General features: G+C 29.7%; 258 protein-coding genes, 1 other RNA gene, 8 pseudogenes and 1 other annotated feature (1 of these 268 cut by a window edge). Of the genes and pseudogenes, 32 read left to right on the top strand and 235 right to left on the bottom strand.

Annotated features, from left to right (window positions below; genetic code table 11):
- The 25 genes from ABDZ93_RS01335 to ABDZ93_RS01215 all read right to left on the bottom strand — a co-directional run.
- Positions 1-29: the start of a class I SAM-dependent methyltransferase gene (locus tag ABDZ93_RS01335; protein ID WP_343822919.1), read on the bottom strand. Its footprint begins 667 nt before the window's first position; only the first 29 of its 696 coding nucleotides appear in the window; the start codon lies at positions 27-29; its stop codon lies off the left edge, out of view.
- 78 nt (positions 30-107) lie between these two features.
- Complete coding sequence (locus ABDZ93_RS01330) at positions 108-1,205, bottom strand: HD domain-containing protein (RefSeq protein WP_343822917.1); 1,098 nt, start codon at positions 1,203-1,205, stop codon at positions 108-110.
- 189 nt (positions 1,206-1,394) lie between these two features.
- A complete protein-coding gene (locus tag ABDZ93_RS01325) occupies positions 1,395-1,865 on the bottom strand; it encodes a GNAT family N-acetyltransferase (protein WP_343822915.1) in 471 nt (156 codons plus the stop codon).
- A 336-nt stretch (positions 1,866-2,201) separates the two neighbouring features.
- Entirely contained in the window at positions 2,202-2,687 is a 486-nt protein-coding gene (locus ABDZ93_RS01320; RefSeq protein WP_343822913.1) for a GNAT family N-acetyltransferase, read from the bottom strand.
- Positions 2,688-2,928: 241 nt separating this feature from the next.
- Positions 2,929-3,369, bottom strand: coding sequence for a CPBP family glutamic-type intramembrane protease (locus ABDZ93_RS01315; RefSeq protein ID WP_343822911.1), 441 nt, complete (start codon positions 3,367-3,369; stop codon positions 2,929-2,931).
- 63 nt (positions 3,370-3,432) lie between these two features.
- A complete protein-coding gene (locus ABDZ93_RS01310) occupies positions 3,433-4,473 on the bottom strand; it encodes a serine hydrolase domain-containing protein (RefSeq protein WP_343822909.1) in 1,041 nt (346 codons plus the stop codon).
- Positions 4,474-4,831: 358 nt separating this feature from the next.
- On the bottom strand, positions 4,832-5,251 hold the full coding sequence (locus ABDZ93_RS01305; protein ID WP_343822907.1) for a GNAT family N-acetyltransferase: 420 nt from the start codon (positions 5,249-5,251) through the stop codon (positions 4,832-4,834).
- Positions 5,252-5,451: 200 nt separating this feature from the next.
- Complete coding sequence (locus ABDZ93_RS01300; protein ID WP_343822905.1) at positions 5,452-6,366, bottom strand: GNAT family N-acetyltransferase; 915 nt, start codon at positions 6,364-6,366, stop codon at positions 5,452-5,454.
- A gap of 287 nt (positions 6,367-6,653) precedes the next feature.
- Positions 6,654-7,418: a hypothetical protein gene (locus ABDZ93_RS01295; RefSeq protein ID WP_343822903.1), complete on the bottom strand. Its 765-nt coding sequence runs from the start codon at positions 7,416-7,418 to the stop codon at positions 6,654-6,656.
- 438 nt (positions 7,419-7,856) lie between these two features.
- On the bottom strand, positions 7,857-8,921 hold the full coding sequence (locus tag ABDZ93_RS01290; protein ID WP_343822901.1) for a methyltransferase domain-containing protein: 1,065 nt from the start codon (positions 8,919-8,921) through the stop codon (positions 7,857-7,859).
- 391 nt (positions 8,922-9,312) lie between these two features.
- The gene (locus ABDZ93_RS01285; RefSeq protein ID WP_343824495.1) at positions 9,313-11,721 is read right to left on the bottom strand and encodes a heavy metal translocating P-type ATPase; all 2,409 of its coding nucleotides are present in this window, start codon (positions 11,719-11,721) and stop codon (positions 9,313-9,315) included.
- Between the two features lie 107 nt (positions 11,722-11,828).
- On the bottom strand, positions 11,829-12,197 hold the full coding sequence (locus ABDZ93_RS01280; protein ID WP_343822899.1) for an ArsR/SmtB family transcription factor: 369 nt from the start codon (positions 12,195-12,197) through the stop codon (positions 11,829-11,831).
- A gap of 238 nt (positions 12,198-12,435) precedes the next feature.
- Positions 12,436-12,831 carry a GyrI-like domain-containing protein gene (locus ABDZ93_RS01275; RefSeq protein WP_343822897.1) on the bottom strand — a complete coding sequence of 132 codons (396 nt, stop codon included), beginning with the start codon at positions 12,829-12,831 and terminating at the stop codon, positions 12,436-12,438.
- A complete protein-coding gene (locus tag ABDZ93_RS01270) occupies positions 12,756-13,280 on the bottom strand; it encodes a helix-turn-helix transcriptional regulator (protein ID WP_343822895.1) in 525 nt (174 codons plus the stop codon). The genes ABDZ93_RS01275 and ABDZ93_RS01270 overlap by 76 nt, the downstream gene beginning before the upstream one ends.
- A gap of 372 nt (positions 13,281-13,652) precedes the next feature.
- The gene (locus tag ABDZ93_RS01265) at positions 13,653-14,354 is read right to left on the bottom strand and encodes a hypothetical protein (protein WP_343822893.1); all 702 of its coding nucleotides are present in this window, start codon (positions 14,352-14,354) and stop codon (positions 13,653-13,655) included.
- 209 nt (positions 14,355-14,563) lie between these two features.
- The gene (locus ABDZ93_RS01260) at positions 14,564-15,772 is read right to left on the bottom strand and encodes an SDR family NAD(P)-dependent oxidoreductase (protein WP_343822892.1); all 1,209 of its coding nucleotides are present in this window, start codon (positions 15,770-15,772) and stop codon (positions 14,564-14,566) included.
- Between the two features lie 400 nt (positions 15,773-16,172).
- Positions 16,173-16,562, bottom strand: coding sequence for a spore coat protein (locus ABDZ93_RS01255; RefSeq protein ID WP_343824494.1), 390 nt, complete (start codon positions 16,560-16,562; stop codon positions 16,173-16,175).
- 163 nt (positions 16,563-16,725) lie between these two features.
- A complete protein-coding gene (locus ABDZ93_RS01250) occupies positions 16,726-17,109 on the bottom strand; it encodes a VOC family protein (RefSeq protein ID WP_343822891.1) in 384 nt (127 codons plus the stop codon).
- A gap of 92 nt (positions 17,110-17,201) precedes the next feature.
- A complete protein-coding gene (locus ABDZ93_RS01245) occupies positions 17,202-17,660 on the bottom strand; it encodes a GNAT family N-acetyltransferase (protein ID WP_343822889.1) in 459 nt (152 codons plus the stop codon).
- A gap of 332 nt (positions 17,661-17,992) precedes the next feature.
- Complete coding sequence (locus tag ABDZ93_RS01240) at positions 17,993-18,685, bottom strand: L,D-transpeptidase family protein (RefSeq protein WP_343822887.1); 693 nt, start codon at positions 18,683-18,685, stop codon at positions 17,993-17,995.
- 405 nt (positions 18,686-19,090) lie between these two features.
- Positions 19,091-19,597, bottom strand: coding sequence for an HIT family protein (locus tag ABDZ93_RS01235; RefSeq protein ID WP_343822885.1), 507 nt, complete (start codon positions 19,595-19,597; stop codon positions 19,091-19,093).
- An 81-nt stretch (positions 19,598-19,678) separates the two neighbouring features.
- On the bottom strand, positions 19,679-20,272 hold the full coding sequence (locus tag ABDZ93_RS01230) for a hypothetical protein (RefSeq protein ID WP_343822883.1): 594 nt from the start codon (positions 20,270-20,272) through the stop codon (positions 19,679-19,681).
- 128 nt (positions 20,273-20,400) lie between these two features.
- A complete protein-coding gene (locus ABDZ93_RS01225) occupies positions 20,401-20,964 on the bottom strand; it encodes an AAA family ATPase (RefSeq protein ID WP_343822881.1) in 564 nt (187 codons plus the stop codon).
- A gap of 127 nt (positions 20,965-21,091) precedes the next feature.
- The gene (locus tag ABDZ93_RS01220; protein ID WP_035131475.1) at positions 21,092-21,343 is read right to left on the bottom strand and encodes a dihydroxyacetone kinase; all 252 of its coding nucleotides are present in this window, start codon (positions 21,341-21,343) and stop codon (positions 21,092-21,094) included.
- Between the two features lie 160 nt (positions 21,344-21,503).
- Positions 21,504-22,139 carry an L-2-amino-thiazoline-4-carboxylic acid hydrolase gene (locus ABDZ93_RS01215; protein WP_343822876.1) on the bottom strand — a complete coding sequence of 212 codons (636 nt, stop codon included), beginning with the start codon at positions 22,137-22,139 and terminating at the stop codon, positions 21,504-21,506.
- Positions 22,140-22,764: 625 nt separating this feature from the next.
- On the opposite strand from ABDZ93_RS01215, the gene ABDZ93_RS01210 reads away from it, so the two are divergent.
- Complete coding sequence (locus tag ABDZ93_RS01210; protein ID WP_343824493.1) at positions 22,765-23,226, top strand: GNAT family N-acetyltransferase; 462 nt, start codon at positions 22,765-22,767, stop codon at positions 23,224-23,226.
- Here ABDZ93_RS01210 and ABDZ93_RS01205 read toward each other — a convergent pair.
- From ABDZ93_RS01205 to ABDZ93_RS01160, 10 genes are all read right to left on the bottom strand, one after another.
- Entirely contained in the window at positions 23,209-23,688 is a 480-nt protein-coding gene (locus tag ABDZ93_RS01205; protein ID WP_343822873.1) for a tetratricopeptide repeat protein, read from the bottom strand. The genes ABDZ93_RS01210 and ABDZ93_RS01205 overlap by 18 nt on opposite strands.
- A gap of 157 nt (positions 23,689-23,845) precedes the next feature.
- Positions 23,846-24,394, bottom strand: coding sequence for a GNAT family N-acetyltransferase (locus ABDZ93_RS01200; RefSeq protein ID WP_343822871.1), 549 nt, complete (start codon positions 24,392-24,394; stop codon positions 23,846-23,848).
- A gap of 198 nt (positions 24,395-24,592) precedes the next feature.
- Positions 24,593-25,096 carry a kinase gene (locus ABDZ93_RS01195; RefSeq protein WP_343822870.1) on the bottom strand — a complete coding sequence of 168 codons (504 nt, stop codon included), beginning with the start codon at positions 25,094-25,096 and terminating at the stop codon, positions 24,593-24,595.
- Between the two features lie 420 nt (positions 25,097-25,516).
- Positions 25,517-26,215, bottom strand: coding sequence for a LiaF transmembrane domain-containing protein (locus tag ABDZ93_RS01190; RefSeq protein WP_343822868.1), 699 nt, complete (start codon positions 26,213-26,215; stop codon positions 25,517-25,519).
- A gap of 1 nt (position 26,216) precedes the next feature.
- On the bottom strand, positions 26,217-26,672 hold the full coding sequence (locus ABDZ93_RS01185; RefSeq protein WP_343824492.1) for a LytTR family DNA-binding domain-containing protein: 456 nt from the start codon (positions 26,670-26,672) through the stop codon (positions 26,217-26,219).
- A 249-nt stretch (positions 26,673-26,921) separates the two neighbouring features.
- Positions 26,922-27,122 (bottom strand): hypothetical protein, encoded by a 201-nt coding sequence (locus ABDZ93_RS01180; RefSeq protein WP_343822867.1) that lies wholly within the window; start codon positions 27,120-27,122, stop codon positions 26,922-26,924.
- 294 nt (positions 27,123-27,416) lie between these two features.
- Positions 27,417-28,211 carry an ABC transporter ATP-binding protein gene (locus ABDZ93_RS01175; RefSeq protein WP_343822865.1) on the bottom strand — a complete coding sequence of 265 codons (795 nt, stop codon included), beginning with the start codon at positions 28,209-28,211 and terminating at the stop codon, positions 27,417-27,419.
- Positions 28,204-29,079, bottom strand: coding sequence for an ABC transporter permease (locus tag ABDZ93_RS01170; RefSeq protein ID WP_343822863.1), 876 nt, complete (start codon positions 29,077-29,079; stop codon positions 28,204-28,206). Before ABDZ93_RS01170 ends, ABDZ93_RS01175 begins: the two co-directional genes overlap by 8 nt.
- 1 nt (position 29,080) lies before the next feature.
- The gene (locus ABDZ93_RS01165; protein ID WP_343822861.1) at positions 29,081-30,073 is read right to left on the bottom strand and encodes an ABC transporter substrate-binding protein; all 993 of its coding nucleotides are present in this window, start codon (positions 30,071-30,073) and stop codon (positions 29,081-29,083) included.
- Positions 30,074-30,521: 448 nt separating this feature from the next.
- A complete protein-coding gene (locus ABDZ93_RS01160) occupies positions 30,522-30,941 on the bottom strand; it encodes a HutP family protein (RefSeq protein WP_343822859.1) in 420 nt (139 codons plus the stop codon).
- Between the two features lie 982 nt (positions 30,942-31,923).
- On the opposite strand from ABDZ93_RS01160, the gene ABDZ93_RS01155 reads away from it, so the two are divergent.
- Both ABDZ93_RS01155 and ABDZ93_RS01150 read left to right on the top strand, forming a co-directional pair.
- Positions 31,924-33,594 carry a beta-propeller fold lactonase family protein gene (locus tag ABDZ93_RS01155; protein ID WP_343822857.1) on the top strand — a complete coding sequence of 557 codons (1,671 nt, stop codon included), beginning with the start codon at positions 31,924-31,926 and terminating at the stop codon, positions 33,592-33,594.
- A 39-nt stretch (positions 33,595-33,633) separates the two neighbouring features.
- Positions 33,634-35,019 (top strand): beta-propeller fold lactonase family protein, encoded by a 1,386-nt coding sequence (locus tag ABDZ93_RS01150; protein WP_343822855.1) that lies wholly within the window; start codon positions 33,634-33,636, stop codon positions 35,017-35,019.
- 311 nt (positions 35,020-35,330) lie between these two features.
- Here ABDZ93_RS01150 and ABDZ93_RS01145 read toward each other — a convergent pair whose 3' ends face one another.
- Positions 35,331-35,930 carry a nitroreductase family protein gene (locus ABDZ93_RS01145; RefSeq protein ID WP_343822853.1) on the bottom strand — a complete coding sequence of 200 codons (600 nt, stop codon included), beginning with the start codon at positions 35,928-35,930 and terminating at the stop codon, positions 35,331-35,333.
- Between the two features lie 90 nt (positions 35,931-36,020).
- Positions 36,021-36,614: pseudogene (locus tag ABDZ93_RS01140) on the bottom strand (pirin family protein); the annotation flags it as partial.
- A 151-nt stretch (positions 36,615-36,765) separates the two neighbouring features.
- Here ABDZ93_RS01140 and ABDZ93_RS01135 point away from each other — a divergent pair.
- Positions 36,766-38,376 (top strand): family 20 glycosylhydrolase, encoded by a 1,611-nt coding sequence (locus ABDZ93_RS01135; RefSeq protein WP_343822851.1) that lies wholly within the window; start codon positions 36,766-36,768, stop codon positions 38,374-38,376.
- Positions 38,377-38,687: 311 nt separating this feature from the next.
- Here ABDZ93_RS01135 and ABDZ93_RS01130 read toward each other — a convergent pair whose 3' ends face one another.
- The 41 genes from ABDZ93_RS01130 to ABDZ93_RS00930 form a co-directional block, all read right to left on the bottom strand.
- Positions 38,688-39,290 carry a DJ-1/PfpI family protein gene (locus ABDZ93_RS01130; protein ID WP_343822849.1) on the bottom strand — a complete coding sequence of 201 codons (603 nt, stop codon included), beginning with the start codon at positions 39,288-39,290 and terminating at the stop codon, positions 38,688-38,690.
- Positions 39,291-39,599: 309 nt separating this feature from the next.
- A complete protein-coding gene (locus ABDZ93_RS01125) occupies positions 39,600-40,478 on the bottom strand; it encodes a sensor histidine kinase (protein ID WP_343822847.1) in 879 nt (292 codons plus the stop codon).
- Between the two features lie 23 nt (positions 40,479-40,501).
- Entirely contained in the window at positions 40,502-41,188 is a 687-nt protein-coding gene (locus tag ABDZ93_RS01120) for an ABC transporter permease subunit (RefSeq protein WP_343822845.1), read from the bottom strand.
- Positions 41,181-42,113 (bottom strand): ABC transporter ATP-binding protein, encoded by a 933-nt coding sequence (locus ABDZ93_RS01115; RefSeq protein ID WP_425544745.1) that lies wholly within the window; start codon positions 42,111-42,113, stop codon positions 41,181-41,183. The genes ABDZ93_RS01120 and ABDZ93_RS01115 overlap by 8 nt, the downstream gene beginning before the upstream one ends.
- A 73-nt stretch (positions 42,114-42,186) precedes the next feature.
- A complete protein-coding gene (locus ABDZ93_RS01110) occupies positions 42,187-42,849 on the bottom strand; it encodes a response regulator transcription factor (RefSeq protein ID WP_343822843.1) in 663 nt (220 codons plus the stop codon).
- Between the two features lie 325 nt (positions 42,850-43,174).
- The gene (locus ABDZ93_RS01105) at positions 43,175-43,342 is read right to left on the bottom strand and encodes a nucleoside/nucleotide kinase family protein (RefSeq protein WP_343822841.1); all 168 of its coding nucleotides are present in this window, start codon (positions 43,340-43,342) and stop codon (positions 43,175-43,177) included.
- A gap of 44 nt (positions 43,343-43,386) precedes the next feature.
- On the bottom strand, positions 43,387-44,076 hold the full coding sequence (locus tag ABDZ93_RS01100; protein ID WP_343822839.1) for an HAD family hydrolase: 690 nt from the start codon (positions 44,074-44,076) through the stop codon (positions 43,387-43,389).
- Positions 44,077-44,484: 408 nt separating this feature from the next.
- A complete protein-coding gene (locus tag ABDZ93_RS01095) occupies positions 44,485-45,147 on the bottom strand; it encodes an HAD family hydrolase (RefSeq protein WP_343822837.1) in 663 nt (220 codons plus the stop codon).
- Between the two features lie 135 nt (positions 45,148-45,282).
- On the bottom strand, positions 45,283-45,744 hold the full coding sequence (locus ABDZ93_RS01090) for a hypothetical protein (RefSeq protein WP_343822835.1): 462 nt from the start codon (positions 45,742-45,744) through the stop codon (positions 45,283-45,285).
- Between the two features lie 53 nt (positions 45,745-45,797).
- Entirely contained in the window at positions 45,798-46,532 is a 735-nt protein-coding gene (locus tag ABDZ93_RS01085; RefSeq protein ID WP_343822833.1) for an aminoglycoside phosphotransferase family protein, read from the bottom strand.
- A 573-nt stretch (positions 46,533-47,105) separates the two neighbouring features.
- Complete coding sequence (locus ABDZ93_RS01080; protein ID WP_343822831.1) at positions 47,106-47,558, bottom strand: GNAT family N-acetyltransferase; 453 nt, start codon at positions 47,556-47,558, stop codon at positions 47,106-47,108.
- Between the two features lie 76 nt (positions 47,559-47,634).
- Positions 47,635-48,585, bottom strand: a complete 951-nt coding sequence (locus ABDZ93_RS01075; RefSeq protein WP_343822829.1) for a P-loop NTPase family protein — start codon at positions 48,583-48,585, stop codon at positions 47,635-47,637.
- Positions 48,586-48,642: 57 nt separating this feature from the next.
- Positions 48,643-49,068, bottom strand: coding sequence for a GNAT family N-acetyltransferase (locus ABDZ93_RS01070; protein ID WP_343822827.1), 426 nt, complete (start codon positions 49,066-49,068; stop codon positions 48,643-48,645).
- A gap of 362 nt (positions 49,069-49,430) precedes the next feature.
- Entirely contained in the window at positions 49,431-49,871 is a 441-nt protein-coding gene (locus ABDZ93_RS01065; protein ID WP_343824489.1) for an NUDIX hydrolase, read from the bottom strand.
- A 294-nt stretch (positions 49,872-50,165) separates the two neighbouring features.
- On the bottom strand, positions 50,166-50,624 hold the full coding sequence (locus ABDZ93_RS01060) for an NUDIX hydrolase (RefSeq protein ID WP_343822826.1): 459 nt from the start codon (positions 50,622-50,624) through the stop codon (positions 50,166-50,168).
- Positions 50,625-50,725: 101 nt separating this feature from the next.
- Positions 50,726-51,211 carry a hypothetical protein gene (locus ABDZ93_RS01055; RefSeq protein WP_343822824.1) on the bottom strand — a complete coding sequence of 162 codons (486 nt, stop codon included), beginning with the start codon at positions 51,209-51,211 and terminating at the stop codon, positions 50,726-50,728.
- Between the two features lie 267 nt (positions 51,212-51,478).
- On the bottom strand, positions 51,479-51,982 hold the full coding sequence (locus tag ABDZ93_RS01050; protein WP_343822822.1) for a hypothetical protein: 504 nt from the start codon (positions 51,980-51,982) through the stop codon (positions 51,479-51,481).
- Positions 51,983-52,305: 323 nt separating this feature from the next.
- Complete coding sequence (locus ABDZ93_RS01045) at positions 52,306-52,722, bottom strand: OsmC family protein (RefSeq protein ID WP_343822821.1); 417 nt, start codon at positions 52,720-52,722, stop codon at positions 52,306-52,308.
- Between the two features lie 85 nt (positions 52,723-52,807).
- Complete coding sequence (locus ABDZ93_RS01040; RefSeq protein WP_343822819.1) at positions 52,808-53,662, bottom strand: class I SAM-dependent methyltransferase; 855 nt, start codon at positions 53,660-53,662, stop codon at positions 52,808-52,810.
- A 238-nt stretch (positions 53,663-53,900) separates the two neighbouring features.
- Positions 53,901-54,191 carry a cytochrome b5 domain-containing protein gene (locus tag ABDZ93_RS01035; protein ID WP_343822817.1) on the bottom strand — a complete coding sequence of 97 codons (291 nt, stop codon included), beginning with the start codon at positions 54,189-54,191 and terminating at the stop codon, positions 53,901-53,903.
- Between the two features lie 142 nt (positions 54,192-54,333).
- The gene (locus ABDZ93_RS01030; protein ID WP_343822815.1) at positions 54,334-54,963 is read right to left on the bottom strand and encodes a hypothetical protein; all 630 of its coding nucleotides are present in this window, start codon (positions 54,961-54,963) and stop codon (positions 54,334-54,336) included.
- 71 nt (positions 54,964-55,034) lie between these two features.
- Positions 55,035-55,559, bottom strand: coding sequence for a hypothetical protein (locus ABDZ93_RS01025; RefSeq protein WP_343822813.1), 525 nt, complete (start codon positions 55,557-55,559; stop codon positions 55,035-55,037).
- Positions 55,560-55,869: 310 nt separating this feature from the next.
- Positions 55,870-56,697 (bottom strand): alpha/beta fold hydrolase, encoded by an 828-nt coding sequence (locus tag ABDZ93_RS01020; RefSeq protein WP_343822811.1) that lies wholly within the window; start codon positions 56,695-56,697, stop codon positions 55,870-55,872.
- Positions 56,698-56,805: 108 nt separating this feature from the next.
- Positions 56,806-57,267: a hypothetical protein gene (locus tag ABDZ93_RS01015; RefSeq protein WP_343822809.1), complete on the bottom strand. Its 462-nt coding sequence runs from the start codon at positions 57,265-57,267 to the stop codon at positions 56,806-56,808.
- A gap of 232 nt (positions 57,268-57,499) precedes the next feature.
- Entirely contained in the window at positions 57,500-58,171 is a 672-nt protein-coding gene (locus ABDZ93_RS01010; RefSeq protein ID WP_343822806.1) for a manganese catalase family protein, read from the bottom strand.
- A gap of 172 nt (positions 58,172-58,343) precedes the next feature.
- On the bottom strand, positions 58,344-58,709 hold the full coding sequence (locus ABDZ93_RS01005; RefSeq protein ID WP_343822805.1) for a hypothetical protein: 366 nt from the start codon (positions 58,707-58,709) through the stop codon (positions 58,344-58,346).
- 271 nt (positions 58,710-58,980) lie between these two features.
- Entirely contained in the window at positions 58,981-59,931 is a 951-nt protein-coding gene (locus ABDZ93_RS01000; RefSeq protein ID WP_343822803.1) for a phosphotransferase, read from the bottom strand.
- A gap of 54 nt (positions 59,932-59,985) precedes the next feature.
- On the bottom strand, positions 59,986-60,774 hold the full coding sequence (locus ABDZ93_RS00995) for a class I SAM-dependent methyltransferase (RefSeq protein WP_343822801.1): 789 nt from the start codon (positions 60,772-60,774) through the stop codon (positions 59,986-59,988).
- 125 nt (positions 60,775-60,899) lie between these two features.
- Positions 60,900-61,418, bottom strand: coding sequence for a GNAT family N-acetyltransferase (locus tag ABDZ93_RS00990; RefSeq protein ID WP_343822799.1), 519 nt, complete (start codon positions 61,416-61,418; stop codon positions 60,900-60,902).
- Positions 61,419-61,603: 185 nt separating this feature from the next.
- Positions 61,604-62,416, bottom strand: a complete 813-nt coding sequence (locus ABDZ93_RS00985) for a creatininase family protein (RefSeq protein ID WP_343822797.1) — start codon at positions 62,414-62,416, stop codon at positions 61,604-61,606.
- Positions 62,417-62,549: 133 nt separating this feature from the next.
- Positions 62,550-63,113 (bottom strand): nucleoside/nucleotide kinase family protein, encoded by a 564-nt coding sequence (locus tag ABDZ93_RS00980; RefSeq protein WP_343822795.1) that lies wholly within the window; start codon positions 63,111-63,113, stop codon positions 62,550-62,552.
- 472 nt (positions 63,114-63,585) lie between these two features.
- The gene (locus ABDZ93_RS00975; protein WP_343822793.1) at positions 63,586-63,780 is read right to left on the bottom strand and encodes a hypothetical protein; all 195 of its coding nucleotides are present in this window, start codon (positions 63,778-63,780) and stop codon (positions 63,586-63,588) included.
- Complete coding sequence (locus tag ABDZ93_RS00970) at positions 63,758-64,243, bottom strand: GNAT family N-acetyltransferase (RefSeq protein ID WP_343822791.1); 486 nt, start codon at positions 64,241-64,243, stop codon at positions 63,758-63,760. Before ABDZ93_RS00970 ends, ABDZ93_RS00975 begins: the two co-directional genes overlap by 23 nt.
- Positions 64,244-64,429: 186 nt before the next feature.
- Positions 64,430-64,888, bottom strand: coding sequence for a GNAT family N-acetyltransferase (locus ABDZ93_RS00965; protein WP_343822789.1), 459 nt, complete (start codon positions 64,886-64,888; stop codon positions 64,430-64,432).
- A gap of 234 nt (positions 64,889-65,122) precedes the next feature.
- Positions 65,123-66,067 carry an alpha/beta fold hydrolase gene (locus ABDZ93_RS00960; protein ID WP_343822787.1) on the bottom strand — a complete coding sequence of 315 codons (945 nt, stop codon included), beginning with the start codon at positions 66,065-66,067 and terminating at the stop codon, positions 65,123-65,125.
- Positions 66,068-66,549: 482 nt separating this feature from the next.
- On the bottom strand, positions 66,550-67,080 hold the full coding sequence (locus ABDZ93_RS00955; RefSeq protein WP_343822785.1) for a dihydrofolate reductase family protein: 531 nt from the start codon (positions 67,078-67,080) through the stop codon (positions 66,550-66,552).
- Between the two features lie 295 nt (positions 67,081-67,375).
- A complete protein-coding gene (locus ABDZ93_RS00950; RefSeq protein ID WP_343822783.1) occupies positions 67,376-67,876 on the bottom strand; it encodes a GNAT family N-acetyltransferase in 501 nt (166 codons plus the stop codon).
- Positions 67,877-67,888: 12 nt separating this feature from the next.
- Positions 67,889-68,275, bottom strand: coding sequence for a hypothetical protein (locus ABDZ93_RS00945; protein WP_343822781.1), 387 nt, complete (start codon positions 68,273-68,275; stop codon positions 67,889-67,891).
- 71 nt (positions 68,276-68,346) lie between these two features.
- The gene (locus ABDZ93_RS00940) at positions 68,347-69,105 is read right to left on the bottom strand and encodes an APH(3') family aminoglycoside O-phosphotransferase (protein WP_343822779.1); all 759 of its coding nucleotides are present in this window, start codon (positions 69,103-69,105) and stop codon (positions 68,347-68,349) included.
- 157 nt (positions 69,106-69,262) lie between these two features.
- Positions 69,263-69,811 carry a P-loop NTPase family protein gene (locus ABDZ93_RS00935; RefSeq protein WP_343822778.1) on the bottom strand — a complete coding sequence of 183 codons (549 nt, stop codon included), beginning with the start codon at positions 69,809-69,811 and terminating at the stop codon, positions 69,263-69,265.
- 386 nt (positions 69,812-70,197) lie between these two features.
- On the bottom strand, positions 70,198-70,569 hold the full coding sequence (locus ABDZ93_RS00930; protein ID WP_343822776.1) for a hypothetical protein: 372 nt from the start codon (positions 70,567-70,569) through the stop codon (positions 70,198-70,200).
- A gap of 448 nt (positions 70,570-71,017) precedes the next feature.
- Between ABDZ93_RS00930 and ABDZ93_RS00925 the strand changes: the two genes are divergently transcribed.
- Positions 71,018-71,812, top strand: a complete 795-nt coding sequence (locus ABDZ93_RS00925; protein WP_343822774.1) for a CPBP family intramembrane glutamic endopeptidase — start codon at positions 71,018-71,020, stop codon at positions 71,810-71,812.
- 222 nt (positions 71,813-72,034) lie between these two features.
- Here the strand turns inward: ABDZ93_RS00925 and ABDZ93_RS00920 are convergent, their stop codons facing one another.
- The 11 genes from ABDZ93_RS00920 to ABDZ93_RS00870 form a co-directional block, all read right to left on the bottom strand.
- On the bottom strand, positions 72,035-72,343 hold the full coding sequence (locus tag ABDZ93_RS00920) for a hypothetical protein (protein ID WP_343822772.1): 309 nt from the start codon (positions 72,341-72,343) through the stop codon (positions 72,035-72,037).
- Complete coding sequence (locus ABDZ93_RS00915; protein WP_343822770.1) at positions 72,321-72,983, bottom strand: Type 1 glutamine amidotransferase-like domain-containing protein; 663 nt, start codon at positions 72,981-72,983, stop codon at positions 72,321-72,323. The genes ABDZ93_RS00920 and ABDZ93_RS00915 overlap by 23 nt, the downstream gene beginning before the upstream one ends.
- A gap of 286 nt (positions 72,984-73,269) precedes the next feature.
- Positions 73,270-74,055: a serine hydrolase domain-containing protein gene (locus tag ABDZ93_RS00910; protein ID WP_343822768.1), complete on the bottom strand. Its 786-nt coding sequence runs from the start codon at positions 74,053-74,055 to the stop codon at positions 73,270-73,272.
- Positions 74,056-74,360: 305 nt separating this feature from the next.
- On the bottom strand, positions 74,361-74,996 hold the full coding sequence (locus ABDZ93_RS00905) for a class I SAM-dependent methyltransferase (RefSeq protein WP_343822766.1): 636 nt from the start codon (positions 74,994-74,996) through the stop codon (positions 74,361-74,363).
- Between the two features lie 271 nt (positions 74,997-75,267).
- Positions 75,268-75,708, bottom strand: a complete 441-nt coding sequence (locus tag ABDZ93_RS00900) for an HIT family protein (RefSeq protein ID WP_343822764.1) — start codon at positions 75,706-75,708, stop codon at positions 75,268-75,270.
- A gap of 249 nt (positions 75,709-75,957) precedes the next feature.
- Complete coding sequence (locus tag ABDZ93_RS00895) at positions 75,958-76,488, bottom strand: VanZ family protein (protein WP_343822762.1); 531 nt, start codon at positions 76,486-76,488, stop codon at positions 75,958-75,960.
- Between the two features lie 290 nt (positions 76,489-76,778).
- Positions 76,779-77,321 (bottom strand): shikimate kinase, encoded by a 543-nt coding sequence (locus ABDZ93_RS00890; protein ID WP_343824488.1) that lies wholly within the window; start codon positions 77,319-77,321, stop codon positions 76,779-76,781.
- Between the two features lie 76 nt (positions 77,322-77,397).
- The gene (locus ABDZ93_RS00885) at positions 77,398-77,781 is read right to left on the bottom strand and encodes an SdpI family protein (protein ID WP_343822760.1); all 384 of its coding nucleotides are present in this window, start codon (positions 77,779-77,781) and stop codon (positions 77,398-77,400) included.
- A 223-nt stretch (positions 77,782-78,004) separates the two neighbouring features.
- Positions 78,005-78,688: an arylamine N-acetyltransferase family protein gene (locus ABDZ93_RS00880; RefSeq protein WP_343824486.1), complete on the bottom strand. Its 684-nt coding sequence runs from the start codon at positions 78,686-78,688 to the stop codon at positions 78,005-78,007.
- Positions 78,689-79,226: 538 nt separating this feature from the next.
- Positions 79,227-79,838 (bottom strand): helix-turn-helix domain-containing protein, encoded by a 612-nt coding sequence (locus ABDZ93_RS00875; protein WP_343822758.1) that lies wholly within the window; start codon positions 79,836-79,838, stop codon positions 79,227-79,229.
- 177 nt (positions 79,839-80,015) lie between these two features.
- Complete coding sequence (locus ABDZ93_RS00870; protein WP_343822756.1) at positions 80,016-80,426, bottom strand: VOC family protein; 411 nt, start codon at positions 80,424-80,426, stop codon at positions 80,016-80,018.
- 363 nt (positions 80,427-80,789) lie between these two features.
- Here ABDZ93_RS00870 and ABDZ93_RS00865 point away from each other — a divergent pair, with 363 nt between their 5' ends.
- Positions 80,790-81,572, top strand: coding sequence for a class I SAM-dependent methyltransferase (locus ABDZ93_RS00865; RefSeq protein WP_343822754.1), 783 nt, complete (start codon positions 80,790-80,792; stop codon positions 81,570-81,572).
- 187 nt (positions 81,573-81,759) lie between these two features.
- Here the strand turns inward: ABDZ93_RS00865 and ABDZ93_RS00860 are convergent, their stop codons facing one another.
- The 10 genes and pseudogenes from ABDZ93_RS00860 to ABDZ93_RS00815 all read right to left on the bottom strand — a co-directional run bounded on the left by ABDZ93_RS00860 (position 81,760) and on the right by ABDZ93_RS00815 (position 87,324).
- Positions 81,760-82,209: a GNAT family N-acetyltransferase gene (locus ABDZ93_RS00860; RefSeq protein ID WP_343822752.1), complete on the bottom strand. Its 450-nt coding sequence runs from the start codon at positions 82,207-82,209 to the stop codon at positions 81,760-81,762.
- Positions 82,210-82,229: 20 nt separating this feature from the next.
- Positions 82,230-82,445: a hypothetical protein gene (locus ABDZ93_RS00855; RefSeq protein ID WP_343822750.1), complete on the bottom strand. Its 216-nt coding sequence runs from the start codon at positions 82,443-82,445 to the stop codon at positions 82,230-82,232.
- A 260-nt stretch (positions 82,446-82,705) separates the two neighbouring features.
- A complete protein-coding gene (locus ABDZ93_RS00850) occupies positions 82,706-83,440 on the bottom strand; it encodes a hypothetical protein (RefSeq protein ID WP_343822748.1) in 735 nt (244 codons plus the stop codon).
- Between the two features lie 347 nt (positions 83,441-83,787).
- Positions 83,788-84,346: pseudogene (locus ABDZ93_RS00845) on the bottom strand (hypothetical protein).
- A gap of 308 nt (positions 84,347-84,654) precedes the next feature.
- Positions 84,655-85,062, bottom strand: a complete 408-nt coding sequence (locus ABDZ93_RS00840; protein ID WP_343822746.1) for a DUF3795 domain-containing protein — start codon at positions 85,060-85,062, stop codon at positions 84,655-84,657.
- On the bottom strand, positions 85,059-85,487 hold the full coding sequence (locus tag ABDZ93_RS00835) for a DUF3788 domain-containing protein (RefSeq protein ID WP_343822744.1): 429 nt from the start codon (positions 85,485-85,487) through the stop codon (positions 85,059-85,061). The genes ABDZ93_RS00840 and ABDZ93_RS00835 overlap by 4 nt, the downstream gene beginning before the upstream one ends.
- A 243-nt stretch (positions 85,488-85,730) precedes the next feature.
- Complete coding sequence (locus ABDZ93_RS00830; RefSeq protein ID WP_343822743.1) at positions 85,731-85,961, bottom strand: hypothetical protein; 231 nt, start codon at positions 85,959-85,961, stop codon at positions 85,731-85,733.
- Positions 85,962-85,979: 18 nt separating this feature from the next.
- Positions 85,980-86,123: a hypothetical protein gene (locus ABDZ93_RS00825; RefSeq protein WP_343822742.1), complete on the bottom strand. Its 144-nt coding sequence runs from the start codon at positions 86,121-86,123 to the stop codon at positions 85,980-85,982.
- A 279-nt stretch (positions 86,124-86,402) separates the two neighbouring features.
- Entirely contained in the window at positions 86,403-86,891 is a 489-nt protein-coding gene (locus ABDZ93_RS00820; RefSeq protein WP_343822740.1) for a GNAT family N-acetyltransferase, read from the bottom strand.
- On the bottom strand, positions 86,884-87,324 hold the full coding sequence (locus tag ABDZ93_RS00815) for a pyridoxamine 5'-phosphate oxidase family protein (RefSeq protein WP_343822739.1): 441 nt from the start codon (positions 87,322-87,324) through the stop codon (positions 86,884-86,886). The genes ABDZ93_RS00820 and ABDZ93_RS00815 overlap by 8 nt, the downstream gene beginning before the upstream one ends.
- A gap of 153 nt (positions 87,325-87,477) precedes the next feature.
- Between ABDZ93_RS00815 and ssrS the strand changes: the two genes are divergently transcribed.
- Positions 87,478-87,672, top strand: a non-coding RNA gene (gene ssrS, locus ABDZ93_RS00810) — 6S RNA.
- 177 nt (positions 87,673-87,849) lie between these two features.
- On the opposite strand, the gene aroF is transcribed toward ssrS, so the two are convergent.
- The 12 genes from aroF to ABDZ93_RS00750 all read right to left on the bottom strand — a co-directional run bounded on the left by aroF (position 87,850) and on the right by ABDZ93_RS00750 (position 96,998).
- Positions 87,850-88,653, bottom strand: a complete 804-nt coding sequence (gene aroF, locus ABDZ93_RS00805) for a 3-deoxy-7-phosphoheptulonate synthase (protein WP_343822737.1) — start codon at positions 88,651-88,653, stop codon at positions 87,850-87,852.
- A 41-nt stretch (positions 88,654-88,694) separates the two neighbouring features.
- Positions 88,695-90,341, bottom strand: a complete 1,647-nt coding sequence (locus ABDZ93_RS00800) for a hypothetical protein (RefSeq protein ID WP_343822735.1) — start codon at positions 90,339-90,341, stop codon at positions 88,695-88,697.
- Positions 90,325-90,906, bottom strand: a complete 582-nt coding sequence (gene cmk / locus ABDZ93_RS00795) for a (d)CMP kinase (protein WP_343822734.1) — start codon at positions 90,904-90,906, stop codon at positions 90,325-90,327. The genes ABDZ93_RS00800 and cmk overlap by 17 nt, the downstream gene beginning before the upstream one ends.
- Positions 90,894-91,217: a GNAT family N-acetyltransferase gene (locus tag ABDZ93_RS00790; RefSeq protein WP_343822732.1), complete on the bottom strand. Its 324-nt coding sequence runs from the start codon at positions 91,215-91,217 to the stop codon at positions 90,894-90,896. Before ABDZ93_RS00790 ends, cmk begins: the two co-directional genes overlap by 13 nt.
- 219 nt (positions 91,218-91,436) lie before the next feature.
- On the bottom strand, positions 91,437-91,763 hold the full coding sequence (locus ABDZ93_RS00785) for a hypothetical protein (RefSeq protein WP_343822729.1): 327 nt from the start codon (positions 91,761-91,763) through the stop codon (positions 91,437-91,439).
- A gap of 230 nt (positions 91,764-91,993) precedes the next feature.
- On the bottom strand, positions 91,994-92,629 hold the full coding sequence (locus ABDZ93_RS00780) for a class I SAM-dependent methyltransferase (RefSeq protein WP_343822728.1): 636 nt from the start codon (positions 92,627-92,629) through the stop codon (positions 91,994-91,996).
- A gap of 304 nt (positions 92,630-92,933) precedes the next feature.
- On the bottom strand, positions 92,934-93,326 hold the full coding sequence (locus ABDZ93_RS00775) for a GNAT family N-acetyltransferase (protein WP_343822727.1): 393 nt from the start codon (positions 93,324-93,326) through the stop codon (positions 92,934-92,936).
- Between the two features lie 38 nt (positions 93,327-93,364).
- On the bottom strand, positions 93,365-93,670 hold the full coding sequence (locus ABDZ93_RS00770; protein WP_343822724.1) for an HAD family hydrolase: 306 nt from the start codon (positions 93,668-93,670) through the stop codon (positions 93,365-93,367).
- An 86-nt stretch (positions 93,671-93,756) separates the two neighbouring features.
- Complete coding sequence (locus tag ABDZ93_RS00765) at positions 93,757-94,713, bottom strand: hypothetical protein (protein ID WP_343822722.1); 957 nt, start codon at positions 94,711-94,713, stop codon at positions 93,757-93,759.
- 202 nt (positions 94,714-94,915) lie between these two features.
- Positions 94,916-95,167, bottom strand: coding sequence for a hypothetical protein (locus ABDZ93_RS00760; RefSeq protein WP_343822720.1), 252 nt, complete (start codon positions 95,165-95,167; stop codon positions 94,916-94,918).
- A 143-nt stretch (positions 95,168-95,310) separates the two neighbouring features.
- Positions 95,311-96,108, bottom strand: coding sequence for an ABC transporter permease subunit (locus ABDZ93_RS00755; RefSeq protein WP_343822719.1), 798 nt, complete (start codon positions 96,106-96,108; stop codon positions 95,311-95,313).
- A 2-nt stretch (positions 96,109-96,110) separates the two neighbouring features.
- Positions 96,111-96,998 (bottom strand): ABC transporter ATP-binding protein, encoded by an 888-nt coding sequence (locus ABDZ93_RS00750; protein WP_343822718.1) that lies wholly within the window; start codon positions 96,996-96,998, stop codon positions 96,111-96,113.
- Positions 96,999-97,239: 241 nt separating this feature from the next.
- Here ABDZ93_RS00750 and ABDZ93_RS00745 point away from each other — a divergent pair, with 241 nt between their 5' ends.
- On the top strand, positions 97,240-97,569 hold the full coding sequence (locus ABDZ93_RS00745) for a hypothetical protein (protein ID WP_343822716.1): 330 nt from the start codon (positions 97,240-97,242) through the stop codon (positions 97,567-97,569).
- A gap of 324 nt (positions 97,570-97,893) precedes the next feature.
- On the opposite strand, the gene ABDZ93_RS00740 is transcribed toward ABDZ93_RS00745, so the two are convergent.
- Both ABDZ93_RS00740 and ABDZ93_RS00735 read right to left on the bottom strand, forming a co-directional pair.
- Complete coding sequence (locus ABDZ93_RS00740; protein WP_343822713.1) at positions 97,894-98,199, bottom strand: spore coat protein; 306 nt, start codon at positions 98,197-98,199, stop codon at positions 97,894-97,896.
- 4 nt (positions 98,200-98,203) lie between these two features.
- The gene (locus ABDZ93_RS00735) at positions 98,204-98,419 is read right to left on the bottom strand and encodes a hypothetical protein (RefSeq protein WP_343822711.1); all 216 of its coding nucleotides are present in this window, start codon (positions 98,417-98,419) and stop codon (positions 98,204-98,206) included.
- A gap of 333 nt (positions 98,420-98,752) precedes the next feature.
- Between ABDZ93_RS00735 and ABDZ93_RS00730 the strand changes: the two genes are divergently transcribed.
- Positions 98,753-98,887 (top strand): hypothetical protein, encoded by a 135-nt coding sequence (locus ABDZ93_RS00730; RefSeq protein ID WP_343822710.1) that lies wholly within the window; start codon positions 98,753-98,755, stop codon positions 98,885-98,887.
- Here the strand turns inward: ABDZ93_RS00730 and ABDZ93_RS00725 are convergent.
- Both ABDZ93_RS00725 and ABDZ93_RS00720 read right to left on the bottom strand, forming a co-directional pair.
- Entirely contained in the window at positions 98,865-99,284 is a 420-nt protein-coding gene (locus ABDZ93_RS00725; protein ID WP_343822709.1) for a GNAT family N-acetyltransferase, read from the bottom strand. The genes ABDZ93_RS00730 and ABDZ93_RS00725 overlap by 23 nt on opposite strands.
- A 712-nt stretch (positions 99,285-99,996) precedes the next feature.
- Positions 99,997-101,058, bottom strand: a complete 1,062-nt coding sequence (locus ABDZ93_RS00720; RefSeq protein WP_343822707.1) for a cell wall-binding repeat-containing protein — start codon at positions 101,056-101,058, stop codon at positions 99,997-99,999.
- 544 nt (positions 101,059-101,602) lie between these two features.
- Here ABDZ93_RS00720 and ABDZ93_RS00715 point away from each other — a divergent pair.
- Positions 101,603-101,863 carry a hypothetical protein gene (locus ABDZ93_RS00715; protein WP_343822706.1) on the top strand — a complete coding sequence of 87 codons (261 nt, stop codon included), beginning with the start codon at positions 101,603-101,605 and terminating at the stop codon, positions 101,861-101,863.
- 503 nt (positions 101,864-102,366) lie between these two features.
- Here ABDZ93_RS00715 and ABDZ93_RS00710 read toward each other — a convergent pair.
- The 6 genes from ABDZ93_RS00710 to ABDZ93_RS00685 all read right to left on the bottom strand — a co-directional run bounded on the left by ABDZ93_RS00710 (position 102,367) and on the right by ABDZ93_RS00685 (position 109,003).
- A complete protein-coding gene (locus ABDZ93_RS00710; protein ID WP_343822704.1) occupies positions 102,367-105,114 on the bottom strand; it encodes a virulence-associated E family protein in 2,748 nt (915 codons plus the stop codon).
- Between the two features lie 18 nt (positions 105,115-105,132).
- The gene (locus tag ABDZ93_RS00705; RefSeq protein ID WP_343822702.1) at positions 105,133-107,094 is read right to left on the bottom strand and encodes a DNA polymerase; all 1,962 of its coding nucleotides are present in this window, start codon (positions 107,092-107,094) and stop codon (positions 105,133-105,135) included.
- Positions 107,081-107,629, bottom strand: a complete 549-nt coding sequence (locus ABDZ93_RS00700) for a DUF2815 family protein (protein ID WP_343822701.1) — start codon at positions 107,627-107,629, stop codon at positions 107,081-107,083. The genes ABDZ93_RS00705 and ABDZ93_RS00700 overlap by 14 nt, the downstream gene beginning before the upstream one ends.
- A gap of 36 nt (positions 107,630-107,665) precedes the next feature.
- The gene (locus ABDZ93_RS00695; protein WP_343822700.1) at positions 107,666-108,115 is read right to left on the bottom strand and encodes a hypothetical protein; all 450 of its coding nucleotides are present in this window, start codon (positions 108,113-108,115) and stop codon (positions 107,666-107,668) included.
- Positions 108,116-108,195: 80 nt separating this feature from the next.
- Positions 108,196-108,597 carry a sigma-70 family RNA polymerase sigma factor gene (locus ABDZ93_RS00690; RefSeq protein ID WP_343822698.1) on the bottom strand — a complete coding sequence of 134 codons (402 nt, stop codon included), beginning with the start codon at positions 108,595-108,597 and terminating at the stop codon, positions 108,196-108,198.
- A gap of 244 nt (positions 108,598-108,841) precedes the next feature.
- Entirely contained in the window at positions 108,842-109,003 is a 162-nt protein-coding gene (locus tag ABDZ93_RS00685; RefSeq protein ID WP_343824546.1) for a hypothetical protein, read from the bottom strand.
- A gap of 284 nt (positions 109,004-109,287) precedes the next feature.
- Between ABDZ93_RS00685 and ABDZ93_RS00680 the strand changes: the two genes are divergently transcribed.
- On the top strand, positions 109,288-109,470 hold the full coding sequence (locus ABDZ93_RS00680) for a hypothetical protein (protein WP_343822696.1): 183 nt from the start codon (positions 109,288-109,290) through the stop codon (positions 109,468-109,470).
- A gap of 665 nt (positions 109,471-110,135) precedes the next feature.
- Here the strand turns inward: ABDZ93_RS00680 and ABDZ93_RS00675 are convergent.
- From ABDZ93_RS00675 to ABDZ93_RS00640, 8 genes are all read right to left on the bottom strand, one after another.
- On the bottom strand, positions 110,136-111,374 hold the full coding sequence (locus ABDZ93_RS00675; protein ID WP_343822694.1) for an MFS transporter: 1,239 nt from the start codon (positions 111,372-111,374) through the stop codon (positions 110,136-110,138).
- A 1-nt stretch (position 111,375) separates the two neighbouring features.
- Positions 111,376-112,125, bottom strand: a complete 750-nt coding sequence (locus ABDZ93_RS00670) for a hypothetical protein (protein ID WP_343822692.1) — start codon at positions 112,123-112,125, stop codon at positions 111,376-111,378.
- Entirely contained in the window at positions 112,125-112,847 is a 723-nt protein-coding gene (locus ABDZ93_RS00665; RefSeq protein ID WP_343822690.1) for an ABC transporter ATP-binding protein, read from the bottom strand. Before ABDZ93_RS00665 ends, ABDZ93_RS00670 begins: the two co-directional genes overlap by 1 nt.
- A gap of 79 nt (positions 112,848-112,926) precedes the next feature.
- Positions 112,927-113,574 (bottom strand): TetR/AcrR family transcriptional regulator, encoded by a 648-nt coding sequence (locus ABDZ93_RS00660; protein WP_343822688.1) that lies wholly within the window; start codon positions 113,572-113,574, stop codon positions 112,927-112,929.
- A gap of 40 nt (positions 113,575-113,614) precedes the next feature.
- Positions 113,615-113,761 carry a hypothetical protein gene (locus ABDZ93_RS00655; RefSeq protein ID WP_343822687.1) on the bottom strand — a complete coding sequence of 49 codons (147 nt, stop codon included), beginning with the start codon at positions 113,759-113,761 and terminating at the stop codon, positions 113,615-113,617.
- An 835-nt stretch (positions 113,762-114,596) separates the two neighbouring features.
- Positions 114,597-115,034, bottom strand: a complete 438-nt coding sequence (locus ABDZ93_RS00650) for an RstR family transcriptional repressor (RefSeq protein ID WP_425544744.1) — start codon at positions 115,032-115,034, stop codon at positions 114,597-114,599.
- 483 nt (positions 115,035-115,517) lie between these two features.
- Positions 115,518-115,772, bottom strand: coding sequence for an ABC transporter transmembrane domain-containing protein (locus ABDZ93_RS00645; RefSeq protein WP_343822683.1), 255 nt, complete (start codon positions 115,770-115,772; stop codon positions 115,518-115,520).
- Positions 115,760-115,876 carry a cysteine peptidase family C39 domain-containing protein gene (locus ABDZ93_RS00640; RefSeq protein ID WP_343822682.1) on the bottom strand — a complete coding sequence of 39 codons (117 nt, stop codon included), beginning with the start codon at positions 115,874-115,876 and terminating at the stop codon, positions 115,760-115,762. Before ABDZ93_RS00640 ends, ABDZ93_RS00645 begins: the two co-directional genes overlap by 13 nt.
- Positions 115,877-116,353: 477 nt before the next feature.
- On the opposite strand from ABDZ93_RS00640, the gene ABDZ93_RS00635 reads away from it, so the two are divergent.
- A complete protein-coding gene (locus tag ABDZ93_RS00635; protein WP_343822680.1) occupies positions 116,354-116,722 on the top strand; it encodes a hypothetical protein in 369 nt (122 codons plus the stop codon).
- Positions 116,723-117,100: 378 nt separating this feature from the next.
- On the opposite strand, the gene ABDZ93_RS00630 is transcribed toward ABDZ93_RS00635, so the two are convergent.
- Entirely contained in the window at positions 117,101-117,535 is a 435-nt protein-coding gene (locus ABDZ93_RS00630; RefSeq protein WP_343822678.1) for a DUF3788 family protein, read from the bottom strand.
- 286 nt (positions 117,536-117,821) lie between these two features.
- Positions 117,822-118,253, bottom strand: coding sequence for a hypothetical protein (locus ABDZ93_RS00625; RefSeq protein WP_343822676.1), 432 nt, complete (start codon positions 118,251-118,253; stop codon positions 117,822-117,824).
- Between the two features lie 396 nt (positions 118,254-118,649).
- Between ABDZ93_RS00625 and ABDZ93_RS00620 the strand changes: the two genes are divergently transcribed.
- Positions 118,650-119,087 (top strand): GNAT family N-acetyltransferase, encoded by a 438-nt coding sequence (locus ABDZ93_RS00620; RefSeq protein ID WP_343822674.1) that lies wholly within the window; start codon positions 118,650-118,652, stop codon positions 119,085-119,087.
- Between the two features lie 548 nt (positions 119,088-119,635).
- Here ABDZ93_RS00620 and ABDZ93_RS00615 read toward each other — a convergent pair.
- From ABDZ93_RS00615 to ABDZ93_RS00600, 4 genes are all read right to left on the bottom strand, one after another.
- Positions 119,636-119,788 (bottom strand): hypothetical protein, encoded by a 153-nt coding sequence (locus ABDZ93_RS00615; protein ID WP_343822672.1) that lies wholly within the window; start codon positions 119,786-119,788, stop codon positions 119,636-119,638.
- Positions 119,789-120,278: 490 nt separating this feature from the next.
- On the bottom strand, positions 120,279-121,145 hold the full coding sequence (locus tag ABDZ93_RS00610) for a DUF2971 domain-containing protein (RefSeq protein ID WP_343822670.1): 867 nt from the start codon (positions 121,143-121,145) through the stop codon (positions 120,279-120,281).
- A gap of 141 nt (positions 121,146-121,286) precedes the next feature.
- On the bottom strand, positions 121,287-121,460 hold the full coding sequence (locus tag ABDZ93_RS00605) for a hypothetical protein (RefSeq protein WP_343822668.1): 174 nt from the start codon (positions 121,458-121,460) through the stop codon (positions 121,287-121,289).
- Between the two features lie 32 nt (positions 121,461-121,492).
- The gene (locus ABDZ93_RS00600; protein WP_343822666.1) at positions 121,493-121,657 is read right to left on the bottom strand and encodes a hypothetical protein; all 165 of its coding nucleotides are present in this window, start codon (positions 121,655-121,657) and stop codon (positions 121,493-121,495) included.
- Positions 121,658-121,868: 211 nt separating this feature from the next.
- Here ABDZ93_RS00600 and ABDZ93_RS00595 point away from each other — a divergent pair, with 211 nt between their 5' ends.
- On the top strand, positions 121,869-122,594 hold the full coding sequence (locus ABDZ93_RS00595) for an NgoBV family restriction endonuclease (RefSeq protein WP_343822664.1): 726 nt from the start codon (positions 121,869-121,871) through the stop codon (positions 122,592-122,594).
- Between the two features lie 20 nt (positions 122,595-122,614).
- On the opposite strand, the gene dcm is transcribed toward ABDZ93_RS00595, so the two are convergent.
- Positions 122,615-124,066 (bottom strand): DNA (cytosine-5-)-methyltransferase, encoded by a 1,452-nt coding sequence (gene dcm / locus ABDZ93_RS00590; protein WP_343822662.1) that lies wholly within the window; start codon positions 124,064-124,066, stop codon positions 122,615-122,617.
- A gap of 408 nt (positions 124,067-124,474) precedes the next feature.
- Here dcm and ABDZ93_RS00585 point away from each other — a divergent pair, with 408 nt between their 5' ends.
- The gene (locus ABDZ93_RS00585; RefSeq protein WP_343822659.1) at positions 124,475-124,840 is read left to right on the top strand and encodes a DUF1413 domain-containing protein; all 366 of its coding nucleotides are present in this window, start codon (positions 124,475-124,477) and stop codon (positions 124,838-124,840) included.
- Between the two features lie 105 nt (positions 124,841-124,945).
- Positions 124,946-126,167 (top strand): annotated as a pseudogene (locus tag ABDZ93_RS00580) (IS256 family transposase).
- A gap of 344 nt (positions 126,168-126,511) precedes the next feature.
- Here ABDZ93_RS00580 and ABDZ93_RS00575 read toward each other — a convergent pair.
- The 21 genes and pseudogenes from ABDZ93_RS00575 to ABDZ93_RS00475 form a co-directional block, all read right to left on the bottom strand.
- Entirely contained in the window at positions 126,512-128,338 is a 1,827-nt protein-coding gene (locus ABDZ93_RS00575) for an AAA family ATPase (protein ID WP_343822658.1), read from the bottom strand.
- Positions 128,339-128,742: 404 nt separating this feature from the next.
- Positions 128,743-129,012 carry a topoisomerase DNA-binding C4 zinc finger domain-containing protein gene (locus tag ABDZ93_RS00570; RefSeq protein ID WP_343822656.1) on the bottom strand — a complete coding sequence of 90 codons (270 nt, stop codon included), beginning with the start codon at positions 129,010-129,012 and terminating at the stop codon, positions 128,743-128,745.
- Positions 128,999-129,499, bottom strand: a complete 501-nt coding sequence (locus ABDZ93_RS00565; RefSeq protein ID WP_343822654.1) for a nuclease-related domain-containing protein — start codon at positions 129,497-129,499, stop codon at positions 128,999-129,001. The genes ABDZ93_RS00570 and ABDZ93_RS00565 overlap by 14 nt, the downstream gene beginning before the upstream one ends.
- Positions 129,500-129,714: 215 nt before the next feature.
- Positions 129,715-130,209, bottom strand: a complete 495-nt coding sequence (locus ABDZ93_RS00560) for a GNAT family N-acetyltransferase (RefSeq protein WP_343822652.1) — start codon at positions 130,207-130,209, stop codon at positions 129,715-129,717.
- Between the two features lie 84 nt (positions 130,210-130,293).
- A complete protein-coding gene (locus ABDZ93_RS00555) occupies positions 130,294-130,992 on the bottom strand; it encodes a GNAT family N-acetyltransferase (protein WP_343822651.1) in 699 nt (232 codons plus the stop codon).
- A gap of 159 nt (positions 130,993-131,151) precedes the next feature.
- Positions 131,152-131,731 (bottom strand): annotated as a pseudogene (locus ABDZ93_RS00550) (class I SAM-dependent methyltransferase).
- A 100-nt stretch (positions 131,732-131,831) separates the two neighbouring features.
- Positions 131,832-132,275, bottom strand: coding sequence for a GNAT family N-acetyltransferase (locus ABDZ93_RS00545; protein ID WP_343822650.1), 444 nt, complete (start codon positions 132,273-132,275; stop codon positions 131,832-131,834).
- A 49-nt stretch (positions 132,276-132,324) separates the two neighbouring features.
- A complete protein-coding gene (locus ABDZ93_RS00540) occupies positions 132,325-133,572 on the bottom strand; it encodes a DUF6179 domain-containing protein (RefSeq protein WP_343822649.1) in 1,248 nt (415 codons plus the stop codon).
- Between the two features lie 8 nt (positions 133,573-133,580).
- A complete protein-coding gene (locus tag ABDZ93_RS00535) occupies positions 133,581-134,051 on the bottom strand; it encodes a DUF6323 family protein (protein ID WP_343824485.1) in 471 nt (156 codons plus the stop codon).
- Between the two features lie 196 nt (positions 134,052-134,247).
- Positions 134,248-134,760: a DUF3189 family protein gene (locus ABDZ93_RS00530; RefSeq protein ID WP_343822647.1), complete on the bottom strand. Its 513-nt coding sequence runs from the start codon at positions 134,758-134,760 to the stop codon at positions 134,248-134,250.
- A gap of 167 nt (positions 134,761-134,927) precedes the next feature.
- Positions 134,928-135,683, bottom strand: coding sequence for a PHP domain-containing protein (locus ABDZ93_RS00525; RefSeq protein ID WP_343822645.1), 756 nt, complete (start codon positions 135,681-135,683; stop codon positions 134,928-134,930).
- 357 nt (positions 135,684-136,040) lie between these two features.
- Positions 136,041-136,508 carry a tRNA (N6-threonylcarbamoyladenosine(37)-N6)-methyltransferase TrmO gene (gene tsaA / locus ABDZ93_RS00520; protein WP_343822643.1) on the bottom strand — a complete coding sequence of 156 codons (468 nt, stop codon included), beginning with the start codon at positions 136,506-136,508 and terminating at the stop codon, positions 136,041-136,043.
- Between the two features lie 213 nt (positions 136,509-136,721).
- On the bottom strand, positions 136,722-137,198 hold the full coding sequence (locus ABDZ93_RS00515; protein ID WP_343822641.1) for a pyridoxamine 5'-phosphate oxidase family protein: 477 nt from the start codon (positions 137,196-137,198) through the stop codon (positions 136,722-136,724).
- Between the two features lie 332 nt (positions 137,199-137,530).
- Positions 137,531-138,148: a DUF6273 domain-containing protein gene (locus ABDZ93_RS00510; protein ID WP_343822639.1), complete on the bottom strand. Its 618-nt coding sequence runs from the start codon at positions 138,146-138,148 to the stop codon at positions 137,531-137,533.
- A 120-nt stretch (positions 138,149-138,268) separates the two neighbouring features.
- On the bottom strand, positions 138,269-138,712 hold the full coding sequence (locus tag ABDZ93_RS00505; protein ID WP_343822638.1) for a GNAT family N-acetyltransferase: 444 nt from the start codon (positions 138,710-138,712) through the stop codon (positions 138,269-138,271).
- 78 nt (positions 138,713-138,790) lie between these two features.
- Positions 138,791-139,540: a GNAT family N-acetyltransferase gene (locus tag ABDZ93_RS00500; protein WP_343822636.1), complete on the bottom strand. Its 750-nt coding sequence runs from the start codon at positions 139,538-139,540 to the stop codon at positions 138,791-138,793.
- Between the two features lie 229 nt (positions 139,541-139,769).
- Positions 139,770-140,690 carry a GNAT family N-acetyltransferase gene (locus ABDZ93_RS00495; RefSeq protein WP_343824484.1) on the bottom strand — a complete coding sequence of 307 codons (921 nt, stop codon included), beginning with the start codon at positions 140,688-140,690 and terminating at the stop codon, positions 139,770-139,772.
- 992 nt (positions 140,691-141,682) lie between these two features.
- The gene (locus tag ABDZ93_RS00490; protein ID WP_343822634.1) at positions 141,683-142,930 is read right to left on the bottom strand and encodes an McrC family protein; all 1,248 of its coding nucleotides are present in this window, start codon (positions 142,928-142,930) and stop codon (positions 141,683-141,685) included.
- Entirely contained in the window at positions 142,920-145,151 is a 2,232-nt protein-coding gene (locus ABDZ93_RS00485; protein WP_343822632.1) for an McrB family protein, read from the bottom strand. The genes ABDZ93_RS00490 and ABDZ93_RS00485 overlap by 11 nt, the downstream gene beginning before the upstream one ends.
- A gap of 309 nt (positions 145,152-145,460) precedes the next feature.
- Complete coding sequence (locus tag ABDZ93_RS00480; RefSeq protein WP_343822630.1) at positions 145,461-146,330, bottom strand: methionyl aminopeptidase; 870 nt, start codon at positions 146,328-146,330, stop codon at positions 145,461-145,463.
- Between the two features lie 31 nt (positions 146,331-146,361).
- Positions 146,362-147,042 carry a DUF5680 domain-containing protein gene (locus tag ABDZ93_RS00475; protein ID WP_343822628.1) on the bottom strand — a complete coding sequence of 227 codons (681 nt, stop codon included), beginning with the start codon at positions 147,040-147,042 and terminating at the stop codon, positions 146,362-146,364.
- 79 nt (positions 147,043-147,121) lie between these two features.
- Here ABDZ93_RS00475 and ABDZ93_RS00470 point away from each other — a divergent pair.
- Positions 147,122-147,466: pseudogene (locus tag ABDZ93_RS00470) on the top strand (GNAT family N-acetyltransferase); the annotation flags it as partial.
- A 273-nt stretch (positions 147,467-147,739) separates the two neighbouring features.
- Here the strand turns inward: ABDZ93_RS00470 and ABDZ93_RS00465 are convergent.
- From ABDZ93_RS00465 to ABDZ93_RS00450, 4 genes are all read right to left on the bottom strand, one after another.
- On the bottom strand, positions 147,740-149,368 hold the full coding sequence (locus ABDZ93_RS00465; RefSeq protein WP_343822626.1) for a HEAT repeat domain-containing protein: 1,629 nt from the start codon (positions 149,366-149,368) through the stop codon (positions 147,740-147,742).
- Between the two features lie 327 nt (positions 149,369-149,695).
- Positions 149,696-151,687, bottom strand: a complete 1,992-nt coding sequence (locus tag ABDZ93_RS00460) for a methionine--tRNA ligase (protein WP_343822624.1) — start codon at positions 151,685-151,687, stop codon at positions 149,696-149,698.
- Positions 151,688-151,760: 73 nt separating this feature from the next.
- Positions 151,761-152,005, bottom strand: a binding site (T-box leader).
- Between the two features lie 218 nt (positions 152,006-152,223).
- The gene (locus ABDZ93_RS00455) at positions 152,224-152,355 is read right to left on the bottom strand and encodes a hypothetical protein (RefSeq protein ID WP_343822622.1); all 132 of its coding nucleotides are present in this window, start codon (positions 152,353-152,355) and stop codon (positions 152,224-152,226) included.
- 184 nt (positions 152,356-152,539) lie between these two features.
- Positions 152,540-153,229, bottom strand: coding sequence for a Crp/Fnr family transcriptional regulator (locus ABDZ93_RS00450; RefSeq protein ID WP_343822620.1), 690 nt, complete (start codon positions 153,227-153,229; stop codon positions 152,540-152,542).
- Between the two features lie 250 nt (positions 153,230-153,479).
- Here ABDZ93_RS00450 and ABDZ93_RS00445 point away from each other — a divergent pair, with 250 nt between their 5' ends.
- Both ABDZ93_RS00445 and ABDZ93_RS00440 read left to right on the top strand, forming a co-directional pair.
- Positions 153,480-153,665 (top strand): hypothetical protein, encoded by a 186-nt coding sequence (locus ABDZ93_RS00445; protein WP_343822619.1) that lies wholly within the window; start codon positions 153,480-153,482, stop codon positions 153,663-153,665.
- A gap of 29 nt (positions 153,666-153,694) precedes the next feature.
- Positions 153,695-154,387, top strand: coding sequence for a YjjG family noncanonical pyrimidine nucleotidase (locus ABDZ93_RS00440; protein ID WP_343822618.1), 693 nt, complete (start codon positions 153,695-153,697; stop codon positions 154,385-154,387).
- A 232-nt stretch (positions 154,388-154,619) separates the two neighbouring features.
- Here ABDZ93_RS00440 and ABDZ93_RS00435 read toward each other — a convergent pair whose 3' ends face one another.
- The 13 genes from ABDZ93_RS00435 to ABDZ93_RS00375 all read right to left on the bottom strand — a co-directional run bounded on the left by ABDZ93_RS00435 (position 154,620) and on the right by ABDZ93_RS00375 (position 164,960).
- The gene (locus ABDZ93_RS00435) at positions 154,620-155,477 is read right to left on the bottom strand and encodes an AraC family transcriptional regulator (RefSeq protein WP_343822617.1); all 858 of its coding nucleotides are present in this window, start codon (positions 155,475-155,477) and stop codon (positions 154,620-154,622) included.
- 324 nt (positions 155,478-155,801) lie between these two features.
- Positions 155,802-156,827: a sensor histidine kinase gene (locus tag ABDZ93_RS00430; protein ID WP_343822616.1), complete on the bottom strand. Its 1,026-nt coding sequence runs from the start codon at positions 156,825-156,827 to the stop codon at positions 155,802-155,804.
- Positions 156,820-157,509: a response regulator transcription factor gene (locus tag ABDZ93_RS00425; protein WP_343822615.1), complete on the bottom strand. Its 690-nt coding sequence runs from the start codon at positions 157,507-157,509 to the stop codon at positions 156,820-156,822. Before ABDZ93_RS00425 ends, ABDZ93_RS00430 begins: the two co-directional genes overlap by 8 nt.
- Positions 157,510-157,517: 8 nt before the next feature.
- Positions 157,518-159,551, bottom strand: coding sequence for an FtsX-like permease family protein (locus ABDZ93_RS00420; RefSeq protein WP_343822614.1), 2,034 nt, complete (start codon positions 159,549-159,551; stop codon positions 157,518-157,520).
- A complete protein-coding gene (locus ABDZ93_RS00415; protein WP_343822613.1) occupies positions 159,541-160,317 on the bottom strand; it encodes an ABC transporter ATP-binding protein in 777 nt (258 codons plus the stop codon). Before ABDZ93_RS00415 ends, ABDZ93_RS00420 begins: the two co-directional genes overlap by 11 nt.
- Before the next feature lie 559 nt (positions 160,318-160,876).
- The gene (locus ABDZ93_RS00410; RefSeq protein ID WP_343822612.1) at positions 160,877-161,722 is read right to left on the bottom strand and encodes an aldo/keto reductase; all 846 of its coding nucleotides are present in this window, start codon (positions 161,720-161,722) and stop codon (positions 160,877-160,879) included.
- A gap of 160 nt (positions 161,723-161,882) precedes the next feature.
- Complete coding sequence (locus ABDZ93_RS00405; protein ID WP_343822611.1) at positions 161,883-162,218, bottom strand: hypothetical protein; 336 nt, start codon at positions 162,216-162,218, stop codon at positions 161,883-161,885.
- 143 nt (positions 162,219-162,361) lie between these two features.
- Positions 162,362-162,577, bottom strand: a complete 216-nt coding sequence (locus ABDZ93_RS00400) for a CD3324 family protein (RefSeq protein WP_343822610.1) — start codon at positions 162,575-162,577, stop codon at positions 162,362-162,364.
- A 14-nt stretch (positions 162,578-162,591) separates the two neighbouring features.
- A complete protein-coding gene (locus ABDZ93_RS00395; protein ID WP_343822609.1) occupies positions 162,592-162,915 on the bottom strand; it encodes a hypothetical protein in 324 nt (107 codons plus the stop codon).
- A gap of 4 nt (positions 162,916-162,919) precedes the next feature.
- Entirely contained in the window at positions 162,920-163,120 is a 201-nt protein-coding gene (locus tag ABDZ93_RS00390) for a helix-turn-helix transcriptional regulator (protein ID WP_343822608.1), read from the bottom strand.
- A gap of 102 nt (positions 163,121-163,222) precedes the next feature.
- Entirely contained in the window at positions 163,223-163,807 is a 585-nt protein-coding gene (locus ABDZ93_RS00385) for a sugar O-acetyltransferase (protein WP_343822606.1), read from the bottom strand.
- Positions 163,808-163,860: 53 nt separating this feature from the next.
- On the bottom strand, positions 163,861-164,229 hold the full coding sequence (locus ABDZ93_RS00380; protein WP_425544743.1) for a nuclear transport factor 2 family protein: 369 nt from the start codon (positions 164,227-164,229) through the stop codon (positions 163,861-163,863).
- An 8-nt stretch (positions 164,230-164,237) separates the two neighbouring features.
- Positions 164,238-164,960, bottom strand: a complete 723-nt coding sequence (locus ABDZ93_RS00375; RefSeq protein ID WP_343822602.1) for an HAD family hydrolase — start codon at positions 164,958-164,960, stop codon at positions 164,238-164,240.
- 804 nt (positions 164,961-165,764) lie between these two features.
- Here ABDZ93_RS00375 and rsgA point away from each other — a divergent pair.
- Both rsgA and ABDZ93_RS00365 read left to right on the top strand, forming a co-directional pair.
- Positions 165,765-166,856: a ribosome small subunit-dependent GTPase A gene (gene rsgA / locus ABDZ93_RS00370; RefSeq protein WP_343822600.1), complete on the top strand. Its 1,092-nt coding sequence runs from the start codon at positions 165,765-165,767 to the stop codon at positions 166,854-166,856.
- A complete protein-coding gene (locus tag ABDZ93_RS00365) occupies positions 166,850-167,833 on the top strand; it encodes a phosphotransferase enzyme family protein (RefSeq protein ID WP_343822598.1) in 984 nt (327 codons plus the stop codon). The genes rsgA and ABDZ93_RS00365 overlap by 7 nt, the downstream gene beginning before the upstream one ends.
- Positions 167,834-168,020: 187 nt before the next feature.
- Here the strand turns inward: ABDZ93_RS00365 and ABDZ93_RS00360 are convergent, their stop codons facing one another.
- On the bottom strand, positions 168,021-168,947 hold the full coding sequence (locus ABDZ93_RS00360) for a GNAT family N-acetyltransferase (RefSeq protein ID WP_343822596.1): 927 nt from the start codon (positions 168,945-168,947) through the stop codon (positions 168,021-168,023).
- A 263-nt stretch (positions 168,948-169,210) separates the two neighbouring features.
- Here ABDZ93_RS00360 and ABDZ93_RS00355 point away from each other — a divergent pair, with 263 nt between their 5' ends.
- Positions 169,211-170,467 (top strand): serine hydrolase domain-containing protein, encoded by a 1,257-nt coding sequence (locus tag ABDZ93_RS00355; protein ID WP_343822594.1) that lies wholly within the window; start codon positions 169,211-169,213, stop codon positions 170,465-170,467.
- Positions 170,468-170,529: 62 nt separating this feature from the next.
- Here ABDZ93_RS00355 and helD read toward each other — a convergent pair whose 3' ends face one another.
- The 5 genes and pseudogenes from helD to ABDZ93_RS00330 all read right to left on the bottom strand — a co-directional run.
- On the bottom strand, positions 170,530-172,767 hold the full coding sequence (helD, locus tag ABDZ93_RS00350) for an RNA polymerase recycling motor HelD (RefSeq protein ID WP_343822592.1): 2,238 nt from the start codon (positions 172,765-172,767) through the stop codon (positions 170,530-170,532).
- Between the two features lie 403 nt (positions 172,768-173,170).
- Positions 173,171-173,773, bottom strand: a complete 603-nt coding sequence (locus ABDZ93_RS00345; RefSeq protein WP_343822590.1) for an HAD family hydrolase — start codon at positions 173,771-173,773, stop codon at positions 173,171-173,173.
- A gap of 53 nt (positions 173,774-173,826) precedes the next feature.
- Positions 173,827-173,964 carry a PD-(D/E)XK nuclease family transposase gene (locus ABDZ93_RS00340; protein WP_343822588.1) on the bottom strand — a complete coding sequence of 46 codons (138 nt, stop codon included), beginning with the start codon at positions 173,962-173,964 and terminating at the stop codon, positions 173,827-173,829.
- Positions 173,965-174,207: 243 nt separating this feature from the next.
- Entirely contained in the window at positions 174,208-174,597 is a 390-nt protein-coding gene (locus ABDZ93_RS00335; RefSeq protein WP_343822586.1) for a HAMP domain-containing protein, read from the bottom strand.
- Positions 174,587-174,757, bottom strand: a pseudogene (locus ABDZ93_RS00330) (winged helix-turn-helix domain-containing protein); the annotation flags it as partial. The gene ABDZ93_RS00335 and the pseudogene ABDZ93_RS00330, both read right to left, overlap by 11 nt.
- 1,191 nt (positions 174,758-175,948) lie before the next feature.
- On the opposite strand from ABDZ93_RS00330, the gene ABDZ93_RS00325 reads away from it, so the two are divergent.
- Both ABDZ93_RS00325 and ABDZ93_RS00320 read left to right on the top strand, forming a co-directional pair.
- A complete protein-coding gene (locus ABDZ93_RS00325) occupies positions 175,949-176,335 on the top strand; it encodes a hypothetical protein (RefSeq protein WP_343822584.1) in 387 nt (128 codons plus the stop codon).
- Between the two features lie 353 nt (positions 176,336-176,688).
- Complete coding sequence (locus tag ABDZ93_RS00320) at positions 176,689-178,776, top strand: peptidoglycan-binding protein (RefSeq protein ID WP_343822582.1); 2,088 nt, start codon at positions 176,689-176,691, stop codon at positions 178,774-178,776.
- 108 nt (positions 178,777-178,884) lie between these two features.
- On the opposite strand, the gene ABDZ93_RS00315 is transcribed toward ABDZ93_RS00320, so the two are convergent.
- From ABDZ93_RS00315 to ABDZ93_RS00300, 4 genes are all read right to left on the bottom strand, one after another.
- Positions 178,885-179,061 carry a hypothetical protein gene (locus ABDZ93_RS00315; RefSeq protein ID WP_343822580.1) on the bottom strand — a complete coding sequence of 59 codons (177 nt, stop codon included), beginning with the start codon at positions 179,059-179,061 and terminating at the stop codon, positions 178,885-178,887.
- A 60-nt stretch (positions 179,062-179,121) separates the two neighbouring features.
- The gene (locus ABDZ93_RS00310) at positions 179,122-179,916 is read right to left on the bottom strand and encodes a DUF1835 domain-containing protein (RefSeq protein ID WP_343822578.1); all 795 of its coding nucleotides are present in this window, start codon (positions 179,914-179,916) and stop codon (positions 179,122-179,124) included.
- 399 nt (positions 179,917-180,315) lie between these two features.
- Positions 180,316-181,170, bottom strand: a complete 855-nt coding sequence (locus ABDZ93_RS00305; RefSeq protein WP_343822576.1) for a DUF6544 family protein — start codon at positions 181,168-181,170, stop codon at positions 180,316-180,318.
- Complete coding sequence (locus ABDZ93_RS00300; protein ID WP_343822574.1) at positions 181,154-181,621, bottom strand: MarR family winged helix-turn-helix transcriptional regulator; 468 nt, start codon at positions 181,619-181,621, stop codon at positions 181,154-181,156. Before ABDZ93_RS00300 ends, ABDZ93_RS00305 begins: the two co-directional genes overlap by 17 nt.
- A gap of 369 nt (positions 181,622-181,990) precedes the next feature.
- On the opposite strand from ABDZ93_RS00300, the gene ABDZ93_RS00295 reads away from it, so the two are divergent.
- Complete coding sequence (locus ABDZ93_RS00295; protein WP_343822572.1) at positions 181,991-182,263, top strand: DUF3795 domain-containing protein; 273 nt, start codon at positions 181,991-181,993, stop codon at positions 182,261-182,263.
- Positions 182,264-182,319: 56 nt separating this feature from the next.
- Here ABDZ93_RS00295 and ABDZ93_RS00290 read toward each other — a convergent pair whose 3' ends face one another.
- The 3 genes from ABDZ93_RS00290 to ABDZ93_RS00280 form a co-directional block, all read right to left on the bottom strand.
- Positions 182,320-183,210, bottom strand: coding sequence for a serine hydrolase domain-containing protein (locus ABDZ93_RS00290; RefSeq protein ID WP_343822570.1), 891 nt, complete (start codon positions 183,208-183,210; stop codon positions 182,320-182,322).
- Between the two features lie 24 nt (positions 183,211-183,234).
- The gene (locus ABDZ93_RS00285) at positions 183,235-183,672 is read right to left on the bottom strand and encodes a hypothetical protein (protein WP_343822568.1); all 438 of its coding nucleotides are present in this window, start codon (positions 183,670-183,672) and stop codon (positions 183,235-183,237) included.
- A 501-nt stretch (positions 183,673-184,173) separates the two neighbouring features.
- On the bottom strand, positions 184,174-185,127 hold the full coding sequence (locus ABDZ93_RS00280) for an ABC transporter substrate-binding protein (protein WP_343822566.1): 954 nt from the start codon (positions 185,125-185,127) through the stop codon (positions 184,174-184,176).
- 153 nt (positions 185,128-185,280) lie between these two features.
- Here ABDZ93_RS00280 and ABDZ93_RS00275 point away from each other — a divergent pair, with 153 nt between their 5' ends.
- From ABDZ93_RS00275 to ABDZ93_RS00265, 3 genes are read left to right on the top strand one after another with little or no spacing between them, the layout of a single operon-like run.
- Positions 185,281-186,288 carry a FecCD family ABC transporter permease gene (locus ABDZ93_RS00275; protein WP_343822564.1) on the top strand — a complete coding sequence of 336 codons (1,008 nt, stop codon included), beginning with the start codon at positions 185,281-185,283 and terminating at the stop codon, positions 186,286-186,288.
- Entirely contained in the window at positions 186,285-187,307 is a 1,023-nt protein-coding gene (locus tag ABDZ93_RS00270; RefSeq protein WP_343822562.1) for a FecCD family ABC transporter permease, read from the top strand. Before ABDZ93_RS00275 ends, ABDZ93_RS00270 begins: the two co-directional genes overlap by 4 nt.
- A 5-nt stretch (positions 187,308-187,312) precedes the next feature.
- Positions 187,313-188,083, top strand: a complete 771-nt coding sequence (locus tag ABDZ93_RS00265) for an ABC transporter ATP-binding protein (RefSeq protein WP_343822560.1) — start codon at positions 187,313-187,315, stop codon at positions 188,081-188,083.
- Positions 188,084-188,838: 755 nt separating this feature from the next.
- On the opposite strand, the gene ABDZ93_RS00260 is transcribed toward ABDZ93_RS00265, so the two are convergent.
- From ABDZ93_RS00260 to ABDZ93_RS00235, 6 genes are all read right to left on the bottom strand, one after another.
- Positions 188,839-189,129, bottom strand: coding sequence for a GyrI-like domain-containing protein (locus ABDZ93_RS00260; protein WP_343822559.1), 291 nt, complete (start codon positions 189,127-189,129; stop codon positions 188,839-188,841).
- 254 nt (positions 189,130-189,383) lie between these two features.
- Complete coding sequence (locus ABDZ93_RS00255; RefSeq protein WP_343822558.1) at positions 189,384-190,532, bottom strand: hypothetical protein; 1,149 nt, start codon at positions 190,530-190,532, stop codon at positions 189,384-189,386.
- Positions 190,533-190,583: 51 nt separating this feature from the next.
- Positions 190,584-191,171: a TetR/AcrR family transcriptional regulator gene (locus tag ABDZ93_RS00250; protein ID WP_343822556.1), complete on the bottom strand. Its 588-nt coding sequence runs from the start codon at positions 191,169-191,171 to the stop codon at positions 190,584-190,586.
- Between the two features lie 380 nt (positions 191,172-191,551).
- Entirely contained in the window at positions 191,552-192,067 is a 516-nt protein-coding gene (locus ABDZ93_RS00245; RefSeq protein WP_343822554.1) for a hypothetical protein, read from the bottom strand.
- 343 nt (positions 192,068-192,410) lie between these two features.
- Entirely contained in the window at positions 192,411-193,286 is an 876-nt protein-coding gene (locus ABDZ93_RS00240) for a CPBP family intramembrane glutamic endopeptidase (RefSeq protein ID WP_343822552.1), read from the bottom strand.
- Between the two features lie 326 nt (positions 193,287-193,612).
- Positions 193,613-194,491 (bottom strand): helix-turn-helix domain-containing protein, encoded by an 879-nt coding sequence (locus tag ABDZ93_RS00235; RefSeq protein WP_343822550.1) that lies wholly within the window; start codon positions 194,489-194,491, stop codon positions 193,613-193,615.
- Positions 194,492-195,059: 568 nt separating this feature from the next.
- Here ABDZ93_RS00235 and ABDZ93_RS00230 point away from each other — a divergent pair.
- The gene (locus ABDZ93_RS00230) at positions 195,060-195,401 is read left to right on the top strand and encodes a TetR-like C-terminal domain-containing protein (protein ID WP_343822548.1); all 342 of its coding nucleotides are present in this window, start codon (positions 195,060-195,062) and stop codon (positions 195,399-195,401) included.
- A 191-nt stretch (positions 195,402-195,592) separates the two neighbouring features.
- Here ABDZ93_RS00230 and ABDZ93_RS00225 read toward each other — a convergent pair whose 3' ends face one another.
- The 10 genes from ABDZ93_RS00225 to ABDZ93_RS00180 form a co-directional block, all read right to left on the bottom strand.
- A complete protein-coding gene (locus ABDZ93_RS00225; protein ID WP_343822546.1) occupies positions 195,593-196,300 on the bottom strand; it encodes a DNA alkylation repair protein in 708 nt (235 codons plus the stop codon).
- A 331-nt stretch (positions 196,301-196,631) separates the two neighbouring features.
- The gene (locus ABDZ93_RS00220; RefSeq protein WP_343822544.1) at positions 196,632-197,201 is read right to left on the bottom strand and encodes a GNAT family N-acetyltransferase; all 570 of its coding nucleotides are present in this window, start codon (positions 197,199-197,201) and stop codon (positions 196,632-196,634) included.
- Positions 197,202-197,411: 210 nt separating this feature from the next.
- The gene (locus ABDZ93_RS00215; protein WP_343822542.1) at positions 197,412-197,897 is read right to left on the bottom strand and encodes a hypothetical protein; all 486 of its coding nucleotides are present in this window, start codon (positions 197,895-197,897) and stop codon (positions 197,412-197,414) included.
- A gap of 59 nt (positions 197,898-197,956) precedes the next feature.
- Positions 197,957-198,100 carry a hypothetical protein gene (locus ABDZ93_RS00210; protein ID WP_343822540.1) on the bottom strand — a complete coding sequence of 48 codons (144 nt, stop codon included), beginning with the start codon at positions 198,098-198,100 and terminating at the stop codon, positions 197,957-197,959.
- Positions 198,084-198,830: a hypothetical protein gene (locus tag ABDZ93_RS00205; RefSeq protein ID WP_343822539.1), complete on the bottom strand. Its 747-nt coding sequence runs from the start codon at positions 198,828-198,830 to the stop codon at positions 198,084-198,086. Before ABDZ93_RS00205 ends, ABDZ93_RS00210 begins: the two co-directional genes overlap by 17 nt.
- A 162-nt stretch (positions 198,831-198,992) precedes the next feature.
- Positions 198,993-199,820: a GNAT family N-acetyltransferase gene (locus tag ABDZ93_RS00200; RefSeq protein WP_343822537.1), complete on the bottom strand. Its 828-nt coding sequence runs from the start codon at positions 199,818-199,820 to the stop codon at positions 198,993-198,995.
- Between the two features lie 78 nt (positions 199,821-199,898).
- The gene (locus tag ABDZ93_RS00195) at positions 199,899-200,726 is read right to left on the bottom strand and encodes a class I SAM-dependent methyltransferase (protein ID WP_343822536.1); all 828 of its coding nucleotides are present in this window, start codon (positions 200,724-200,726) and stop codon (positions 199,899-199,901) included.
- Positions 200,699-200,836, bottom strand: coding sequence for a hypothetical protein (locus ABDZ93_RS00190; RefSeq protein WP_343822534.1), 138 nt, complete (start codon positions 200,834-200,836; stop codon positions 200,699-200,701). Before ABDZ93_RS00190 ends, ABDZ93_RS00195 begins: the two co-directional genes overlap by 28 nt.
- 61 nt (positions 200,837-200,897) lie before the next feature.
- Entirely contained in the window at positions 200,898-202,163 is a 1,266-nt protein-coding gene (locus ABDZ93_RS00185; RefSeq protein WP_343822532.1) for an alkaline phosphatase family protein, read from the bottom strand.
- A 193-nt stretch (positions 202,164-202,356) separates the two neighbouring features.
- A complete protein-coding gene (locus ABDZ93_RS00180; protein WP_343822529.1) occupies positions 202,357-203,310 on the bottom strand; it encodes a GNAT family N-acetyltransferase in 954 nt (317 codons plus the stop codon).
- Between the two features lie 504 nt (positions 203,311-203,814).
- On the opposite strand from ABDZ93_RS00180, the gene ABDZ93_RS00175 reads away from it, so the two are divergent.
- Positions 203,815-204,756 (top strand): GNAT family N-acetyltransferase, encoded by a 942-nt coding sequence (locus ABDZ93_RS00175; RefSeq protein WP_343822528.1) that lies wholly within the window; start codon positions 203,815-203,817, stop codon positions 204,754-204,756.
- A gap of 240 nt (positions 204,757-204,996) precedes the next feature.
- Here the strand turns inward: ABDZ93_RS00175 and ABDZ93_RS00170 are convergent, their stop codons facing one another.
- The 19 genes and pseudogenes from ABDZ93_RS00170 to ABDZ93_RS00080 all read right to left on the bottom strand — a co-directional run bounded on the left by ABDZ93_RS00170 (position 204,997) and on the right by ABDZ93_RS00080 (position 220,429).
- A complete protein-coding gene (locus ABDZ93_RS00170) occupies positions 204,997-206,253 on the bottom strand; it encodes a sensor histidine kinase (protein WP_343822526.1) in 1,257 nt (418 codons plus the stop codon).
- Entirely contained in the window at positions 206,246-206,926 is a 681-nt protein-coding gene (locus ABDZ93_RS00165) for a response regulator transcription factor (RefSeq protein ID WP_343822525.1), read from the bottom strand. Before ABDZ93_RS00165 ends, ABDZ93_RS00170 begins: the two co-directional genes overlap by 8 nt.
- On the bottom strand, positions 206,926-207,474 hold the full coding sequence (locus tag ABDZ93_RS00160) for a UBA domain-containing protein (RefSeq protein ID WP_343822523.1): 549 nt from the start codon (positions 207,472-207,474) through the stop codon (positions 206,926-206,928). Before ABDZ93_RS00160 ends, ABDZ93_RS00165 begins: the two co-directional genes overlap by 1 nt.
- A gap of 278 nt (positions 207,475-207,752) precedes the next feature.
- Positions 207,753-208,289, bottom strand: a complete 537-nt coding sequence (locus ABDZ93_RS00155) for a UBA domain-containing protein (RefSeq protein ID WP_343822521.1) — start codon at positions 208,287-208,289, stop codon at positions 207,753-207,755.
- A 486-nt stretch (positions 208,290-208,775) separates the two neighbouring features.
- On the bottom strand, positions 208,776-210,821 hold the full coding sequence (locus tag ABDZ93_RS00150) for an ABC transporter permease (RefSeq protein ID WP_343822520.1): 2,046 nt from the start codon (positions 210,819-210,821) through the stop codon (positions 208,776-208,778).
- Positions 210,811-211,578 carry an ABC transporter ATP-binding protein gene (locus ABDZ93_RS00145; RefSeq protein WP_425544742.1) on the bottom strand — a complete coding sequence of 256 codons (768 nt, stop codon included), beginning with the start codon at positions 211,576-211,578 and terminating at the stop codon, positions 210,811-210,813. Before ABDZ93_RS00145 ends, ABDZ93_RS00150 begins: the two co-directional genes overlap by 11 nt.
- A gap of 102 nt (positions 211,579-211,680) precedes the next feature.
- A complete protein-coding gene (locus ABDZ93_RS00140; protein WP_343822518.1) occupies positions 211,681-212,700 on the bottom strand; it encodes a sensor histidine kinase in 1,020 nt (339 codons plus the stop codon).
- Positions 212,697-213,365 carry a response regulator transcription factor gene (locus ABDZ93_RS00135; protein ID WP_343822517.1) on the bottom strand — a complete coding sequence of 223 codons (669 nt, stop codon included), beginning with the start codon at positions 213,363-213,365 and terminating at the stop codon, positions 212,697-212,699. The genes ABDZ93_RS00140 and ABDZ93_RS00135 overlap by 4 nt, the downstream gene beginning before the upstream one ends.
- Positions 213,366-213,464: 99 nt before the next feature.
- Complete coding sequence (locus ABDZ93_RS00130) at positions 213,465-213,923, bottom strand: GNAT family N-acetyltransferase (RefSeq protein WP_343822515.1); 459 nt, start codon at positions 213,921-213,923, stop codon at positions 213,465-213,467.
- Complete coding sequence (locus tag ABDZ93_RS00125) at positions 213,907-214,056, bottom strand: hypothetical protein (protein ID WP_343822513.1); 150 nt, start codon at positions 214,054-214,056, stop codon at positions 213,907-213,909. Before ABDZ93_RS00125 ends, ABDZ93_RS00130 begins: the two co-directional genes overlap by 17 nt.
- Positions 214,057-214,322: 266 nt before the next feature.
- Positions 214,323-215,012: an HAD-IA family hydrolase gene (locus ABDZ93_RS00120; protein WP_343822511.1), complete on the bottom strand. Its 690-nt coding sequence runs from the start codon at positions 215,010-215,012 to the stop codon at positions 214,323-214,325.
- A gap of 273 nt (positions 215,013-215,285) precedes the next feature.
- A pseudogene (locus ABDZ93_RS00115) lies at positions 215,286-215,570 on the bottom strand (ATP-binding cassette domain-containing protein).
- 179 nt (positions 215,571-215,749) lie between these two features.
- Positions 215,750-215,938, bottom strand: a complete 189-nt coding sequence (locus ABDZ93_RS00110; RefSeq protein ID WP_343822509.1) for a cysteine-rich KTR domain-containing protein — start codon at positions 215,936-215,938, stop codon at positions 215,750-215,752.
- An 18-nt stretch (positions 215,939-215,956) separates the two neighbouring features.
- Positions 215,957-216,301 (bottom strand): DUF1048 domain-containing protein, encoded by a 345-nt coding sequence (locus tag ABDZ93_RS00105; protein WP_343822508.1) that lies wholly within the window; start codon positions 216,299-216,301, stop codon positions 215,957-215,959.
- Positions 216,302-216,310: 9 nt separating this feature from the next.
- Positions 216,311-216,658: a DUF1048 domain-containing protein gene (locus tag ABDZ93_RS00100; RefSeq protein WP_343822506.1), complete on the bottom strand. Its 348-nt coding sequence runs from the start codon at positions 216,656-216,658 to the stop codon at positions 216,311-216,313.
- Entirely contained in the window at positions 216,658-216,981 is a 324-nt protein-coding gene (locus tag ABDZ93_RS00095) for a PadR family transcriptional regulator (RefSeq protein ID WP_343822505.1), read from the bottom strand. The genes ABDZ93_RS00100 and ABDZ93_RS00095 overlap by 1 nt, the downstream gene beginning before the upstream one ends.
- A gap of 1,039 nt (positions 216,982-218,020) precedes the next feature.
- Positions 218,021-218,554 (bottom strand): GNAT family N-acetyltransferase, encoded by a 534-nt coding sequence (locus tag ABDZ93_RS00090; protein ID WP_343822503.1) that lies wholly within the window; start codon positions 218,552-218,554, stop codon positions 218,021-218,023.
- A gap of 51 nt (positions 218,555-218,605) precedes the next feature.
- Positions 218,606-219,373, bottom strand: a complete 768-nt coding sequence (locus ABDZ93_RS00085; RefSeq protein ID WP_343822501.1) for a GNAT family N-acetyltransferase — start codon at positions 219,371-219,373, stop codon at positions 218,606-218,608.
- Between the two features lie 180 nt (positions 219,374-219,553).
- Complete coding sequence (locus tag ABDZ93_RS00080; protein ID WP_343822499.1) at positions 219,554-220,429, bottom strand: AraC family transcriptional regulator; 876 nt, start codon at positions 220,427-220,429, stop codon at positions 219,554-219,556.
- A gap of 403 nt (positions 220,430-220,832) precedes the next feature.
- On the opposite strand from ABDZ93_RS00080, the gene ABDZ93_RS00075 reads away from it, so the two are divergent.
- Complete coding sequence (locus ABDZ93_RS00075; RefSeq protein ID WP_343822496.1) at positions 220,833-221,000, top strand: hypothetical protein; 168 nt, start codon at positions 220,833-220,835, stop codon at positions 220,998-221,000.
- A gap of 169 nt (positions 221,001-221,169) precedes the next feature.
- On the opposite strand, the gene ABDZ93_RS00070 is transcribed toward ABDZ93_RS00075, so the two are convergent.
- The 5 genes from ABDZ93_RS00070 to ABDZ93_RS00050 all read right to left on the bottom strand — a co-directional run bounded on the left by ABDZ93_RS00070 (position 221,170) and on the right by ABDZ93_RS00050 (position 224,422).
- Positions 221,170-221,787, bottom strand: a complete 618-nt coding sequence (locus ABDZ93_RS00070; protein WP_343822494.1) for an HD domain-containing protein — start codon at positions 221,785-221,787, stop codon at positions 221,170-221,172.
- 408 nt (positions 221,788-222,195) lie between these two features.
- Positions 222,196-222,762 carry a GNAT family N-acetyltransferase gene (locus ABDZ93_RS00065; protein ID WP_343822492.1) on the bottom strand — a complete coding sequence of 189 codons (567 nt, stop codon included), beginning with the start codon at positions 222,760-222,762 and terminating at the stop codon, positions 222,196-222,198.
- Positions 222,763-223,154: 392 nt separating this feature from the next.
- The gene (locus tag ABDZ93_RS00060) at positions 223,155-223,412 is read right to left on the bottom strand and encodes a CD3324 family protein (RefSeq protein WP_343822490.1); all 258 of its coding nucleotides are present in this window, start codon (positions 223,410-223,412) and stop codon (positions 223,155-223,157) included.
- 89 nt (positions 223,413-223,501) lie between these two features.
- Positions 223,502-223,684 (bottom strand): hypothetical protein, encoded by a 183-nt coding sequence (locus ABDZ93_RS00055; protein ID WP_343822488.1) that lies wholly within the window; start codon positions 223,682-223,684, stop codon positions 223,502-223,504.
- Positions 223,685-223,885: 201 nt separating this feature from the next.
- Positions 223,886-224,422, bottom strand: coding sequence for a flavin reductase family protein (locus ABDZ93_RS00050; protein ID WP_343822486.1), 537 nt, complete (start codon positions 224,420-224,422; stop codon positions 223,886-223,888).
- 104 nt (positions 224,423-224,526) lie between these two features.
- Here ABDZ93_RS00050 and ABDZ93_RS00045 point away from each other — a divergent pair, with 104 nt between their 5' ends.
- Complete coding sequence (locus ABDZ93_RS00045) at positions 224,527-224,844, top strand: winged helix-turn-helix transcriptional regulator (RefSeq protein ID WP_343822484.1); 318 nt, start codon at positions 224,527-224,529, stop codon at positions 224,842-224,844.
- A gap of 359 nt (positions 224,845-225,203) precedes the next feature.
- On the opposite strand, the gene ABDZ93_RS00040 is transcribed toward ABDZ93_RS00045, so the two are convergent.
- The 8 genes and pseudogenes from ABDZ93_RS00040 to ABDZ93_RS00005 form a co-directional block, all read right to left on the bottom strand.
- Entirely contained in the window at positions 225,204-226,160 is a 957-nt protein-coding gene (locus ABDZ93_RS00040; RefSeq protein ID WP_343822482.1) for an aminoglycoside phosphotransferase family protein, read from the bottom strand.
- Between the two features lie 114 nt (positions 226,161-226,274).
- Entirely contained in the window at positions 226,275-226,976 is a 702-nt protein-coding gene (locus ABDZ93_RS00035; protein WP_343822480.1) for a heterodisulfide reductase-related iron-sulfur binding cluster, read from the bottom strand.
- Entirely contained in the window at positions 226,977-227,438 is a 462-nt protein-coding gene (locus ABDZ93_RS00030; protein WP_343822478.1) for a methylated-DNA--[protein]-cysteine S-methyltransferase, read from the bottom strand. It lies immediately after the preceding gene.
- A complete protein-coding gene (locus ABDZ93_RS00025; RefSeq protein WP_343822476.1) occupies positions 227,435-227,983 on the bottom strand; it encodes a bifunctional transcriptional activator/DNA repair enzyme AdaA in 549 nt (182 codons plus the stop codon). The genes ABDZ93_RS00030 and ABDZ93_RS00025 overlap by 4 nt, the downstream gene beginning before the upstream one ends.
- Positions 227,980-228,636: a DNA-3-methyladenine glycosylase family protein gene (locus ABDZ93_RS00020; RefSeq protein ID WP_343822474.1), complete on the bottom strand. Its 657-nt coding sequence runs from the start codon at positions 228,634-228,636 to the stop codon at positions 227,980-227,982. The genes ABDZ93_RS00025 and ABDZ93_RS00020 overlap by 4 nt, the downstream gene beginning before the upstream one ends.
- A 198-nt stretch (positions 228,637-228,834) precedes the next feature.
- Positions 228,835-229,263, bottom strand: a complete 429-nt coding sequence (locus tag ABDZ93_RS00015; RefSeq protein WP_343822472.1) for a GNAT family N-acetyltransferase — start codon at positions 229,261-229,263, stop codon at positions 228,835-228,837.
- Between the two features lie 431 nt (positions 229,264-229,694).
- Positions 229,695-230,222 carry a GNAT family N-acetyltransferase gene (locus ABDZ93_RS00010; RefSeq protein WP_343822470.1) on the bottom strand — a complete coding sequence of 176 codons (528 nt, stop codon included), beginning with the start codon at positions 230,220-230,222 and terminating at the stop codon, positions 229,695-229,697.
- A gap of 323 nt (positions 230,223-230,545) precedes the next feature.
- Positions 230,546-230,686, bottom strand: a pseudogene (locus tag ABDZ93_RS00005) (MerR family transcriptional regulator); the annotation flags it as partial.

Below are 230,686 nucleotides of genomic sequence, written 5' to 3'. Positions count from 1 at the left end.
TCCCAAGGAGCAATATATTTCGCATCCATTCTTAATCCTCTCTTTCTGCTCTCTCAAGTTGAAATTCAGCAACTCCATAATACTCCATATCATTAGAAAGTTCCGAACTAGAGATTAGACTTATACTCTACATTGCGAATTTCACAGGTTTTATAATCATATTTCCAACCATCATAAACATAATCATTTGGAATTCGCACATAGCATCCGATTGTAATATCACGATTACGTGTTACTATTCCTGACAAACTGTTGTTATCAATATTACCCTCTGCAACAGAAATATGTTCACCTTCACAAGCAAGCACAACCCCTATATGGTCATGCCATGGTGAATCTTTTGATTTATTTTCAGCGGGAATAATATTGTTATAAATTACAATATCGCCCCGTTCAGGAACAAAGCTATCCTGCTCATAAAAGCAAAAATTGTTATGTTTGCTCCATTCATACCATGCTCCAACTCCAGCAAGTCTGAAAGTTGCCGGCGGTGGCTTTAGTGGTAATTGAATTCCTGCTTTTAAGCAACAATGATAGACAAATGCTGCACACCAACCATTTTTTAATTCTTTAAACGCTGATGCTTCTGGATAATATTTTATAATTTCTAAGAAATCTTTGTCTGTTTTTTCTCCACTTATTCTTTTAACGGCAAGCTTTTCTGCTATATTTGCTAACAACATTCTTTTATCTTGAAATTGTGTATGTTCACTTGGATTATATCCATATTCTATTGGTACAGCTTTTATATTAAATTCATTCAACATATTGTTAAGCCTTGGAATAGCAAGATAAAAGATTTTTGATGATGGATTATATAAAAATGGCTGTAAAATATCAGCATCCTTTAAGACTTCATCATATTCATCATGAACATGCGCCATATCGCTGTGATGATAAATTGCCGATAAAATAAGCATTTTCTCATCATCAGAAAATACATCCATTTTTCGAAGTGCAACACGTGCCATTTCAGCTGAATTATACGCATGACCAAAGTAAATTCCAGTCTTGTAAGCATATATGTCATGTAATAGACTACTGATATAGGCTAGTTCTGTGTTGAGCCTACGTTTGTCTGCGATAAACGAACAAGCTTCTGCAACACCATATGTATGGATATATGCAGTTTTTCCATCATCATCAGATGAAATATTTTTTAAGATATCCTCAACATATGCTCTTACAATTTCAATTCTGTTCAATCTTTTCACCTCACTATATTTAAACCTTTACTACTACTCATTTGTAATTTCAACATTATGAACTTATTTTTGTTCATGATTTACAACTGATCACAACAGAGTGATTTATAATTTAAAACCAAACCTGAAATATTATCTTTCCAATAATCATATTCTAGATTAATTCACAAAAATCAGTTTCATTAAAATTTATATTAATTTTTTCATCTTAATAAACTCAAACTCTCCACCATTTGTTTTTTGCATATACTTCTCTACAAACTGGAAGCCTATGTTCTCATATACTTTTATTGCTCGCTTATTGAATGAAGCAACTGCCAACATAATATAATCTTGCTTATACTCAAATTTTTTTATACCAAAGTCAATACCTGCAACTACAAATTCAGTTCCGATCCCTCTCCCAGTTAATTCAGGCTTTAGACCAAAACCTATCCACATAATACCACCTTCAAAGCAGTATGAGTAATAAGCAACTAATTCACATTCATCATTAAGAACCGCGAAATAATGCCCTTCCCAATTATCCTCATTAAGAAATTCCTTTAAATCATCTTCGTCAGCTATTATGTCATAGAATGAATATATGCCATTATACTTCCAATTATATGCAATCTCATTTGCATATTCTTTATTCATAGGAATAAAAACATAGTTCAAAATACCCCCACCTCCTTTGTAAGTTGTATTGTTTTAAATAAATTAGAGCACAAAAAACTACCTCTGCATCAAATAGATATCTATTCACTACGTCATCTGAAAATTAGCTAAATATCAAATTATTTAGTAGAATCAAACCACTACTATCATTTAATATTCACTCCTCTTATTTAATGGGAATAATAGATGAATAATACAATTCCGATCAATTATATAAGTTTGGAATGCTACAAATTATAACAGTTCTTTCTTAAGTCTAATAATTGAAAATGCAGTTTCACTATATTTTTTATCTCCCCCAACACCAATTATTCTATATCTATCACAGTTGAAATTTTAAATGTTTTTCAACATAGATATATTCTCATTTTCTTCATCTCTTATTTTGTATTCTAAACTTTTATATAACGAAAAAGCAGGTTCATTATATCTAAAAACGTTGAGCAATACTTGATTAAGTCCCTTTTCTTTTGCTTCTTTTTCAAGCAAAAATAAGGTCTGTTTTCCATAACCTTGTTTACGGAACTTTTCAAGTATTAAGAAATCACAAATAAAGGCTATATTTTCCATATACTTTTGATACCAGATAAATCCTACATCCTCATTGTCGCTATTTACAACCACATAAATATAATTATCCTTTGTGTACTTTCCTTGTGGAAGCAATTCATTAAAACTTTTTTTTGCATCCTCAAGTGCATTTTCTTCGCTGGATAGACCGGCTTTTATTAAGTCTTTTGAATAACTTAGAATATCCCACTCAGCGAATTTATCAAATTCATCATCACTCATTTCTCTAAACCTTATATTAAAATCTTCCATCTTGAGCCTCCTTAATTATAGTTTCATAACTTCACTATATCCTTATTTTTTAACGATATTTTACTCCATAAGTTATAAGCATAAATAATCATAATAATTTCTTGAAATCCAATGGCAAATATCTCATTTACTCCAGTTGCTAATGTAATATAATTTACAAAATTAAATACAAAATGCCATATAATTATTGGAATTAAACTTTTTGTAATAGTAACAATTTCATCAGCAATTATCCCAAATACTAAAGCAGAAATAATAATAGATTTTTTTTAGGATATTTTTCTTCTAATAATTTTAAAATGATTCCTCTAAAATAGATTTCTTCTGAGATTCCTACTGCTATTGTAAAAAATAAAAGTGTAATAATATATTTTATACTATTTAAATGAATTCCAACTAACAAGAAAGGAGCCTCAGCAATTACTAACGGCAAAAAAAATAAAACTTTCTTTGCACTTCCATTTTCTATTTTTATTAATCCAATTTTTTTAAAACTAATTTTAAATTTCCACATATATACTATTAGAATTATTAATGAGATTAACATAAAACATCCTTGAATAAACATTGTTTGAATATTATTCATCATTAACACTTGTGTTATTACTCCAGATACTACTGGAAAAATCAAGATTACAAATGCCCATATTATAGACTTTAAAATAGGTTTATCTTTTATCATTTAATATTTACCTCTTCTAATTATATAAATAATCCTTGCTACACATTATAATACTATTATGATTTAAATCCCTATCGTTATATCTTCAATTACTTTAAATGCCATATAACTACCTGCATCACGATTACATAAAACAGTACACACACTTTTGTTATGTGGATAATAAGCACTTCTGAAAGAGACTCCAGGATCGCCACCCATAACATGAATTTTCATAACCATGTTATTACATGTATCTAACCATACACCATATCCATAGGCACCACCATTTTCTCCAGTTTTTATTTGTGGAGTACACATAGCTTGTACATTCTGAACTGATAGCAGTTTTCCATTTATCAAAGCATCCCAGAATAAATACATATCACTTGCAGTAGTATATGCCCCTCCATCTCCACCGCCAATGATAGGCACAGAATAAATATTAGACTTTAAGCCTCCCTTTCCATTATCTGTATAACCAATTGCAGTATCACATGGAAGATTGTCCATCGAAAAATAACCGCTATTACTCATTCCACATATGTCAAAAATGTATTTCTGGATAAAAAGTGGAAAATCCACTCCTGAAACTTTTTCTATAATCATAGAAAGTATTACGAATCCACCATTATTATATTTGAAACGAGAACCAGGTTTAAACTCCATTTTTTTATTTTTAAGCAATCTCAAAAAATCACTTGGTGATTTCATAGTATACATTGGAATATTTTCCCACACTTTGGCATAATAAACATCAGCTTCATTATCTTCTTCATCAAAATAGTCGCTAAATCCTGATGTATGGGTAAGTAGATGGTGAATTGTCACCGAATTATCCATATGTGGAAAAAAATTTGGCAAACAATCTGTAACCGAATCATCTAATGACAATTTTCCCATTTCAATTAATTTTAATATGGCAATAGCGGTAAAAATCTTACATCCAGATGCTGTTGGAAATCTCGTATTTATATGATTTTTAATGTGTTCACTTATATTAGCTTCCCCCATAGCTTCTTGTATAACTTTTTTTCCATTAATCGAGAGGAATATGACTCCAGAAAAGTCAGGGTTCTTATTTAATATTTGTGATTTAATAATATGAGCATCCAATATCTTCACACTCCATTTCAAATTTCAAAATTATATTTTCAATATTTAACAATTCAACCTTACCTATCCATATATAAATTTTACCATTAAATTTATACCATGACAAACAATTTATGTTAATATAAATATTTCCTGATAATGTATCATCTCGTTAACAAATACGGATTTTCAATCTTATTAGTACTGAATGTAGTTTAATTACGCATTAGAAAACCGTAGAATTCATTACTGAATAATACGGTTTATTAAAAATTTATTTAGTTCTACAATTGCTACGTTTTATATGAAAAATTTTAAGTAAATAGTTGTATCTTTAAAAAAATCTTATAACTTACAATATAAATTTACCTTTGAATCTCTGTTTACTCTATGACTCAAAATTGTATTTAACAAACGCAACCCCTTGAAATTCACATGCCTTTGACATACCATTTTTTTTATAAAAGGCTTCAGTTTTTTCTGTCTTATCCGTCATCAGTACAATTTGCCTAATATCTTTATATTTATCTAATACTGATTGTAACAGATAAGTTCCTATTCCTTGTCTCTGATACTTTTCTTTTATTAAGATATCCTGTATATAGATAATAGAAGTATCATCTCCAATAACTCTAATCAAGCCAATTAGTTCCTCTCCATCAAAAGCTCCAATATTGAATAATGAATTTTTTACTGCTCTAATTAGTTTATCAGGTTTATCTGTATATCCTAACCACCCAACATTTTTATATAACTCTATTAATTGTTTTAATTCACATGTGCAATTTTCTTTGTATTTTATACTCATTCTTATTCTCCATTTCATATATTTAAATTTGTTACATTATGTGGAGAATTAAGTTCTACCACCTACTAATAATTCCATAATTTAAACATTATCGTATTTCTCCTTTCGACTTACATCTTAGTAACTGTTCTGTAATAGTTTAAGTAACTCCTGAAAATATTTTGATTTATAGTTGTTGTATTTGAAATAAATATTTATTTCTATTCTGTAGCTGGTAAAATCATTTCAGTGGTTTCTAATCCACTTAAAAATCCTAATTTAGAATAAAACAGTTCTGCATCATTACCTAATGTTACAAACAATCTAAGTACAGGATACTCTTCTTTTAAAATAGTTAATGCATGCTTTAACATATTATTTCCGATTCCTTTTCCTTTGAATGATGGTTTAACTGCAAAATCATATACATTGGGCCATTCTTCCCAAATGGATATCAAACTTGCTCCGATTAACTGATTTGTTTTCTTATCATAAACTAGTGTTGAGGCCTTATTTACTAAACTATCTTCAGAATTATTATCAAAATAATCTTGAATTGCTCCATTTATTTCTTCAACACTTAATTTACTTTGAAAATCTTCCACATTTTTAAAAGCATCCTTATAGAATTCAGCTATTCCCATTTGATTTTCTTTTCTTACTGGATCAATTCTATAATCATCATTCCAAATCACCTGGAACTTCTCCGTAGGTCTAATCATACATCTTCTAGATTCTCCTGTTCTAAACCCAAGCCTTTGATAATATTTAACGTATTCTTGCTTAACGTTACCTGCATATATTTCTTCGCTTTTATCAGACCAACTTATTAAAATATTTTTAAGCTTACCTAATACCTTCTGAAACTCGTTGTCATATGGTGGTATTAAAAATAAGCAACTCATATAGTTAGGTTCTGGTGACACTCCTCCTATTCTACAATCATCTTTTTTGATCCAATAACAATTCTCATCATCTTTTAGCACTTCACAACTCAAATTGAAACTCTGTCTAAACCACACATTCGCAGCAAATATTTCATATACTGCAAAATAAGGAGAGAACTCCTCCCAATTGGCATTTTCAATGCTATAACCGTCAAGTAAATCATAACTTTTAGTTAATTGTTCTTTCATTATATGACACCTCGAATCTTTTTCTTCTAATTTATGCACTATATAAATAGTATCATGTAATTTATCCTATATCAAACAATTTATGTAAATGGGGCATTTTCTAATACCATTGTAAAACCAAATCATTACTTCCTAATTCTTAGTATTTCTTAATAGAAAAAATAAAAAGCCATAAATCTAATTATGACTTTTTGATATTATACTTTGAGAGATATTACACTTAATTTAACATAGCCCTGTCAATAAACTCATCTTCGTACATTTTGCTTTATATGTACTCTATTCATCTACGGTCTACGGTGACCATAGTGCTCCTCCCAATATATATCCGTAAAATCAACTGTTGGAAGTTGTATTATTATTTCAGTTCCATTTGTACTTTGAGTACCACCTTGATTATCTACTTCCTCTTGAACATCTGCTTTAGTTTCTGATTGAACCTTTGCTTCTGCTTCCGCCTGAGCCTTTACTCTCATTTCTTCCTCAGCCTTCGCTTTCGCTTCCTCCTGAGCTTTTGCTTTCGCTGCTTCTGCCTTTGCTTTCGCTTCAGCTTCAGCTTTTTCTTCTTCTTGCTTTTTAATTTCTAATTTCTTATTTATTTCAGCTGTCAATGCTATTACTTCTTCATTAGCATTAACAAATTCTTTTTCATGTCTTAATTTTTTTATACTTCCAATTTTATTAACAATTGAATCTTTGTCATCTAACTTACTTATATCAATAGCTTCAAGCTCTGAAATACTTTTATTTATTAACTCAATGTTAATATTAGTTAAATCATCTTTGAATTGGCTTAATTCTTCTTTTAGTCCTTCTACTTTTTTAAATTCTTTATTGGCAATAATCTGCTCACACTTATTTATTAAATCTTGGTATTTTGTTTCATTCTTATCTATAATATACGTACTAATATCATCCTTATATTCTTCTATATAATTATTAAATTCTGCTATTACTTTATTTTTTTTATGACTTGTATAAGTAACAACTCCAGTTATAGCAACTATTACTACTATTATAATCATTATTATTATTTTTTTATTATTTTTCATTTTATCCCCCTCTATGTATGAAATAAAATATATTTGGAAACCCCTAAGTCTCCATTTATTTCAATGTTTTTGAATTATGGCATAGTAATTTAATAAAATTTGGTTATATAGTTGCTGCGCCTTATAATAAAATTATTCATTAGAATCTAAATTATTATCAGTTACTTTTTCAGATTCATTAATTGTATTTAAATACGTTCACTTTAGACATATTATAACATATTTTCTAATATCGTGCTATTTGATTTTCAAAGAACAATGTGGGGTTATCCTACACCCTTCGTTAGTTTATTATTTATTTGAAATGCGACGTAAAAACACCGCAAAATTCAATTCTGAATAATGCGGTGTTTAGAATAATTATTCGGTTTTTTATTGTTGTGATGCTAAATAAGAATTATTGTGTATTAAATTTTCCTTAAATTATGCTTATTTTCTTCACTTTAGGATCGCATTAACATAATAAAACTTTTCTCTTCGATGGTTATCCGGGTTGGAGTCACTGTAGAAATACTCTGTATGTTTTATGAGTTCTATCTTAAAATTTGCTAAGAGTTCTTTGATATCATTTAAGTTAGCATAATAATGAGGTATACCTTTTTCAAATCCATCTCGGCTTATAATAGTATTTTTGTCTAATTTGTTAGATCTACCCTCAATAAATTCTGTACTTTCTTTTGAGCAAAATGACAAATATACCTCACCATTTGGCTTAAGCACCCTTTCAATTTCTGCAATTGTTTTTTTCATGCCAATTGAATCGGTATGAGAAATAACATGGTAAGCAAAGATACAGTCAAAGGATTGATTGGAGTAATTGAGGGATAGCATATCACCAACCTCTGCATTTATAAGTTGATTTTCTTTTGCAGCCCATGTTTTTAAATATTGAACAGCATAATCAGAAATATCCATTGCTGTTACATTGAATCCTTGTTTTGAAAAATAAATGGCATGGCGACCAAGTCCTGTTCCTAAATCTAAAAGATCAACATAACCTGATTCCCTCCATTTATTTGCTAAGTAAATGCAATTATCTACAGGCTTACGATGTGGTGATGGGTCAATATTCCTCCAATTATGTCCTTTAAGGTTAACAATTTGCTCACTGTTGTTATCCATTTCAATATCTCCTTTTACTGTTAGTAGAAAAGTGATACGTGGAAATAGATTAAGCTTACCACCTTTCTTACGTGCTGCTGATGGTGATATCCCGTGAATCTCTTTGAAAGCGCGCGTAAATGACTCTGGAGATTCATAACCATATTTCAAGGCAACATCGATGACCTTTATAGAATTTGTTTGCAGTTCAATAGCAGCCAATGTCATACGTCTTCTGCGAATATAATCATATATCGATATATTCATAAATACAGAAAATGTACGCTGAAAACTAACTGTAGATTGACACATTATATTTGCAACTTTATCTAAATCAATGTTGCTGTCTAAGTGATCTTCAATATAGTCAAATGCTTCGTTGATTCGTTCATACCAGTTCAAACGTATCCCTCCTCTCTGAAAACAGTATAGTAGATGAATAAATAAAATTCCTTGCACTTTTGGTTTCACTCCTGCAAGGTTATTGCTCAAAATATAAATAATTGGCAGGTTGCGTTAAATTACCATTCCAACCTTATTACTAGTAATTATATTATGTATAACCAATTAATTCTAGACAAACCATATATGAAAGAAGATTTTCAAGCAATTTTTTCACCGCATTATTCAATTTTCAAAGAATAAATTTCATTATCTAATTCGCAATATCTACAAATTCAATAATTTATTTGAATTACAAAACAAAAATACCGCATATTCATGTTGAATAATACGGTATTATGAATGCGTTATTTAATTATATATTTGGTTCGCTATTTAAGAATATTGATTGCTAAGAGTTAAGATTTTTTTCTGTTTTCATTGCTCTCATAGAGTTTAATACCGCAATTAGTGTTACACCTACATCACCAAATACAGCCTCCCACATAGTTCCTAATCCAAGAGCTACAAGTACTAATATTATTGCTTTAATCCCTAAAGCAAAAACAATATTTTGCATAACTATTGCTCTTGTTTTCTTAGCTATTTTTATTGCAGATGCAATCTTTGAAGGCTCATCAGTCATTATTACAACGTCAGCAGCTTCTATTGCCGCATCTGAACCGACACCACCCATAGCTATACCTATATCTGCTCTTGCTAAAACTGGAGCATCATTTATTCCATCGCCAACAAATATTAACTTGCCTTTAGAGGATTTTTCTTTATCTAATAATTCTACTTTTTCAACTTTTTGATCTGGTAATAACTCTGAATAAACTTCGTCTAACCCTAATTGCTTGGCAACTTTAGTTCCAACAACTTTATTATCTCCTGTAAGCATAACAGTTTTTTTAACGCCAATTTCTTTTAAGGCTTTAATTGCCTTAGCTGAATCTTCTTTCACTTCATCTGAGATAACTATATATCCTGCATACTCTTTATTAACAGCAACATGCACTACAGTTCCTATAGTTTCAACTTGTGCATAGGATATATTTTCTTTATTCATTAACTTGTAATTACCTGCTAAAACTTCTTTTCCTAAAACAGTAGCTTTTACACCATGTCCTGAAATCTCTTCATAATTTTCAATTGATTCATTAGCTACTTCCTTACTATATGCTTTAACAATAGAAGTTGCTATTGGATGATTTGAAAAACTCTCAGCAAAGGCTGCATAAGTGATAAGTTCGTCCCTTGTTACATTGCCTTGAGGTTGTATTTCTGTCACCTTAAATACACCCTTAGTTAATGTTCCAGTTTTATCAAACACTACAACTTCTACATTATTTAATGCCTCAAGATAGTTTCCACCCTTAACAAGTATTCCATTTTTTGAAGCTCCACCTATACCACCAAAGAAACCAAGTGGAATAGATACAACTAAAGCACATGGACAGGATACAACTAAAAAGGCTAATGCTCTATATATCCACTCTGAGAAGGTAGCTCCGCTTATAAATAGTGGTGGCAATATAGCTAATGCTAATGCAGAGAAAACCACAGCAGGTGTATAATATCTTGCAAATTTTGTTATAAAGTTCTCTGTCGGAGCTTTTTTACTACTTGCATTTTGAACTAAATCAAGTATCTTAGCAATAGTAGAATCTCCAAATTCTTTTTCTACTTCTATAGTTAATAGTCCATTTTTATTAATAACTCCACCTAGTACATCATCTCCTACTTCTACCTCTCTAGGAACTGATTCACCAGTAAGTGCAGAAGTATCTACCATAGAATTTCCTTCAATTACTTTACCATCTAGAGGAACCTTTTCCCCAGGTCTTACAACTATAATATCACCTATACTAACCTCTTCTGGTGATACCTTTTTAATATCACTACCAATTTTTAAGTTCGCAAAATCCGGTCTTATATCCATTAATTCTGCTATGGATTTTCTTGAGCGATTTACAGCCATACCTTGGAATATTTCCCCTAATTGATAGAATAGCATAACCGCTACACCTTCTGGAAACTCACCAATAGCAAAAGCTCCAATAGTAGCTATACTCATAAGGAAGTTTTCATCAAAAATTTGGCCTCCTCTAATATTTTTCAATGCTCTTAATACAACTTCTCCACCAACAAGGAGATAACTCACTAAAAACAATGATAACTCAACATAAAAATTAAAATTAAAAGCTGTAGCAATAGCAAAAATTGCTGCACCAACTCCAAGTCTTACAAATTCCTTTTTGCTATTTCCATGATCATGATTATGATCATGGGATCTTTGCTTTCTATTTTGATTTCCTTCTTCTACGTATACTTTTACATCAGGTTCAATCTTTTTAACAATTTGTTTAACCGATTCAACAATGTTATCTTTATCGCTATTATTTTCCACTTCTAGAATAAGTTTTTGAGCTACAAAGTCAACTACAGCACTACTAACATTAGTAATATTTTGAGATTCTTTTTCAATTTTTGATGCACAATTTGCACAGCATAAACCCTCAAGCATTATCACTAATTTATTTGACTTTCCTACAGTCTTTTCCTTAACTTTTACATGTGATTCAATTTTGTTTATGGACTCTATAGATGAAGCAATTAACTCATTAACTTTACTTATTTCTTCTAATTCCATAGTTAAAGTTTTAGTGACAAAATTTACTGATGCATTGGCAATTCCATCAATATTATTTAGTTTTGTCTCTATTTTTGATGCACAATGTGCACAGTCTAACCCTTCCAAAATGAATTGCTTTCTTATCTTTCCAACGTTTTTATTTGTCGCTGTTCTCAATTCCATAATCGTATTTGATTTATTATTTGATTGAGATTTTATTTGTAATGATTTATTTTCTTTAACCTTAGGTTTTGAAACTTTATTACTCATTCCCCTGCCCCCTAAATTCCTTATTTTTCATATAAATGTTCTAATCCTTGATCAAATATCCCCTTAACATGATCATCATCTAGGGAATAGTATACAACTTTTCCTTCTTTTCTATTCTTTACCAATCTAGTCTGTTTAAGAACTCTCAACTGATGGGATATTGCTGATTGGTTCATTCCAAGTAGTGCTGCAATATCACAAACACACATTTCTGCTTGGAATAATGCACAAATAATTTTTATTCTTGTACTATCTCCAAAAACCTTGAATAAATCTGCTAATTCATATAAATCTTCTTCATCTGGAATAGTTTCCTTTACTCTCTTAATCACATCTTCGTGGATAGTATTACAATTACAGGTATTAGTTATTTCATTTTCGTTATTCATTTATATATCACCTCATTAGAATATATGCATACTTGTTCATATGTTTATATATTCAGTATATGCATCTTTTTCATATTTGTCAAAGATTTTTATTATAATTTCTAAAATTTTTTTCAAAATAAAAGAAGCTGTATATTTACTTATATACAACTTCATTCTTTTAATAGTAATTTTAATTTTTTAATTTTATGCTCTACGACTTTAAAAAAAGCAATGCAGAACAACTGTTAGACTTGTATTATTCCTTTTCAACAGGAAACCAAAGTTCATATTTGGAGTTATCTTTGAGAAAATCTTCATCTGGATATACTTCAATGTCTGGGTAATTTTCATTAGCTCGCCTATATCCAGATGATGGCAACCATTCACTCCAAAATCCCCCAATAAGATCTGGTATTGTGCCTTCTTGCTCAAAAATTACCCATGTTGTGGCGGGAACTTCAAGTTTTTCTAAGTCTAGCAAATCTTGTTTTGTAGTTGAAGCGGCAATGAAATAATCAAATTCATGCCCACTGAAATTAGCACACACTCCTAACAAACCTTTTGGTTCGGCATTTGCTAAAGATAGGATTTTATCATATGTCTCCTGTGGTGTTTCACGCCAAAAATTTGGAATATGGTGATCACCCTCCATGTCATTGCGAAATTTTTTTTGATTCCTATAACTGAAAAAGCAGGTTTTGTTTCAATTCTACACTTCATCTCGACATCTCCTTTTATTTTTATTTGAAAGGCAATGCGGGGATATGTGGTTATAGAAATCCCTCTACTTCTTGCATATTGTGGAGACACCTTATGTTGAATTTGGAATGCTCTGTTAAATGCCGTTGGTGACGAATAACCATATTTCATAGAAATATCTATAATTTTTTCATTACTATTTTGAAGCTCTAAAGCAGCAAGCGAAAGACGTTGACGTCGAATATATTCATTTAAAGGTATTCCTGTAACAATTTTAAACATGTTTGTCAAACTATTAAGCGAACAAAATGCCAATTTTGCTGAATAATTGAAATCAATTTCTTTGTCTAAATTATCTTCAATATAGTCAAGTGCAAGGTTCATTCGTATCGTCCAATCCACAACACATCATCCTTTCATTTATAAGTATATCGAGAATTAAGTATAAAATCCTCTCTTTCATTACATAAAAATGAGAGCTTCCAATACACATTATATAAATAATCTTTTTTCATCCTAGTATACTATTACAATTTAAATCCCTATTGTTATATACATATAATAGCATATCTTCCAATACTGAACTATTCAATTTTTAAAGGTCAACTATATAAGAATATAGTGTTGTACTTTCCTTTGGTTATTTCGCTATTTTCTTGAATTGTGAAATAAAAAACTAACGTAAAATTCAATTCTGAATAATATGGTAGTTTAGTCGTTAAATAAGAATTTGTTCTCTTAAAATTGATTTAATCTCCACTGCAAAATTGAAATTTAGAAAGCGTTCCAAATGAAGCAGAATACAAATACACATCCCCATGCATTATTAGTTTCTCTTTTTACTATAAGCATACCGTAAATAGCTATGAATGTAGTGATTATTTCAATAATACCCCAAAAAGATATACTAAAGGGATGAAATAAAATACATATCACAGCACAAGCAATAGCACCTATGTTAAACCACTTACTTTTAGGTGGATACACACTGTTTAATTTATCGCTAATAACAACATAATTAAATCCTTCAAAAAATCCCCACACTATAAAAATCAATGCCATTCCTAAAATATTGATTGGAATACCACTTTCTAATACATCATTTGTAATAATAATGCTGAGTGGGTGATAACCTGTATATTGTCCTGATATAAAAATATACATTAAGTATGGAATAAAACATATAATTGAAACTAATGTAGATTTCATTGTATTTCTTTTTACTAATCCAAAATCAGAAAATCGTTCCTTTCTAAAAATACATACTACTGTAATTCCTAATCCAGCTATACCAAATTGAACACCTGCATTAAGTAACAAACGTAGGACAATAGAATTATTAGAATCCTTTATGTAATTAACCATTTGATTTCCAAACAGCATATATAATATAAATGATCCCAATGTTATTAATGTAATAATCCATATATCAGCATCTAGCTTTCTTTGCTCTAAAGTTAAGCTTTTTTTACCCATCTTATCTTATACCCCTCCTCTAATTTATAAACCTTTATGTCTATATAATATAATTATTAACCTTGAAGATATGGTAAAAATATTTCATTACACCAACGTCCCATTGATTTCTCAATCCACGGCTGATTATAAATTTTTTCATGTTGACAACTTATCTATTGCTTCTTCAATCATAACCTTTCCATCCTAAAGAATTGATAAATTTCTATTCATCTTTCTTTATTAAGTAAATTATCACAAATAGTTTTTAAATCTTCAATATAATTCAAAAGTGTTATAGAATATTCCTTGAGTTTTTCAGGATTTTTTTCATATCCTTGTAGCAATGTATATTGTCTCTTATAATATTCCATCAATTTTTGAAAATTAGATGAATAGGTGCTTATATCTTGAATCTTCCCATTAATAACTACGTATTGAATGTGTTGCATAATTTCAAGAAACTGGTCAGCGGAATATCCTACTGTTTTCTTAAAATCACGCAATACCCATTGGCGTTCAAAAACATTTCTTTTCATCCAACCAGAATATTGTTCTTTATAAACTTTTACCACATTCATAACAGTTGGAATAATGTTTTGATAATCATTACTTTTAGTGGTTTCTTTACTATCTAATTTTAGCAGTAAGCTAGAATCAGACAAAACCTGTATAGCACCAATTTCTTGACCGTCATATCTATCAGCCATTAAAACTGATATAGCAAATCCAGTGCCAGCCTCTTCAATTCCAAGTATGTGATTTTCATTCATTTCATAAAATTCTTCTGTTGTTATTCCCATATGAGATGACACTATCTCTATTCCCTTCATTGCTGTTTCTGTTTTAACGAGTCCTGGACCGATAGTATATACTTTTATATTTGTACTTTCCAGTTCTCCATATAGAGTATTTGACAATTCTACCTGTGCTGTTTTAAATACTTCATATGCTCCCATAAAAGGTGCAGCACCAGATGATGAAACAAAAACAATTGTTCCAGAATTTTTTTGTTTCATGAGTGGTAAAGCTAATTGTGTTAATAGTAATGGAGCTTTGAAATTAACGGCATAACTCTTATCCCATACATCAATAGAAACTTTTTCTACTGTTCCCATAGCAGTCATGGTCGCATTGTTAAATAAAACATCTATGCGACCATATTTATCTTTCACATGAGAAACCAGAGCATATATCTGATTTTCATCGGATAAATCAATTTCATAAAATTCTACAGAGTTTTTACTAAATATACCATCTAAAGTTCTTTGAGCGCATAACATTTTTCGTTTATCTATTTCAGCGACAATAACCTTTGCCCCCATATAAACCAGTGCTTTTGCAGTTTCAAAACCTATCCCACCTCCTGCACCAGTTAAAAGTATAACTTTATCTTTCAATCTATTTCTAAAAGATATATTTTTTTCTATAAGCATCATAATCTCCTTTTTTATAATTGCCTATTGCTAAATAATTACTATTTCTCAATATCCTACAATAGTACCTTACCATTATATAAATTGTATCATGTAATTTATTACATAACAAACAATTTATTCAAGGGATCTTTTCTAATAGGGTGTTGAAAAATAAAATGGTTTCCTCAAAAATTAATTAAGCAAGTATAAGTTGCTAAGTATAAGGTTACTGCATATTCTTATATTATAACAGTCAGTACAATGTTATATCATAAGCTTAAGAAATTTAAAATAGAGCCAGTACACTGAGAATTATACCAAGTGCACTGGCCCATTATATCATATTATAGAATATTTTACTTTTTATAGGACTTACCCTACCCAATATTATTGTTTATTGATACAATTCAATCTATTAGTTTTATCCAACAATTGGGCATAAAGGAACTCTAACTAAAACAAGATCATCTGTTGTGTCGGTTTCAACATCAAATACTAAAAATACTTCGTTTTCAAATACAAATGAACAAATAAGATTTACTTCTGTTCCAGGTTCTGGAGTTGGAATTTCGTCTGGACCTACTATGCTACAAAGACCAATCTGTAGTATTAGTGCTGCTGCTTGAGCAGGTGTTAGTCTTATTATAAGCACTTCTTCAATATCTTCTCCTGGAACTTCTACTTCTATTTCAACGAGTAATACAAAAACAGCTGGAGCTAATTGAGCAACACATGTTGCTCCAATTGTGACAGGACTGTTTTGAGTCACTATTTTTTTTTTGATTTCATTTAAAGATTCGGTTGAAAGCATTATATCATCACCTATTATTATATTAGAGACGGGGAGCTTGTCCTTACCTCTAATAATAGTATATATTGTATTGAGAAAAGGGTTACTACTTTTTCTATAAAAGTGAGCTCTTTTATAGAAATTACTATGTTTAAAAGAACATAACAATCTGACTTACAAAAATCTAATCTCCTTTTATACCAAACCCTATCCACCTACCATCAACATCCTCAACAACAAACTCTTGATTATGGTAATCTGTATTAAATAATGGGCGAACAACATTTGCACCCATATTTGTTAACTTTTCTTGTAACTTTTCTTGATTATCTGTTATAAAATATGCATCATACCCATAACCATACAATTTTCTATTTGGAATTACTTCCTGTCCATTAGATTTTGTTAAAATAATTTCTGTTGAATCGCGATATAAACAAATATGTGGTTCTTTAGAATCAAGATACTTTACTGCTTTAAATCCCATTACTTTCTCATAATAATCAGATGTCCTTTCTATGTTCAGTGTTGGAAACACACAGTGTGACATATACAACATTTTTCTCATAATCCTCATCCCTTCAGGTATAATATTTTCTTCTACATAATATCTTAACTACATGAAAATTATACCACGATTTATATATGTTGAGATTATGCTTATGATTTCTGCATACAGCATACCGTAACATGAAACAATTCGTTACCTGGCATTACTCCAGAGCATATATCAATGGCTTCAAAGCCCATTGACTTATATAAATGCATTGCGGGCTCATTTTCCACCAAAACTTCCACACAAAGAGGTCTTTTCGTAGTGTTTTGAACTACATACTTAACAAGGCATTTACCGATACCCTGATGCTTATATATTGGGTTAACGTATAACCACGCAAGCTCATCATCCGAATATGCGACAAATCCAACTACTTTACCGTTCACCAAAGCAACGCAAAGGGTATAATCAAACAGTCCTTCGTTAAAAGCAGCCTCAGCAAGTGGAATAAATGCATCACTTAGTTCAGCAAGCCTTAGTTCAACCATGCGGGCATTGTCATGAATTTCTATCAAACGCGGCCAATCCTGCTCTTGGTATTCCCGAACAACAATTCCTTCCATAGATCCACCTCCTCTCTAAGTAGCATGTAATAAATTCATGTTTATCTATTAGTTTAATAAAAAACTAACTCACAATTTAATAATATTACGAATTAATTATAACATATTTGGTAAATATTGTACTTTTAATTTTAAAAGATTACTTATATAAAGCTATATTTGAAATGTATGTTGAAATTGATATAAAAATAAGAGGACTAATAGCTAGCCCTCTTATTACACAATGCACTAATATTTCTCTTACTTTTATATTTTGCATTTTTCTCCCTGATAATAGCCAAAGTAAGTATTCCTCTTTTGTAAGTGAATAAAAAAGTTCACCATTATATATTTTAGTCTATTAGTTCTATTCCAAGTTTTTCATAAAATTCTTTATCTACATAATGGCTAATTTCAAGATTATTGTCTTCTCTAAATTTTATTACATATCGTTTCATATACTCTCCATATATACCATCTAAATCTTTTGGATAATAACCTTTATCTTTCATTTTTCTTTGTATCTCTAAAATATCTGAACCTCTATCTCCAGGCTTTAAAGTTATTAGTCCATCCTCGAATGGTCCGTTTGGACCTGCATATATTGCTACTATCATTCCAGGCTCTACATACTCATATAATTCTTCAATATTTTTATTAAACATTCTAATACAACCATGGGAAGCTTCTGAACCAATTGTTCCTGGTCTATTTGTTCCATGAATTCCAAATTTGCCCCAAGGTACATTCAACTCAATCCATCTAGTTCCAAATCCTCCACTCCATTTGGCCGTCCTAACTACTTTCCATGTACCTGTTGGAGAAGGTGTTTTTGGTTTACCACTAGCTATACTGTATTCTTTTAAAGTTATATTTTTCTCTTTATCTATTAAATAAAGTTTTTCTTCACCAATATCCACTAATATTGCAAGATTTTTATCACAATCGTTCTTTGAAGTTGCTTTTACTGTATATACATTTATGATAAATATAAAAATAATTATGTTTACAAAAAAAACACTTCTTAGAAACCCTTTCTTTTTCAATTATAGCACCTCATTCCATGTAATGTCCTTTATAGTATGCCACCTAATCATTTTTATATTAAAATAATTTTTTATGCATTATTTACTTTTCAATGTTTCATGATTTATTTCATGTTTATCATTGAAAGTTGTAATTTATTTTCGCATCAAAAGATGATATTCATGCTTGGGACTTAAGTACATCCTTACTACAAATTGCATAATACATTTAAATTACAAAACAAAAATACCATATATTCACGTTGAATAATACGGTATTATGAAAAGCTATTTAATTCTATATTTGTTACGCTATTTTCTAGAATTACGAAATAAAAAATTATTTTGTTTTGTAGTTGTTACGACTTATAAGAAATTTCCGTCGATACGTAGTTTAATTACTGTGTTGGATTTTTTTGGATACTGTTACCTTGAACTACTTTCAACTCCTCGTAATCCTTCTCGTAATTTATCAATTGCATCTATTACTCTATTCATATTTTCTTTGTTATTTAAATTATTTCGTGCATGTAATAATACTGGTCTTAACGATTCAACTGAATGTCCAAACTCATACATCCATTTATATCTTGGAACTATCCACAAATGAAAATGATGTGTCGTATCTTCATTATAAAAATAATATACTTTTTCTATTCCAAGTAATCTTCTCTGTGCATCTCTGATTCTGCATATTAAGTCAATATATTCTAAGCGTTCTTCAGCAGTTAGCTCATCCATGCAATAAAAATGTCTCTTTGAAGCCAAGATGACTAGTCCAGGTATCGGATAAGCCACATCTTGATGCACATGAAAATGTTCAGTTTCTATTATAACCCCACCAGTTGGTTCTATTAATCCGCTTGTAATTGCACAACTTAAGCACTCTACTTCTAGTTTTCTCCCGTCAGCTAATGTAATTTTTCTAGTCAATAAACTCACCTCTTAAATTAAACTGTTTTATGATTCTCAATGATTCACTACTTAAAGTTAAGTCAACAAATTCTGCTTTTTTTACTGCTGTTTTTTAGAATAATAATACGTAAATGCAATTCTTCCAACACCCATACAAATTATAGCAATTAAATTAAAGATAATGGTTATAGAAAAAATCTGTTGAGGAATTTGTTTAATAAATATAAAATATACTGCACTAACAAGTATTCCTAAACCAAAATTAATTGGACGCAATTTTGGTTTAATATCTGCAATACCTTTCATATCACTTACTAAATAAATGTTTCCAAGTACAAGATAAGTGACTACTTCCGCCAAATGTAGAGTAACAAATTGATATAGGAATAATTCGATATAATTATTTCTTATAGAATTAATTTGAATTATTATTATAACTACAAAAGCCATAAATAAATTTACAACAATTCCTCCATATGAAACTATTAGGTTCTGTTTATCTGTTAAATATTCCACTCTATCTTCATCAACTGGAGCTGGCGTAGAAAAGAATAAATATGGCTTTACACTTACCTTAATCCAATTTTCTTTACAGCCATATATCCAGTAGAAATAAGAATGTCCTAGTTCATGTAACCAAATTACTAAATATAATGTAAAATAACTAATAGCAATTTCTAACAATAGTTTCAAATTAACCTCCTCCTATCCTCTTACTTAAACCATCAGCATTTCTACTGCTTTATAAATTTCATATATACATTCTGAACTAGAAAAGTAAAAAACAGAGATGATTTAATACCATTTCATCATATACACTTTCAACAGTCTAATATACTATAAATTTCATCATAAATATTTTGTAATTCTAAATTTTCAAATTTGGTCGTATCAACATCTATATTTATACAATCATCTATTTGCAACTTAAAGTTCTTGTTTGTAACTCTATTTTTAAATTCATCAAATCCACTTATATTAATAATATGCCCTCGATGTCTTTCTCCAGAATTATCACGTTTCAAATATCTATCGTACAATATTTCTTCAGGAGCATGACAATATACTTGTATTATTTTATAAGCATACTTATTTTTAAAGTTATTAAAAACTTTTGTTGCATATTTATCTTCAAAATTCCCCTCAATAATAAAAGACTTGTTAGTTTGACATAATTTTTCAGTAAAAAGATATGAAAGTTCAAAACTGGTTACTCCTAATTGAACTGCCCATTCTTCATCTCGGATACCCAAACAGTCGAAAAGCAATTCTTTTATTTCATCTTTATTTATTAAAGATAAATTGAATTTACTTGCCAACTTCTTACTTAATATTGTTTTACCTGTAGCAGATGTCCCAGTAACTACTATCATTGTATTTACCATATTACGGACTCCCAAATTATTTCTTTAATAATATTCATGTATATACTCCTAGCTTAATATAAATAATTTTCAAAGCTCTACCTATTAAAAATGAATATAAAAAATATCTAGAATTTATATTTATTGCTTAACCTTGAAGACCATTAGCCTGTCGTTCCATATTTTCTACAACAATATCGTGAATATCACCTAATGAAGCACAATACTCAAGTACTTTCCATGGAGTATTTGTGTGAAAATGAATTTTAATCAGCTCCTCATCACCAACCGCAAGTAAGCAATCGCCTTCAATGTTTTTTGTAATATACTCGTTTATTTTATCTTCTGAGAGATTTTCTCCTTCAATTAATAATTGCGTATCAAATCTATATTCAAGCATAATTATTCTCCTTTTCCATTTTATAAATTACAATTTATCTTCCAGTTAATTATAACATATTTTGTAAACATCACACTATTCAATTTTCAGAGATCATAATTCATTATCTAATTCGCAATTTATTAACATTATGAGAATGTTATGAAGTATTATATTCTCATCACTTTACTTTCTTAAAAACAAAATCGCAGCAACTTCCTCCGTCTCCCAATGTCTGTGTTCTTTCCCATTTTACATGCCTATGAAGTCCCCTAAAACAATAAGTATCATTCTTACAATAAAGTTTTGAAATCTCCGAACAATTATTTTCTGCTGGGATATCTACAAAAATACATTTATTTACCGTATATGCAAATCCATTATCATCATCTTGTAGAAAATCAGTCTCCCAGCATTTTCTGTTTTTACCTTTCATATCATTCCACAAAGATTTCCTGACTAGTTTATAGCCATTGGGAAGCAAATCTAACATGTTATAAATCATTCCAGCAAGTTTTGCAATTGATTCAAATACACTTTCCAATATATAATAAGCCTCATCCTTTGTAAAAGCATACTTTTGTAAAATCTGATATGTAGCAATTCCAGGAAATATGGAGTTGCATAATGCATGCTTTTTATAAGCATTTTCCCCATAGTCAGCATCCTTTTCTAATTTCATAATGTATTTTATAATATCCTGTTCAAGTTCTTCTATTCTTACCTTCTTCCATTGCTTTTTCTTAAGAATTTTCTTAATTTGTTTCAAAGTATATTTTATATATAATCTTTTTTTAATTTCTTTTTCGGAACTCATTTGTCAAATCCTCCAATTAAATTAATACAAAATTACTTGAGCTTAAATTACTATCATTAGTAGATTAGATCATATTCTTTAAACACTGTACTTTCCTACTTTCAAAGATCCTGTTTATTAGTTCGTCTTACCTACATATTTCCCACTAACCTACAAATCAATCTTTCTCCAATACAAGCAGTACTATTCGTTTTACGGGTGGTCCTGATTATCATTTTCATGAAACTGTGATAAGTTATGATTTTTGTCCTGATAAAATGAGTTTGCTTTTCTACTATCAATTTTATTAAGTAAATAAATACCCACTATCATTATTCCTAAGAAAACCAGAATTATCAAAAGAGCCTGCATGTTTATATTATCATCTCCTTTTAAAAACAAATTGAAAATAAGACTTTAAGGTAAATGCTAAATTTTTATAATTAGTCCCTTGTAACTCCAGTGCTATATCCTTATAATATCATTATTTCAATAAAATGTATTGTATTATATAAAAATCAGTTTTCTTTCTTTGAAATCAGTTACCTTAGTATAAGAATATGGTATCTATTTAATTAATCTTAAGATAAGAGATATAAGGTAGATAATATTTACTTAAATATCTTGTTTTAGTAGTATTTAATATATTGGATATTTAATTGGAAACGACAAAAATGAGGATTTTAATAAAAATCTATATAAATTAATTTTTGAAGATATTGAATATAAACAAAAATATTTTGCATTAGTCGTTCATTCGCAAGTTTTTGAGGGGAAAATAGAGAAGTTGTTAGGTAAAGCTGTAGATAAAGATATAAGAACTTGTTTTATTTTAAATAACCCAAACTATGAAAATGAAAATACAGCAAAAGAGGTGATGAAAAAATTTCAGTTAAAATCTCTAGATTCTGAACTAATGAAAAAAATAGATAATGAAATGAATTTTTGTAAAGGATATTGGAGAACAGTAGATGATCTTAGTAAACATGGATTAGGATATTGTTTACTTCTAGATGAAAAATTAGCTAGTGTATGTTATAGTTGCACGGTAGGAAATAACCAGATGGAGTTAGATTTAGAAACTTTAAAATTACCATACCTTATCTAACTTATCAGAATAGAATTCTATGGCCTTTTTATACTTTATTATATCTTCATCTGAGGATGTTTGAACCAAATTATTTAAAAGAATTTCTATTGCTTTAGTATATTCTTTTAAATTATATAATATCATTGCATAGAAAGTTTTAAAAGCATTGTTATCTGGAAATTTTGCTAAGCCTTCCTCAAATATTTTTCTTGATTTTTCATACTCTCCTAATGTTCTGTAGGTACTACCTAATCCTAAAAAAGCACCTTTCAAATCATCATCTGGTAATCCAAGTACAATGGCTTTCTCATAATATGGTACAGCCTCTCTTTCCAACCCCATAACATCAAAACTCCAGGCACATTGATAATTAATTATTGAATTGTTAGGATTGTTATTGGAAAGATTTACTAGAGCTCTATTTGATTCTTTTAAATTTCCTTCTTTCCTCAATCTAATTGCCATATCTAATTCTTCCATATCTAATCCCCCTATTATGTTACATAATTATTTATAACTATGTAATAAATTGTAGTAAGCTTATATGTTAATTGTAGCATTAATTAAAATACAATGTATATAACTAAACAAAAATCAGTTCTCTTTCGTTAAAATCTAATGTTTTAGGTCTTAATGTCTATTTATCTAATAATCTTCCCATTACAACAGTATTATAATAGTTCCCATCTTTATGTATACGATCATTTATTAATAAACCTTCTTCTACAAATCCATATCTTTTATATAATTGAATTGCTTTTATATTTGTTTGCACCACAGTTAAGGAAATCTTTTTAATTCCAACGGCATCTGCACACATTAAAATATTTTCAATTAGAACTTTACCAATTGAATAACCCCAGTATTTCTTTAATATGCATATTCCAAACTCTGCTTTATGCCTAAATCTACTTAGTTTATTTCCTTCTAAACGAGCAAATCCAGCGATTTGACCTTCAACTTCTGCAACTAAAAATATGTTTTTTTTTGCTATCGAATCTTCATAAATAAGTTTTTCAAAATCCTCTGGAGTTAGTAAACTTTCACCAGATTCCCTATCAAGATTTTCTGTTTCTCCATCAATTTTAACTCTTAGTTTAGATAATTCAATTACATCATATTTTGTTGGATAACGAAGTATCCATGTTAGACTATTGCCTTTTATTATTTTGCTTTCAATGATCATACATTCCCTCCGTAGTATTATTAAAAATTATTAAATTGGAATTTATCTGTTTTAAATCATATTTTTGTAATTATTCCATCAGGTAATGCATTTATTATTCTATTGTCAATTGCCAAATGTGTTATAATACCTGCCATATTATGCTTCTAATCAAAAACTTCTAAACTGGTAGATAATGTTATTGAATACGTTTCTTTTCTACTTTATAACATCCTCATAAATAATATCCACTATTTCATTTAGGCTTAATTCTTTATGTATGCATACCTCAGGAATGATACCTAATAAATCTTTTTCATTCCACCATTTTCTCATTTCTTTTTCTCCAAATTCATGTGCATTAGGCTTTTGTTTATGGCGATTTAAGGTTTCTTCAAAAGGTATGTCGAAGTAATATGCAAAAATTTGATTATCAAACTCATCATATAAATTCTCAAATAGTCTTCTATACCACTTTGAATTTAAAATGCCTTCTAGAATTACGATATTGCAATGTTTTCTTCCATATAATATAAGTTCATTTAATAACTGGATTGCTTCTGTATCAGGGCCATCTTTCACATATAGTATTTCTCTTCTAACAACATCTTGTGAAATTAGCATTGTACCATGCCCAAATTTTTTTTGTAATGCTTTGCCTGTTGTAGTTTTGCCACTTCCTGAATTACCTCTTAGTACTATTAACTTTATTTCTTTATCCATATATTATTTGTCCTTCCAAATTAATAAAATTTCTACTTTATCTAATTTTTAAAAGGTAGATTAACAATACCTCATCTAGATTGACACCATTGATCCTATTACTTATAATACGGTTTTACTTATAAACAAAGTTCTTTGCTTCAGAGGAGGTTTTTACTCTCATTGAAGCTTACTAACAGACTTTTTAGTATCAGTATTTTTGATACTAAAAAGTCGTTGTCCTTTAGGGGAAATCGTTATCCAGGGTCGTAGCCGCTCTTTACTCCCACTTTGAAGAAAATCAGAGAGCCCAAATCTCTGATTTGGTGCGAATCGCTTTCATAGAGTGTGATGGGAGTATTAGAGCGGGTAGTCACAAGAACTAATGGTTAAGGCTAACTTTCTTTTATTGAGTTCTATGACTAGATAAGCTTATTTACATTATATATAAATTATTTCTACTCCTGAAAAGTTTATATTTCCACATATAGTTAGAATATTATCTGCTGTTCCTTCATTTCTATTTTTTTCACTTATTGCACCAAAAGATATATTAGCTCTATCTTCAACAGTCCAATTTCTAGGTACATATAACTCTACACCAGAAAAAGAAGATTCTATTCTAACAACTCCTTTTCCTTCATGAAGAACAGCATTATCAAAATACACTTTCATTGCTCCAAAGCTACACTTTAAATCTGCTTGTTCAAATTTATCTGTATTTATATACTTAATACTTCCAGCAAATGAGGTCTGTAACTTTATATGACTTTCATCTTCTGTATCAATGGTGTTAAACTCATAAGAATCCCAATCACTTTTACTGTGAGCCCAATTAGGATGTTTATTAAAAATCATAGAAAGACCAATACTTCCAAGTAATGCTGCTATTAATACTGTCCATGGAGTAATAGCCGTTATACCAAGCTGTTTATCATAAATAATACAAAGAAATGCTATTGGGAATAAAATACCTGGGAAATTAACTTTTAATAAACTCTTTATAGTGATATAAACTAAGAAAGCTGTTAATAATATTGTAAAAATATTTATATCCGAAAAATATCCAAGTTTATTGATAATTAAAGCAATTCCACATAATATAAGAAAGCCTCCTCCAAAAATTTTTTCTTTCTCCATTCTATCTCCTCTTTTCTAATAACTTATTTTTTAAAGGTTTATAATAATGTCTTGAAACATATACCTTTTTATGTGTATGTTGAAATTCAACTATACTAGATGATGTTAAATTGCGTGTTATTGAGTAAATATAATTTATATTCAATATTGTTGATTTTGAAATCCTCATGAAATCTTTTGGCAAGATCTCCTCTAATTCATAAAGCTTGTATTTTACCTGATATACATTATTAACAGTATGTGCACTAACTGTAGTTTGTTCCGTCTCGAAAAATAGTATCTCTGACAAAGAAATATAGTACTCAGTATTATTTTTGTAAAAAGTTAACTGTTTTCTTTGCAAAAACACATCATTAAGCAGCTTTTGAATATCTAAAATATCATCATTTAATTGACTACATTTAATAATAACTTCGTCTTCCTTTATTCTCTCATCAACTTCAATTCGTATTTTCATATCTTCACTCTCCACAATATTAATTATATGCTTAGGATTTTCTTTGTAAACAGAATTAAAGTATGTAGTTAATTTCTTTAAGTAAGAGGTGATTTTTCTATAGTTTGTTACAGTTCCTATAAATAAAAATCTCATTTATTTAGGAAACTTGATTTACATTCACTCGCTGAGTAAGTTATGATAACTAAATCAAAGATTTAGAGAATTACTTATGGTACGGCTCTCCTTATAAGTAGCAAGTCAGATTTTTTACCAGTAAAAAAGATTGTATTTACTCAAATTTACTAAAGATACAGCACTTAACTTTAAGCTGGACCCTTTATCTACAGGTGTTTTTATATCCTGTGTATATTTTTGTTTTGTGGTGTCCTCCTTGTTTTGATTATCTGTTTTTTTTTCGCCGATATCCTCTTTATTTTGAGTAGTTATTTTTTCTTCGGTGGTACTCACTTTGTTTTCTGTAGTTGATTTTCATTCAGATAATGGAGTTCCTTTTCCATATGTTGTTAACAATATGCTCCCCATTAAAAACAATGCTAAAAATTTTCTTTTCATTATACCTATCCATCCTTTTTTCTACATTATAATTAGCATGGAGGTAATTGCCCAAATTAAAGTTAAAGTATTTTGGGTTTATTTTAAAATAATAAAAAACATAAAGAATAAGAAGAAGATTGTATTAATCCTCTGCTTATTCTTTTATTAAAACATATTATATTAAAAAGCTTTTATAATCTCAATATGTTAAGCAAACATAATTCTATCTGAAAGCTCTTCTTTAAAAGTAATTTTATTAAATTCTTCTATAAGATCATTTTTAGTTAAATTGTTCTTTCTCGTTTCCCCCATATCAAGAATTATTTCTCCGCTATGCATCATAAGTAGTCTATTTCCAAACTCTATAGCATGATTTAAATTATGCGTTATCATAATTGTTGTAATATTTTTTTCTTTAACTATGCTATTTGTAAGGTTTATAATAGTTTCTGATGTTTTGGGATCTAAAGCCGCCGTATGCTCATCTAAAAGTAAAATTTTTGGAGTATTTAAAGTAGCCATTAGTAGAGAAAGAGCTTGCCTTTGTCCTCCAGATAACATTCCTACCTTTGTATTTATTTTGTCTTCAAGACCTAAATTTAATATAGAAAGATGATTTTTAAATTCCTCTATCTTTTTTTTATTAACTCCTAAAGAAAGTCCAAAACTACTTCCCTTATTATCTGCCAAAGATAAGTTTTCTAAAATAGTCATAGATGGTGATGTTCCCTTAGTTGGATCTTGGAATACTCTACTTATAAATCTTGATTTTTTATGTTCTTTTAAATTTGTAATATCTTTTTCTTCTAAAATTATATTACCTGAATCTAACTCTAATGCACCAGATATTATATTTAAAAGAGTGGATTTTCCTGCTCCATTACTTCCAACAATAGTTATAAAATCTCCTTTATTTATTTCTAAGCTAAAGTTGTTAAAAATATTAGTTTCATTTATTGTACCTTTATTAAATCCTTTACTGATGGAATTTATTTTAAGCATTTAGATTTCCCCTCCCTTTTGAAGAAAATTTAAGTTTATTTAAAATATTATTATCATTCATAACTATAGCAATAACCACCATTAATGATGTTATTAATTTTAAATCTGTTGGTGGGAAACCTAAATTTAAAGCAACACCAATACTTAGTTTATATAAAAATGCACCTATTATAACTACTGTAGTTCCTTTTAATAACCTACTGTTTTTGAAAACAGATTGACCAAGTATAATAGAGGCTAATCCAAATACTATAAACCCATTTCCCATAGATATATCTGAAAATCTTTGATATTGTGCCATTATAGCTCCACTTAAAGCTACAAGTCCATTAGATATCATAAGTCCAACTATTTTCATTATTCCTTTATTTACTCCAAGAGAAGTAACTAACGTGTCATTATCACCTGTAGCTCTTAAAATAAATCCAAACTTAGTTTTAAATAAAATATCCATTAATAGTTTAACTACTAAAACCATTAATAATAAAGTTACAACTACTGGTATATTATTAGAGAATATATTAGCTTTATTAAATATAGGAAGATTTGCCTTCCCCATTACTCTTAGGTTTATAGAGTATAGTCCTATCATAACTAAAATTCCAGATAAAAGATTAGTTATTTTTAAATTCACATGAAGTATTCCAGTGACTAATCCACCAATAGCTCCTCCTATAAATGCTAATCCTAATGATAAAAATGGATTAATATCCTTTAATATAAATGCTGTAGTAATTGCAGCACCTAAACTAAATGTTCCGTCTACAGATAAATCAGGAAAATCTAATATAGTATAAGTTATATATACCCCTAATGCTCCTATAGCAAATATAAGACCCTGCTCTAAAGTACCTATAAAGAAGTTCATATTACTTACCTCCTTCTATAAGTTTAGCTTTATCCAGTATATCTTTATCAATATTTATAGAAAGCTTTTTAAGTGTATCCTTATTTATAACAAGTTCTGTTTCTTCTAAAGCTTTTATAGATAACTCTTTTATATCTTTTCCTTGTAAAACTTCAACTGCCATAAGGCCAGCTTCAAAACCAAGTTTTTTGTAATTAATACCTTCTGTAATTAAAGCTCCACCTTTAACGTGAGCTTCTTCCGCTCCAATTACTGGTACTTTTTTATCTACTGACTTAGAAGCTATTAGTGCCATTGAAGAAGCTATCATATTATCTGCTGGCGTGTATAAAACATCTATTTTATCCAAGATTGAATCTAATCCTTGACTTATATCATTTACACTATTTACACCTTTTGATATTACTTTTATATTATTTTTCTTAGCTAATTCATTTAAATTATTTACTTGAATTTCAGAGTTTACCTCACTAGTATTGTATAAAACTCCTATAGTTTTTACATCTTTAACTATTTCTTGCATAAGTTTTAATTGTTTTTCTATCGGTACCGCGTCACTAGTTCCTGCAACATTTGTTCCTGATTTATCCTTTGATTTTACAAGACCTGCTTTTACAGCATCTGTTATAGCTGTAGTTATAATTGGGATATCCTTCGTTGTGTTAAACGCTGCCTGTGCTGCAGGAGTTCCAATAGCGAATATTAAATCTTTGTTACTTGAGACAAAATTGTTAGATATCATCTGAGATGTTGCAATATCTCCCTCTGCATTTTGTACTTCTAGATTAAGATTTTCCCCTTCTTTAAATCCCTTAGAATTTAAAGCTTCTACAAATCCTTCCCTAGCTAAGTCTAAAGCTGGGTGAGATGCTATTTGAGATATTCCTATATTCACAATATTTTCTTGTGATGAAGAATTCCCTTTTGAACATGCCGAAAATAAAGACATGCTTACTAGAATTGAACTTAATAAAATTAATTTTTTTGCTACCATACTACCAACCTCCAAATAATTTGTTCTTAATTTGTGTAAAATTAGTAGAACAAAGCTTCAAATAGTATTTTTCTGTAGACAAAATTATATATAACTGTTTATAATAAAAAAACCCCTCCACAAGGTTATATGGAGAGGACTGTTTTAATTCCAAAATAATTAACTGTTAAAGTTATATCTCCTACTTATGCTACTGTGCTACTATTTAATATTTAGCATTTAAATATATATAATTAATATATTTGAATACATGTTTTTAATACCTTACTTTTGTAAAGCTTGGTGAATTAATATTTCCTATTCTACTTTTACTTACTATACTTCTAATTCACCATAACATTTCTACTACTAAACTACTGTTCTACTATTCTACAATTTATATTATCTATACTACTTTTCTATTAAAATGAATTATATATGGCTTTTCCGCTTATGTCAACTATATAATTTATAAATCTGCTATTGATCTATGTCCAAGCCCAATCACTACTTCATTTAAATGAAGCAATCCTATACTAAGGAAAATGCATACACTTACATGCTCACCATGTCTTGCAACTCCAATTTTTCCGCCTACACTAAGACCATTTGCCTTATCTGCAACTTGCATTATTGCTTCTCTAGTAGCTCCTGCAATAGCACCATCATGAACATGGCAATCTTTAATTATCCCAGTTCTTTTAGAGGCAACTAAAGCTCTTTCTATGATTTTTTGAACAGATGAATTTAAGTTTCCACCAATATCTACTGCTACAGCTAAAACATTCTCTTTTTTAAATTCTTCTATAAGTTTTTCTTCTTCTTGTCTTGAAGATATAGCCATATTAATAGAAGCTTTTGCTATATCTATGCTATTCTTTTCTTTCATAAGTAAACCTCCCAAACAAGCTATTTATATAATGGTTTTTATATTTCAATAATTCTATAAATCGAAATAAACTTTTATATTTTACAACCTATTATATCACTAAGCATATATTTTTAAATAAAAAACGTAATTATATTAAAAAAGCATTACATCCAACAAAGGCTAGTGCTAATTTTTCTGATTTTATTCCAATAACCCTAAAATATAAGTGATTCGCCAACACGGTTGCTCAAATAAATGTTCTAAGGATGCTTAGTGCTAGCACACAGAGAATTTTTTATTTATGCTATTATTATATCAGACTTTGATTTAAAATAAACAATCAATTTTCTAGGTTTAACCACGCTAACTTACTTGTGAAACTCCACTCACATCCGTTTCCTGAGTAAATTCTGCTAACTAAATCAAAGATTTAGAGCATCACTTATGGTACGGTTCACCGTATCAATATTAAGTGAGGTTTTTCATTGTATTTGCTGTCAGCTTTCTCGAGAACATGTCAACCGTTTTTTACCAGTTTCGAGGTTTGAGGAAACATATCAACGATTTCCAGGTTCAAGATAACATATCAATAAAAGCCCTATCAAAACATCATAATAGAAAGTTTACACCCCTTGGAGCCCACTCATTAATTCTTTTACATATGGAAATTACTCCAGTTATGAAAAAGGAAGTTGGAGTAAATTAGGACTTAATTTCGACGGTATATCACTTGTAGACGAAACAAAAGTTATCAAAGATGCCCTTCAAGGCTTAGTTTAAAATTGCATTAACATAGAAGTAAACTACATTCTTCTTACAATAACTTAGCAGCGAGGTCGTTGGTTAATTATTTTATTCATTAACCTCTCATTTGCTTAAGGTTCATGAGTACCCTCTAAGATAATAAAATGCAAGTCAAAAAGTTTACTTATCAATTATTCACTCAATATTATGTACCCTCATATCTTGTACTAAGATATATTTTAAGGAGATGAATAACGTGTCTACTTTAGCTTATGTTTCAAACGCTAATAAAGTATCGATTATAGATACAAGCACTAACACAGTTGTAAATAATGTTATCATTGAACCCGCTGATAATTTTGCTAAACTTATTGCAATAACGCCGGACGGCAGATTTGCTTATGTTACAAATCAATACTATTTCGCAACTGTCATAGATACATGTACTAATTCAATTATAGCTACCATACCTGTTGGTAATGTTCCTACAGGTATAGCAGTAACGCCTAATGGGAGATATGTATATGTTGCAAATTCCGGTCTTGCAACAGCTACTTCAGGTTCTGTATCAGTAATAGACACAAATACCAACACAGTAGTAAAAACTATACCTGTGGGCAGAGATCCTATCGGTATTGCAATAACACCTGACGGAAGTTTTGCCTATGTAACAATTGGAAAGGCAGATAGTGTATCGGTGATAGATACTGCTACAAATGAAGTAGTGAAAAATATTACTGTGGGAGACTTGCCTGTAGCTATAGCAATAACTCCGAGCGGTAGCTATGCTTATGTTGCAAATCAGGGACAAAGCGCTTTAACTAATACAGTATCTGTAATTGATACAAGTACTAATACTGTAGTGGATACCATTACTGTCGGTATTGGACCTTCTTCTATATCAATAACACCAGATGGAAATTTTGCTTATGTTGCAAACGTTTTTGATAATAATGTTTCTGTAATAGATACTGACACAAATGAAGTGGTTCAAACTATACCTGTAGGTTCCGGCCCTGTGGGCACATCAATAACACCAGACGGAAATTTCGTTTACGTAACAAATTTTATTTCTAACAGTGTTTCTGTTATAGACACAACAATTAATGCAGTAGTAGATACTATCCCTAATCTCTCTAGACCTGTTGGTATAGCAACAGCAAATATTACTCCTTGCCCAACACCTTCAGATAAAATGTGTATTGAAACTACAAGAATTTTTGACTCATGTGCGTTTGAAGAACAACAGCACAAGACTTTTAACCTTCCAAATTCAAATGAATATCAGTGTATTCACTGTAAAGTTATAGAAACTAAATATAGCATATTAGATATAACTAAAACAGCTGAAGAGCAGGATTTAGTAAATGTAAACTTAAGAATAGAAGTAATGCTTGGTTTTATAAGCAATTGTTCTAATGACCCTGTATTAAAAAGAACAGTATACTTTGATAAGAATACAACCCTTACTGCTCCTGAAGGCTCTGATATATCCTGTGATATTAATAGTGCTACCTGTGAATGTGTTAAGTTAAATTGCGGTCATAAATTGACTTGTACTGTAGAAATAGCTGCAGTTGTTAAATCAAAAAAACTTGTTCAAATACAAATACCGTTTTTAGGCAACTGCCAATCAAAACAATGTTGTTCTTGTGAAGGAATATCAATTGCACCCGGTAAAAGTTTAACTCTATCAAGTGAACCATCTCAAATAAATAGGATTAAGTTTGCAGCAAAGACTAGTCATGGTATGACTTCTCAATTAGCAGCATTTCTCAATACAATACCATTTACCTCCAAAACTGTGACAGAGCAACTAAAGCCATTTGAAATAAATCTACCAGGTGGTCCATTCCCTGCTGAAAATATATCTCTTAGAAATTTAGGGAAATCAACCATCTATATTTACAAATTAACTACTGAATAATTTTCACAATAAGGCATGTAAAGAAAGGAGTGATTAATTATGCCAGTTCTTGCTTATGTTCCAAGTGTAGATGTGGAAGTAATAGATACAAGCACAAACACCGTTATTGGCACATTCGTTGCCGGTGCCAACCCATCAGGAGTTGCAATTACGCCAAATGGTAATTTTGTTTTTGTAACAAATAACTTTTCTAACGACGTTACTGTGGCCGATACAAGCAATAATAGACACATAGCCTACATTCGTGTTGGCGAATTACCAGAAGGTATAGCAATTACGCCAAATGGGAGATTTGCTTATGTTGCTAATATTTTTTCTGATAATGTATCTGTAATAAATGTTATTACACTTACAGTAGTAGCTACCATTCCAGTTGGCCATTTTCCAGAAGGTGTGGCAATATCACCAAACGGCAACTTTGCCTATGTCACAAATGCAATGTCTAACAATGTATCTGTGATAGACACCAGTACAAATACAGTGATTACTACAATACCTGTCGGGGCTTTTCCAATCGGCATAGCAGCATCCCCAGAAAACTTAATTTATGTTTGTAATGAAGATGATAAAACTATAAGTGTAATAGATTTTTTTACTAATAAAGTGATAGATACTATACATCTTAATGGTGTCCCTTCAAACCTGGCAGTAAGACCAAATAGACAGTATGTCTATGTTACAATAGGGGATTTGAATACTGTGGATATAATATTTACAGGTAATAATAGCGTAGTAGCTACGGTAGAGGTTGGATCCCTCCCTTCAGGTATAGCATTCACGCCAGATGGCAACTTTGCTTATGTTACTAACCTTGGTTCTAGCGACATATCTGTTATTGATGCAGCTTCAAATACGGTAGTAGATATAATACCTGTTTATGCACCAATGAATATAGCAATCGCGAATGTTCCTAAGTCCCCAACTCCTTCTCCTTCAGGTAAAATGTGCATTGAAACCACAAGGATTTTTGACTCTTGTGCGTTTGAAGAACAAAAGCAAAAGACTTTTAACCTTCCAAATTCAATTGAGGATCAGTGTATTCACTGTAAAGTTACAGAAACTAAATACAGTATATTGGATATAACTAAAATAGATGAACAGCAGGATTTAGTAAATGTAAAACTAAGAATAGAAGCAATACTTGGCTTTATAAGCAATTGTTCTAATGACCCTATATTTAAAAAAGTGGTATATTTTGACAAGGATATAACCCTTACTGCTCCAGAAAGCTCAGATGTAAGTTGTGACATTAATACTACTGCCTGTGAATGCATCCGGTCAAATTGTGGCCACAAGTTGACTTGTATTGTAAAAATAGTTGCAGTTGTTAAATCTAAAAAACTTGTACAAATTCAAGTGCCTTTTTTAGGGAACTGTGAGCCAAGTTCATGTTCTTCTCCATGTAACAATTCAACAACTGAGTGATATATTTTCAATCAATTATTTGAAACTATTAGACCGTAGGCTTTAATCTATATAAACCTATGGTCTTTATTATTTATTTTATAGCAGTTATCCACACTTCACTAACAATAAACAAAGAAGAATTTTCAATTTTAAAACATCGTCGATTCTAAGGTGATCTTATTATCTCGCATAATTCGTTACCAAAAATCATAGGGGGTCGTTTCCAACAAAAAAAGCAATTTTCAAAGTGTATGGAAACATAAAAACACACATTTGAAAACTGTAGCCCGATACTACTTACACTTGTGCAAAATATAATACATCGCAGCCTACTTGAATAACTTAATACGCTCTTCTAGTGGTTGGAACTGTTTTTCTTCTGGCTGTGCTGTTGGTTTTCCAAATGGCATTTGTGCAATCAGCTTCCAGTTGGCTGGTATACTCCATTCTTTCTTTACATCAGATTCAATAAGCTCATTATAGTGCTGTAATGATACTCCAAATCCTTCAATTTCCAATGCAGTCCAAATTACAAATTGATGCATTCCACTTGATTGCTGAGACCATATTGGAAAGTTATCTTTATAAGAGGCAAATTGTTGTTGAAGAGATTCGATTACACTATTGTCTTCAAAGAACAAAACTGTTCCGTAACCATTACAGAATGAATTTATTTTCTCTTCGGTAGAACTAAATTTATCAGCAGGTACCACCTTTCTTAATGACTCTTTTGTTATATCCCATAATTTATCGTGATGATTTCCTAATAATAGAACTACCCTTGCGCTTTGTGAGTTAAATGCTGATGGGGTATGCTTAACAGCATGGTCTATAATTTCTTTAATCCTAACGTCTGGAATCACAGACTCCTTGCTAATTCCATAAAATGTACGTCTGTCTGCTACAGCTTTTAAAAAATCTTTTGACATTTAAACATTCCTCCAAATCATATAAAATATTTCTTTGTTATTATTTGTAATAAAATTTAATATATCCGTGTTCAACATCATTTAAAACTATTAGTCTTGTTTATTCATTTCTAAAATTAAAATATGAGAAGTTTCTTTTGCTTTAATTAAAATATCTTCTTCAACTATTTCCATTCCATCTCTATTGGCTAATTCAATATTATTTATTATTGAATTTCCTTCTATTTGAACTAAATATGCCTGTCTTCCTTCCTTTACTTGAAAGTCGATCTCTTTATCTTTTTCAAGTTCTAAAGAATAAATATTCATATCTTGATTTATTTTTATCGGTACATTCCCATCTTTGCTTGAAACCATGTGAAGCCATTCATTATGTCTATTATTCCAGTTAAATCTATATTCCCCATAGTTAGGATATATCCTTTTTTATTAGGAAAAATCCATATTTGTAGTAATCTTAATATATCTTCCCCAAAGCTATGCTCACTATGATATACTCCTGTACCTGCACTCATGTATTGAACATGACCACGTGTAATAGTATTTTGGGTTTCCCATACTGTCTCCATGTGTAAGCTCACCATTAATTACATAGGATATTATCTCCATATCTCTATGAGGGTGAGTATCGAATCCAGTACCAGCCTCAATTAAATCATCATTTATCACTCTTAAAACTCCATAGACAAATATCTTGCATATCATTTTATGAGTAATTTATAGTATATACTATGTGTTTTAGGTTATAAAATAATAATGAGGTTTTTAGAGTGATTACCATATAATGTATGATAGAATAAACATATATTTTAAGTTATGTAAGGACGGTAAGTTAATGAAGGATACATATAATACGCATTGGAAGTTTATATCTATAATGATGATATTGCTAATACTAGTAATAGTTTCTTTCACAATGATTTTTAAAGGAAACAATGAAGCGCAACCAACTTTTGTAGTATCAACTAGTAATAATATTATTCCAAAGCCTCTAAGTTATGAAAAGGGTGAGGGTAAATTTATACTAAAAAAAGATGCTTCAATTTATGTAAAAGGAAATACTGAAGAAGAAACAGAAGAAATTAGTAAAATTGCAGAATTTATAAAAGGAAAATTAAAGATATCAACTGGCTTTGAATTAAATATTATTAAATCAGATGATCCTTCAGCTGGTAGTATTTATTTAACTACTATAGGCTCAGAAGAAGAACAAGGCAATGAAGGATATGAAATAATAACTACTCCTGAAAATGTTAAAGTTATAGCACATAAGCCAGAAGGACTTTCAAGAGGAGTTCAAACATTAAGACAACTATTGCCAGCAGATATTGAGAAAGATACTTTAGTTACTGATGTAGAGTGGAGTATTTCAGTTTCAACAATAAATGATAAACCTGAATATGGTTATAGAGGATTAATGATTGATGTGGCTAGACACTTTTTTACTGTAGATGAAATTAAACGTCAAATAGATCATGCAGCTCAATATAAAATAAATAAAGTTCATCTACATCTTACTGATGATCAGGGGTGGCGTATAGAAATAAAAAAATGGCCATACTTAACTGCTATAGGTGGAAGTACACAAGTAGGTGGTGGACCTGGAGGATATTATACACAAGAAGAGTTTAAAGATATAGTTAAATATGCAGCTGAACGATATGTAGAAATAATTCCAGAGGTTGATATGCCAGGGCATACTAACGCAGCACTGGCCTCTTATGGATTTTTAAATCCAGATGGTAAAAAGAGACCTTTATATACAGGCACAAGCGTAGGATTTAGTTCCTTCATGACCCATGATGAAAAAACATATGAATTTATTGATGATGTAATTAGGGAAATTTCTGAGATATCACCTTCAAAATATTTTCATATAGGAGGAGATGAAGCAGATAGTACTCCCAAGGAGGATTATGATTATTTTGTAGGTAGAGTATCTAAAATAGTTCAGAAGTATGGAAAAACTCCAATAGGCTGGGATCCAATTGATACATCTCCCAAAATAGATTCAAGTGTAGTATTGCAAAACTGGAAAGATTCCAATGAAGCAGCTAGAAAAAAAGAGATGCAAATGATTATTTCAATTGCATCCAAAGCTTATTTAGACATGAAATATAACGAGAGTACACCATATGGATTAACATGGGCAGGTTACATTCCTGTAGAAACTGCATATAGATGGGATCCTACTGATTATGCTCCAAAGGAGTTAGTTTTAGGGATAGAAGCACCATTATGGACAGAAACAATTGATAATACAAAAGCTATGGATTTTATGATATATCCAAGATTATTAGGTCATGCTGAAATAGGCTGGACACCTAAAGAGGCTAGAGATTGGATTGATTATAAGAGTAGGCTAGAGAAGCAAGGAGAAAGAATAAAAAACCAAGGAATAAATTACTACAATGATAGTAGTATATGGGGATCTAAAAAGAAATAATTAAAGTAGAGAATAAATAATATGTGTTAGGTACTGTATCATTAAATGTTATTTAATATGTATAATACTTGAAACAAAGTTATTTACATATATACTTACTCTGAAACTAAATATATTTCAAAATAAGTATATATCAAGAGAAAAATTAATTATAAACAGAATTCTTTGTGTATCTTTTTGTTTAAACTCCATCATAATTAAAGGCTGAAAGACAGATTTTATCTAGCTTTCAGCCTTTAAAAATTCTATAATTCCCTAAATATGTTATCAAATTAGAATTTATTTGTTTTAAATCGTGCTTATTTTTCTTATTAATCAATAAATTCTTCTGTAATATGAAATACAAGCTCTTCTTCACTGTATTCACGAGTCACTGGAGCAAAAATATCTTCAGCGCAGTCTATACCAACTTTTTTAGCAACTGCAACTGCGAATTCACGAAATGCAAATCCAATTGCAGTAATTAAGTTTCCATCTTCATATAAAGGTTTTCTAATAATATTTTCTCTTGGAACAACTGGATATTCATCCATAACTTCTTCAAATAATCCACAGCAGAACTTATGATTTTTTAATATCCCTGCTTTTCCAAGCAAAATTGGAGAGCTTGATATGCTAGCAATAATTATTTCTTTATCATCACAAAATTGTTTCAAAAACTCAATATTCTTATCATCATTTAATGCCTCTCTAAAGTCCCATATTCCAGGAAGAATGATGCAATCATAATCATCACGAGTAAATTCTGAAAATACTTTGTGTGGTAATATTGTAAATCCATCTTCACTATTAATTGGACTCAAGGATGATGCAAATACTATAATCTCTTTATTATACCACTTAAATAATTCTGTAAGACAACTAATCTCTTGCATACAGAATTGGGGGAATATCATGATAGCCGCCTTTTTCATATATATACCTCCTTCATCTAATAGAAATACCCTTAACTCAAATTTCTATTTATTTTATATTTAAAATGTAGATTAATAATATGTCATCTACTATAAAATATAACATTTTATATATATACTGTATATCAAAACCATTGATTCTATTGCTTGTAATACGGTATTTTCATTTATAAAAATAGTCTTAAGTAAGTTATATCAAGGTCTAAGACTATTAATCTTACTTGCTTGTGATATGGTTTACCTTATCAGTTTCAAATGAGGTTTTTATTGTATGATAATAAACTGGAATTTAGCACCTTGAAGTCATGCTCATTTTGAAAAACTTTTAAATAGAATTGAAATACTTAAAATATCATCTTTCAAACTTACGTCATTAACACATCCACCAATCTTTTCAAGAAGTATTTTCACAATAAATAACCCTAATCCAGTTCCGCTACAGTTACGAGATCTATCAGTAGTATAAAACCTATCAAACAAATACTTCAAATCAGCTTCCTTTAAGTCTGAAACACTATTTCTAATTGTAAAGATAATATCTTTTTCAAATTGATCAATCTCAATTACTACATAGCCTGTTGAATATTTTATTGCATTGGATATTAGATTCTGAACTATTCTTCCACAGGTAATTTCTTCTCCTTGAATTTCTATTTTCTTGTCTGGAAGTCTGTTATGGAAATCAATTTCATTCTCTTTTATCAAAGTATAATTAGAGATAACTGTATCAGTAACTATTTCAACGATATCTATTGCTTTTGTATCTATTTCATAGCTCATATTATCCCAAATAGAAAGCTCATAATAATTGTTTATCAGCTTATTTAACTCTTCAGATTTCTTTTTGAGAATATTAATATACTCTATTTTATCTTCTTCATTACAACCCTCTAAAAGAGTAAGATATCCTCGAATCGCAGCAAGGGGTGTTCTTAAGTCGTGGGATATATCAGAAATAGATTGTTTTAACCTATCCTCTCTATTTCGAATGGTTATTTCTAATTGCTTTTTATCTTGCAATATATTATTTATAGCCTCAGCTAAGTTTTCTGTATCCTTATCCCTTAATGTAATATTAATTCTTTCTTTATTTCGAAGACTAGCCTCAATTTTCCTCAGCTGCTTTTTTAGTAAGATAAAACGGATTGCCATATATATAATAATTCCAATTAACAATTCTTCTACCATATCTAATCCGTCCTTTCCTAAAATTAATGTATATCTTTTTTATTAAAATAAAAGCTGCAAAGTAAATATAACAGAATTGTTCCTACCATAAAACTAACTGTAAAAATAAATGGCACCACTCCTAAAGAACTATCTTTACTTGCAACAGTATATGATACCGTCTCCCACGGTAATTGAGATAATACGAGTATAAGTCCCATGACTCCTGCAGATAAAGTAATAGCTAAGCTTGATGTTTCTACAACCATACATATGAAAAATGGAATAGATACAAGGCATAAATCAAAAAATATTCCAGTTGCTATATAAACAATTATAAAATACCCTTCTCTACTATTAAAGACTTCTCCCCATCCATAAAAGATAGTATTTAAGCCTCCCATAACCATATAGTTTATCAATAAAATAATAATGCAAGCTATTATATAAGAAATGTATTTACTCATTAAAACCATTCTTCTTATATTACCAGATGTTAAAGCATGATTTATTGTTTTGAATGATAAATCTTTTCCTACGTTAGTAATTGCAAACAAAGTACATGCCATAAGTGAAAGCATTTCACGTCCTTGACTTGCAAAAGAAGATCTTCCACATTGCTTTCCAAAATACACTCCTATTACCCCTAGAATTATTAATACTATTGCACAAATTAATAATTCTTTACTATGCTTAAGCTTGTATATCTCTGCTTTTAAAAGATTATACATAGAAGTCACCTCCTATTACTTTTGTGAAGTATGACTCTAAGCTGTCACCTTTTATGGTGATTTCCTCAACTAAAATGTTATTTAGCATCAATACCTTATTTATTTGAGCACACTGATTGAAGTGGCCATATACCTTAATAATATTTTCATTAAAAACAGTATAATTATTAATTCCAAGTTCTTTCTCTAAGACAATGGATGCCCCTTTTGTTTCAGAAACATTTAAAAAGATATGTTTCTTACATCTATCATTTAGTTCATTTGAAGATATCTCTTCTATAATTTTTCCCTTATGCATAATTCCATAATATGTAGCCAACTTATGAAGCTCACTTAGAATATGACTTGAAATCACTATTGTAATACCTTTTTCAATATTTAATTTCTTTAAAAGCTGTCTTAATTCTAAAATTCCAGTTGGATCAAGACCATTTAAAGGCTCATCTAAAACTAAAAGCTCAGGCTCATTCAATAAAGCCATAGCAAGTGCTAATCTTTGCTTCATTCCTAACGAAAATTCCCTAACTTTCTTTTTCCTTGCATTATTTAAATTTACAAGCTGCAACACTCTCTCAATATCACTGATCCCTGGTATTCCTTTTTGCATACGTACTACTTCAAGATTTTGTTTTGCAGTCATGTCCATATATAGTGCAGGATTTTCAATGGTATATCCAATGTTGTTTTGTACTTCGCATAAGTGCTTCTCATCGGTTGCTCCAAATAGCTGAACCTCTCCCTCAGTGGGCTTTATCAACTGGGCAATTATTTTTATTAAGGTAGTCTTACCAGCTCCATTTTCTCCAATAAGACCATAAATCTCACCTTTTTTAATATTAATATTTACATTTTCAAGTGCTATATTGCCTTTATACCTTTTTGATAAATTTATTACTTGGCAAACAGTATCTGACATCTTTATCATCTCCCTTGCCTTCTATAGTAATGTTTACTTTATAAAAATATCTAAAGTAAATTCTAAAGAAACTCTAAAATAATTATCTTAGTTTATAACCCATGCCCCAAACCGTTTCAATTAAATCACTATTAGTCTTTTTTCTAATATTACTTACATGAGTATTAATAGTATCATTATCATAAGCATAAACTTCTCCCCAAACAGCTTCATAAAGATTCTTCTTAGAAAAGACTTTGCTTGGATATTTAACAAATAAATATAAAATTTCAAACTCCTTTGATGTGAGCTTGATAATGCTGTCATCAACCCATACTTCCTTTAAATCATAATTAAGTGTTATGTTTTTATAGCTATAAAGCAATTGCTCATTAACAAGTTTACCATATCTTTTTAAGTTTCTTTCAATTCGTGCTAAAAGCTCAGATAAATCAAATGGCTTCACTACATAATCATCTGCCCCTATTTTTAGCACATCTATCTTCATCTGTACACTTTCTTTTGCAGATACAACAATTATAGGCACATCAGAAAAAACTCTAATTTCTCTTAATACTTCATCACCACTTTTATAAGGTAACATAATATCAAGGATAATAAGCTCAGGCATTATTTCTTTTGCAAGTTTAAGACCTGTAAGTCCATTTTGGGCTATATAAGTATCATAATTATTTTTGTAGAGATAATCTGATATCATATTAGCTATTTCGGTATCATCTTCTATAATTAAAATTTTAGTTTTCATCTTTTACAACTCCTAAACCCTATAAGGATATATATAATCTGCTCTTATAACTTTTAATCACTTTTCTCTAGATTCTAGGTTATTTAAAATATAAATTTATTATAGCAATTTTACCAATAAAACTCTACTTATCAATATATACTCTTTATTACACATGATATTTTTCTCAAAAAATAAGGTAGGCTTTATTTTAATTTCCAAAATGTAAAATAGGGCATAAACACTTAATATCAGTATGCTAATATTTTTTTTAATTACTCGTCATAACATCTATTTCATGTAAATGCTCTTCTTTCAATTCTTTCAATTGTATTCCGACTGACTTTCACCTATTATCGTTAGGATGCTTTATGATTTTAGGGTTCCAATAATCATTGTTATCAATAATGATATCACTTAGAATCTTAGGGTTATATTTTTCAATATATAATTTTTGGATAGGTATATACTTATTGTTATACTTTTCAATAACATCTTTACCAAGTAAACTCAAATCTCTCTTTGCCGCTCTTTTTAATACTTCATCAAAGGAAATATCTATAAATATTCGAAAATCAAAATATTGATTAAGCGGCTCTCTATAGAGCAGTACACCTTCAAACTAATAATCCTATAAATATCTGATGGATTATCTGCAATAAAATCTGAATTTTTATAATCATCTCCACCATAGCCATATGATACTCCTACAGATAAGCACCTAACTGCATCAGCTGCATCAAAGTCTATAGAGGTATCTCCAACTATAATGGCACTGCAGTTTGCATTTTCATCTAGTATTTTCTTTATAATTTGAAATTTTTCTAATCCCTCAACTCTTGATTTTTTAATTTGAAAATATTCCTCTATATCAAAATGAGATAATATTTTATTCATATATTCTCTGCTGCCATTAGTGCAAATTCCTAATGTATAGCCTTCATTTTTAAGATCACTTAACATATTTTTAACGCCTTCATATAGCTGTGCTGATTTATCAATTAGCTTGTCCTCATAAGTTCTAAACTCAGCTCTAATACGTCGAACTTCGTCTTCACTTAAATTTTCCCCAAATAACTCTCTACATATCGTAGCTGAGGGTTTTCCTATAAGTTTAAGAAGCCTTTCTCTGTCAATTGGTTCCATTTTTCTAGATATGCAGGTATGATGTATGGCATCTATAAATACTGTATCTGTTTTAAATAAAGTACCATCTAAATCAAAAATAATAATTTTGTAAGTATACATATTCTTCACCTCAATATAAATTTATAATTTGTTTATCAATCATGTAGATATATATTCCTAAAATATTTCAAGGATATAACACGTACAATTTAAAAATACAAAAATATCCTACAAAAGTGCAACAACAAAGTGAAATCAATTATTATCATTTTTTACATTATTAGTATAAATTAACATCATGCGTATTTCAATATATATTTATTTATGTAACCTGCTTAAGCAGTTATAAACTAAAGGATGCAGTTTTGTACTTACCCTTGGTTATTTTGCTATCTTTTGAATTACAAAACAAAAATACCGAATATTCACGTTGAATAATACGGTATTATGAATAAATTATTTAATTATACTTTAACATAATAGCACCTTACATTAAATTAATATAATATGTTAAATGAACTGTTTTACTCATATTTTCATAAGTTCAGATATATTATTAATAATGTATTTAGGTGTATATTGCTTTAAATTCCATGCTTCTCCATGACTTAACCAAACAGATGTTAAACCAGAATCAATTGCTCCTTTTATATCAATTATAGGATTGTCTCCAACAAATAGAGTAGTTTCATTCTTTGAATTGATTTTAGACAACGCAAGATGAAATATTTTAGGATCAGGCTTTCTAATATCAATTTCTTCAGAAATAATGATGGTTTTCATATACTTTCTAAAATCTAATTTATCAATTTTTGTATTTTGAAAATCAGAATTCCCATTTGTTATAATCCCCATTTTTATATTCCTATCTATAAAATAATCTAAAACATTATATAAATTAGGCATGGGTTCAGCACATTTTGGGAACTCCACATTCCAAAAATCAATTAATTCCTTTAAGTCAGGTTTATATCTCCATAAAACTCTGTCTTGTAATTCTTTAAACATTTCTTCTCTTGGTTTATATCCTTGTTTATCAATTTCAAAAAAAACATCTTTAATGATTGCTATACTATCATAGTCCAGTACTTCAGAGTATTTTAGTTTAAAAAGGTCTACAAACTTAGATAATGACCTGTTTCTATCATGTATTGTATCATCCAAGTCAAAAAGTATTGTATCAAAAATCATATGTTTTACTCCCTTGATTATAATCAATATTAACAATATCTAGTCCACAATTTCCAAGCGATTCACATTTTATTCAAATTACACATTAACCGATAAACTAATTAGACATCCACAGCTTAATGTGATCCATTCCCCTTACTGTAACTCTTCTATAATCTTTTTAATATCAAATTCTTTATCTTGGATTTTATAATACTTTCCTATAGATTCAGGTTTTTCTTGAAAACCAATCACATTATCTTCATAAAATCTAATAGAAAATACTTCTTTAGTATGAGTATTATATTCATCTTCTTTATATGTTCCAATAAAATTAAGACTATATTCAGACTGATCCTTAGGTATCTTAGCTTTTTTTAAAGACAAATCGTCAATTATACTGATTAATTTATCTACCTTACCATCTTCAGTATTATCTATCCAAGTTGAAGAATCTATGGAGTCAAAATCTTCAATGTTTACTTGTCTATAGGTATAGTCATAATTGTTTTTTGAAATTAAGTTCTTTGAAGGAAAAAGATATGGTATGTCAATCCATACAATTATAGCAATGACAATGGATATAACTATTCCCAGAATGATTTTTTTCTTATTCACTAATAATCCTCCTTATTTTATGGTAGTAATAATCTATAATTGTCTACTTTTAACTATTCTTCAGGGCATTCACCCACTCTAGCCTCAATAATAACTGCTAGATAATCCTGTATCATTTCTCTTGTAACATTCATTTGCATAAGATACAAATCTGCCAATGTTTTCTTAAATCGTAAGAGCATTTCTCTATCGCCTACTTCTATCGACACAGGTGTATATTCCACCAGAAATACAGTTCTTGCAACATCATATAAAAAATCTCCATGACACACATTCATGAAATCTATAACCATTGTATGTCCATCCGATATTAAAATATTACCTGGATGGAAATCACCATGACAAAGTGTATTTCCATCCATTAGTTTATCTAGCATTTGCAATACTTCTTCTTGTTTCTTCGAATTAGCTTTTGGTGAATTTACTATATTACATTTTAAGAACTCCTTGTAATTAGGTACATTAATAGTCCTATTCTTAAGGATTGCCTTATGTAGCTTTGCCATATATACTGCACATTCCTGCACCTTACCTGTTCTCATAACCCAATCCAACAAGGATTCACCCTCTACTCTGTCATATATAATACCAATTCGCTCTTCTAAAAAAATAGTTTCATATGCCTTTGGTTTTGAAAAATCCATATTTCTTATTGCCTTCGCATTATGAAACTCTCTTTCTACCGCTTCTTTTGGATAACCTTGATAGAAAAGCTTAAGCACCTTGCTTTCTTCCCATTCATATACAGTTGCCGTATTACCTACGCCAATTATTTTTCCATATTTCATTTATTTTTCTCCTAATCTTTCAAAACATTAACTTATCCATTAATCTTCATTTTCATTATTAAAATCATATATAGATATATTTATGTGCAATTTATAAGATTAAGTAAATTTATTTTTAACAGTCTGTTAGACTTTATGAGTGATAAATAATAGTCAAAAATGGCTTATTTCAAGGTATAAACCATTTTTGACTATTATTTAATTCATCATATAAGAATATTGAATACTAATTCATATTACCCTTAATCCCTTAGCACAAAAGCATAAAAATATATTAGCCAGAAGGTCTTTGTGCTTTATGTTTATTGAAATAAGACCAACTAATTATCGTGGCACTATCTCTACCGTTTTGTTCGTGTACTTCTTTATGAACTTTTGATATATTTTGAGGTACATCAATATTCTCTGTAAAAACCTTATATAAGCATTTCGTATCTTCAAATGGTCTGTTAGACTAAATTGTGTATATATGCTCACTAATACAGGTAGTCCAATTCGAACTACCTGTGTTAATATCCAAATTGAGAAAAGTGCCCAATGAACTCAACTTCACATTATTCTCATTTATATCCATTACATATCTTTTTCAAATACAACAACTTTAACATTTCCATCCATGAATTCTCCTGTGACTTTGAATCCACATTTCTTGTAAAAATAGTGATTTCGTTCTTTATCTGCAGGAGTTTCCAATGACCAATGTTTTGCATTTGGGAAATAGGAATCTAAAAAGGCTATTGCTTTTTGTCCTAATCCTCTATTTTCATATTCTGGTATTACACAAAGTCCACCGAGGTGGTACTCTCCATTTTGTCTATCTGAAACTATAATATCTCCAACAATAATGTCATCTACTAAAATCTTAAACGTTATGGCATTTTCTATCGATGATTTCATGCTTTCATAACTTCTATTATATCCTGGGCATTCTCCATATTTTTTAAAATCCGAATAAAACGCCTTGTTTTGTATTTCTATTAAATCATTTGTGTCTTCGACAGTTACTCTTGCTATTTTTATGCCCATTTTCAATCTCCTTTCTGTAATATAACCAATCTTTAGTTAATATATATTTACTATTAAGCATCATTCACTATTTTCCTTACTCTATTTTAGAACAGAAATAGGTATTCCTATCAATAAAAGTGTAGTCAAATCCTTTTACCTTTCCTTCTTTCAACCTAAAATTAAGTTCCATCGGAATCCCTTTAATCAAAAACTTAGTTTCAGACCTTGCGCTAAGTTTATAATCTTTCCAATATGTACCCTTTAAAACTAATAAGTTATCTTCAAAAAATATCTCTAAATTTTCACCTTTAGCCGGGAATTCCTTGGGGACTTGGTATTTACCAACATATATTTTCAAATTCATATTTTCATTATGATAATGATTTTGAATCGTATAGTCTCCTAACCATGATAAAACTACATTTTCAGTTGTAATCCAATTATCTTCCGTCACATCAATCTGTAAGATTGGAAAATTAATTAAAGGCATTAGTTCAAAATAAAGCTTCTGGGCATCAGAAAAATATTCAACCATACCTTTAAAACCAACTCGCTTTCTAGAATATTGATAAGGTCCTTTCTCAATCATACCAATAGTCATGTTAGTCCATTGATTACCTCTTCTCTCACAAGCTCTTCTAATAATAGTTTCAGTATCTCCTTTTAATAAGATAATCTGAGGACTTAACTTTGACAAAATCATATTTAGCTTTTTAAAATAGTTATTAATTTTTTCCTTAGAGAATTCTAGATTCATTAAGTAAAGTGTATAGCTAAAGAAAGAACTTTCAATTATAAATGTATGTTCTGACTCTTCTATTGTATTTATTAAATCTTCCCAACAGCTAACAAGAGCATCGATAATATCTTCATCACAATTATCATATTTCTCCCAAAACCTATTAAACTGAATTGCATTATGTTCATATTCATCTATCCAGCGAACAGATTCTCCGTTTAATTGGAGTTGCTCACATATATATTGGGATATAGTTGATTTCCCCGTACCCGGCTGACCTTCAAAAAATATTACTTTACTATCCATAAAGACCTCCAAAAATATAGAACTCATAGTAATTCTAAAATACCGTATTATGAAAAGTTATTTTATAACTATCTCCATTTCCATACCAGACCCTTCGTATTCATGAGGACGGGTACGAAATCCCAATTTCTCATAGAAGGCTTCCTTACCTTTCGCACACATAAGACATACTGAAACCTCTGTTCCCGACAAACTGTTTTCTTTGATATATTGAAGCAGTCTACTAACAATTTCTCTCCCAATACCACATCCTTGATATTTAGTTAGGACAAAAACATCGTTTATATACCAATATATTGCTGCATCACCAAGTATCCTACCCATTGCAACAATTTCATTATCTTTCATTGCAACAATAGAATAAATTGTATTTAACAATGATTTTTCCCATTGTGCCTTTGGGTCTTCATCCCAATTCATTTTCCTTTGAAACAAAATCACATCTTCCGCTGTAAGTATATTCTCTTTATAAGTAATATTCATGTATATCCCCCTAGCTTAATATAAATAATCTTCACGTTGCCTCTCAACATAAAATTCCTATTTATATGTATGAATAAATAAAAAACTAATGCACTTTATAATACTATTACGATTTAAATCCCTATTGTTATATACATATAATAGCATATATTCCAAAACTACACTATTCAATTTTCAAAGATAATTATATAAGAATGTAGTATCGTACTACCCCTTGGTTATTTCGCTATTTTCTTGAATTGCGCATTAAAAAATACCGTATATTCATATTTGAATAGTACGGTATTTCACTACTATAATATATTAAGTTTGCTCTTTTAATCTCCCCTACAAATTGGAAGTTGTCGGGCTTTGTAGTATGCTCATTTTGTTGATTGCCACTTTCGCTCTGCAATAGAAAAACAATCCCGTAGTATTGGATAAGTTAATTGATCCGGCAAACAATCGAACAATCCTATTTTTCCCATCTCACTGTAATTTGGCAAATCACCTATATTCTGTACAATTGCAAAATACACTTGCCCATTTCCTTTGAAATGCCAACCATTCTGTATACCGTTTATATAATAATCACATAATGGTTCAATAATAAATTCAACAGCTCCGGTTTCTTCATAGAGTTCTCTTTTTGCAGCCTCTAACGGTGTTTCACCAAGTTCAATATGACCACTGGGATGTTCCCATGTATCTCTTTCTTTATGCATACAAAATATCCATTTTCCATTATATATTGCCATTATATCAGCTGAAAAGTAATCCCCAAGTGTATTAAAAGGATAAATTTTAATTTCTATTATACTCACCTCCAAACCTAATACAACTAATCTTCTCAACAAATTCCTATTTATCGAGCTGTTTATCAATCAACTGGCTCGTATAATAATAGAATTATGAGTTAATTGTAACATATTTTGTAAATACCGTGCTATTCAATTTTCAAAGAACGAATTTTCTTAACTAATTCGCAATATCTACAAATTGCATAATATCTTTGAATTATGATATAAAAATACCGTAAAATTCACCTCTGAATAATACGGTATTTTCATAAATTATTCGATTTTATTTTTAGGGAGCTATTTATATCTTTTACAGCTTTACATTTCAATTACTTCACTATATTGAATGTCATTTCTATAATTATCAAGAACTATTTTTCTGATATCAATAATTTCATTTGGAAGATCATCTATTTTAAACCATCTCAATTCTGAGCATTTATCTGGTTCTATGATTTTAGGTATACCATGATACTTATTAACGACAAAATAAATATCATAATAAGTTCTTCCTCCAGTATTGCTAACACGATGAGATAGATGAACAAAAGATAAATCTTTAATTTTCACATCAATCCCTAACTCTTCTGCACATTCTCTTACAACAGCCATTTTAGCCGTTTCACCTTCATCCACATGTCCACTTGCTGCTATATCCCACTTATCGTCTTGATAACCAGTATTTTTTCTACGATGCAATAAAATTTGTATAGTATCATCCTTCTCCTGTAAAATAATTGGAAATATTGCCGATAATGACTTAAAATGTTTTCCCATTTTTCACCTCTACAAATTATTAATAGTTTCTTAAATATAAACCCATAGATATATGGTAACATATTTTGTAAATACCGTATTATCTCTCCTTATAATTTTCATTACAAGTTGGAGGGTGATTTTAATTTAATCGGTATAAACGCTTCCATTTGTGCCCATCCTTGTGCTTTTATAATCTCTGGTGGTGTAATAATATGTCCCATAGCATAATGATTTTGACGGATATCTAGTTCGAAAATATCAGAATTCTTAATATATTCCAAGGCTTGATTATATAACTTACCACGTGTTTCTTCATCTCCATCTTTGAAGAAATAAGTTACATAGTACCCGCCTTCAAAATCAACAACTTCGTTACTGTCATCATCCATATCATCACTCAATGCCCACCACCATACTAGGCCTTGTTTTTCTTCATCAAAACATAAAAAATCTCTGGGCATAAAACTATCTCGTTCAGATAGATTAATTGCAGAAAAATACCTATTGAACTTCCCTAAAATACCATTAGGGGAAAAGTTATATTCTTTATCTATCCCAGATGACGCTGCTTTGAACGGTGGCAATGATATTATTCTAAAATCCATAAAAATACCTCCTGTTATTTTTTATCCACTGATTTAAACACGCTTACTTTGACCATATTATAACATATTTCCCAACACCGTACTATTCAATTTTCAAAGATAATTATATAAGAATGTAGTGTCGTACTACCCCTTGGTTATTTCGCTATTTTCTTGAATTACGAAATAAAAAATACCGCATATTCAGTTTTGAATAATATGGCATTTAAATTGATATTTTATATAATTAAGTCTACTACTTATCTTTCCCCAAAAGTGTAGTTGCCTTTACTTTCCAATAAATGTTACAGATCCATTATCTCCACTATAAGGTGGTGCTCCTTTAACTGTTACATAACAAATTATTAGTTTATACTCTCCCCCTTTAGGAATATCTTGGCTAAAAGTTAATACAAATGTTTTTGCTGAACCATCTTTGGAATTAATTTTAACTAAGTTATTAGTAAGTGAATTATTTTTATTCACCTTATCATTTTTACCAAGAGTAGCTATATATTGGGGTTTAACATTCTTTGTATCTTGAACCCAGTAATTAGTTGCTTTTGTTCCCAAATCCATATCAACATCCATGTCATAGCTTATTTGAATTTGATTAGGGGAGATTTGTTCAACCTTCACTAGTTTAGGAATCGGAAACTCTTTACTATTGATATCCACTAAAGAATTAGTAGACCCCTCAATAAAATATTCAGCACTTGCTTCACTACACCAAAGCCACTGTGACATCATTAAAGTACATACAACTAAAAAACAACTTAAATATTTTTTCATAATTACCTCCTAATTATATCTAATTATTGTTGCAAAATTATCTTTCCCCAAATTCATTAGATATATTAATCCAGAATAATTTATTCAAAACCATACTACTCAATTTTCAAAGATTAATTATATAAGAATGTAGTGTTGTACTACCCCATGGTTATTTCGCTATTTGATTGTAATACAACATAAAAACACCCCAAAATTCAAATCATGAATAATGAGGTGTTTAAGTAAATTGTTTGTTTTTTAGTTGTGAAATGAAAATTACTGTTGATAAACAATTTATAAAAAGTGTATTACTCTTTATAAAATTGTACACTTTATATTTTTTATTGGCATATTATCTTATACTCACAGCTTATGTCAACATTATTCTTTACCATATTCCAAACAGGACATAACGACTCTTCCATTAGTTTTATGGTCATTTCAATCTCATCGGTCTGTACGTCTTTTGATGCAATTTCAAATATTAAATGTATACTTTTAAAATATGTCGGATAGGTTTCTCGTCTTTCACCTGAAGCAATTACTTTTAATTCAGATACATTTTTGTTCATCCTCCTAAGCAATAAAGCTAAGGTCATCCCACTGCAGGTTGCCAGGCTCATAAGAAATAGCTCAAGTGGAGTATACCCCTGACCATCCACAGAATCAATAATTATCTCATTATTATAACGTGATACCCCTGAAAATTTTACCTTGTCATTTATCAGATCTGCTGTTACTGTCAAATTATTGTTCAAAATAAAACCTCCTAAAATTTCGTTTATATTATTTGAGAGTATTTCATAATTTACTATTATTCTACATTATATATTAGTAATTATATTATTTATTTAAATATAATTTTTCCCCAAAGGAATATAGAACAAACTTTGTATGATGTATGCCTTCTGCTTGTTTCATTTCTCTAAGTTTTTCAAAAACTTCTGATTTAAAGTCTTCTAGCACATCTTTTGGTATCTTTTCTAGTGTTCTTATAGCACCATGAGTCCAAAGTTTGTCCCACCATTCTTGTTCATCTTTGTATATAAAAACTTTTTCTTCACTTATAACTTGTATGTTTTTAAATCCAGCTTGGTCTAAAATTTTATACAAACCTTCTTCTGTATCAAATTCAGGAATATCCTCTGCTTGATATTCATCTAGTTCATCTTCAGATACAGGTAAATATTTATCAAATAATTCATTTAACCACATAAATTTTTCATCTTTTTTTCTAAGAAATGTAGTGAATGAGAGTCGACCACCATTTTTTAGCACTCTCATGAATTCATGAAAGGCAACTTTATAATTTGGTAAGAAAAATACTCCAAATCCACAGAGTATATGCTGAAAAGTTTCATTTACAAATTCTAATTTTTCAGCATCCATTACCATTACTTGTACATTTTTTACACCTCGGCGTTGCATTTCTAAATCAATTTCATTAACCATTCCTTCTGCTATATCAATACCTGTGACCTCTCCACTCTTTCCAACTTTCTCTGCTGCTGAAAAAAGTGAAGCTCCTTTTCCTGATGCAACATCTAAAACTCTTTCGCCTTCCTTTATATCTGCAAATTCAACCAATCTCTCTCCAAAGTATGTAAAGTATCTTGGACCACTACCATCAAAAACTGCTGATACCTTATTAAATGTATTAGTTATGTCTTTTTTTATTTCTATACTTTTGTTTTCCATCAATTTCTCTCCCAACAAATAAGTTAATCAATTATTTTTTAATACTAAATATATTTAACTCATACTATATAGTCTAAATCTCCATCATAAAAATACAAATCACTAAATATTAGTTCTTAAAACTTACAATTATTATCTATAATTTAAATATTATGAACTTATTATAGCATAATTACAATAAAATGTATGTTTGTATATAAAAATAGCCTTGATTTTTAATCAAAGCCATTAAATAATTTTATTTCTTAAGTACTCCAACTTTAGGTAATTTATCAAGTTTAGTCATTCCATGACAAGACTTAAATTGACTTGTTAGATCTTGTCCTGCAGTATTACCAAAGTGTTTTCCACCAGCCCACTCTGCTACTTTACTCAAATCGTATACTATACCTTCAATTGCCACATAGGCAGGCTTTCCGTTACTTCCATCATACTGTGCTAATTCTTCTAATGTAAATTCTTTCTGTTGTCTATAGTAATTATGTCCTATAAGTTCATCAATGGTTTTTAAATCAAAATAAAGTGCCATATATACCTCTAAAATATTTATATATATAATATATGATTATAATAGAGAAGTTGTTCAATTAATTACTTTTTCTATAATTTTATCATTTTTACATTTCACTATATTAATTTTTTCATCTTTATATCTACACGTTATTCCTTAACTATTTTACTTCAGTTCCACCCCATTCAACAACGGTAAATCCTTTTCTTTCAAAAGATTTAATTTCTTGCTCTTCTATTTCTATAGGTTTATCTAATGATTTAAAGAGCATCATTACCCTTAATATTGAATCTGGCTTTGGAGTTATATTAAGCTCTGCTAGATTTTCATACTCTTCACCTGCAAAAGTAATCAGGTTGTATTTATTCTCTTGCATAATTGGTAGCCAATACACTATAAATTCATTATATTCCCTTGGAGCTAACCCCATATATTCAAGCTTTTCTTGCAGAAATTCTTCAGTATCTTCTCCTTTTACCACAAACCCTTTTGACATATCCCATTGATTTTCGGAAATCCCTTCCCAATATAAATAAGAATACTCCCTCTTATCTTCAATATTAGTTAAGGTACCATCAGGTTCTGCTATTACATTCCAACCATCTTTGTATTCTGGATAAGTACAAGTAAGCTCTCCTTTGTAATCTAGTTTAACTCTAACTGATTGTTCTGAAGTTGGATACAAATAAATTACAGGTTTCTTAGTCATCTCTTCTTTTGTACAACCTGTGAAAACTATTAAAATAAGCGATAACAATATAATAAGAAATTTTATTTTATATGTTTTCATATTAACCTCCCATAGAAAGTATCTTTGTTATATAGTTATTGTCCTTTATAAAAAGACTGTATATTAATCTATTATAATAACCTAAATACATAGAACATGGTGAAGATAATTAAAACAATAGCAAGTACAATACCTGCAATAATATTCCACATTAAATCTTCACTGGCTGTTTTAGATTTCTTTGCTATAAAAACACAAATATAATTTGTTATAAATACTATTCCTAAAGCTGCTAATGCAAATGGTAAAAACTCACTAAAAGTAAATAATAATTTTGTATCCATTTCATTCATTACCCTTATTTGTATGAATGCATTAAATCCTGTTAAAGCAGACATTATATAATAACTTATTATAGTAGTAATTCTCTTTTTTCTGATGAAGTCACTACCTTTTTCTTTGTATGCATTGTATAACCTTGGGTTCATTAGTACTAAATACTTATCATAGTATTCTATTTTAAAGGTAAATAATATAGACAATACAAAAAACATTATTGCTAATATTAGTATAGTTATACCTGGCCCTATAGCGCTGTACAATAAAGACATTGTTAATAATAGTAATACAAAAATGCTAACTTGCTTTAGACTCATTTAAATCCCTCCCCCACAATTTTATAAATCATTTGTTATCCGTAATGATGTCAATATTTCTCTTGCCATGATAGAACCTTTTTGTGCATGCTCTTTTGTATCCATTTCAGCATACGAATATATATCATGAAGCATACCTGTCATTGTTGCAAGTTAGGCATTTACTCCACGCTTTAATGCAATTAATACACAAGATTGAACAACTCCATATAAGTGCAAATAATCACATTTTCTTTATTATTTCCTTATATTCATTAGGAACAGACTTAAATTTTTTAATAGCTGTTTTATAAGTATTTCAGCTTTTCCTTCATATATATAAGCAGTCTTTTTTCATCCCATTAACTATCTCTTTTATTGCATCAATTACTACCTGTGGCTTATCCTTCTGTATATAATGACCACAATCTGTAACGATGATGTGTTTACTATAATCTGATAATGTTACTAGGTCATTTTGATAGTTTAACCAGGTTTTTTCCGAAATGGCAGCAGATTCTTCACCTTTATGGTCAGCAGTTAGAACAATTATTGGAATGTTCCTTAATGCATCCTTTTTTCTTATTTCTTTTACTTGCTTAGCACTAATTAATAATTCATCAAAAGTTTGCTCTTCACCAATCAATTGTTTTTTTACGATTTCTATTTCTTCTGTAGAAGAACGTTTCACCCTATCTTCAAATTGATTTTCATGTGAACAATCAATAAATATAATACCAGATAATTCTTTAGGGTATGTACCTGCGAATAATCTCGCATTATAGCCTCCAATTGAATGTGCAACTATAATATAGGGTGCTTTTACCTTTGCTTTATTTAAAACGGTATGCAACTCGTGAACTTGATCTAAGCTGGATCTTGACAAATCACCTGTATCACTATTCCCGAGCCATGCTCTATCATAAGAAAATGTTCTTGTAATTTTTGAAATTTCTGGCTGTACAAACTTCCAAACTCCATTGTCATCACCTAGACCTGATTCAAATATCACAGTTGACGTTCCTTTTACCTCACATTTATGTTTATTTGTATTATCAGCAACGTTCCACGGGAATTGAATCTGTTTCCAAGGAACATCCTCACTTGCTAAATCTATATCCATATTTCCACTACTTAATCCTTTTACTCTATCCTCCATATTAGTACCCCTTTCACAAATTCCTATTTTTATATTAGTTCAACAAAAAACACTTCCTATAAAGAGGTGCTCCCAATATGGTTTTTACTAATTTTTTATATTGAGTAATTATTTTAACTCTTCCATAATCTTCTTAATATCAAATTTCTTATCTTGAATTTTATAATATTTTTCCTTATATTGTTCTTGTTCTCGAAAACCAATTACATTATCATCATAAAATGTAATAGAAAATACATCTTTAGTATAAGTAGTATATTCATCTTCTTTATAGCTTGCCATAAAATTAAGACTATATTTAGACCAACCCTTAGGGCTCCTAGCTTTTTTATAAGACAGTTCATCAATTATACTGATTAACTTATCTACTTCACCATCTTTAGTATTATCTATCCAAATTGAATTATCTAGTAAATCTAAATCTATTGCATTTACCTGTTTATAGGTATAGTTATAATTCTTTTTTGAAATTAAGTTATTTGAAGGAAAAACATATGGTATGTCAATCCATACAATTATAGCAAAGATAATGAAAATTACTATTCCCCAAATGATTTTTTTCTTATTCACTAATAATCCTCCTAATTTTATAAGGTAGTTTAAAGTCTTTATACTTATATTTTATAAATTAAATGCTATATACTTATTATAGCATAATTACAATAAAATGTATGTGTATACTAAAAAAGCACCTCCATAAAGAGGTGCTCTAATCAGTGCCTGGGTAACTTTTATTACTTGAGTTACAAAATAAAAAATACCACAAAATTCATTCCTCAATAATACGGTATTTAAAATACTTTTATTTTCTAGGGTTTTCAAATGAAGGTGGTGTTGGATTTGGAGCTTCATGAGAAGGTCCTGGAGTTGATAAATCAAAATATAACTTAGAATCTTCAGTAACTCCAAAATCCTTATTAGAACCACTCTTTTGAACTTTATTTAAAGCCTCTCTAAACAGTGCGTTATGAGCTTCTTCTCTATTAAGTAAAAAATCTATTGTTGCTCTTACTTCTTTATCTTCTATCTGTCTATAAAGATATTCATAAACAACCTTTGCTCTTTGTTCAGATGCTATGTTAGATAATAAATCTGCAACTAAGTCTCCAGTAACAGTTACATAATCCGATGTCCATGGTGCACCTGATGAATTTATAAGTACAGGTGATAGACCACATTGTACATGTGTTTGAATTTCTCCACTACCCACTTCATTATTATTAACCTCATGACCATTTAATAGATTTATTGTTTGTGCAACCATTTCCATATGGCTAAGTTCCTCAGCTCCAATATCTAAGAATAAGTCCTTTATTTCAGGATCCTTTATTCTAAAGCTCTGAGAAATATACTGCATAGCTGCCTTTAACTCACCATTTCCTCCTCCTAGTTGTTCTTGCATTAGTACTGCATACTGAGGATTAGGTCTCTCTACTTTAACTTCATGTAATAATTGTTTTTTATGTTCAAACATGCTACTTCCTCCTAATAATATATTTTTATTAAATTTATTATTAGCAAAGTTTCAGTTTAATATTCTATACCATTACCATAATACGGTATTACAAATAAAATATTTAATTATATCTTTGTCACATCATTTAAGAAGAATATAAATTTTTCTTTAATTTTACACCTTAGATAATTTATTCATTGGAATGATGGTCAATGGCTTGAACAGCTAGTTCCAATGATTTAATTCTTCTTTCTAAAAGTGTTCTTTGAGGGCTTCCTACCTTAGATTTCGCATAAATTTTTTCAATTGATGGGAATAAACCAGTAAGAACATTGCGAGCTTCAACTAATTCTTTCTGATTGTAATTGTGGGGTATTTGATTCCAAACCTTTTCTAGCATGGCCAAACTAATATGAAGAGCTTTGAGTCGTTTCTTTATTAAGGTAGTATTTGCTCCTTTCTCTGTCATCTGAGCCAAGGCCTTTTCGGATTTACTGATAGCTGACTGGAAGGATTTTATTGATTCCAATTTACATTCATCTGATACGTTTTCCATGTTAGTGCTCTCCTCTCTTCGTCTCTTAATTATTTTGCTTATTACTTAATAAAATCGTTAAGAACCTAATTTAACTCACGATATAATCCCTAACCATAGTTAGAGATTATTAGCTGAAGAATTATTATCCACCAGCAATTTCAATCACGAATATCATTTTACGTTAGCTAGAAGGATTAAGCAAGTTTTTATCCACTATCAAAAAGATGATAGCCTAAATTCCAAAAGAATACTAGTGTACACCTGGGATTAACATTCTTAGTTATACTTATCAAAGATTTAACTGTTCTTTGCCATTTAAAATAATATCAGCTAAAGCCTCTGCACTTTTATAATAATAAGTGAAAATGTCATCTCTTTCAATAGATTCATCATTTAATTCTCTTTCAATAAACTCAATACACTCATTTAGGCGTGAAAGTGTCACATCCCAAACAAGCTGTTTGTAATCGGGTTTATATAACAATTTATCATATAAGCTTTTTAGGAAAATCTCTCGATATTCATCTGTCATATAAAATGGAAAAGGAAAAAACTTTTCTGAGCCATGGGATATTAAACGTGCTATATCCAAAGAATAAGGCATAATACCTGCAAAGGCCCAATCTATTAAAACAATACCTTCATTACTTTCTATTGCATTACACTGCAAGAAATCTCCATTACATAAGGTACGTGGACATACTAACTGTCTGTCTAAAAAAACACCATATGCAGAAGATAGTTTTGGCTCATTTACAAGACATTTTGACCTTTTATTAATTCTTGTCCAATATCTTTCAAATCGGTTGTCTAACTTATTATCTTTAAAGTCATTTTTCTGCCAGTACATATTAAAAATACGAGAAAGACTGTCAGCACATCCATAAGCCATGTCTTCATTAAATATTCGTAAATCCGTTCCAGCAATATATTCAATTAATATCCATCTCACGTTGTTAATATAAGCCCATCCCTCAAGTTTTGGCACAGGTAGATTTTTATCCTCAAGAAATTTTTCATAAACTTCTACCTCATATTCATCTGACTTTTTTAAAATATAGGTCTGATCATCTGCTATTATTTTATAAACATTATATGCTCTGTCAACGCCTTCTCCATTATCGTGAAAACGTTCAATATGAATTTGCTGTGAAAGTGTTATATTAATTGATTCCAGAACATTTTTCAACATATTTATATGGTTGATGTCTCTTATCTTTTCTGTATATACCCCTTTCATTGGATATCCTCCTTTTGTATGGTGAGTAAATTTTTACAATTGTTCTTAAATATATTACATTTTTCTAAAAATATCTAAACTATGATGTGTTATCCCAATTAAATCAGCACGTTCACATACAGAAAAATGATATTCCAAATATGTTTGAAAAACTTTTTCATTCATATCATTAATGGTCTTACGCATATGATTTGTGAACAAATCAGTTGCAACAAAATGAAGGCGTTCAACATCATATTCTTCCATTAATTTATCTATTTCCTCTTTCCTATGCATCACAAACAGCAAAGATGGATTTGACAAACATTTAAATGTATCCTTATCAACTATACCATCTTTAATGCCATCAAGAATATTACCTTTCTGAAAACCCCAGTTTATAATTGTCGCTTCATTCATACAATATGAAATAAAAACAATTCCTCCTTTTTTGGTAACTCTTATGGCTTCATTAATAGCTTGTTTCTTAGCATTATTGTTAAATAAATGATATAACGGACCGAGTACTAATGTAATATCAAAAGTTTCGTCATTATAGCATGATAAATATATCGCATTACCTTGTCTAACATCTATGTTGCAATTTTCTGTAATTTTACTCTTAAAAATTTCTATATTATGCTCAATAAGCTCAATTGCATCAACTTGAAATCCTTTTTCTGCAATTGCAAGAGAATATCTTCCCGTTCCTGAACCTACCTCCAAGACTCTCATTCCTTTTCTTAAAAACTTGTTGATATAATTCATTGTAGTAAGAAATTCTATTTGACCATACTTAGATTTAAGCCGCCCATCTTCATCATAATTATTATAATACTCTGCTATATATTCTTGTTCATCCATATTCCAACCCCCATATAATAAATCGTAATATAATACCTATTGTAATATATTACGATTTATTACCTAATAATTTATGATTTTTCGTTACAAGTTTCTTTAACCTATATAACAAATATCACCAGCAATTATTCTAAATCAAGCCTGTACGTATACTCATCATATATAATATCAGTACCACATTTTTTAAAAGTACCTTCTTTTTCTATATAAAAGTTAAGTTTTTTTAAAACTGCATTTGAACCTATATTTTCTTTTGCCACAGAAGCAGTTATTTTTTTACCACCATTAATATGACAGAAATCAATTAGTGCTTTTATCATTTCTGTAGTGTATCCTTGACGCCAATAGTTTTTATGAATAGCATAGCCTAAATCCCAATGCTTTTGGTCTTCACTTGGAACAGTACTACATGTTCCAATATATTTTCCAGTTTCTTTTGAAACTGCAACGAAATAATAACATCCATCATAAATTTCTACATTCTCTTTCCATTTCTGATAAGTATCATTTGCTTTTTCACGAGGTGGGTCTGATAAATATTTCCCCATTTCATCATCCAACCATATATCTAAACAAAAGTCAGTATCTTCTTTCTTAGTGCTTTTAATTATTAATCGATTTGTTTCTAAATTTTTCATATCCATTCTAATCCCCCCATCAATATCCATACTTTAGCGAATAAAGTACTACAATTATTTATTTACAACAATACTTATTATAGCATAATTACTATAAAATGTATATAAATACAAAAAACACCTCTATAAAGAGATGCTCTAAAATAAACAGCTTTGATTTTTAATCAAAGCCATTAAATTCAATATCATACTTATATTATTCGTCTTAATATTGCTTCTGATATTCTATAAGCATAATCTTCAACATTCTTTTGAACTTCAACATATTCAAAATCACCAGGAGAGCCTAAATAACCTTCATCTGAAAGTTCTTTTATGTGACCGCCAAACAACCATGCTACACCGCTACTGTCATCTAAGGTAATCGGAGGTAAAGACTTCGCTTTTTCAACATCGACTAGAGTTGGATAAAACTCATATATCATGGCTGTTTCAATATCTCCACCATGCACATCAGGGACTTCTGCCTTGCTTACATTAATTGTTTGCTGTTTAATTGGACATAAATAGGGTTCGTCTAACTTAAGTCCAAAATGTGGAAACCTCAATTCATCAAAAGTGTAACAAGCATTGATATGAAATTGCTCATTGGCTTCCCTAAATGCTTCTATAATCGCAATGTTATGCTCAATGTCTCCATGTGCATTAACCCCAAAAACATTATTGAAGCCAAACTCTGACAGTGATAATAAAATGTCTGAAACTAATGCTTTTGCAGTTTCCTTTCGTATATGGAAAGAGCCTATAAAGCCACCTGTTGATTGGCAAACACCCCAATAAAAAGGTGGAGCAATAGCAACTACATGTCCCTTTTTTTCAAGTTTTTCTTTTATAGCGAGGCAGTATATATGAGCAGTATATATATCTGTCCCTAAGCATAATTGCGGACCATGCTCCTCAATCACCCCCATTGGCAATAAAACAATTGCATTTTTATCAACAAAATCTTGTATATCAGTCCACTTCATATTTGCCATTGTATCTTTAAAAATTCCATTCATCATAAAAATTATACCCTTTCATAGTTTATAGAAAATATTAAGTTCACACTTTTTTACTATTTTCTCTTAACTAATACAGTATTATGAGCAAGTAATTTAATTATATATTTTCTGCATCATTTAAGAAAATTACGAACTATTCATTCATTTTACTCTCATAATTTATTTTTACTATATCCATAACTTGTTTGACAATCTCACCTAAATGCATACTGCCATCTATAACATAATCTGAATTTGGCAGAATAGTCTTTAGCATTTCTTCATATGCAATTCTTGCATATTTCAAATAAAAACTCATATCTTCCCTGATTTCATCTCCAGTAGCATTAAGCATATCACGCAACACACGTCTTGCCATTGCAATATCTAAAGGAGTGTCAATGAAAATCGCACAATCTATAAATGGTTTAATCAAATCATTTTTATATGCAAATGGATAATCCAATAAAATATATTGAACATCATTATCTCCTATGAATTGCAATATATCTTTTTTTAGTGGTTCTAAGTTCCATACATTGTAATCTGCTCCATCCATCACCCATTGATGAAAATCATCAACTTCTCCTTCAAAATCATAATCATCAAAATGAAGTGATTTAGCACTTTTCATTTTTTTCTTGAGTTCGTTTATTATCGTTGTTTTTCCACCTGCTGTAACACCTGCTACTGCTATTATTAATGCTTTCTTTATCATAATCACCTTCTCATATACAATAATGTTGGGTTCACATAAAATTACGATTGCGACTTATTTCATACTTTTTAATTTATCTAATTGTTCTCTTAATTTTTTATTCTCATCTTTAAGTTCTTCCATTTCTACTAATTGAATAATTAGTTTTTTTGCCATTTCTTACAATTATTCATTTGTAAATTCAACCTACTAAATTATTGATAACAATTTCATGTCACTTTCAAAAATAGATAACCCCTGAAATCTGCTTGTTCACAACAACTAGTTTAATAGTTAAATATATTCATAGTTAAATTGGTTCGTATTTTTATATTTAAATAGTTCTCTAGATGTATTTTTACCTATATAAATAATTGAGTATATACCTATATGTATTTTAAACTAGGCAATGGAATAATTTTTCCATTTTAATATCTCACATGACTTATAGACAATAATCTAATATTTCGCATTATTATATACCTGTATAGTTTTAAATAATTCTATTATTCTTTACATCTTCCCATATTAACTCTTTTACTCTATCCCAATTATTTTCATCAACAGTATATTGTGAACACTTTATAATTCTACTGGATAATATTTCTTCTTCAATTTTTGCTCTTTCTGAGAAATATTTGATTAAGCCATTAAATCCTTCTAATTTATGAGTAATTCCATAATTCATAATAGCATGAAGGCACACCATCTTCTTCAAACTCCTCAATCATCCTAAATCCCACACTTTCTAACGCACCTTTGGACCTTACGTTGTTTTTATATGTGAACGCACATAACTTGCTGACATTGTATTTTTCAAATATAATGTGGCAAAATTGTGTTAACGCATTCTTACCAATTCCTATGCCCCAATATGTCTTATCAAATATAACTATACTTACAAATGCATGTTTCTCATCCACTTCATCGATTCCATAACACCAAATATCTCCTATGTATTTATCATCAAAATTAATAACTTTTCCAAAACTCCTTGCACCAGGCTTTAATGATTCCTCATATATCTTGACTGCTTCGTCTAATGTATTCCTGTTAAATGGAAACATAGCTTCTACCTCTTCATCTTGGGATTTTTCCCAAAAAATCTTTACATTTTCAAGCGTGCGTGGTTTTAATAGTAAATTTTCCAATTTTATGTTCCCCCTTAACAATCTAAATGATTTTATAGTATTAATATTATTCTACTGTACATATGAAAGAACAAGTTCTGTAGCCTTCATTTCCGTATCACATCGATCAATACCTTTTAGGCAAGAAACTATCAATAGCATCCTTATTGCTGCTCTAACTATTTTTACATCTTACATACGAATTAATTACAGTTTTTTATCCATTATTATGAATTCCGTATATCCATCAGAAGTCTCCAATACATTTCTTTCGGTTTCTTTAAAACCTAACTTTTTATATATCTTTATTGCTCTTTCATTGAAGGAAGCTACCATTAATTTAACATTGTTTCCTTTGTAGTTTAGCCTTTGAATACCAAACTCAATGCATGCTCTTGTAAATTCTTTGCCTAAGCCTTGTCCCGTTAATTCGGGTTTGAGTCCTAACCCTATGGCCATTTGCCCATCCTCTAACCAGTGGCAATAAAAGCCTATCATATCTTCTACATTAAAACAGGCAAAATATTTTACCTCGCTATCTGGTGCTAAAAATTCCTTTAAACCTTCTTCTGATGGCATATCATAAAATGAATAAAGTCCATCATAGTGCCACTTGTTGACTTCACGTATATGTTCTATTTTAAATTCCTTAAATTCTAGATCCATTTTTATCCCCCATTTTGGTAAAGCATATTTATTATTAAATATTATAGAATCATTAATTTCACCTCATAATTATAAAAAGACTATGAGATATTATTCTCCCCTCAGTACTTGTCTTTATAAGATATTCATACTTGTAATTTTTATAATATGTATTTATATTTGATTATATTAGCTAATATATTTAAAATACGACTTAACTACCTCTTATTTATAATTTATAATCTTAGCATTTACTCATAATCTGCAAATATCAGCCAAAGCATTAGTAAACAGTTTTGGTTGGTCAAGCATCATAAAGTGACCAGCTTCTTTTATAATAAACATTTTTTTGTTTGGTGCATTAATTGAATCAAAATAACGACTTGCTATCGTATGCGGGGCTTGAAAATCTCTGTCTCCAAGAATATAAAAAACAGGTATTTCATAATTACGACTTTCTTCATATAAACTATGTGAAAATAAAAAATCCCAAAGTTTTTTATTACTACTCATCCCTTTAAATAAACTTGCAATATCTGACAATCTGAAAATTGGGCTTTTAAGTAATGTTTTTATTATAGGAATAAAATTCATTCCAACCTTATACTTTCCTTGCAATATTCTAATTCTTTGCAATTTCTTTATCATAGGTTTTTCGTAATTTTTTTCAGGATAAACCCCTATTTTTTCAAGGCTGTCTAAATCCTTTTTATTGCCCGCTTTTATTATTAATTCCTTTACTTTTTCGTAACCAATCTTTTCATTCTCCACTATATCTATTACTTGTCCTGCACCAATGTAGTATAATACCTCTTGAGGATATTTCAGCACAAATAATGTTCCCAGTACACTTCCCCAAGAATGACCTAAAATAACGATCTTCTCCTTTTTATATTTCTTTTTCAAATAATTAACTATTTCAAATAAATCATCTATTAATTCTTCACAAGAAGGATAGTTACTATTTCTTTTCGATTTGGTTAATGTTTTTCCTGCACCTCTCTGGTCCCAATGAACAATGTTAAAAAAACTTGATAATTCTTTTTGAAAAGCATATGCGAATGTTGACTCTGGCATTCCTGGACCACCATGTAAAAACAAAAGGACAGGAAGTTCAGCACTGATGGTGTGGTGTAACAAGTATTGTTCTATTCCATTGATTTTGATATATTCTGAAGAATAATCGTTTTGTTTTTTCATAACTTAAACCTCCTTTAATAAAAATAATCTCTATTTCTGAACATACTAGTATTCAACATTATTACTTATAGTTGTACAAATTTAATATAATAATATATTGTGAAAACATAGGCATTACAATCTTAAAATTCAAGTAAAAGTATTATGCCACTTCAGATGTTTTAATTCTTTTACAGTGTAGATTTATTGTCACAATATAATACAATTATTCGTTTGTAAATTCAACCTACTAACTTATTGATAAACAATTTCATGTCACTTTCAAAAATAGATAACCCCTGAAACCCGCATGAATACAACAACTAGTTTAATAGTTAAATATATCCATAGTTAAATAGGTTCATATTTTTATATTTAAATAGTTCTCTATATCCATTTTTACCTATTTATATTTAAAACTAGGCAAGTATATTTTTTTCATTTTAATATCTCACATGACTTATAAGCAATATAAGAAAATTGTGAACTAAATATCAATTGTTTTATTTCATCTCGTAATGGAGTTCAACAAATTGATTGAATCTCCTTATCCCCTTTAACTTTAGTTCTGACTCAAAATCATTTTTTTTAAATAAAGGTATTCCATGACCTATTAGTGTAGGTGATATAGTAATAATAAATTCGTCAACTAACCTTTCTTTAATAAAAGAATTTAGAAGAACACCACCGCCAACAAGCCATATGTTTCCTCCATCAAGTCTTTTGATTTTATTTGTAAATTCCACTACATCTTGATTAATAAATTCTACATTTTCATTTTTACCTTTTTCTGATTTAGAAAATACATAACACTTTTTATTCTTATAAGGAAATTTACCTTTTTCTTTTTCAATAATCCAGTCATAAGTTCTTCTACCAATTAGAATAGTATCAACTGTATTGTAGAATTCAGAATATCCATTATCTCCTTCGCCTTCAGTTTTAAACAACCATTCCAAGGAATCATCTTCTGTCGCTATGTAACCATCTAAACTTGTTGCAATATATAGAACTAATTTTCTATTGTTGTACATCTATAAACCTCCATATTTATAAAATTCAATCTAATTTTAAAACACAATTAGTGAACAATATTCTACAATTATTCATATACAATCATAATTATAATACTTATTATAGAACAATTACAATAAAATGTTTTAAAATACAAAAAGCACCTCTATAAAGAGATGCTCTAGTCAGTGTATGAATAACGTTTATTATAATTTGAGTTATTAAATAAAAAATACCGTCGTGATATATTAACCTTACTTATAATTATTATGATATTCTCGCTCCAGAATACTAAAATAGAATTGATCGATCCACTTATTGTAAATTATTTAATGGAAATGCGTATTTAAAAACACTAATCATATAATCTTTTTCTTGAAAATCTCCACAATATTCAAAGCCTGCTTTAAAATAATAGTTTTTTAATTTTATATTTCCAGCCCAACAATCTAAATATAGTGTTTTTCTTAAATTTCTTGAAATCTTAAAAGCATAATTAACAATTTTAAGTCCTATATTTTTTCCTTGATACCCTGGTAATATTGCTATTCTATAAAGATATAAATTATTGGGTTTGTTGATGTGAAGTACAGCATTAACATTCATGTCTTTTATAGAAAATGTTCCAACTATTAGCTTGTCTACTGTTATCACATAGATGTTTTTATTTTTTACGTCTATATTTATTTCTTCAATATCCCAAGGATATGTCCATTGATTAATACTTTTTTGATGTAAGTTTAATGTTACTTTATTTAATAACTCAACTATTATCCTTATATCATCTTCCTCTGCTAATCTAATTTCATATAACATTCTAATACCTCTCTATATTTCATATATAGGTGCAGACCTCTTTGCTTTTATTGCATAATCATCAAGGTAATCTGGTAATCTTTCCTCTATACTACATCCATCTAATGAATACCAAGTTATTTTTTCAATGACATCACACAAACTTATACCATGAAATACTTTAGAATTTAAAATATCCTCTAATTTAGCATAATCATACGCTTGTAAGCAATCTGATGTTAATCCATACCAGTATACTTCTTTACCTGGATTATCTCTATCTGGCATTTTCCCAAGCCAGCAATCTTCATATTCTGTGTCATCATCAATACAAAAGTTCATTTCAATACATGAATTATACCTTACTACATCACTTTTTAATACTGTTATTAAGTCCTGTAATTTGATTTTCGCCAACATTCTCCCCCCCTAATACTTGTATTCATAAGATAACCCTACTTTGTAATTTCTACTCATCAATTTATACGTAATTAGAATAGCTCATCCAATAAAATATAGTATTTTATTTTTGCATAATCAGGTTTTATTTCTAATTCTTCAAACAACATATCTGTATATCTTGAATCAAAATCCATTAATTCACGAACACATAATGCAATATCTTGATATAGATCGCCAACTCCCGCTCGTCCCATATCTATAAAGGATGTAATATCTTTACCATCTGTAAAATAATTGTTAAAGCAATAGTCTCCATGTGTAAACACTAATTGCTCTACCGGCTTATTCTTTACGAGATAATTAAATACATCCTTAGATGTTTCAAGACCTTCCGTATATTTATTTCTATCCACTCTTCCTATCAAATTATGTTCAATCTTGTATTTTGCTTTTTCTAATTTTTCCTCTATTCTACTGTTAAAATTACATTCTTTGATATCAACACTCTGCAATTTCTTTATACCAATGGCTGCTAAATGAACTAATCTTTCTGGAGTTTTTCTATATGCTTCATCTTCTAGCATCTGACCTTTTGCATTCTCTATTAGCATATAAGAAATGTCATCTTCCAGCACACGATAAATCACTTTTGGTACTGATAATTTTCCATCCAACCACTGGTACATCTCATATTCTCTGATCACTTCACCATTAACCTTTTCTATCTTTAAATAATAAGATTTATCCATATCAAAGCACTTAATTACTTTTGCTTTCGACATACCTTCTTTATCTATTTCAAAGTTCATACCTGCAAGTATTTTATCCAACTTATTTGGTAAATACATTTATTTTCTCACCAATCCTTTTTCTATATAAATATCTAGCTTTCCATATTCATTTAAATCTATTCTTGTGATTCTATGTTGTGTAAATACTCGTAATATAAGAACATTCTAGTTGCATCATATAAGAATGATGAACTAACTTTGCTTAGGATTATGCTTATAGTTCAGTAGTGATATATTTAGTTTTTTCATCTCTCCATAGTTTTAACAACTTTTTCATTTTTTTTCTGCTATCAATAACGAAAAACGGTTTATTAGGATATTTTTTATGTAAATTCATTATTATATGTTTACGCGTTTTAGAGAAACTCCATAAGCCTTTACAAAGACGTAAAAACTCCTTATCAAGTTTTTCTTCAAGATAGGGGGGTATATCCGAACGCTTTTTACCATTTCTTATTAATACACTAATCAAACATACAAAACGGTTTATATCAAGAAATATTATTAAGTCTGCCGCTTTAAATCGCAATTCCATTGTGTCAGTATGATTTCCTTCAATTATCCATTTTACCTTTGATGTAAGTTCCATTTGTTTCTTTATCCATTCTTCTTTCGGCGGTTGTTCCCAATTAGGACGCCAAAACTCAACATCAAGATGAACAAGTGGAAAACCCGTGATAACAGATAATTCTTTAGATAAAAAACTTTTTCCACTACCATTATTACCAACAATAATAATGCGATTGTATCCCAATATACTCAACACTATCACTTCCTAAAATATAAATAATCTTCGATTCACAAAATCTTACAATTTTTCATTTACAAACATAGTTATATATACTAAATATATTTTATAAGAAATAAATATTATAATTTCTATCTTCGTTTTATCCATTAGAATAATAGCATACTAATAGATACTAAACCTATAAAAATTGCAGCTATAAATAACATAACTGCTTCTATTTTTCTTATAAATATCCCATGAATTTAAAATAGTTACTAAGGAAGCCAATAGAAACATAATGGGCGTATTCTCCCAAATCCCTGTTATGTGTAGTAATGCCACAATAATAACTAAAACCCCAAACACTATTTTTGAATACTTCAATTTCTCAACACCTACTTATTTAATATTAAATTATATTACAAATTATTAGTATATTTTTTATTATTTAACCCTTTCTTTAAAATATAAAGGGTTAATAATATTAAAATAGAAAAAGTGATTATCCACCATAGTTTTATCATAAATGAATGAGTATATTGCCATATATGTCCTATTTCATCAGCATGCAAAACCTTATAATTCTTTGATTCATACCATGATAACGCATTTTCTGTATTAACCTTATAAGAGTTATTTAATAGTTGAATATCATTAGTTTTAATAATAGCAACTGTTGGGTCATTAACAAACGTTATTTTAGCTGTAAATAACTTTATATATGACAGTCCCATAAATAATCCAATACCTATTATTAATGGGGCATATCTGAAGAATTTATTCAATTTCATATTTCTTAATCTCCTTAGAGCAATTTATTATAATTACACATCACCTATAAAGTAATTATACATGAATATAAGCAAGTATAACCTAATTTTTCAAAATATCATTATTAATAAATTTATTAAATATTTCAAGCAAATCATCTTAATTTTAAAGTGAAATTTACCTTCGTCATATGTAGATAAAGCTAAATAAGTATTTAAATTTGTTCTTTGAAAATTGAATAGTACGATATAAAATAAATATATAAATAATGGTCTATTTAGAATATAATAGTATTATGTGAGTTAGTTGGCTATTAAACTACTCGATAAATAAGAATTTGTAATGGATATTAGTTATATTTTCTGAGAGCTTAATTTTGAATTGGCAGAAAGCAAACATTAGGTGAAACGTAAAATCGTCCATCCATTAAAATTTAATGAATACTTCAAAATGTGAGGTGAAGAAATCATGACAGATAAAAAAATTATAGTACAATTTACGATGCTGACATTTTGCATAGCCTATGTTGTGTCAGGTGCTTTGATTACTCTTGGGCAGTTCGGATATTCGGTTTACAATTGGGTTCACTCGTTACAGCAATTCGGGATGAACATTCCTTTTGCAATCTATATTTTGTCACCCGCTATTGCTTCATATATCGTTCTGAAGAAGAATAACAAAATAGCAGATTTTAAGGAATGGTTGAAAACTGTTTTCTATTTTAAAAATAAAATTTCCCTCTATTTGTTCGTTGTTGCAGGGCTTGCACTGTATTTTTTGATACATATTGCAGTTTCAGGCCGTACGGAAATGGTGCTTCCATTTTATACGTTCTTCCTTTCTCTACCTGGGGGGCTTATTATCGGTGGCTTGGAAGAAGCTGGCTGGATGTACATATTGCAGCCTGAGCTTGACAAAGAATTTGGCTTTGTTTTATCTTCTATTTTCACAGGAATCATTTGGTTTTTTTGGCATATACCTCTCTTTTTTATTCCGGGGACTAATCATGGAGAGGGACTCATTAACTTTTGGATGTTTGCAGTTCAACTCATGGCATTTCGTTTTTTTAACGGAGCAATCTACAAAATATCAGGAAAAGGCTGTGTGTTTATGTGCGTATTATTCCATACCATGTTCAATGCAGCATCCCCCATCTTTGGCACCATAACTATGACTTGGGTAGGAACTGTTGTCGCAAATGCTATGATTATTATTGTTTCAATTGTAACTGTTGTGATGTACAACAAAAAAAGGAGGCAATAGTACAAGTATAATCTGTGTTCGCTAAATCCACTTTATCGAGTAAGTTAAATAACTAATTTTAAAATATTACCAAGATAGAATTAAATATTAATTATTAAAAATACCGTACTATTCAAAACTGAATATACGGCATTTTTTAGTTCGCAATTTAAGAAAAATGTAATTTATTATTTCATGAAAAATCAACAAATATTGAGTTAACCATTTAATATAGTTTTTCTATTATTCTATAGCTTCTATTAATCTTACAGGATTTACTATTTTCTTTAATTCGTATTCATTGTTGTTATTTAATACTTTAATTATATCTCCAGTTTCAAGTGCTGTTGACCAAAAAATATCCGGGGTGATATCTGGTTTAAACTGGCACGCTAGAGCATATAACCCTGCTATATAAGGAATTGACCAACTCAACCCGCCTTCTCTATAGAATACATAATCATCAAAGTAATCTGGTAATCTTTCCTCTATACTATAGTTCCTTCTTATTGAAAATTTAATATTAAAGTTATATTTGATAAACTTTTGCATTTCCTAATAATGATAGATTATCACCGTCAACAATTATTGCACTTTGCTGTTGTGTAGTATATACCATCTTTCCATTTTCTCTTATATATTTTTCAATACTTTTATTTTGTGAATCAGTATTTTTATAGTGTACTTCAACTGCAAAATCGTCTATACATCTTAGTCCTTTTTCATAAATAAACTCTGGATAATCTTTATCTGGAGAAATATAATACTGTGAGCATTGCATCATAGCACCAGCACTCCATCCCATTATTATTCCACTATGATGTTCTACGGTATTAATCAATCCTAACTCCGATAGCCTGCTCATTATTTTATCTGGGAATCCACCTGTAAAAAAGACTATATTGGCTGAATTAATTTTTGCTTTAGCACTCTCTGAATTGTCTGTAAAGTAATTAATCAATGTTATATTATTATCCTCTATTCCATAAGTGTAAAATGGAGCAGCTATATTTTTGTAATGCTCACCACTTATTTTATTATAGGATTTTTCCCACTCCACCTCATTTTTTATCCAATTCTCATGAAAAGCAAAAGGAATCACACAAATTTTGTACTCAGGTCTAATTATATTCTTTAATGTTTTATATGCCCATGATTCGTTAAAATCTAATCCATCTAATAAAATATTCATAATACTCCCCCTCAATTAAATTTTTTAAAATTCATAATGCTTCACAATTTAAGAAAATTACGAACTATTCATTTCAAAGTTGTTTTCATAATCATTATAAGTAATCCTAAATGCTAATTGTATAGTGTTTTCACCCGTAAAAATGTTTTTCTTCATTTCTAATAAAACCTAACCAAGGCTAGTCCTTTTATCTTACAACTTTGGAATAATATCACTCCACATTGCACGCAGAATATCCTTATGGTTGATTTCATTATGAGATGTAACAGTGATAACAGCGTTATGATCAGTTAAAACCACACACAATTGACCATACATGCCATCTGCTCGATAAGTGTTCGGTGGTGTGCTGATATCCATAGCCACCTCTTGTTTCATCATCATTTTTGGATGTGGTATCCACCCAATCAGAATGCAGGAGGCTTACATAATAAACAGGAATGATTTGCTTATCCTTATATACGCCATTTTGTAGTAAGGTTATCCCAATGCGAGAAAACTCCTCAGTAGTCAGATATAAACCGCCTGAGCAGGATGTATGTCCATGTTGGCAGGTATTCCATTGAGGATTTACAATTTCCAACATATCGAACATGCGAGGCTTTAAATACTCCAGCATTATTTTACCGCTCACTTTTTCTACAAGCCTACCAAGCATGTAAGTACATAAATCCTCATAATAGAAATTAGAACCAGCTTCTTTTTTCATCTCAGTGATAAAGAAAAGCTCTGCTATGTCTTTAGAATTATATTGGCTAAAATCCTCGAACATATGTCCAGAGCTCATCTGCAACAAATGTCGAATAATTATTTTTTTAGAACCTGAATAGGCGATATCCTTGTATTCTGGAAAAAAATCCAGCACATAATCTGACAACCGTAACCGACCTTCGCTTTCCGCTATACCAATTCCGACAGATGCGAAAGTTTTTGATGCTGAATAGAGATTTTCTCTGTCATTACTTTGTAATCGATGTTCAACCAACGTTTTTCCATTTTGATAAACATGAATGCCGTATACCCCCAAATTTTTTTCAATTACAGAAAGTCGGAAATCCGATAACAACCCCATTTAAATACCCCAATATTGGTTATTGTATTAATTTTCTTCACCTCAAATTCGATGCTTAAGCTGCTATTAATTGAATAATTAGTTTTCTTCACCATTTCCTAAAATTTTTCATTTATAATCATAAATATATAAACTTATTATAGCATAAATACAATAAAATGTATCTATATGAAAAAAGCACCTCCATAAAGAGATGCTCTAAAATAAATAGAATTACGAGTAAGTTATTTAATTATATATTTGTTGCATCATATAAGAAGAGTGTGAATTATCCTAACTAATAATTATACTCATTAGCTTTATGGTTATCCTCGTTTTCTCCCTAAATAAAAATAACCGTTTGATTTATTTCCATTCATAGTTGTATATACCACCTGGTTTAAAATCAATTTATCAAATAGCTGCACGCATTGCTCAACCCATTTTATATCATGATGCCTAACTACAGCACCTTCAGGTAATTCAAATACACCATATTTTTGGTATTTATCTTGAAATAACTTATAACGTTCTATATTGCGTTCATCTGTATTTAGTAAAAAATCATTGATATACAGAATCCCATTAGGTTTCAAAACACGCTCTATTTCTTTTAACAAGGCTTCCTGTTCTTTATCGTTAACAATACACGTTAGCACTGCAAATAAAATAACCGCATCACAGCTTTCACTATCTAATTCAATCTTATCTTCTTGCATTACCCTCAAATCTAAATGAGGATATTTCACCTTTCCTCGTTCGATCATTTTCTCTGAGAAGTCAATTCCTATTAAATTGCCGTACCCTTCTAGATTTAACTGTTCTAATGTTCTTCCATAACCACAACCCACGTCTAGAATAATACCTTTCTTATTAACAAATTTAGCAAACTCTTCAAAGTGAAAAGGTGTTGAAAAATCTTTTTTTTCCGCGACAGTATTCCAATATTTCTTCTGCGTCATGACAAACCTCCTAGTTTCTTTTTATTGAATTATAATCTATGATGAAATATAATAATATGAAAAATCTCATACTGTTTAAGGCTGATTGTAAAATAAAATCCTATAAACTACTATAGTCTGTATTAGTAACTCTATTAAGAAGAGTGTTCAGCAAATTCCATTCTAACAAATTCTCCATAACCAATTGGCGTTTCTTTCCTATAATTATCTACTACATTAAATCCTGCACTTTTATAACATTTAATCGCCCTTTCATTGAAAGACCGAACTTCTAAAGCAATCTTTCAATTTCATTCTTAATTTTATTTATATAATCTTTTCTTACTTCATCACTTGGTCTTGTGGATTCATCAAACAATACACTATTCGGCAGTTGATAAACCGAGCTTATGATAGGAGTATCTCCCTTCACCCTCGGGTATAAATGCCAATGAATATGAGGGCATCCATTTCCAAGTAGCTCATAATTCATTTTATCTGGCTTAAACACATTAGAAACAGCTTCTGCAACTATCGACATTTCTTCAAGGTGTTTAATTTTAAAATCATGTTCTAAATTATGTAATTCTGGGCCATGTTCTTTGCAGTTAAAAACAGTATATCCCTTGAACCTCTGATACCATCCTAAGATAACATATCCAGTTTCAAGTTCCATAATAAAATATGGATCATTTGTAATATTCTTTTGTTGTTCACACATCTTGCATTGCATATTATAACCCCCTGAATAAAATATAAATTTTATACTTCTAATTATTTTGCAACTATTTATTTACAATCATAATTATAATACTTATTATAGCATGATTACAATAAAATGTATTTATATGAAAAAAGCACCTCTATAAAGAGATGCTCTAAAACAAATGGCTTCAATTTTTAATCAAAGCCATTAAATAATTTTATTCCTAAATAATCCTGACAATCCTCTAAAACATACATAGGATCAGTATGTAAAGTATTAATGTCTAAATATCCATATGTTGTTTATCATTAGTAATAATAACAATAAAATCACTAAGATAGTTCCTATTGTTGCAATTATATTTATGAATTTTTGTGCCTTAACACTATTTTTGAATGCTTTTTCAATTCCTTTATATATCATTAATCCAATTATTCCGCCTAAAGTATTATTAATTATATCCGTAATATCAGAAGCCCCAACATTCAAAATAAATTGGAATACTTCACATATTAAACTAATTAAGAAAAACAAGAAAAGTTTTTTTCCAATACTCCATCTTTTAAATAAGATTCCTGCATATATACCAAGCGGTACAAAAATCACTACATTCATAATGATTTCACTAAAAGCAATTTTACCATTTAAGATTAAAGGTTCACTAAAAGGAATTAAGTTTATACTTCTCATATTTCTCAAAGAAGGTAATCGTACATTAAATTTAAATACTATAATCCAAAATAATGCAATCAAATAAATTATAAATAATACATTAGTTAACTTGTTTGTTTTATTATTATCTTTCATATTGTTCCTCCAATGTTTTGCAAATTCATGTTTATCCATAAGATTATATAAATAGCTGCTAGTTCGCATTTTTTATAATTATTCATTTACAATTACTTATTATAGCACATTACAACAAACTATATTAAAATACAAAAGCACCTCTGTAAAGAGATGCTTTAAATATGGTTTATTATATTTTATAACTAAAAGTGAAAATACCTAACAACAATTTCATTATCTTTCATTGCAACAATAGAATAAATTGTATTTAACGTGAATTAAATGCTATTCTTACTTTGTTTATAAAATCATAAATTAAAGTGTTCTTTTATCATTTTTGCAACAAGTTCTGCTGAAAGATTGGAATTGTCAATTTTGATATAATTGTCAAATGGTATCTCATCATCATTACTAACGCAACGATAATTCTTATCATTATCGATTAGCCTATGATTAGAAATTTCAATATCTCGCTTTGAAGCCTTATGCTTTAAGCGATTTTCAGTAATATTTCTTTGCAATCTTACTTCTTGAGTTGCAACAAGTTCCACATAATAAATATCAGCACCATTTTTTCTAAAGATATTAGTTACATGTTCAACAGAATCCCAATCGGACTTTTGGTCAAAGGCCCACATATATGTAAATATTAATCCATAGTTGCTTGATGCTGCAAATTCTTCAAAAATAATCTCTCTCATTTTACTTATTGATTTCCCATGAAAATAGCCGAATACTTCAATAACTGGTTCAATAGTCATATGATTATGAAACAAGCGTAAATCTGTAATTTTCATAAGTTCTTGTCCAACTGTCATTTTCCCTACTGCTCCATTCCCGATTAAAAACACCAATTTCAAAAAAATATCCTCCTATGCTAATGTAAATAATTTTTTGTTCACATTTAAGAATATTCAGGAATGAGAATTAAGCTTCTTTTCTGTTGCCATGTTCGTCAAAATTACTCTTTAAGGCTCTCTCCGTAGGAAATATCGAACCAACTAAGAAAATAAGTTGTATACCACAAATTATGCCACCAAAAGTTCCTACAACACTTTCATCTTTTCCAATTACAAACAACATAGCTATCACAGAAGGTATAAGCATAAAGAATCCTATTGTTAGCCATAGTTTTCCACAATAATGGTGTGCAAACTCCCAAGTTTCTTTGTTTTTCATAGACATAGAGGTTCGGTATCCAAAAACCTCGTTAATTTCTTTTGGTGCGTTTTTGATAAAGTATTTACCAAACCCAACCATTGTAAATGGAATTAATAAATCCATAACCATCATAAAAATCCAAAATACCATTTCAGTATCACCCCTTTAAATGCAACTATTTATGAATAGTACGGTAGTTTAATTAATTAAGAATGTATTATAAAATTCATCTTTAACATATTTTTCATCTGTTTTTATCCACATTATAGCATATTTTCAAATACCGTACTGTTCAATTTTCTAATTACATATTTGTTACGTCATTTAAGAAAAATGTAACACAATTACAACTGCCATTAGTTCTATAATTTTACTAATCATTTATTTTTATCCTAAAATACTTTTCAAGTGTATCATCAATTTCTTCTTCATTTTTTAACTCAACTTTCTTTATTACTTTTGCATTTTCATAAAATTTTAAAGTGTCGCCTACAAGTGTAATATTAGATGTATCAGTAAAAATTGATATCTTTTTATAACCAGTAAAAAGCGATTGTGGATGTTTTTCACAGAAAAAAGAAGGCATGACATAATCAATGTCCAGTTGAGGTTCTTCTGTAAAACCATAAATTCTTTTCCAACTTTTACCTTGCTCCTTCTGCCAAAGAATATTCCCATAAAAGTCATCATGTTCAAATCTATATTCACTTACACCATCATTTTGTATTAACCCATCTATCAATCTAAGTGCCATTCTAGGAGATTCATTTCTCACGCCCACATCACATATATAGATACCATCATTCGTTGTGACTTTAAGTATACGATGGCTTCGCATCTTAATAGTAGTCTCATCATTAGCAAAACGTCCTGACAAGTTTGTAACATTAAATCCAAGGCTTTTTAACAAATTGCTATATAATCCGTTTAACTCAAAGCAATACCCACCCCTATGGTTTAATATCATTTTTTTGAATAAATCTTCTGCATTAAGAGACAGCGGAACTTGATTTAAAATATCCAAGTTTTCATATGGAATATTCTTCAAATGAGCAATTTGTAATTGTTAAAGTGTTTTTCCGTTTAATTCAATCTTCTTATTGTACCCGATTTTACGTAAGTAAATATTGATTTGCTCTTCAGAGTATATCATAGTTGATGTTCTCCTTATTATATTATAGATAATTTTTAAATACATCCCAATAACGTATATTTTAATTGTAAATCATTGCTCTACGTAAGGTGCAAGTCTAGTTGTAAAATTTATTATTTCGTCATATGTAATTTTAGCTCGAAATTTCCTTGAATCCTGAATTTCTTTGCCTATGAATGATATTTATAATGGGAAATTATTTTTACATAAAGTGTTATAAACTTCATGCAGCAATAATTTTACTGCTTTTACTACCTTTAACGCCTCTCTTGTGGGCTTTGCGAGGCATAGTGAAAGTTGTACTTTTTTTGTGGTTGCCTTTAAAAGATTCTCTAAAAAAGCCTCGTCAATTTCCCACAACAGAGTGATGTATAATTCAAAAAAACTTGAAATATTATCTAATCTATTAGATAAATTGGAATTTGTTAGCTTAGCATTATGCTCATTTTCTTTGTTGCTTTTTCAGAATAATATAACTAAAAATCAAAGTAATGATATATACAACAATAAATACCGCAATGGCATAAATATCTGTAGGATAAGGAGAAATTACCTGTCTGCATAATAACGAAATCGCAATAGAAATTGGCATAAATAGACCAAGGGCTAAATTAGCGAAGTTTATTACAAGTGGTATTTTTGATTGAGAATATATCTTTCCAATGAAGTAACCTACAATACCGACAATTTGTATAATCATTCCACCCCAAATAGCTTCAGCAGATTGCTCTTCATACCAACCGCCAAATGCGCAAAATAAACCGATTGCCAAAAATGCTACAGAAGATATTAATAAAATTTGTGCGGTAACATCATTTTTGTTCCTTTGAAGTGTAATTTTGCTTATGCTGATCTCTTGTTCATCTTTCAAAAGATAATCTGTTGTTACATCAAAAATATTGCTTATTTGTACAATTTTTTCCACATCAGGATTTGATTCACCGAGCTCCCATTTTGAAATAGCTTGCCTTGATACATTAATTTGTGTAGCAAGTTGTTCTTGAGACATACATTTTGATTTTCTTAATAATTGTAGTTTTTCCCCAAATGTCATAAAGACCACCTCCTGTTTTCTTGCTTTTAGTTTAGCATTTTGCTCAGTTGCATTCTACCAAAGAGACCTTGAACTTTCGCAACTGCCAGTTGCAGGTCTTATTCAAAGCTATTTTCAGATAAGTATATTTGTCACGTCATTTAAGAAGATAATGAACTAACTAAACTCAAATTATGATTATTCTGTATTGTTGGTATCGTCATTACCTGAACATATTTCAATAAGGTTTCCTTCTGGGTCTGCAACATAGCAGATTCGCATACCATAAGATTCAGTAGTAGGCCTATAAATTGGTTTTGCTCCTGCCTTTATAACACGTTCAAATTCTATGTCTACATCAGAATACTTAGGAACGTCAAAACAAATCTCCATATTACCGTTTATGCCTTTACTCCAATGAAATACCTCAGGTATAGAATTTTCAAAACCTTCTCTTGTGCTTAAAATAAAATGATGAATTTGTCCTTCCATTTCGACGACTGCAAATCCACTACCATCCCAATTTATATTTAACCCCATTACATCTTTATAAAATTTGACCATGGTTTCCATGTTATTTACATATAATCCAATTGCTCCAAACCTCATTGTTATACCCCCATTAAATTAAATATTCTTCAATCTACAATATCTAAAAATTACACACTAATCAATAAACTAATTATAACATTATTTGAATATAATGTTATAATTAGCTTGAATAAATTTCATTAACCATTCCTTCTGCTATATCAATACATGTAACCTCTCCACTCTTTCAAACTTTCTCGGTTGCTGAAAAATAAAACGGATAATCATTCTGTAAATTACAACCATTAGTGTATAGTGGTTATTTGCAAGTAATGGTATAATTCAGTTATACATAATACAATGTTACATATGAAAGTTGTAAAACAACTCAATAAATAATAATTTGACCAGGAAATTATTTATATAATGGGAGGGTAAAAAATGTCAATGATTAAAGGTTTAGAAACCACATTTAACTCTGTTTACACTGAATACGACAAGTGGCGTCCTACTTATGTTAAAGATCTATATGATGATATTTTTGATGTAAAAGAAATAAATCCGTCAAGCAATGTGCTTGAGGTTGGAATAGGAACTGGACAAGCTACGTTGCCAATACTTAAAACAGGTTGTAGTTTAACTGCAATTGAATTAGGTGACCAATTAGCGGAATTTTCAAAACATAAGTTTAAAGATTATGATAAATTTAATGTTAAAAATCTTGCATTTCAAGATTTTGAGTGTCCTTCTAATTCATTTGACCTCATCTTTTCAGCATCAGCCTTTCACTGGATTCCTGAAGATATAGGATATACCAAAGTATTTGACATACTAAAAAGCGGTGGTATTTTTGCACGATTTGCTAATCACCCATACAAAGATAAGAAACGCAATAACATACATATTGCATTTGAAAATATATATGCAAAGTATATGCCTGATTCATTAGGTGGAGATGAATATAGTGAGGAAAATGCTAAAAATATAGCAAATATAGCTTACAAATATGGATTTATAGATGTAAGTTATAGACTCTATCATAGAACAAGAACTTTTACAGCTGACGAATATACATCATTATTGGGTACTTATTCAGACCACATTGCTATTGAAGAAACCACAAGAATGAAATTTTTTGATGAAATAAAAGAAGCAATTAATGACAACGGTGGTATTATTACTATATGCGATACAATAGATTTACAACTTGCAAGAAAACCATAACTTCCTGTTATGAGAATAACAGGAAGTTCGCTAAATTCCAATTTGTAGAATTAATTTACCCACTTTTGCTCTTAGCGGGGGTTTTGTCGAAAATGTTGGCTCTCCCCCTCAAAGAACATAATTTAATCTCTACTTCACATATGCTAAAATTATTCATTTAAATCTATTTGCTAAATTGGAATATATATTATATAATTCTTTTACAATACTCTATTTCATCATCATTTCTACTTATTTCACAATAACCAAATTTTTTATATAAATGTTGATTGCCAACACTAAATACTGGAGTAGATAGAAACCATTCTTTTATATCTGGATATGTTTTTTCAATCAATTCCATTACTCTATAACCATAACCTTCTCCTTGAAATGATGGTTCTATTACAAAATCCTCGAATCTCATCTTATTATCATCTAAAGGGATAAGGAACAATGCCCCTATAATTTGATTATCTAATTCAATTTTGTAAGCAATAAAGTTTTTGATAATATAAATTTGAGACTCGACCTTATCATAACCTGGAGGTCCTCCATTTCTACCTAAATATGTGTTAATTTCTTTATTATAAGCAATAGTCTTTATTTCTGTTATGGCTTGTGCATCCTCCAATTCAGCACGTTCTATCATTATCATAAATACCTCTCCTTTTAGTTTTATTTAAATTTCTTTTTTAACCTTGGTATATCTTTTAAGTCAATCCATTCTTCACTATATCCACAATCACAACATACATATCGTGGTACTTTTACATATGAAAAAATCGTAGCTCCTATTGGAATATTATTTCCAGTGCCATATCCTTTTACGCTTCCCTCTATTCTAATTATATTTGCTCCGTTACACTTTGGACACCCTTTTCCTGTTTTCATAAATTTACTCCCCTACAAATAAATTACTATTCATATTCTAGTTTAGCAACTAACAGCTTAATGTAATTATATACCATAGGTTCCATAATTAATATAATAATTATTAGTACCATACTATCCAATTTTCAAAGAACAATTTATATAAGGATGCATGGTTGTCCTACACACTTGGTCTGAATTTTATTGAATTACGAAATAAAAAATACCGCATATTCATTTGAATAATACGGCATCTATTTTTAATTTTATTTTGTAATAAATTAATATTGTTTAGTTATTTCTTCGTCTATAAGTCCAAAATGTTTAGCCAATGCACTCAGCGTCTCTTCCTTAGTATCAACTCCAATATTATCTCTAACTAGTGTAAAAAAGCCACTATTTTTATATTCTTCATAATGTTCTTGGCTATTTACCCTTGCAATTCCTTCTAAATAATTAGCCATAGTCTTTTCTGGATTTTTAGACTGCATAATTTGTGCTTTTATAAATTTTTTATCAGCATCATCTCTATCAAAAAACTGTCCTACAGCCATTGATTGTGGTGATAGCATAATTGCAACTTGATTGTAATCAGCGATATTTTTTAATAATTCTATTGGGATATTTGTATCAACGATAACTTTTCTGTCCTTAGACACTCTAATTAATTCTGCTATTTCAAATTCTGCAATCTCCAAATTACTTTCCACAATCCATTTTTCATATGATTCAGGACTTCTATTAACAAACTCCTGCCAATCTTTCATGGTTTCAAAATAACAAACATTAGGAAATAAGTCTGGCTTTGCAATTTTACTTGTCATATTAAAATGGTAATTTTCTTCACGTGAAATTAAATTGTACTTTTCCGCAAGCCGCTTAACCATTGTTGATTTTCCAGCATAAGCTGTACCAGTAATAAACATTACATTTTTCAAACAATATTTAATAATACTATCATCTATTTTCATATTTTTAGCTCCTTTTTCACAACAAATAAACCTATGTGTTTTCATAAGTTTTTACAAATAACTATTTTTATTAATTACTAACGTAATTTATTGTTGTTGAATAAAAGAAAACTCATATGATTTCACTCCTCAAAATTTAATAATCTACTCTAATACTATTATAAATTTATTATAACATATCCTGTAAATACCGTACTATTCAATTTTCAAAGAACAATTTATATAAGGATGCAGGGTTGTCCTACACATTTGGTCTGAATTTATTTGAATTGAGCACTAAAAAATACCGTATATTCATTCTTGAATAATACGGTATTTTCATTAATTTAATATTTAAATCTATCTTGGTAATACTTTTTAATTAGTTATTTAACTTACTCGATAAAGTGGATTTAGCGAACACAGATTATACTTGTACTATTACCTCCTTTTTTGTTGTACATCACAACAGTTACAATTGAAACAATAATAATCATAGCATTTGCGACAACAGTTCCTACCCAAGTCATAGTCATGGTGCCAAAGATGGGGGATGCTGCATTGAACATGGTATGGAATAATAAGCCCCCCAGGTAGAGAAAGGAAGAATGTATAAAATGGAAGCACCATTTCCGTACGACCTGAAACTGCAATATGTATCAAAAAATACAGAGCAAGCCCTGCAACAACGAACAAATAGAGGGAAATTTTATTTTTAAAATAAAAAACAGTTTTCAACCATTCCTTAAAATCTACTATTTTGTTATTCTTCTTCAAAACGATATATGAAGCAATAGCGGGTGACAAAATATAGATTGCAAAAGGAATGTTCATCCCGAATTGCTGTAACGAGTGAACCCAATTGTAAACCGAATATCCGAACTGCCCAAGAGTAATCAAAGCACCTGACACAACATAGGCTATGCAAAATGTCAGCATGGTAAATTGTACTATAATTTTTTTATCTGTCATGATTTCTTCACCTCACATTTTGAAGTATTCGTTAAATTTTAATGGATGGACGATTTTACGTTTCACCTAATGTTTGCTTTCTGCCAATTCAAAATTAAGCTCTCAGAAAATATAACTAATCTCCATTACAAATTCTTGTTTATTCAGTAGTTTAATAGCCAATTAACTCACATAATACTATTATATTAAAACTCACCTCTTTTCTTTTTATACCTTTTTCTGTGTATAACATATTAGTAACTTTGTTGATAATTCGCCATAAATAAAAAGTCCGAAATAAAGTTCTACCTAAATTGACGATTTCCATATTAAAATTTATTTTTCTTATACTCGTCAATTCTTGATTTATTATCATAAGCAAGTAAATACTCATTATATTTAGAAGCATCATAGTTTTCTCCTAATTTTTCTTTTGCTTCATTTGCTGAAAGTCCTTGCCTTTGATTAAAAGTGGAACAGGGATATTTGTTACATTCTCCACAATGATTTAAATTTTCTTCTATAACACATTTTCTTACAGGACAATTGGTATCAATAAGTTTTCGATTTTCTTTTTCACATCTACATCCATCACAATGTATATCTTCTGCTAAAATATCAAGGTCATAATAATCCTTCCATGCTTTTGAAAGTTCTTTTCGCTGGTCATTTTCTTTTATATTTGGCTCAAATGCTTTGCATAAGTCGCAACAATATCCACATCTTGTTATATTCATGATAATTGCGCTCTCTTTCTATTTGGTTTTTTCTTTATACATAATAATCTTTCTATATCTGCGATTACTGTGTTACTTATTATATCTAAATATAACCATTTCCCATCATGATACTGGCGAGTATTATCATAGAAATTATTAATATATTCAGAGAAGTCTTTCCTTGCAGTTTCAAATTTTTCTCGTTCATTCTTTCCCAATATAATTAAAACTCTCATACCTTTTTCTCTTGGATACAACGCACAAAATGTTTTTCCACTCTTACGATATTTTAATTCAAAGACACCTGTTTTCCCGCCATTATCCCATAGCATATCCATATCGTAATTATCCTTAATGAAGTTATTGATAGCACACCAAGTTTTAAATACATCCTCTTCCATTAATTGATTCAATTCCTCTTCTGTTGGTACTTTTTCAAGCATAAGTATATCCCCCTTTTTATAAATTCAAATAATTGAAACTTATATAATCATCATTGTCTCCTATAGATAATTATGTATATTTATTACCTTGATAGGTTCACAATATCTTACAATTTTTCATTTGCAAACATGGTTACATATACTTATTATAGCATAATTACAATAAAATGTATGCATGTAAAAAGCACCCCTATAAAGAGATGCTTTAAATATTGTCTTTTACTAATTCTTTATATTAAATAACTATTTTAACAATTCCATAATCTTTTTAATATCAAAATCCTTATCTTGGATTTTGTAATATTTTTCCTTATATTGATCTTGTTCTCGAAAACCAATTACGTTATCATCATAAAATGTAATAGAAAATACACCTTCAGTATAAGTAGTATATTCATCTTCATCATAGCTTGCTATAAATTCAAGACTATATTTATACCAATCCTTAGGCCTCCTAGCTTTTTTACAAGACAACTCATCAATTATACTGACTCACTTATCCACTTCGCCATCTTTAGTATTATCTATCCAAGTTAAATTATCTAGTAAATCTGAATCTATTTCATTTTCTAGTATATAGGTATAGTCATATGCACGTACTTGTTTATAGGTGTAGTCATAGTTGGTTTTTGACATTAAGTTTTTTGTAGGAAGAATATATGGTATGTCAATCCATACAATTGTAGCAAAGAAAATGAAATAGATGTAGGGTACCCATATATTCTTAGGTATTTCATTATTTTTTTGAATTGCGCACTAAAAAATACCGCATATTCATTTTGAATAATACGGTACTGTAAATAAATTATTTAATTGTATATTAGTTTCGCCATTTAAGAAAGGTACGACATAACTGAATAAAAAATATGTTATATCAACCCTACAAATTGGAATTTGATAAACTTCTCATTATACTCATACCTCTTTTTGATAATAAACAGATTCCTTATCTCTGTGCATTTCCAAATATCCAAGCTTTTTATAAAATGAATTTGTTCTTATATTCCAAACCGGAGTTTCTAAGCGCCATGTTGTAATCTTGGGAAACATATTTTCAATATATTTCATTGATTCTAATCCTAAACCTTTTTTATACTCTTTTGGATCTATAAATATTCTTCCCACATACATAATCTCCTTATTTCTTTTATCCTGAAATAAAACGGCTCCGCCAATGAGATAATCCTCCTGCTTTATAGTGTATAAATTATGACTTAACATCATTTTTTTATGCCATTTTTCAGAATCATAATTGGGTGGCCCTCCTACCTCATCGGCACCTACCATTACGTCTGTATCGAAAGCTCTCTTTGAAATATTAGTTACTATTTTGATTTCTTCTGGACTCGCTAACTTAATATCCAATTCACTCACCATCTTTCTTAAAAATCTAATATTATCCAATTCTATAACTCTTTTTATTTAGTACATCTATATATTCACGCCCATTATTATTCCAACACTCAACTTCAGTAATATCTACTTCAATGAGTACCGTATTTTTATATTTAGCCCAATACATAAATTCCTTATCAAGATGCTCACATCTCTCTAAAATTTCTTTATTTTCATCACTTGATGGATGTCCTAATACGACTGCTCTTCCTTGTATTTGTACATTATTAAAACACATTGCCACTAAAGGATTTTTAATAATTTGTTTATATTTCGCATAGGCTTTCGAAGTCATAAAATATATTTTCAATTCATTTGATGTGCAGTAAACAGTTCTAGCAGTAACTTTTCCATTTTCGCAGGTTGCTAATACAACATTTTTCTGTTCTTTCAATCGATCAATTATTTTAGCCCTCATCTCTGTATATTCAAGACTCCTCATTACTTTTCACCTCAAAAAATATAAATAATCTTCTCTACAAATTGCTATTTATAAATCATTAATTCATCATATAATACCACTATGACTTAACTCATAAAAAAAGTGTATCATACTAACCGTTTTATTGCACTAATTTCCAATATGCTATAGTTAATATTTCCGAAATATGCGTTAAGCTCTTATTTTGAACCTACATTTAAATTTAGGGAGTTCAATATTTAAATGAGGAAATGTACCCTTCTTATGAGTCCTTTTTTACGGCATTGAAGGCAATTGAGACATCTGTGAGGGCACCCACCTATCGAGGGATAGGCTTCAAAATTAGAGTACCGGTATTTTGGATTTAATTTAGAAATTATAAGCCAATGCTTAATAACGTTAAGCACTGGCTTTTGTTTATGTTTATAATATAATTAAATCAGCAACTTCTAAATTTTTCATTTCATCTTCTAATTTATGCATTTCACTTTCTATTTGGTGAATTTCCTCAAAAGCTAAGTTTAAAACATCAATAACCGTTTATATTTAATATAACGATTCATATTTTTTTGCTAAGCAGACTATTTTCGCCATACTCTCTATAGAAACAGTTTGCCTAGCATCAGATATTGATTTTTCAGGATTTATATGACTTTCAATCATTAAACCATCAGCTCCAGAGCATAATGATGCTATTGACATTTGAGGTACTAATTCACTTAATCCTGTACCATGACTTGGATCAACAATAATAGGTATTCTATATTTTTGTTTTATAGCTGCAACAATAGATAAATCCAATGTATTTCTTGTAAATGATTCAAATGTTCTTATTCCTCTTTCACATAATACAACATTAAGATTTCCTTGAGACATTATATATTCAGCGGCATAAATCCATTCCCTTAAAGTGGCACTCATCCCTCTTTTCAATAAAATTGGAACATCTTTGAGTTTTCCTACTTCCTTGAGCAAACTATAATTGTACATATTTCTTGAACCAATTTGTATCATGTGGCAATGTTTCAAAACGATATCTATATCTTTGATATCCATTACCTCCGTAACTACTGGTAAATTATTTTCCTTGCCAACTTCATATAATATCTTGAGACCTTCATATTGGAGTCCTTGAAAAGCATAGGGTGAAGTTCTAGGTTTAAAAGCACCACCTCTTAAAATATCGACTCCAATTGCCTTGAGACTCGTACCAATTTGCATCATCAAATCCATATTTTCCACAGAACACGGTCCTGAAATCAAAACTTTTTTCTTTCCACCGATAATAACGTCTCCTACTTTTACAGTAACGTTTTCACCACTAGTTTTATCTGCAAGCAACTTTTCCATGTCAATCCCCCTTGTTATCTCAATCATAAGACCAATTCTAATTATGATAATGGAAAGTATGTTTGAATAATTGTCAATGCTTCTCTAGGCTCTTTTTTTGCTGTTAATTCAAATACACTTTTATCATTATTAATATCAATATTATTTTGTAATACTACCTTTGGATTGGTTAATAAATGTTGTATACATTGTTCTTTGTAACCATTTTTAACCAATAATTCACCAAAAGCTGTTTCAACAATTTTAATTTTGAAAAGGGACTCCATTTCTGAAATTCCTTCCAAAGGCCCATTACTTAAATGCACAATATTTTTTAATCCATTTAATAATAGTTTATCCATTGGGTCAATATTAAGAGGAATTTCACCAATTGTAGCATCTTTCCTTATACTACCCAAAATGCAATTACCTCTAGGATTATCATCATCACCTGAAAGACATTTTCTTAACAATTCCCATGAAGAACTTTTCGAGTTTGAATTTCTAATAATACAAGCTATGGTAATTACTTCTTGTGGTTCCTTAAATAATTCGATTAAGCTAGGTACGTATCCATTTAATATAATAGTAGGTTTTCCATTTCGAATTCGAGAATCTCTAATAGGGAAAACTGTACGCGCTCTCCCAACCTTATTTAAACCAAAACATAGATTATTTCTAAACCATACTATACTTTTATTATCATTATCAATAATATTTTTGGGAACCTTGTACCATTTATTTGCTTTTTTCAGTGTCAATCCATCCTCATCAATTTCTATACTATCAATAGAAAACTTTTTTTTCAATTCTTCAAAAGAAATATCTGGTCGTGAAGTGCTCCATATTTCATTAATTTCATTTTCAGTTAGCCCATACTCGGTAATCAACTTCCTTGCTGGAACTACCATATTTTTAGAAAATTTCTCATCAAAAAAAAATTCAAATTCTGGAGTATCATATATTTTCTCGATATTATCCATAATGTAACTAGGTATGCTATCTGATTCATAGCCACTATATGCTTCTTTATAGAAGTTAGTTAATATATCAGGATATTTTTCAAAGTATTCTCCACTTAAAAATTTCATAGCCACTATTTCATAACCAAAATAATTTATTCTCTTTAATAATTCAACTATTGTATCAAAATTTTCAGCAATAGGTGGTTTAAAAAGCATAACCGCTTCTTTCAACTGCATAATATTATCATTGGAATGTTTTTTAAAACTAATTAGTTCCTTGTAATATTTACGTTTTTCTTTTACTTCCTTTAAAGCAACCGAAATTCCTTTTGTATTTATAAGATCATCATGAATCATAAAAACGTTATGAAAAGAATTTTTATGATTAACTTGTGAATAATAAAGTTTTATTAAAAACTGCCATATGCTAGGCATATTATAGTATTCCCATGATAACTTTATTTGAGGTATGTCAAGGAAAATAGATTCCCATACTTTAGCCTCCTCTTCTGAAATTGCCTTATTAGCTAATATCCCCATTACATTTAAAATATCTATATCTATTAATTTTATATCTTCAAATTTAATATTATAGACATCAATAACATTGTTTTCCATAAATACTTTGTGAGTTTTATGCACATTACGTATTTCTTCATAGATATTATAAGTCTTTAAATTTGTTAACTTGCAATTTAATTCATTACAATAGTTAATGTAATTAACTTCATAATTTTGTTTCATCGTTATTACTCCTTGATTCTATCTTGTTTATAATCTCCTTAAGTATTATTTCACATACTTCTTCAGGAATAATAGTTGAAGAATCAATATAAATTGCATTTTCCACACATTTCAATGGAGCATATTCTCTATTAGTGTCTAAGAAATCTCTCTCTTTTATTTGATTAGTAACGTAATCTAAAGTAATGTCCTTTTTTTCAATTCTCCATTCATTGAACCTACGTGTTGCCCTTTCTTCAATTGACGCATCCAAATAAACCTTTAAAAATGCATTTTGAAACATGGCACTTCCTGTTGCCCTTCCCTCTATTAGAATGTTTTTTCCATTAACTAACTTGTGTAATAGTTTAGTTAACTCCTTATGTATTGTAGGAGATGAGGCAATTTTAGAGGATGCCTTTGAAATTTCTGGTGTTCTAATATATTCAGATACATCCTCTCCATATAAATATATTTTAAATTGATTATCTAAATAAGAAAAATCAATTTTAGAATTGTGAATAAGATGAATAAGTTCATCTTCACTATCTATATTAACTTTCATTTTTGAAGCTAATAAGGCCACTGTTCTAAACACAGGTCCACAAGTTTTTTACCTATGCCTTTTCCTCGATATTCTTCTTTCACAGCTAGGTCTTGGATTGTTGCTGTCATTACTTTATCTGATACGACCCTTACCATAGCTACCATATCTTCCTTATCCCATACAGTGAAAACCCATGATGAATTTTTAAAACAGATTTCATACTTTTCATCTAGCCATAACGGTTGACTTGCAGACACCCAACCAACCTCATTGTACATTTTTTTAATTATATCTCCCTTAATTCCATCTGCACCTTCTCTAATAATCAATCCCTTATAATATTGATACATTAAATACCCTCCTAAATTAATTTGAACGCAATTTCCTAAATTTTTTCATTTTTAATCATAAATATAATACTTATTATAGCATGATTACAATAAATTGTATGTAAATAAGCACCTCTATATAGAGATGCTCTAAAATAAATAGCTTTGATTTTAAATCAAAGCCATTTAATGATAAGTATAATTATTTTATAATAACTATATAAAAAATATAGGATCGTATTATTTTATGCCTGCATCAATATGTACTTCACCATCACCAACTATTACGATTTTATATTCAGATTTAAGAGAAACTAAATAATGTCTTGATGATTTAGGTTCTAGATATAAGACTTGTGTGTTAATGTTATTTTCATTAAAAACAATAACAGAAACACTATATGCTGATATATTTTCAACATGGTAAGAACCATCTTTTGAATGATTAAAATCCGATATTTTATAAAAACCCTCTTTATACATATTTCGTGAAGATGCATAAGTTGTAATAGGTGTACCCAATATAGTAGTTACTAAAATTAATAAGATTACAATATATTTTTTCATATAATAGTCACCTCTCGGTGATATTTTATGTAGTATTAATAATAATATGCAATTATTTATTTATATCATTTTTGCACTATAAAATAGGAGCTATATAAAATGTGCCCTATAAGGTGGATAAATTAAGAAGAAGGCAAAGTTTAGGTGTTAACTAAAAAACTTATGAACAAATTCAAAATAAGAAGAGTGTGAATTATCCTAACTAATAATTATTATCATTAGCTTTATGATTATCCTCGTTTTCTCCCTAAATAGTAATAGCCATTTGATTTATTTCCATTCATAGTTGTATATACCACCTGATTTAAAATCAATTTATCAAATAGCTGCACGCATTGCTCAACCCATTTTATATCGTGATGCCTAACTACAGCACCTTCAGGTAATTCAAACACACCATATTTTTGGTATTTATCTTGATATAACTTATAACGTTCTATATTGCGTTCATCTGTATTTAGTAAGAAATCATTGATATACAGAATCCCATTAGGTTTCAAAACACGCTCTATTTCTTTTAGCAAGGCTACCTGTTCTTTATCATTAACAATACACGTTAGCACTGCAAATAAAATAACCGCATCACAGCTTTCACTATCTAATTCAATCTTATCTCCTTGCATTACCCTCAAATCTAAATGAGGATATTTCACCATCCCTCGCTCGATCATTTTCTCTGAGAAGTCAATTCCTATTAAATTGCCATACCCTTCTAGATTTAACTGTTCTAATGTTCTTCCATAACCACAACCTACATCTAGAATAATACCTTCCTTATTAACAAATTTAGCAAACTCTTCAAAGTGAAAAGGTGTTGTAAAATCTTTTTTTTCTGCGACAGTATTCCAATATTTCTTCTGCGTCATGACAAACCTCCTAGTTTCTTTTTATTGAATTATAATCTATTATAAAGTATTGTATAAATAACCTTTACTTAGTCTTATGTTACATAAGATTGTGTTTATAATGTCCTTAATGCTTTGTTCCATTCAATATAAAAATCAACAATTGAATTATATCTTTTAACCCTATCAATATTTATGGATTTAATTACGATATCAAAGTGAAACAGGCTTTTTATCTTCCCATATATAATTGCTTATTATTTATTAATTTAATTTCATTACCTAATTTAAGAAACTTTCAATTTAAAGAAATTTATAATTGCAACTACTTTTCCATTAAGTATGCTGAACATGAAACACTAAAATCACATTGTTCATATAATTTTTTTGCACCAATGTTATCAATATCTACATATAGCCTAATGCCTGTAGCACTCTTTTCTTGCCTTAATGCCTCTGCCTTTTTCATTAATTCATAGGCAAACCCATTTCTGCGATATGAAGGATGAATCCATAATTCATCAACATAAACATGTCTAAAACCATTGTATTTACTAACTTTCGGCATATAAATTAATGAAATCCAACCAATATATCGTCTTTCCACTTCAACCACATATATAAACAAATTAGGATTTGACAATTCATTTATAATACTTTGCTGAATTGCTTCTTTCAATGGTAATCTTTCACTACCATTCATTCTCCAATATATCATTATCAGTGATTACTACACTTTGTCTAACATGCCTATTTTTATCTAATTATTTCTAATAATTCATTTAGGGATTTAATCTCAATAAAATTATTGTTATTAATATGGTTATCATGTTTGCGGTTTATAAAAACAGGTGTAAAGCCAAATTTTTCAGCCCCAAGAATATCAGCTTCAAAGTTATCGCCAATGAAGTAAACCTGTTCCATTTCGATGGTAGTATCATACTTTTTAATATCATCAAATACAATTTTAAATAAATCTTTATGGGGCTTCCTTATCTTATAATCCGCACTAAAATGTATATTAGCAAAATATTTTATGTAGATAAGATAAACCTGAATCAAAATCAAATTTAATATCATGAAGCAATGTATCAAATAAATCAAAGACAATAGCTCTAATTTTAACCATAAAACCCCTCCTCAAATTACTATTTATCTAGCCTTGATAATATTTTTTGTATCCTAACCGTACAGTCAATCTTTCTATTAACATGTTCTCTCCATGAATGAGATAAAGGAAATTGAATATTATCTTTAACCAATTGTCCCATATCCCAAAATCCGTCTTCTGATATATTGTCATTTACCCACTTAACAAAATATTGAAGCTTCGGTTTAGCACCTGTATAATTACTTAATAATTCATGTACATTTATATACCTGCTTGCAGTTTTTGAGTAAAAATTACCCGGAGGTATTTTTGAGCATCTATCATAAATATAATATATTCCTTTTCTAGATTCGATTATATAATCTAAAAACTTCGATTCAATACGACTAGACAACATTCCATTAAGTATAGACACAACATAAAAGTTATCAAATCCCCACAGATACTTTTCTTTAGATGATTTGTGAATATCATAATATGCTTCTTTATAAGCATTATGGTTATATTCATCTTCTAAAAATGCGTGGGTAATAATTCTTGACCAATCTTTAGCTATTCCTCTAGCTAAATCATTAGTTGAATCAAATATTAATATCCATGTTGCTACAAACAATCTTGTCAACATAGCCCAGTCATGTTTTTTCTCCTCACGGTCTCTTAAAGTCAATTCTCCATTTAAATATTTCTCCATATAAATAATCGCTCTCTGAATCACTTCATCATTCTTATCCAGCCCTAATATTAATAATCTTCTTAATGCTTGTTCTGTGGTAATTGATGATTGAGAAGATTGACTCATACTATGAAACTGTCCCCATGACCCATCGTTCCACTGAAGTTGTATAATATCCTTAACCCATTTTGTTTGGATGACCATGCTTTTAGCAATCATTAATTCTTCATTTTTACTATCTAGCTTTAACACATCACGCATTAAAAGATATCTAGGTATCGGGTCTAAATCGAAATTTAGAAGTTCCTCCACTTTTAGCATGCTTCAATCCTCCTTTTAGCTCCGTTGCTTAAATGCATTTGTATATATGCTTTTTTTACATAATGATTGCTTTATGGTAACATATTCTATAAAATACCATAAATTCCTCTGAAACAAAAGAAGCCTTGAAGGATTTCTCCCCATAGGCTCATACTATTTCATCTTAAATTATAGTTAAATAATAATATAGTAAGTTTTTAAATTATTCCTTCAAAATTAATATTCTAATTATTCCAAGGGCTATTGGGGTTATAGAACCAATTAAAATTAATCTAATTGCTACCTTAAGTTCATCTAAAGTTTCTTTACTAACTGTTTCCTTATTTTCTATCTCTGTATCCTTTTGCTTTTTAAGTTTCTTGGAAACCTTTATATGCCTTATATATCCCAAAATTGCTATACAATAAAACATTATTGATAATGGATATAAAGATAATATTAGTATATCCCTCAAATATATACCCCCTTATATGGTAATGCGTAACAATTTACAATTACTCCCTTATATACTTATTATAACATAACTTAAATAAAATGTATAAAAGCACCTCTATATAGAGATGCTCTAAAATAAACAGCTTTCTTAATTCAAAAAAACTATAATGGTAGTCTTCTCTTTTTAAAAATCAGCACACTAGCAACGAAAAGAAAAATAATTATACCAATATAGATAAGATTAATACCCAATATATCACTACCTTGAACCAATTTTACTGGATCATAAAAACCATAAATAGATATACTTTTCAATATCTCCATATCTTCTGATGCGCCACCTAGCATATTCATAAGAATAAATGCTATTGGAATGCCTGCCCCAAAAGCAAGTGACAATTTTGTTTCATTAAACAAGCATGAGAAGAAAAAGCTAATCATCATTACAACCATATTAACAAGCATTGTTGTGAAGTTTAGACTTAAAAATTGCCTAATGTCCAAGCTGCCTGAAAACATAACTTCACTAAATATAACACCTACTCCAAATAAGGCTATAAACAGCACTATTATAGAAACTAGCGCATAGATACCTTGTGTAATTATGATTTTGGATCTTGAATTAGGTGTGGATAGAAGATATACAAATGAACTATTATCTACCATCCTTGCCACTAGTCTATTTCCGAGAATTATGCAGTAAACCATAGGAAATCCAAACATTAATAGTCCATAAAGCCAACTTGCAAGATAACCTGTAAGGTCTGTAACAACATTTGTGAAACCCATAGCTTTCATTATATCTTCTGGAAGCAATTTAAGCATGGATGTCAGCGCTTCCATATCGTTAGGGTCATACATGGAAATCATTATAGTCATGTACATAGTCAGCACCCCAAAGAAAATAAGGAGTAGTGTCCAGTTCTTTTTTAATGTAGTTTTAAATAATGTAAAACTCATAACTATTTATCCTCCTTACTATAAAACTGCATGAAAATATCTTCTAGGGATTGAGATTTAACATCAAAACTCAGTACAGTAGATTGTGCTAAGGTCTTAATGAAAGAATCAACATTTTCTCCAGTTACGAAAACTTCAAGTGCATTATCAGCTGTAACGCTGACCTCAAAACCTCTATTCTTAAGAAGACTTAAAGTAGTAGAAACATCGTCAGGTTTTATTATAAAGCCTTTACGTTGAGCGTTTTTAAGAGTTTGTACATCGGATTGTTTAACAATTCTGCCATCCTTGATAATTAGCACATTATCACAGGTTTTTTCCACTTCTTCAAACATGTGACTGGACATCAAGATAGTTTTACCATTAGCCTTTTCATTTAATATAAGTTCAACAAATCGATTTTGCATAAGAGGGTCAAGTCCACTAGTAGGTTCGTCTAAAATAAGCACATCAGGATTATGCATAAAAGCAGTAATAATACCTATTTTTTGCTTCATACCCTTTGAATACTTTTTGATTTTGCCTTTTGGTTCAATCTCAAACATTTCCATTAGTTGCTTTTGTCTTGATGTATCCTTTGTTCCTCTCATTTCGTTCATAAATTTAAGGAATTCATCCCCATTCATATCGTTAAGAAATGCAATTTCACCAGGTATGTATCCAAGAATTTTTTGAATTTCTGGAGCACTTTTTATACAATCAAGTCCACCTATTGTACAGGCCCCACTATTTGGCTGCATAAAGCCCATTAAAGCACGAATTGTAGTTGTTTTCCCAGCACCATTTGGACCTAAATAACCCATAACTTCTCCTTTTTTTACAGAGAAGTCCAAATCAAAAACTCCTTTTCCACTTGGATATTTTAATGTAAGTTGCTTTACATCAATCATAAAAATCCTCCTTATTTTATGATAGTAATAATCTATAATTGTCCACTTATAATCATAATATCTTAAACTTATTATAGCATAATTACAATAAAATGTATCAAAATGTAAAAATAACCTCTACAAAGAGGTACTCTAAGCAAGCTTTGTTAAATTTTTACACTAACTAATTCATTTCTCTAATCCACAAATTTGCATATTATTCTTTCAATTACACAAACTAAAGGTGAAAGGTGGTTGTGCTATGAAAAAATTTACTGCCATATTGTTAATTTCAATTACATTGGTATTAAGCACTTTTGCTTCAACACGTGTATTTGCTGAAAATGTATTTACAGAGGGTGTTTATAAAGCAACTGATTTCAACTTATCCCCAAATGAAACTTATGTGGTTCAAAATATTTCACCAGATAGTAGTGTTTTTCTTACTCTTTATGATGAAAATCAACTTATAATACAATCTATACGTCTTGAACCTAAGTCAGCTAAGTATAATTTAATTCCTCTTAAGCCTGACTATAGAATTGTTATAGTTGGTAATGGTCAAATATTTATTGATAAAGGGACACAATAGGGTGTCCTTTTATTGTTATAATCTTTATACCTTTGACTCCATCTTATCAATGTCTTTACTTAACATATCTACTCCACTTATAATTTAAGATCCTACAAGAAACTTCTGTACTTCTATCAAAAAAATCTTTGCAGCTTTATATTTTATAACTTTCAAAGTAATGCCCCCTATGCACAATATCCTACAATTATTGATTTACATTTTTAACACTACAACCTTATCATTACATATTTTATATACAAAAAATAAGAGGTACTGTCCCACCTAGAAGTTACTTTCTATTGTGTAACAGCCTCTTACAATTAATTATAATAGATTTTTAAGTTATTGTTCAGTTTGATCAGTTACAGTTTTTGATTCATTATAAGTGTCAGTCAATTGTTGCATAGGTGAATTATAAGGGTTAGCCCAACCTTTGTTTACAGCTAATTCTGTAAGAGCAGTATGCCCTCCAACTATTTGATTTAAGCCGGAAGAATATATGGATCTTAACTCTGGAGTACTACTTGTTAATGTAGCATTAAGATAAGCGTCAGCTGCAGCTTTTCCAGAAGAAAGCATATTTGTAGATATAACCTCATCATTGATATTAATGTTATTCTTAATTAGGTTTCCAACTAAATTTGCCATTCCATTATACCTCCCTTGGAACTGTTACTTGATTTTCATTAATAAATTGTTGTAATCCTTTTATCCTACCCTCTGATGCTAGTGTACTAGATTCACCTTGTCTTTTTAAATTTTCATCTGTTATTAGTGCATTCACTGCTCTTTGTACAATTAATCCATCTTGCTCCATCTTCAATAGTGATGTTAAAGATAGTACTTCTGCTTCTGAAAGTTTTCTCATGTTCTTACCTCCTCTAAATATAACTTATAAGCACTTATATTATGTGATTTTAAGAAGATTAATAAACATGTTATATTTATCCAACTCAATTTCAGATAAGTATCATTTGTTTTTTACGAGGTGGGTCTGATAAATATAATACTTATTATAGCTCAACTACAATAAGATATATTAAAATACAAAAAAGCACCTCTATAAAGAGATGCTCTAAAATAAACAGAGTTCTTTGCTTCAGAGGGAGTATTCACTCCCTCCGAAGCTTACTAACAGACTTCTTAGTATCAGTATTTTCGATACTTAGAAGTCGTTGTCCTTTAGGGGAAATCGTTATCCATGGACGTAACAGCTCTTTACTCCAACTTTGAAGAAGATTGGAGTATTAGAGCTGATAATCATCGGATAAACAGCTTTGATTTTAAATCAAAGCCATTAAAATCTTGTAACTCTATGCATCAAAATTGTATTTAACAAATGCAACCCCTTCAAATTCACATGATGTCAACATACCATTTTCTCTATAAAAGGCTTTAGTTTTTTCTGTATTATCAGTCATTAGTACAATTTGCCTAATATGCTTATATTTATCTAATACTGATTGTAAAAGGTAATTTCCTATGCCTTGTCTTTGATACTTTTCTTTTACTAAGATATCCTGTATATATATAATGGAAGCATCATCACCAACAACTCTAATTAATCCAATTAACTCTTCCCCATCAAAAGCTCCAATATTAAATAATGAATTTTTTACTGCCCTGAATAGTTTATCTGGTTTATCCGAATATACTGTCCACCCAACATTTTTATATAATTCTATCAATTGTTTTAATTCAAATGTTCCATTTTCTTTATATTTTATATTCATTTTTTATTCTCCATTTCATATATATTTGAACTTGCTACTTTATGTGGAGAATTAAATTCTACCACCTACTAATAATTTCTTAATTTACTCATTATCATATTTCTCCTTTTACTAATATTTTAAGTAACTGTTTTTCAATAATTTTAGTGTCTCCTTAAAGAAAGATACGACATACTAAAGCTAAAGTTATGTTATTTTAACTCTACAAATTGGAATTTGCCATCATGTAATAAGGTCATAGCTGAAGTACCATTTTTATATCTGATTCCAAATACTTGTTATTCTCAAGAGATACTTCCTTGAACCCATATTTATTGTACAGTCCGATAGCAGGTGTAAGCTTATGATTGGTGTATAACTAAGTGATAAATTACTATTTGACTAAAGATTATATGAACAATCTTTACTTGGAGATTTATTACAATTATCCATCTACAATCATAAATATATATACTTATTATAGCACAGTTACAATAAAATGTATAAAAATATAAAAAGCACCTCTATATAGAGATGCTCTAATCAATCTTCATTAAATTTTTATCCTAATTAATTCATTTCCCTAAGCACAAATATGCTAATGTTCTCTTAAATCGTAAATCATTTCTCTATTGTCTACTTCTATCGACACAGGTCTATATCAAATCCTTGATATTACTACGTTTTCAATTTTACTTTTCACTTGGTTACAGCTATGCTGGTAATGGTCCTATTAGGCCATATCAGAAACATCCATGTTACCCATCATTTCATGTTCAATAGATAAAGTATCTTCAATTTTGATTTGAACATTATATGTTATTTGACTGGTATTTCCTAAGATAAATCCATGCATAAAAGGAGGACGAGGCATATCCTTTGGCGGTAATGGTTTAATAGATTGTAAATAATTAATTACCGATTGAGGGACTGAGTCCTTTTCTATTAATAAAAGTGGAGAATGTTTACCCATATGTGCCAGTATCACACCTGAAATTATTGCCATGGGATTACTTAAGGTTCCAAAGGTAAATGCATGACCTTCTCTGTAGTTTCTTCCCCACCCAAACTTAGTTATAGGATTCTCATATTTTGCAAAGTTTATAGCTATATCGTAGGGAGTATTACCATCAATTCTATCGATATGATTTATATTATTTAACTGAGACAAAGCTGACTCTACAGCTTTCGATACGGTTTTAGTTGAACCTATAATATAGGCATTTATATTATGCATTTTTCTTATGGCTTCGAGTGTACAACTTGGAATACTATCCTTTTGAACAAAAAGAATTGGATCACCGTGGTGAGCTGACCAAAAGGCTGAAACAATCCCTTCAGAGAAATACTCACCAGACATTATAAGTATATTTTCAAATTTTTTTCTCTCACCAGGTATTTTACAAGCTGTTTCATAATGGTTTCGGCCGGTTACTTGATACGTTCTAAGTCCTAACCTATTCAGTTCTAAAGCCACATTTCTGGAAATATTACCAACCAAAATTACCTGTATACCTTTATAGCCCATTGGAGATAATCTTTGAATTTCAGCTAATGTTTCATTATTTAACATATTTCTATCTGTAAATAAGATTGGAGCATCAATAGGGAAGTGTACTAACGGAGAAGCTGCTATTCCATCAAAAACTTCACTCCTATTTACTAAGATTACTGCATTTGGCTTCATGCTTGAAAAGCCTATTTTTGATATTTCTACTGCAGTATTTATAGGATCAGTTCCACATATTCTTGTAGTGTTTAAAGTGATTGGGCAAGTTTTTAAATTATAGTCCATATATTTTCCTCCAGAGAAATTTATCTATTAACATAATATAATTCTTATAAAATTTAGTTCCAAATTTAAAATTACATATCACTTTTATAATGAGACATGGGTTCATTTTTATATTAATAAATGAATGCATAATTTTATGATAAAAGTAAAAAATAGACCATGCTTTAGACAAACTATTTATTAATACTTAAAAAAAGCAAAAAGAGCATTTCAATTATTATTATTTTAGGCTCAATTTATTTTTTTCTAGAAGTGAAATGATTTCTACTGGTGTAAGCCAAAACCCTTCTTTTATAGAAGTTATAAAATTTATATTACATGCATTATTTTAATCAATAATATAAATATATAAACATATCAGAGTTAGAGTTAATATTATCTATATATAAGTAAATTAGATATCCATAAACCATTGTAGAATATGAAGGGGCTTTCACAAAATATATTACTAGTCTTATATAAAATATTGAAGATGCACTTTAATATTTATTTAGATTAGCTTATTTTGCGAAAGCCCCTTTTGATTTACACAAATCCAACTAAGATGCTAACAGTTAATATAAAGAATATAAATCCTGTCATTATGATGCTTATTACTACTGAAAAGAGTCCTCTAAACAATAGTATCAAGTTATTAGATGTGGAAAGTCCAAGTATCCCTATTATTAGTGTAACTATAGAAAGTATCATAACTATAAATATTGGATGTACATGTAATAGATCCATTGTAAAGTTAATTACCTTATTTGATGATATTGATAAAAAGAATAACATTATACATATTAATGATAAAATGAATGAATAAAAATTTAACTTTGATTTCATACCGAGTCTCCTTATAAATCTCTAGCAGTGTAAAGTGTTAATATATAACACTTTACTTTATCGTCTTATAATTTACAATTTTACCATATTCTCTAGCCTCATCTATTAACTTAAATTTAAAATTCTATATATATTTAGTAAAATTTCATAAATCAGCATTTAGCCAGTATTTCTGCTAATGTAAATTAGACCTTCCAAGTTATTTTTTATGGCTATAGTTACATATCATGAGTTTTAGCATAATTCTTCATAACCCAAAAATCCATCCTCCTTAAGGTAACCATCCGTGTCCATGTGTCCATGTTTTCCCTATATATACGTATATAGGTATATATATCTATCATTATTTATATTATTAATATACTCTAATAGAATATCATGGACATAATGGACACACGTGAGGTTAACCCTTATTATTACTAGGTTTGAGCCGTGTCCTTGCCTGTGTCCTTGTCCGTGTCCTTGGAGCCAAGGACACAGTTTTTAGGAATTTTCATCATTATTTTTTCTTACAAAAGCTCTTTGACTTCCATAATTTTTACCAAACCTCAGCTTTCCCGTGCCCATGTTATGTGGTTCCCAATCCTCAAGGACACGGAGAACATCATTAATTTCTCTAGAATTCATAGGTTTCATATGCTTAGGATCTCCTTGTAATAGCTCAACCCATATCTCCATGGCACATACTTTATCTCTTTTTTTAGTGGGTAATTCCTCTTCTATAAAGTTATTTCCATGAATATAGCTTCTTCTAGCTGCCACGTCTAGGTCATCCCAATTTTCAGGAAGTGGCATTTCTAGATATTCATGAATCAATCCCTCAATGGAACTTCTCTCTGTGTGCTGCTCTTGGATCTTAACTGCTTGTCTTTCTAGTTCTATCTCTAAGAATAACCCTTCTCCCTTCTTCCAAAGCTCCACAGCCTCTGCCCAAATCTGGTGAATTTCATCCTTTATATCATCTCTCCATAAATCTTTTTTAATTCGATTTTTATCTACCATTACAGGCCAGAACCTTCTATTTCCCGTTTTATCCTTTAAAAAGTCCATCTCATTGGTGGTGCCAAAGAATATACACTGCCTTGGAAACTTTGTAACCCTCTTTCCATAGGCAACTCTATAAATATCTTCCCTTTTAGATATGAAGTGTTTTACTGCTTCTGTCTCTGCTTTTTTCGCAGCAGTAAGCTCGGCCATCTCTATAATCCATGCATCTTGAAGTTGTTCATAGGCTTCCTTACCTTGAACTGTATTAAAGGAATCTGAGTACCAGTTCTGTCCAAGAAGGCTTAAAATATGGCTCTTACCTACACCTTGCTTTCCAACTAAAACCAGCATATAATCAAATTTTACTCCTGGATTAAAAATTCTAGCTACCCCAGCTACCAAGGCTTTTCTTGTAACCATTCTAGTGTAACTATCATCATTAGCTCCTAGGTAATCTATAAATAAATTATCCACTCTTTTAACTCCATCCCACACTAAAGAATTAAAGTAATCTCTAATAGGATGAAACTTATTTTTTTCTTCTACAATTAAAAGTCCATCATTAATCTTCATTGGACTAGTTATCCTATAAACCTTTTCTATATAATGCCTTAGAGCTGAATCGTCACTGTCTTTCCACTGATCCCCTTCTTTTTTATTACAAAGCCTATGCCAAGGTAGATTTCCTTTAATGACAGTTCTATGGGAAAATTCATTTAAAGCTATTTTTCCCTTTAAGTTTTCATCATTCTCAAGAATTAATCCTATATTTTCTATGGTGGACTTGTACTGTCCTAGCTTATCCACCTCTAAGTGCTGCATCCAATGGTTAGGCTCTTCACTTAAAGCTATTTCACTTATATTTTTATTTACTACTTTCTTATGATTTTCTGGAAAGTCTACTATATCCTTATTTGTCATCTGATTATCTAAAAATACTTTAACTTCGCTATTTTCCTTTAGGTCATTTCTTCGTACCTTCTTATCCATGGCTATAGCTTCCTTATTATTATAAGAGTTTATTTCTTCTTTATTATAAGGAGTTTCTTCTGCCTTATTATCATAGAAATATTTCACTTCCTCATTATTATAAGTATCTTCTTTCTTATCATAAGAGCCTCCATCTCTATGATCATAGAGTTCTTCCTCAACCTTAAAATCCATCTTAGCTTGCAAAAGCCGTTCTTTTCCAATGGTTAGCTTCACTTCATTATCATTTCTTGCAAATTCTATCATTGCCTTATAGGAAGGCAAATTAATACTTGGCGTACCTTCTGGAACTCCTTCATCTAGATGACCAAAGCTATGAATCCTCATTAAATCAAAGGCATTGCAAAGAAGCCCTGATATAGGGTCCGTGCTGTGATAGGAATAGGCAAAATCCCCTTGTTGATAAATCACAAGTCCCCCTGAGGTAGAGCCCTTTATATAGGTATATCTATCCTTATCTATGGTTGGAATGTATATATGATTTAAAAACTTTTCTATAACCTGGATAGTGGTATAACTGCGACAAAAGGCTCCTATGATTCCAGCCTTTTCCCTTGGAGAGCCTTGCCTATTGGCTAAAGCTCTCCTGTCCTTTTTAACCCTGGAGGATTCTGGCCAAGAACTTCTATCCTTCCAGTTTTCATAGGTATTTAAAACTTCATCTGCATCAAGCCAAGGTGCATCCTTATAGTGAAAGACAAAGACTCCATCACTGCTAGTTGAAGGCCAATACATAAGTCTAGAAGGTTCATAGGTACTATCATCAAAGTAATCCATGCCTATATCCCTTGCAACCTTTCTTCCTATAGCTTCATACTCCTCTGGTGTGACCTTTCTATTTAAGGGAATAACTAAACGAAATCTAGGCTTTTCAGTGCAGTGCTTATGGGTAGAGTATATAACTGCAGCAAAATCAAATAGCATATCCAAGGTATCCCAAAGATAGGAAGTAGCATAATCACAATCTAAAGTTAGTAGTTGTCTATCCATTACAGAAGTCTTTGTCCTTCTACCATCCTTTAAACTGCCACCTACAAAGCCACCCACATCTTTTATATTATCCTGAAGGTCCTTAGGGGCATTTCTATACTCCTCTAAGGTTTCAGAGGTATAAATAGTACTACTAAGTTTTTCTATAAGCTGACTCCAAGTTACATCTACATTGTTCCACTGCTTATCCCTTCTACTTTTGCCTACTGCTAGAGTAAGACTTCCTTCATATTTTAATGACCCTTGAATATTATTTTCCTTCATATTTATATACTCCTTTAATTAATATTTTCTATAATAACTACTTTCATTAACCTCAGCTGCTAAAGGTAAATCCATAGCCCAAAGTATAGGCATGCTCATGATTTCATCCACCTCTTTAACAGAGCCAAAGCCCTCAGGAACTTCTAAAACTACTTCATCATGGACGTGGATAACACATTTATATCCAGCCCTTTCAAGGTTTAACATAGCCTCTCCAAGACAATCCCTAGCTATAGCTTGTACAATGTTTTCTGTTAGCTTTCCTCCATAGGTTTTAAGAACTCCCCACTGCTTTTTATTTTGGTCTACCCCTTCATAGGTAAGTACATTTTTATTAAGTCTAAAATCCCTCTTTACTCTAGCATTTATATAGGCTAGACTTCTTCCTGAAGGCAGGGTTACAAACAAAATTCCATTCTCCATAGAAAAGATGATTCCATTACGCATCTTTACAACCTTTCCATGGATTACAGACTTTAAAGCAGCTCTCTCAATATTCTTCCACAGCTTCACTATATTTCTATTAGCAGCCCTCCAGGTGATAACTAAGTTAGTAACCTCCTTATCATCAAGACCCATCTTTAAAGCACCCATGGCAAGTAATGCTCCCTTACCACCTTGATATCCTAGAGCAAGTTCTGCAATCTTTCCCTTTTCCCTAAGAACACTACCCTTGGTAACCTCCGTCTCTGGCACATGAAACATTTTAGCGGCAGAAGTTTCGTAAATCCTTCCATGGGAATTAAAAACATTTAATCTCCATTTTTCATTTGCTAACCAAGCTATAACCCTAGCTTCAATGGCATTATAATCTGCAATGATAAATCTAGAGCCCTCCTTAGGAATAAAAGATGATCTTATAAGTTCACTTAAAACCTTAGGCACACTTGGATAACACATGTCCAGTTCATAATAATCTCTACTTTTTAAAAGATCCCTGGCTATATCTAAATCATCTAAGGTGGTCTTAGGTAAGTTTTGTACTTGAACAAGCCTTCCAGCCCATCTTCCAGTTCTACTAGCTCCATAAAACTGAAATAGTCCTCTAATTCTCTTATCCTTCCCCATGGCACTAGCCATAGCTTCATACTTTTTAATAGAGGTTTTAGAAAGAATTAACTTTAATCTAAGGACCGACTTAATTTCCTCGCTGATATCACGATTTAATAGCCTTTCTATAGCCTCCTTACTAAGACTCTCTGTATATACATCCCTATCCAAAAGCCATTGTTTTAACATTTCGTTACTATTAGGATTTACGATTCCTGTGACTCTGGTGATTTCATCCTTTATATAATCATGGCTTTCCTTAGCACATTCTCTAGCACAGGCTATAAGCTCCTCATCTACCAAAATTCCATAATCATTAATCCTTTGGTCAAGATGCCATAGCTTTTCCTCCTTAGGTGTGAGTCTAAACTTACTTAGTTTTCTTCTAAGGGCTCTCTCCACCTCCACATCTCTTCTGCAATATACAGTAAAAAGCTGCCACTTAATAAAATCATCCTCTGGTATATGTCTTAATGGTTGTCCATCCTCTCCATAGTTATATGGCATAGAAAAAAACTTTATAAGTTCCTTACCTTCCTTAAGCTTTCCTTCCTTCATCTCCAAAGCATTTAAAGCTCCATCTAAACTTCCAGGAAGTCCCAATAAAAGAGCATTTACAGCAGTACACCTCCAATGCTCAATTACAAGGTTCAAGTTAAAATACTTAGATATGCATATTCTCTCAAAGTTAGCATTAAAGGAAGTCTTAACAACTTCATTACTGGTCAAAGCCTCCATAACTTCCTTAGGCATTACCTCCCCGCACTTTAAATCTATAACCCTAACTTCATCATCATCAAAGGCATAGGCAAAAAGTAAGATTTCAAAATCCTCTGCCTCACAGTAGGCATAAACTCCACACTTACTAAGGTCTCTACTAGAATAAGTCTCTATATCAATAGCTAAAAGCCTTTCACTACCATGTTTCATTATCTTCATCCTCCATAATTTCAAAATCATCCTGAGCCCTAGATCTACCACTTAAAAACTCTCCATCCTCTAGCTTTTGCACATTTTGAAGACCACAGCCAACTCCCTTATTTCCTCCTTGATTAAAGGCATAAAAGTTTATAGAAACTCTGCCATAGCAACCAGAATAAACAATGCCAGGCTCTAATATATCCCTAAGACCCCTATCTACAACTCCAGGCCTTTGCTTAGAGGTAGCATTGATAAAATAATGATTAGTAAACTCTTCATGCTCCCCTCTCTCCTCATCACCATCCCTAAGAGGCAGCTTCAAATCCACAGGAATCTTACCACCCCAAAGAGCTGATCCTGAAAGTTTAGCCCCTTCAACACCTTTTATAATAGATTCCAAAGTTTTCTTATCTGACTTCGGAATAAGAATACAAACACTATACTTAGGCTCCTGACCAAGATCCATAATCCTTGGCTCAAAGAGATTTGTATAACAAAGCCTTACCTTTCCTGTAATAACCTTAGTATTAACTTTAACTGACATAATTAACTCCTCCTCATAATATTAATTAATTTATGTTTATAAACTATTTGCTTCCTTAAGTAAGTCCCTATAGTTCTCCCTTGGAACATCTGAAAGCCTGTCACCACCATACTTTATAAGTAGCTCACGAACCTTTTTATGGTCACCCTGTTGAGACATAGCAGCTAACTTTTCTCTAATTTTACCTAAAGTAACCTCTTCCTTACAAAGGATATAGGCATCCTCTTTCTGCAACTTTTCTTCCTTAGCTATTTGCTCCTTAAAATTCTCAGATATTTTTTCTTCCTTAACATCATTTTCCACACTTTCCTTCTTAACATCCTCTAGCTTCCAGATCAGTCCATCTTCCTTATCCTTAGGTAATTCACCATCACCATCTAAAACCTTAGACTCCTTCTCATCCAAGGCTTCAAAAAACCTAGCTGACAGCCTTAAAAGCTTGATAAGTTCTTTACAATTAAAGTTCACATTAATATTGATATCCATAATAAAACCTCCTTCAAAAAAATACCCTCTATATATAAAGCCTTCGTAGCAATGAATTCGTAGCTTTTTTTGAAAATTTCTTAAAAATTTTTTAAAATCATTCTTATTTCCTTATATATGAGCTTAAGAATCCTTCTTATATTCCCCTCACTAACTCCTCTCTCTTTGGCAACGGAAACAATAGTTTTTCTTTGAAAAAACACTAGGTAAATTAACTTTCTCTCATCGAAAGATAATTTACCTAGTACTTTATTAAGGCTCTCATTAATTAATATTTCTTCAATAACCTCAGTAACTTCCATATCATTAGATTTAAATTGAAAGCCATGCTCCTCCATTTCCTCAAGAGAATTGTGTCTACGTCTCTCCTTGCGATTATTATTATGAACCTGCCTTTCCATATCCATTACAACGTTAATAAGCTCATCAGGAATATCTACCTTCTGAACTTCACCTGTAATAAATTCATACTTAATTTTCATATTCATCTCTCCTAGCTTCAAATTTTTCATTAAAACTTTTATGAAGCTATTCAAAGCCTAGGTGGAGATGCTTATATAAAAAAAGCCTTCCACAATGAAAGGCTTTAAAAACTAACCCTAGAAGGATTAAATTCTGTTAAAATAAAAAAATAGCCGAATGACTGCTAATTTAGCAACCATCCGGCTATTCGGTAGTTAATTCTCCATTGCTCGGTATGTTTTATTATACTTCCTAACCTATATCTTAACTCATTATATATGAAAATTCTATTTTTCTTAATTTAATATTGTTCTTTACCCCTAGAAGTTTTCTACACTTATTACACTTTATCTCTATCATTCCAACGTAGCTCTTTTCCACATCAAATAATCTATTATTGCAAATTGGGCATCTCACCTGAATCAATTACATCTAATCCCCCTCTCTATACTAATTCTCCCCTTTAAAATACTTAATCATAATATAGATAAGCTCTCATTTACCTATCTACATTTCCCCTTAATATAACCTAACATATCCTTTTTTTATGTCTTTTCTACCAAATACTTTTATCCTTAACTCGAATTCCACAAAAGTATAGTTACATTATATGACATTTTAAGGTAGTGGTCAAGAAATAATTTGAAATTTTTTGAATATTTATTGTTTTTATCCATAATGCTATTTATTAAATTTCAACGTTGAGTAAAATGAAGTGTGTTAATAATTTGTTATGTACCCAAGGGGATGATTCCAAAACAAATTTATTTTTTTCTTCTAGCAAAGGTAATTTCGTTGTAAGTTTGGCTCATCCTATAGTTAGTTATGTAAATGGTGTTGAAACTGTTGATACCAATGCTGTAATAGGTATATCCTATCTAAGAGAATATTAGTATTTATATTATCTTAGTTTATTAGTAGGAAGAAATACGCTTTAGCAAAATTATGATTATAATCAGTTTACACTTCTTAAATAAATAAGTATTTAGGAGGTTGTAATTGGATATTTATCGGTTAATATGTCAAGGTTCGAGTATACCAGTATATTCAGCAAATGATATAGATAAGGATACTATGTAGATTGTAAGATAAGACTAAATTCTATGAATACCCCGGTCTATTGAATAGATTTTTAAATTTAAAGTATAAAAGTTTTTCTATAAAAATATTTGAAATGACCCTTCTTCTATCAATAATACATAATTATCAATAGTTTTAATTGTTCCATCATTACTAAAAATTAATTTTCTAAAAATTAAACCTTTCGTCCACACCAACAGATACTCTAGATAATAAGACCTGGTGAAAGTGTCAGAAAAAAGTGGACTAACTTTAAAAGTTGGTCCACTTTTTCTCACTTAAATAGCAAAAGATTTAATTCTAAAACCTCATTGAAATCCTTATATATTTCTTCTAAAGTGTCTCAAACTATTCCACTCTTTATAATCTCTTCTTTCTTAAGATGATATTTACTTAAAAAATTTCTTTATCTAAAATAAGGTTTTCTTTGGTAGTGGATTTAGGTCAGTTTCGGAGGGTTTGCTCATAATAAGAATTATTATGATGCATCCATATTTTTGAATATATCCTTTGATGTAAGGGAGACGGCTGCAGACAGAATTGCAACCACTAGTAGAATAATCCCTGTATGATTTGAAAATTGATCAAAAGCTACCCCATATATGGCTTGCCCAATCGGTTGTGCACACATGGAGAGAGAAATCATCACTGCGATTACTTTTCCGACAAGCTCTGGCGGTGTTTCAGTTTGAACTGCTGCAATCATCTGTACACTGAACATTGTGGCAAGTGCCATGATGACAAAGCTTGTGGCTGTAATTACCACATAACTGACCATGTTTGCCATGCCGAGTAGCAGTGGAACTGCCATGACCCCCACGGATAGGCTGCAAAGAAACATCAAAATGTGTGAACTTGTAAGCTTTAGTTTTTTGCTGAATACAGCGGTGAAGATTCCCCCGCAAAGTCCGCCAAGTGCAAGGACCCCCTGCGAAAACCCAAGCAACTCATCACTCATTTTAAGTGTGCTAATAATTAGAATAGGCATGCCAACAATCAACATTGATGATAACACCAGATTGAAAATGGTAGCCAGACCAATGATTTTAATAAGGACTGGTTTTTCTTTTTTCATATAATTTGTACTGTCAAGAAAGTCACTTTTTATAATTGCAGATATTTTCATTGCATTATTTCTTTTTTCAAAGGGTATGTGTATAAAAATCTCCATTATAGCAGAGGCAGCAAAGCAAGCAATACTAATGAGAAGGATGGGTACAATGCCAAAGGCACCAAATAACATACCACCAATAATGGGTCCCAAAAGCCCTGCCAGTGCACCGACTTGGTTGACTACCGCACTTGCTGATAAAATTTTATCTCCTGAAACCAACAATGGAATACTTGCTTGCACCGTTGGCTGATAGGTGCCACTAATGCCATAAAGCAACATTAAAACAGCAATAAATAGCGGAACCATGGGCAGTTTTCCAAGAGCCATAAAGAACAGAAAAATAATGCTTGCCGTTAAAAAATCAAGTGCCACCATGATGTTTCGCTTGTTCACTCTGTCGGCCAAAATACCTCCCAAAAATGAGAGAAGGATCATGGGAAGAAAGGAGGACGCTGTCACAATTCCAAAAAGAGATGCTGAGCCTGTTTCTCTCAAAAGATAGAGAGGAAGCGCAAATCGCAAGATTGCATTACCAAACATTGAAATGATTTGTCCGATTACTACAAGTGTAAAGTTCCTATTAAATAGTTTTGTTTGTTCCATATTACAATGCCTCCATCTTATTTACCTTTGACAACAGCTCCATAAATACTGCAAGACCTAACACTAGTAAAACAACCATTCCTATTAGCCTGATTTGCAAAGAATTTTCAGGTATAAACGACATCATATTGCCAAATGGAATAATTAACAGAAAGGATGTTACTACAGTAGCTACCAATGACTTCCTCCAAAACCCTACACGCATTGCTATAAGCCCTATTGAAGCAGCCAGCAGTGCTGAAACTCCTGTTGTAACAAGTAGGTTTGGCCACATTTCACCTGTAAACATATTGGGTAAAATGTGAAAAGCATTTGAGAAAAAAGCAAACATACTGATTGCAACAATATTACATATAGATACCGCAATGGCAGTAAAGAAAAACACAAAACTGCATTTCGCAAAGAGAATTTTGCTTCGCTTTATTGGGTAAGAGAACAATAGAATTGCTCTTTTCCCAGTATATTCTTCAACTGTAAATTTAGCGTGCATGATAGCAGATAAGACACCGAATGCAAGAACAAACAGTATGGAAATCAAAGATATAAAATTATTCCATTGGCTAAACATACTCAAATCTGTAGGCAGGGAAGCGCCGCCTCTAATTTGGATCATCTGCTGTGATTGTTCAATTTGTGGTATATAGGCTATTAAAAAGCAAAATCCAAACTCAAAAATCAAGATAAGTAACGATGCCATAATGTAAGATCTAATTTTGTTTCTTTCAAGTTCTAAATTTATAAGTTTTATCATTATAATTTTCCTCCTCTCATTTTTTCAATCAAGAAATCTTCAAGATTGTTTTTATGCTCTGCAATTAAGTCATTCACATTAGCTTCAAGGGTTAACGTGCCATTTGCAATGACCGCAACTCTTTCAACGGTTTGTATAACTTCGCTTAAAATATGACTTGAAAGTAAAATTGTCACCCCCTGGTTTTTAAGGGAAACAAATAAATCTCTCATTTCCTTAATTGCAACAGGATCAAGTCCATTAATCGGCTCGTCAAGCAGCAATACCTTAGGACTATGTATCATACTTCTAGCAATGCCTAAACGCTGACGCATGCCAAGAGAAAACTTTGACACTGGCTTATCACCCACATCACCAAGGCCGACACATTCAAGGGATTTTGATATATTTGCATCCATCCCCATATATCTAAGATGAATGGACAAATTGTGAGCAGCATTCAGATGCTCATAAAAATATGGCACCTCAATAAGACTACCGATGTTACCGAGTACCTGATCTCTTTGGGCCCAAGCATTTTTAGCTAGAACATATGCACCACCCTCAGTTGGCTCAAGCAATCCGGCCATAAGCTTTAAGAGGGTTGTTTTCCCCGCTCCATTTACGCCTAATATGCCATAAATCTCCCCCTGTTCCACTTTCATTTCTAGACGATTTAATACGGTCTTGCCATAAAATTCCTTGCATAGTCTGTTTGTATATACTGCAAATTGCTGTTCCATAAACTTCTCCTCATTCATATACCGACGTTCGGTATGTATTTTATTAAAAATATTCTGCCCCCTGAGGAGCAGTTAGTTTTTAACCATTGTAGCGACTACTGTACTCAACATATTGTAAGATAGTCTCTGTATCTAAAATATCAATTCCTATTCCATTCAAAAGCACACTGAAAAATTCCATTTTCCTACGCATTTCTTCAGGTGTAGATTTTGCAAACACAGGGTTTACCCAAATATTCATTAGCGTAATGATAACCTCAGCAAGTTCCTTTGGATAAGCGGTTTCAATTGAACCATCACTTATTCCCTCCTTGATGATAGGCTCAATATAGCATGGTACAATCAATTCATAGATTTCTATAACTTGTTTCATCACAAATTTAGGATCACTCATAATTTTGTTTGACATTGCTATAATCGCATTACTACCCGGATTAGCGTAGCCGGCTTTAATCATCATTTTTAGCTTTTCATAACCAGTCATGGTCTTGTCATCACGGAGTTTATTGAAATAAGCTGTGTTTTCATTGCCAATTTTCTCACATACTGATTGAAAAATTTCCTCCTTGGATTTAAAATGATGATAGATTGCCCCCTTGGAAAGCCCCCCCAAATGATTGATAATATCTTGAATTGAAGTGCGTTCATAACCTTTTTCAATAAAGAGCTTTAAGGCTTCCTCTAAGATTAGGTTAACTGTTTCTTCTGGATATTTATTTCGCGCCATACAGCATCCACCTCCATACCTACCGTTGGTATCTATATTATCATTGATGATTTTTCTTGTCAAGCACTAATTTTTTTGATTTACTAAAGCTTTTTTTAACTTTAGTATTCTCAAACTGGTTTAAAAATTCATCTATTTCATCTTTATCCGTTATTTCTACAGTTTTTCCATAAGTTCCAGAGCTCATCAGTATCTTATCTACTTTTTTAAAATCAATATCTAGTATACTCTTGAAATCCTTTAGTATAAGGAATGGTTGTAAAACCAGTACTATAATAAGCTATGAAAATGGTAATGAAATTGTTGAAACTAATTATGTAATAGGTATCTCCTATCTAAGAGAATATTAGTATTTATATCATCTTAGTTTGTTAGAAGTAATAAATAAGTTTTAGCAAAATATGATTATAATCAGCTACTCAACCCGATGGATTTTAAAGATTTTTGAGACTACCTTTAGGACCAGTATATATTATAGATGCTAATAATAGTACTATTATTATTAGAAAAGCTAGTATAGCTAGTACTTTACTAATTATTAAAGATAGCACAAAACCTATTACACCAATAACGCAGGTTATAAAGCATGTTTTTTTGATTCTTGATAATGCTATTTTAGGGTTATATTTTTCCTTTTCTTCTTTATTGAGAAAGTAATACCACTTTATTCAGTTAATACTCTTTTCTGGATTAGCTATTTCAAAAACAATTAAAATTATAAATAATCCTAGACTTATTTGTAATAAGCCTATTTGATATATGCTCATTCTCTACCTCCAATTATTAATATGAAATTAATGATACATAACCATATACCATATACCTTTATTCTAGAATTACATGATTTGTTTCTATTTTCACGTTATTTTTCTCTCCTATCATATATAAATATTCATTGTCTTAAATTTGAACATAACTCTAGCAAAACAAATTGTTTTCGCAATTTATTTACGTACGCTGGGTCAATTCCATAAATGAATAACATCTAGTGTTCATTTTATTATTGCTAATGGATTATAAAATTATCTCTTTTCTTTATTCTTTCTTCTAATAACTTCTAACACATATCCTATTCCCATACCTATAAAAGCTCCCGCAGTTCCCCACATAAAATTCCCTGTAATTACACCAACACCTGTCCCGATTATAAAACCTCCAAGCATTAAATTTACTGAATCTTCATCCTCATCCTCTTCATCATAACTATCACTATTATCACTAGATACATGCTCTTCTTGATTTATGCTTTTTCCTTTATCTGTTTTTTCATTAACCATCAACTCATCTAAACTAACATTAAATATATCCCTTAATAATATAAGGTTATCTATATCTGGATATGCTTTACCTGATTCCCACTTTGAAATTGTTTGACGTGATATATTTAACTTTTCTGCAAGTTGTTCTTGCGATATATTTTTTTCTTTTCTCAATTTCTTTAGATTTTCTTTAAAATTCAAAGTAACCACCTCATGTATAATTATCTCTATCTATTTGCTATTATACAAGCATATATTAGTTACTTTTGCTGTAAACCAGTGGTTGCATCAATTAAAAATTAAGATTAAATTCCTTAGTCTTGATATAGAAGTTAAAAGCAAAGAAAAAAAGTGCCCCATCCTGCAAAGAATAACACTTTTTCTTAATTAGTCTTTTTCCGCTGCAAACATTTCTGCATAAATACCTTGTTTTTTAATCAAACTCTCATGATTACCGCACTCCATTATAGTTCCACTTGAAATAACAATGATTTTATCGAATCGCTTAACTAAATTTGCTTTATGTGATACTAATATACATGGAATTGATTTTTTTAAGAGATTATCAATTATTTTAGTTTCTGATAAAGAGTCAAGCTGTTTTGTAGAATTTACAGCAAATATTTCATTTATCTTTTAAACTGTATCTTAACAACAGTCATCTGTATAAATGTAATCATAACCCTATTCAAAGGTGAGAGAAAAAATTGAGATAAACTTATAAACCCTATTAATTGAAAATACTCCTTGTCCATAAATTAATGTTGTACCAATCAATATTAAAATAATAGGAGTAAAGTAATATATTGAACCTATAAAACTACCTAAGACAGAAATTTTTATATCCTTCTTTAAAGTAAGATCACGTTCTAGTTTGAATTTTTCTGACCATCTTTTTAGAAAAATATTTTCTAGGTTTAGAGATTTTATTGTTTCCATTCCCTTAATGTAGATTTAATGCCCCAATAGTTTAATATCATTGTTATACAAGCAATACCACATTCACTATGTTCAGATTGTTCTACTAAATTTAACTTTCCCATATTTGTGTCCATTCTTTTCCATTAACTTAAAGAGCTAAATAAATAAAAAAGTAGCCTTATTTATTTAAAGAAGAAACTGCTGTACTACCAGTAAGCCAAAATCTACCACTGAAACAAGTTGATTTTAGAAAATATAAAAATAACGTAATTGATGGCTTTACTACTATATGTAATTACTTTATAAATAATAGAGAAGAATTTTTAAATTCAGATATATTTAAAAGCTTTAAAGAGTTAGGTGAATAAGAGAATTGGATACATTGTTGATAAAAAAACATTTTAATGGTATTCAAGAATTTGAGTTAAGTAGTATAGAGATATATCTTTTTTTGATATAAAAAAGTTGAATATATATAACTCATTACGCGTAAATTTACATTTTTATATTTTGTTATTGACTTTTTAACAATTTTATCATTTTAGAATATAATAAAGTATAACCAATAATTAAAAATTTTATTTTTAGGAGGAATATAAGTGGGTTATGATTTTTTAATCGCTAAAACACATTTAGAAAGTTTGGAGCATGGTGAAACTATATTTGTTAAAGTAAATTCAAATGCATCATATGTATGTTGTGTGACAGTTTACTATTATATAAATGGTGAGCAAGTTAATCAATCAACTAATGGGATATTAAGTCATGGAAAAGCAGTGCTTGTAATTCCTAAAATTGCGCGTAATATTGATATAGTAGTAGAAGATGAAAGATGGATTGGAATATGGAGTACTATATATAGTGACCATATCTTATCAATTGATAAAGATATTACAGTTACAGTTGATGGTTGGCTATATAAAGAAGAGGTTAAAGTAGAAGTAGATCAGAGTATCGATGCAAATTAGTTTGAAGAGTTAGAAAGTTAAAATTTTTATAATAGGGGCAATGGGATTATCAGTGTAAACTAGATCACATTACCCCTTATGGATTCTCAATTTTTTTAGATTTTCTTTAAAATTCAAAGTAACCACCTCATGTATAATTATCTCTATCTATTTGCTATTATACAAGCATATATTAGTTACTTTTGCTGTAAACCAATGGTTGCATTAATTTAAAATTAAGATTAGATTCCTTAGTCTTCATATAGAAGTTAAAAGTAAAGAAAAAAAGTGCCCCATCCTGCAAAGAATAACACTTTTTATCAATTAATAAGCTATTATAATAAATTTGCCAGTGGAGGACTTCAAATAATAGGTAAAGAGCAGAGATTAAATTTAGTATTACTTTACAACAGGCTTCTTTTTAAAAGCTAATAATCTTATTATCTCTTCTATATCTTCCTTTGTTTTAGGTCTGTAATTAATCCATCCACCATCACTACAAGGATATTTATTCTTCCATAATTCTTTAGTTAAAGATAATCCTCCATTAATTACTTCATTGAGTTTTTCTTTATCTTTTGAACTTATTTGCATCATTACATCTATATCGCCACTTTCAAAAAAGATATAACATAAGTGCTTGGTTTTATGTGAATACTTATATCCCCAACCGTAATTATTTCCAAATGGGAACTTTAATTCCTTTTGCATATCATATTGTTTATCAAACGTTTCTTCAAATTGCTCCAATAATTTTTTCGTATCATTTCCAATGAATTCAAAAATCTCTTTTTCCGTAGGTATATTATTTTTATCTAACATCCTATTATTCATATTAACTTCTCCAATCATATATTATATAAAAATTAAATAACATAATTTTTTACTATTCTGTATTATCATATATATATTATACGGAAGCTGTCAATAACATTGTCGCATAAATGCTTATAACTATTAATTATAGTGTTTATTAGTTATACAAGTTCCCGTTATATTAAATTTTTTCATCAAAATCTATCACCATACTATACTGATATTCTATCATGTAAAAGTGTTATTTAATCATAGAGTAAAATTTCAATGATTTATTTTATGGTTTCTAGAGTATCTTACTTATTTAATCTTTCAAATTATATTTTATTTCTATTTCATTAATTTTATCTATATCTATATTTGTGTTAGAAATATATCTTGTTTCTTTATCATTTTTGTAAATAGTAATCCTATCATAACCATAATTAAATGAAACAACTATTTTATCATTAACAAACAATCTAGCTTCCAAACAATATCCTGTTTTTCTTGATTGGCTAAAGCTTTTTTTAACTTTAGTATTCTCAAACTGGTTTAAAAATTCTTCTATTTTATCTTTATCCGTTATTTCTACAGTTTTTCCATAATTTCCAGAGCTCATCAGTATCTTATCTACTTTTGTAAAATCAATATCTAGTATACTTTTAAAATCCTTTGGTATAAGAAATGGTTGTACAATAAGTCCAATAATAATTATCACCAATATAACCAGTAACCCAATACTCTTTTTCTTCATCTCTAGATCCTCCTTAATAAATATAAATATTGTGGTTAATTCAATTTATGAACTAACGGAAAAATAGCCTGTAAAAAAGAGTGCAAAAACGGTTAATACAATTCCTCCTAATATAGAAGTTACCTTATAATAATACCATATATTCAAAATAAAGTTAATTCATTATGTTTGTCTCTTTGAGTTAAATAAAGGTTCATAAGTTTCTAGTCTTCAGAGGATTGTTTCCCTCTTACTGGACAAGGGATATATTTCAATATTTTATAGTAAATTGAATTATATTTACTATAATGATACACTAATAAATAGGTCGTATATGTAAACCATAACAAATCAAAATAACATCTAGAGATTTATTTGATTTTATTATCTCAAATCTAAAAATAGGGAGGAAACTCTATGGGAATTATGTTAAAACAAGTAACAAAAGAAAATTGGTACGAATGTAATAATTTAGAGGTTTATAAAGAACAAGAAGGAATTGTTGCGCCAAATTATAATTCAATCATTTTAAGTTTATTATATGAAAATTGGAATGCAAAATGCATTTATAAGGATTATATGCTAATTGGACTTCTTTTATATGGAATTGAAGAAGATACAAGTAAACCAATGTTACTTAGGTTTATGATTGATAAAAAGTTTCAAGGTAAAGGATTAGGGAAAAAAGCAATGCTAAAATTGCTTGATTTAATAAAAATTGAATATGGCAATATAAAATTCTATACAACAGTCTCTCCCCAAAATATATCTGCAAAGAAGTTATATGAAAGTGTTGGCTTTGAAGAAACTGAAGAAGTAATGTGGGATGAAAATGTAATGGTAGTACAATTATAAATAAAACCATGAGCAAGTGACTCCAACAAGACACGTCATCACTAAAATGTTACCCATTACCCAAATTAGGAACAAAATGAATAAATTTTGTTCCTATTAAATTATTAAAATACATATGAAAAATATTCAAAAAACCTGCAAACCTGCACAGCGCCAACAACTAGTTATATAGTTAACTAGGTTCATATTTAACTAGTTTTATAGGTTTATATGTAACTAGTTTCCTATGTAAAATTTTATATATATCCCTATTTAACTATATAAAATTTTCTATATTTAACTAGGGATATATTTAAATATGTATATATTTCAGGGTTGGGATGGGATGATTTTTGGGGGATGGGAAATTTTTTTTTGATGATGGTAGGTTGTTTTAGAAATTTAATATTATCTATACCTAAAACATAAAATCTATCATATTTTATGTGAGAATCAAAATAATCCAACAACTCTACTATTATAGATTAGACTTATTTCACCCAAGCATCTAATGAGATTTCTCCACTTTTTCATTTGTTTTGTATTTTTCGTAACAATTCTTTTAATAATTATCTAAGACAACGATCTAAAGCCATTTCAATTACATTTGATGATACATCATTTTTTAAAATTTCAATTACTCTTACATTTTCTTCGTCATCATGAATATATAATTCTATTCTATTATAACAATTTGTGATTTTGTTATATAAAAATTCCAATAAATCATTAGTAACAATAAATCATTAGTAATATAAATTGATATAGAATATTGTTTGGAATTTATATCTAAGATAATATACAATACACATTCATAAACTTATACTATAATTCCCAAAGTAATAATAGGGTCAAATAGCCATGTCTTATATATCCTTCATATTTGACCCTATTATAATACAAACATACCATATGGATAATATGTTCATTTATAACAATATCTTTTTAATTAACAACATAATTAAAGAGATATCAAACCGAGTAATTCCAAAAATTTAATAACTTGCATTTACTTATTTGTATTCTTCCCGTAAATAATATAACGTTGACTTTTTCATTTATTGCGTGAAAAAATATCATTAGGAAATATGAGCCCTAAGGAGTACAGACAGAACCTTGGATTTGCAGCTTAGCTGATCCAAGAAAACGTCCGCATCTCCCTCTCTAATTGACTTATGTAATAACTAATCCAACAGAATAGAAAAAGATAGATTATTCTATCTTTTTATAACTCAATTCATAGTCTTTACAATTATCATCAAAATACATTTGATATACATTTACACCTAATTCTTTTCCTATATTAATTAGCTTATTCTTATATTTTTCACAAGTCATACCTAAATATATTCCTGTTGTTTCTATACCTAAAACTTTATTAGGCATTAAAACTCCTTTATTACTAACATTAGTAAACTGTTTTGCTATTTCAGTTGGGAAAAGTAACCTATACTCATTCTCATATTTCCAGTCATTATTTTTTATAATGCAATTATGAAATAACAATGCATTATAAAATTCTAAATCCTCTTTTTCTTTTTCTGTGATTTTTCCTATCATATCTTTATATCCTAAGCTTACACAATTCATATATGCAACATTAGCTGGTGCTCTTGTCGGCTCGTAAGATATTGGATAAAAGAGCTTTGGCTTTGTAACATTATATTCAATACAAAATCCAGTATGATTATTAGCGTAATGTGCCCACATAGGCATATTATTTGTAAGATTAGTTGTAAAACAACCTATTAAAACTCCAGTGTAATAAGAATCTCTTAATGCATTTATTAATTCTATAGGATAATTATATTTACTAATTTTATCTGATGTTATAAATAATGTTTTTAATTCAAATGGATCATTAAGACTTTTACAAGTTGATAGCCAAAATTCATTATTTCTTAAAGAATTAAGTTTCAAATTGTTTAAACTATCTATGTTACATTGATTATCGCAATTAGGAACATCACTTAAATAAATATATTTATATAGTTTTTGAGGAATATATCTTATTCTATATGAATTGTAGTCTTCTTTTTTCTCTATCATAGAAATATATGTGTCAATTTTAAATGACATTTTACCACCCCTATACAATTATAGCATTATAATGTCTCTAAGTTATTAATTTATATTCAAATTACACTGTATAGAATTAATTTTAAAGCACCTAAGTTTCTAACAATAAAAAAGAGTAGCCAAAACTACTCTAAATACTATTTAAAATGGTGTTCCGATTGCTAAATTACTTCCTAAAACTTCTGGTACATTACCTATATTAATATCAAACATAGATTCAACAGTAACTGCCTCATAACATTCCTTTATTACCATATTCTCAATATTTTTAGTGAAACTATTATCTATTTTCCCATCATCTGTGTACTTCTTCACTTCTACTGAATATCTTTTGTTAAAATCTTGTTTTATGTACAGATATATATTTTTTCTATGCAATACCCATAACTTATTATATTTTCATTCATAAAAATTGAATTTCTAATTGCTGTTATTCTCTTATCTTGAAATATATTCTTTTGGATATATGCTCCTACCATTCTATATTGATCTAAACTATTTGCTAATGCCATTTTCAATCATCCTCCATGTCTCCTTCTGTCTTATATTTATATTTTATATTTTTGATTTAAAAGGTATACTCGAGGATAAAAACTTTTTAGAATAAAATTCAAAATTTATTTCATCAGATCTAATATGACTGACTTAGCTACGTCATTTCGTGACAAAATGGTACTATTATGGTAATATTTCATTATTAGATTTATAAGGGTGGTGAGGATTTTGAATTCTGTTGAAATTAAAGAAATTAAAGAATTAAAGTATGTTACAGCTACAGAAATCAAAGAATTATTGGAGAATCAATCTATTTATTCTTCAATAGGTACAATAACAATGAATTTAAATAATACTTCTGTAGTTATTAAACAAAATGATATTATAGGAAATGCTTTGCAAGAATGGTTAGGACAAGTTTTGAAAGATAATGATATTTACTTTAAGCCTGCAAAAGGACAGACGTTCCCTGATTTTTATTTAGGTGAAGATAGCACTAAAAATTTATGTGAGATGAAAACATTTTATAAAGCCCCTAATTTTGATGTTGCTAACTTTTATGCCTATATAGATTCATTAACAGATAAAGCTTACAGATTAGATAGTGATTACCTAATTTTCAAGTACCATAGCGATGAAAATGGCTGTATAAAAATTCAAAATATATGGTGCAAAAAAGTATGGGAAATAACAGGTAGGGCCAATGATTTTGACTTAAAGTGTCAACGAAAAAAAGGACAAATAGTAAATATACGACCTGTAACTTTTTATTCTGAAAAAAGTAAATTAAAACCATTTGCAAATAAAGAAGAATTACTAGCTGCTTTATATAAAACACATTTAAGCACCACTAACCAAACTAGAGTATCTAAGGATTGGTTAAACAAAGTAATTGAAAATTATAAGAGTTATAGTGGCATAGACTTAAAAGATAGAGTATATGCTTTAATCTAAATATAAGGATAGGTAAATAATTACCTATCCTTATATATTGCTGCAAGTCTTTCTGATATAGCTGTTATAACAGGTACACAAACAGTATTACCAAGCAAATCAAAAGCCTCTTTTTCTTTTATATGTGATAAATCATAGTCTTCTGGATACCCACAAAGGCGCTGTCCTTCTCTAATTGTTAAAGTTCTTAATCCTCCATTATCTATAACGCCTAACTTTGATACGTCCATGGCAACTAACGTAGGGGCTAAATCATTTGGATCTAATATTTTTGAAAACTCAAATGATAATTTTCCTGCTACTATATTATATCCTTTTTCCTTAGTTGTATCTGGCACTCTTACTCCATCAATTTGTTCTCTAGGATGCTCAATTTTTAAATACCCTTTTTTAACTAAATCATTAAGTATTGATTCTAAATTAGGTACATCATAAAAAGTTTTAATCTGTTCTAAAGTTAATGGCATACCATCCATCCACTTTATGCCAATTTCTTCAGCCCATTGCTTTTTACGCCTTTCTTTAAGAAGCATATTAAGTAATTCTCTTTGTTGAGTAGTTGTTTTACCCTTTAATTCTATTTCCCATGAATGTATATTGTTTTCTCCACCACGTTTATCCTTTATAGACTTTCCAATTACATCATTAAGTTCAAAATTTTTAAATAGACATTTAGTGAACTTGCTTTTTACAGTAGGTAAATTATGTTCCATTATATCTCCAAGTGTTGAAGTTGTAACTGGGAAATCTAATAAATTAACCTTCGCTTTTTTTGTTCCAACTATATAAATACGTTTTCTGCTTTGAGCTAATCCAAAATATTGAGAATCAAGCAATTCATGACTAACTAGATATCCTAAGTTTTCTAAATTGTTTATGATAACCTTCAAAGTATTTCCATTGTCATGATTAACAAGACCTTCTACATTTTCTAATAAAAATCCATACGGTTGCTTCTCCTTTAAAATCCTTTCTATTTCGAAAAATAAAGTTCCTCGTGTATCAGCGAATCCCAAACCTTTCCCTGCTGAACTGAATGGTTGACAAGGAAATCCAGCTAATAAAAAATCAAAATCTGGTATTTGCTCATTTGATATTTGAGTTATATCTCCGTATATTTTTTCATTACCATAATACTCTTGATATGCCTTTATTGCATATTTTTTTATTTCTGAGGAAAATACACATTGTGTTTTATATCCTAATTTATGAAATCCATATTCAAATCCTAATCTAATTCCGCCAAGACCCGCAAACAGATCAATAAAACGGATTGTATCTCTAGTTTCTTTCTTTGCAGCAGCAATTCCTTTTACTAATATGCTATTACAACGTTCTGAAAAAGATGATCCAATTCCAAAGTGTTCTATATCAGCTTGTTGTTCTTTAGTAAGATAAACCTTAAACCCAGTTTTCTTATCTGTTGTTGAAATAGTTTTGCGTCCTGCGTTTTTACGTTTTCCACCCTGCATATATATTCCTCCTAAGTTATTACGATAAACAAATTATATCATATATCTTTGATTTTTCAACCCTATAATTCAAATTTTATAGGAACCAAGCTGTGTATGAACATTATATCAATAAATACAAAAACAGCCTAAACTAAGCAATAATGTTCAAGCTGTTTATATTAACTATCCTGTATTAATCACTAATTATAACCATACGACATTAAGGTATAAACAATGTCCCTTAATTATACCTTTATGACAACCCATTAATCAAAAAAAATTAATCAAGGTTGTATACAACTTAAATTTTTAATTTTTACTTTACATATTCAAATTTTTATTATATAATTCTTTTAATGGTGTAAACACCATTGTAAACTACATTGTTTACTATCGTTTAATATTAAATTTATGGAGGTATTGCAAATGCCAGTTATTTCAATAAGAGTTACTGAAGAACAAAAATCAGAGTTAGAACGTAAAGTTGCTGAGAATAATATGAGTAGTATAAATAGTTACATACTCTCTTGTATTTTACCAAATAACGCTTCTACAAATAAAAACCTTCTTACTCATAAAATGATTCTCGATAAGTTAGAAAACTATAAATCAGGTGAATTATTTAATATTCCTGAACTTTTTCCAAAAGCTGAATGGGATTCATTTTCTAACACTGTTAGTGTTGGTAGAACTTTTCGCCTAGCTGAAAAAGAAAAAAATAGTTTAGTTTCTAAAAAAGTTATATTTGTAGAAAAAAAATCTGGTTATCCAGCAGTTTACAAGGTTAGATAATATTGTATAATCAAATTCTACGAGTCTGTGAAAAAAACTCTGTAAATTACAAGTAATAGCAGCTTCCTATGATAAAATAAAAATATCATGGGAGGCTATTTTATTATGGGTAAAAGAAAAGAAAGATTAAGTGTAGGTAAAAAGAATATTATTACAGATTTAATTAGAGAGTATGATATTCAATCTGCGGAAGATATTCAAGAGGCGTTGAAAGATATTCTTGGAGGCACTATTGAAAGTATGCTTGCAGCTGAATTGGACAACCATTTAGGTTATGCCCCATATGAGCGTACAGATGGCTCAAATGCTAGAAATGGAAAGAAGCAAAAACTTATTCGTAGCAAGTACGGTGAAATGGAAATTGATGTTCCACAAGACCGTTACTGTTCTTTTGAGCCGAAGGTTGTTAAAAAGAGACAAAAGGATATTTCTAATATTGAAGATAAAATAATTGCAATGTATGCCAAAGGTCTTACGACCCGTCAAATTTTAGATCAAGTTGAAGATATATATGGTTTTTAAGTTAGTGAAGGAATGGTTTCTGATATTACCGATAGATTGCTACCGGAGATTGAAGATTGGCAACAACGCCCACTTTCACAAGTTTATCCAATAGTTTATATTGATGCTGTACACTTCTCTGTAAGGGCTAATCATGTTGTTAAAAAGTTCGCTGCTTATGTTATTCTTGGGATAAATGAAGAGGGAAGAAAAGAAATTATTAGTATTCAAATAGGTCAAAATGAAAGTAGCAAGTATTGGCTTAGTGTACTAAATGAGTTGAAAAATAGAGGTGTAAGAGATATCTTAATTATTTGCGCTGATAGGCTTTCTGGAATTAAAGAGTCTATTAATGTAGCTTTTCCTAACACTGAATATCAACGATGTATAGTGCATCAGGTTCGTAATACTTTGAAGTATGTTGATGATAAAGATAAAAAGGAATTTGCTGCAGATCTAAAAACTATATATCATGCTCCAGCTGAAGAGCCAGAGCATGCTCGCATGCTTGAAGTTACTGAAAAATGGCACGAACACTATCCTAATGCAATAAAAAGCTGGTCTGCTAATTGGGATGTTATAAGTCCTATATTTAAGTTTTCTGCTGATGTACGTAAGGTTATCTACACAACTAATGCTATTGAAAGTCTTAACAGTACTTATCGTAGATTGAATCGTCAGAGAAGTGTATTTCCAAGTGATATCTCGTTGCTGAAAGCATTGTACTTAGCAACTTTTGAAGCCACAAAAATGGAGTTTACCACTTAGAAACTGGGGCAAAGTTTATGGAGAACTGTCCATAATGTATGAAGGAAGACTTCCTTAAAGCCTGCGGCTAAGATATAAAAAAATATACCCAGGTTAAGGGTGTTCTTTACATGTAATTTATTTACTATTATATTAAAATTAAGGCATGTTAGCTATATTATGACCTCCATGCCTTTAAAATAATTATCATAGGAAGCTATTTACAGAAATAATTTCACACCCTCAAAAAATATTACTGGAAAGCAAAATTTCCAGTAATATTTAAAATAAAATTATTAATTACACAAAATTATCTAGTGTCTTAAAGTTTGCCACTACTTGTGATACGGTTCTCCGTATCAATATTAAATGAGGTTTTAATATAATTATTAATATATATTACCTTCTATAATCCTTACTAAACTATCTATCCTCTAACATTATAATTTCATTTATTTTTTCAAATAATGGTTTAAACCCTCCAAAATCAATCCCTTTAAACTCAATAACTTCATTTATAATATTATTTGCAAAATCATTTTTAGACATAGCTATATTTGTTTTTTCATCATTCAAATTAACCACTTTACTATCTGAATCAATTATTTTATAAGAATCTGTCCCACATTTATTTTTTTGCACACAGCATATACCCTTCTCTCGTATGTGTACTCCAGTTATTTGTGAAAATTCATTTCCTATATATAATCTCCTTCCATCCTTTTTTCTTTTAATATCTTGATCAATGTATAAATGTTCAATACAAATTTCAGAAACATTTTCTCTATATTGGGGAATAGGAATTAAAATTGAATATACTTTATTTTTATAATATTTATAATCATTATTAAGCTCATTTACAGTCTTAGGAATATCTCTATCAAATATACAAATTATTTTATTTTCATTATCTAGCATTGAAATACTTTCAACTAACTGATGTAATTTTGAATCACATAACGTATTCTCATATTCTAAAAATCTGATATCAAGTTCTTTTATTTCTCCTATTTCTAACAATTTTTCATATGCTTTTTTTATATGTTTCCAATCTGTTTTACCTTCAGTAATTATTAAATGTTTATCTCTTACCGTCTTTAGAGATTCAATAAATGTATCTACTTCAAATGCTTCTTTTATCATTTCTTCTATATTACAAGAATAAAACTTTGGATTGTCTACCTGAACTACATTTCCTTGTTCATTTTTCTTCATAACAATAACCTTATCATTTCTTCTACTATCGTTATGTAAAATAAATGGAGAATGTGTGCTTACAAATAGTTGGGACTTTTGTTTACCATCTATATTTTCAAATATTCTTCTAAAAAACTCTAGTATTTTCATTTGCCACCTTGGGTGCAAACTCAATTCTGGTTCATCAATTAAAACAATTGCTCCCTCAGCCTTATTTGAATCTTTTAACAAAAATCCTCCTCTAAATACTATTTGTTTTTCTCCGGAACTTAATTTGTTAATAGATGTTTCAATTCCATTTTCTTCAAAAATAATTTCTTTACTACCATTTATATTTTTAATTCCTTTAAATTGTTTCCCATCAAACACATAACTAAATGCTTTCTTAAATCTTTTTATTCTAATCTCTTTAATTTCTTCTGGAGGAACTTTTCCTGGATTTTCATTTACCCAATCAGATAGGTCTGCATCATCTAATGCTTTTATATCAACTAATAATTGAGATATTTCTGTACCTAGTTCTGAACTCTGTTTTAGGCTTTTAATATCAATGTCTAATTCTTTTGACGTTACTGTTCCTATTGGACCTGAACGAAAGTTAATTTCTGCAGTTGAATATACAACTTTCATTATCTCCTTTATATCACTATGATTGATAATATTACCATTTTTTTCTATTATTTCGTTATTATTACGCTTATGCTTAACCTTAAATCCATTACCATATTTCAAGTTATAATCCATAATAAAGGTAACTTCTTTCCCATCTAAATCATTAAAATAATACTGAAGATTATTACCTTTTTTCAACTTTTCAATTTCATAATCTGAGAATTCAACAGTAATTTTATTTATTTCATCTCTTATATTTTCACTATTTACACACTCTCCTGAAATAAAGTTATATATTATTTCTAATAATGTAGTTTTTCCACATCCATTTTCACCAGCTAAAATTATTATGTCTCTAACCTTCATGTTTTCATCTGTAAATGAAATATTTATATCACCTAAAACAATATTATTTTTTATTTCCACTCTTTTTATCCTCATAAGTTCCCTCCAACCCAAATTCACACTACTAAATTATAACAAAAATATATACTTTTTTAAATATATCTTTTCATGAAAATATCCTCATTTACTTATGATACGGTTCACTCTTAATTGTCCTAAATTTCACCCTATATACTTTTAATATCTCCTATTACCTATCCAAAACCCCATACCCTTGATTAAAAACTTTCTGATACATCTATCCAAAGCTTAGTTGCTTTATTTATCTCCCTTTTCTGGTGCTGTGATTTTAAATGGAATTGCTGGTATATTATGATTTAACTAGTTCTATGTACAATAAATATACTTTAATTAAATAAATTTATTTAACTTCTCTAAATACTCTATATCAAGTATATCATTAATAAAATTGCTAGCTATCCTATATCGTATTGATCTGACTATTTCAAAATAAATCTACATTTAGGATAATTGCTGCACCCTTTAAACTCGCTATATTTGCCTTTTCTCAGAACTAACTTGCCTCCACACCTAGGACATATATCATTACTTATTTTATTCTTATTATCAATTAGTCGATTCTGAATTTGTGCTACATGGACTTTCCTATTTTCTTTACCATCAATACTCAAAGAAATCAGCTTAGAGTATATTTGTTTTTTTACAGAATCTCTTAATGCCTGTTTATTGTATTTTTTAATTGTCTTCAATAAATTTATTGTATATAACATCTGTTTTACATTTAACTTTTAAATCCGCTTTAGTAGTGAAAACTACAATAGGAATGTAATTCACTTCTGGAAAGTCACCTAGTATCTTTTTTAGAGCTTGTATATGTCCGTAATTCTGTCTTATTGGATTATACATATTTTTTTTAGGTTTATAATTTTTTTGTATCCAATATTCATCAAATTCATTCCCTATAATCCTTCCCTTATAGTTTTTAGTTTCAATAACAAAAACACCATAATTAGATACAACAACATGATCGATCTGGGTTGTCTTACCTCCCACCTGTAGCATTATATCATTTATAACCATATACTTAGTCTCATCAAGTCTTGATAAAAAAAAGGATACTGATTTTTCTCCAAAGAATCCCTTTATTCTTGGCATAAAAAGATCTAATATTACTACTACAATTACCAAAACCCATAAATAGCAAAATCTAATCAAAAGTTCAACAATTACTTCCACTTATTTCACTCACCTTTAGTACTATTCTTAAATTGAATATTATTTTACCTCATCCTTATTATTTAAACTTAATTAAGAATATCCTTATTGTACCACCTCACTTTCCACTGCTCAATAAATTCATACCATATAAAGCATATATTTCCTTTATTTAATGTATAATTACATAAAAAACAGCAGAATTCTGAAATTCTACTGTTTCTATTTGTACCTATTTATTTATTACAAAATCTATGAATAGGACCATCCCAGACTTCATTACCATCTTGAAGTTCTATGAAGTTACCTAAAGTATATTGGTTTATTACATTATTCCAAAAAATATGAGAAACCTTATGTAAACGCAACTGTTTTACTTCCCAATTTCCTTGAAACTTATTAAAAACTTCAAAAGCCACAATTTTACCTATTCCTCTTTTCCTATATTTTTTTAGAACGAAAAATTCTGCAATTGCATAATCAGTTGGCGATGAGGTAACAACACTATGTTTATTAACAAGAACAAATCCTGCTAATTTATCATCTACTCTAATTATAAAGGGGTATCTATCTTTTTCTGTCCAGTAATTATCCAAATAACTGTAATCGTATAATCCATGTTCATTTAAATCACGATTTTCATATTCTGATAAATCATAATTATATAATTCAATCATATTTTTTAATATTATTTTATCAGCCTTACTGGCTTCTATTAATTCAACCTTCATCTTTCACTACCTCTAAAACATCATTTTAATCAATTAATCAACCTTAAATCGGAATTTGACAAGATAATATTTTGCTATTAAAAATCAATATTTTTCTGCAAAATATTCTACCCATGCTGGATAAAATCCTGTGGCTAAGGCAGTCCTCATTGAAGCAATATTCCCACTCCACGTTGTATAATATGGTATTTTATCTAGCTTCAATATCTCCTTTGTTAATTGTTGAATAACCAATTTTGCTAATCCTTGTCCCCTATATTCCTTAATGGTATCTATGCCTATTTGCCATAGTGGATCATGATAATTGTCTGCACCAGCTACAGCTACCATCGTTCCTTCAATAAAAGCTGCAATTGCAATTTCATCCTTTTCATAGTTTAATGCATTTTCAAATCCAGGATATTTTATATAAAACTCACTCATATTTTCTTTTTCTATTTTCTTAAGAACTACATTATCTGGGCAAATAATATCTTCACTTTTACTATAAAGAAATCTCAAATGTTCACCTGCAAGACATAAATCATTTTCTCTTAGTTTACATTCAATTCTATGAAGATTTTTACCATCAATAATATCCTCTGCTAAAGTATCTTTAAAATTTTCTTTTGCCCAGTTAATTAAATCTCTTCTTCCAATAAAAAGCATTGATTTTCCAAATGAAATCATACGAAAAATTTCTACATCGCTTTCCATGAATACATTTTTCTCATTATCAAATACATTATATTCCAGATTATTATTTGTAATATAATAATTAATTACTTTCTGATTATTATCCATAATTAAAAATCTCCTCTACAAAATACTATTTGCCTGATATTAAAAAATTTCTTATCTCTTTAATTGTAACATATTTTGTAAATACAACATTATTTTTAGTACAGTATTTTCAGCTTTAAAAATAGCCTTAGGCAAGTTATATAAATGTAATGATTATACTTATTTTTTACATTTTATCAATAAAAACTTCATTGGAGGTTTATCTTTATTATCACTATCTATTTCATCAATCTCAGAAAATTCTACAAGTCCATATTTTTACTCCGTTCATTGTTTCATAATAGCTTTCATTAAGTTTTTTACCTTTCCCAAACATAGGAGCTTTTTTTGAAACAGCTGTAAAAATCATATATCCACCTTGTTTTAATTGATTATAACAATCACTAATAAATTTTTCCCTCTCACTTTCATTTAATAAATGAATAAGTGCATAGCTAAATATCCCTTCATAAAGTTTATTTTCAAAAGGCATATCTCCAACTGAACCATGATAAATATTAATATCAATCCCATATTGCCTTGCTAAGTCAATAGCTGTTTTTGAGATTTCGATTCCTGTAACATTTATATTATTATCAATAAATACCTTTGCATTCCTTCCATAACCAATACCAGGTATTAATATATCTTTTATATTATTTTTAATAAAGCAATCCTTGGCAATAATGGCTGATTCCGATGGTTTAAAGCCCCACATTGTTTGTTTTTCTGTAAAACTTTTTTCCCAAAACTCCGTCATACTTTGGCTCTCCTTAAAATGTATTTTTTGAATTTATAACAATAACAACCCCTAAACCAAATGGATAAGTAATGTTTATGTTTTTTATCTTATCATTTAATTATTTTCCCATTATCACTAAATCTCCAAAATCTTCAAAACCATTCTTTTTATAAAATTGAAAAGAAGGAAAATCTTTTTCTGTATTTAATATTATCCCATTTAATCCTTCTTTTCTAATATCCATTTCAATTTCTTTAATAAACTTACTCCCAATACCTTTTCCTTGTAAATTATAATCTATACAAAATTCATCTATATAGTATTCTAATCCTTTTATCCAAGGTTTTTTCATACCAATACTTAACCCTTGTATCTTTCCATTAATACTAATTACATACCCTAAAAAATAATTATTAGCAAAATGATTCTTTAAAAATTTTCTTACCTGTTCTCTTGATTCATATACATCATTCCAAGGCTCTCTTGAAAAAGTTGAAATAAATAAATCAACACTTTCTTCTATCATATTTTCTTCCATTCTGGTTACTACTATGTTTTCCATTTCTCTATTCCCCCGTATTTAAAATCCTCATTAATTGAAGTTTTTATTACTATTTACTTAGATTTCTTATATAATGAATAAATTTAATTTCCCATTCTGAATCCGAACTATATGCTTCATATTTATTATCTAAATAATGTTTAATAATATAAATTTCTTCCTTTGAAAATGTTTTAAATAATTCTAAAGCTTCATCTTCCCAAAAACACACGCTTAACACTTCTACTAAGTCACTTAAGCTATTAACCTCTTCTTTTACCATTGCAATCTTATCTGAAATAAACCTACAATCATTTATTTCATTGATTAAATTGCGTAATCTTTCATTATCCATAGTATCATTATCTATAAACTCACTTTCTTTTAAATCCTCTTCATACTTAAAGGATAAAAATATATTATCAATATTTCCTGTGGATAATCCTACTTTAATTCTAGGATAAATATTCACAGCTGTTTTTTGAATATATTCTATCTTTTCATTATCAACTATCCCTAAAATATCACAGACTCTCTTTGCTGAGCTCTTTAATTTTACTAAAATTTCAGTTTCGGACAAGTTTCTAAAAATCCTTAATAATGTTTCTCTTTGCAGCGATGAAATCGCTAATGTTAATATATCTCCTCCTAAAATATCAAGTCCTATGGCATTTGTTAGTATAGGTTCAAAAATATTAATTAATAGCTCTTTATAATTAGAGCAATAGCTATTTAGAATATAACTAATATTATCCTTATCAAAACATATGCAAAACTCATTTTCAATAAGTAGCACTTTTAAGTATTCATTTATATATTCAATTCCCTGCAGCTTTTCTGATATGGGATTAGAAAGTTGATAATCTATGCTACAGTCTATCTTATGAGCGAAAAATCTATAATCATATTTATTAAAAAATTTATCTATTTCATTTAATGTATCCTTATATGATATGTTTTCTATATTAGGTGAACTTTTTCTAACTGCTTCTAATAATTTCTGTCCTTTCTCCATCAAAGAGGCTATTTTACTCCAAGAAGCTTTTAACAAGTCATTTATATCTTCTTCCATCAGTACTTCATTTACGTTCATTAATCCTCGTAATTCTAATCCTAATGAAAAACAAATTGAATTAAGTAACTCTTCCGCTATTTCTATTGGAACTGATGTGCTATCACCCATTGTATATCGCTCAGTGTGCTTGCCAAGAAAATTCCATATTTTAACCTCAATAAGCAATCTATCTTCTTCACTTATATTTTTATCTATTTGAATACTATCTGAAAACGCCATTAAACTCTTGTTGCTTTCTTCCATAATACCTCCTAAAATTCATGTCCGTACATATCTGTATCATCCACTTCATATCCATATCTTGTATTTCTACAAAGCTCTTCTAAAGTAGTTCCTCTTAAATACTCCAAAGAACCTTGACATTTTCCATCAAAATGTCTTTTCATAAACTCAATAAGTTCATCATCAGCTATCTGATCCATGGCTTCATTTTTAAAAAAATAGAAAGACTCTTGAATCTCTATTAATGTATCTTTATAATTCTGTTGCATTATATAAGGGGAATCACAAAAAACTTCCACTATCTTTTTTAAAATTCCTTCAGAAAACTCAATTCTTCCTGTATCTTTTAATGACTTAAAACGATTCTCCACCAGTTCATTAATTTCTACATCACATAAAGCTAACCCATATTTTATTGTTATTTCATTACACGCTTTTAACTCAATTGCAGCTTGTTTTTTCTGAAAATCTTGAAATGCTAAAGTCATATTTTTATCCACCATAATCACCTCTAGATACACAGTACTCCTAAGTCTAACCCAATACAAGACTTGAAATTTTAGTAATTTTGTGGTAATATAAAATTAGAAAATACTTCCCAGTTTGAAAATCAATCTGGGAAGTATTTTTTATATTATAATAGATTTTTCTTATATTAATGAGGAAACAAAATATAACCTCTATAACAGTTAAAAATCATTTTTTCTTAAATTCCTTATTATCTAAAATAATAACCTCTGACTTATCTTCCTTTGATGCCTTCTTTGTGTGATTTACAAGTTTTATAACGTTCTTATATGATTGTTTTGCTCCCTTTACAAGCAAGGGTACTCCTAGAAAATCAATTTTTAGCCACCTAGAAAGTAATCCACCAAAGGTCATTGGTAATGGAACCGTTGGCGACGTATTAGAAAATATTATTTTCTCATTTAATAGCTTTTCTTTATGAAGCATAGAAGTTAAATTATATAATCCTGGAATTAAAACCTTTGAACGTCCTCTACCCACAACATAGACTTTATTTCCATCTTCATCACTTCCATAATAAAAAAGTTCTCCTCGATTTCCATATACTAACTTATTAAAGTTAGGTAATTTCAATATTTCATCCTTAGTTGGTTCTCGAGTTTCATCCAGCATTTTTAAGTGATAAGCCATTGCTAGAATAGACGAGTGGGTTCCTCCATAACAATTATATATGTATATCATTTAAATCACCTAATTTCTTCTTTTTTTACTTTATTTTAATATTTGTAGTATATGCAATAAACATTTATATTAAACATTCTTTGAACATATTTTATCCAAGTTCCCCAATGTTCTACAATTCTTTATACATAAAATAAATATGTTACAATCTGTTACCACTACCAAACCTAATCTCTTAATAATTTCATTAATTTATGTGCATCTCCATCAGCATTAACAATATCATCATCTGTAAGACCTGCCTCAACTGCAATATTATATGCTTTACCAAAATTCCCTACATCCTCCGATTTGTGTGCATCACTTCCCAATGAAAATTTAACGCCCATGTTCTTTAACTTTTTTATTGTTTCAATATCCATATTTCTATGAGATCTGTTAATTTCTAAAGCAGTATTTCTTTCAACAGCGACCTTTCCAATTTCAATAATATCTGGATTAACATGCTCTAATGGATGATTTAATATTGTAATTTCGTATTTTTTAATAGCATTAATTGCAGCTTCTGTATAATTCCTCAATAAAAGTGGATTTTGTACCGCTCCAGGATGATAACCCACACAAATTATGTCTAGGTAATCAATTATTTCATCTTTAATATCTATATCCCCCTTTTTAGTAACAATATTACATTCTATACCTAGAAGAATCTTAAAGTCATTCTCCTTCAATAATGAACTCTTATTAAAATCATCAATTACTTTACGTACTTCTTTATATTGATTTAGTTTCATCCCGAAGGTACTATGCCTATAACCATGGTCTGTTATTGCTATTTCTTTTAATCCTTTTTTTATTCCAGCTTTAACATTTGATTCAATACTTCCTTTTGCATGTTCTCCAAAAATAATATTAAATAAGGGAATATGCCCCTTTGCAATATTAGTATGGGTATGATAGTCTGCAATAATCTTAAAACTCATTTTATTCCCTCCATAGTTTTATTTTACCCATATTACTGGATAATTCTTACCATATATCACAATTCTGCACAAACAATATATATCATTACTTCTACATAGTATTTGTTTTTTACCATTAAAAAAACCTCCATTATTTATGGTACGGTTCTCCGTATCACAAGCAAATGAGGTTTTTCCATTTTATTACCTTATACATACTACATAATTATAGTATAATTCTAAAGTATTATTTAGTAAATTCTTAATGGGTGGCTATGGCCAGGAAGTTAATGCAAAAGAAAAGAAGCACCCATTCCTTAAAAATTAGTGCTTCATTCTTAATTAATATCGTGTAAAAATAAATTTATATATTATATTTTAAAATAGAAACTCATTTTCCCAATCAAAATCTCCAGATTCTTCACAACATAATGGCCAATGGCTGCACCATTCTGGAACACTAGGCTTTTCTACTCTGTCCACGCTTGGAGTATAAGGTTTCAAATCTAAAATACTACTATCATTCATTGCATCAATATAAGTAATATAAACTATCCCTTTTTCATAATCTATATGTGTTACTTTAGTAATAGACAACGCTATCGGATTAGGTCTTTCAGGTGATCTAGTTGAAAAAACCCCCAACTTTTCAGGTGCCTTTTTATAAGGTTTATTCACTTCTAAAATGCTTCTGCTACTACTATTATCACATTTATCAAACCACCACAATACATCAATGTGACTAAAAGATTCTAATCCCTGCAATCCTTTTATATACTCCTTGTTAATTTGAAGAAACATATTTTCTCCTTCAACTTTAATCTTACCAATTTCTTTTAATTCCATAATTAATACCTCCTATTTATCTTATAAATAGATAATAAGCCCTCACATAATGTGAGAGTCAATATAATTATTTTAATAGAATTTGTATTTCAGTAAGATATTTTTCAGGATTATCTACATCCTCAACACCTATATGACATATCTGCCTAGAGGGTTTATCTGCCATATGCTCATTATGACTTTCAAGTTATAAACTGCTTGTCCTTTACGAATTTATTTCGCCGTTTTATTGATAAAATCAATTTCATACTGACGTTCACCGTATTTTTCTTCGTTGTCAGTAATAGTACCCTCTGTTAGAGTGATACGCAGAACGATTGAGTTAGGATTGTCTTCGTCGCCAACTTCATCGAACCAATCAAAAATTTTTTTAAATTTCGCTCTGATTTCCGCATTCTTCTCGTCCTTGACCCAGCCGAGATTTTCAGCCGTGCCTTGTAAAGCGTACCAATCTAACCCAGCGACGGAAACTTCGTTGTTCTTCTCAATTTGCAGCATTTTATTTTTTTGGGCATCTGTAGAAACATAAAATACGCCTTCTTCATAATAAGCGCAGACCATACGGACAGCAGGGCGTGGATTACCGTCAGTGTTTGGGAATAGTGATATTGTGGCAAGGGCAATAACTTCTTCTTTACCATTTCCGCAACGTTCCTCCATAAGTTTCATCGCGTTTTCGTATTTGCTCATTTCAAATTTCTCCTTTTTTAAATTTATTTTTTCATCACTTTAATATAATGAAAATCAAGGAATTGTAATTGATGTTGTTCATCCATATAATTAAAATCTTAAAATCCATAGCAAATAAACCTAATTAAAGATAAGGTTAAAAACATATTGCTATAATTTTTTTATTAGATTTCTAATTTATAAGAATAAAAACAACATAATCATTACTTTACCCCTCTCTTGTTTCCAATAATTACATTATATTATCTTATTTGCCATAGAGCAATAGAATTTATTTTTAATATTATTAATATTCAGTCTATAACCAAACCACTTGAAACGTGGCCCAAGATTTACAATTCCAGATTTAGCCACAAAGCGGGACGGACGCCGCCTGTGCATTTGCCATCGCTGATGTTGCCTTTCAATATATTGTTGCCTTGGATACCTATATTACCGTCAGTCCCAAAGATGTACACGGCTTTTACATTAACACGACCGGGCGACCGAAGCCACCACCACCAACTCCCTTCTTTACCCAGAAGTTTTGCTATTCGCTTACTGTTGTTTTCATCTTTTCTTTCAAACCAATATCTTTGATTTTTTCCTCGATTTTGCAGTTTTGAACGGCTATCACCGAAATATTTGCACACTTCCTCAATGCTTAATAAAAATATACTGTCTTGCGTATCTGCTCCGCCCTTTGAACCATACCACTGATTATCAAGATTTTTATTTATTACCGGAATTATCCTTGATTTATCAGTTGCGTTGAATTTGTCATAAAATTCACCATTAAGATATTTTCTTAACGCGCAGTCAGCCCATGTTATATCTTTATAAGCGTCATGGTAAGGGAGTTGTTCTATAATATCTTCGGTTATAATTAAAGCCGTATTGTTTTGTATATCAAGCACACGCCAATTATAACCTCCGAATGATAATGATGAGTCAATTTTAATATCTTCCATTTAAGCACCACTTTCTTTGTAATAGGTAATCAGCCTTACCCTTCGAACTTATTCTTAACCCTTCTCCTTAATCGGAAACAATAAATCAAGCTGTAAGTCTTCCGTCAAAAGTTCGTTTTACTAAAGGCGCGGGTTATATACCATAGGGATATATCGTATCTCATTTGTGGTTTCTTCGGGAGCAATGTCGACAAAACCTAATCGGTGATACACCTCAACTGCATAAGGCGACGAATTCACTGTGATTTCTTTTCCAGTGCTGTTTTCTAATACAATCTGAAACAGCTTTTTTCCTATTCCCTGTCTATGGTGCTTGCCATCCACAAAGAATAGAGCGATATGGTTCCCATTATTTCTCGTTGCAATTACTCCTAAAAGGGTTTCACTGTCATAAGCGCCATACATATTCAAGCTATCTAAAAAATCGTTATTATAGATTGCCGTGCGCTTGAAAGTCTCCACACCTTCGGCGGAATAATCTGGCGCTTCAAACTGCATAAATACAGTCGAAACTAATTGAATGGCGGTATCTCTTTGATTTCTATCTATCTTTTTAATTTCCAATACAACACCTCCCTGCAGATGCAGATTATATACTGCTATTTATTTGTAGACACATTACTTCTTATAATAATTGTATTCTCATATCTTGAGTATTCTCTCTAAACTTCCGATATCTAATAAATTCACCGTCTCAAATTTTCCTTTATAAAACACACCATAGTTATTAAAAACACAAGGCAATTCTTTTGCTTTTTGTAGTATATCCACTTGAATTAAAGATACAGGAACATCATTCATTTCACAATACTGTTTTATCTTTTCAATGCTTTGATAGATATAAGGGCATTGCATATCATAATAAATTGTTAAATCTTTACATTCAATTTCTTGTTTTTTAGCACTTTGTGTGAACTTTGGTGTTGTTCCATCAAAAGAAAGTGCAAGCAGTTCATATCCATTATCGGTAGTATCAACAACCTCAAAACCAAACTTCTTCACAAATGATTGATCAGAAAGCCAATGTTTTTGTTTCTTTGCTCCGAGCATGCAAATGCCTGATTTACCCTTTTCTCTTGCATCTGCCAAACAATACTCCATTAGTGATTTTCCATATCCTTTTCCTTTATAACTACCGGAAACCCATAAGCAATATATATAGTAATAGTTATCACCAGTTATAGGAACCCAAGCTGTTTCAAGAGGAGCATATTCAATAAAAACTGTTGCCTTTTCATTTAACTTTCTAAAAACATGACCTTCATTTAATCTATCAGAAAGCCATTGTCGTTTTTCGTCAATACCTTGATGGGGTTTTTTACTGCGTATAATACAGCATAAATGTTCATTAGCAAGATTTTCTGTTGTTAAATTAATAAAATCAGTACACATATTTTAATTTTCCTCTCTTACAAATTCTAATTTATCTTTCACTTAAAACTTATTCACCTTTTTATTATAGCATATTTTGTAAATACATTATTATTTATGATACGGTATTTTCACCTATAAAAATAGCCTTAACCAAGTAATATCAATGGTTAAGGCTAAAAACTTCATTTATTTGTGATATGGTTCTGCGCAACAGCGACAAATGATAAAAATTAGTTAACTGAATTTGCTATAACTGATTAATACTCGAGTTATTAAAATTTGCCCATGCTAAATTACTGTCAATGCATCTAGCCATCCTGTAAGCTATTGGTTTAAATCCACACTTCGGCCAAAATGTTGAGGATGCAAGATTGGTTATTCTCCAATCTGTTATTATACTGTTATATCCCTTTTCTTTCATAATTCTATAGCCTTCATTCATCAACTTTTTACCAACACCACTTCCCATTTGGGAATAGTAAGTGCCCGCAATACTTAACTCTACCCCGCCATCAGGTGCCATCAAATCTGGAGTACTCGACCAATATGCTTGAAATCCTAATCCCTTCATTTCTTTTTCTGCAATAAAGATCATTGCGTCGTTCTCCTCTACCGTACGCTTATACCCGTTCTTTATGTCTGTTACAACTTCGGGTAAGGCGGGTTCAAAGGTTGGTGCTGAATTTTGATAGGATTGGATTATACTAGACATATTACCCATTATTTCACTATCCATTTTATTAGCAACTCTAATTTCTACATCAGATACATTATCAAAAGGCTTGTATTCCTCCATGCTCATTACCCCATGTACTTGTTGGATAAAAAAGCTTAATTTAAGGAATGCCTCATAATATACCTGATTTCCAAGAGGTATTATAGTATAGTGCATAAAGCAACCTTGTTCAAGCCATAGAATAGCAACCTTCGCATAGAGATGCCTTATAAGCTCAGAGGATTGATCCAATCTGATTGCAATCCCCTCATAGGGAACCCATACATGCCTGCCTTTTCTATTATCAATCTTTATCTCTCCCATTATATAGCCTACTAGTTCACCATTAGCAAATGCTCCTATCCCAACGACTTTACTATTAGCAAACAATTTTTCAAGTGAATCTGTGATATATTTTGTATTAAGGCAACTGTTCTTCAGCAAGGGAAACACTTTACTCTCAAGGCTTTGCCTATTTATTAGCAAATCAACCATTGCAGGTATATCATCAATAGTAATTAATCTGAATTCATATTTGCTCATTTCTATCCCCCAAATAATTTATGTAACTATTCAGCTAGCAAAAAATTCTTATGCAGTACGCAGTGTCTTGAATCACTTGCACTCCTGAGAAGGGGGCTTTTTTAAATTAAATAATAAGGAAAAAAGTCCCCTTTTCAATGTCGCTCCTACGTTGATTCCCTACACTGCGTACTGCTGAATGAAAAATTAACTCTAAGGCTGAATAGTTACTAATTTATATTATATTACGTATTTTAGCATTACAAATTACTATTAACTATGTAAAAAACAGTTCATAATTGTTTTTTACATACCTTTAATGTACTTATCCATTTGTAAATATCGCTCTTATTCTTCTTTACACATCCCTATTTATAATGTATATTATAACTTTTTTCATAAATATTACATACGAAAATCATTTTACCTACTTGTGATACGGTATTTTCACCTATAAAAATAGCCTTAGACAAGTTATATCAATGCCTAAAGCTATAAACCTCATTTACTTATGGTACGGTTCACTCTTAATTATCCTAAATTTCACCATATATACTTTTAATATTTCCTATTACCTATCCAATATCCAATACCCTTGATTAAAAGCTTTCTGATACATCTGTCCAAACCTTAGTTGCTTTATTTAGCTCCCTTTTCTGGTGCTGTGATTTTAAATGAAATTGCTGGTACCAACTTATTATTATAGTCTTTTTTGATTTTTCGAACTTCTTAAGCTCTATAAAAATAATTTAAGAAAATAAAGGGTCAAATCATCGTCATTTTCACATTTTGCATATTGTTCTAATTGATTTCCATTATACTAAACCCCTGTAACATCTGGAATATATCCTCGTTTTACATACGTTATTTGAGTAGATCCATAACCATAATGTAGTCCCCGCTTTATGCTCATTAAATAATTTTTAATTGCAAAGTTTCACTAATCCCTCTTTCACTCCACTATAACTCTCCAAATTAATTTCTCCTATCATAATTTCTTTATCTCCAAGGTTACTATTCAATTTCCAAGTTGAATGTGAAGTATCATTACTAATCTTAGGATAAAGCAGGATGCATTTTTCACAGGTTGTATATGTGGTGATGTAGGCATACATTTGATATATGTCTCCTTGATTATATATTTCTCTGTTATCCATGGATACCGCTTTCCATTTTGTATCAATTATTATTTTAGGTTCGTTTTTTTTATATATTACTATATCAGGCTTTAATGCTATTTCATTTCTCTGGGTTTTTGTATTCCACAATAAGTACTTTGATTTCTCTTGGGTTCTTACTGATGTATTTTCATCTTCTAAAGCTTCTTTTAATAGAATTCCTATATACTCTTCATACAAGTAATTCATTTCAAATAACATTGAGAAGCCCTTTTCTTTTCCTGAGGATTTATCCATAGTTATATTTGATAGTATTAGTTTTGCTAAGGTAAATGCCTCTGTAAATCTTTGATTTTTCCTATTTAATCTATAGGTATTTAAAGTATTTGGTGGAATGTATATATCATCCACATCTAATAGCATATTTCTAATGATATTTAAATCTTTGTTTACCCCATTATCTTTTACTAATGTAGATATAAAGTTTGCTGCTCTTTTTAATATTGCGTTAAATAGGTTATTTTCTGTGAATTCATCATATTTACAATAAACCTTTGCTTTGTTAATTCCATTTATTTTAGCATTTTGCGTAACCATGATCTTTCCTTTAATTTTATTAAGGGAATCTTCTTTGGATATATACTGAAAATACATTCCTTTTTGAAGCTCTTTTAGGAGTTTTTGTGTAAATATTTTAGCTAATATATCTATTAAGGATTGTTTTATTATATTAGTGTTTAGCATTTCTTTTATATCCACTGAAAGTTTATTGCACTTTGATAGCATAAACATTAATATATCTCTGTCTTTAATAGCATCCTTTGTTATAGATATCTTTGGAAGAATTTCAATTACTAGGTTTCCTACTGAAATAATCCCTACATAGTTTATAAATTTAACCTTGTTATATCCATAGGATATTCCATTTTGATGTACATTGTTTTTCAAGTACATGGAAAGAGCATTGTATTCCATGGCTGTAATTTCATTTTCTGAATTTCCTACACATAGCCAATCATATCCTTCTCTTAGTATGATATATTTATTCTTCATATATCTTCTTTATCTCCCCTATGCCAATATCTGTTTTAACCCTAAAGAATTCTCTTGTTCCAATATCACTAATATTTTTAAAGCCTTTGAATATATCACTTGCTCTTTTCTCTTCTTTATATATAATATAGTCATCCTTTTCTGAAGAACCTATTCCCCCTAAAACCATTGCTACTTTTTCATTGTCTCCATAGAAATACTCTTGTAATAAAGGTATTACTTTGTTAGATACCACATTTATTATATCTACTGAAGTTTTAACATTGGTGAAGTAACCATGACCAATTAAATGATCTCTATCACATAAAAACTCAATTCTTTCATTAATGGTACTCAATAGCTTATCTATCTCTATTCCTTCAATTTCATCTAATATATCGTAGTTAGGCATCATTTCTTCAAATATAAATCTTCTTCTTAGTGCTATATCAATTTGAGCAATAGACTTATCTGAGGTATTCATGGTTCCTATGATATATAAATTGTTTGGAAGACAGAACTTTTCCTTTGAATATGGCAATGTAGCTGTTATTTGATTGGTTGTACCTATTCTTTTATCTTCTTCTAATAAGGTTATAAGTTCACCAAATATTTTAGATATATTACCTCTATTTATTTCATCAATAATTAATACAAACTTCTTTCCTTCTTTAAATGCTTTTTCTTTATTAATATACTGATTTACTTTAGCCTTCTTCTCTTTATAACTTTCTTCTTCTGCTTTAAGCTGATTTTTTAATCCTTCAAAGGCTGCATTATATGCAATCCTCTTTAAAATACCATCTTCAGTAACAAAATTACCCTTACCATCTGACTTTAATCCTTCTACAAACTCTTCATATCCATAGCTTTGATGGAAGGTACAAAAGGCTATTTGGCCCTTATTCACTAAGGTTTTATATCTATTTAATACTTCTTCTCTATTGTTAGTTTCATCTATTTCTGAATAACCTTCTGGATCAATTATCTCCAAGGCTTTATTTATAACATTATAAGTTTTACCTGTTCCTGGAGGTCCATATAAAATTATATTCTTAGCTTCTTCATTTAAATCATCATTTTCTGGCTCTGGAATAACAGGTTCTTCTCCCTCTAAAATCATATTTATTTTTTTATCGTCCTTAATTGGAGCTATAGCTTTCAAATAATTAATTCCTTCAATTTCTCGTGACTCTTTAGATATCCATTCTACCGGTAATGTATGATGTAGATTTTCATCATACTCATATCCCAAGACCGCATCTTCAAGAACTCTAGCTATGGCAGATACTCTTAATATACTAGTTTTTCTGTTTGGTCCTGTAGTATATGAACTTTTTAAAATCACTATATCATCCTTTTTTATATCACTAAAATAACTTAAGGATTTTATTGTATTATTATCACAATCATTATTTTTAAGATGCTCTTTTAAAGCACCTTTATTGTTAATAACATCACTGATATCTTCATCAAAATATCCAATGGCAATCTTATTTTCTTTCAATAATATAGGAAGTATACTTTCACCACCATAGTTATACCCTAAAGCCCAATAAACTGGCTTTCTAGCTCTTTGACTGATAGTTCCATAAATAAAATCAGACAGCCTTGACATATTCCAATTTTTAAACTCTTCCATAGAAAAAAGTTTTTTAGTAGCTTCATAGTTTATTTCTATAATATTTTCTGGAGTAATATCAACATTTAATCTTAGTATTTCTGCAAGGGGAACTAATACTGAAGATGAGAAAACATCTATAAACTTATCAGGTACATATAAAGATAAAATTTTAAGTAAAACCATATTCCATATAGGAACATTTAAATCTCTAATTTCACTAACTCTATCTTCCTTAGCAAATTCAATAGCCTTTACTATTTTTGAAATCAGCTCTTTATATTCATAATTTAATTCTTCACCTTCAATGTATCGTTTTCTTGACCCATAACCAGTACAATACTTTCCTGTAGCATCCATATAAATATAAAACTTAGAAGAATTACCGCCACCAATTGCACCACCAGTATTCCTTCTTCTTTCTAGCCAATAAACAAAAGTATCGTCATAGGTATCAATATAATTATCCTTTTGCACAACATATTCTTGTATAGATAAGTTACTCAACTCATCAAAAGGAAACCTTTCAACGAATTCTTTTTTACCTTTTCCCAGCTTTAAAAAGAACTCTTCTTTCTCTATATGATCTTTTGATTTATCTAACATTTCTTTTAAATCCATAATTCTCTCCTTTATGTATTAATACTCTTGTTTATAAATGTATAAGACTTAATAATACCCTTATTGTACCACCCTAATCTTTATCCCTCAATAAATATATACCATATTCAACAAATATTTCCTTTGATTAATGTATAATTACATAAAAAAACAGCAGAATACTAAAATTCTACTGCTTCCTTATATGGATTAATTTCATTCATTATATAGTGCATATCTTATAGTAACTTCTATTTTATCACTCCTGCAAATCAATATACCAAGTACATTACAATATATAATATTTCACATTGTTCTTTAACACACACTTTATCTCGAAATTATTTCTATACCATCTTCAGTTACAAGAATTGTGTGCTCCCATTGTGCTGAAAGAGAATCATCATCAGTAAAAACAGTCCACCCGTCATCTTCATCTATAAATATTTCATTGCTTCCAGCATTTATCATTGGTTCAATGGTAAATACCATACCAGGTACTAAAACCATACCTATTCCTCTTTTTCCCAAATGAGAAACAAATGGTTCTTCATGAATATCTAAGCCTACTCCATGTCCACCGAATTCTCTAACTACTGAATAACCATTACTTTCTGCATATTCCTGAATTACAGCTCCAATATCTCCTAAGAATCCCCAAGGTTTAACTGCTTCTAAGCCTTTATTCAAACATTCTTTAGTTACTTCAACCAATTTCTTAGCTTCTTCATCTACTTCACCAATCATAAACATCCTTGATGCATCTGAATAATATCCATTAAGTATAGTTGTTGCATCAACATTTACAATATCACCATTCTTAAGAATTACATCTTTACTAGGTATTCCATGACATACCTCATTATTTATTGATACACAAATACTTTTAGGAAATCCATCATAATTAAGAGTGGCTGGAATTCCACCTTTAGATACTGTATAGTCATGTGCCAATTTATTTATTTCCTCTGTTGTCATGCCTTCCTTAATGTTTTCACTAATTAAATCTAGAAGACCATTATTAATCTCAGCACTCTTTTTTATTCCTTCAATTTGCTCTTTTGTTTTTATAAGATTTCTAGTTGGTACTATATATCCTCTTCTTTTTAAATTGCTTAACTTTTCATCAAATTCTAAATGACAGTTTTTATATTTCAATCCACTTTTGCACCAACATAAATCATTTCTGTTTAATTTCATAATCTTTTCCTCGCTCATATATTCATTTTAATTATTTAACTGATCCTCCATGGAAATAACATTCATAAACCTTAATGTGGTCAAAATATATTTCCTCATGTCCTTGAAACCACTTAAATTCTCCATTTATGATACAATGATATTTATACTGTCCATTTTGATAAATGATAGGACCTCTATATGGATTCTCCTTAGTTACTAAACTCAAAACTTCCTTCAAAAAACTCCCTGAAAATCTTTCATCTAAAACTCTTCCAGTATAATTCATTGACCAAAATGGAATATCATCTTGCCATAGTGCTTCCTCTCCTGCGAACATCTCTCCACCTATATATGTATCTATATATTTTAAGTTTCCTTCTGTATATTCTAAGTCATGAGAATTTGGTCTTGAAGATTCACACTCTGGCCCCTTTCCAGCATATGTAGATTTTTTAGCCCTACATAAGAAATCAATTATATCTTCATTTATTTTATTATCTTTATGCGCTTCTATACATAAACAGCAATTTTCTTCATAATCATTCACTAATTTATCAATGCTTACTTTAAAATAATCACTTAATGCAATTAGTCTAGCTATATCAGGATAAGATTGCCCTACTTCCCATTTTGCAACCGCTTGTCTTGATATCCCTAAAACCTCAGCTAACTTTTCTTGTGATAGCCCCTTTGCTTTTCTAAGTGTTTGCAATTGTTCTTGAAAACTCATTGTTTAATCACCTCTTGTATAAGTATACTGACAATATTATCATGCTTCTACCAATTAAGTATAACAAATTTGACAACCTAAAGTTGCTTTTACGCAAAAACCATCTTTTATGTCAATTAATAGAGTTATAAAAGGGTCAAATGGAGATATGTTAGCAGGACTAAATAGTATATTATATTGCTGGAATTGCCTGTACATAGATGCTTTATGGGTTAGAGATGAGTTTAGAAAAGAGGGGTATGGTTCGGCACTTTTAATTGAAGTAGAAAAAATTGCAAAAGAAAAAGGGTAAAAATTAATTCACTTAGATACATTTGATTTTCAAGCAAAAGATTTTTACATTAAACATGGATATGAGGTTTTTGGTGTATTAGATGATTGTCCTATGGAGCATAAACGTTATTATATGAAAAAGAACATATAGTTTAACATATTCATAAAATCCCAATTGAGTGAAGTCAAAAATTTTAAGTTTCACTAAATATTATAAAATAAAAATAAGCAGAAAGTTGTGTTAAACCTTCTGCTTTTCTATTGTTAAAATAGATGCTATTTGATGTAATATTTGATGTAATATTTACTATATATGCACCTTAAAACCGAACCCGTTGACTGAAATTCTACTGTTTTTATATTTACTAGTTCCATTTGAAAATAGAATAAAAGGTAATTATTTTTTAGTTTTAAACTTAATATTTTATTTGCAAAAATCCCTAATACAAAACTCAATAAAATTCCTATCACTATCTTTAATTGACTTACCATAATCCATTATTAACTTTCTTATTGCCTCAATTTGTTTTTTAGTAGGAGTTGTAAAGGAATAATTATATCTTAATTTCCAATTTTCTATGGCATTTTGACCAAGTGCTGAAATACTATCATTTTTATCTGCACAAAATTCTATAATATACCTTATAGACTCCCATTTACTTAATGAACATAAAAGAATACAGGTGTTAATTTTTACATGATCATATATAGCTTGTTTGAAAATTTCATATATGGTATCTGCATCACTAACATCAATCTTTTTATACAAAACACTTCTAGCTGCCTTGGATATGCCAACTCTTTCATCTTTTATAATGAAAATAAGTTCTTCTTCATACTCTTGAAAATCTAATCGTGCTAATGAATTTATAGATGCTTTAACTATTTTAATAGTATCATTACTCATAAATGTACTAATAATTTTTGAATCGCTAGTGTTTCCAGTCTCTCCAAGGCCACAGATGCTAGAATATAATTGTTCATTTTTCTGTATTGCATCGCGATATATTGCAGCAAAATCATACTTTTTATGCTTTGAAAGTAAATAGCGTGATAGACTACGTACTGATTGATTTCTATCAAATAAACTTTTTTCTAATACATTTATAGCCCCTTCAGGTTGAAATGTATATAGTGTCTCGAGGGCTAGAATTCTAATTTGAGCAAATTTGTCATGAAGCAATAACTGTGAAACTTCAGTAAACTCAGCAGGTGTTATTTCTTGCTGAATATTTCTAAGTACAAATAACCTGTTGTACGAATTGGTGTCTTTAATTAAATAATTAATTATACTTTTATTATCTAAAATTCTTGTTTTAAGAATTATTTTATAACAAGCTAACCTTACCTTTGAATCAGGTGATTGCAGTCCACTTATTAGCTTTTGCGAGGATTCTGAGCTAGATAAAAGTGAAACAACTGCATTTATAACATCAACATGTTCCTCCCTTGAGCATTCTCCTAACCTTAATACTAGAGGTAAATTATTTATAAAACTCATAGTATGTTCCGGGGTTAAATATCTTAGTAATTGCTCTTTTGAACTGTTTCTTACAGGCCTTACCCAATCATTAATCCTAATTAAGAGGTATGGTATTTCATGGCCTGTTTCCATATTCGAAAGAGCCTTTATTGCCTTCTCTCTAAAATATCCATTTGGATGAAAACTACTTAAGCCTAATATAGTAACTTTCTCCTCTTCTGACATTAAAGGATGTAGTAACTCTTTAGGGTCTTTAGTTCTCCAATCGTAACTCCATTCATAAGATACCCTTTCCCTAAAGATTTTATCGACTTTAATTAATTGGGAAGAATTCAATGTACTCATAACGTAATTAAGACTTTCTGCAGATTGTAATTTCACTTTTTCGTTATTTCCAAGTAATAAATGAAATACATCTGGTATAGCTGATAGTTCTAAATTATCACTTAGTAGTTCATTGATCCTGTTGGTATGTGTACTATTGCTTGTCTTGAAAGTTGTCAAATTATTTGATTCTAAGGATTTAGTATTATTGAACTCTCTTATTCTTTGTATAATCTTTTTAATCATGTTATTTTCACCTTATTACATAAAATATATTTAATATTTATCCAATTTCTATTTTACCACCTCACTCTCTACCGCTCAATAAATCTATACCAGTTTCAACAAATATTTTCTTAGTTTAATCTGTGACTACATAGCTAATATTATTCTTTTACAATCGTTATAATATTCTAACATCCCTCTTAGTCTTTCATGACTTTTTTCTAATATGTTTTGAAACTGTAATCCAGAATAACATCAATATTCCTCAAATATAAAAATCCTAATCGCTACACTTCTAGTAATAAAGAAATACCCTCTATATCACTATCGAGGGTATTTTTATATACTCTAAAAAGAAATTTGTGATTGGTGCTTTTCAAAGAAATCTATACGAGGCTCTAAATATTTCAATTTATGGGTAAGTGTATCTCCTATAAATGCATAGATTGGTTCAAATATATGATCCCAATTCCAAAGTTGTTCATTAGCGTTCATATATTCTCTTACCATTTCACAGCTACTTGGTGCAATAGGATGAATTAAAGTAATAGCAGTTCTTATTGCATGGAATGAGTCTATTAGAATTTGTTTACGAAGCTCATTATCATCATTAGAATCTGCAACCTTCATATTGTTTACCCAATGCTTATTCATATTACGAATGTAACTATCTAAAACATAAGTTACACTATGAAACTCGTGATTATACATATGCCTTTCATAGGTGAGAATAGCTTCATTCGATTCTTCTATGATGCTATTGCTAATTTCTCCTACTGGTATTTTACCATCAAAATACTTCTGTGCAGTATAAAAACAAGAACGAACAAGTCTATTAAATACGTTAGTCAATAAATTACCATCTTTTAAAACTGTATCAGGACCTTGTTTATCTTCTTCATCCATAAATGCTTGTGGCGCGAAGCTAACACTTTTCTTGGAAAGTCCTAAGCTTAGGAAATGCATACGTAATTGCTCTGCAGTATAATGTTCTAATAACTCCCCTGCCATAGGTGGTTTTATAGTACCGCTGCTGCTTGCCTTTCTATCCATAAATAGTAGATGATTGTTTGCAACCAAGTGAGGAAGATTAATCTTCTCCCACTGAATTTTATCCTTACTGTTAATACCCCTTAAAGCCATAAACAATGCCATTTCAGCAATTCCATAAAAATAGATATTGTCTTCCCCAATAAATTGATATACCTTTGCATCATCAGAATGCCACCACTCCGTCCATTCATCAGGGTTTTTACCTATAGATTCAAGGTAAGTTTTAGTGAAAGAAATAGGTGCCCAAAGAGATTCAGGCCAAACCCAAAAAGTTAAGTTTTTAAGTTCTTCCTTATCAGGTATTTCGATACCCCATTCAACATTTCCTGATAATCTAAAAGGTACTAAGGTTTTACCAGTTCTAAAACGAATTCCAAGATCATCAAATATTTCTCTTGCAGCATCTCTATCTTGCAGATTTTCAAATACAAAAGTAACAGAAGGTTTCTTTGGTTCATCAATAATTGTGTGCTTTGGTAATTTTTCTTCTAGATTTATAATACCTTCTAATTGCTTACGTTTTACATAAATAACTGGTGGTTTTAAGAATTCTTCAATGGTATTTAATAAATTTTTACGCCAATTAGAATTAGCTCTTAAATAATTTACTTTTTCAATCAGAGTATTGTTATACTCTTCTAGTTTAAAATACCAATTTGTCACATCCCTTAATTCAGGTGTTTTTCCCGATAAAGCGCTCTTTGGATCAATCAATTCATTTGGCATATATTGATGGCCCAAAGCACATTCATCTGCATAGGCTTTATCTGAATTACATCCTTCAATAGGACATTTACCAACTACTTGTCGACCGTTTAATAACACTTTAAAATCTGGATCATAAAATTGCGGTGAGGATAGCTTTACTAAATAGTCATTTTCATATAGCTTATTAAATATTTCTTCTGATACTTCTTTGTGTATTTCACCAGCTCTATCTAATGCAGAGGTTGCATATAAATTTAGACTGGTTTCATATTTATTTAATACTTCTTTTTGCTTTTCATGGTTTTCACGAACATAATCTTGTATAGAGCCTTCATATTGACCTTCTTCTACAAGTTTTAAATAGCTTGCTGAAATAGGTGAGCCATAGCAATCTGTTCCTGATACAAATATAACATTTTCATTTCCAATTCTATCTCTTAAAAATCGTGCAAAAGTATCAGCATGGACAAACACTCCGCCTATATGGCCAAAATGTAGTTCTTTGTTACCATAGGGCATACCCGCAGTTATAACAGCTTTTTTAGGAAATATAGGTCTTTCTATTTTTATCTCTTTCATAGCACACACTCCTTAAAATATAATTCCTGCTATCACATAAAAAAACGTAAAAAAAACACCTCCTACAATAATCTGTAGGGGCGAATATACCGCGTTGCCACCCTATTTCGTTAATATGTCACCATACTAACCTTGTCAAGTACAAAATTATACTTTAGTTCTGTAACGTGAACAAACGTCATAGCATCACTTATTAACAAAATAAGATCCGTATGCAGCTCCAAGACTTGTTTCGTTAAAATTTCCACTGTTCCATCTCACCAACCAGAACTCTCTGTAAGCTTCCAAAATAACTACTGCTCTTTTCATTGCCTTTTTTTAAATATAGTAAATGAATAAAATTTTGTCAAGGGGGAAAATCTTTAAATTTTCTAATTTATACAAATTTACTATTAATTTATGGTATAGTTCTCCCCAATAGTTATAGCGTAGACTCTTAAAGTTGTATCTTGGAAAATAGATTTAAATATGGCTTACACTCATTATGTAAGCCATTTATATTACTCAGTTACAGTTATAAATCGTTTAAATCCACCCTATCTACGATATAAAATCTTTCTAAAGGTATATCTTGCTTCTTCATACCATCCTGCTAACTCATCATAATTGTAACTTTTTAACTTTCTCTCATGAGTGAATTGCTCGAAAAATTCTCTTGTTTCTTCCATTAAATTATGGACTTCTTTGAATATAGTCTCAATTTCTTTCGCCCTAAGAATTTCTTCATAGTTTTTCAGCTAATTGAGTAAACTCTGCTAGCTAAATCAAAGATTTAGAGCATCACTTATGATACTGTTCTCCGTTACACCCCCAACGGAGGTTGTTTTACATAAAATTATTTCAACTTATATTCTAAAGTGGTTTTACATAAATATTCTTAGATAATTCTCTAAGTTTATTCATATCTAATATATATATTTTTTTATCATCACATTTTATAATTGATTTTGATTCCATTTCTTTAAAAGTTCTATTTAGATGTCTGTATGTTGTCCCTAAAAATTGAGCAATTTCTAAATATGATGAATTTAAGATTATATAATTTTCATCTGTAATTTGTTCAACTAAATAACTAGCTAATCTATTGATAAGTGGATATACAAAATTATATGAGCTATTATTAATCGTCCCATAAAGTTTTTCACTCAAAGAATTTACTAAATGATGTAAAAGCTTTACGTTATCAAAATACTTTTCTCTAAGTATAGCTGCAGGTATTGCTATCAAATAAGTATCTTCTACTGCATCAATATTGCAAAGGATAGGAATATCTTTTAAAAGTTCTAAATCTCCTATAGTATTAAAATCTTTATAGAATTTTAAAAGCATTGATTTTCCATTTTCAAAAGGATAATAAATTTTAATTTTACCATCTACAAGTAAGTAATAATATTCAAGATTTTCCTCTGATTCTAGTATATACTCTTCTTTTTCATAGAAATGAAGTTGTGCATATTTTAATATTTCACCATCAAATATACTTTCTATATTGTGCTTTTTAATATAGTAGGTCAAAAGCTTACTATCAAAAATTCTTTTCATAACTCCTCCTAACATGACCAATGTCATGTTCTGACTTTTATAAATATATTATTTTATTTATAGAAGTTTGTAAAGAGGGGTGTATAAATTTGAATACATACAAGAACTTAGCTGTTTTAAATGGAGTTCTATCAGAAAAGATAGGTTTATATCTTAGTACATTAATTTACCACGTCTTAGGACTTCTATTAATTTTGCTAGTATCAATAGTAAGAAAAATAAACTTCCTAAATTGAATAAAATACCAACAGTGTATACAGTTATACTAGGTTTTATAGGTCAAATGCTTACAAGTGCAATTATAGACTATTTATACTTCAATATTTTTTCTATAGTAAAGGTAGTAGGATGTGTACTATTTTTAATAGGCATTATACTTAATGCAAAATCTGATGAAAACTATAAGCAAAAGCAACTTAAATTACTTAATAATTAAATTATTTATATAAAATTGGAGGACATATTATGAAATATGAAGTTATATTATTTGATGCAGATGAAACATTATATGATTTTAAAAAATCTGAAAGAGAAGCATTTAAAAACACAATGCTTAAGTTTAACATAAACTATGATGAAAGTTATCATTTAAAAATTTATCAAGAAATAAATACAGTTCTATGGAAAGAGTTTGAACAAGGACTTATTACACAAGAAAATTTAAAAGTAGAAAGATTTAAAAGATTATCAGATAGATTAGAGGTAAATTTTGATGAAACTAACTTTGCAAAATTATATATGGAGTATTTAGCTGATGCATCATTTTTATATGATAATAGTATCGAGCTTATAGAAACTCTAAACAAGTCTTACAGACTTGCTATAGTAACTAATGGTCTTACCTTAGTTCAAGATAAAAGAATCAGAAAATCTATTATAGCAAATTTTTTTGAGACTATAGTAATATCTGAAGAAATATTAATATCAAAACCAAATCCTGAGATTTTTGAACATGCCTTAAAAAATATAAATTTCTTTAATAAAAGCAAAGTTTTGATAGTAGGGGATAGTTTAAGTTCTGATATACAAGGCGGGATAAACTTTGGTATAGATACCTGTTGGTATAACCCTAACAAAAGTATAAATGAAACTTCAATAAAACCTACCTATGAGATTTCTAATTTTGATGAGCTTAAGTCTTTGCTACTTAATTCATAAAAATATTTATAAATAATAGCAGTTTGTTGAACAACCCCCTGTTTAAAAACGATGGTACTGAAAACTTAAACTTTTTCAGTACCATCATATTTTCATATCTTACTTTTTACGCTAAGCCAATATCATTTGGTTAACTAAATGACATTGAAATATTGCCTTCATCCTTCTTCGTCCTATCTAAAAAGAGCTTCCATATCCTAATATCCTAATATCCTAATATCTTAATTAAGCCCTATTTTTTCTTTACTGGAATCCAAACTTCACTATAGTAATTTTTATCTGAAATCCCCTTTTCATACTCACTTGGATCACTATACATTTCTATATTATAACCTGCAGCAATCTCATAATCTCTACAGTTTGGTAACCACTCTGAAAATATTTTCTTATTAGTTTCTTGAATTGATGCTGAGCCTGGCCCATAACAAGGGAAAACAGCCCAAGTAAACTTAGGAATTGTTTTAACTATATATCCTTCCATACCTTCTTTCTCTTTGGAATAATCCTCTGCAATAAGGTACTCAAATTCATTACCACCCATTTCCTCATCAATGTTAATACCATACATTCCGCATATATCATTTAACTTTCCTTGTGAAATATGCTCATTCCAGAATGAAGGTACCTCCATAAATGCTGAATCATATTTAAATTTCTTAGACGCTCCTATAACCTTAAATGCATCCTTCTCAAGTATTTTATAATCCATAATATATCCACCTTCCAACGAAAATTTGATTTTAAGGGCAACAAAGGACTTTATCATTGCACCCTCTTTACGAACCGCAGATGGTGTAACCCCATGAAATCTTGTAAAAGCTTTAGTAAAGCTGTCTGGAGAATCATATCCATACTTTATTGCAATATCTATTATTTTTCCATTAGTAGATAAAACTTCACTGCCGGCAAGTGCAAGTCTTCTTCTCTTAATGTACTCACTTAAGGAATAGCCACATAACATTCCAAATCCTTTTTGAAAATAAAAAGGAGAAATATTTACCCTATCTGCAATTTCTTTCATGGATAAATCCTTGGTAATATTCTCTTCAATATAAGAAATAGCTTCTCTAATACTTTCAATCCATTCCATAATTTTTACCCCCCTTACAATTCGTTAATCTAATCTTACCATCATCAAAGATTGACATCCCGATTTTTTAAGCTTTCTTTTGTCCTATAATTATTATACCAATTTCTATAGCATCATCATTGTTATTCTATTGCTTTCCATATATTCACCTACACAAATTGAAATTCATCATCCTTTTTAGTTAACTGAACTTCAATATCTACGTGTTATATCTTAGTCTATCTTTCATTAAGCCATCTTCCAAAAATAAATAAGTCAGAATGCCCGTCTATTTTGAGTTATACTTTCCATCTTTGACTTATTATTTATTTTCAGATGCCTTATTCAATCAATTACCTTAGGAAATACTAATGAAATTTCAAGCCCATCAGTATAATTATCATTTGCCTCTAAGCCAGCTTTCAAGCTTTCAGCTACTTGTTTTGCTAAGTATAATCCCATTCCTGTTGAATTTTTTCTTTGTTGTCCAATCTCACCTGTGAAGCCTTTTTCAAATATAAATGGTAAATCGTACGCTTTAACTCCTATTCCATTATCTCTTATAGTAAGGTTTATATTTTTCTCATTTTCATCTGAAGTAATAACTATCTGTGGATCACTTACTTCAATATTTTTATATTTTACTGAATTACTAATTATTTGTCTTATAATGAATTGAATTCCTCTTTTATCCGATAGTACTTTATAATCATCAATGTCTAATATTACATCTATGCCTTTTTCCTGTAGTATTACTTTATATTCTTCAATTACTTCTATACAACTCTCTTTTAATGATAACTCTTTGAAAAAGTAATCATTGCAAGTGGATTTTAGTCTTGCATAATATAGCATTCTTTCTATATCCTCTTGCATTTTTGTTCTTACATATTGTAATCTTTTATATACTACTGGTGATATTTCCTCTTTTCTATTATCTAGTACAAAGGTCATTAACCCTAAAGGCGTTTTTATCTCATGTGCCCAAGCTTCTATGTACTCTTCATACTCATCAATTCCTTGCTTATGAATACTTATAGTATTTTGATTTTGTCTTAGAATTTTACCTATATCTTTTATTACTTGCGCTTCTTCATAATGAAACAAGCTGATAATTTCATTTTCCATATCTTTAGTAGGCTCATCTAAAAACTTACTAATTGCTTGTTGTCTTTTTAAATCATTTTTATAGATACTAAATGCTGTAGCACAATATAAAATTAAAGAACCAATAACCATTGTAGGAAAAATATAAATAAAAGCTTTATCATTACTTAACCACAGCAATCCTCCAAATATAAAGTTCAATGTAAGTATAACAACAATCCAAAGTCTATTTTTTTCAAACACTCTTCTTAATCTTTTAATCATTACCCTTATCTCCTATAGGCTCTAAGGAATAACCTTTGCCCCTAATTGTACTTATCTTATAATCAGTATCTAAATTATGTAATGATTTCTTTAGCCTAGTCATATTAACATGAAGAGTATTTTCATCTATATATTCTGTTGTACCCCAAAGATTCTTAAATAACATCTCCCTAGTGACAAGCTTTTGGTAATTTTCAAGTAATAACTCCATAATCTTTCCTTGATTATCAGGTAAAATTATAACTTTACCTTTAACATTAATAGTATAGGTTTGTAAATCTAAGCTAATATCCTTTATTTCTGCAAAGTGCTTTCTATCTTCTAAACGACGTAACAAATTTGTTATTCTTGCTAATAAGCGTTCTTTCTGGCAAGGTTTATTTATATATTCATCTGCACCAATATCAAGAGCATGTAACTCGTCCTTCATTTGATCACGACCTGTTAAAACAAGTATTGGAACATTACTTTTATGTCTAAGTCCCTTACATATTTCAAACCCAGATATTCCAGGTAAATTTAAATCTAATAATACAAGGTCTGGTGAAGCAGCTATAATCTCATCTATTACATTTGAAAATTTAGTTATACAAAAGGTATCATAACCTTCCTTTTCTAAAATATACTGAAGCTCTTCTCTCATAAAAAGCTCATCTTCTACAATTACAATCCTCTCCACCATTATCACCTCTAATTATCTTCTCTTTTTATATCCATTATCTTTAAAATATTTTTATCACTGCTTTTCTTTACACATTGCATATAAATTAATTCTATCACACATATTAAGACAATAATAGGAATTGAAATAACCATTAGTTTACCAACTTGCTCCTTCATTGTTGTTGTCATAACACCTGTAAATAATGATCTTACTGCAAATATACTACTTATTGCTGCAATTGCTATTGGTAGTGAAAAATACCAAGCAATTTGATTTCTTGCAGATTTACATAGCATTTCATAACTTGCACCTAAGTATGTTAATGATTGATACCTCTTCCTTGTTTTTTGTTGGTGCATTAAAAATTGTACTCCCATAACTGTATTTGCTATTATTAGAAAAATAACGGCTAAATAAATAGTTGTATAACTTGCTGCAACAGTATAAAATAACTCTCTTCCTATATTTTGAAGATAACTTTCATAACGTATATTAGTAGTGTTAAGTTTTTTATTAACCTCACTAATAGCTTGCATTAAACCACTTTCCTTAACAAATTTCTCATTTAGAGTTGCATTCCAATAAGTACTAACATTATTTTTACTAGTATATTTATTAAAAACTGTTTCCGGCACTATTAACCCATAGCTAATAGTAATTAATCTATCTGTTACAATGCTATCAGTATAACATTTGTCTATTAACTTATATTCTTCACCATCAAAATATAAAGTAGTTCTTTCCTTTAAAGCATTTTCCATTGCAGCAACTCCAACTTCAAACTCAGGATCATTATAAAGAGCTACTTCATTATCCTTTAATATAATTTCCTCCTTCCCTTGTAACTCTAAAAGCTTGTTATATGAAGTTACAGAAATTAAATATGGTCTATCCATATATTGAAGATTGTTTAATAAAATATCTTTACCGCCTTCATCCTTTTGATTTTTTACTGAGCTTATTAAATCCTTTGCTGAGAAACTACCATCATAAAACATTCCTATATTCATATCATATATTCCACCAATATAATCATTTAACTCTAGCTTATTTATTACTGACTTTACTTCATCTTCTTCTGCTTCAAAGGTGTAGTCTATAACATGAGCTTCCTTTGAATTAAATAAGTATCCTACTGGAATACCGTATGCAAAACAGCTAATTGCCATCAAAACTAAAAGTGATGAAATAGCTAAAGTATTGGGCTTTAAAAATACTGATTCCTGCAATTGTCTAAAGGTGAACATTTTTAAACTACTTATGTTAGTTTTCTTTTTAAGAATTATTTCAAATAATACACCTATACCTTGAAATAATAGGAAGGTTCCACTTAGTCCTAATATCACCGTCATTGGCATGAACTTTATATTTTCCCATGCTAACCCATTAATTGCTATAGCAAATGCAACTGTAAGTAATATTACTCCTAAAACCAATTTAATACTAACAATTACTTTATTTATTTTTCTGTTCTTCTCTCCTTGAGCTTCTGAAAGTAATTCTGTAACCTCTTTTCTTGAAAATTTACCACTTAAAATAATAAGTGCTACAAATCTAATAATAAAATATCCTATAATAGTTCCTATAACTGCTGAAAATGAAAATGAAAAATTATGTCCTATTATACCTAACCCTACAATTTTAGCTGTTACTAAACTAATAATTTCAGATATACAGATTGCAACTGGAATACCAATTAGTAATGACAATACACTATTCCATAACTCTTCTGCAAAAAGCATTAATAATAGCTTACTACGCTTCATACCAAGCATTAAATACATTCCAAGTTCTTTATTTCTTCTATCTAACTGATATTTACCTGCAAAATATACAAGAAAAAATAAAATAAATAAGGACAATCCATATAAAACTGGAATCAATAAAAATAATTTATCTAGAGCCTGGCTTTCCATAGTCTTTAAAAATATAATAACATCTTGTTTTTCAAGAGATAAAATAATATAAAATGCAACAATAGATATGATTAATGATACAAAAAACAATCCATTTTCTTTTCTATTTCGCTTACTATTTCTATTAACTAAATCATAAAACATTTGCACTTCCACCTCCTAGTTGTGCCATAACTAGAAGTATTCTTTCATAAAAATCTTGTCTAGATTCCTCTGGCTTTTTACGCCTTAGCTCATGAAAAAGCTTTCCATCTTGTATAAATAAAATTCTTGAACAAAAGCTAGCTACATTTGCATCATGAGTAACCATTAAAATAGTTGTTTTTTGATCCTCATTTAAATCAGACAGTTTTTGCATTAATGCTTTTGCATTTTTAGAATCTAATGCTCCTGTAGGTTCATCTGCAAGAATAATTTGTGGATTTAAAATTAAAGCTCTTGCAGCTGCAACACGTTGCTTTTGTCCCCCTGAAATTTCATTAGGAAATTTATCTAATACATCTGTAATCTCCATATACTCTGCTAATTTTTCTACTTCTACCTTACTATTATTCTGTAATTTATTATGAATAGCCATTGGAAGTAACATATTTTCCCTTGCAGTTAAATTTTCTAGTAGCTCAAAGTTTTGAAATAGATAACCTATCTTATTTCCTCTATAATCTGCTAATTTATTTCCTTTAAAGTCCTCGATTCTCTCTCCGTTTAATAAAATATTACCTTCTGTAGGGTGAGTTGTGGTTGCAATACAGTTAAGCAATGTTGTTTTTCCTGAACCACTACTTCCCATAATTCCAATGAATTCACCATTCATTACTTGAAAACTGATTCCATCTAAAGCCTTAGTTTCAAAATCTTTTTTACCATAGTATTTTTTTAAGTCTTTAACTTCTAATATTCTCTCTATCATTATAATCACCTTTCATCTCATAGCTAACAAATAAAACTCCGGAATTTAATTTATTACTAATTCTTATCTTAGGCATCTTCAAAAAATAAATAAGTCAGAATGCTCTTCTATTTTGTGTTATCCGATGACTACCAGCTCTAATACTTAAATTAGGAGTAAAGAGCTGCTACGACCCTGGATAACGATTTCTAACCTTCAGAGGGAGAAAACCCCTCTGAAGCAAAGAACTCTGTTTATACTGCGTCAACAGAACCCTTAGATAGTGCTACTATCTGCGGAACCTGTTTCCTTGTCTAACTCAAAATATACTTCCCATCTTTGACTTATTATTATATTTTCAGATGCCTTATAATTATTATAAATGGAGTTGCCAAAATAAAACACTTACAGTTGGTGAAAGGTTTTGAAAGTAAAAGATGAAGCAATAATTGCTCCATCTTTCTTTAATGATTTTAGTTATGTTTAATTTTCTCTTTAAGGAATTTAATATAGTATTGTATAATGTTTATGAGGTAATCTTCATGAACATTTTTAGTAGATTGAAAGTAAATATTTCATATTACTCTTCTGATTCAGCAAAAAGTTCTACAATATTAGGATCACTATGAGAGAAAAATGCACTTTTTCCTTTGTCTAATTTGGCAATCTTACGCATATCATCCTCATTTAATTTAAAATCAAATATATTAAAATTCTGAATCATTCTTTCTTTATGCACAGATTTAGGAATAACAATAACACCTCTTTGAATTAAATATCTTAATGCGACTTGAGCTGTAGATTTATTATATCTATTTCCAACTTTTTTAAGAGTTTTATTTGTAAAGATATTATTTGTCCCTTCTGCAAAGGGTGCCCAAGATTCAATTTGTACCCCATATTTATCCATGATTTCCTTAGCCTTTACTTGCTGATTAAATAGATGTGTTTCAACTTGATTAATTGCTGGAACTACCTCATTAAACTTAATAAGATCTATTAATCTATCTGGATAGAAATTACTTACTCCTATAGCTCTTATCTTACCGCTCTTGTACATTTCCTCCATAGCTTTATATGTGCCATAATAATCATTGAAAGGTTGATGTATTAATACTAAATCCAAATATTCAAGTTGAAGCTTTTTAAGCGACTTCTCTATAGAAGTTTTCGCCTTTTCATATCCAGCATTGGATATCCATACTTTAGTTGTAATAAATAATTCTTCTCTTGGAACATTGCACTTCTTAATTGCTCTTCCCACAGCTTCTTCATTACCATATGTCTGAGCAGTATCAATGGAACGATATCCTATTTCAATTGCATCTAATACACACCTCTCACATTCCTTCAAATTTTCAATTTGATAAACCCCATATCCTAAAATAGGCATTTTCACTCCATTATTTAATGTTATATATTCCATATATTCCTCCCTATTTCCATAAACTATTCTTCATATATTTATTAGTACTATTTGTTATTACTATTTATACTTTATTTTAGTTTACTTTCATATTTAAGAACATGCTCTTCATATTCATCAATCTGCTCCGCATTGTGAATCTAATATTTGTAGTATTCCTTCAATCGTTTCTTGTACCTCCTGTGGCATATTTCATGAAATTTCCTTTTCTTTTGAATATGCTATTTCTATCATTTTTACTATGTTCATTAACTCCACTTTTTATAATTTGAATATAATCATCTATTTCTACTTGCTGTGCAGTATTTAAATTTATACTATAATATACATTTTCATGCTCAATACTATATCCATATTCTCCGAGTAAATTAGCAATATACTTCTTACTCTCATGAAGATTTCCATGATAAGCATTGCAACTTAAACCTAATACATGATTAAAAGCAAAACAATTCTCAAAACTATTGTTACTAAAAAACTCTTCTGCTTTATCCATTATTAACTCCCATCCTTTTATTATTTATATCTTAATTTAAAACAGAAATTCCAACAATAATATTTTATTTCAAATATATTAACATATAAACCTTAAGAATTATTCATATATAAAAATGAGCCAAAACTTATTTAAGTCTTAGCTCATAACTCTTTTTTAGATTTTTCCTTTAAAATTATCCTATCAATGCTTTTCTTTGATAAGAAGTATTTATCAGCTAATTCATTTTTGTTAGCTCCATTCATATATTCAAAATAAATATTGTGGTCTCTTATATTTATTTCCTCCCTAGTATTGTTTCTAGTTCCCCATTCACTTCTACTATTATCCTTCATAGGTATATAAATATATACACTCAATTTGCTTTCAACAATTATAGTTGATCATCAAAATATCTTAATGCAAATAATTCTATCCCATTTCTTAAGCCGATGAATAATACTCCATAAATTAAAACGCGATTCAAAGTAAGGGTTATTTGAATATCAGAAAATGTCAATATCGCTTCTCCAACAGCTAAAAATACTATTAAGATATAGTTTGAATAATTCGCTGTATTATTAGCTTTGTTCTGGATTAACTGCCAACGTTCGTCTTTTTTATAATCGATTTCCTTTTTAACCTTCCACAAATACAGAAAAAGAGTAATTCCAGTACCAATAATCATGAAAAATGAAATAATAATTTGTTCATTCATTGTTTTAATTCTCCTTGTATTCAAAAACTTTATTTATAGAAATGTTAAAAACTTTTGAAATTTTGAACGCTAATTCTAAAGATGGTGTATATTTATACTTCTCAATTGATATAACCGCTTGACGTGAAATACCTACCTTTTCAGCTAAATCAGCTTGTGTCCAATCATGCTCGGCTCTCAAAACTTTAATTCGATTCTGTATCAAGATATTACCTCCTTAACAAAATGTAATCTATTATTTACATTTTAAATGTAATCTTCTAATTATATTTTGTCAATTATAAAATACTTTTTTACTGGAATTTAATTATGCATTCTTTTTAATAACTCTGCATGGATTTCCAAAAGCAATTGTATCTGCTGGAATATCCTTTGTTACAATACTTCCTGCTCCAATGACAACATTATCTCCAATTATAACCCCAGGTAAAATAACAACGCCGCCGCCAATCCAGACATTATTCCCTATTTTCACTGGTGCAGTCTGCGTTTTACAAAATGCAAAAGAACCATCATCTATACACTCTCCAAAACGTTCTTTTGCATTTGTTGGATGAAAAGCCGTATATATCTGAATATTAGGTGCAATAAGTGCATTATCGCCTATTTCAATTCTGTTATCATCTAAAAATGTACAATTCATATTTACTTCACAATTGTTTCCAAAATAAATATTATTACCATAGTCTACATAAAACGGTGCGGTAATCCATAAATTATCTCCATATCCGCCAAGGAGTTTTTTTAATATATTATGTTTCTTTAATCTATCTTCTGAATCAGTTAGGTTATAATCACGTATCAAATTTTTAGCCTTATGCCACTGTTCTATTAATTCTTTATCCCCACAATCATAAAGCAGACCTGCTAACATTTTTTCTCTTTCTGTCATCTTTACCCCCCTACAAATGTAACTATCTATATTATTCATCCTTAAATTAGAATTTACTTAATAGATTTCCCAATTTGTTTGTCTAATCTCCATTTTGGAGCATAACCATCATCTCCAAAATATTCGTCAAGTTCTTTAATTTTATTATTCTCTATTATAAAAAATGAAGTTGCATGACAAGACATATCTTCAGTCCAAACTCGTGTAACCGTAATAATGGTATTATCCAGTTGAACAATACGCTCAATTTCACCATTCCATGTTCCTGGATACTCACAATTTGCAATAATATATTCATCAACACTAAAACATTCATTTGTACAGTGCCATCTAATAGTTGCATCTTCACAAAAATATTTTTTTAATTCATCTTTATCTTGAGATGCAACACACTTCCAAAATTCATTTATAAACTTTTCCATACGCATTATTATCCCCCCATCAAAATTACTATTTTTAATAATTCATTTAGCGATTTAATCTCAATAAAATTTTTGTTATTAATATCCGTATCTTGTTTACGGTTTATAAAAACTGGTGTAAAGCCAAAATTTTCAGCCCCAAGAACATCAACTTCAAAATTATCTCCAATGAAGTAAACCTGTTCCATTTCGATGCTAGCATCGTACTCTTTAATATCATCAAATACAATTTTAAATAAATCTTTATGTGGCTTCCTTATTTTATAATCCGCACTAAAATGTATATTAACAAAATATTTTTCTAAATCATATTGGTTAATGAATTTTTTCATTACATTCTTTTTAAATATGGAATTACTTAATAAATAAACCGGAATTCCTAACAACTTAAGTTGCTCTAAGGTAGAAATAGTATCATTAAATAATTCAGTAGTATTTATTTCAAGTGCACAATTAAATATAATTTCTTCTAATGGATGATTCACTTTAAAACCATATTTATTTTTGAAATCTAAAAGTTCATCGTCAAATGCCAATTCTGAATTATCCTCGCTTCTTTTATCATAAAGTTCTTTCCAATATGTAGCTGCATACTCTAGAAATTCAACTTTATCAGTATCTTTTGATAAAATATTTTCATGTAGATAATGTAAACCTGAATCAAAATCAAATTTAATATCATGAAGCAATGTCTCAAATAAATCAAAAACAATAACTCTAACTTTTGTCATAAAACCCCTCCATAAATTTCCTATTTGCCTTGCATTAAAAAATCACTCCCCTTTCCTATTGTAACATATTTTGTAAATATGCTATTACTTGTGATACAGTTTTTTTATTCATCATTATCCTCTAATTCCATTACGGGCTTTATTTTATTTATTAGTTTTTTTCTTAACTTCCTCGTCTAATTGAATATCATCAATCTCAATCATATGAACATTCTTATACTTAGGAATTTCTTGTTCATGTTGAATTCTAGTGAATTTATCCTTTTCTTTAGCTTAAGTAAATGATCTATCTCTACATTACCTTTATCTTTTAGAATATCTACTAAAGGCTTTGCTTCTGTTATATTGGGATAATATTCATAGTGTTGCATTTTTAGTAACTATATGTTATATTATGGTTAAAGCTTAATAGTAAATTTTAGGCGAAAGGAGTGAGTTTTTTTTATGCAAAAGTTATATGAGGTGATTTTAAAATAATTGCATATAGGTTCAAAAGGATTTTTTACGAGTACTTAGTATACTCTTTATTTGTTGTGCCTTTTGAACAACTTTGATTTAACCTTTCAGCCTTAATAGTTAGTATTAGAATTCACGGTACAGGTTAGCGTGTATTTTTTATGTCCAAATATTAGGTATACCACAGTAGGTTAATCTTGCTGTGGTATTTTTATATACTTTTTTATAAATAACTTTAACAAATAAATTTAAGATAATGCTAATTCATTCAGAACTTCATATAACCTTATTTTAAGCTTTAAAATTTATGTAAGCTAAAATTTAGCTTACTACAGAAAAGGAGATTTTATGAGTTTAGAAAAGTTAGGATGGGACACATATTTTCAAAAGGATTTTGAACCCTATTTAATTAAAGGGTTCTTGCCCGCAAGAGTCATAACGCAGCATAAGGGTAACTATATAGTGCGTTCAGAAGAAGGAGATTTCAATAGTAAACTAAGTGGTAAGTTTATGTATAACGCAGATGTTAAGAAGGATTACCCAGCAGTTGGAGATTGGGTTGCAATTAAAACCGTTAATGATACTGAAGCTATTATATATGCAATATTACCAAGAAAAAGCTACTTTGCTCGTAAGCTTGCTATATCAGGCGGAAGAAAAATGAAAAATGGTATACTGATTGGAGGAAATATAGAAGAACAAATTATAGGTTCAAATATAGATATTGCATTTATTGTGAGTGGCCTTGATGATAATTTTAATATAGGTCGAATTGAAAGATATATTACCTTGGTTCTTAGTAGTGGAGCTACACCTGTTATACTGTTAAATAAATGTGATCTTTGCGATAACATACCTGATTATATAGAAAAAATAAATACTATTGCAAAAATGATAGCTGTACATCCCATAAGTGTTTTAAATAATATCAATATGAATATCTTTGATAAATATTTATGTTGTGGTAAGACCGTAGTATTCCTTGGTTCTTCTGGTGTAGGCAAATCAACAATTACTAATTACCTTTTTGGTGATGAAATACAAAAAACAAATACTATAAGCAGTTCTAATGGCAAAGGCACACACACTACCACAAGTAGCCAGCTTTTACAACATAGTTCAGGCTGCACAATTATTGATACTCCAGGTATTAGGGAGCTGCAGTTATGGGCGGATGAAGATATACTTTCAGAAAGCTTTCAAGATATCTACACTTTGGTAGACCAATGTAAATATAGAGACTGTAAACATGATAAAGAAGTTGGCTGCGCAGTTAAGGAAGCTATTGAGGATGGAAGATTAAGTATTGAAAGATTTAATAGCTACAAAAGCCAATCGAAAGAACTTAAAACTCTAAAGGATAATAAAAAATCCTATTATAATAACAGAATAAATAAATCTAATAAAAGAAATACGAAAAGAGGTTATGGTGAATGTTAAAATTAAAATATTTGTTTGATAATGAAGATTTAGCTCATATGATACTCAAGAATTGGGAGTATGATTATGATGACCCTAATCTTTTAAAGTATTATAGAATTTCATCAAATGCTGTTTATTGCTGTAAGAATCAAGGTAATACTTTTTTTCTTAGATTTACACCTGCTGAAGAAAAAAATCAGGAAAAAATACTTGCTGAACTTGAATTCTTGAGTTATTTGAGAAGTAATGGCTATGCTGCAGTAGAAACTATACTATCTAAAGCTGGCAATGAACTTGAAGTAGTAGACACACCTTGGGGAACATTCTATGCTGTTGCATTTAAAAAAGTATCTGGTAAACAAATAGCAGCAATGCCTTTGACAACGGATTTAATCTTTGGTTTAGGTAAAGCTTTAGGAAAGTTGCATAAACTAAGCAGTGAATTTATCCCAGTAAATAATAAACGTAATGACTGGAAAGAGACGATGGACTGGATGGAAGATGTATTATCAACTTTTCCAGATGAAACTGCTGCTAAAAGTGAGCTATCTATACTTAGAGCTTATTTTTCAAAACTACCAACTACAAAAGAAAACTTTGGACTTATCCATTATGACTTTGAGCTTGACAATGTATTTTATAATGAAATCACAAAAACCTACAATCCTATAGATTTTGATGATTCGATGTATCATTGGTATGCATTGGATATCGAGCAATCATTAGATAGCATAAAAGAAGATATGCCAGAAGAACAAGTAGAACCTTCGATAAATGAGTTTATTAAGGGGTACCGCTTAGAGTATGATATTTCTGATGAAATGCTTAAATTATTGCCTATCTTCAGAAGATATGTTGATTTATATGGATATGTCCGTATACTTCGCTCTGTAGAAGAGAAATGGAACAACGAACCTGATTGGATGATTAATTTGAGAATTAAATTAGAGGATTTATTAAATAAGAGAAAAAATACCTTTACAATGCCAATTTAATTAATTTTTGAAGGAGTGTATATGGGATTTTTATGCATTTAACCTATTACACTAATCATATAATTCTAAAACATTATATGATACCGGTATATATGTTGAAAATATAAATATAGGCTTACATTTATTAATGTAAGCCATTTTGCATATTTAAATTTAAATATCATCACCTTAAGAATATTACCAACTATTAAAATCTTTTGCTCCAATCCCAAGTCTCATAGGTTGTTTCAACTTCAAAACCTAAATCCCAATAAAATTGCTGGTCTCCACCAAGCATTCCTCTACACTTAGGAGATATCTCCATAATACGGTTGGCTGTCTCATAAATTAATGCTCTTGCTATTCCCTTTCGCCTGCACCACCAAACAACTCCAAGCGGCTCTAATTCACAATAAGGCATTTTTTCATTATACCAAATGATAGCGATTCCCACTGGCTTTCCTTCCCTATCCAGCACACATAAATCAAGTTCTGGTTTATATCCTGGCATTTTTCTCAAATCATGAAATCCTATTTCACCAGTTTCTGCCGTTGGAAGTGTATAGTTAAATGAAAACATATGGGTATTAGAAAGAAAAAAGTCTGGTGTTTCATTTCCATCAGTTATGGTATATCCCTCTGGGAGTACAACATCAAATTTATCACCTGTAAATGGAAGTATCAGTGACCGCTCTACATTCTGTGATAATCCATAGCCTCTTTCTTTTGCCATGTTCTTTACATAATTATATTCTGACGGAATTACAATATGTAAATATCGAGTCCTTTCTTTATAATCTTTTGTAAAACAAGACATATGTGTTTCTGCATGATGAAACATACTCTCAAGTAATTTGCCATCTCTTTGTCGTTCTAATGAATCAAAAATAAAAAATGCATCTCCGTGCCATACACCTCCGCAAATAACTGCTGAAATAACCTTGCCATCTTCTTCCCAGACCCCAACGGTATGTCTCCAATTATCTTTTATATTTGCCCATGCACTATGAACTCCACGACAGAACTCATGCCTACTAAATCCCCATGGTGGATTTCCCCATTCATAGCTTGCTAAAATAAGTTCTTCTAATTTTAAAAAATCATCATCTGTATAATATCTAAAAGAAATACTCATAATATTTCCCCTTTCCCCAATTTAATTTGGAATAAATTATGTGTACTATTCAATTTTAATGTTTCTGCATACTAAAATAAAAGATAATAATCATTTATATACTATTCTTTATATATGCTAGTATGTACCAACGTATTAAAATAGATATTGATTAGAAATATAAGTATTTAATGATCTATTAGCAATCTTATATATTATCTAAATGATATGCGACAAAGATCAGTAGTACTTAAACAATAAGTTTACATTAGGGGGACTTCAAAGTGAAAAAAGATATACATGATAAAATAAGTGAATATTTAGAATTATACACAGAATTATGGAGCTTTAGTGGATCTATCGTTGCTATAAATGATGGGGAAATACTTTTTAAGAAAGCTTACGGGTATGCTAACATTGAACATAAGGTTAAAAATACCACGGAGACGAAATATAAAATATGGTCAATTACAAAGCAATTTACTGCTGCTGCTATTTTAATTTTAGAGGAAAGAGGATTATTGAGAATAGAAGATAGTCTGAAAAAATATTTTCCCGACTGTAAAGAGCTAAACCCTAATATTACTATCCATCACTTGTTAACTCATACCTCAGGGATTTTTAACTACTCAGACCTTCCAGACTCTCATAAAACTTTTCATAGGATGTGTCATAAAAAATCTGACTTAATTAAAATGTTTCTGAGTAAGCCATTAAATTTTGAACCAGGTACTCAATGGGAATATAGCAACACAGGATACTACCTTTTAGGAATGCTTATTGAAAAATTATCAGGAAAGAGTTACAGTGAATTTTTAACTGAAAATATATTTATACCTCTAGGCATGTTTAATACAGGTGTAGATGATGATAAAAAAATTATTGAAAATATGGCATCAGGCTATTATCTAAATAGCAATGATCTTATTCACTGTAATTATATTAACATGGATTTAATGCTTTCTTCTGGGGGGATATACTCAACAGTTGAGGATTTATTCATATGGGATAAGGCTCTAAATAGCGATAAGTTATTAAGTAGAAAGTCAATTGAAAAGATGAATACACCATATAAAAACAATTACGGATATGGTGTTTGTATAGAGACGAATAATAACAGAATGGCTGTTCAACATAATGGTGGTTGTGAGGGCTTTCTAACTGAAATACATAGATATGTGGATGACAATTTTGCTGTTGTGGTTTTAAGCAACTATGGATTTACAGCTGTCAATAAACTATGCAACGAGATTACTTTAATTGCTTTTGGAGAAAAGTACGAGATGCCTAAAAAGCCTGAAGTATTTCCTATAGGTGATAATGTACTTAAAAATTATCTAGGGGTATATGAAGAAGATGGCTTCAAGTTAGAGCTTAAAAAAGAAAATAACGATATATTTTTAGTTATAGACGATGAATACATTTTGCCTACATATCCAATTAGTAATGATACTTTACATCATACATGGATAGATGAAGAATATACTTTCACAAAAGATGACGAAGGACAATTATATCTTTGGGGGATTAAGAAGAAATAGACAACAATGTGGCATTAGATTATAAAAATAAGATAGACTTTCTCAGTCTACCTTATTTCTTTTCACTTTAATAATGATGATACATTCCCTAAATAAAATATATCCAAAACATGGAGGGCTCTTGTACAAGCTGTATAAAGTAGTAACCTATCCTCTTCATCCTTATACCTTAAATCACTGGCATTATATATCATAACCACATCAAATTCCAACCCCTTAGCAAGATATGCAGGAATAACTAAAATATCATTAACATAATCATCATCATCACTTACAATCATTTTAACATTAATCCTATCCCTCAAATAATTGTAAACCCCCTGTGCCTCATCAACATTTTTTGTTATTATTCCTATGGAGTTATGCCCATCATTCTTATAAACTTTTACCTCTTCAACTATTCTTTTATTTATATCCTCTTCATCTAAAAGACCAGTTAATTTTGGCCATTCCCCACTTCGTTCCACGTATTCATCATGAATTTCCTCATTTAATATTTTTCGTGAAAATTTAGTTATTTCCATTGTTGATCTATAACTTTTAGTTAAATTTATTATAGAAGTATCCTCAAGTTTAAGTATATTTACAACATTGTTATAACTTTCAACATTCATATAGGGATTAATAGATTGAGATATATCACCAAGGATTGTTTTATTTGCTTTATTAAATAACTGATTAAAAATTTCATACTGTAATGGTGAATAATCTTGAGCCTCATCAATAATTACATACTTTACTTCTTCTGTTTTTGGAATATAACCTACAGCCCCTTTTATGAATAGTAAAGCTATTTGATCTTCATAATTTATCTTTTTAGCCCTTAAATTTTCTAGGGTATATCTTTTAATTTCTTTAATACTCTCATTATCATATTTAATATTTGCCATTTTTAAGAAGTCCTCTAAATCTTCATAAAAGGTTTTATAGCAACCCATCAAATCAAATTTAGTTTTTTCTTTCACCTCATTAACTATGTCTTTAATTTCTCTGCCTACTAAGGATTTACTTGCTTTAACTATTTCACTCTTCTCTAAATATTCATCGGATTCTTCCATTCCTTTCACTGCTTTATCCACTAATCTTTTCTCATAAGGTTCTATAAGATATAAAATTCTTTGCTTTAATTTTTCTAACTTTCTCTTAAGAGGAAGCCTCTCATAGTCCTTATAAAATAATTCCTGTATTTCCACTGCTGAAATTATAGTTTCACCTCTTAAAATAATATCTCTAAAATCCCTATCCATTTTTTCTAAGTGTTCTATATATACTTTTAATAAATTAACAAACTCCACGGAAGACTTAAATTTTAAACTTTTAATCCTACTATCATAAGACTGTTCACTGTTATCACCAAAAATATTCTCCATCATTTTACAATAATCTTCCTTACCCTCTACATCCTCTAGAACTTTATGCATATATTCTTTAAATGTAGTCTGAAGCATATTATCTTCCCCAAGTTGAGGTAAAACGTTAGAAATATAATCATTAAAAATATTGTTTGGAGAAAATATCACTATGTTTTTAGATGTTATAACATCACGATGCTTATATAATAAATAGGCAATCCTATGAAGAGCAACAGAAGTTTTCCCACTTCCTGCTGGCCCATGAACAATTAAATTTTTATATTTTTCATTACGAATTGCCTTGTTTTGCTCTCTTTGAATTGTCGTTACAATAGCCTTCATTTTATTATCACTACTTTTACTTAATATATCTTGCAACACTTCATCATCTATTTTTATATTACTGTCAAACATATAATCAATTTTACCATCACTAATTTTATATTGCCTTTTCATTGATATTTTGCCATTTATAATCCCGTCAGGGCATTTATAATAAGCACTTCCCATTTCATAATCATAAAACATACTAGAAATTGGAGCCCTCCAATCATATATAAGAAAATCAAAATTTTCATTAATTAAGTTAGAAATTCCAATATAGCACTTTTCAGCTTTTTCTTCTCCCTCTTCCGTAAAATCCATTCTTGCAAAGTAAGGAGATGAAATCATATTCTCATATTTATCAACTAGTTTTCTTTCAAATTCATGGCTCCTCTTTTGAATTTTCATAGTATTAATAAATTGCATGAAATCAACTATATGCTGTAAACCATTTTCTACTGAAACAGCCCCAACATTTTCCCATAATTCTCTTTGGGTTTCAATAGCCTCTTTTTTAAAATTTTCTTTGAAATTTCTCTTTTCTTCTAATTGCTTTTTTACCTCCCTAAGTACCTTTTCTAACCATTCCATTTCTACTAGCCATTTAGATTTATTTATTGACAAAATATCTCCCCCTTGTAATGAGCATTGCACTTTAGAGTTAATATTGCAATTTTAGCACATATACCTGAAATTACTAGTCTATAAGTGTTTTGTTATATATGATATAATTAAAGTATAGAGATAGTATATTAAATTAGTGGGTAAGACATATAATAAATTAACACATAAAAAGGAGTGTATGAGCATAGTCTGAATAGAAATTGATATGGTTGTAACAGATAGCTTAAAAGCTTTAGCACTATATGAAAATATATTTGAAATTGAACCTGTGGATGTTACTAATTTCCCTAAAGGTTAAGTAAATAATGGTCTGTAAATCTCAATATATGACAACCTCCTATGATAAGATAAAATCATAGGAGGTTATTTTCACTAATTTAATTAATTGCTTCTGCAATTTCATCTACAGTATTAATAATTCATTAAGTTTAGCCATTAACTCTTGCGAATCTTTAAAGTGTATTGTATTAATTCCAACAACCTCTGCACCCTGTACATTAGCTAATGTATCATCAATAAAAATAGTTTCTTCTGATTTCAAATTATATTCTTCTAGTAATCTCATGTATATTTCTTTTTCAGGTTTTAATAACTTTTCTTTATAAGAAACTATGCCACCTTGAAATAGTTTAAAAAACTCATTCTTCTTTATTACGTACTCAAAAGCTAACTGATGAAAATTGGATAAATAATAAGTGTTAATGCCCTTGTCTTTCAATTGTTTCAAAATATCTATAGTATCTTGTATTGGTATTAATATATCATACCACCCATCAAAGGCATGTTTTATCTCTTCACTATATAAAACATGCCTTTCACTAAGTACCTTTATTGCCTCAGTTTCAGTAATAGTTCCTTTATCAAGCATTAACCATTCATCACTCTTAAATACTAAATCTAGTATTTTTTCAACCTTATCCTCATAAGTAAACTTTTTAATGAGATAAGTTTTAGGCTCGAATTTTAATAAAACATTTCCTATATCAAATACAACATTTTTAATCATTCTATCCCCCATATAATATCTATTTGATTTTACTTCACAATTATAGTCTTTCTCTATTTCTGAAATTTCTTAAGTTCTATAAAATGAATTTCAACAATATCACTTAATAATTTCTTTGTCATATCTTCATATAGATGATAACTACTGTGAAATTTCTTATCATTACTTAAGAAAATTATAACATAAGCCAATGATACTTATTAATATCATTGGCTTGTTTTTAATATCTTACTAATTTCTTTTAATTTTGGTTCTCAATATATACGATTCACCGTATCATATATAACGTAGACTTTTTTACTTAGGATTTTTTAAAATAAAACTTTTTAATAACTACAACTTATGAGATTATCACCTTCAGCATGGCATGTCCTATCATAATTAATAATATTATCAAAAATTCTTTCGTTCTTCACTGCTTCTTTCTTCTTTTATCAATGCCTTAATCTATGTGACATAAAATTTATGCTAGATGCTATTCTCCCCAGTTTATCCTTGCCCTTAACAGTAATATCTATGTCAAGATTATTTTTTGAAACATGTTCTATAGTATCTGTAATATCTTCAATATAATACTTTTTTTCTCTTATAATTATAAGGAAGAATATAATAATAAGAGCAATAAATAATGTAAAAAATAATACGATAAAACTGATAATATGTTCATAGAAAAAATTTGCAATGGTTTTATTACTTGAAACCACTAAAGATAAAATAGCTAGAAAGAAAATGCCTAGAAAGAAAATACTCAGGCAAGACAACAAAATACTTATGAAGAATGAAAATATAAGTTTAAAACTTATTGTATTAAATTTATTTTTCAATTTTATATCCTCCCCCCCAAACCATTTCAATGAATTCTGGATTTTTAGGGTCTTCTTCTATTTTTTCTCTCAATCTCCACATATGTACCATTACTGTATTGTTAGACTCAAAATATTCTTCTTTCCATACAATTTCAAATATTTTCTCTGCACTAAAAACATTATACCCTTCATTCTTTAGATATATTTCCATAAACTCAACAACCTCTCGTTAGTAATCTATGATAAGTATATTGTAGTTATTCATAGAATAAATTCTCCATTCATACTAATTTATAAATATAATTATATCACAAACACTAATATAATAGTTATTTATCATATAACTCTTATATCATTGCCACCACCATAACTTTTGGGTTTATTTATATGTGTTTTTCTTAGTATAAAGAGTCAATATTTGTTGACTATATCCCAATAGTAAAAGCAAAAAACAAGAAGAATCCCCACCATTAGAGGACTTCCCTTTCTTATTACTTATGAAATATTTCTGTACCTTGTCATCAAAATGAATTTCTATATCGCATTTATTCTTTTTAGCTTTTATGCTTATCTTACTAATAATTTTTGTAATTTATTTAGGTTATGCTACAGTGGTTGTGATTTTTCATCTGATTATATTTCTTTAATTAATCACATTGTCCTGGAAGTCTTAATTTTTGTAGTTGTGGAAACCCTCCAAATTCTAACCTTACTTCTTTTCTTTGTAAATCATTATTCTTGTAGCAACAAGTATCCATACCAATCAAGCTAAAGCCTTCATGCTGATAAAAGTCTACTGCATTAACATTACAAGATTATGTTTCTAGTATGATAGCTCGACGACGTTCTCTTCTTGCTTGTTCCATTCCATTTCTCTTTTGGTAAATGTATAATTTTATATTCCATAGCCTTTCCCACCCGATATACTAGTGCTCCTATATTTTCTTTATAGTAACATCATCCCAATCAATACCAGCTCCTGTGCCTCTATAAAGTGATAATGTAATATTTTTTGTTCCGGTAGGTATACAAAATACAAACCTTACTCTTGTCCATGATGTACCCTCACTTACTGCATTTTTAACTATTTTTAGTTCATTAGGATTATCATAATCATTTATTTGCTTTTTTTAATGATTTAAGAAAATACAGCGTTAAATCATCATCATTTTCACAGGTTGTATATATGGTGATATTAGTACATCACGTCAATCAATAAATAGGTACCTACCGTAAAGTAAAAAGTCATCAAAAAATTTGTTTGAATTTTTGGTTTGAAAAATTAAAATTACTAATAATGAAAATGTTCTTTACTTTGTATTTTTTTACATATATAGTGATATTATATATTATAAAGGAGAATATCTGTATGTATAAAAGTATTTTAAAATCCTTACTTAAATGCATCATATGGGGAATACTCTGGTCCATACTCTTCATTATTGTTGGAATATTTATTACAAAATCGAAACCATACTCTAGAAAAGATATTCTATTTACTGAAGGTCTTATAGTACTTATCTGTGCCGCTTTAGCAACCTTTCCTACTAAACCTTTAAAGTTATCACTTCAAGGTTGTGGACAAAGTAATACTAGATATGTTTTCAACACATATTTAGAAGATCCCAAAATAGAAAGTATAACAGAAGGACCGGAATATACAAATACTATAAAAACTGGCTTTAAATATGGATTAAACAAACCTTCCTTAATAATTGGTGCCTTAATTTGCATTATAATTAGCTATATTATTTGACAAATCCATAGTAGCTTTTTATGATAAATCTATCAAAATAAACCAAAAAGAACTTAACCCTGTATTAAAGAGGATTAAGTCCTTTTTTGATTTGAAATGTAAGCGAGATATATTTTATTATTCGATTATTCTTTTTCATATAAAACCTCCATTATATATTTTAATAACACTTTTATTGTACTCCCCTAATCTTTATCCCTCAATGAACACCTATCATTTTAAAGAAACCTATACTTTAGGACAGTTTAGCATTAATAGCTGATCTTAAACAATTATTTTTATACCATAATGTACGGGTAGCAAAACAAAAATAGATCAATATAATATATTAGATCAATATTTAGTGGTGTAAAATGGGAAAAGGATATATATTAATTCAACTTTCAAAGGAACAAGAAGCGTTGCCTGTAACAAGTGCAATGATAAGAATTAGAGATCATGAAACAAAAGATGTTGTTTTTGAGACAAACAGTGGTGTAGACGAAAGTGGCAGAAGTGAGATTATTGAGTTATATGCTCCCGATAAAAGCTTGTCATTGGAACCAATGGCTAAAACATATATTCCTTACGCTAGATATGATGTGTTAGTGAGATCAGAAGGATATAATGATGTTCAAATACAAGGAGTTAGTATTTTTGATGAAACTACTTCTATTCAAAATGTGTCATTAAATGAGAGTGTTAAAATAGGTGCAGCTGTTTTCTATAACACAACGGAAGATAGGATTGTAATACCTCCTCATCAATTATTATTGGATGTTCAAAGAGATCAGAAAACTGGTATATTATCTCAGCCTTTTGTATTAAGAGAAGTATATATACCAGAGTATATTACAGTACACCTTGGAGCACCTAGTGCATTTGCTCAAAATGTCACTGTCAGATTCGTAGATTATATTAAAAATGTTGCTTCTAGTGAAATTTATCCAACATGGCCTGAAGAATCCCTAAGAGCCAATATTTATGCACAAATAACCTTTGCCCTTAACAGAGTTTATACAGAATGGTATGTAAGTAGAGGTTATTCATTTCAAATAACAAATTCTACAGCCTATGATCAATACTTTGTACCTGGTAGAAATATATTTGAAAATATAAGCAAAATTGTAGATTCTATTTTTAATGAATATTTTTCTATAGTTAATAGCAGAGCGCCATATTTCACACAATACTGCAATGGTACAACATCTAGGTGTAATGGGTTATCTCAATGGGGAACTGTAGACTTAGCAAATGCGGGTAGAAATGCTTTTGAAATGCTACAGTATTATTATGGTAATGATAAAATACTAAAAAGAACTCCAATTATTGCGGGATTAGTAGAATCATATCCTGGATCAGCAATAAGAATCAACGATAGAAATTCCAATGTAACTATAATACAACAACAATTAAATAGAATATCACAGAATTATCCAGCTATTCCCAAGTTAATTCCAGATGGAATCTTTGGACCTAACACTGAAGCCTCCGTTAAAGTATTTCAAAGAGTATTTAATTTAGTTCAAGATGGAATAGTTGGAAGAGCAACCTGGTATAGGTTATCGGCAATTTATACTGCTGTAAAAAGATTAGCTGAATTAGATCAAGAAGTAGAACCATATACGATTATAGAAGAATTCGATGCAAGTTTTGATGGAGAATATCCTTTAGAAGGATTAAAATATGGTTCTAAAGGAGGAAAAGTAAGGGAGCTACAAGTATATTTAAGTACCCTAGCAGAGGCTTATGGGTTTAAGAAAAATGCTATAACTGGTATTTTTGATTATCAAACTCTGGAAACCTTAATGGAATTTCAAAAAGTATTTAATTTAGACACCTCAAAATCAGTTGATAAAAGGCTTTGGAATATTATATACTGTGCCTATATAGATTTAGAAGAGCTTTACTCAGTGGAGGATTTAACTAGATATCCAGGGTATGTTCTAAGGAAAAACTTTAGCAATAAAGATGTAAGAAGACTTAAGACAATGCTTAGAAAGATATCTACATTCTATAAAGAGATACCGGAAGTTAATGTTGATAGAGATTTTGATGGAAGAACACAAAATGCTGTACTAAAATTCCAAAAAAACTTTGGATTAGTTCAAGATGGTGAGGTGGATATTAATACTTGGAGGAATATTGTATTTGTGTATTTGGAATTAGACTCTGGTAGGGATATAAATATCTCAGATATTCTTTTCCCATTCCCATTTGAACTAAAACTTGGAGATAACAATGGATATGTTGCTGTTCTTAAAGAGTATATGAATGTTTTGGCTAAAAATGGATATAACATTAGAGTTCTACCTGTAGATAATATATTTGACTTAGCAACGGAAAGAAATGTTAAGAGTCTTCAAAAGGCATTTTCCTTAAGGAGAACTGGAGTTGTGAATAGAATAACCTGGGAAAAAATCGCATCAACCTATAACGATTTCTTCACCGGTAGAAGGTAAGGTAGCTTCTTAATAATTTATATAACTATGGAAAATAGCTAACTTCAACAAAAAGAGAGTAGATAAATTTGTGCTTACACAAATTTATCTACTCTCCCTTAATTTGAATTAGACTTTGAATCTTTCAATTAATTCTTGAAGTTCTAAGAACATCTGTGATAAGTTTCTACTTGAATTAGCTATTTCCTCAATGTAAGCAGTTTGCTCTTCTATTGATGCTGAAGCTTCCTCACTTCCTGCTGAGTTTACCTCTGCCACCGATGAAAGTGTTTCCATTATGATCATGTATATATTTAAACTAGATAAAAATATAATTTTTCATATGTAAAATTAATTTCAACAATATCACCTATTATTCTTTTTTATTTCCAGCTCCCTCATAAAACCTAAATTTCCTCTATAAGAAATTTTCCCATTTCTTATTAGTTCTGTTACTCTCCAAAAAATAAACGTATCAGAAACATAACTTTCAGCTCTGCCTATAACTTCTCCAATTGTTCTTGCACTATGCATAAACTTCTTACACGTATAACATAGTATCATATCATCAAAGTGATCTATGTGAGCACTTTTAACCTGATTATCCTCATAAACACGTAGATTGGAATTCTCTCTCTTCAGTTTCTCCCATAATGCCATTAAACTGAAGTACCTTTCAAAGTCCATGGATTTTCTTACTCCTATAAATTCGTCTAACTTTTCAGGTATAACCTCTCCTACAACTCGTGGTGTATATTCATTCCTTTTTCCAGTATTATAAGTAATTTCTGATACATTAATGGTATATACGTTCTGAATCTTATCCTCAAGCATTGATAAAATATGTAACATCCCACAGATTTCCTTTGCACTATTACCGTACCATAGATAAATCTCTTCATCCTTAAGTTTCATTATATCTTTAATAATTTTTTTATAATAACTCTTGATTATTTCAGAAATTTCATTTCCTTCTTCAATATATATTTTTTTAAGCCACTCAATTCTTCTGTTCATATTAGCAATATCATCTATAGGTCCGTTTGATAAATCATCAACAAGTCCTATCACTTTTTCACCTTCAATTACACTTTTTTTTATAGCATATTTCACACTTCCTATGGCACTATCAGAAAAACATATATGTATTATTTTTTTCATCATTACCTCCCGCTATAAACAATAACCTTTTTATTCTCATATTATACCATCTCTCTTTACCCTGCCTCAATAATTCATACCATCTTCAACAGATATTTCCTTTATTTAACCTGAAACCATATAAAGAAAGCAGCATAATCCTGAAATTCTACTGCTTTCTTATATTAATTTCCATGACCTATTTTTTCACCATAGACTCTCTCTAATATTCTCTTTTTACCTAACTATATATAGTCTAAATTGCAGTTATAAAATAGCCTTTCCTTTTTGCTTTAAACTATTTTGTACGCTCCACTTTGATCTTACTTGTAATATATCTTCTACAATTTCCATATCACAATTTTAGGAAAAGGGTTTCCACCTATAGACCAAACCATATCTACTGTAACTACTACTCTACTAATAGAATGTATATTCTATATCAGTACCATCAAAATATATTATATCTTCATTATCAAAATGCCACTTAGATTTTAGTCTATTAGGTAATAATAAATCATCAATATTCTTATAATCTTCATATAGCGCAGACCATTTTCTATGTTCTAATCTTCCATCATTATAGATAAGTGCTCTATCATCAGTTGTAAATTCAACAAGCTCTCCACTGTCTAAGAATTTATAAATTCCACTTGCACTTATGTTATCATATGTTATTGATACATCCACTGTATTTTTATCTATTTCTTTTATATCCACATCTCCACTTAATAGCTGTGACGGCATAAATATGATTTCGGCAAGCCAGGTCACTAAGGCTGCTCTATTCATGTCTTCCCCGCGTTGATTGAATAGAGTAATATTTTTTGCTACTACTCCCTTCATACCGCCTTCACCATTAATAAATGAGTCCAAGCCTTGAAATGGTATGCCATAAAGTGATGAATCTATAAAAGCAAATCTAGCTGGAATATCTCCAAAAATATGTTCTGAATAATCTATTTTCAATTTTTTATTCATCTCTATATTTAAAAAATCGGCATCCTTAAAATCAAAACTCACATGATTACTATTAACCTTATTAACTAGCTTAGTATAGCTATAAAAATTCTGTATGGATTGTGGTAAATTCTCCAATGTATATTTGGTATTTTTTTTATTTTCACTAATATTTTCTTCACTTTCAACTAAATAATCCTTAAGGTTTGTTTTTAATCTTGAATAAGGTACATTAAAATAAATAACTAATGTAGATACTAATAAAAAAATTACGCCTAAAATTAACCCCATCTTTCTCTTAACTCTCCTCTTCATTTTGTTTCTCCAATACCATAATATTTTTCTCTAATTGCTTTATTCCTTTAAAGACACCTAATAACATTTCTTCATCAAAATCTGCAAACAAATTTTCAATATACTTTTCTTCTCCTTCCATTCTTTGTTCAAAATAGTCTGTACAGTACTTTGTTAATTCTAATCTTTGTATTCTACCATCCTCTTTATCCTTAACTATTACTAAGAAACCCCTTCTTTCTAATATACTAGCCATCTTTTTAACATTCTGCCTTGAAGTCCCTATTCTTTCCGCAGTCATTGAAATTGTTGGTGCTTCATATCTAAAGCTAGCTATAATAGCAATTAAAAACCATTGCTTCGTAGATATATTAGAATCGAATTTATCTCCTAGTAGTTGTAATTTATTAGATAAAGCAAATATACCTCCATATATATAAGCTTCCATTTTCTTATTCTCTTTTTTATCCATTATTCATCACACTCCATAAAAATTATATTCACCAATATTTATTTATCGCAATTTAAAGGTAACTGGTTACATTTATAACTATACGTAACCAGTTACTTTATGTCAATACTTACAAAGAGATAATGGATACTTACATAATATAAATTTAGTATCTTTTAATGATAGACTTGAACTTTCAGCAATACTTAATATAATATTTTTTATACCTTTTGGATTTTTATTGCCAACATTATGGAATAATTATGGAATAATTATAGAATTATACTTATTTTTATAATTAATGCTATAATTAGTATGTAAATAGTCTATGATTCATTAGATTATAGTTAATTATTATCGTGTATAAAACGTACAGGGGGTTAAGTTTCAATGGATGATAAACAGGTTATGAGTCTGATAGGGAAATGTGGTTTTTATTGTGGTAGTTGTCCAGATTATATTCAAGGCGATTGTACTGGTTGTCGCACAGCACACCAAAAGGGAGATTGCTATACTTTTGATTGTGTGGATATACACAATATAGAATTCTGTGGAACTTGCAATAAATTTCCATGCAGTGAAATAATGACAAGAGATAAAGCAACTGTTTTAGATACCAGATGGTTGCAATGGAAAGCAGCAAAGAAAATCCCTAAAAAATAAGCATAATGCTATAATCTTCTTATTAGGAAAATTAGTAATAATTTATAAGTCTAATTTTAAAGCATAGGATAAATATATTCCCATATACATTCTCTAATTTCTTGTGAGTTTTTTTCATTAGAATTTATAGCAATAACTGCATTTTTATTTTTTAAGATAGTACATGATTGTCCTAGCATACCACTGGCACGATAGGAGCTATGTTTACCACGCCAAAAGAAGTACCCATACCCCATACAATCATCCTTTATTCCAGTATAAGTGTCTATTTGTTTCTTTGTAGCTTCTTCAACCCACTTCTTAGAGAGTATCTGCTTTCCGTTATACACGCCTTCTTGTAAATAAAGTTGTCCAAATTTACTTAGCTCATTAACGGTCAGCATAAGCCCTGTAGCTCCATATACATGTCCTGAAGGAGTAAGTTCACAGTCAGGCCTTTCTATGCCTAATGGTTCAAATAATCTTGGCATAAGATAATCTATTAAAGAGTAGCCTGTCAACTTTTCTAAAATAACGCTAACTAAATAAGAAGTGTAGCTAGTATAAATAAACCTTTCTTTAGGTTCATAGATAAGCGGTGATGTTAAACATACCTTAATCCAATCTGAATCCTTTGAGTCACCTAGCATTAAATATGAATCTTCATACCCAACTGTCATCATTAAAAGGTGTTCTATTGTTAATTTCTCTAATCTTTCTAACTGCTGTTGTGGTAGATTTTTAGGGATATGATTTTTAAAATAATCTATGACTTTGTCCTGTAAAGATATGAGTCCTTCTTCAACGGCTATTCCTACTGCTGTACTGGTAAAACTTTTTGTAATAGAATATTGATTTCTTCTTTTCTCTGGATTCCAGTGATGCTCATCAATCTTTTCACCATTTTGTAACACTACAACTCCATATAAATTTAAGTGCTTAGAATTTTCTATAAATTCTTCTAACATATTTCCCCCACCTTTCCACTTATTTTACTTAGTATTTAATAGCTTATGAATACGAGTAACTAATACATCATCCTCTTTTGCATATCTTAAATAGAAATTCAAAGATTTGGCCCAAATTTTTTGACCGTCCTTAATTACTTCTACATCCTCAACAGAAAAGTTTTCATATGAGCCTTCATAAAAAAGACAATGTATCTTTTCATCATTTATATAAAAATGAAAGTATTTAAGTCCAAGGTTTTGAATGCTTCCAATTTCGCTAGGTTTATATTCATTGAAGAATTCTCTAATCTCATTTACCTTATCAAAGGGAAATACTATATCAATATCATCCATATCAAATTCTATACCATGAGCGAATACAGCTGTAGAGCCATCAAAATGATATTGTATTCCATTATCCTCAAAAATTTTCCCTAATTGTTTTATTATTTTCCATTGGTTTTGTATTTTTATATTCATATAAGATTCTCCTTTTAATGAATTTCAATGTAGATTTAATTTCATATGACTATTAACTTATATATTTTTTCAACCTCATTCTTCTTCAGCATTTACAAAACAAATGGGAATAAGTATGTTTTATAAACGCCATAGTTAAATTTTAAATTGGTAAGTATGTCCAATAGAATTAACCTTTGGATTATTATATAACAAATAATTAAATAATGAAATTTCTAAAAAGAGCTTTACTATACTATTTTAAAGCACTCATAACCTTAATTACTATTTTTCTCAATTATTCAAAATATATCTTGACACTTTTGTGATTTTATCCTATGATATTTATATTGGTGGTGCTGAAAGTGCCATGAGTGTGTTAAAGTAACAGAAAATAAGGGTAGATTTATAAAAATCTACCCTTATTTTCTGTTATAGGTCGCGGTATACCCGTTAGTTACCCAACTCACCCCGCACAAAATCCCGGCGTACGGAATTACCACGTCTACCACAATCTTAACTTTATATTTTTCCTTCTTTTAACACATTAGTTAAATCATCAAGCATTAAATTAGCGGCTTTTATACCACCTGCTGTATTCCAAATAGTATCGTCTACTTTATAAGCTTTATTATTTTTTACAACATTTAGAGATTTAAACATTGGATCATTTAACCATTCTTCTTCTCTAGCAAGACCTTTACCATCTCCTAGTTCATAAGTAAAGTAGAACATCACATCTCCATCAGCTTCATTTAATCTTTCCTTACCAATTTCATTAACGAACTCTGTTCCTTGTTGAGCTGCTGGTCTTTTAAATCCTATTTCTTTAAGAATAGTTCCAGCAAAAGTATCTCCAAGGTATATTCTAGTTTTTCCATCCATAAATCTTACAAGTGATATTTCATTATTTAATTTATCACTATAATTTTCTTTTATATAATTAACTTTACTTTCATATGCTTGTATAGCTTTCTCACCTTCAGATTCTTTATTTAAAACTTCAGCATAGAATTTAAAATTATCTTTCCATGCACCTCTTATTGTATCTGAATAAACAGTTGGTGCTATTGCACTTAATTGGTCATATATTTTTTCATGTCTCATTTTATTTCCAATTATTAAATCAGGTTTTAAAGCAGCAATTGCTTCTACATTTGGTTCACTTTCCTTACCAACAGCCTTAACATCTGCAAGTTCACTCTTAGTATGTTCATACCAATCACCAGTAACACCGGTTATAGCTCCTACTGGTTTAACACCAAGAGTAAGGAGAGCTTCTAGACCTTCATTAGTTAATATAACAATTTTCTTTGGATTTTCAGGAATCTCTGTAGTTCCCATAGCATGTTGTGTAGATATAGTTTTAGAATCTGTGGCTTTTTCTGATGTGTTTTCTGTTTTATTAGAGCAACCAACAAATAAACTTACAATTAGCATACTTGATAAAATTGCAGATAATAATTTTTTTTTCATTTATAATTCCCCCTAAAAATAATTTAGTAAATGACATAGAATTAAATATTTATTTGTTATGGATTTTAGTACTCACTTATGATATCATGTTTGAGAAAGATTATCAATAACAATCAATATCTTTTTTCAATTACTACAGATGGAGGAGTCTATATGAAAAATATTCTTAAAAGTAATGGGGGTAAATGGATGTTACTTATATTACTTACAATATTCACTCTTATATTATGCTACTTAAGTATTACTAAAGGATTTATACATACATCTTATGATACCTTAATAGATGCATATAAAAATTTTAACAATTCTCAAGAACATATAATTATAAGAACTTCAAGAATTCCAAGAACATTAAATTCTCTTCTAGTTGGAGGTGCTCTTGGAGTGTCTGGACTTTTAACTCAAGGATTGACTAGAAATAAATTAGCCTCGCCAAGTATATTAGGTATAAATTCAGGAGCAGTATTTACTTTGGTTATAGCTCTCACATATTTTCCTAATATATCTTCACTAGGGCTTGCCTGGTTAGCCTTTCTAGGAGCACTAGGATCTTCTCTACTAGTTTATTTATTATGTGGAGGTCTTTCAGGTGACATAAGACCTATGGACTTAACATTAGGAGGTACTGCTTTAGGGGCACTATTCTTTTCCTTAGCACAAGGTATTTTATATAAAAATGAGGCTGCACTTGAGCAAGTTATTTATTGGATGACAGGTTCTGTTGAAGGGAAAAAATTAGAACTAATTGTTAAGTTTATTCCGATAATATTAGTAGTAATGATATTTACGTTACTTATTGGAAAAAAACTTAATGTATTTTCATTAGGAGAAGAAATGGCAAGATCATTGGGTATGAAAACTATATATTTTAAAATAGTTATAATAACTATAGTTGCTATTTTATCTGGTGTATCTGTGGCTTTAGCAGGTCCGATAGCTTTCATTGGACTTATAACTCCACATATAGTACATAAATTTATTGGAACGGATTATAAATGGCTAATACCATTTTCTATATTAACAGGGGCATCTATACTATTGCTTGCAGATATAATGTCAAGATTTATAATTTATCCAAAAGAAGTCCCAGTTGGTGCTTTAACTGCACTTATAGGTGGTCCTTTCTTTATATATATTGCAAAAAGGAGGGCCAGACAATGATAAATATAAGTAAAAAAGCTATTAAATTAAGTGGAATTTTACTGTGGATTACTATCTTAATGATGTTTTTTTCATTATGCCTAGGTGAAGTTATGGTAGGTCCACTAGATGTACTAAAGAGTATATTGGGAATAGATGCAGGATTTTCATCTATTTTAGTTACGAAAATAAGGTTACCAAGAGTTCTTGTTGCCTTTTTTGTTGGAGCCTCTTTAGCATTATCGGGAGCTATACTTCAAGGAGTTGTTAAAAATGATTTAGCATCTCCTGATATATTAGGTGTCGTTAATGGAGGTTCTGTTGGAGCATTAGTATTTTTAACTATTTTTATAAATCCTAAGAATAATTCATTAACAACATCTATATTATATATGCCTATATTTACTTTTATATTTTCATTTATAGCTTTAATGTCTATTTTGCTTATAAATGGAAAATCTTATTCAACAAATAAACTAATTATAATAGGAATTGGAGTCTCTGCTATTGCTAAGGCCATAGCCAATATTCTTATAATAAATGGACCAGTAATTTTTATAAAAGAAGCCACAACTTGGATAACAGGAAGTATATATGGTGTTAACTGGACACATGCCATACTGATTATAGTGATATTCAGTACTTTTGCTACATTAACATTAATATTTATTAAAGATTTAAATCTTCATCAGCTTGAAGATGAGGTTGTAATAGTTCTTGGCAATAAGCTACATAAAAGCAGGATAATACTCCTAGGCATTTCTGCTGCATTAGCAGCGGGGGCTGTAACTATTGGTGGAGGTATATCTTTTGTAGGTTTAATAGCTCCTCACATTGCAAGAAAATTGGTAGATTCAAAGTTTGAAAATGTAATCCCACTTTCAATACTTATAGGTGGAATAATAACATTATTAGCTGATTTTGTATCTAAGTGGTTATTTTATCCACAGGATTTACCTATAGGTATATTTACAGCTTTTATAGGAGCACCTTACTTTATATACCTTTTAGTTAAAAAAAGAAACTACAAAAGGGGATGATAGAAATGATAAAAGCAAAAAATTTAAAGTTATGTTATGATGAAAAAATTATATTAGATAATATTAATATAAATATAGAAAAAGGAAAAATTACTGCCTTAATTGGCTCTAATGGATGTGGAAAATCTACATTAATAAAGGCCATAGCAAGAATACTTAAACCTAAAAATGGAGATATACTCATGGAGGATAGAGATATCCTTAAAATGCCTTCAAAGGAAGTTGCCAAGCTTATGTCCATGCTTCCTCAAAGTAGTAATGCTCCAGAAGATTTAACTGTCTATGATTTGGTGAAACAAGGAAGGTACCCTTATCATAATTTATTATCATTTTGGAGTAAAAAGGATGAAAATCTAGTTTTAGAAGCCATAAAAAAGGTTGGACTTATAAACGATAAGGATATGGCTTTAAATAACCTATCTGGTGGTCAAAGACAAAGGGCTTGGATTGCATTATCTTTGGCACAAGATACAGATATCATCCTTTTAGATGAGCCTACGAATCATCTAGATATAAAGTATCAGTTAGAAATTTTAAATATTTTAAGAGATTTAAATGAAAAAGAAAATAGAACCATAGTAATGGTTATTCACGATATAAATCATGCATTAAAATATGCTGATAATATAGTTGCTATAAAGAATGGAAACATATTGGCTCACGGTCCTAAAGATGAGATTATAAATGAAAAACTTATAAAGGATGTCTTTGATGTTGAATGTAATCTTATTAATTCTCCTATAGATAACTGTAAATTATGTGTACCTTTTATTTAAGTTTTATAATAAAAATATATTAAATATAGATATTCATATTACAAACATGATGCTACTATTGAGGTATTCCACATCTTTTTCTCATACGTAGATTTAAAAATTATCCCTTATTGTAAATTAGATAAATTATTTTACAATAAGGGATAATTTTTTATGTAAATATATTTTTTACTTAAGCTGTATATTTAGTTATTATGTATTTATTCTTTTTTATTTAATTATCTTTATTAAGCCAAATATTCTAATATCCAATCCCAACAATTCTAGTATTTTTACTTATAAAAATGGTTTTAGGTAATTACAATTAAATCCTCTATGTAACGCAACATTTTAAAATATTAACTTTTTTCAATACTTTCAAATTGTTAGCTTGTATATTTTGATATACTTAATCCTAACTTCAAAATTAGAAAATCCCTGAAATCCGCATGACCACAACAACTATTTAAATAGTTGTATATTTCTATAGTTAAATAGGTTCATATTTTTATATTTAAATAGTTCCCTACTTACATTTTTTAAGGGAACTCCTAAAAAGAATTCCCTTAATTGAAACTTTAATAAAATTATAATCTTCTGATTGGGAAAAATAAATATAATTGTCCATTTTCTTCTGGACAATTGTATTCAAATACGGCACCTGCTAACTTAATATTATTATTGTCCATATAATTTAAAACATAAGAAAAGGCTTCTTCATATTCATTATCAACTTTTATATATAGGTATTCAAATGTAGGAACTGTCCACTTTATTCAAGTATCAGGTGCCTCAGCATCATCCATGACTTCTATCCCTGCTAAATATAATCCTTTTGTGAAATTCTCTTCCCAAGGGTAAAAGTTTCTTGAAAAATCACTCATCAACCCCCAGCCGCCTAAAACATTTCCCTTTTCATCTTTCTTTGCTAGAAACTCAACCTCATCAAAGTGGTTATTGGCATTTTTCCATAGCTTACTTACAAAACCGTTTCCCTCTTTCGTTGAACCTTCTTTCCCTATTACTGAAAAAGAATTTTTAATACATTTTTCGATTTTAATATTCATTTGCTTCCCCCCATATAAATTAATTGAATTGCTCTCTAATTCCCCACTTCTTTCAATTGTCAATTTATTTAATTATATACCATATAGTTTAAAAATTACAAATATTTATGTAGATGTTTTAGCAGAGCTTACAAAGGAAGGTGTATTAAAACCTAGAGAAATGATTTGGGAAGATGGCCGCCACTATGAAGTAGATAAAATAACCCTCCATAACACAGAAATGTATTATGGAGAGTTTCATGTATAACTTTAAACTATTTTATACGGTTCCACTTTGATTCTACTTGTAATATATCATCTACAATTTTTATATCACAATTCCATAAGTAAGTTTTCATCCACAGCTTACCAGGCATTGGTTGCCAACCCTTTTGAGGGTTAATTTTAAGGTTAATTGAATCATTATTTTTCTTTACCAAATATATGCCACCCATAATACCATTAACCTCATCAACAGATGCTGAAAAATGTCCTAGTATTTCTGTATTATCCTTTAATGAAATAATGTCAGGAATAGGTGGAGAAAAAGTTATTTTAATTTCACTATTGTTTTCAATTTTTTTTACGAACTTTATTTCAGGATGTGCATTGTTTATGTTAATTGAATAAATACAATTATCTATATTTATTTCATCTACATCTTTAGTAAATTCTACTGGTTTCATAATACCTGTATAATCATTATTCAACTCTTTAATATTATTAAAATAAGAATACCTAGCCAAATAAACCTTTTTAAAATTACACAAAGGAAAAAGTTTAATGGGCTTTAGACTCTTTCCATCTATCTTTACATATATATCGGTGTGCTTTTGTTCTACCATATTAAACTTTTTTAAATATATGATAGGAAATTTATCTGGGCTTTCACTCATAATACCTACAGGTGCTATAAGTCCAAAACTATCTAGTTTATTCTTATTCTCTTTTATTTTAAACTCTACAATTCTCTTTTTCCTATCTCTTAAAGATAGATATGCATCTAGCCCTTTTTCAGTTACATCAAACTGCACCTTCATAGAATCAACTTCATGTATAGTTATTTTATTCAGTAATGATTTATACCTATCCCCATCAATTTTCAGTCCCTTTGTATAGTAAATGTCTGATTCACCATCCTGCCTTCCCATAAGTACAATGTAATGTATGAAACTTTCTTGTTTCACTTGCTGTAATTCTATGGCTTTATAAGTAGTATCTCCTTGAAAATCAATTAAACAAAGCTTCTCAATTATCACTTGCTCATCTTTAAATTTAATTAATGGATAAATATATTTATTATTACCTGTCTCATAAATTGAAGGATTGTTCTTTTTATCACCTAAATACTTTTCTTCGTTAACTGGATTATTTTCAGGAACCATGAATATGGGACAAATTTTAGAAATTAATTTTCCTAACACGTATAAACATCCCCCTTAAACCTTTTAAAATATCAAAGTTTATTATTTACATTATTGAATTAGTAGTTTATATAGGTGTTTTAGATTCGAAAGAATCATTGTTTTGGTTTCCTCCCTTTTGCTTATAAAACTTCGACTATTAATCCACTTACACAATTCACCATGTAAATAGCTATGTAACATATCGCCAATTAAATTTGCTTTTTCATTTGAAATGTTATTATTACCGGCTTTTATAAATTCTGAAAAACCCTCTCCTGGTTTATGCAATATTTTAGTAACTTCAGGAGAAGGATTTCCACCTATAGACTCAAACCATATAAATTTATACCATCCAGGATGTTCCATAGAAAAATCAATTAAATTGGATAAAATCAAGAAAAATCTTCCTTCATCATCTTTCTCATTACTTAAGCCCTTGCTGGAATAATCCATCATCATAAGAAGCACCTGACCAAGTGATTCCCAAAATATTTCGTCCAGACTGCTAAAATAATTATATAAATTTGTATGAGCACACCCAATCTTTTTAGCAATATCTCTTAAGGTTACATTCTTTATTCCTTCATTTTTGTCAATCAAGCTTAATGTAGCTTCTAAAATAATTTCCTTACTTACATGTTTTTTATTGTTTTTCAATTTACTCTCCCTCTTTCATTACCAATGGTAATTACCACTGGTAATACCATACCAATTTTATTACATTATGTCAATAAAATAAAGTAACCATATCCTTTATATGTTTTTAAAGTTTCACTTAGAAATAGGTCATTTCTTATTCAGTCTAATTTATTATTTCCACTAACATATTGTTTTAAAAATAATGGGACTATCTCATTCTAAAATCATTTTTATTTTGAGACAATCCCATTATATATTTATATGTGCATAACATCTATTAATTTTATATTAATCTAAATTTCCCATCCTATCATGCTAATTTTAATAAAGTCTATGTTGCTTATGCTACAGTTCGCTATAAAAATTCTAAACTTGTGTATAAAGAAAAAACAACTAATCTAATCAATTCCTACATCATCCAAAAGCACACTACCCTTTTTAGTTTTATTAAATACAAAATCTATCCTTTCAAGTTCTTCTGGAGTAAATTTTGAATTAACCTTTTTGAAGTCATTTAAACTAAAAATATATCTTTGAAATATAGCTTCACTATCTGGACTAAGGCTATTAAATGGGATTTTTAAAATTCTTGTTTTTAATGTGTTTTGTAATGGTTGAAAATAACTTATTGGTAATTCAGCAGTATTACCACTTTTATCATATACTTTTATACTTAAATCTATTAGCTTATCATTATTATTATCACCATCTGCTAATGAAAATACCAATTTGCTATTTCTTGTAATATTAATCCCTGAAGTTGGTAAATTTATAATATAAGCTGGAATATAGGTATCTTTTGGGACTTCCCAGGATAAATGAGCTGAGTTATTATCTATATTGTCTTTCTTTTGTCTGAACACTACCGTCCCCAAATAAATAAAAAGATTTTTAAAAAGATTCTTCTTTTCCATTCCAATCAATACTTTCTAGCTTAACATTCTTCCACAAATACTTCTGATAACGTATCTTAGTCACAATAGTTTTTTTCTAGAACATATTATATCATCTTTTTACTCCAAATTTCACCAATCTAAGACAATTGACATGATCACAATCAAGATGCATCAGAAGGATATAATCCAAACAAGCTGGTTTTATAGCAATTTTTAATGTCTATTCTTTTTTCTATTTTCCCTAATTTACAAAATATAATAAAGAATAATAGCAGTCCCTTATAAATATTAGAACTACTATTTCTTAAAATATTAAATTTAATTTCAATAAACTGAATAATTTCACAATTTCATAATCAATTTAATTGTTTTTTAACTTACTTAATCTTTTCTTCAATAAATTGAAAGAAAATGCAGTTAATATAATAATCATAATTGTAGTTGCAATACCGCCTTCAAATCCGAAACTTCCACCATGAATTAAGTTATCTCCTTCAACTCCTACTGTCTTTAGTATAGATGAGAAAGGTATAATCCCACTAATCTCTATTCCAAATACTGGCCCCAACATAAAGTTCCAAATAGTATGTAACCCACCAACTAGATATATATTTTCTGTAGCATAATAGAGAATTGAAAAAACTAGTCCAGCTAAAGTTAAATTAATAACTGCAATTATAGTTACACCATCATTAAGTAAATGAAATGTTGAAAATAATAATGAATTAACAATAATTCCAGCAAGAACTCCATACTTTGAAGAAATAGAATTCATGATGAATCCTCTACAAACAACCTCCTCCATAAGACCTTGGGCAATAAATCCAATAAAACCAATAATAATGAAAGTCCAATTTGTTTGACTTAAGTTTGAGGTAACTGTTACTGAGCCAGTAATATAGTTTATTATAAAAATTCCAATCAAAAATATAAGTCCAATTAATAAACCAAAAGAATAATTTTTTACTATTCCTTTCTTTGTGAATCCAAATGAGTTAACTTTACGTTTTTCAACTACCTTAGAGTATCCTAACATAAATAGAATCACTGGAATATTAAGAAACAATGTATATAATTCACTTATTAGGGTAGAGCCATTTTTAGTCATTTCTGATAACGGCGTAACAAATAATATCTGAATGAAGAAAATGAATATAATACCTAATAGTACCTTCCAAATCCCCCCTTTTCTTTGCTGTTTTGTTAATTCCATTAAATTATTTAATGGTAAATTCATATAACCACTCCTTTTTTGTTTAACTGTAGCTAGGCTAAAATTTTTTTAATTAATATACGCTTTTTGTAACAAGACTTCTATAGAATTTCATTCAATCATTTTCCTTAATGAATTATAAATTATGTCAATGAAGAAAATATAAATCTAATAGCTACAACGTTATTCTATATCAAATTTGCCTCATTTTATTTTTGGTCCTATATTTAAGACTTAAATGAAAATACTACTTGCCTATAATAAAATTAATAAAAGTATGGTTATTTATAAATCTTATTCTAGCATGAATAATATTAAGATAGAAAAGAAGCCTGAGATAACAATTTTGATTATTTCAGTCCCTTCCTCCATCTTATTAGTAATGATTCATACGTTTCTGCAATTGATGTATATCCTAATTCATTTAATATATCTATTTCATGCTTGCATTTTTCAAATCCAAGTCTTAAATTTTTTGTCATCATTACAATTGCAGAAGATAAAAAATCTCCTATAATTCTAGTCATAGCTCCCTCAATATCTTTATTAATTTCTCTTAACTTCTTTAATGTTTCTGTAGCTTCAACAAAATGTTTCCTTTCAATAAACACCTCAGAAATATTTAGTAATAACACCTGGAATACGCTTTTCCCTCTACTATAGTCCTCATATATCTCCAAAGATTTTATCGCTTCTTTGTAACAAATATATTGTTGGTTGAAATTATAATACTGAATTGTATTTGTAAATAATTGAATTTCATAAAGTGTCCAAGTTTGAACGCTCATTAAATAATCGTATATGATCTTCTTGTCTTCATTAGAAATAACTTTATAGTCGAATGTTTTAGTTTCAAAAAAATGACTAGTTAAATCTAATCTCGAATGTGCTACTGCAGCCTTTATTTTCGCTAAATTCGTATCCTTTTCATACTCTTCTTGATATAAATCACGTAGTAAATCTATACTATTTTCATTACATGCTATAGCAAATCTTTGCCAGAAGCCAGCTCTACCAGTTACCTCCCTCTTCTTTAATAAGAAAAAAAATTCATCTGGATTAATAGAAATTCTTACTAATATTTCTCTAAAAATAGATACTGGTATTTCATGCTTTCCCTTCTCAAATTCAATTGAATAAGACTTAGACAAAATCCCAGTATATACTTCCTTTTGACTTAATCCTTTATCTAAACGTATTTCTCGTATCAATTTACCATATTCAATCATCATATTTCCCCATTCTATGCCTTAAATATTACAATTAATATTCCTTTATTGTTAATTATATAGCCTTTAATATGTTCTAACAATTAAATTATACTCTTAATACTCTTAAATTATGCTCTTAATACTCTCCAAAATCCACTAAATAGCTTTAGTCTGCTAAGTATTGAAGTTATTTTAGAATTGCTAAAATCTTAATGTATAATTAGAGTAAGAAATAGTAGCTCCATATGCAATCCGATGCTACTACTTCTTATAGTATTAAATTAATACGTTTTTCATCAACTTTAAAGTTAACATCCTTAAAATGCAATTGTTCAACTCTTTTTTCTGAAAGATTAGTAAATGGTCTATCTATTATATAAGGACTTTTCTCATAATTAAAAACTTGTTTTTTAATAATTTTCGCTGCTATTTCTTCTATTTTTTTATTTATGAACTTAAATGTCTCAAGATAATTAGAACTACATTTTACTTACATTATCAAGATAAATATAATTTGCTAGATAAAATAGAAAATGAAACTTTAAATGGACTTAAAAATATTGCTGTTGATTTACCCGTAGAATAAATGGTAAAAAACGGTCTTTTTAATGGAAACCCTTATTTAATTTTGCTTAATATTTATAACTACGTTAAAGAAAATAAGCAATTCTTTAAATTAATAATGAGCGAAAGCGGTGATCCATCTTTTTACTACAAATTGAATGAAACAATGAAAGAGACAATTTACGATAATATGGATATAAAGAGACTGAAAATTCCAGTACATTATGCAATAGGATTTCAAACTAGTCTAATTAATGATTGGATAAAAACAGATATGAAAGAAACTCCAGAAGAAATTGTTAAAATAATTACTGAAATTATGCATGATGTACCTAAAAGCATGTATGAATACTATAAAGAGTAGAATTTATATTTATTCTAAATTCTACTCTTTATGCTTTTAATCTAATTACACTCGATAATTTATTAACTTTTAATCTCTTAGATTTCTTTATTTATTTTGTTTCTCCAAAGATACGCTTCACCATTACAGCACCAACTTGGTTTTTCTGTTCTTATTAACAACTGGATAACTTCTATGTATGGTACCATACTTTAACATCTTACATGTTTACGTTTAAAGCCTAGTCTTCCTTTATCAACTGCATTTTGAATATATTCTGTTGCAACATTTGTTTGGCAGAGGGTTTTGCCCATAAAAACATCTACCTTTCCTACTTTTTGAGCAATTTTCTTTGCTTCTTCATGAAGGGGCAAATATGAAATTCCAACGGACATAATAAAATTGTTCATGGCATATTTAGTACGGTTTGGCTGGTTGTGTATCGTGTCACCTACCCTATTGAGCATTGCTAAAAGTTTGTCCTTGTCAAATTCACTGTCTTTGCGAGTGCCTAATAGCCAATCATAGCAACTCCAGCCAGCCGACATTGTTAATTCTTCACCGCTATCGATCCAACGGTCGGAAACGGTAAAGGCAATATCTGTTTCGGCAAGGGTTACTGCCACAATGTAGTCTGAAATCATATGAAAATAAGCGCCTTCTATCCATCGGTTAAAATCTTCTTCCACCATTTTTTTTGGCTCAGCAATCATGCCGGCTAAATACATGGCATCATAATTTCCTGATGCATAAAGCTGCTCTGCTAAAGGCTGGTTGTATTTTATTTTCTTAAAAATCGGCTTCATAGCGCTTATTGTTACTCCAAAAACAGGCTCTTTCGCACCTTTGCTCATGTAATTTTTTTTCGTACGCTCTGTCCCAAGAGACTTTAGTTCATCCATGATTTCGGTTAGTTCCATTTGTAACATCTCCTTAAAATTTATAATAAAATTCGTTACTTGGTAATATCAACGGCAACGTTTCTTAATGACTATTATAATACTTTTGTGAGTTTTCAACTATCAAAAAACTAAAAAATCAATGGAAAATTGAATTCCTACTGGCTATGAAAATTCCTAATGGTATAGTTCACCGTGATAGGCATAACGTAGACTTTTTTTATATTCAACACATTCTAATAGAATGCAACATTTATCTGCTCCAGCTGTTTCTTTGCCAACCTATACCAATGTCCTCAAGAATTAAAATAAGAACTTTTATTAAACCCCTTACCTATTTATATATAGTACCTTAGTAGTTATAATTATTTGTGTTATTTATGACATAAATCATATTGTCAGTCCATGCATCAGATTCAAAAATAAATCCTTTTCGGATACACTCAAACTTCATTCCCGCTGCTTCTGCTGTCTTTTGAGAAGCTATGTTATCCAAATTTATATGTGCCTCTAGCCGATGAAAGCCAAGTTCCTTAAAAGCTATATCAATCATAACCTTCACCATCTCACTTCCATAACCCTTACCCCAATGTTGGTTGAGTAGCCAATACCCAACTTCTGCCCACTGAAAATGACCTCGCTTAATAGTTTTTATAATAACTCCACCGATATAACTCCCATCTTCCTTTTTAAATACTCTAAACTCATAGAACCTATCACTTTTTGCATATTGTATATAAGTATCTACATATTCTTTACAGAAATCTTCTGTAAAAACGTCTGTTAATTCGATTTCTTCTTCGTGTTTATTTTGTCGTGTACCTTGACCTTTCAAACTTTCTAGAATAGTTTTGAAATCATCTTCCCTCATTGGTCTAATTACAAGCCTTTCAGATTCTCTTCTAATACTCATAAAATCCATTCTTTTTTCCCCCCACAAAATTATAATAATTACTTGTATATTTTCTTCAAACCAACCGCTTTAATCATATATTGAAGCTACAATATATGATTAAATTATAACTGAAAATATTAAGTAATAATATGTAAAGTTTAATTATATATGTAAATACACAAAACAGCCAGTTCATCAACTGACTGCTTTTCTTCTATTTTTTCTATAAATTAATATTTATTTATCATGTTCCGTTCTTAGCTTAATTGGTATAAATGTTTCCATCTGTGCCCATCCCTGTGCCTTGATAATATCCTGAGGAGTAATAATATGTCCCATACTATAATGGTTATTGCGTTCATCCAATTCAAATAATTCTGATTTATTAATGTATTCTATAGCCTCATTATACAATTTACTACTCATTTCTTCATCGCCATCTCTATATGTGTAAGTAAGATAATATCCTCCATCAAAGTCAACTACATCGTTACTACCGCTATCCATGTCCTCATTTAGCGCCCACCACCAAACCATACCTTGTTCTACAGGATCAAAAAATAAAAAATCTCGTGGCATAAAGTCATCTCGTGGTAATGGCTTAATATCAGAAAAATATGCATCAAACTTTCCCAATATTCCTTCTGCAGAAAAATCAAAATTTTTATCAACGCCTGATGAAGCAGCTTTAAACGGTGGTAATGAAACAATTCTGAATTTCACACTCTCATCTCCTTGTATATATTCCAATAATTTCATTTTATATAATTATAACATATCTCCTAACCCAATATACTTTTATCATATTTATTACTCTTCTTTATGACATAATCTTTAATTGAATAGATATCAATAGTATGGGCTTCTCCAGTATAATGCAGCCATAAAATCAACTCATCTTTACCATCATTATCTAAATCTTTCATATAAATTCTTTGTATACCTATCTAAAATTTCTTTGTGCCCTTTCATATAAGCTCCCATATCTACTACTTTTATATCATTGTTTAATAAGTTTACAAAGCTTTCTATATAACCTATGGTATCTGCATTATTAACTCCAATCACTCTCTGTCTTAAAAATAAATAATAGTTTTTTTCAGATACAAGCTTAATTGGAAATGCCTCATTAATTGCTGAAATGGTAGGTACTTCTTTTGATTTAACTTTCTTATTTTCATCATATATCATATTTAAATATATAGTTGGGCTTTGTGAAATATCAAAAGTAAATTTTTCCTTTAAGGTAACTGACTCTACTAGAACTTTATATTCATCTAAATACTTTGCCGTGAATACATACTTTTCTGAAAACATATCTGGATTAAATATTTCTACAAGCTTTCCATCTATGTAATCATAAATCGCTGCTATAGCATATCCTCCTGATCCTCCATATTCACCTCTTACCATTATTTCACCTTTTCTATCACCATTAAAATCTCCTAAAAAAAGTTCTAAATCATAACCACTATACGGTATTTTTGTAGTTATAACAGATCCATCTTGTTCATTTACTACTATATTCACATTTTCTACATAGCCACTATCTTTATATAAATAAGTTCCTACTAAAATTACTTTATCATAACTATGTTTTTTAGTTATATTTCCAACTTTAACGTCTATTATTGTTTGATTAGTTAGATTATACATACACAAATATTCCTTTAAATCTATTATTATAATCTATAATATTAACTCTCCCCAATAATGTTTACTCGTACCTATTTATTTTGGTTCCTCATAGGTACGGTTTACCATAACTATTATAAGTTGTGGTTTTACATATAATATTCCTATATTTATTCTACCTAATTAAAGAGTTATACCTGGAAACATGAAATTCTTTTCGACCTCATTATAACCAAAAGATTCATATAGATTTATTGCACGTTTATTTAATTCCCATACTTCAAGCTTTGTTTTATTTAAATTTTTTGACAAGAAATAATCAAATATATAATTAACTATAATTTTTGATATTCCTTTGCCACGTGCTTCTGATAAAACATATAAAGTTTCAATATAGCCGAAACCATCCTTTTCAAAAATTGTGCAACCACCTTGTATCTTGCCATCAACTAAAAAATATAGATTTTTAAAATGTTTTTCCTTACTTTGTTCTAAAAGTGCATTTACATCTAGTGGTGATATAAAGATTTCATCATATATTTCACTATATTCCTTAAGTTCCTTCTGTGAATTTAAATTTATCTCAGTTACTTCCATTCCTTCAGTTAATATATATTCAAAATCCCCTTTAATATCTGCTTCCATAATGATGCTGTAGTTTTCTTCAAAACCATTTTTAACATAAAAATCAAGTTTCTCATTGTCATATTCAAATCCAGAATATATTCTCGCTTTTAAGTCTGGTCTTTCCATACGAAGCTCTTTAGCCCTTAGGAATACCTTATCAAATAATTTTTGTTTAACTTCATCCTTTAACAACTTGTCCATATTAATCTCTATATCAATATCTATAAAAATAATGTATGGTGTTTCATAGATCTGATGATAATTTATATTTGGATATGCATAAGCACTTCCCAAATAGCTTCCATTATCACTAAAGGCTAAAAAAATATTTTCTTTACTATTACCATACTGATCTTCTTTTGGATTTTTTATTTCAATCTTCATTTTATCTCCCCATTTTATTTTCTTTTTACTTAATTGTTTCTAAAATTATAACCTCTATAAATATGGTAGTTATTCGTCTTATACTAGTTTCTTAGGCTTCTTCGCTATAAATATTCCACTGACTTTAGGTATATCAATGCTTCCTTCTCTTAAAATTATGTCTTCCAAATATCTGTAAAAGTCCTTTATTCTGCTTTCTGTCATTATATCCTGTATGTTTACGTGTCCCTCTAAAGATAGCACATAATCTGCTAATGGCTTTGCTTCTGTTATATGAAGTGAGTCTTCATATACTACCGTTTCAACAGAATCAAAATACTTAGATAACTGCTTTGCTCCATTTTCTAAGCCAAATTCCTTTGCAACAGAAAAGGATGAATAATCAAGTTGAAAATCAAAATTTCTCACTAAAACTTTTAAGTCCTTCATATTATAAAGACTATTGGTAGTAGCATAAAAAGTTCCATCAGATTTAAGTATACGGGCAATCTCACTGATTGCTAAATCTCTATTTTGGACATGGTAAAGCATATGATTTGCAATGGCACAATCAAAGGAGCTATCTTCATATTTAATATTTTGTATATCAATAATAGAATAATCAAATACTTCATCAATTCCCAAAAGGTTATCCTTTGCTACTCTCAACATACCTTCAGACAAATCTGTGAGAATCACCTGGGTATCCTTTGGTATCCTATTTCTATTATTATCCCATATGCTTCCATTCCCACAGCCGAATTCAATAACTCTATCATTAGGCTTAAACTTATATTGATCAAATACCCAATTAAACCATCCATACTTATTTGTACTGAAATCACAATGTAAAGCTTGTCTAGCATTTAAATTCTTATCTGAATTATACTGCACTCTAACTATATCTCTATCATTTGCTCTAGACACATAATCACTCCATTCCTATCATTCAACATTAAAACCTGACCTTTGTCATTACAGCCTCTCTCATTCATTCCCCCCTTTCCATCAGGCAGATACAAGCAAATTGTGTTCATAACTTGTTTATGTCTCCCTGGGGACTTTTCGAAGTAGCTTGTAACTTAGGTTACTACAACATTATTTAAACATATAAAATAGAAATGGTATCTCCATCTCTTCTTTACTTGCTCCACCATGCATTCCTAGAAATGTAACTTCAAATATATCTTTTTCATACCACCAAACAGTATTATTTTCTTTAGGTAATATAACTAAATTTCCAACTCTCTCTAATAACTTTTCACTAGGAACTCCAAATAAGCCTTTATCTTTTAAATCTTCAAATAGATATACTTGTGCTATTTCATATAACTCCTTTTCAAGAATAGTCTTTAACTCTATCAAATATTTCTCCTCTACATGTAGAAATAAATCTCTACAATATCCTGCTGGTGACATGATATCATTGTTTTTATTTTTCTTTAAATACTTCTCTATATCAGGAATTAGTTTATTAATATAATATGGGTTTTCCAAATCAATATCAATTTGACCATGGTCTGCAGAAATTATAATAGCAGTATTACTGAACTTATCTTTTCCTTCTTCATAAAATCTATCTAAATTTTTAAATAAATTACCCATAACTATTTTAAATTCCTCTGATTGATTTCCTTTTGCATGAGCTATAGCATCAATGTCATGTAAATAAACATAAAAATATTCTTTATCATCATTCTTTAATAAATCCTTTGATAATGATTTAAACAAATCTTCATTTGTGTCATAACCCTTTAAATTAGCATCCCTACATGTAAATCTAGTATAGGTACTATTATTTATATGACTAGGTTGATAAACAGTACTTTTTATTCCATGGTTTAATAATTCTTTAAAAAAGCTTTTTTGTGGTATAAAGTCACTGGGTTTTATATTTTTACTTGTTAAAGTTTCATTATATTTATTTCTTGCTTCCTTAAATAAAAATGATGTTACTATATCATCAGCTTTTGGTTCATAATAAAACCACTCATAAAGTCCATGTTCATAAACTGATTCACCAGATAATGCTGTTGTTACATGCGCTGTTGTAGTAGATGGGAATTGTGAAGTTAATTTTGAAACTACACCGCTCTTTTCTAATTCACATAAAAATTTAGAATGCTCTTTATATTTGTCGTAAAAACACCATCCAAAAGCATCTATTAGAAAAAATACTATTTTATTAGGTCTCTCATTGCTATTTCCAATAACATCATTGGGGAGTCTTTTATCTGAATCAATATTAAATAAATCTTTTATAGTTCCACAAATATTAGAAAAACAGTAACTATCATATAAAGGAATTGTCATTCCACTAATATGATTTTTATTAACTTGGTTTATTGAATTTGTATTTATCATATACTTACCTCTCAACTTTAAGTTTATAAATATATTCTAAACCTTCCATTTATTGCTTTCAAGCTCTATGCATCTTATTTCTACATTATAGAAACCGATTTCTGCAAATATCACTATATATTAATACCTAATTATATATTAACAAAAAGATACCATATTAGAGTATGCAGAAATTAGCATTTACTTCTAGTTTTTATCTAAAAATTCTTTCATCAATTCTTCTAACAAAGCTGTACGTATAACTATCAAAATACTTTTGCCAAAATCTTAACGCAGTTGGATTAATTGTTTCAAAATCCACACCTACTCGATTTATACCATCCTGCTTTAGTGTTTCAATAACAACAGAAAGTAAACTCTGGATTATATTTTTCCCACGATAGTTTTCTTTCAAATATGCCCCACAGATATGCAAATAGTCTGGTTCTTCAGTAATAAATGTTTCTCCATCATTCGTAACTTCTAAATATCCTATTATTTCTGACTTATTCTTTGCAATAAAGAACCGGGATTGTCTATTATAGCATCTCTCTATAAATTCCACTTCTGAAAGCTCTTCATTAGGAAAATAGGTAGGGCTCTTTCTCATATGTCTTATTAAACTATTGCTTAATGATAACAAACCTCCTGCTTTGCTATAATGTACTTCTTCATAAGAATATTCTGTGTTAATTTCAATATTGAGCGGCTTGTTAACATTTCTGATTCCATCTCCACACCTTATGCCAAATCCATTCATTGTCAAAGATTTCATAACTTGAACATCATGGCTATATAGACAAATTGCATAACTTAAAATTTCTTCCTTAATCATTTCTTCTGATACATATTGAAAAAGAAGTGATGCTATTTTATCCCTATTTTCTCCGCCATAAGCATTTGCAAATAATGGAGAAAATGAACCTTTAACATTGCCAAAATGACCATTTACACTTTTCAAAAAACTTAAATACCCTAATACTTTTCCTCTTTCAACAGCTACCAGTCCATGATTATTCTTAAAAATATCACTCAATAAATCAATAAGAACCTCTTTATAGTCTTTATCATTTAAGGCTTCTATATGTTTCTGCTCCATATTATATTGTGCTTGCGCAAGCTTAACTGCATCTTCTAAATACTTTTCATTTAACTTTTCAAATATCATTTTCTTACACCTCTTTATAATTTATAATCTTCCATTTCTATATGGAGCTAAGCCAAATTTGGGTATAAAAATACCCTGAAACAGTTAAATTAAACTATTCCAAGGTTAATAAATTCATCTTCATAATATGATTCATAACTTCAACATTTATAATATCTTTATGAAACAAGATTACATTTAATAATTTTTATCTGGAATAGCTGCATATATAATTTAATAAAAATCTATTATTCTTCTTAGTCATATACAACCACTCCTTTCAAAATTATTATTATAAATATACCATATATGGATTATAAATACAATGATGAAAATATAATTTGTTAGAATTTAGCATGAATAAGAACATTGATTGTGTAAAGAACAATATAGAAATATTCTTTATCTTTTCTAGTATATACCAGCGAATTATAATAAATATATCTTAAAAATACATACCTTTAGTAATATATTAGCAATCATATAGATATTATTAAATGATATGCACATAAGGAGGAATTTAAAGTGAAAAACATTGAGAAATGGGAAGAAGGAAAAGAACAATACCTTTTAAATAATGGATTTATGCTTGTAAGAGCTAATGAAGCTGAATTTGGCATACATTATGCCATATATGTAGGTGTAGATGAGGAGTTTACATATAGTTGGGACAAACTATCACATGATACAGATGGGGATGATTGTCATAGATTTTGGATTTTCAAGGATAATAAAAGAGTTGGTGGAGTAGTAATAGAACCAAATTATTTAGCACAAATATTTGTAGAATCACCACATACAGTAGATAAATTTTCAATAATCCGTGAGCTAGATAATGCATTATTACAATGGTCAGATAAGAATAAAAAAATCTTTATATATATGATACATCCAAGAGATCTTCATTATTATAATATGCTTGGATATAGGGGACGTTTTGTTAGAAGAATGATGATTCGTCCAACAGAGATATTTGATGATATTCAGTGGAGGGAAGATTTGATTATTAAAACACCTACAATTGAGGATGCTGTTGAGGTTGGAAAAGTATTACATGAATCATATAAAGGCAGCATCCATTATGAAGAATTTTCTAACAACACCTTAGAAGATGAAATCGAATACTCTAAGATGTTTTTAGAAAGATATATTGCTACAAATAGTTTACAGGCTTCCACATTAGTTTATGATAGAAATACTAATGAATTAATAGGTGTATGTTTAGCAGGGAAAAATGAAGAGGATATCCATGAGTTCTCTATGATTAACCAAATAGGAGTAAAACCAGCTTATAGAGGACATGGTATTGCTGAGAACATGATAAAGAGGTCATTAACTGTTTTAAAAGACATATCACCAGCAGCAAAGTTAGATGTAACAGTTGGCAATGCTGCAGAAGCCTTATATTATAAAATGGGATTTTTCCCTGGAGTACAAAGTGTTGCTTTGTATAAGAAACTTGAGTAGGGTTTATTTAAGAAGCTAGTTTTAGTTCGTCTAGTATTATTTTTATAGGAATTTAGTAATTTTATTTGGCATACTGATAACCTCCTGCGTTTTAATTGTGTGGTAACCTTTGTATATCACAGAAACATATCAGTACGCCATATTTATTTTGGGGTAATATTACCAATTATGCTTTTTATTTTGCAGAATTAAAGTTATTATTTTAGTATTTCTCATTCATAGCATCTTTGATTATTTTCTCTATTTATTCTTTTGTGGCAAAAATACCATTATCCTTGTACCTATTCCCTCTCTACTTAAAACACTAAAATATCCTTTATGATTATCAATAATCCATTTTGCTATAGATAGTCCAAGACCTGTTCCACCATCTTTTCTAACTCTTGCCGTATCAGCTCTAAAGAAACGTTCAAATAGATGAGGTACATCTCTTTCATTGATCCCTATTCCATTATCCTGAATAGAAAAATAAGCTTCTCCCTTATCATTTCTCCCTACTCTAAGTATTATAAATTCTCCTTTATCTGTGTATTTAGCTGCATTTTCAATTAATATTCTAGCTGTCTGCTTAAGTAGACCTATATCACCATAAGCACTTATACTTTCTGAATTAATATAGCTATATATATGGTTTTTATCTATCATCTTAGATTCTTCTAAAACTTCATTCATCATATCATTAAGTAAAAATTTCGTCATAGTAAGCTGAGTTTTTCCATTAATACCTCTAGCCAAGAATAATAACTGCTCAACTAAATTTTTCATATTTTCAGATTCAGCTTTTATTGCTACAATAGATTCTTCTAATACGCTCTCATCATTTTTCCCCCAACGATCTAGCATATTTGCATATCCTTGAATTACAGAAATAGGAGTTCTAAGTTCATGTGATGCATCTGAAACAAATCTTGCTTGCTGCCTATAAGAATCTCTCATTCTATCTAAAAGTTTATTTATTGCATCCTCTAACCCTTGAAGCTCACTATCACCGATGTGTATTCTTTCATCAGATGTTACGGGACTAATTTTAGATATAGCATCCTCAAGGCTCTGAAATTTTTCCTCATCAAAATACATATTACTAAGTCTACTTGCTGTTTCTGCTATTTCATTAAGTGGTTTTAAAACCCTTCTAATTTTTGTTGTACCAAATATTATTTCTTCTACTAAAAATATTCCTTCTACTATTCCTAAAATTGTAATTATTTTTCTAAGATTATATAAAAAAGTGCTAGCTTCCTTAACCATAGTCTTTCCATTATTCCAAACAACTGTATAGCTTGATGTTTCTATAGGATAAAAATTAAATGACCTTTGTGCATTTTTTACTAATTCCCCATAGAAGTTCTTTTCAGATTCAATACACCAAAGACCAACTAAGATAAGTATCAAACAGATATCAATTACAAGAAATTTAAAAAATAAATTTCTTACAGAAATAGAATTAATCTTTATTGCAATAGACGTAACATTTTTGGATTTATTATTTTTACTCATCTTTTATGACATATCCTACACCACGTACTGTAGTTATTATTTTAACCTTGAAGGTATCATCAATTTTTGTTCTTAAATATCTTACATAAACATCTATTACATTTGTTTCTCCAAAAAAATCATAGCCACATACTTTTTCTATAAGTACATCTCTAGTTAGTACTATATTTTTATTTTCCATTAATATTTGTAGCAAAGTAAACTCTCTATTAGTTAATTCAATTTCTGTTCCATCATACATTACTTTATATCTCATTTTATCTAAAGTTAATAAACCACAGCTTATCACATCTTCATTTTTTTTCACTGTAACTACTCTCTTTTTAAGAGCTGTTCTTATTCTTGCAAGTAATTCTTCTATTGCAAATGGCTTTGTTATATAATCATCTGCTCCTGCATCAAGTCCTGATACCTTATCCATAACAGCATCCCTTGCAGTAAGCATTATAACAGGTAAATCGGAACTTTTTCTTAGTCTTCTTAATACTTCAAGTCCATTAATTTCAGGAAGCATAACATCAAGAATAACCAAATCAGCCTCTCCCTGCTCTGCAATTTCAAGACCTGTCCTACCGTTATTTGCTTTTATTACTTTATACCCCTCATGCATTAACTCTAGCTCTATAAATCTTGCTATTTTTTCTTCATCTTCAACAATTAAAATCTTAATCATTAACTAAACCCCTTTTTAAATTTTTCTTTTATATTTTGGGCATTCTTTGATATTTCACTAAATACCTTATTTACCTTATCTGTATTAACATTTTTAGCCAATACTAAAAATTCTATGTCAAAGAATAGTCCAACAATCATTAGAGGTATGATTATCCAAAAGGCAAAGAATAAAAGTAGTATTAATACGGTAAGTGGAAGCTTTAAAAGTACTTTACCTCTTCTTCTTATTTCAACGAAGATATTATTACAGGTATCTATAGCTTTACATATAGCTTCAAAAATTCCGTCAAAGTTATTCCTACTTTTAGAATTGTTATTATCTCTATCTTCTTTAATATTAACTACTTCTTTCTGATTAGTGTAACTTTTTTTACATTCATTGGTATAAAATATGCTAACAGAAGGCTTTTTCACTCTTCCATGCTCTTCTAAATACAACATGGCATCTAGTATATCCCAATTACTATTTTCTAAAGCACTCTTAGCTTCCTCATAACTTATATTAGTTTTATCTCGTAATGTATCTACAAGTGTAATCTTCTCCATAAATAATCCTCCATATCTATGGCATAAGGCACTTCAAATAAATAATAGATAAGTTTTCTCACCTATTTGCCAAGAATACTGCGTCGTTAAAATCCTTGTCTCGTGACAAATATACTTCGAATCTTTGGTCTATTATTTATTTTCATGTACCTAAATAAAATTAATTATTTTAATTCTACCCTTAACTATTAAATTATACCATTTCTCCTAATATTTCTATAGGATAAAAATAAAGAGACCTTGAATATTTTTCAAAACCTCTTTGTTAGATCTATATATTATTTTTCGTATCCTTCTTTAAAATCCTTTTTAATAGTATCTGCTGATTTTGATACCTCTTCAAAAATGTTATTTACTCCATCATAATTAATATTAGAACCTGATATTGAATATTTATATCCGCAGAATAATCCAACAATTAATAAAACTATACTTGGCACTGATAAGAATATTAATAAAAGTATGGATATTGTTAATGATATTCTTATTGGTTTTTCATTTTCTTTTCTAACCTCAAAGAAATTATTATTTCCTTTTTTTATAAACTTCCCCACAAACTTAAACATTCTTCCTATAACTTCTCCAATACCACCAAATTTCTCATAATGCTTTTTATTATCTTCTTTTTTCTCTTGCTCTTCTTCCTTTGCTTCAATTATAGTAACAGATTCATTGTTTTCTACTTTCCCTCTTCTCTCTAAATAAATAATAGAGTCTAAAAGATCCCAATTACATTTTTCTAGTACCTCTTGTGCCTCTTCACAACTTACATTAGTCTTTTCAACTAAAATTTCAATCATTTCATTTCTTTCCATTTATATTACCTCCACAAATTCATTATTTGATTCATCATGGTTATATAATACTTTTAGAAAATTAATATAAAATATAAGGAAGATTAAAATTAGATTAAAATTTTATTTTTTAAATTTTAATGTAAGTCTATTTTTATTTAAGCTGTATATTTAGTTATTATGTATTTATTCTTTTTTATTTAATTAGCTTTATTAAAGCAAATATTCTAATATTCAATCCCAACAATTCTAGGTATTTTACTTATAAAAATAGTCTTAGGTAATTTATATCAATCCCTAAGACTGTAAAATTCATTTATTTATGATACGGTTCCCTGTATCGGTAACAAGTGCGATTTTTCACCAGTAAAAAAGATAGACTATTTATATATCCTACCTTTTGTAACTGACAAATGTATAGAATATTGCTTGCATTAATAATAAAATAAGTTGTTAATTATGATATCATATTATCCTATTCATATCTCACTCAACAAACCTACCACTTTATTTACTTTCAACATTTCTCTTAAATGAATAATAGGTAGCTGCAAAATAGCACATATAAATAACTATCATCAATAATAATCCTATGCCTATATTGAATATAAAAGCTTTATCTCCAATATATATATCAATTAATTTTCTGCCTGCTGATATAAAAATATTTAAGAATACACAGAAACCAATAACAGCTATAACTATTGGTATTACAAAGTATAAGGATATTTGCTTTGAGATTAACTTACGGATCTCACTTTTATCTATACCCAGACGACTTAAAGTATTAAATCTATCTTTATGTTCAATAGAGTCTGATAATTGCTGCAATGCAAGTACTGTTAAGCTAATCATTAATAAGACAGTACCTACATATATTCCAAGAATTCTCATGCCTAATGTAGCATTTGTTACCACATTCTTCTCTGCTACCTTTAATCTAATTATAGTAGGATTGCTATTACTATCTTTATTAAGCATATCACTGTAATTTTTCACAAACCAATTTGGTATATATTCTTGTTGCAACTTTATTGCATCATCGAAACTCATTTTTTTCTTTGTATCTGCATAAAAATCTTTAGCAGCTAATGTTAAGTTTTTACACCACTCATCTGGTAAAACTACCACTCCACCTAGATAAGACTTGTAAATATATTCCCCAATAGATTCCATGTGATATGGCACCGAACTAAGCTTTAGTTCATCATCATTTATTTTAATAGTTGAGTTTTTAGTTAAATACTCTTTTATGAGCTCCTCATCTACTAGCTTATGCCGTTGGATTGTGAATTCATTACTTTTCAACTGCACTTCACTATATCCAAGGATTTTTCTTAACTGATTATAATCACTTAATCCTATTGCCAATGGGGGTGTATTTCTTCTATCTTTTTTATATAGTTCAGCATCATAAATAAAATACTGTTCCACCTCACAATAATCTTTTAGACCATAATTTTCACTGCCAAAGTATTCAGCAATTTCACTATAATCAATTTTAGATATATCCCCTGCCTTAGTCATAATATTTAGCTTACTAGTTACAACTGCATCAAAAGGAATTCTATTATCCAAGTATCCCAAGCTCCACTGTGACAGCAACAGCGTAAAAGTAAAGCTTAAGACTGCACCTAAAAAGGTTAATGAAATTGTAGCCATTAAAATTGGTGCTGTCTTTATTTTTGAAACTACTGTTCCAACTAAAAATAAATTTGTGTATTCATATTTAAAGTTTGTCCATCGTTCCTTAATTGCAATTATTATATAAGCTAAGGAGTAAAACAATGCGTAAGTTCCTAGAATAAAGCTTGCCAATGCTATCCCTGCATAAGTCATTTCATTTCCCTGTTTAAGGGAAAGATCCCTAACCACACGTAAAATTCTATGCACTGAATAACCACAGAGTATATAAAGTAATACAGCTGCAACAAATGCACTAATATATACAATCTTACCTCGCTTAAATTGGTACTCCGTTTTCTTGCCAGCATTAAGCATATTAATAAGTTTAATTTTACTTAAAGATCTTATATTTAAAAGTCCAATTATACAAAACATTGCTGTAAAGAATAGCAATGTTATTATCACAGTATCTAGGTATAGTTTGAAGGAGAATATAATCTTTTGATCTGCAGTCATAAGAATTAAAGCTGTAACAAGTTGTGAAAATAAGGTTCCTAGAAAAATACCTAAAGCTATAGAAACAATACCCATTACCAAGGTTTCAATAAAAAACATAAATGCCACATTTCTTTGTGGAATACCTAATAATATGTATGTTGCAAACTCTCTTTTCCTTCTTTTTATCATGTATTTATTTACATAGCCTATAAGTACTACCTCTAAGGCTGTTATCATATATGTGGCATACTTCATCATGACTTTTAGCATTTCAAAATTATAAGAATCCTCTGTTATTAATTCGTAATGTGAGCTTGATAAGGACATAAAAGCATAAAATAAGCTTACACATATAGTTAATGTAACAAAATAGATTACATAATCCTTGATAGAGCGTTTTGCATTGCTTAAGGCCAATTTAGCGTACATCTCTCACATCGCCTCCCAACAGTGCAACAACATCTAGAATTTGATTAAAAAACTGCTTTCGGGTGTTTTGCCCTTTTACTAATTCCGTAAAGATTTTACCATCCTTAATAAATAAAATTCTACTGCAATAGCTTGCTGTAAACGAATCATGAGTTACCATTAAGATAGTTGCCCCTATTTCTTTATTCAAATGTGAAATCATTTCAATAAGCATTTGGGCTGACTTTGAGTCCAAAGCACCAGTAGGCTCATCTGCTAAAATAAGCTTTGGATTTGTAATCAAAGCCCTTGCACAGGCACATCTTTGTTTCTGCCCTCCTGAAACCTCATAAGGGTACTTTGAAAGAATATCCTCTATACCTAAGTTTTCAGCTACAGCCTTTACCTTGCCATCTATCTCTCGCTTTTTATGCCTGTTGATTGTTAGTGCTAAAGCTATATTCTCATGAATTGTTAAATTATCTAAGAGATTGAAATCCTGAAAGATGAACCCTAGATTTTCCCTTCTAAACTTTGCAATATCCTTTTGATTAATTTCTATTAAATCTTTTCCATCTATATAAACATGCCCTGAACTTACCTCATCAATAGTAGATATGACGTTCAGCAAAGTTGTCTTTCCAGAACCAGATGGTCCCATGACTCCAACAAATTCTCCCCTAGAAACATGAAAACTTATATCATCAATAGCCTTTACCACATTTCCCTTGTTCCCATAATACTTTTCTAAATTTTTTATATCTAATATTTTATCCAATATCATCACCTCAATAGTATTGTACATGATTTTATCTCTGCTTGGTTTTGTTTAATCTTACTTTTAAGTTACAACTTTGTCACCTTGAAAGTAAAAAAGAGCCTATATGGCTCCATCCTTACAAAAGTTTCCCTTAGGAAAAGTAATCACGATTTCAGTATATACATTTTCCTTTGAATCTACTACTATTAGTAAACCTAGTTTATCACACAGTTTTTTGCAAAGGTATAAACCTATTCCTGTAGAGTTATTATTTTGCCTGCCTTTATTTCCTGTAAACCCCTTTTCAAACACACGCTCAACTTCATTATCCGGTATTCCTATGCCATTATCCTCAATGATAAGCTGAATACCATTCTTAATTTCTCCAGTATAAATCTTAACCATAGGAAAATCTTTTTTTCTATACTTTACTGTATTAACTATTATTTGATTTATTATAAACTCCAACCACTTACTGTCACAATAAACATTTTTATCTAGTCCAACTAAATCTATATCTATATTATTTATAATAAATATCTGCTTATTTCTTATAAGCACCCTATTTACACACTGCTCCAGTGAAATCTCTTTAATAAGATAATCCTTCTGAGCTTCCTCACATCTGGCATAAAACAAAGCCTGCTCAACATATCTATCTATATTCTCTAATTCCTCTAATATAACTCTAGAAGTATCTGTCTTATTATTTTCTTCTATTAGCTTAATAGCTGCTATGGGTGTTTTTACTTCATGAATCCACTGCTCTATATATTCTTTGTATTCCTTACGCTGAGTCTTAACTTCATTTATTTCTTGAAGCATAGACTTACCAGCCTTCTTCATTAACCAATAATAAGGAACTGCATCCATAAAGGGAGGAACATCAATTATTTCCCCTATAACATATTTCTTATCTAGCTTGTTAGCAGTTTTGAAAATTTCATTATAGTATACCTTTCTTTTTCTATATTCGTATATTAAAAATATGCTATACACTACAATCCAAGTCAATGCAATAGTAATTATAGTGTCAAAGGTATTTCCTACACTAAAAAGAAAGGTACTTAAAGTAATCAATGCTATGAGATTCAGCATTATAGCTTTAATTCTTTCTTTTAAATAATCCCCTAAACTCATATTATATACCCTTGTCCTCTTTTAGTTTTTATAAAATCACTAATTCCTATCTCTTCAAACTTATTTCTCAGTCTAGTTATATTTACTGTGAGAGTATTGTCATTTATAAACATGGCACTGTCCCACAAATATTCCATAATATCTACTCTGGATACTATCTTCCCTTTGTTAATCAATAAGTAATGAAGTATTTTAAGTTCATTTTTAGTAAGCTCTATTTCCTTATCCCCATATTCTATATTGCTAGACAGTACATTTAATCTAACACCGTTATATTCTATAAAGTCGTTTGCCTTTTCACTTGGATATACTCTCTTTAACAGTGAGTTTATTCTAGCTAAGAGAATTTGAGCATTATAGGGTTTTGTGATAAAATCATCCCCACCTAAGGTTATGCTCATGAGCTCATCAATATTAGTGTCCCTGCTTGTGACAAATATAATTGGTATATTTGAAAAGCTTCGTATTTCAGTGCATATTTTAAACCCATCATCATAAGGCAAATTAATATCTAGCAGAATCAAGTGCGGACTACTTTCCTTCACTAGCTTAGGTATATTATCAAACTCATTGACCTTCATAACAGAATATCCATTACGTGTCAAAAGAATTCCTATCTCATTTTGCAATTGCTGGTTATCCTCTATTATCATAATACTGATCATATATTATCTTTAGTGAGAGAGTACATGACAAGCTCCGAAGTCTCACTAAAATTCCCCCTCTTTCTTTTTGTACTATTTAAGAAAAATGTAAAACATTATCTATCTATGTCCTTCTAATCTAGCCTTAATATATCCCATATATGTCATTGTTGAACTATCAGATATTTCAGGAATTTCAAATCCACATTTTTTATAGAAGTCATAGTTTTCTGGAGTTGTATGCATCCACCAATTTCCATGAGGTAACTTTTCTAAACACAGGTCCACAAGTTTTTTACCTATGTCTTTTCCTCGATACTCTTCTTTCACAGCCAGGTCTTGGATTGTTGCAGTCATAACTCTATCTGATACAACCCTTACAATAGCTATCATATCTTCCTTATCCCAGACAGTGAAAACCCATGATGAATTTTTAAAACAGATTTCGTACTTTTCATCTATCCATGACGGTTGACTTGCAGACACCCAACCAACCTCATTGTACATTTTTTTAATTGTATCCCCTTTAAGCCCATCTGCTCCTTCTCTAATAATCAATCCCTTATAATATTGATACATAAGATACCTCCTTTTTCCTTTTTGGTGCATAATCCCTCATTTCCAGAATCACACCTCCGGCAATTGCCGCGCCAAGCAGCTTGTTACAGCCTTTTAAGGATTCAATTTCCTCGATACCATATTCAAAATACAAAAAATCACCTCCGATGCTGCAATTATAGCATAAGCATCCGGCTACTTTCTTCTCAATTCAAGATATTCAATTCGTATTTCTAATATATGAGGATAATATAAATAAGCAGTAGTTCAAATTTATATAGCACTAAGAAATCATTTTCTCCATTAACTTCATTATTAATAATATATATTTAAACTATCTTTTGTATACAGTAAATAACTTTAAATCTATCCTATAAATTGGAGTTTATAGCATTTTAAACTTCAATAATAAATAATTTTTTATTTTTCTATCAATTCATTTATAGAATGTATTATTGGGTATTTACTTATTAGTTCTTGCGAATTATATACATCAATTAATATTGGAATCATACCAAATTCTTCTGCTGCCTTTAAATTAGATTCACTGTCATCTATAAACATTGCTTCTTCTGGCTTAATTCCTAGTTCTTCAATTGCTATTTTAAATAAAATCTTTTCTGATTTATATGAACCATAAACTGATGACATAACAAATGTTGAAAAATGTTTTCGTAAGTCATTATTTATAAAAACCCTTTCTAAAGATGGCCATGTGTCTGAAACAACTCCTAATAAGTATTTATCCTTAAGAACATTTAAAGAATCATTTATATCATCAAAAAATAGAAATTTATCATCATTATAAACATTATCCTTTGCTAATAACTCAATAATTTCATTATTTATATTAGGATAATTTATTTCTTTTAGTACAATTTCATAAAATTCCTTAAACATTGAATACTCTTCTTCTTCTGTTTTGACTAATAAAATTTTATTAATATGCTCACAAGCTTTTCTCATTGCATTATCCATGTTTTCTTCAGTAAAGGTGAAATCTTCGCTATCAATTATTTTCATAAAATTTGGTGTTATAAACCAGTGTCCTGTTCTGGGAACATTTAATGTTCTCCCTGAATCAAACAAAATTGCTTTTACGTTATTCATATAAATTCTCTCACTTATCACTATACTTCTACCTTTCTATCGTCATAAACCATTAGCACGTATCTAAATTCTTATTTAATAGTTAGTTTTACCACTAATTAATTTGCACTTATATGGATTGACCTCCAATTATTATATCTCACATAAATTAGTGGGTAAATCATTTAAACAAAAAAGTTTCTCAACCACATTAAAATTATGGTAGGAACTTTATATGCTATAAAATATCTCATATATTTAATTATCTAAGTTTAGTAAAAACCTTATTTACTATTAGATTCTGAGGAATAATCTTAATTTATTACGAAAAAAAGTCCAGCAAATAATTTGTTGGACTTTGTTAATATTATATACTACACTTCCAGCATCTGCTTTAAGTAAAGTAGCCATGATTCTAATCATCGTTTTTTTCCCTGCTCCATTGGAACCTAGTAAAGCAAAGATACCTCCTTGCTCTACTTCAAAATTTACTCATTTGAGTACCTCTACATCTTTGTATGATTTTTTTAACACCTTAACTTCTATAATATTTTTTTCACTATATTTCCTCCTATTCAATATAATATCCTTACTAATGTCTTCGTCTTACTTCTACACATATGCCTCTTAGAAGCTTGTCTATTAAAAATTTATAAGGTACATAAATTCATTTTTAATGCATAATGCTTATTTTACCTTCTAAAACTATAATTTTTTTGTCATAAAAAAGAGCCAATAACTGTAATTTTACTCACATATTATCGGCTCTGCATCATAGTGTCTGGCTCTTTAATAACTGAAATATTAAATTGTTTTACATTAATTCTAGTTTCTTGTTTGCACTTAGGACAAAATAGTGGTAAGTTTTCAATCACTGTATCATCACATATCTTAACCCTTGTTTTATTAGCACATACCGGACATAATATCCACTCATATTTACGCACTCTAGCACCTCATTTATCTCATTTATCAATAGCTTTTTTCATAGCCTTGTTAACTTGTTGGTCAACAGATTCTTGATATATATCAGCATAAGTCTTTGATTCTTTTATTAAATCGTCACAAAAAGCTGCTACATCACTGCCAGTAACTTCTAGCACTCCTTTACCCAATGCCGCACCATCTTCAAAAAAATCAATAATCCCTGAAAGTAAGTCTGTACTATCTCTTAACTCAACAGCTCCCACCTTAAAAATATATTTTTGAACCTCTTTATAAACTATCTGATAATCTTTCGGTAGAGCTTTAACACGCTCCATGTGTGCTCTCCACTCTTTCTTGCCTTCTATGATATCTTTTATTTTCATCTTATCCTCCTATTTACCCAATTTTTTAGCAATTTTATTGTTGAGTTGCTCGCGCCACTTGTCACGAAAAGACTTTGACCCTTCTTCTCCTACTAACTCTGAACAAAAACTTTTGATATCATTACCTAAAACATCTTTGACACTCTGCCCGGTTGCGGCTGTTTCTTCTAGCATATCAAGGACCCCATTAAGAATTGGCATAAGATTGCGACCTGTGAAATCTCCGTAAATTAAAAGATTAGTATTTATTTCTTCCCATACATTTTGATAATCAGCTGGTAGTTTTCTTACTCTCAATTCAAAAGCTTTAAATTCTTTAGTCATATCATTTCCCGTAATTTTATCCCAAAAATTCATTATTTCCTCTCCTTTAACTCATTAATTTTTGTCGAAACAAACTCCCATTTTGACCAGAACTTTTCTAGTTCTTCACGCCCTGCCTCATTAAGAGTGAAAAACTTTCTCGGTGGTCCCATATCTGATTTCTTTTTTGTAATTTCCACCAATTTATTTTTCTCAAGCCTTACTAAGATGGTATAAACTGTTCCATCTACAACATCCGAAAATCCTAGAGCATTTAGTCTCCTAGTAATTTCATAACCATATATTTTCTCATGACTGATAATTTCAAGAACACAGCCTTCCAGTACACCCTTTAACATTTCCGTTATATTTTCCAAATAAATCACCTCTTTACTATTTAGTACTACTTGTATTCAGTATTACTTACTACCACTATATAGTATCACCGACTAGCTATGGTGTCAATATGATGTATTCATTTCTTACGTTTATTTTTACCCTTAAATTTTAAATAATACTAAAAATGATAACAATCACCTTGTAATATAAGTTTATCCAATACCTTTCTATACTTGAATATAATTATTTAAATATTTTGTCACGTTTATATTTTATACGCCTATTAATATTACTGCTATACATAAGTTTCCCACAAATTTAATACCATTATAATCCCCTTGTAATTAAAAAAGTAGGAGCATCTGCTCCTATCCTTGAAGTTCTTAATATATTAAAATTGCTTATTTAATCTACTCAATAAATTCCTATTTATCTAATAAATTTCCTAATATTTTATAACCTTCTTTTAATTTTGATTCTCCATAGATACGCTTCACCTTAACGGGTATAACGTAGGTTTTTTATTTTTCACAAAAAAGATAAATAGACTTACCTCCTTGAGATAAACCATCTAATATCTTTATAATAACCCAAGCACTCTATAGAAAATTGAGTCAACCAAACTATACATTCTGCTCATAACTTTGCTTCATTTTTCTCCATTTTTCTGCCTCACTTACCCCTAAAAGCACTTGTTTACGAAGAAAGCAAAGTCCAATTTGGGACAGTAAATTTCTTTACAGCTCCATGCACAATTACTGTCCTGTTATTAGACAATGCATGGAGCAGAAACAATGCAGAGTGGCTGCATCATCATAATAAAATACCTCAAATTTATTTTGTTAATACAAAAGATTATATTCCCTTTACCTTTACATTAGACTAAAAAAGTATAAAGACTATTATTCTAATATATTAACACATCTAAATAACTAATATCCGCAAGTTTCTAGTTTTGTTATAATTCTAATCAACTATATCCTCACTGTAAAAACTGAAAAAGAAGTAGAATCCCATCATCAGGGTATTCTACTTCCTTATTGTTTATGAAATATTTCTGTATCTTGCGATTTTAGATTATGCTATATTGATTAGATAAAGCGAATATATATTATGCAAATATTTTTTATCTCTAAATAATTCATAACTTGAACCAGATAAAACAAATCCAAGATTTTCAGCAAGGCGGATTGACCTTTTATTTTCAATAGAAATGCATGCACTTATCTCTTTTATATTCATATTTCTTGCGGCGAATGCGATGATTTCTTTAATCGCTTCTTGCATGTAACCATTTCCCCAAAATTCTTCCTTAAGGTCATAACCTATTTCAACTTTACACTCCTTATGATTCCAGCAATGAAACCCACATGTACCCATTTTAACCCCGTCTGATTTTCGTACCATAATCCAACGGTGCTGCAATCGTGGTTCAAGCTGTATATAAAAATCAATAATTTCATCTGCACCTTCAACATTAGTTAATGGCTCTGCATCAAACAGATATCTGTTAACTACATCATCTGAAAATTGGCTAAATATAAAATCTCTGTCATCGCTGGATATGTTCTTAAGAACTAATCTTTCTGTTTCTATATCATAAAAAAGCATCTCTTTCTCCTTATATATAAAAATTTTTTATGCTTAAATGAAAGTTAAAATTTAATTGATTAAGAATGTTTTATAAAATTCAGCTTTAATATATCCTAGTTTTAGTGCAAGCTTTTCTGAAATATCATTTGCTGAAAGCCATTGAGCTTCTATATCATTTTCTAAACAATATAGCAATAATTTTGCGCTTACTGCTGTCCCTAAGTTCTTATTTTTGAATTCAGAATGTGTCTCAATTTCTATATTGATCATCTTTTCAGATGCTGCCATTGAAGTAACTGCACTAATAATCCTATTATTATATTTAACACAGAATCCAATACCACGAGTCAAGAAATCATCAATAGAACAGAAATGCTCAAAAAAATAATTATTATTTATATCTATTGGTAATTGATTTGCAAGCTCTTTATCAATTCTTAAAATTTTATAATCATCATCAATATTTATAGCTAATTTAAACAAGTACTCTTTGCTAAGCGAATATGGCAACAATTTGTCAAAAGGTTGATAAGATATTCTATCTTTAAATTCATTATAAAGTAGTTTTTCCCATATTTTATTCTCAGGTGTGACTACACTAATAGGAGCATGTCTAACTAACTCAATAGCTGCTATGGAATTTGGATTTCCACCTAATATCGTATAAGCACCTGAGTCTAACCTGGACACTGTAGGTTTAGTTTTACTATCAGAATATGCATGCCCCGAATGTCCCTCTAAAATACTTTTCATTACAACAGTATCATATCGATTTTCTTTAAATAACGGAAAGAGGATTTCCCTTTCGCTTTTATCAATTGAATAAATTTCAGTCATGAAAAATCACATTCCTTCCATTGTGTTCTTTACGAAGATTACCAAACAAATAGCAAATTATTCAGTCACTTTGCAGAATGCACCAAATTTATTGTTCCATTCAAAACCATTTACATCAGGAATTGAAGTTCAGTTCATTGTATTTTATGGAAATTATTTCTGATTACTTGTAAGGTAGCGTTACTTTATTGAAATGTAATAATTAATACAGTTTTCATTTTGATTAATAACCTCATAATCACAAATTTCAGAAAGCTCAAATTTGGAATTAGGAAGCCAAATACCATCAATATAGTCATATATAGGTTGATTTAGACTTTCACCGTTTAAAGTATTATCCTTAGTATCATAACTAAAAACAGCATATTTAGCTTTTGGTATAACCTTCTTCACCATACCTTGAGAGCTATTATTATATTCTGATACTTCAACACCATAAAAATAAGTGTAATTAATCTCGTCAATCTCTTTACTTATATCTTGTACATCATAATCATAAGCTGCATAATACAACTCGGTATTTACTCTGTTTTCAATCTCCTCTGCCATTTCCATGAACTCATTTTTTACTTTTGATAAAAGTCCAAATTTTATATTTCCTCCCTGATTTATTTTTCTTGCTATACCTAAAAGTAATCTCTCCTCTTTACAAATAATCTCTGGTTCTAATATTACCACTCCATTTTTATTATTGTTTGAAAGTAAATTGATTCTTTCAAACAGGCATGGCTCTGTTTTAACTTTCCGAAAACTACTTGGCGATTCACCATAAGCCAATTTAAAAGTTCTTGTAAATGCTTCATGTGATTCATAACCATATTCAAAAGCTATTTCTGTTACACTACGTTTTGAAGTTACTAAATCATACATTGCATTACTTAACCTTCTTTTGCGAACATATTCTTTTACTGAACAACCAACAAGTGCTCCAAACATCCTGTAAAAGTGTGGAATAGAATAACCTGCAACTTTAGCTATCTTTTCCAACTTAATATTTTCTTCTAAATTATTATCAATATAGTCTATTGCCTTTTGAATATTAATATAGTAACTCATAAACCCACCCCACTTTTACCATATATCTAAATAATACATTATAAAGATAATAAATACTTGATATATTTTATCATATTTATGATATATTTAAATAAAAAAATATAAGTCAAGAACTATTAGGCTTAATCTTTTCTTGCATATTGCTCACCTCATATTTCTTTTATTCTTGTGTATATATTCTTCATAATAGGAAATTCACTACTCACATAAGTTTGTAGGAGTAAGTTCTATTTGCAAAATCATAGATTTTGAATATCACTTATGGGATGATTCTACAGTAATATTTTGAAATTCGTAGTGAATGGTTAGGTCGGTTTTGAACGTTTTGATTTGCATAACTCAACTAAAGATTTAAAAAATCTAAGTTTCGATCCTCCTGGGTCACTATAGCTAGGGGGTGGTATTGGATATGTTTGATACTTCTATAAAGTGTGTACCAATTATTTATGTGATTAAATTGGTTTTAAAACATAATCTTTTCATATATCACTTAAAGATTAAAATTAAGTACCTTGGTATTGATATAGAAGCTAAAAGCAAAGAAAAAAGTGCCCCATCATGCAAAGAATAGCACCTTTTCTTAATTAATCTTCAATTAATTTCATCCAATAGCCCTAAAACAAAATAAATGTACTCCTCAGATTCGCTGTGGAGTTTCTCTAATATTATTATAAAAAATAAACTTAAATAGTTGTTATATTTAAAAACTTATATCTTAGTAGTATATAGATTGGAATTTATCACAAACTCTCATAAGAATTTTCTATTACATTTGGCAAAAGTGTGTATATATTGCAATCACACAATTTATCAAAATAATTTTTCAACTCTAAAAATGCTTTCCATTTATCAATAGTGAAATCTGGTAAGCCATGCCTTAATGCCACATCAATTAATCTTTTCTCCATTATACAAGCACCATTTGGCAATGATATTGCATCACACAATTGTATTAATCGGTCATAATCATCATATACCGTATTCTTTATAAAGCGTGACAAGAAAACCTTTTGTTCTTCTGTACAATCAAATTCTCCAAAAAAAGTATTTACATCCTGTATTGGATATGAATGTGTTAAACATATTTTAGCAATCTCTTTTTGGTTTAAGCTCATCATATAATCATATCCGTCAATCGTATGCATAATTGATTTTATACCTTCTCTGCGACCTATGTCATGCAATAATCCCATAACATAAGCCTGATTGCTATCTAATATGTTAATTTTATCTGCAATCAATTTAGCATTCAATCCAACAGACATGCTATGTTTTATCCACGGTCCTGGATTTAGTTGTGCACCTATTGACAGTTCTCTTTCTGCTTCTTTTGCACTTAACATAATATCTCCTTTCATAAGCTAGCTTTTTAATATATTAAATTTTTATTTCTCCACAAATTCAGGTTTATCTGCCTATTAACTGTATTATAAATTACTATTTACCTTATGCTTAAAAGTTTGATTATCATTTATTTCAGCTCTTTCAATTATAACATATTTTGGAATCCTCCACTGCTAAACTTATTATATTTTATACTTGTAATACGGTATTTTTACGTACAAAAATAGCCTTAGGCAAGTTATATCAATACCTAAGACTACTTTTTGCATTTGTTTATGGTACGGTTCACCTTCCCCTAAGTAAATGAGCTTAGAATTCCATATATACAATATAATTAAGACTATTTTAAATTCAAGTTTATATTAAACTTTCTATAACACTATGTTAAATAGCATTTTTTATATAAATAGTAATTTGTGCAACTATTCGCAAGGAGATGTATTATTCAACCACTGTGCCTTGGTGATACAGGTAATAATTTCTGTTCTTACATCACCAATCAAAGGCCAAGGCTTCTCATGATTGGTACGATGATACTTAAACCCACATTTCTCTTGAGCACGAACCGATTTCTCATTTCCCTCAAAGTACCCGCACCAAAGTGTATTAAGTCCAAGGTTTTCAAAACAATAGCGCATCAATTCTCTAATGGCCTCTGGGATAAGCCCTCTCCCCCAGTAAGGGACGCCAATCCAATACGCGATTTCCCCTTCGTCTGGTTCGATGCCGAAATCGCTTGCTTCTCCTATTAAAAGTCCGATACATCCAACAGGTTCTTCTTGCCCTTTCGGAACAATTGCATAGATCCCTTCGTTAGAAAACACGTCCCTGATGACTTCTCTGCTATTCTCAATGCTTGTATGAACCGGCCACCCAGCTATTGGACCAACTTTAGGATCACTGGCATACTTATATAGAGCAGGTGCATCTTCAATTCTCCATGGTCTCAATAGGAGACGTTCTGTTTTTAATTCCATTTTAATTTTCATTTCAATCCTCCTAAAAATTCTTATTTTCCTGTTTCATCTATTTATCCAGGATATAAGTACAGTAAAAGATAAATTTCAATATAATAGTTAATCATTATTTTATCTAATAACCGACATCAAGCCACCTCTATTCATGTAATTTTAACTATCCTAAAAACTTTTTCTTATTTTTCAAATCTCTACTACACAATACTTCAAGATTCTAGAATATATTTTTACATTCAAATCGCAAACATATTAATCTTGGTATTTAATAGTGCTTTTGAAGTTATTTAAGATTATGCTTTTATTTTATAATTTTAAATACTATAATCATATCCTTAAGAATAGCTATAATTGTTTTTTCCTATCTAAAAAAGAGATTCTACCAAAATGGTAAAATCTCTTTAAATTTATTTATTCACTATTTTTCTTACTGAATCATATGATAAATAATAAGCCTTAGCAATATTGCTTATTGTTGCTCCATTTTTATATTGATTGATTATATCTCTATTACGTTTCTTGTAGTATTCTCTTGAACCACTACCTTCCCCCCATTTTTGTCTCTCACCTGATGCAGGAATATATAATAGTTCTCCATCTACATAATTCAAAATTTCCTTCAATAATTCCTTTGGAAGCACATCTGCTGCATTAATATATTTCATATTCATACTCCTTTACTTAATTAATTAAATAAAGTGCAGAATCAGCAGCTAATGCAACTTTTTAGCCCACACAGTTTGTTGCATTTCTACTATTCTGCATGGGTATAAACACTACTAAAATTATTTCCAGACTTCAGATTTATAAACATACCTACCACCTCCAAAATTTCTGAATTAATAAGTATGAGTATAGCATAGCTTGTATCTATGTCAATGCTTAATATTTCAAGTACTTCTTTTAATTTTGATTCTCTATAGATACAGTTCTCCATATCGTAAATTAAAAAGCTTAGACTTTTCCATATACAATATAATTAGTAATATTTCAAATTCAAGTTTTATTAATCTTTCTATAATACTATGTTAAATAATATTCTTCCTATAAATTAGATCATAATCTTTTATACAAATTGAAATTTGACTACTTTGTGTTATTACCATAATCTAAAGATGTATTAAAACTTCAAAATATACTATTCTATAATATATGCACTAACAATTTCACCATAGTAAGCTGTGTGAAAATCTCTATTTGCTCCATGAAATGAGCTTTCTACATCTTGTGGGTAAAATTTACTTCTATTTTCTTCTGTAATCTCATTCTTGTTTTGTTTTTGTTTATATACAACTTTGCATTCAAGTGTTAGTGGAAGTTCTTTGATAGCTGGAACTGAAATTCTATTAGGTGATTCGAGTGACAAGTTAAGTTCACTGATCTTATCAGTTACATGACCAGACTTTGTACCACAGATAGATAATATTTTTCTATTAAACTCACCAATTGGTATGTTTATAGTGAATTCAGGATTTTTTTCAAGTTGTTGTTTCGTGAAACGATTCTCTCTTACGAAAACTGTAAAAATCGGCTTTCCCCATTCAATCCCCAGAGTTCCCCATGAAATAGTCATAGAGTTAACTTTATCATCTGCTTTTGTTGTTAATAAAACACCTGTTTTAATAGCTTTCATAATTTCATTGGCATAATCGAATACTTGTATCTCTTTTTTCATAATATCATTCTCCTTGTAAATTTGATATCTCTATGATAAATTAGTATATAATTAGTAGCAAGTATGCACTTTTTAGTTAGATACTATCAAAAAGGAGAGTAAAGATGGACAATGACGTAAATGTTAAACCATTTGCTTACGCGATGTCTTTGATTGACGGTAAATGGAAAATGCATATATTATTTTGGCTTTGGAAAAAACAGGTTCTTAGATATGGTGAGTTAAAACGTTCCCTTGGAACAATTACTCACAAAATGCTTAGTACGCAATTGAAAGAATTAGAAGCAGATAATTTAATTATACGCAAAGAATATCCTCAAGTTCCTCCAAAGGTAGAATATTCTCTATCAGAAAAAGGATTAATAATTATGCCTGTTTTGCAATGTTTATGTGAATGGGGTAATAATCATATTGATGATTAATAGTGTTTTAGTGAAGAATATATAAATAATCTTCACTAAAAATATTACTATTTATCTATTAGTCAAATAGATTTTTCAATATACCTTTACTAAAAATCATAACATAATCCAATAATACTTTTATATCATTGCATATTTTAATATCCTACAGACTTCTTTTAATTTTACTTCTTCACAAATACGGTTCACCGTAACGGGTATAACGTAGACTTTTAGTCTATTTTCAAAATAAATATAGGCTTACACTCACTTGCATAAGCCAATTTACATACTTTATTAGAAATTTATAATTTTGTACTTGTATGACGTCTAATAAGAATATTGTATACTATGGATTATCTCATTTGGCGTGGCTTGCATCACTGCATATTCATTGTCACGACGATTTCTTCTTCAATTCCCTCAATCCAATCACGTGGAATATTTTCTCTGTTTATCAATGCCAACATTACTACTATATCCGCTATTTTTGATAGTTTATACCAATCTTCAGGTAATGCACTTTGGCTTATAGCGTTATAACCCTTAGCAAAATCACTTTTTATTTTATCACCTATATATTGAGAATAATTCTCTCTGTTTCTAAAAAGTTTCCCAATATCATAATAACGTGGCACGGAAAAGCAATATTCAAAATCAATAAACCATGGTGTATCATATACGTCTATAAGAATATTGGAAGGGATAAAATCCCCATGACAGAATACATTCTCTTCAGATATTCGCTCTATTAAGTGGCGATTAGCATCAATGAAATGTCCTAAATCTCGCTTTACTATTTCATTCAAATGTTTTCCCGGCATTCCATCAAGAAAAAATTCATATTGATTTTCAAATTGTGTTATTTGTTTCTTAATACATAAATCAACATTTAATAATGCCGTACAAGTGTATTCCTTTCCATGCAATAATCCAAGCATGCTTCCGATTTCATAGATAACATTGTTTGGAAAACCTTTGTTTTGGGACACATACTCTCTCAATGTCAATCCATCAATGTATTGAAAAATCGCATAAGTATTATCAATTATGGCTTTACTGTTATCAAAATCCAGTACCTCTGGTACTTTAATAATATTGTGAGCGTGCTTATAAGCTGCTATTTCAATATCGCTATGGTCATTATTTTTAGGATAAATTTTAAGTAAATACTTTTTGTTGCTCGCTTCAACAATATAATTGCTTGTACTCATTCCGGCTGTAATTGGAACTATATCTTGAATTAGAAGTCGGTTATTGTATTTAGAGAAAATAGCGTGAATATATTCCGTGTTTATGAATTTAAAGTCAAATAATCTATCATTATTTTGTGACATGTAATCACCTCACCTAATATAAAAAATCATTACTATAGACAATTTTTATATTTTAAAATTTGAACTTTCAGATAAATTAGAGTTTGTCAGGTTCTCATTATGCTTATACTCTGATTAGTGCACATCAATGTACTGATTCAGCGTGTTGTGGTACACATCGATACTTGTCTCCTGTGGCTCGGTTTCTTCGTTTAAAACAAGATCAACCATATGGTGCGGAGTTTTACATCCTATGGTCATGGATTTAATGCAGGAAACACAATAGACCACAACATCCTGACAAGGCATCTGGGCGGCGCGCTTTCTTTGCAGCTCTGTCACTTTTTCAATTGGAAGCTGCGGATAGAAATTATCGCCACAACAGATGGACTTCGTTCCACTGTATTCGGACTCGATGATTTCTATATTCATTTTCCGTAAAATGCTTCTGACCGCGGCATGTACCTGGGGTTTTGTTCGGTATGAGCAGGAGTCATGCACAGAAACTGTTAGTCCGGCATGGTCTGGCGAAGGCAGATTTTCGATGCTGTCCAGTACTTCCCATAGAGAAATGGTCTGTATACCTTCATATAAGGAACGAAATCTTCTGTCGCAGCCTGCACAGTTATTGATGATAGTAGCACCATGAGGTAGTTGAGGATTATGATGGCAGCAAATGTTATGTAGCTGCACCGACCCGAAATATTTACCCAGCATATTCAGTATTTTTTGCTCGGATTCAGGTTTGTAAATACTGAGTGCGCAGCCAGGGTTAAAGTAGCATTTTCTCATATCGATGTCGGAAATATGAATACTCGGAATCTGGATTCCATTCATTTACTGTTCCTCCTTTCGTTCAAGCTCCAGTAGAGCTTTTTTCATATCAAGACCACCTGCATAACCAATGAGATTTCCGTCTGTTCCCACTATTCGATGGCACGGAACCACGACCATCAATGGATTTTTGTTGTTCGCCATGCCAACTGCGCGGCTCGCTTTTGAATTACCAACCACCGATGCTATTTCCTTGTATGTACAGGTTTCGCCGTATGGAACCTGACAAAGTGCATTCCACACTTTTTTCTGAAACTCCGTACCATGAAGCTCGTATGGGAAGTCGAAGGTCCGGCGATGTCCTTTGAGATACTCGCGCACTTGGTCAAAAGCCAGATCGGAAAGCGTCGAATGTTCGTTATCGACATCGATTTGATCCACTTGCTTTAAAAAAATGATTGCTGTGTCGGTATATCCAATTTTCAAAATTCCAAATTCAAAATCATAGAAAGCGTATTTGCTCATTTTTGATGCTCCTTTCTGTATGCCACAGGAGATAATCCTGTATTATTTTTAAAAAAGCGATAAAACGATGACAATCCCCCAAATCCTACGGAATATGCGATGTCAATAATCTCGTCATTGGTGTCTGAAAGCAGCTGTTTTGCTTCAGCCAGGCGCAGATTGCCCACATATTCAGACAGTGTAACGCCATATTCGTCCTTAAAAATTTCAGACATGCGGCGCTGGGATATGCCCAGATGCTGAAGCTCGTGATTCAATTCACATCTCTTGTGAAAAGAATCCTCCAGCAGTCGCTTTGCCTTTTCTGCGATTTCTTTGATTGGCTGATAATCTAAAAGGTCGCTTCTGCATCGCTTGCATGGACGAAAGCCAGAATCTTTCGCTTGTTCCGCGGTATAAAAAAAGCAAACATTTTCACGTCTTGGTATCTTTGATTTGCAGGATGGACGGCAATAAATCCCAGTAGATTTAACTGCATAGAAAAAGATACCATCATAGGACGCATCATTTTCGGATATTGCTTTCCACATTTCTTCCTGTGTCATTTCTTCGGCACCTCCTTTTTCCTTTTTGGTGCATAATCCCTCATTTCCGGAATCGCACCTCCGGCGATCGCCCAAAGATACAGGCTTGCCACAGTTCCATAGGGCGAGTATCGTCTTGCGTATTTCGCAAACTTTTTTCGATCGATGCTTCTGTGATGATACAACATCCGCATTCCACGGTGAATGGCAAGATCCCCGAAGCTTACAACATCGGGCCGCTGCATACAGAAGATCATGATCATTTCAGCAGTCCATATGCCGATTCCTTTGAAAGCTGAAAGTTCATTTATGACCTGAGCATCAGACAGATACTGGAGTGCATCTATGTCAAATTCTTTGCATCTAACTTTCTCTGCAAATTCTTTGATATATCCGGCTTTTTTGAAGGTCATGCCAAGTTTTTGGAGTTCAGCCAGTTCAAGAGAGTATATCGTATCGGCATTAATAATCTTAATCATGTCATTAAGCCTTTGCCATATGGTCGCCTGTGCAGAGGTAGAGATTTGCTGCCCGATGATATGATGAACCACGGAAGAGAAAAGATCGCCGTCAATCTCCCTGTATATATGTCCAATCCTATCAATCGCCGCGCCAAGCAGCTTGTCACGGCCTTTTAAGAATTCAATTTCCTTGCTGCCATATTCAAAATACAAAAAATCACCTCCAATGCTGCAATTATAGCATAAGTATCCGTTGACTTTCTTCTCAATTCAGGATATTCAATTCGAGAGGGAGTACAATTCTCGGATTTCTAATATATGAGGATAATATAAACACGCAGTAGTTCAAATCCATATTTATATAGCACTAAAAATTATCTTCTCCTTTCAATTTGTATTGTAAAACTTGGTCTATAGAATTTTTCTCATATAATACCGTTTATGTCCATTAGGAACATTCTCCAATTCTCCAAATATTTCGTATCCATTTTTTATATAAAAATCCTTTGCTTGAAAATCCATTGTTTCTAGATGAATAAGAGTACATTTTTCTTCTCTTGCAATTCGTTCGACCTCATTTAATAGTTTTGAACCATGTCCACTTTTTCTATGATTTTCCCTAATCCAAAGCATATCTATATACAGGGTATTCCAACAATAAAACAAAATGCAGTTTATGTCTCCTATGACATTACCATCTTTTTCCTTTGACACTCTATTAACTGGAATTTCAGAAGCAATTTGTTTTAAATGTATTACTGCTGAATTATACTGTATAATTCCTTTCCAGACTAAATCTTCTTCATCCTTTGTACTTTCCTTAATTTCATATAACTCCATTTTATACCCTCCTATATAGATTAATTATTGATAAACATATATTACCAATATACATTGATATCATATTGTAATTTAATACCAAAACCAATCCTTTATAATTAATCAAAAAACAGCACTAATACTTGTGAATATCACTGCTGCTTTAATGTTATTATTTATGATATTTTTATGCTTTGCACTTTAAATCAGAATCCGTTGCCTTTATAGATACACCTTCTTGTTTACTTATATAATTTACTAACTTATCATTTATATCTAGATTTAGTGAATATACTTATCTTAACTCATTGATTGTTATCTTAGAAATGAAACTACATTTTATATTATCGTAGTATGTAACATACGTTATTCTAAACGAAGAATCTTTATTAAATCATATATAACAAAAATGATGAGTATTTATTTTAGACTTCCATTAATGAATATTATGATTAATTATTATACAATTTATAATAATTAAACTTACACATATCACCATCATATGGTATTACTTTGGCATCAACATGTTTAAAGCCAAGTTTTTCTATTGTAACTTTAGATGCAATATTTTCTGGTTTTACGATTGCAGTTAGGGACTTTATTTTAGTATTCTCAAAAACCCACTGAATTACTTCTTTGCATGCTTCAGTTACATATCCTCTCCTTTGATAATTATCAGAAATACCATAAAAATTTTCAAATTCATTGTCTAGTTCAGCTTTAGGAATAATACCAACAAAACCAATACATATGCCTTCAATCTTATGTTCAATTGCTAATATTATAAAAGGCTCAGCAGCATCAAATTTTTCATTTACCCGATTTATCCAAGAAAGTGCCTTAGATTCATCACGTAAGATCATATCAGACATCCAATATGCTACTTTAGGCTGCTGACTATAATATACTGCATCTTTGGAATCAGATGCTAAAAACGTTCTGAGAATTAGATTAGGTGTTTCAATACGGAAATTTATCATTTCTATTTCCTCCTTACTTCCTTATAAATACTATTATCCATTAATTTTATTATACCGAATAATAGTATTAACTTAAATTTTTAACACAATTGTGAAAATCATTTTAAAAAGCCTCGCTTACTTATGATACAGTTCACCGTATCAGTAGTAAGTGATAGCACTTTTAATACATCCGTTAGTAGTATTACGAAAATCGCATAATTCACTTTCTTGAATTACGCGATTTTTAACTTATAATTATTTAATTGCAGTTTATTTTTTGAGTATCTACGTTAATACTTATAACTTTGGTTCTGTATGTCAAATCCTTAATAGCTTTTATTTCATGAATTACTATTTTCAGAATAAAATTTTAGGGCTTCTCCAATAAATTTAGATGCACCACTACCGTATTGTTTATCAATGGCTTTTATCCATGTGGAGTTTGATAAATAAAGCTCTGCCGTATAGCCCAAATGATTCTC

Origin of the sequence: Clostridium subterminale (assembly GCF_039521425.1) — a bacterium.
In the GTDB taxonomy this organism is placed as follows: domain Bacteria; phylum Bacillota; class Clostridia; order Clostridiales; family Clostridiaceae; genus Clostridium_J; species Clostridium_J subterminale.
This window is presented reverse-complemented; position numbering and strand designations above follow the sequence as displayed.

Excerpts from the sequence above, each read along its gene's own strand:
- ABDZ93_RS01320 (WP_343822913.1), bottom strand. The coding sequence starts at position 2,687 with ATGGAAGATTTTAATATAAGGTTTAGAGAAATGAGTGATGATGAATTT.
- ABDZ93_RS01315 (WP_343822911.1), bottom strand. The coding sequence starts at position 3,369 with ATGATAAAAGATAAACCTATTTTAAAGTCTATAATATGGGCATTTGTA.
- ABDZ93_RS01305 (WP_343822907.1), bottom strand. The coding sequence starts at position 5,251 with ATGAGTATAAAATACAAAGAAAATTGCACATGTGAATTAAAACAATTA.
- ABDZ93_RS01300 (WP_343822905.1), bottom strand. The coding sequence starts at position 6,366 with ATGAAAGAACAATTAACTAAAAGTTATGATTTACTTGACGGTTATAGC.
- ABDZ93_RS01295 (WP_343822903.1), bottom strand. The coding sequence starts at position 7,418 with ATGAAAAATAATAAAAAAATAATAATAATGATTATAATAGTAGTAATA.
- ABDZ93_RS01285 (WP_343824495.1), bottom strand. The coding sequence starts at position 11,721 with ATGGAATTGAGAACAGCGACAAATAAAAACGTTGGAAAGATAAGAAAG.
- ABDZ93_RS01280 (WP_343822899.1), bottom strand. The coding sequence starts at position 12,197 with ATGAATAACGAAAATGAAATAACTAATACCTGTAATTGTAATACTATC.
- ABDZ93_RS01275 (WP_343822897.1), bottom strand. The coding sequence starts at position 12,831 with ATGGAGGGTGATCACCATATTCCAAATTTTTGGCGTGAAACACCACAG.
- ABDZ93_RS01265 (WP_343822893.1), bottom strand. The coding sequence starts at position 14,354 with ATGGGTAAAAAAAGCTTAACTTTAGAGCAAAGAAAGCTAGATGCTGAT.
- ABDZ93_RS01260 (WP_343822892.1), bottom strand. The coding sequence starts at position 15,772 with ATGATGCTTATAGAAAAAAATATATCTTTTAGAAATAGATTGAAAGAT.
- ABDZ93_RS01255 (WP_343824494.1), bottom strand. The coding sequence starts at position 16,562 with ATGCTTTCAACCGAATCTTTAAATGAAATCAAAAAAAAAATAGTGACT.
- ABDZ93_RS01250 (WP_343822891.1), bottom strand. The coding sequence starts at position 17,109 with ATGAGAAAAATGTTGTATATGTCACACTGTGTGTTTCCAACACTGAAC.
- ABDZ93_RS01245 (WP_343822889.1), bottom strand. The coding sequence starts at position 17,660 with ATGGAAGGAATTGTTGTTCGGGAATACCAAGAGCAGGATTGGCCGCGT.
- ABDZ93_RS01225 (WP_343822881.1), bottom strand. The coding sequence starts at position 20,964 with ATGGTAAATACAATGATAGTAGTTACTGGGACATCTGCTACAGGTAAA.
- ABDZ93_RS01220 (WP_035131475.1), bottom strand. The coding sequence starts at position 21,343 with ATGCTTGAATATAGATTTGATACGCAATTATTAATTGAAGGAGAAAAT.
- ABDZ93_RS01215 (WP_343822876.1), bottom strand. The coding sequence starts at position 22,139 with ATGAGTTCCGAAAAAGAAATTAAAAAAAGATTATATATAAAATATACT.
- ABDZ93_RS01205 (WP_343822873.1), bottom strand. The coding sequence starts at position 23,688 with ATGGAAGAATTAGATATGGCAATTAGATTGAGGAAAGAAGGAAATTTA.
- ABDZ93_RS01200 (WP_343822871.1), bottom strand. The coding sequence starts at position 24,394 with ATGATCATTGAAAGCAAAATAATAAAAGGCAATAGTCTAACATGGATA.
- ABDZ93_RS01195 (WP_343822870.1), bottom strand. The coding sequence starts at position 25,096 with ATGGATAAAGAAATAAAGTTAATAGTACTAAGAGGTAATTCAGGAAGT.
- ABDZ93_RS01190 (WP_343822868.1), bottom strand. The coding sequence starts at position 26,215 with ATGGAGAAAGAAAAAATTTTTGGAGGAGGCTTTCTTATATTATGTGGA.
- ABDZ93_RS01185 (WP_343824492.1), bottom strand. The coding sequence starts at position 26,672 with ATGAAAATACGAATTGAAGTTGATGAGAGAATAAAGGAAGACGAAGTT.
- ABDZ93_RS01175 (WP_343822865.1), bottom strand. The coding sequence starts at position 28,211 with ATGCTTAAAATAAATTCCATCAGTAAAGGATTTAATAAAGGTACAATA.
- ABDZ93_RS01170 (WP_343822863.1), bottom strand. The coding sequence starts at position 29,079 with ATGAACTTCTTTATAGGTACTTTAGAGCAGGGTCTTATATTTGCTATA.
- ABDZ93_RS01165 (WP_343822861.1), bottom strand. The coding sequence starts at position 30,073 with ATGGTAGCAAAAAAATTAATTTTATTAAGTTCAATTCTAGTAAGCATG.
- ABDZ93_RS01160 (WP_343822859.1), bottom strand. The coding sequence starts at position 30,941 with ATGAAAGAAAAGAATAGCATAGATATAGCAAAAGCTTCTATTAATATG.
- ABDZ93_RS01150 (WP_343822855.1), top strand. The coding sequence starts at position 33,634 with ATGCCAGTTCTTGCTTATGTTCCAAGTGTAGATGTGGAAGTAATAGAT.
- ABDZ93_RS01145 (WP_343822853.1), bottom strand. The coding sequence starts at position 35,930 with ATGTCAAAAGATTTTTTAAAAGCTGTAGCAGACAGACGTACATTTTAT.
- ABDZ93_RS01135 (WP_343822851.1), top strand. The coding sequence starts at position 36,766 with ATGAAGGATACATATAATACGCATTGGAAGTTTATATCTATAATGATG.
- ABDZ93_RS01130 (WP_343822849.1), bottom strand. The coding sequence starts at position 39,290 with ATGAAAAAGGCGGCTATCATGATATTCCCCCAATTCTGTATGCAAGAG.
- ABDZ93_RS01125 (WP_343822847.1), bottom strand. The coding sequence starts at position 40,478 with ATGGTAGAAGAATTGTTAATTGGAATTATTATATATATGGCAATCCGT.
- ABDZ93_RS01120 (WP_343822845.1), bottom strand. The coding sequence starts at position 41,188 with ATGTATAATCTTTTAAAAGCAGAGATATACAAGCTTAAGCATAGTAAA.
- ABDZ93_RS01115 (WP_425544745.1), bottom strand. The coding sequence starts at position 42,113 with ATGATAAAGATGTCAGATACTGTTTGCCAAGTAATAAATTTATCAAAA.
- ABDZ93_RS01110 (WP_343822843.1), bottom strand. The coding sequence starts at position 42,849 with ATGAAAACTAAAATTTTAATTATAGAAGATGATACCGAAATAGCTAAT.
- ABDZ93_RS01100 (WP_343822839.1), bottom strand. The coding sequence starts at position 44,076 with ATGTATACTTACAAAATTATTATTTTTGATTTAGATGGTACTTTATTT.
- ABDZ93_RS01095 (WP_343822837.1), bottom strand. The coding sequence starts at position 45,147 with ATGATTTTTGATACAATACTTTTTGACTTGGATGATACAATACATGAT.
- ABDZ93_RS01085 (WP_343822833.1), bottom strand. The coding sequence starts at position 46,532 with ATGAAATATGGAAAAATAATTGGCGTAGGTAATACGGCAACTGTATAT.
- ABDZ93_RS01080 (WP_343822831.1), bottom strand. The coding sequence starts at position 47,558 with ATGGGCATAAAAATAGCAAGAGTAACTGTCGAAGACACAAATGATTTA.
- ABDZ93_RS01075 (WP_343822829.1), bottom strand. The coding sequence starts at position 48,585 with ATGGATAGTAAAGTAATATTTTTTGAAGGTCAGCCGGGTACGGGGAAA.
- ABDZ93_RS01070 (WP_343822827.1), bottom strand. The coding sequence starts at position 49,068 with ATGAATATTACTTATAAAGAGAATATACTTACAGCGGAAGATGTGATT.
- ABDZ93_RS01060 (WP_343822826.1), bottom strand. The coding sequence starts at position 50,624 with ATGGGAAAACATTTTAAGTCATTATCGGCAATATTTCCAATTATTTTA.
- ABDZ93_RS01055 (WP_343822824.1), bottom strand. The coding sequence starts at position 51,211 with ATGGATTTTAGAATAATATCATTGCCACCGTTCAAAGCAGCGTCATCT.
- ABDZ93_RS01050 (WP_343822822.1), bottom strand. The coding sequence starts at position 51,982 with ATGAAAAAATATTTAAGTTGTTTTTTAGTTGTATGTACTTTAATGATG.
- ABDZ93_RS01040 (WP_343822819.1), bottom strand. The coding sequence starts at position 53,662 with ATGGAAAACAAAAGTATAGAAATAAAAAAAGACATAACTAATACATTT.
- ABDZ93_RS01035 (WP_343822817.1), bottom strand. The coding sequence starts at position 54,191 with ATGGCACTTTATTTTGATTTAAAAACCATTGATGAACTTATAGGACAT.
- ABDZ93_RS01030 (WP_343822815.1), bottom strand. The coding sequence starts at position 54,963 with ATGAAAACATATAAAATAAAATTTCTTATTATATTGTTATCGCTTATT.
- ABDZ93_RS01025 (WP_343822813.1), bottom strand. The coding sequence starts at position 55,559 with ATGAGTCTAAAGCAAGTTAGCATTTTTGTATTACTATTATTAACAATG.
- ABDZ93_RS01020 (WP_343822811.1), bottom strand. The coding sequence starts at position 56,697 with ATGGAGGATAGAGTAAAAGGATTAAGTAGTGGAAATATGGATATAGAT.
- ABDZ93_RS01010 (WP_343822806.1), bottom strand. The coding sequence starts at position 58,171 with ATGTTTGAACATAAAAAACAATTATTACATGAAGTTAAAGTAGAGAGA.
- ABDZ93_RS01005 (WP_343822805.1), bottom strand. The coding sequence starts at position 58,709 with ATGGAAAACGTATCAGATGAATGTAAATTGGAATCAATAAAATCCTTC.
- ABDZ93_RS01000 (WP_343822803.1), bottom strand. The coding sequence starts at position 59,931 with ATGAAAGGGGTATATACAGAAAAGATAAGAGACATCAACCATATAAAT.
- ABDZ93_RS00995 (WP_343822801.1), bottom strand. The coding sequence starts at position 60,774 with ATGGATGAACAAGAATATATAGCAGAGTATTATAATAATTATGATGAA.
- ABDZ93_RS00990 (WP_343822799.1), bottom strand. The coding sequence starts at position 61,418 with ATGGATATGAAAAATTTAGAAACAAATCGATTAATAATTAAAAGCACT.
- ABDZ93_RS00985 (WP_343822797.1), bottom strand. The coding sequence starts at position 62,416 with ATGATGAATGGAATTTTTAAAGATACAATGGCAAATATGAAGTGGACT.
- ABDZ93_RS00980 (WP_343822795.1), bottom strand. The coding sequence starts at position 63,113 with ATGATAAAGAAAGCATTAATAATAGCAGTAGCAGGTGTTACAGCAGGT.
- ABDZ93_RS00975 (WP_343822793.1), bottom strand. The coding sequence starts at position 63,780 with ATGAATTATGGAATTACTCATAAATTAGAAGGATTTAATGGCTTAATC.
- ABDZ93_RS00965 (WP_343822789.1), bottom strand. The coding sequence starts at position 64,888 with ATGGATCTAGAATTTAAGGAATTTAAAATAGAACATATACGTGAAGTC.
- ABDZ93_RS00960 (WP_343822787.1), bottom strand. The coding sequence starts at position 66,067 with ATGAAAAAACAAAACGATTATTCTTCAGAATATATCAAAATCAATGGA.
- ABDZ93_RS00955 (WP_343822785.1), bottom strand. The coding sequence starts at position 67,080 with ATGTACAACAATAGAAAATTAGTTCTATATATTGCAACAAGTTTAGAT.
- ABDZ93_RS00950 (WP_343822783.1), bottom strand. The coding sequence starts at position 67,876 with ATGTTATATGAAATTAGATTAGCAGAGGAAGATGATATAAGGATAATA.
- ABDZ93_RS00945 (WP_343822781.1), bottom strand. The coding sequence starts at position 68,275 with ATGTTGGCGAAAATCAAATTACAGGACTTAATAACAGTATTAAAAAGT.
- ABDZ93_RS00940 (WP_343822779.1), bottom strand. The coding sequence starts at position 69,105 with ATGTATTTACCAAATAAGTTGGATAAAATACTTGCAGGTATGAACTTT.
- ABDZ93_RS00930 (WP_343822776.1), bottom strand. The coding sequence starts at position 70,569 with ATGAAATTGAATAAATTCTTCAGATATGCCCCATTAATAATAGGTATT.
- ABDZ93_RS00925 (WP_343822774.1), top strand. The coding sequence starts at position 71,018 with ATGACAGATAAAAAAATTATAGTACAATTTACGATGCTGACATTTTGC.
- ABDZ93_RS00920 (WP_343822772.1), bottom strand. The coding sequence starts at position 72,343 with ATGCAAAAGTTTATCAAATATAACTTTAATATTAAATTTTCAATAAGA.
- ABDZ93_RS00915 (WP_343822770.1), bottom strand. The coding sequence starts at position 72,983 with ATGAATATTTTATTAGATGGATTAGATTTTAACGAATCATGGGCATAT.
- ABDZ93_RS00910 (WP_343822768.1), bottom strand. The coding sequence starts at position 74,055 with ATGGGGTTGTTATCGGATTTCCGACTTTCTGTAATTGAAAAAAATTTG.
- ABDZ93_RS00905 (WP_343822766.1), bottom strand. The coding sequence starts at position 74,996 with ATGACGCAGAAGAAATATTGGAATACTGTCGCGGAAAAAAAAGATTTT.
- ABDZ93_RS00900 (WP_343822764.1), bottom strand. The coding sequence starts at position 75,708 with ATGCAATGCAAGATGTGTGAACAACAAAAGAATATTACAAATGATCCA.
- ABDZ93_RS00895 (WP_343822762.1), bottom strand. The coding sequence starts at position 76,488 with ATGAAAGATAATAATAAAACAAACAAGTTAACTAATGTATTATTTATA.
- ABDZ93_RS00885 (WP_343822760.1), bottom strand. The coding sequence starts at position 77,781 with ATGGTATTTTGGATTTTTATGATGGTTATGGATTTATTAATTCCATTT.
- ABDZ93_RS00875 (WP_343822758.1), bottom strand. The coding sequence starts at position 79,838 with ATGACATTTGGGGAAAAACTACAATTATTAAGAAAATCAAAATGTATG.
- ABDZ93_RS00870 (WP_343822756.1), bottom strand. The coding sequence starts at position 80,426 with ATGAGGTTTGGAGCAATTGGATTATATGTAAATAACATGGAAACCATG.
- ABDZ93_RS00865 (WP_343822754.1), top strand. The coding sequence starts at position 80,790 with ATGTCAATGATTAAAGGTTTAGAAACCACATTTAACTCTGTTTACACT.
- ABDZ93_RS00860 (WP_343822752.1), bottom strand. The coding sequence starts at position 82,209 with ATGATAATGATAGAACGTGCTGAATTGGAGGATGCACAAGCCATAACA.
- ABDZ93_RS00855 (WP_343822750.1), bottom strand. The coding sequence starts at position 82,445 with ATGAAAACAGGAAAAGGGTGTCCAAAGTGTAACGGAGCAAATATAATT.
- ABDZ93_RS00850 (WP_343822748.1), bottom strand. The coding sequence starts at position 83,440 with ATGAAAACACATAGGTTTATTTGTTGTGAAAAAGGAGCTAAAAATATG.
- ABDZ93_RS00840 (WP_343822746.1), bottom strand. The coding sequence starts at position 85,062 with ATGAATATAACAAGATGTGGATATTGTTGCGACTTATGCAAAGCATTT.
- ABDZ93_RS00835 (WP_343822744.1), bottom strand. The coding sequence starts at position 85,487 with ATGCTTGAAAAAGTACCAACAGAAGAGGAATTGAATCAATTAATGGAA.
- ABDZ93_RS00825 (WP_343822742.1), bottom strand. The coding sequence starts at position 86,123 with ATGTCAAAAACCAACTATGACTACACCTATAAACAAGTACGTGCATAT.
- ABDZ93_RS00815 (WP_343822739.1), bottom strand. The coding sequence starts at position 87,324 with ATGAGGAGTCTTGAATATACAGAGATGAGGGCTAAAATAATTGATCGA.
- aroF (WP_343822737.1), bottom strand. The coding sequence starts at position 88,653 with ATGGAAAAGTTGCTTGCAGATAAAACTAGTGGTGAAAACGTTACTGTA.
- ABDZ93_RS00800 (WP_343822735.1), bottom strand. The coding sequence starts at position 90,341 with ATGAAACAAAATTATGAAGTTAATTACATTAACTATTGTAATGAATTA.
- ABDZ93_RS00790 (WP_343822732.1), bottom strand. The coding sequence starts at position 91,217 with ATGTATCAATATTATAAGGGATTGATTATTAGAGAAGGTGCAGATGGA.
- ABDZ93_RS00785 (WP_343822729.1), bottom strand. The coding sequence starts at position 91,763 with ATGAAAAAATATATTGTAATCTTATTAATTTTAGTAACTACTATATTG.
- ABDZ93_RS00780 (WP_343822728.1), bottom strand. The coding sequence starts at position 92,629 with ATGACGCAGAAGAAATATTGGAATACTGTCGCAGAAAAAAAAGATTTT.
- ABDZ93_RS00775 (WP_343822727.1), bottom strand. The coding sequence starts at position 93,326 with ATGATATATTGGAGAATGAATGGTAGTGAAAGATTACCATTGAAAGAA.
- ABDZ93_RS00765 (WP_343822722.1), bottom strand. The coding sequence starts at position 94,713 with ATGCTAAAAGTGGAGGAACTTCTAAATTTCGATTTAGACCCGATACCT.
- ABDZ93_RS00755 (WP_343822719.1), bottom strand. The coding sequence starts at position 96,108 with ATGAGTTTTACATTATTTAAAACTACATTAAAAAAGAACTGGACACTA.
- ABDZ93_RS00750 (WP_343822718.1), bottom strand. The coding sequence starts at position 96,998 with ATGATTGATGTAAAGCAACTTACATTAAAATATCCAAGTGGAAAAGGA.
- ABDZ93_RS00745 (WP_343822716.1), top strand. The coding sequence starts at position 97,240 with ATGAAAAAATTTACTGCCATATTGTTAATTTCAATTACATTGGTATTA.
- ABDZ93_RS00740 (WP_343822713.1), bottom strand. The coding sequence starts at position 98,199 with ATGGCAAATTTAGTTGGAAACCTAATTAAGAATAACATTAATATCAAT.
- ABDZ93_RS00735 (WP_343822711.1), bottom strand. The coding sequence starts at position 98,419 with ATGAGAAAACTTTCAGAAGCAGAAGTACTATCTTTAACATCACTATTG.
- ABDZ93_RS00730 (WP_343822710.1), top strand. The coding sequence starts at position 98,753 with ATGGACGTAACAGCTCTTTACTCCAACTTTGAAGAAGATTGGAGTATT.
- ABDZ93_RS00725 (WP_343822709.1), bottom strand. The coding sequence starts at position 99,284 with ATGAATATAAAATATAAAGAAAATGGAACATTTGAATTAAAACAATTG.
- ABDZ93_RS00720 (WP_343822707.1), bottom strand. The coding sequence starts at position 101,058 with ATGGACTATAATTTAAAAACTTGCCCAATCACTTTAAACACTACAAGA.
- ABDZ93_RS00715 (WP_343822706.1), top strand. The coding sequence starts at position 101,603 with ATGCTAACAGTTAATATAAAGAATATAAATCCTGTCATTATGATGCTT.
- ABDZ93_RS00710 (WP_343822704.1), bottom strand. The coding sequence starts at position 105,114 with ATGAAGGAAAATAATATTCAAGGGTCATTAAAATATGAAGGAAGTCTT.
- ABDZ93_RS00705 (WP_343822702.1), bottom strand. The coding sequence starts at position 107,094 with ATGAAACATGGTAGTGAAAGGCTTTTAGCTATTGATATAGAGACTTAT.
- ABDZ93_RS00700 (WP_343822701.1), bottom strand. The coding sequence starts at position 107,629 with ATGTCAGTTAAAGTTAATACTAAGGTTATTACAGGAAAGGTAAGGCTT.
- ABDZ93_RS00695 (WP_343822700.1), bottom strand. The coding sequence starts at position 108,115 with ATGGATATCAATATTAATGTGAACTTTAATTGTAAAGAACTTATCAAG.
- ABDZ93_RS00690 (WP_343822698.1), bottom strand. The coding sequence starts at position 108,597 with ATGAAAATTAAGTATGAATTTATTACAGGTGAAGTTCAGAAGGTAGAT.
- ABDZ93_RS00680 (WP_343822696.1), top strand. The coding sequence starts at position 109,288 with ATGAAGTGTGTTAATAATTTGTTATGTACCCAAGGGGATGATTCCAAA.
- ABDZ93_RS00675 (WP_343822694.1), bottom strand. The coding sequence starts at position 111,374 with ATGGAACAAACAAAACTATTTAATAGGAACTTTACACTTGTAGTAATC.
- ABDZ93_RS00670 (WP_343822692.1), bottom strand. The coding sequence starts at position 112,125 with ATGATAAAACTTATAAATTTAGAACTTGAAAGAAACAAAATTAGATCT.
- ABDZ93_RS00665 (WP_343822690.1), bottom strand. The coding sequence starts at position 112,847 with ATGGAACAGCAATTTGCAGTATATACAAACAGACTATGCAAGGAATTT.
- ABDZ93_RS00660 (WP_343822688.1), bottom strand. The coding sequence starts at position 113,574 with ATGGCGCGAAATAAATATCCAGAAGAAACAGTTAACCTAATCTTAGAG.
- ABDZ93_RS00655 (WP_343822687.1), bottom strand. The coding sequence starts at position 113,761 with ATGAGCTCTGGAACTTATGGAAAAACTGTAGAAATAACGGATAAAGAT.
- ABDZ93_RS00645 (WP_343822683.1), bottom strand. The coding sequence starts at position 115,772 with ATGGAAACAATAAAATCTCTAAACCTAGAAAATATTTTTCTAAAAAGA.
- ABDZ93_RS00640 (WP_343822682.1), bottom strand. The coding sequence starts at position 115,876 with ATGGGAAAGTTAAATTTAGTAGAACAATCTGAACATAGTGAATGTGGT.
- ABDZ93_RS00630 (WP_343822678.1), bottom strand. The coding sequence starts at position 117,535 with ATGAATAATAGGATGTTAGATAAAAATAATATACCTACGGAAAAAGAG.
- ABDZ93_RS00625 (WP_343822676.1), bottom strand. The coding sequence starts at position 118,253 with ATGAAGAAAAAGAGTATTGGGTTACTGGTTATATTGGTGATAATTATT.
- ABDZ93_RS00620 (WP_343822674.1), top strand. The coding sequence starts at position 118,650 with ATGGGAATTATGTTAAAACAAGTAACAAAAGAAAATTGGTACGAATGT.
- ABDZ93_RS00610 (WP_343822670.1), bottom strand. The coding sequence starts at position 121,145 with ATGTCATTTAAAATTGACACATATATTTCTATGATAGAGAAAAAAGAA.
- ABDZ93_RS00600 (WP_343822666.1), bottom strand. The coding sequence starts at position 121,657 with ATGGCATTAGCAAATAGTTTAGATCAATATAGAATGGTAGGAGCATAT.
- dcm (WP_343822662.1), bottom strand. The coding sequence starts at position 124,066 with ATGCAGGGTGGAAAACGTAAAAACGCAGGACGCAAAACTATTTCAACA.
- ABDZ93_RS00585 (WP_343822659.1), top strand. The coding sequence starts at position 124,475 with ATGCCAGTTATTTCAATAAGAGTTACTGAAGAACAAAAATCAGAGTTA.
- ABDZ93_RS00575 (WP_343822658.1), bottom strand. The coding sequence starts at position 128,338 with ATGAGGATAAAAAGAGTGGAAATAAAAAATAATATTGTTTTAGGTGAT.
- ABDZ93_RS00560 (WP_343822652.1), bottom strand. The coding sequence starts at position 130,209 with ATGAAGGTTGAATTAATAGAAGCCAGTAAGGCTGATAAAATAATATTA.
- ABDZ93_RS00555 (WP_343822651.1), bottom strand. The coding sequence starts at position 130,992 with ATGGATAATAATCAGAAAGTAATTAATTATTATATTACAAATAATAAT.
- ABDZ93_RS00545 (WP_343822650.1), bottom strand. The coding sequence starts at position 132,275 with ATGGAAAACATAGTAGTAACCAGAATGGAAGAAAATATGATAGAAGAA.
- ABDZ93_RS00540 (WP_343822649.1), bottom strand. The coding sequence starts at position 133,572 with ATGGAAGAAAGCAACAAGAGTTTAATGGCGTTTTCAGATAGTATTCAA.
- ABDZ93_RS00530 (WP_343822647.1), bottom strand. The coding sequence starts at position 134,760 with ATGATATACATATATAATTGTTATGGAGGAACCCACTCGTCTATTCTA.
- ABDZ93_RS00525 (WP_343822645.1), bottom strand. The coding sequence starts at position 135,683 with ATGAGTTTTAAGATTATTGCAGACTATCATACCCATACTAATATTGCA.
- tsaA (WP_343822643.1), bottom strand. The coding sequence starts at position 136,508 with ATGGAATTAAAAGAAATTGGTAAGATTAAAGTTGAAGGAGAAAATATG.
- ABDZ93_RS00515 (WP_343822641.1), bottom strand. The coding sequence starts at position 137,198 with ATGAGCAAATACGAAAACGCGATGAAACTTATGGAGGAACGTTGCGGA.
- ABDZ93_RS00510 (WP_343822639.1), bottom strand. The coding sequence starts at position 138,148 with ATGGAAGATATTAAAATTGACTCATCATTATCATTCGGAGGTTATAAT.
- ABDZ93_RS00500 (WP_343822636.1), bottom strand. The coding sequence starts at position 139,540 with ATGTGTACTGATTTTATTAATTTAACAACAGAAAATCTTGCTAATGAA.
- ABDZ93_RS00490 (WP_343822634.1), bottom strand. The coding sequence starts at position 142,930 with ATGAAGAATAAATATATCATACTAAGAGAAGGATATGATTGGCTATGT.
- ABDZ93_RS00485 (WP_343822632.1), bottom strand. The coding sequence starts at position 145,151 with ATGGATTTAAAAGAAATGTTAGATAAATCAAAAGATCATATAGAGAAA.
- ABDZ93_RS00480 (WP_343822630.1), bottom strand. The coding sequence starts at position 146,330 with ATGAAATTAAACAGAAATGATTTATGTTGGTGCAAAAGTGGATTGAAA.
- ABDZ93_RS00475 (WP_343822628.1), bottom strand. The coding sequence starts at position 147,042 with ATGAGTTTTCAAGAACAATTGCAAACACTTAGAAAAGCAAAGGGGCTA.
- ABDZ93_RS00465 (WP_343822626.1), bottom strand. The coding sequence starts at position 149,368 with ATGATTAAAAAGATTATACAAAGAATAAGAGAGTTCAATAATACTAAA.
- ABDZ93_RS00460 (WP_343822624.1), bottom strand. The coding sequence starts at position 151,687 with ATGAAAGAGATAAAAATAGAAAGACCTATATTTCCTAAAAAAGCTGTT.
- ABDZ93_RS00455 (WP_343822622.1), bottom strand. The coding sequence starts at position 152,355 with ATGGAAGAAACAAGAGAATTTTTCGAGCAATTCACTCATGAGAGAAAG.
- ABDZ93_RS00450 (WP_343822620.1), bottom strand. The coding sequence starts at position 153,229 with ATGAAAAGAATTTTTGATAGTAAGCTTTTGACCTACTATATTAAAAAG.
- ABDZ93_RS00440 (WP_343822618.1), top strand. The coding sequence starts at position 153,695 with ATGAAATATGAAGTTATATTATTTGATGCAGATGAAACATTATATGAT.
- ABDZ93_RS00435 (WP_343822617.1), bottom strand. The coding sequence starts at position 155,477 with ATGGAATGGATTGAAAGTATTAGAGAAGCTATTTCTTATATTGAAGAG.
- ABDZ93_RS00430 (WP_343822616.1), bottom strand. The coding sequence starts at position 156,827 with ATGATTAAAAGATTAAGAAGAGTGTTTGAAAAAAATAGACTTTGGATT.
- ABDZ93_RS00425 (WP_343822615.1), bottom strand. The coding sequence starts at position 157,509 with ATGGTGGAGAGGATTGTAATTGTAGAAGATGAGCTTTTTATGAGAGAA.
- ABDZ93_RS00420 (WP_343822614.1), bottom strand. The coding sequence starts at position 159,551 with ATGTTTTATGATTTAGTTAATAGAAATAGTAAGCGAAATAGAAAAGAA.
- ABDZ93_RS00415 (WP_343822613.1), bottom strand. The coding sequence starts at position 160,317 with ATGATAGAGAGAATATTAGAAGTTAAAGACTTAAAAAAATACTATGGT.
- ABDZ93_RS00410 (WP_343822612.1), bottom strand. The coding sequence starts at position 161,722 with ATGGAATATATAACATTAAATAATGGAGTGAAAATGCCTATTTTAGGA.
- ABDZ93_RS00405 (WP_343822611.1), bottom strand. The coding sequence starts at position 162,218 with ATGGATAAAGCAGAAGAGTTTTTTAGTAACAATAGTTTTGAGAATTGT.
- ABDZ93_RS00395 (WP_343822609.1), bottom strand. The coding sequence starts at position 162,915 with ATGAATGAACAAATTATTATTTCATTTTTCATGATTATTGGTACTGGA.
- ABDZ93_RS00385 (WP_343822606.1), bottom strand. The coding sequence starts at position 163,807 with ATGACAGAAAGAGAAAAAATGTTAGCAGGTCTGCTTTATGATTGTGGG.
- ABDZ93_RS00380 (WP_425544743.1), bottom strand. The coding sequence starts at position 164,229 with ATGGAAAAGTTTATAAATGAATTTTGGAAGTGTGTTGCATCTCAAGAT.
- ABDZ93_RS00375 (WP_343822602.1), bottom strand. The coding sequence starts at position 164,960 with ATGACAAAAGTTAGAGTTATTGTTTTTGATTTATTTGAGACATTGCTT.
- rsgA (WP_343822600.1), top strand. The coding sequence starts at position 165,765 with ATGAGTTTAGAAAAGTTAGGATGGGACACATATTTTCAAAAGGATTTT.
- ABDZ93_RS00365 (WP_343822598.1), top strand. The coding sequence starts at position 166,850 with ATGTTAAAATTAAAATATTTGTTTGATAATGAAGATTTAGCTCATATG.
- ABDZ93_RS00360 (WP_343822596.1), bottom strand. The coding sequence starts at position 168,947 with ATGAGTATTTCTTTTAGATATTATACAGATGATGATTTTTTAAAATTA.
- ABDZ93_RS00345 (WP_343822590.1), bottom strand. The coding sequence starts at position 173,773 with ATGATTAAAAATGTTGTATTTGATATAGGAAATGTTTTATTAAAATTC.
- ABDZ93_RS00325 (WP_343822584.1), top strand. The coding sequence starts at position 175,949 with ATGTATAAAAGTATTTTAAAATCCTTACTTAAATGCATCATATGGGGA.
- ABDZ93_RS00320 (WP_343822582.1), top strand. The coding sequence starts at position 176,689 with ATGGGAAAAGGATATATATTAATTCAACTTTCAAAGGAACAAGAAGCG.
- ABDZ93_RS00315 (WP_343822580.1), bottom strand. The coding sequence starts at position 179,061 with ATGATCATAATGGAAACACTTTCATCGGTGGCAGAGGTAAACTCAGCA.
- ABDZ93_RS00310 (WP_343822578.1), bottom strand. The coding sequence starts at position 179,916 with ATGAAAAAAATAATACATATATGTTTTTCTGATAGTGCCATAGGAAGT.
- ABDZ93_RS00305 (WP_343822576.1), bottom strand. The coding sequence starts at position 181,170 with ATGAAGAGGAGAGTTAAGAGAAAGATGGGGTTAATTTTAGGCGTAATT.
- ABDZ93_RS00300 (WP_343822574.1), bottom strand. The coding sequence starts at position 181,621 with ATGGATAAAAAAGAGAATAAGAAAATGGAAGCTTATATATATGGAGGT.
- ABDZ93_RS00295 (WP_343822572.1), top strand. The coding sequence starts at position 181,991 with ATGGATGATAAACAGGTTATGAGTCTGATAGGGAAATGTGGTTTTTAT.
- ABDZ93_RS00290 (WP_343822570.1), bottom strand. The coding sequence starts at position 183,210 with ATGTTAGAAGAATTTATAGAAAATTCTAAGCACTTAAATTTATATGGA.
- ABDZ93_RS00285 (WP_343822568.1), bottom strand. The coding sequence starts at position 183,672 with ATGAATATAAAAATACAAAACCAATGGAAAATAATAAAACAATTAGGG.
- ABDZ93_RS00280 (WP_343822566.1), bottom strand. The coding sequence starts at position 185,127 with ATGAAAAAAAAATTATTATCTGCAATTTTATCAAGTATGCTAATTGTA.
- ABDZ93_RS00275 (WP_343822564.1), top strand. The coding sequence starts at position 185,281 with ATGAAAAATATTCTTAAAAGTAATGGGGGTAAATGGATGTTACTTATA.
- ABDZ93_RS00270 (WP_343822562.1), top strand. The coding sequence starts at position 186,285 with ATGATAAATATAAGTAAAAAAGCTATTAAATTAAGTGGAATTTTACTG.
- ABDZ93_RS00265 (WP_343822560.1), top strand. The coding sequence starts at position 187,313 with ATGATAAAAGCAAAAAATTTAAAGTTATGTTATGATGAAAAAATTATA.
- ABDZ93_RS00260 (WP_343822559.1), bottom strand. The coding sequence starts at position 189,129 with ATGAATATTAAAATCGAAAAATGTATTAAAAATTCTTTTTCAGTAATA.
- ABDZ93_RS00245 (WP_343822554.1), bottom strand. The coding sequence starts at position 192,067 with ATGGAAAAGAAGAATCTTTTTAAAAATCTTTTTATTTATTTGGGGACG.
- ABDZ93_RS00240 (WP_343822552.1), bottom strand. The coding sequence starts at position 193,286 with ATGAATTTACCATTAAATAATTTAATGGAATTAACAAAACAGCAAAGA.
- ABDZ93_RS00235 (WP_343822550.1), bottom strand. The coding sequence starts at position 194,491 with ATGATTGAATATGGTAAATTGATACGAGAAATACGTTTAGATAAAGGA.
- ABDZ93_RS00230 (WP_343822548.1), top strand. The coding sequence starts at position 195,060 with ATGGTAAAAAACGGTCTTTTTAATGGAAACCCTTATTTAATTTTGCTT.
- ABDZ93_RS00225 (WP_343822546.1), bottom strand. The coding sequence starts at position 196,300 with ATGGAACTAACCGAAATCATGGATGAACTAAAGTCTCTTGGGACAGAG.
- ABDZ93_RS00220 (WP_343822544.1), bottom strand. The coding sequence starts at position 197,201 with ATGGATTTTATGAGTATTAGAAGAGAATCTGAAAGGCTTGTAATTAGA.
- ABDZ93_RS00210 (WP_343822540.1), bottom strand. The coding sequence starts at position 198,100 with ATGAAAGATTTAGATAATGATGGTAAAGATGAGTTGATTTTATGGCTG.
- ABDZ93_RS00205 (WP_343822539.1), bottom strand. The coding sequence starts at position 198,830 with ATGTATAATCTAACTAATCAAACAATAATAGACGTTAAAGTTGGAAAT.
- ABDZ93_RS00200 (WP_343822537.1), bottom strand. The coding sequence starts at position 199,820 with ATGAAGATTGAAATAAAAAATCCAAAAGAAGATCAGTATGGTAATAGT.
- ABDZ93_RS00190 (WP_343822534.1), bottom strand. The coding sequence starts at position 200,836 with ATGAACACAATTTGCTTGTATCTGCCTGATGGAAAGGGGGGAATGAAT.
- ABDZ93_RS00185 (WP_343822532.1), bottom strand. The coding sequence starts at position 202,163 with ATGATAAATACAAATTCAATAAACCAAGTTAATAAAAATCATATTAGT.
- ABDZ93_RS00180 (WP_343822529.1), bottom strand. The coding sequence starts at position 203,310 with ATGATATTTGAAAAGTTAAATGAAAAGTATTTAGAAGATGCAGTTAAG.
- ABDZ93_RS00170 (WP_343822526.1), bottom strand. The coding sequence starts at position 206,253 with ATGAGTAAAAATAATAAATCCAAAAATGTTACGTCTATTGCAATAAAG.
- ABDZ93_RS00165 (WP_343822525.1), bottom strand. The coding sequence starts at position 206,926 with ATGATTAAGATTTTAATTGTTGAAGATGAAGAAAAAATAGCAAGATTT.
- ABDZ93_RS00160 (WP_343822523.1), bottom strand. The coding sequence starts at position 207,474 with ATGGAGAAGATTACACTTGTAGATACATTACGAGATAAAACTAATATA.
- ABDZ93_RS00155 (WP_343822521.1), bottom strand. The coding sequence starts at position 208,289 with ATGGAAAGAAATGAAATGATTGAAATTTTAGTTGAAAAGACTAATGTA.
- ABDZ93_RS00150 (WP_343822520.1), bottom strand. The coding sequence starts at position 210,821 with ATGTACGCTAAATTGGCCTTAAGCAATGCAAAACGCTCTATCAAGGAT.
- ABDZ93_RS00140 (WP_343822518.1), bottom strand. The coding sequence starts at position 212,700 with ATGAGTTTAGGGGATTATTTAAAAGAAAGAATTAAAGCTATAATGCTG.
- ABDZ93_RS00135 (WP_343822517.1), bottom strand. The coding sequence starts at position 213,365 with ATGATCAGTATTATGATAATAGAGGATAACCAGCAATTGCAAAATGAG.
- ABDZ93_RS00130 (WP_343822515.1), bottom strand. The coding sequence starts at position 213,923 with ATGTATCAATATTATAAGGGATTGATTATTAGAGAAGGAGCAGATGGG.
- ABDZ93_RS00120 (WP_343822511.1), bottom strand. The coding sequence starts at position 215,012 with ATGAATAACGTAAAAGCAATTTTGTTTGATTCAGGGAGAACATTAAAT.
- ABDZ93_RS00105 (WP_343822508.1), bottom strand. The coding sequence starts at position 216,301 with ATGAAAATAAAAGATATCATAGAAGGCAAGAAAGAGTGGAGAGCACAC.
- ABDZ93_RS00100 (WP_343822506.1), bottom strand. The coding sequence starts at position 216,658 with ATGAATTTTTGGGATAAAATTACGGGAAATGATATGACTAAAGAATTT.
- ABDZ93_RS00090 (WP_343822503.1), bottom strand. The coding sequence starts at position 218,554 with ATGCTTTTTTATGATATAGAAACAGAAAGATTAGTTCTTAAGAACATA.
- ABDZ93_RS00085 (WP_343822501.1), bottom strand. The coding sequence starts at position 219,373 with ATGACTGAAATTTATTCAATTGATAAAAGCGAAAGGGAAATCCTCTTT.
- ABDZ93_RS00080 (WP_343822499.1), bottom strand. The coding sequence starts at position 220,429 with ATGAGTTACTATATTAATATTCAAAAGGCAATAGACTATATTGATAAT.
- ABDZ93_RS00070 (WP_343822494.1), bottom strand. The coding sequence starts at position 221,787 with ATGAAAGGAGATATTATGTTAAGTGCAAAAGAAGCAGAAAGAGAACTG.
- ABDZ93_RS00065 (WP_343822492.1), bottom strand. The coding sequence starts at position 222,762 with ATGAAAATTAAAATGGAATTAAAAACAGAACGTCTCCTATTGAGACCA.
- ABDZ93_RS00060 (WP_343822490.1), bottom strand. The coding sequence starts at position 223,412 with ATGAAATATATTAATGCAGCAGATGTGCTTCCAAAGGAATTATTGAAG.
- ABDZ93_RS00055 (WP_343822488.1), bottom strand. The coding sequence starts at position 223,684 with ATGGAGAACTGTATCTATAGAGAATCAAAATTAAAAGAAGTACTTGAA.
- ABDZ93_RS00050 (WP_343822486.1), bottom strand. The coding sequence starts at position 224,422 with ATGAAAAAAGAGATACAAGTATTCGATTATGCCAATGAAATTATGAAA.
- ABDZ93_RS00045 (WP_343822484.1), top strand. The coding sequence starts at position 224,527 with ATGGACAATGACGTAAATGTTAAACCATTTGCTTACGCGATGTCTTTG.
- ABDZ93_RS00040 (WP_343822482.1), bottom strand. The coding sequence starts at position 226,160 with ATGTCACAAAATAATGATAGATTATTTGACTTTAAATTCATAAACACG.
- ABDZ93_RS00035 (WP_343822480.1), bottom strand. The coding sequence starts at position 226,976 with ATGAATGGAATCCAGATTCCGAGTATTCATATTTCCGACATCGATATG.
- ABDZ93_RS00030 (WP_343822478.1), bottom strand. The coding sequence starts at position 227,438 with ATGAGCAAATACGCTTTCTATGATTTTGAATTTGGAATTTTGAAAATT.
- ABDZ93_RS00025 (WP_343822476.1), bottom strand. The coding sequence starts at position 227,983 with ATGACACAGGAAGAAATGTGGAAAGCAATATCCGAAAATGATGCGTCC.
- ABDZ93_RS00015 (WP_343822472.1), bottom strand. The coding sequence starts at position 229,263 with ATGGAGTTATATGAAATTAAGGAAAGTACAAAGGATGAAGAAGATTTA.
- ABDZ93_RS00010 (WP_343822470.1), bottom strand. The coding sequence starts at position 230,222 with ATGATAAATTTCCGTATTGAAACACCTAATCTAATTCTCAGAACGTTT.